147 protein-coding genes, 1 rRNA gene and 2 pseudogenes are annotated in these 177466 nt (G+C 70.9%); 90 read left to right on the forward strand and 60 right to left on the reverse strand.

Features of this window, described 5'->3' with window-relative positions; genetic code table 11:
* Nucleotides 1-2 precede the first annotated feature (2 nt).
* Entirely contained in the window at nucleotides 3-182 is a 180-nt protein-coding gene (locus I004_RS33830; protein WP_028435981.1) for a hypothetical protein, read from the forward strand.
* A gap of 39 nt (nucleotides 183-221) precedes the next feature.
* On the opposite strand, the gene I004_RS33835 is transcribed toward I004_RS33830, so the two are convergent.
* The gene (locus I004_RS33835; protein WP_486579986.1) at nucleotides 222-2588 is read right to left on the reverse strand and encodes a penicillin acylase family protein; all 2367 of its coding nucleotides are present in this window, start codon (nucleotides 2586-2588) and stop codon (nucleotides 222-224) included.
* Between the two features lie 284 nt (nucleotides 2589-2872).
* On the opposite strand from I004_RS33835, the gene I004_RS33840 reads away from it, so the two are divergent.
* The 3 genes from I004_RS33840 to I004_RS0113805 all read left to right on the forward strand — a co-directional run bounded on the left by I004_RS33840 (nucleotide 2873) and on the right by I004_RS0113805 (nucleotide 5390).
* Nucleotides 2873-3295 (forward strand): hypothetical protein, encoded by a 423-nt coding sequence (locus tag I004_RS33840; protein ID WP_037976225.1) that lies wholly within the window; start codon nucleotides 2873-2875, stop codon nucleotides 3293-3295.
* Nucleotides 3292-3942, forward strand: coding sequence for an alpha/beta fold hydrolase (locus I004_RS0113800; protein ID WP_028435982.1), 651 nt, complete (start codon nucleotides 3292-3294; stop codon nucleotides 3940-3942). The genes I004_RS33840 and I004_RS0113800 overlap by 4 nt, the downstream gene beginning before the upstream one ends.
* A gap of 140 nt (nucleotides 3943-4082) precedes the next feature.
* Nucleotides 4083-5390: an MFS transporter gene (locus tag I004_RS0113805; RefSeq protein ID WP_028435983.1), complete on the forward strand. Its 1308-nt coding sequence runs from the start codon at nucleotides 4083-4085 to the stop codon at nucleotides 5388-5390.
* 94 nt (nucleotides 5391-5484) lie between these two features.
* On the opposite strand, the gene I004_RS0113810 is transcribed toward I004_RS0113805, so the two are convergent.
* Nucleotides 5485-6777, reverse strand: coding sequence for a DUF1343 domain-containing protein (locus I004_RS0113810; protein ID WP_028435984.1), 1293 nt, complete (start codon nucleotides 6775-6777; stop codon nucleotides 5485-5487).
* A 437-nt stretch (nucleotides 6778-7214) separates the two neighbouring features.
* Here I004_RS0113810 and I004_RS0113815 point away from each other — a divergent pair, with 437 nt between their 5' ends.
* Together I004_RS0113815 and I004_RS0113820 are read left to right on the forward strand one after the other, a co-directional pair.
* Entirely contained in the window at nucleotides 7215-7514 is a 300-nt protein-coding gene (locus I004_RS0113815) for a hypothetical protein (protein WP_028435985.1), read from the forward strand.
* 118 nt (nucleotides 7515-7632) lie between these two features.
* On the forward strand, nucleotides 7633-8154 hold the full coding sequence (locus I004_RS0113820; RefSeq protein ID WP_028435986.1) for an O-acetyl-ADP-ribose deacetylase: 522 nt from the start codon (nucleotides 7633-7635) through the stop codon (nucleotides 8152-8154).
* 28 nt (nucleotides 8155-8182) lie between these two features.
* On the opposite strand, the gene I004_RS0113825 is transcribed toward I004_RS0113820, so the two are convergent.
* Nucleotides 8183-9286 (reverse strand): questin oxidase family protein, encoded by a 1104-nt coding sequence (locus tag I004_RS0113825; protein WP_028435987.1) that lies wholly within the window; start codon nucleotides 9284-9286, stop codon nucleotides 8183-8185.
* 201 nt (nucleotides 9287-9487) lie between these two features.
* On the opposite strand from I004_RS0113825, the gene I004_RS0113830 reads away from it, so the two are divergent.
* The gene (locus I004_RS0113830) at nucleotides 9488-10597 is read left to right on the forward strand and encodes an EstA family serine hydrolase (RefSeq protein WP_028435988.1); all 1110 of its coding nucleotides are present in this window, start codon (nucleotides 9488-9490) and stop codon (nucleotides 10595-10597) included.
* Between the two features lie 190 nt (nucleotides 10598-10787).
* Here I004_RS0113830 and I004_RS0113835 read toward each other — a convergent pair whose 3' ends face one another.
* The 8 genes from I004_RS0113835 to I004_RS0113870 form a co-directional block, all read right to left on the reverse strand.
* The gene (locus tag I004_RS0113835) at nucleotides 10788-11189 is read right to left on the reverse strand and encodes a VOC family protein (RefSeq protein WP_028435989.1); all 402 of its coding nucleotides are present in this window, start codon (nucleotides 11187-11189) and stop codon (nucleotides 10788-10790) included.
* Nucleotides 11190-11272: 83 nt separating this feature from the next.
* Nucleotides 11273-11920, reverse strand: a complete 648-nt coding sequence (locus I004_RS0113840; RefSeq protein ID WP_028435990.1) for an LUD domain-containing protein — start codon at nucleotides 11918-11920, stop codon at nucleotides 11273-11275.
* Nucleotides 11917-13425, reverse strand: a complete 1509-nt coding sequence (locus I004_RS0113845; protein ID WP_028435991.1) for a LutB/LldF family L-lactate oxidation iron-sulfur protein — start codon at nucleotides 13423-13425, stop codon at nucleotides 11917-11919. The genes I004_RS0113840 and I004_RS0113845 overlap by 4 nt, the downstream gene beginning before the upstream one ends.
* Nucleotides 13422-14138, reverse strand: a complete 717-nt coding sequence (locus I004_RS0113850; RefSeq protein ID WP_028435992.1) for a (Fe-S)-binding protein — start codon at nucleotides 14136-14138, stop codon at nucleotides 13422-13424. Before I004_RS0113850 ends, I004_RS0113845 begins: the two co-directional genes overlap by 4 nt.
* Before the next feature lie 40 nt (nucleotides 14139-14178).
* Nucleotides 14179-15594, reverse strand: a complete 1416-nt coding sequence (locus I004_RS33845; RefSeq protein ID WP_486579996.1) for a rhamnulokinase — start codon at nucleotides 15592-15594, stop codon at nucleotides 14179-14181.
* A gap of 217 nt (nucleotides 15595-15811) precedes the next feature.
* A complete protein-coding gene (locus I004_RS0113860) occupies nucleotides 15812-17857 on the reverse strand; it encodes a bifunctional rhamnulose-1-phosphate aldolase/short-chain dehydrogenase (RefSeq protein ID WP_028435993.1) in 2046 nt (681 codons plus the stop codon).
* Nucleotides 17858-17863: 6 nt separating this feature from the next.
* Nucleotides 17864-19036 (reverse strand): L-rhamnose isomerase, encoded by a 1173-nt coding sequence (rhaI, locus tag I004_RS0113865; RefSeq protein WP_028435994.1) that lies wholly within the window; start codon nucleotides 19034-19036, stop codon nucleotides 17864-17866.
* A gap of 137 nt (nucleotides 19037-19173) precedes the next feature.
* Nucleotides 19174-22422: a family 78 glycoside hydrolase catalytic domain gene (locus I004_RS0113870; RefSeq protein ID WP_028435995.1), complete on the reverse strand. Its 3249-nt coding sequence runs from the start codon at nucleotides 22420-22422 to the stop codon at nucleotides 19174-19176.
* 323 nt (nucleotides 22423-22745) lie between these two features.
* On the opposite strand from I004_RS0113870, the gene I004_RS0113875 reads away from it, so the two are divergent.
* The 8 genes from I004_RS0113875 (at nucleotide 22746) to I004_RS0113910 (ending at nucleotide 30778) form a co-directional block, all read left to right on the forward strand.
* Nucleotides 22746-24275 (forward strand): sugar ABC transporter ATP-binding protein, encoded by a 1530-nt coding sequence (locus I004_RS0113875; RefSeq protein ID WP_028435996.1) that lies wholly within the window; start codon nucleotides 22746-22748, stop codon nucleotides 24273-24275.
* Between the two features lie 8 nt (nucleotides 24276-24283).
* On the forward strand, nucleotides 24284-25333 hold the full coding sequence (locus I004_RS0113880; protein ID WP_051345032.1) for an ABC transporter permease: 1050 nt from the start codon (nucleotides 24284-24286) through the stop codon (nucleotides 25331-25333).
* Between the two features lie 146 nt (nucleotides 25334-25479).
* Nucleotides 25480-26397: an ABC transporter permease gene (locus tag I004_RS0113885; protein WP_486579997.1), complete on the forward strand. Its 918-nt coding sequence runs from the start codon at nucleotides 25480-25482 to the stop codon at nucleotides 26395-26397.
* 95 nt (nucleotides 26398-26492) lie between these two features.
* A complete protein-coding gene (gene rhaS / locus I004_RS0113890) occupies nucleotides 26493-27578 on the forward strand; it encodes a rhamnose ABC transporter substrate-binding protein (protein WP_028435999.1) in 1086 nt (361 codons plus the stop codon).
* A 14-nt stretch (nucleotides 27579-27592) separates the two neighbouring features.
* The gene (locus tag I004_RS0113895; RefSeq protein WP_028436000.1) at nucleotides 27593-27931 is read left to right on the forward strand and encodes an L-rhamnose mutarotase; all 339 of its coding nucleotides are present in this window, start codon (nucleotides 27593-27595) and stop codon (nucleotides 27929-27931) included.
* Nucleotides 27932-27964: 33 nt separating this feature from the next.
* Complete coding sequence (locus tag I004_RS33850) at nucleotides 27965-29446, forward strand: L-fucose/L-arabinose isomerase family protein (protein WP_078511152.1); 1482 nt, start codon at nucleotides 27965-27967, stop codon at nucleotides 29444-29446.
* Nucleotides 29443-30468: a LacI family DNA-binding transcriptional regulator gene (locus I004_RS0113905; RefSeq protein WP_028436001.1), complete on the forward strand. Its 1026-nt coding sequence runs from the start codon at nucleotides 29443-29445 to the stop codon at nucleotides 30466-30468. Before I004_RS33850 ends, I004_RS0113905 begins: the two co-directional genes overlap by 4 nt.
* 31 nt (nucleotides 30469-30499) lie before the next feature.
* Complete coding sequence (locus tag I004_RS0113910; RefSeq protein WP_028436002.1) at nucleotides 30500-30778, forward strand: LacI family DNA-binding transcriptional regulator; 279 nt, start codon at nucleotides 30500-30502, stop codon at nucleotides 30776-30778.
* A 267-nt stretch (nucleotides 30779-31045) separates the two neighbouring features.
* Here the strand turns inward: I004_RS0113910 and I004_RS33855 are convergent, their stop codons facing one another.
* Nucleotides 31046-32224 (reverse strand): flavin-containing monooxygenase, encoded by a 1179-nt coding sequence (locus I004_RS33855; RefSeq protein ID WP_199779387.1) that lies wholly within the window; start codon nucleotides 32222-32224, stop codon nucleotides 31046-31048.
* Nucleotides 32225-32324: 100 nt separating this feature from the next.
* On the opposite strand from I004_RS33855, the gene I004_RS0113920 reads away from it, so the two are divergent.
* Nucleotides 32325-32747, forward strand: a complete 423-nt coding sequence (locus tag I004_RS0113920) for a secondary thiamine-phosphate synthase enzyme YjbQ (protein WP_028436003.1) — start codon at nucleotides 32325-32327, stop codon at nucleotides 32745-32747.
* Nucleotides 32748-32783: 36 nt separating this feature from the next.
* Here the strand turns inward: I004_RS0113920 and I004_RS0113925 are convergent, their stop codons facing one another.
* The gene (locus tag I004_RS0113925) at nucleotides 32784-33551 is read right to left on the reverse strand and encodes an IclR family transcriptional regulator (protein WP_078511154.1); all 768 of its coding nucleotides are present in this window, start codon (nucleotides 33549-33551) and stop codon (nucleotides 32784-32786) included.
* 143 nt (nucleotides 33552-33694) lie between these two features.
* Between I004_RS0113925 and I004_RS0113930 the strand changes: the two genes are divergently transcribed.
* The 9 genes from I004_RS0113930 to I004_RS0113970 are packed head-to-tail and all read left to right on the forward strand — an operon-like array spanning nucleotide 33695 to nucleotide 42631.
* Complete coding sequence (locus tag I004_RS0113930) at nucleotides 33695-34606, forward strand: HpcH/HpaI aldolase/citrate lyase family protein (protein ID WP_028436005.1); 912 nt, start codon at nucleotides 33695-33697, stop codon at nucleotides 34604-34606.
* Nucleotides 34603-35781, forward strand: coding sequence for a CaiB/BaiF CoA transferase family protein (locus tag I004_RS0113935; protein ID WP_028436006.1), 1179 nt, complete (start codon nucleotides 34603-34605; stop codon nucleotides 35779-35781). The genes I004_RS0113930 and I004_RS0113935 overlap by 4 nt, the downstream gene beginning before the upstream one ends.
* Nucleotides 35778-36299, forward strand: a complete 522-nt coding sequence (locus I004_RS33860; RefSeq protein WP_051345011.1) for a MaoC family dehydratase — start codon at nucleotides 35778-35780, stop codon at nucleotides 36297-36299. Before I004_RS0113935 ends, I004_RS33860 begins: the two co-directional genes overlap by 4 nt.
* Entirely contained in the window at nucleotides 36296-37444 is a 1149-nt protein-coding gene (locus tag I004_RS0113945) for an acyl-CoA dehydrogenase family protein (RefSeq protein WP_028436007.1), read from the forward strand. Before I004_RS33860 ends, I004_RS0113945 begins: the two co-directional genes overlap by 4 nt.
* Before the next feature lie 47 nt (nucleotides 37445-37491).
* Nucleotides 37492-38499: an LLM class flavin-dependent oxidoreductase gene (locus I004_RS0113950; RefSeq protein WP_051345012.1), complete on the forward strand. Its 1008-nt coding sequence runs from the start codon at nucleotides 37492-37494 to the stop codon at nucleotides 38497-38499.
* On the forward strand, nucleotides 38496-39527 hold the full coding sequence (locus I004_RS0113955; protein WP_028436009.1) for a TRAP transporter substrate-binding protein DctP: 1032 nt from the start codon (nucleotides 38496-38498) through the stop codon (nucleotides 39525-39527). The genes I004_RS0113950 and I004_RS0113955 overlap by 4 nt, the downstream gene beginning before the upstream one ends.
* A gap of 10 nt (nucleotides 39528-39537) precedes the next feature.
* Complete coding sequence (locus I004_RS0113960) at nucleotides 39538-40134, forward strand: TRAP transporter small permease (RefSeq protein WP_028436010.1); 597 nt, start codon at nucleotides 39538-39540, stop codon at nucleotides 40132-40134.
* Nucleotides 40131-41438, forward strand: a complete 1308-nt coding sequence (locus I004_RS0113965) for a TRAP transporter large permease (RefSeq protein WP_028436011.1) — start codon at nucleotides 40131-40133, stop codon at nucleotides 41436-41438. The genes I004_RS0113960 and I004_RS0113965 overlap by 4 nt, the downstream gene beginning before the upstream one ends.
* Nucleotides 41435-42631: an MmgE/PrpD family protein gene (locus I004_RS0113970; RefSeq protein WP_199779388.1), complete on the forward strand. Its 1197-nt coding sequence runs from the start codon at nucleotides 41435-41437 to the stop codon at nucleotides 42629-42631. Before I004_RS0113965 ends, I004_RS0113970 begins: the two co-directional genes overlap by 4 nt.
* Before the next feature lie 17 nt (nucleotides 42632-42648).
* Here I004_RS0113970 and I004_RS0113975 read toward each other — a convergent pair whose 3' ends face one another.
* Nucleotides 42649-43332, reverse strand: coding sequence for an HAD family hydrolase (locus I004_RS0113975; RefSeq protein ID WP_028436013.1), 684 nt, complete (start codon nucleotides 43330-43332; stop codon nucleotides 42649-42651).
* A 156-nt stretch (nucleotides 43333-43488) separates the two neighbouring features.
* On the opposite strand from I004_RS0113975, the gene I004_RS0113980 reads away from it, so the two are divergent.
* Entirely contained in the window at nucleotides 43489-44568 is a 1080-nt protein-coding gene (locus I004_RS0113980) for a lactonase family protein (protein WP_028436014.1), read from the forward strand.
* 219 nt (nucleotides 44569-44787) lie between these two features.
* On the opposite strand, the gene I004_RS0113985 is transcribed toward I004_RS0113980, so the two are convergent.
* From I004_RS0113985 to I004_RS33865, 5 genes are all read right to left on the reverse strand, one after another.
* On the reverse strand, nucleotides 44788-45789 hold the full coding sequence (locus tag I004_RS0113985; RefSeq protein WP_199779389.1) for a hypothetical protein: 1002 nt from the start codon (nucleotides 45787-45789) through the stop codon (nucleotides 44788-44790).
* A 106-nt stretch (nucleotides 45790-45895) separates the two neighbouring features.
* Nucleotides 45896-46939: a BadF/BadG/BcrA/BcrD ATPase family protein gene (locus tag I004_RS0113990; protein WP_078511158.1), complete on the reverse strand. Its 1044-nt coding sequence runs from the start codon at nucleotides 46937-46939 to the stop codon at nucleotides 45896-45898.
* Nucleotides 46936-47613, reverse strand: a complete 678-nt coding sequence (locus I004_RS0113995) for a uracil-DNA glycosylase (protein ID WP_028436017.1) — start codon at nucleotides 47611-47613, stop codon at nucleotides 46936-46938. Before I004_RS0113995 ends, I004_RS0113990 begins: the two co-directional genes overlap by 4 nt.
* Before the next feature lie 51 nt (nucleotides 47614-47664).
* Entirely contained in the window at nucleotides 47665-48774 is a 1110-nt protein-coding gene (locus tag I004_RS0114000) for a glycosyl hydrolase (protein WP_028436018.1), read from the reverse strand.
* Nucleotides 48775-48925: 151 nt separating this feature from the next.
* Nucleotides 48926-49693 carry a TetR/AcrR family transcriptional regulator gene (locus I004_RS33865; protein ID WP_078511160.1) on the reverse strand — a complete coding sequence of 256 codons (768 nt, stop codon included), beginning with the start codon at nucleotides 49691-49693 and terminating at the stop codon, nucleotides 48926-48928.
* Between the two features lie 653 nt (nucleotides 49694-50346).
* Here I004_RS33865 and I004_RS33870 point away from each other — a divergent pair.
* The 3 genes from I004_RS33870 to I004_RS0114020 all read left to right on the forward strand — a co-directional run bounded on the left by I004_RS33870 (nucleotide 50347) and on the right by I004_RS0114020 (nucleotide 53073).
* A complete protein-coding gene (locus tag I004_RS33870; RefSeq protein ID WP_037976122.1) occupies nucleotides 50347-50763 on the forward strand; it encodes an SLOG family protein in 417 nt (138 codons plus the stop codon).
* Between the two features lie 479 nt (nucleotides 50764-51242).
* Nucleotides 51243-51944 carry a zinc metalloprotease gene (locus I004_RS0114015; RefSeq protein ID WP_037976124.1) on the forward strand — a complete coding sequence of 234 codons (702 nt, stop codon included), beginning with the start codon at nucleotides 51243-51245 and terminating at the stop codon, nucleotides 51942-51944.
* 619 nt (nucleotides 51945-52563) lie between these two features.
* A complete protein-coding gene (locus I004_RS0114020) occupies nucleotides 52564-53073 on the forward strand; it encodes a hypothetical protein (RefSeq protein ID WP_028436020.1) in 510 nt (169 codons plus the stop codon).
* Nucleotides 53074-53099: 26 nt separating this feature from the next.
* Here the strand turns inward: I004_RS0114020 and I004_RS33875 are convergent, their stop codons facing one another.
* The 4 genes from I004_RS33875 to I004_RS0114040 all read right to left on the reverse strand — a co-directional run bounded on the left by I004_RS33875 (nucleotide 53100) and on the right by I004_RS0114040 (nucleotide 56034).
* Nucleotides 53100-53822, reverse strand: a complete 723-nt coding sequence (locus I004_RS33875; RefSeq protein ID WP_078511162.1) for a phosphatase PAP2 family protein — start codon at nucleotides 53820-53822, stop codon at nucleotides 53100-53102.
* Between the two features lie 33 nt (nucleotides 53823-53855).
* Nucleotides 53856-54800, reverse strand: a complete 945-nt coding sequence (locus I004_RS0114030; RefSeq protein ID WP_028436021.1) for a M56 family metallopeptidase — start codon at nucleotides 54798-54800, stop codon at nucleotides 53856-53858.
* A gap of 66 nt (nucleotides 54801-54866) precedes the next feature.
* The gene (locus I004_RS0114035; RefSeq protein ID WP_028436022.1) at nucleotides 54867-55487 is read right to left on the reverse strand and encodes a DUF5134 domain-containing protein; all 621 of its coding nucleotides are present in this window, start codon (nucleotides 55485-55487) and stop codon (nucleotides 54867-54869) included.
* A 154-nt stretch (nucleotides 55488-55641) separates the two neighbouring features.
* On the reverse strand, nucleotides 55642-56034 hold the full coding sequence (locus I004_RS0114040; protein ID WP_028436023.1) for a glyoxalase superfamily protein: 393 nt from the start codon (nucleotides 56032-56034) through the stop codon (nucleotides 55642-55644).
* Nucleotides 56035-56080: 46 nt separating this feature from the next.
* Between I004_RS0114040 and I004_RS0114045 the strand changes: the two genes are divergently transcribed.
* The gene (locus I004_RS0114045; RefSeq protein ID WP_028436024.1) at nucleotides 56081-56638 is read left to right on the forward strand and encodes a GNAT family N-acetyltransferase; all 558 of its coding nucleotides are present in this window, start codon (nucleotides 56081-56083) and stop codon (nucleotides 56636-56638) included.
* Here the strand turns inward: I004_RS0114045 and I004_RS0114050 are convergent.
* Nucleotides 56610-57293 carry a glycerophosphodiester phosphodiesterase family protein gene (locus tag I004_RS0114050; protein WP_028436025.1) on the reverse strand — a complete coding sequence of 228 codons (684 nt, stop codon included), beginning with the start codon at nucleotides 57291-57293 and terminating at the stop codon, nucleotides 56610-56612. The two genes, I004_RS0114045 and I004_RS0114050, sit on opposite strands and share 29 nt — an antisense overlap.
* 222 nt (nucleotides 57294-57515) lie before the next feature.
* Here I004_RS0114050 and I004_RS0114055 point away from each other — a divergent pair, with 222 nt between their 5' ends.
* From I004_RS0114055 to I004_RS0114075, 4 genes are all read left to right on the forward strand, one after another.
* A complete protein-coding gene (locus I004_RS0114055; protein WP_028436026.1) occupies nucleotides 57516-58532 on the forward strand; it encodes an alpha/beta hydrolase fold domain-containing protein in 1017 nt (338 codons plus the stop codon).
* Between the two features lie 82 nt (nucleotides 58533-58614).
* Nucleotides 58615-60012 (forward strand): DUF6421 family protein, encoded by a 1398-nt coding sequence (locus I004_RS0114060; RefSeq protein WP_028436027.1) that lies wholly within the window; start codon nucleotides 58615-58617, stop codon nucleotides 60010-60012.
* Nucleotides 60013-60067: 55 nt separating this feature from the next.
* The gene (locus tag I004_RS33880; protein WP_037976126.1) at nucleotides 60068-60847 is read left to right on the forward strand and encodes an SDR family NAD(P)-dependent oxidoreductase; all 780 of its coding nucleotides are present in this window, start codon (nucleotides 60068-60070) and stop codon (nucleotides 60845-60847) included.
* Nucleotides 60826-61905, forward strand: a complete 1080-nt coding sequence (locus I004_RS0114075) for a threonine aldolase family protein (protein ID WP_028436028.1) — start codon at nucleotides 60826-60828, stop codon at nucleotides 61903-61905. Before I004_RS33880 ends, I004_RS0114075 begins: the two co-directional genes overlap by 22 nt.
* Nucleotides 61906-61969: 64 nt before the next feature.
* Here the strand turns inward: I004_RS0114075 and I004_RS0114080 are convergent, their stop codons facing one another.
* Nucleotides 61970-62689, reverse strand: a complete 720-nt coding sequence (locus I004_RS0114080; RefSeq protein WP_028436029.1) for a lysophospholipid acyltransferase family protein — start codon at nucleotides 62687-62689, stop codon at nucleotides 61970-61972.
* A gap of 241 nt (nucleotides 62690-62930) precedes the next feature.
* Here I004_RS0114080 and I004_RS38175 point away from each other — a divergent pair, with 241 nt between their 5' ends.
* From I004_RS38175 to I004_RS0114115, 7 genes are all read left to right on the forward strand, one after another.
* A complete protein-coding gene (locus tag I004_RS38175; protein ID WP_486579987.1) occupies nucleotides 62931-63368 on the forward strand; it encodes a thioredoxin family protein in 438 nt (145 codons plus the stop codon).
* 284 nt (nucleotides 63369-63652) lie between these two features.
* Complete coding sequence (locus tag I004_RS0114090) at nucleotides 63653-64438, forward strand: electron transfer flavoprotein subunit beta/FixA family protein (protein ID WP_028436030.1); 786 nt, start codon at nucleotides 63653-63655, stop codon at nucleotides 64436-64438.
* A 77-nt stretch (nucleotides 64439-64515) separates the two neighbouring features.
* Nucleotides 64516-65478 (forward strand): electron transfer flavoprotein subunit alpha/FixB family protein, encoded by a 963-nt coding sequence (locus I004_RS0114095; protein WP_028436031.1) that lies wholly within the window; start codon nucleotides 64516-64518, stop codon nucleotides 65476-65478.
* Between the two features lie 146 nt (nucleotides 65479-65624).
* Nucleotides 65625-66617, forward strand: coding sequence for an NAD-dependent epimerase/dehydratase family protein (locus I004_RS0114100; protein WP_028436032.1), 993 nt, complete (start codon nucleotides 65625-65627; stop codon nucleotides 66615-66617).
* Nucleotides 66618-66713: 96 nt separating this feature from the next.
* Nucleotides 66714-68000, forward strand: a complete 1287-nt coding sequence (locus I004_RS0114105) for a DUF6986 family protein (RefSeq protein WP_028436033.1) — start codon at nucleotides 66714-66716, stop codon at nucleotides 67998-68000.
* A gap of 64 nt (nucleotides 68001-68064) precedes the next feature.
* Entirely contained in the window at nucleotides 68065-69981 is a 1917-nt protein-coding gene (locus I004_RS0114110; RefSeq protein ID WP_078511166.1) for a serine/threonine-protein kinase, read from the forward strand.
* Nucleotides 69982-70013: 32 nt separating this feature from the next.
* On the forward strand, nucleotides 70014-70769 hold the full coding sequence (locus tag I004_RS0114115) for a nucleotidyltransferase domain-containing protein (RefSeq protein WP_028436035.1): 756 nt from the start codon (nucleotides 70014-70016) through the stop codon (nucleotides 70767-70769).
* 97 nt (nucleotides 70770-70866) lie between these two features.
* Here the strand turns inward: I004_RS0114115 and I004_RS0114120 are convergent, their stop codons facing one another.
* Entirely contained in the window at nucleotides 70867-71850 is a 984-nt protein-coding gene (locus tag I004_RS0114120; protein WP_106965348.1) for a LacI family DNA-binding transcriptional regulator, read from the reverse strand.
* Between the two features lie 227 nt (nucleotides 71851-72077).
* Between I004_RS0114120 and I004_RS33890 the strand changes: the two genes are divergently transcribed.
* Nucleotides 72078-73073, forward strand: coding sequence for an ROK family protein (locus tag I004_RS33890; RefSeq protein WP_051345014.1), 996 nt, complete (start codon nucleotides 72078-72080; stop codon nucleotides 73071-73073).
* Here the strand turns inward: I004_RS33890 and I004_RS33895 are convergent.
* Entirely contained in the window at nucleotides 73000-73902 is a 903-nt protein-coding gene (locus I004_RS33895) for a helix-turn-helix domain-containing protein (RefSeq protein WP_078511168.1), read from the reverse strand. The two genes, I004_RS33890 and I004_RS33895, sit on opposite strands and share 74 nt — an antisense overlap.
* Nucleotides 73903-73978: 76 nt before the next feature.
* On the opposite strand from I004_RS33895, the gene I004_RS0114135 reads away from it, so the two are divergent.
* Together I004_RS0114135 and I004_RS0114140 are read left to right on the forward strand one after the other, a co-directional pair.
* Nucleotides 73979-74566, forward strand: a complete 588-nt coding sequence (locus I004_RS0114135) for a TIGR03086 family metal-binding protein (protein ID WP_028436037.1) — start codon at nucleotides 73979-73981, stop codon at nucleotides 74564-74566.
* Nucleotides 74567-74750: 184 nt separating this feature from the next.
* Entirely contained in the window at nucleotides 74751-75794 is a 1044-nt protein-coding gene (locus I004_RS0114140) for an NUDIX hydrolase (protein ID WP_028436038.1), read from the forward strand.
* 75 nt (nucleotides 75795-75869) lie between these two features.
* Here I004_RS0114140 and I004_RS0114145 read toward each other — a convergent pair whose 3' ends face one another.
* Nucleotides 75870-77261: a dipeptidase gene (locus tag I004_RS0114145; RefSeq protein WP_051345015.1), complete on the reverse strand. Its 1392-nt coding sequence runs from the start codon at nucleotides 77259-77261 to the stop codon at nucleotides 75870-75872.
* Nucleotides 77262-77392: 131 nt separating this feature from the next.
* Here I004_RS0114145 and I004_RS0114150 point away from each other — a divergent pair, with 131 nt between their 5' ends.
* Nucleotides 77393-78919 (forward strand): geranylgeranyl reductase family protein, encoded by a 1527-nt coding sequence (locus I004_RS0114150; protein WP_486579988.1) that lies wholly within the window; start codon nucleotides 77393-77395, stop codon nucleotides 78917-78919.
* A gap of 158 nt (nucleotides 78920-79077) precedes the next feature.
* Here the strand turns inward: I004_RS0114150 and I004_RS33900 are convergent, their stop codons facing one another.
* Entirely contained in the window at nucleotides 79078-79584 is a 507-nt protein-coding gene (locus I004_RS33900) for a nitroreductase/quinone reductase family protein (RefSeq protein WP_051345016.1), read from the reverse strand.
* 149 nt (nucleotides 79585-79733) lie between these two features.
* On the opposite strand from I004_RS33900, the gene I004_RS0114160 reads away from it, so the two are divergent.
* The 3 genes from I004_RS0114160 (at nucleotide 79734) to I004_RS0114170 (ending at nucleotide 82675) form a co-directional block, all read left to right on the forward strand.
* Nucleotides 79734-80480: a TetR/AcrR family transcriptional regulator gene (locus I004_RS0114160; protein ID WP_028436041.1), complete on the forward strand. Its 747-nt coding sequence runs from the start codon at nucleotides 79734-79736 to the stop codon at nucleotides 80478-80480.
* Nucleotides 80481-80966: 486 nt separating this feature from the next.
* Nucleotides 80967-82013 (forward strand): sensor histidine kinase, encoded by a 1047-nt coding sequence (locus tag I004_RS33905; RefSeq protein ID WP_486579989.1) that lies wholly within the window; start codon nucleotides 80967-80969, stop codon nucleotides 82011-82013.
* Entirely contained in the window at nucleotides 82010-82675 is a 666-nt protein-coding gene (locus I004_RS0114170) for a response regulator transcription factor (protein WP_028436042.1), read from the forward strand. The genes I004_RS33905 and I004_RS0114170 overlap by 4 nt, the downstream gene beginning before the upstream one ends.
* On the opposite strand, the gene I004_RS39865 is transcribed toward I004_RS0114170, so the two are convergent.
* A complete protein-coding gene (locus I004_RS39865; protein ID WP_051345017.1) occupies nucleotides 82636-83037 on the reverse strand; it encodes a DUF6332 family protein in 402 nt (133 codons plus the stop codon). The genes I004_RS0114170 and I004_RS39865 overlap by 40 nt on opposite strands.
* 509 nt (nucleotides 83038-83546) lie before the next feature.
* Here I004_RS39865 and I004_RS0114180 point away from each other — a divergent pair.
* On the forward strand, nucleotides 83547-85670 hold the full coding sequence (locus I004_RS0114180; RefSeq protein WP_051345035.1) for a glycoside hydrolase family 3 N-terminal domain-containing protein: 2124 nt from the start codon (nucleotides 83547-83549) through the stop codon (nucleotides 85668-85670).
* Nucleotides 85671-85711: 41 nt separating this feature from the next.
* On the opposite strand, the gene I004_RS0114185 is transcribed toward I004_RS0114180, so the two are convergent.
* Nucleotides 85712-86977, reverse strand: coding sequence for an MFS transporter (locus tag I004_RS0114185; RefSeq protein WP_028436044.1), 1266 nt, complete (start codon nucleotides 86975-86977; stop codon nucleotides 85712-85714).
* Nucleotides 86978-86994: 17 nt separating this feature from the next.
* Between I004_RS0114185 and I004_RS0114190 the strand changes: the two genes are divergently transcribed.
* The 3 genes from I004_RS0114190 to I004_RS0114200 all read left to right on the forward strand — a co-directional run bounded on the left by I004_RS0114190 (nucleotide 86995) and on the right by I004_RS0114200 (nucleotide 89267).
* Nucleotides 86995-88227 carry an ROK family protein gene (locus I004_RS0114190; protein WP_028436045.1) on the forward strand — a complete coding sequence of 411 codons (1233 nt, stop codon included), beginning with the start codon at nucleotides 86995-86997 and terminating at the stop codon, nucleotides 88225-88227.
* 5 nt (nucleotides 88228-88232) lie between these two features.
* On the forward strand, nucleotides 88233-88769 hold the full coding sequence (locus I004_RS0114195; RefSeq protein WP_028436046.1) for a GNAT family N-acetyltransferase: 537 nt from the start codon (nucleotides 88233-88235) through the stop codon (nucleotides 88767-88769).
* 114 nt (nucleotides 88770-88883) lie between these two features.
* Nucleotides 88884-89267: a PPOX class F420-dependent oxidoreductase gene (locus I004_RS0114200; protein ID WP_028436047.1), complete on the forward strand. Its 384-nt coding sequence runs from the start codon at nucleotides 88884-88886 to the stop codon at nucleotides 89265-89267.
* Between the two features lie 704 nt (nucleotides 89268-89971).
* Here the strand turns inward: I004_RS0114200 and I004_RS0114210 are convergent.
* Nucleotides 89972-90985, reverse strand: coding sequence for a LacI family DNA-binding transcriptional regulator (locus I004_RS0114210; RefSeq protein WP_028436048.1), 1014 nt, complete (start codon nucleotides 90983-90985; stop codon nucleotides 89972-89974).
* A 297-nt stretch (nucleotides 90986-91282) separates the two neighbouring features.
* Between I004_RS0114210 and I004_RS0114215 the strand changes: the two genes are divergently transcribed.
* From I004_RS0114215 to I004_RS0114230, 4 genes are all read left to right on the forward strand, one after another.
* Nucleotides 91283-92590 (forward strand): extracellular solute-binding protein, encoded by a 1308-nt coding sequence (locus I004_RS0114215; RefSeq protein ID WP_028436049.1) that lies wholly within the window; start codon nucleotides 91283-91285, stop codon nucleotides 92588-92590.
* Nucleotides 92591-92682: 92 nt separating this feature from the next.
* Entirely contained in the window at nucleotides 92683-93708 is a 1026-nt protein-coding gene (locus tag I004_RS33915) for a carbohydrate ABC transporter permease (protein ID WP_051345018.1), read from the forward strand.
* The gene (locus I004_RS0114225; protein ID WP_028436050.1) at nucleotides 93695-94615 is read left to right on the forward strand and encodes a carbohydrate ABC transporter permease; all 921 of its coding nucleotides are present in this window, start codon (nucleotides 93695-93697) and stop codon (nucleotides 94613-94615) included. The genes I004_RS33915 and I004_RS0114225 overlap by 14 nt, the downstream gene beginning before the upstream one ends.
* A 95-nt stretch (nucleotides 94616-94710) precedes the next feature.
* Entirely contained in the window at nucleotides 94711-96147 is a 1437-nt protein-coding gene (locus tag I004_RS0114230; RefSeq protein ID WP_028436051.1) for a GH1 family beta-glucosidase, read from the forward strand.
* A 41-nt stretch (nucleotides 96148-96188) separates the two neighbouring features.
* Here I004_RS0114230 and I004_RS33920 read toward each other — a convergent pair whose 3' ends face one another.
* Together I004_RS33920 and I004_RS0114240 are read right to left on the reverse strand one after the other, a co-directional pair.
* The gene (locus I004_RS33920) at nucleotides 96189-96770 is read right to left on the reverse strand and encodes an ATP-binding protein (protein WP_486579990.1); all 582 of its coding nucleotides are present in this window, start codon (nucleotides 96768-96770) and stop codon (nucleotides 96189-96191) included.
* Nucleotides 96771-97021: 251 nt separating this feature from the next.
* Nucleotides 97022-97333, reverse strand: a complete 312-nt coding sequence (locus I004_RS0114240) for a hypothetical protein (protein WP_028436052.1) — start codon at nucleotides 97331-97333, stop codon at nucleotides 97022-97024.
* Nucleotides 97334-97439: 106 nt separating this feature from the next.
* Between I004_RS0114240 and I004_RS0114245 the strand changes: the two genes are divergently transcribed.
* Nucleotides 97440-98633, forward strand: coding sequence for a PLP-dependent cysteine synthase family protein (locus I004_RS0114245; RefSeq protein ID WP_028436053.1), 1194 nt, complete (start codon nucleotides 97440-97442; stop codon nucleotides 98631-98633).
* Nucleotides 98634-98666: 33 nt separating this feature from the next.
* Here the strand turns inward: I004_RS0114245 and I004_RS33925 are convergent, their stop codons facing one another.
* Both I004_RS33925 and I004_RS0114255 read right to left on the reverse strand, forming a co-directional pair.
* A complete protein-coding gene (locus I004_RS33925) occupies nucleotides 98667-99458 on the reverse strand; it encodes an arylamine N-acetyltransferase family protein (RefSeq protein WP_037976128.1) in 792 nt (263 codons plus the stop codon).
* Between the two features lie 116 nt (nucleotides 99459-99574).
* Nucleotides 99575-100438 (reverse strand): DeoR/GlpR family DNA-binding transcription regulator, encoded by an 864-nt coding sequence (locus I004_RS0114255; protein ID WP_028436054.1) that lies wholly within the window; start codon nucleotides 100436-100438, stop codon nucleotides 99575-99577.
* 287 nt (nucleotides 100439-100725) lie between these two features.
* On the opposite strand from I004_RS0114255, the pseudogene I004_RS33930 reads away from it, so the two are divergent.
* Nucleotides 100726-103017: pseudogene (locus I004_RS33930) on the forward strand (hypothetical protein); the annotation flags it as partial.
* A 473-nt stretch (nucleotides 103018-103490) separates the two neighbouring features.
* On the opposite strand, the gene I004_RS0114265 reads toward I004_RS33930, so the two are convergent.
* Both I004_RS0114265 and I004_RS0114270 read right to left on the reverse strand, forming a co-directional pair.
* On the reverse strand, nucleotides 103491-105971 hold the full coding sequence (locus I004_RS0114265) for a right-handed parallel beta-helix repeat-containing protein (RefSeq protein WP_028436055.1): 2481 nt from the start codon (nucleotides 105969-105971) through the stop codon (nucleotides 103491-103493).
* Between the two features lie 270 nt (nucleotides 105972-106241).
* On the reverse strand, nucleotides 106242-106844 hold the full coding sequence (locus I004_RS0114270) for an Rv1733c family protein (protein WP_028436056.1): 603 nt from the start codon (nucleotides 106842-106844) through the stop codon (nucleotides 106242-106244).
* A 402-nt stretch (nucleotides 106845-107246) separates the two neighbouring features.
* Here I004_RS0114270 and I004_RS0114275 point away from each other — a divergent pair, with 402 nt between their 5' ends.
* Nucleotides 107247-108662 carry a family 2B encapsulin nanocompartment shell protein gene (locus I004_RS0114275; protein ID WP_028436057.1) on the forward strand — a complete coding sequence of 472 codons (1416 nt, stop codon included), beginning with the start codon at nucleotides 107247-107249 and terminating at the stop codon, nucleotides 108660-108662.
* A gap of 105 nt (nucleotides 108663-108767) precedes the next feature.
* Complete coding sequence (locus I004_RS0114280; RefSeq protein WP_028436058.1) at nucleotides 108768-110156, forward strand: family 2B encapsulin nanocompartment shell protein; 1389 nt, start codon at nucleotides 108768-108770, stop codon at nucleotides 110154-110156.
* A gap of 47 nt (nucleotides 110157-110203) precedes the next feature.
* Here the strand turns inward: I004_RS0114280 and I004_RS0114285 are convergent, their stop codons facing one another.
* Nucleotides 110204-112597 (reverse strand): phosphoketolase family protein, encoded by a 2394-nt coding sequence (locus tag I004_RS0114285; RefSeq protein ID WP_028436059.1) that lies wholly within the window; start codon nucleotides 112595-112597, stop codon nucleotides 110204-110206.
* A gap of 126 nt (nucleotides 112598-112723) precedes the next feature.
* Here I004_RS0114285 and I004_RS33935 point away from each other — a divergent pair, with 126 nt between their 5' ends.
* The 3 genes from I004_RS33935 to I004_RS0114300 all read left to right on the forward strand — a co-directional run bounded on the left by I004_RS33935 (nucleotide 112724) and on the right by I004_RS0114300 (nucleotide 116063).
* On the forward strand, nucleotides 112724-114076 hold the full coding sequence (locus I004_RS33935; protein ID WP_106965339.1) for a GAF domain-containing protein: 1353 nt from the start codon (nucleotides 112724-112726) through the stop codon (nucleotides 114074-114076).
* A 65-nt stretch (nucleotides 114077-114141) separates the two neighbouring features.
* On the forward strand, nucleotides 114142-115665 hold the full coding sequence (exaC, locus tag I004_RS0114295; RefSeq protein ID WP_028436060.1) for an acetaldehyde dehydrogenase ExaC: 1524 nt from the start codon (nucleotides 114142-114144) through the stop codon (nucleotides 115663-115665).
* Entirely contained in the window at nucleotides 115665-116063 is a 399-nt protein-coding gene (locus tag I004_RS0114300; RefSeq protein WP_037976134.1) for a DUF779 domain-containing protein, read from the forward strand. The genes exaC and I004_RS0114300 overlap by 1 nt, the downstream gene beginning before the upstream one ends.
* A 112-nt stretch (nucleotides 116064-116175) precedes the next feature.
* On the opposite strand, the gene I004_RS0114305 is transcribed toward I004_RS0114300, so the two are convergent.
* Together I004_RS0114305 and I004_RS0114310 are read right to left on the reverse strand one after the other, a co-directional pair.
* Entirely contained in the window at nucleotides 116176-117030 is an 855-nt protein-coding gene (locus I004_RS0114305; protein WP_028436062.1) for an MOSC N-terminal beta barrel domain-containing protein, read from the reverse strand.
* Nucleotides 117031-117077: 47 nt separating this feature from the next.
* Nucleotides 117078-117614, reverse strand: a complete 537-nt coding sequence (locus I004_RS0114310; protein ID WP_028436063.1) for a DUF6643 family protein — start codon at nucleotides 117612-117614, stop codon at nucleotides 117078-117080.
* 209 nt (nucleotides 117615-117823) lie between these two features.
* On the opposite strand from I004_RS0114310, the gene I004_RS0114315 reads away from it, so the two are divergent.
* Nucleotides 117824-119101 (forward strand): TerD domain-containing protein, encoded by a 1278-nt coding sequence (locus I004_RS0114315; protein WP_028436064.1) that lies wholly within the window; start codon nucleotides 117824-117826, stop codon nucleotides 119099-119101.
* A gap of 28 nt (nucleotides 119102-119129) precedes the next feature.
* Here I004_RS0114315 and I004_RS0114320 read toward each other — a convergent pair whose 3' ends face one another.
* Entirely contained in the window at nucleotides 119130-120263 is a 1134-nt protein-coding gene (locus tag I004_RS0114320; RefSeq protein ID WP_028436065.1) for a glycosyltransferase, read from the reverse strand.
* A gap of 107 nt (nucleotides 120264-120370) precedes the next feature.
* Here I004_RS0114320 and I004_RS0114325 point away from each other — a divergent pair, with 107 nt between their 5' ends.
* Together I004_RS0114325 and I004_RS0114330 are read left to right on the forward strand one after the other, a co-directional pair.
* Nucleotides 120371-121156 (forward strand): aspartate/glutamate racemase family protein, encoded by a 786-nt coding sequence (locus I004_RS0114325; protein WP_028436066.1) that lies wholly within the window; start codon nucleotides 120371-120373, stop codon nucleotides 121154-121156.
* Nucleotides 121157-121192: 36 nt separating this feature from the next.
* Nucleotides 121193-121711: a hypothetical protein gene (locus tag I004_RS0114330; protein ID WP_028436067.1), complete on the forward strand. Its 519-nt coding sequence runs from the start codon at nucleotides 121193-121195 to the stop codon at nucleotides 121709-121711.
* A 10-nt stretch (nucleotides 121712-121721) separates the two neighbouring features.
* On the opposite strand, the gene I004_RS33940 is transcribed toward I004_RS0114330, so the two are convergent.
* On the reverse strand, nucleotides 121722-122810 hold the full coding sequence (locus I004_RS33940; protein ID WP_078511175.1) for an O-antigen ligase family protein: 1089 nt from the start codon (nucleotides 122808-122810) through the stop codon (nucleotides 121722-121724).
* A 189-nt stretch (nucleotides 122811-122999) separates the two neighbouring features.
* Here I004_RS33940 and I004_RS0114340 point away from each other — a divergent pair, with 189 nt between their 5' ends.
* The 4 genes from I004_RS0114340 to I004_RS33945 all read left to right on the forward strand — a co-directional run bounded on the left by I004_RS0114340 (nucleotide 123000) and on the right by I004_RS33945 (nucleotide 126809).
* The gene (locus I004_RS0114340) at nucleotides 123000-123482 is read left to right on the forward strand and encodes an NUDIX hydrolase (RefSeq protein ID WP_028436068.1); all 483 of its coding nucleotides are present in this window, start codon (nucleotides 123000-123002) and stop codon (nucleotides 123480-123482) included.
* Nucleotides 123483-123597: 115 nt separating this feature from the next.
* Nucleotides 123598-124722 (forward strand): transaldolase, encoded by a 1125-nt coding sequence (gene tal, locus I004_RS0114345; protein ID WP_028436069.1) that lies wholly within the window; start codon nucleotides 123598-123600, stop codon nucleotides 124720-124722.
* Nucleotides 124723-124822: 100 nt separating this feature from the next.
* Nucleotides 124823-126061 (forward strand): FAD-dependent oxidoreductase, encoded by a 1239-nt coding sequence (locus I004_RS0114350; protein WP_028436070.1) that lies wholly within the window; start codon nucleotides 124823-124825, stop codon nucleotides 126059-126061.
* Nucleotides 126062-126227: 166 nt separating this feature from the next.
* On the forward strand, nucleotides 126228-126809 hold the full coding sequence (locus I004_RS33945; protein ID WP_486579998.1) for a DUF309 domain-containing protein: 582 nt from the start codon (nucleotides 126228-126230) through the stop codon (nucleotides 126807-126809).
* Nucleotides 126810-126831: 22 nt separating this feature from the next.
* Here the strand turns inward: I004_RS33945 and I004_RS0114360 are convergent, their stop codons facing one another.
* From I004_RS0114360 to I004_RS0114385, 6 genes are all read right to left on the reverse strand, one after another.
* Nucleotides 126832-127302 (reverse strand): PTS sugar transporter subunit IIA domain-containing protein, encoded by a 471-nt coding sequence (locus tag I004_RS0114360; RefSeq protein ID WP_078511179.1) that lies wholly within the window; start codon nucleotides 127300-127302, stop codon nucleotides 126832-126834.
* Nucleotides 127295-127927: a dihydroxyacetone kinase subunit DhaL gene (gene dhaL, locus I004_RS0114365; protein WP_486579991.1), complete on the reverse strand. Its 633-nt coding sequence runs from the start codon at nucleotides 127925-127927 to the stop codon at nucleotides 127295-127297. The genes I004_RS0114360 and dhaL overlap by 8 nt, the downstream gene beginning before the upstream one ends.
* Before the next feature lie 76 nt (nucleotides 127928-128003).
* Nucleotides 128004-128996, reverse strand: coding sequence for a dihydroxyacetone kinase subunit DhaK (gene dhaK, locus I004_RS0114370; protein WP_028436073.1), 993 nt, complete (start codon nucleotides 128994-128996; stop codon nucleotides 128004-128006).
* A gap of 297 nt (nucleotides 128997-129293) precedes the next feature.
* On the reverse strand, nucleotides 129294-130220 hold the full coding sequence (locus tag I004_RS33950; RefSeq protein ID WP_106965341.1) for a GNAT family N-acetyltransferase: 927 nt from the start codon (nucleotides 130218-130220) through the stop codon (nucleotides 129294-129296).
* 70 nt (nucleotides 130221-130290) lie between these two features.
* Complete coding sequence (locus I004_RS0114380) at nucleotides 130291-131742, reverse strand: amino acid permease (protein WP_028436074.1); 1452 nt, start codon at nucleotides 131740-131742, stop codon at nucleotides 130291-130293.
* 213 nt (nucleotides 131743-131955) lie between these two features.
* Nucleotides 131956-132912, reverse strand: coding sequence for a hypothetical protein (locus tag I004_RS0114385; protein ID WP_199779390.1), 957 nt, complete (start codon nucleotides 132910-132912; stop codon nucleotides 131956-131958).
* A 560-nt stretch (nucleotides 132913-133472) separates the two neighbouring features.
* Between I004_RS0114385 and I004_RS0114395 the strand changes: the two genes are divergently transcribed.
* From I004_RS0114395 to I004_RS0114430, 7 genes and pseudogenes are all read left to right on the forward strand, one after another.
* Nucleotides 133473-134237, forward strand: a complete 765-nt coding sequence (locus tag I004_RS0114395) for an MgtC/SapB family protein (RefSeq protein ID WP_028436076.1) — start codon at nucleotides 133473-133475, stop codon at nucleotides 134235-134237.
* Nucleotides 134238-134259: 22 nt separating this feature from the next.
* Nucleotides 134260-135942: a phytoene desaturase family protein gene (locus tag I004_RS0114400; protein ID WP_486579992.1), complete on the forward strand. Its 1683-nt coding sequence runs from the start codon at nucleotides 134260-134262 to the stop codon at nucleotides 135940-135942.
* A 90-nt stretch (nucleotides 135943-136032) separates the two neighbouring features.
* A pseudogene (locus I004_RS38185) lies at nucleotides 136033-136585 on the forward strand (amino acid permease); the annotation flags it as partial.
* Between the two features lie 64 nt (nucleotides 136586-136649).
* On the forward strand, nucleotides 136650-137372 hold the full coding sequence (locus I004_RS0114415) for an alpha/beta fold hydrolase (RefSeq protein WP_028436078.1): 723 nt from the start codon (nucleotides 136650-136652) through the stop codon (nucleotides 137370-137372).
* A 92-nt stretch (nucleotides 137373-137464) separates the two neighbouring features.
* Nucleotides 137465-137980 carry a VOC family protein gene (locus I004_RS0114420; RefSeq protein ID WP_028436079.1) on the forward strand — a complete coding sequence of 172 codons (516 nt, stop codon included), beginning with the start codon at nucleotides 137465-137467 and terminating at the stop codon, nucleotides 137978-137980.
* A 91-nt stretch (nucleotides 137981-138071) separates the two neighbouring features.
* On the forward strand, nucleotides 138072-138326 hold the full coding sequence (locus I004_RS0114425) for a DUF397 domain-containing protein (protein ID WP_106965342.1): 255 nt from the start codon (nucleotides 138072-138074) through the stop codon (nucleotides 138324-138326).
* 309 nt (nucleotides 138327-138635) lie between these two features.
* Nucleotides 138636-139133: a hypothetical protein gene (locus I004_RS0114430; RefSeq protein ID WP_028436081.1), complete on the forward strand. Its 498-nt coding sequence runs from the start codon at nucleotides 138636-138638 to the stop codon at nucleotides 139131-139133.
* Nucleotides 139134-139226: 93 nt separating this feature from the next.
* Here I004_RS0114430 and I004_RS0114435 read toward each other — a convergent pair whose 3' ends face one another.
* Both I004_RS0114435 and I004_RS0114440 read right to left on the reverse strand, forming a co-directional pair.
* The gene (locus tag I004_RS0114435; protein WP_078511181.1) at nucleotides 139227-141356 is read right to left on the reverse strand and encodes a peptidoglycan recognition protein family protein; all 2130 of its coding nucleotides are present in this window, start codon (nucleotides 141354-141356) and stop codon (nucleotides 139227-139229) included.
* A 206-nt stretch (nucleotides 141357-141562) separates the two neighbouring features.
* Nucleotides 141563-142720 (reverse strand): aminoglycoside phosphotransferase family protein, encoded by a 1158-nt coding sequence (locus I004_RS0114440; RefSeq protein WP_028436083.1) that lies wholly within the window; start codon nucleotides 142718-142720, stop codon nucleotides 141563-141565.
* Between the two features lie 252 nt (nucleotides 142721-142972).
* Here I004_RS0114440 and I004_RS33960 point away from each other — a divergent pair, with 252 nt between their 5' ends.
* Nucleotides 142973-144505, forward strand: coding sequence for a DNA-binding protein NsdB (locus I004_RS33960; RefSeq protein ID WP_486579993.1), 1533 nt, complete (start codon nucleotides 142973-142975; stop codon nucleotides 144503-144505).
* A 176-nt stretch (nucleotides 144506-144681) separates the two neighbouring features.
* On the opposite strand, the gene I004_RS0114450 is transcribed toward I004_RS33960, so the two are convergent.
* Together I004_RS0114450 and I004_RS0114455 are read right to left on the reverse strand one after the other, a co-directional pair.
* Nucleotides 144682-146901 carry a glycoside hydrolase family 15 protein gene (locus I004_RS0114450; RefSeq protein WP_199779391.1) on the reverse strand — a complete coding sequence of 740 codons (2220 nt, stop codon included), beginning with the start codon at nucleotides 146899-146901 and terminating at the stop codon, nucleotides 144682-144684.
* 250 nt (nucleotides 146902-147151) lie between these two features.
* Nucleotides 147152-148642: a SpoIIE family protein phosphatase gene (locus I004_RS0114455; protein ID WP_028436085.1), complete on the reverse strand. Its 1491-nt coding sequence runs from the start codon at nucleotides 148640-148642 to the stop codon at nucleotides 147152-147154.
* 321 nt (nucleotides 148643-148963) lie between these two features.
* On the opposite strand from I004_RS0114455, the gene I004_RS0114460 reads away from it, so the two are divergent.
* The 4 genes from I004_RS0114460 to I004_RS0114475 all read left to right on the forward strand — a co-directional run bounded on the left by I004_RS0114460 (nucleotide 148964) and on the right by I004_RS0114475 (nucleotide 158309).
* Nucleotides 148964-150424, forward strand: coding sequence for a hypothetical protein (locus tag I004_RS0114460; RefSeq protein ID WP_028436086.1), 1461 nt, complete (start codon nucleotides 148964-148966; stop codon nucleotides 150422-150424).
* Nucleotides 150425-150701: 277 nt separating this feature from the next.
* On the forward strand, nucleotides 150702-152231 hold the full coding sequence (locus I004_RS0114465; RefSeq protein WP_028436087.1) for a hypothetical protein: 1530 nt from the start codon (nucleotides 150702-150704) through the stop codon (nucleotides 152229-152231).
* A 234-nt stretch (nucleotides 152232-152465) separates the two neighbouring features.
* The gene (locus I004_RS0114470; protein ID WP_028436088.1) at nucleotides 152466-153368 is read left to right on the forward strand and encodes a hypothetical protein; all 903 of its coding nucleotides are present in this window, start codon (nucleotides 152466-152468) and stop codon (nucleotides 153366-153368) included.
* Nucleotides 153369-153530: 162 nt separating this feature from the next.
* Complete coding sequence (locus tag I004_RS0114475; RefSeq protein ID WP_028436089.1) at nucleotides 153531-158309, forward strand: hypothetical protein; 4779 nt, start codon at nucleotides 153531-153533, stop codon at nucleotides 158307-158309.
* Between the two features lie 93 nt (nucleotides 158310-158402).
* Here the strand turns inward: I004_RS0114475 and I004_RS33965 are convergent, their stop codons facing one another.
* Nucleotides 158403-158771, reverse strand: a complete 369-nt coding sequence (locus I004_RS33965) for a hypothetical protein (RefSeq protein WP_486579994.1) — start codon at nucleotides 158769-158771, stop codon at nucleotides 158403-158405.
* A gap of 236 nt (nucleotides 158772-159007) precedes the next feature.
* Here I004_RS33965 and I004_RS0114485 point away from each other — a divergent pair, with 236 nt between their 5' ends.
* The 4 genes from I004_RS0114485 to I004_RS0114500 are packed head-to-tail and all read left to right on the forward strand — an operon-like array spanning nucleotide 159008 to nucleotide 163275.
* The gene (locus tag I004_RS0114485; protein ID WP_028436090.1) at nucleotides 159008-161722 is read left to right on the forward strand and encodes a nitrate- and nitrite sensing domain-containing protein; all 2715 of its coding nucleotides are present in this window, start codon (nucleotides 159008-159010) and stop codon (nucleotides 161720-161722) included.
* Nucleotides 161719-162162 (forward strand): roadblock/LC7 domain-containing protein, encoded by a 444-nt coding sequence (locus I004_RS0114490; RefSeq protein ID WP_028436091.1) that lies wholly within the window; start codon nucleotides 161719-161721, stop codon nucleotides 162160-162162. Before I004_RS0114485 ends, I004_RS0114490 begins: the two co-directional genes overlap by 4 nt.
* A 23-nt stretch (nucleotides 162163-162185) precedes the next feature.
* Nucleotides 162186-162665 carry a DUF742 domain-containing protein gene (locus tag I004_RS0114495; RefSeq protein ID WP_028436092.1) on the forward strand — a complete coding sequence of 160 codons (480 nt, stop codon included), beginning with the start codon at nucleotides 162186-162188 and terminating at the stop codon, nucleotides 162663-162665.
* Nucleotides 162646-163275: a GTP-binding protein gene (locus tag I004_RS0114500; protein ID WP_028436093.1), complete on the forward strand. Its 630-nt coding sequence runs from the start codon at nucleotides 162646-162648 to the stop codon at nucleotides 163273-163275. Before I004_RS0114495 ends, I004_RS0114500 begins: the two co-directional genes overlap by 20 nt.
* 87 nt (nucleotides 163276-163362) lie before the next feature.
* On the opposite strand, the gene glpK is transcribed toward I004_RS0114500, so the two are convergent.
* Nucleotides 163363-164871 carry a glycerol kinase GlpK gene (gene glpK, locus I004_RS0114505; protein WP_028436094.1) on the reverse strand — a complete coding sequence of 503 codons (1509 nt, stop codon included), beginning with the start codon at nucleotides 164869-164871 and terminating at the stop codon, nucleotides 163363-163365.
* 61 nt (nucleotides 164872-164932) lie between these two features.
* Nucleotides 164933-165667, reverse strand: a complete 735-nt coding sequence (locus I004_RS0114510) for an MIP/aquaporin family protein (RefSeq protein ID WP_028436095.1) — start codon at nucleotides 165665-165667, stop codon at nucleotides 164933-164935.
* A gap of 696 nt (nucleotides 165668-166363) precedes the next feature.
* Here I004_RS0114510 and I004_RS0114515 point away from each other — a divergent pair.
* Nucleotides 166364-167824 carry an aldehyde dehydrogenase family protein gene (locus tag I004_RS0114515; protein WP_028436096.1) on the forward strand — a complete coding sequence of 487 codons (1461 nt, stop codon included), beginning with the start codon at nucleotides 166364-166366 and terminating at the stop codon, nucleotides 167822-167824.
* A gap of 220 nt (nucleotides 167825-168044) precedes the next feature.
* Here the strand turns inward: I004_RS0114515 and I004_RS0114520 are convergent, their stop codons facing one another.
* Together I004_RS0114520 and I004_RS0114525 are read right to left on the reverse strand one after the other, a co-directional pair.
* Nucleotides 168045-168896, reverse strand: a complete 852-nt coding sequence (locus I004_RS0114520) for a M15 family metallopeptidase (protein ID WP_028436097.1) — start codon at nucleotides 168894-168896, stop codon at nucleotides 168045-168047.
* Between the two features lie 13 nt (nucleotides 168897-168909).
* Nucleotides 168910-171195 (reverse strand): TIM-barrel domain-containing protein, encoded by a 2286-nt coding sequence (locus tag I004_RS0114525; protein ID WP_028436098.1) that lies wholly within the window; start codon nucleotides 171193-171195, stop codon nucleotides 168910-168912.
* A gap of 289 nt (nucleotides 171196-171484) precedes the next feature.
* Here I004_RS0114525 and I004_RS0114530 point away from each other — a divergent pair, with 289 nt between their 5' ends.
* Nucleotides 171485-173509 carry an acetoacetate--CoA ligase gene (locus I004_RS0114530; RefSeq protein ID WP_028436099.1) on the forward strand — a complete coding sequence of 675 codons (2025 nt, stop codon included), beginning with the start codon at nucleotides 171485-171487 and terminating at the stop codon, nucleotides 173507-173509.
* A gap of 81 nt (nucleotides 173510-173590) precedes the next feature.
* Nucleotides 173591-174553 (forward strand): hypothetical protein, encoded by a 963-nt coding sequence (locus I004_RS0114535; RefSeq protein ID WP_028436100.1) that lies wholly within the window; start codon nucleotides 173591-173593, stop codon nucleotides 174551-174553.
* A 122-nt stretch (nucleotides 174554-174675) separates the two neighbouring features.
* Here I004_RS0114535 and ptsP read toward each other — a convergent pair whose 3' ends face one another.
* Nucleotides 174676-176346, reverse strand: coding sequence for a phosphoenolpyruvate--protein phosphotransferase (ptsP, locus tag I004_RS0114540; RefSeq protein ID WP_028436101.1), 1671 nt, complete (start codon nucleotides 176344-176346; stop codon nucleotides 174676-174678).
* An 85-nt stretch (nucleotides 176347-176431) separates the two neighbouring features.
* A complete protein-coding gene (locus I004_RS0114545; RefSeq protein ID WP_028436102.1) occupies nucleotides 176432-176881 on the reverse strand; it encodes a PTS glucose transporter subunit IIA in 450 nt (149 codons plus the stop codon).
* 509 nt (nucleotides 176882-177390) lie between these two features.
* On the opposite strand from I004_RS0114545, the gene I004_RS0114550 reads away from it, so the two are divergent.
* Nucleotides 177391-177466: ribosomal RNA gene (locus tag I004_RS0114550) — 16S ribosomal RNA — on the forward strand; the annotation flags it as partial.

Here is a 177466-nt window from a genome sequence, read left to right on the forward strand (position 1 = left end):
CCGTGGAGCTGCCGCTCGCAGCCGCGTCGGCCGGTCTGCTGTGCGGCCTCACACATCTGCACCGGCTGATGACGGCGCCTCTGCGCGGCGGTCGCATGCCCTTGTGGGTGCTGCTTTCCGTGCCGCTGCCCGGCCTGGCCGGCGCGCTCTTCGTGACCGTGTTCGTACGTCAACTGGACTGAAACCGTCGGGAGCTGGCGCGGCACGACCCCCGCCGCGTTCTACGGCTCCTCCTGCGCGGGCCGCAGGGTGACGATCCGGTCCGTGTGCTCCTCGACCGCGGAGCGGCTGTAGAGGAGGGGGAAGGCCGAGTCGTCCGCCCAGGCGTCGAACAGGTCGCGGTAGTGGCCGCTGCCCGGATCGCCGGACTGGCCCGGGGAGTTCATGGCCAGGGACGCGTCCCAGGAGCCGACGTCCACGACGAGGCGGAACGTGGCACCTCCGCTCTGGCGGAACGCAGAGGTGTAGGCGGCGGCACCGACGGTGTCGCCGCTGCCGCCGCGCGGCGCCGGTCCGACGGATGCCCAGTCCGGCTCGCTTCCCGTCCGCTCCCGTAGCAGTTCGGCCAGCGGGTGCCGCAGGAGGCTGTGGTGCAGGGCGCCCCACTGCCAGTTGCCGGGGTTGTCGCCGAGCAGCCCCTCCGCCTCGGCGAAGGCATCGGCGAGGGAGCCGCGGATGATGCGGCGCACCTCTTGTTCGGGTTCGGGGCCCAGTCGGTCGCCCGGTGTGAGCAGCAGTCCGAGGTCCACGCGGGCGTCGGCGGCGGCGTCCTCGGCGGGAAGGATCCGCATCAGTGCCTCCTCGGCTCGCTCGGCGGGCAGCAGCTGCCGCAGAGCGGAGCGGAGCAGGGCCGGACGCAGATGGCGCCGGAACCAGATCTCGAACAGGGCCGCTGCGGACGAGTCCGGCGACAGCCGCGCGTCCCAGTCGCGCAGCAGCTCCAGGGCCTTGGCCACGCGCGGGTCGTCGCTGGTCAGCCCGGACAGCAGCGGCTGGATGCTGCGCGCCGGCAGGCTGACGTAGTCGCTCTGCAGCCCGACGCAGTCCTCGACCGTCCAGTCGTGACGGCTCTCCAGCGTCTCGGCGATGCGCCGGTAACGGTAGGGCGCGTACCAGTCGTAGGTGACGGTGCGTTCGGCGTTGGGGTATCCGGGCGGCAGGTTCATCTGGTTGGCCGTGGCGATCCAGCCGTCCCGTGGGTCGCGGGCCGACGGTAGGGTGCCGGGCTCGTGGTGGCCCGCCCATTCGTACCGTCCGTCGCCCGGCACGGGCAGCGTCCCGTCCCAGTTCGGGCGGACGGGGACGCGGCCGGCGGGCATCCAGCCGACGGTGCCGTCGGCGGCCGCGTAGACCTGGTTCTCACCCGGTGAGCCCCATGCCCGCATGGCTTCCGCGAAGTCCTCGGCGCTCTCCGCGCCCATGTAGTTCATGCTGCCGAGGTACGGCGCCATGCCGGGCTCCAGCCAGGCCGCGCGGACGGCGAACGCCGCGTTCCGCTCCGGGAGTCGGCGGATCACGGGGCCGTGCCGCGTGAACCACAGCTCGGCCTCCGCGTCGTCGCCGCCCCGCACGGGAACCTGCTCGGTCACCCGCACCATGGACTCCCAGCCGTCGCCGTAGCGGTACCGGGTGGGGTCCTCCGGATCGGTGCGGTAGACGTACAGGTCCTCCTGGTCGATGGGGAAGATCGTCAGCCCGAAGGCGATCCCCCCGTTGTGCCCGATGGAGACGCCGGGAAGCGCGGGCTCACCGCCGCCGACGACATCGAGGCCCGGAGCCGTCAGGTGCACCAGGTAGCGCAGCGACGGCAGAGTGAGCGCGCGGTGGGGGTCGTTGGCGAGCATGGGGCGTCCCGTGGCGGTGCGGGAGGCGTCCAGCACCCAGTTGTTGCTGCCGTCCAGGCCCGCGCGGGACGGCGGCGGCGATCCGGTCGGCGCCGCCCAGGGCGCCACCGTCGCCAGCCGGTACACGCGCAGCACGTCGTCAGGGATGACGGACAGATCCAGGCCCTCCGGCAGCCGCAGCCGGTGCGGCGAGGGCTCGCGAACCCGCCGCAGCTCCTCGACCTGCGGGCCGGAGTCGCGGAGCGTCAGCGCCCGCGAGACCTCCTCGCCCAGGTTGTAGTGGAGTCCGTGGCTGCGGATGCGGGCCACGTCGGACGGTTCCCAGAAGGAGGGTTCGTAGCCGAGCAGCTCGAACTCCCGTGGCAACAGTTCCCGTTGACGGCGGCAGAGCTCGACGAAGGCGTTGACGCCCCCGGTGAAGGAGCTTGCCGCCGGCTCCACGTCGGGACCGTAGGAACGCCATTCGTCGTCCATCGCGCCTCGGTACAGGAACAGCCGGGCCGCGCGGTCGTGTTCGAGATACCGGTCGCCGAAGACCTCCGAGAGCAGCCCCAGCCCACGGCGCCGCCACAGGTCGATCTGAAAGAGGCGGTCGCGGGCCGCGTTGAAGCCCTGGGCGAGGAAGAGGTCCTGCCGGGACGAGGCGTACAGATGCGGCACGCCCCACCGGTCGATGCGGATCTCCACCGGCGCGCCGAGCCCGGGCACCGCGAAGACGGTCTGCGATTCCTGAGTGTCCGGCACCTTCTGAGACCCTCCCATGGGGCATGTCGCGGTTCTGCCGCCTGTGGCGCCGAGAGACCTCACGGTCCGTCCGGATGCTGTTTACCGGATTCCCGGCGCCCAGGGGCACGGCGGGCACCTGCCCGGCGGAGTGCGTCCGCACGCACCGCCGGACGGGTCCGCGTCCCCGCGTGACCTCGGGGTACACGCCACCGATCGGTGGCGGCAGGGGCCCGCGCGCCGCGGAACGGCCAGGAACGGGAACGGCGACGAACGAGAACACCAGGAACGGCGAGGCGGAGACTGTGCACGTGAGGATGTTGCGGTTGGTCGGTGCGGCCACGGCCCTGTACGGGCTCGCGGTGACGGTCAGGCCGGAGCTGCTGGCGCGGCCCTCGGGCCTGACCGGTGCCGACGGTCGGGTCGCGGAGGCGACACGGATCTCGCTGCGCCCGCTGGCGCTGCGGGACGCGGCTTGCGGGCTGGCGATGGCATGCGCACCGGAGGGACCGGCTCTGCGCACCGCCGCCCTGGTACGGATCGCCTCCGACCTGGGAGACGCCGCACTGCTGGGCTCGACGCTTCCGAGGCACGCCCGCGCCAAGGCCGTCGCCGTGTCCGTGGGCTGGGGCGCGCTGTCGGTCGTGGGGCTGTGTGCCTCCGGCGGGCAGGGCGAGGTGCGCGGTCCGTACAGCCGCCGCCTTCACAGGCCCGGGGGAGCCCGGTGACGGGGTGGGAGGCACCGGACTCTCCCGCGCTCGTCGCGCACGCCACTGTCCAGGAGCCGAAGGCCGCCGTGGTGGTGCTGCACGGTGGCCGCTCCGAAGGGCTGGAGGCTCCGCCGCCGTGGAACCTGCCCGGCGCCCGGATGCGGCTCTTCTTTCCGTCCCTGGCCAGGGCCACCGCGGGCCACTCGGTGCTGCTGTGCCGGGTGAGGTACCGGCACCGCGGCTGGAACGGCGAACGTGAGGACGCCTCGCGGGACGCCCACTGGGCACTCGGTGAACTGGCCCGCACCGTGGGCGAGTTGCCGGTCGTGATCGTCGGGCATTCGATGGGCGGACGGGCCGCTCTGCGCGTGGCCGGCGAGCCCGCCGTGCGCGGCGTGGTCGCGCTGGCGCCGTGGTGCCCGGAGGGTGAGCCCGTGGAGCAGCTCGCCGGGCGTCGCGTCGTCGTACTGCACGGGGACCGGGACCGGGTCACGGATCCCGACGCCTCCCGCCGGCTGCTGATCCGTGCCCGCCAGGCCGGAGCCGACACCCGCTTCGTCCTGATGCTGGGCGGCGACCACGCGATGCTGAGGCGGCGTTCGGACTGGCACCGGACCGTCGCGGAAGAGGTGGCGGGAATGCTCGGGGACGCCGCCTCCGGGTAGCCGGCCCATGCCCTCCCGCGCCCGGGCATCGAGGTCGGCCCCCGCTCCGCGGACGGCTCGGCGCGGCGCACGCAAGTCGGGTTTGGTGTGCATGCATTCACACGCGTGTGCGTGGGTGAATTCTGGGGAGGCAACGGCTCATGACGCAGCCCACCGATGCCGCCGGGCCCACGAAGGCAGCCGGCCAGGCCCCACCGATGCGCTCTGGGCGCCAGCTTCTCGCCGCCTCTGTAGGCAACGCGGTCGAGTGGTACGACTGGCTCGCCTACACCTTCCTCGCGACGTTCATCGCCGACGAGATCTTCCCCAAGAGCGCGGGCAACTCGCTCGTCCCGCTGCTCTCGACGTTCGCCGTCTTCGCCGTCGGCTTCTTCATGCGCCCCATCGGCGGGCTGCTGCTCGGGGCCATCGCCGACCGCCGTGGACGCCGTGCCGCGCTGACCGCCACCATCCTGCTGATGGGCGGAAGCAGCCTCCTGCTGGCGCTGACCCCCACCTACGCCGCCGCCGGACTGCTCGGCCCGGTCGTGCTCGTGATCGCCAGGCTGCTCCAAGGTCTCTCCGTGGGCGGCGAGTTCGCCGCGGCGACGACCTTCCTCGTGGAGTCGGCGGGGCCGGGCAGGCGCGGATTCTTCTCCAGCTTCCAGTACGTCTCCACCACCGTCGGACAGCTCATCGCCTCCGGCATCACGGCGCTGCTGGTCGCCTCCATCGACGACGGCGCCATGCACCAGTGGGGCTGGCGTGCGGCGTTCCTGCTCGGCGCCGTGCTGAGCCTCGTGGGCTTCTGGATCAGGCGGGGCTCGCAGGAGACCCGCAGCGCCGAACAGCAGGCCGCGCCGCGCCCCGGACTCTTCGAGGCGTTGCGCACGCACCCGCGTGAGTCGCTGCTCATCTGCGGCATCACGACCGGCGCGACCATCGCCTACTACACGTGGACCTCGTACCTGCCGACGTACGCTCAGGTCAACGTCGGCTTCGACAAGGGCGATTCGCTGCTGATCGGAACCATCTCGCTGGCGTTCTTCGCCCTGCTGCAGCCGCTGGGCGGTCTGCTCTCCGACCGCGTCGGGCGCAAGCCGCTGCTGCTCACCTTCTCCGTGGGCTTCGCCGTGCTGTGCGTGCCGCTGCTGAACTCGATCACCACGTCGTTCACGTCGCTGCTGCTCGTGCAGTGCGCCGGCATGGTCCTGCTGACCGGCTACACCTCGATCGCCGCCGCGGTGAACGCCGAGGTCTTCCCAGCCCGCGTGCGCGCCGCCGGCATCGGCTTCCCGTACTCCGCGACGGTGGCTCTCTTCGGCGGCACCGCCCCCTACATGGGCACGCTCTTCAAGGACCTGGGACGGCCCGAGGCATTTCCCTGGTACGTGGCCGTGCTGTGCCTCATCTCCGCGCTCGTGTACCTGAAGTTGCCGGAGGGCGCCAACAAGACGCTCGACAGGTAGGGCTGCGAGGCCGGTTCAGGGAACTCCGTCCGGCCGCCGCCCGGGTCTCACCGGGGCGGCGGCCACGTCGGCGCGTCGGCGGCAGCGGTGTCCCTCAGCGGTAGAGGAAGTACTCCCGGCGGGTGCGGTCGAAGGCGCGGACCTCGTCCTCCCAGGCGCCGATGATCTCGTCCGTGTCCTTGCCCGCGTCGAGCATCGTCCGCAGCCGCGTCGACCCGGAGAGCTTGTCGATCCAGTACGGGCGCGGGTCGTTGTCCTTGCGCCAGGCGAACTCGTCGTACTTCATCGCCTCGGCGAGCATCGCGACCGCCGTCGGAATGGGACGGTAGCGCCGCGGGTCGGTGACGTGCATCTGGACGCCCCCGCACGTCTTGCCCTGGTGCTTGCTGAAGGTGGGCACGAAGTACCCCTCCCTGAAGCGCACGCCGGGCAGCTTCCGGGCGTTGAGCCGGTCGCTGTAGTGGTAGTCCAGGTAGGGGGCGCCGATGAATTCGAAGGGCCTCGTGGTGCCCCGGCCCTCGGAGAGGTTCGTGCCCTCGAAGTAGCCGGTGCCCGAGTAGACGGTGGCCGTGTCGGGGAACGGCATGTTCGGCGACGGCGGCACCCACGGCAGGCCCGTCTCCTGCGCGGGCGCCGAGGGGTCCCAGCCCCGCACGCGTACGACGTCGAGTTCGACCTTGCCGCCCTTGCCCTCGTCCGGCAGCAGCTCGCCGTTGAAGTAGCCGGCCAGCTCACCGACCGTCAGGCCGTGCTGCTGGATGATGGGCTTCAGGCCGACACCGGAGGTGAACTCCTTCGTCATCATCGGCCCGTCCGCCCGCCGCCCGACCGGGTTCGGACGGTCCAGCACGAGGAAGGCGGCGCCGATGTCGCGGGCGGCGACCATCGCCTGATACATCGTCCAGATGTAGGTGTAGAAGCGCACCCCCACGTCCTGGATGTCGAAGACGATGGTGTCCGCGCCCGCCTTGCGGAACAGCTGCGTCATCTTGGCCGCGTCCGCGCCGTAGGCGTCGTAGACCGTCAGGCCCGTACGCGGATCCTCGAACTCCGGCTCGGACTCGCCCGCCTGGGCGCTGCCGCGGAAGCCGTGCTCGGGCCCGAACACCCCCACGATGTTCAGCTCCTTGCGTGCGGCCATGGAGTCCACGACGTGGCTGGTGTCCCGCAGCACCCCCGTCGGGTTGCTGACCACGCCGACCTTGCGGCCGCGCAGCAACTTCCAGCCGGACGCCGCGGCTGCCTCGGCACCGGTCGTGACCCGCCCGTGAGCGGCGCTGCCGGGGGGAGTCGCGGCTGAGGCGCTGCCGGCGGTGAGCAGTGGGGCACCGAGGGCGGCAGCCGTGCCGCCGAGGAAGATCGAGCGACGGGAGGGGGCGCTGGACATCGGCTGGTGTCCTTCCGGAGGCGGGCGTGGTCAGGGCACAGCTGGTGACGCAAGTTATCCCACGGTGATGGCGGCTGCCAGGGTGCGCGCACGCCGCCAGTGGTGCGCGCAATGAAAGGCCCGCTCATTGACCAGCAGAGGGATCGAGTGACGGACTCCGGGCGCCCTGCCTGCGGCCCATCGCAGGGGCTACGGAGACTGCTCCACCCAGCGGACGGAAAGGTCCGAGTCGTCAGATTGTGAAAGTTTCACTCGAACTCTTGCTATTCGGACATCTCGGGCGCACTCTCGAACTCAGCCCTCAGGGTCGACCCCCACCACGTCGGGTTTCCTCCCCCAGTAGACCCGACGCAGTGGGGGCTCTCGGTGCTCTGGGGGAAGGCCGGGCACATGCATGGCTGCACGCGCTCAGGAAGCTGCTGATCAGGAGGCAGGTCATGGGGTTCCGGGAAGATCTGCATCAACGGCCCGAGTCCTCGTCCTACCTGGCGGCGGTCCCTCGTCGGTCCGGAGCGAACGTGATCACGAGCAGCCGGGCCGGTGTGAAGCTCGTCGGCTCGGCCAACACCGAGCGCGAAGCCTGCGAGCTCCGGGCTCGCCTGGCCTCACGGCTGGGCCGCTCCCAGACCACGAGCCGCTGCACGATCAGGGTGAAGCGGATGGAGCGCGGCGCCTGGGGCGTGTACCTGGTGCACCCCGCGTGCGTGCGCAGGTTCGAACGCGCAGAGACGGCGTAGCGCTCGGCGGCCCGTTAGGCGAAGCCGTTGGCCCGGAGGACACGGCGCGGAGGGCGAGGACCTGGGGCGTCGCCGCCGGTACGCATGACGGCAGCCGGCCGGTGCGAGGATGAGCCGTATGCCGAATCCGACGAACGCCGCTGTCACGATCGTGCAGGGCGACATCACGGAACAGGACGTCGACGCGGTGGTCAACGCCGCCAACTCCTCGCTGCTGGGCGGCGGCGGAGTCGACGGCGCCATTCACCGCAAGGGCGGCCCGGACATCCTCGCCGAGTGCCGTGAGCTGCGCGGCTCCCGGTATGCCGAGGGTCTGCCGACCGGGCAGGCCGTCGCCACGACCGCGGGACGCATGCCTGCCCGGTGGGTGATCCACACCGTCGGACCCGTCTGGTCGAAGAGCGAGGACCGCTCGGAGCTGCTGGCGTCCTGCTACCGCGCATCGCTCGGCGTCGCACGGGAGTTGGGCGCCCGTACGGTCGCCTTCCCTGCGATCTCCACCGGGGTGTACGGCTGGCCGCTGGACGACGGTGCCCGCATCGCCGTCGCCACCGTGCGCGAGGAGGCCGAGGACTTCGACGAAGTGCGGTTCGTGCTCTTCGACGAGCGCTCCCACGGCACCTTTGCAGCCGAGCTGTAGATCCTTCCGCCCCGTCGCCGCACCGCGATCAGGCAGCGGGATCGATGAGTTCGACGGAGCGCAGCGCCGCGGCCAGCGCGTGGACGCTCCCGTTGCCGGTCCTGGCCGCGTCCCGGGCGGCCACGTCCAGGGCGGTGTCGGTGAGTTTGATGGTGTGTTCGTCGCCGTGCGCGGCCGCACGCTCGAAGACCTCCTCGGAGGTCAGGCGCGAGGCGGCATCGAGGGGTGCGAGAGAGGCGGCGGCAGGTGCGTAGGCCGCGGTCACCACCGCGGTGGCCGACCAGGCGGCCTCCAGGCTCGGCACCCAGAGCCGCTCGGGCAGGGCGGGCAGCGTCCGCAGTACGGCGTTCGGCGCGGTCGCCGCGTGCACGAGCATCACGGGTTGCCCGTGCGCGTGCGTCGCGTACAGGTAGGTCGCGGCTCGCACCAGGTCCTCGAGGACCGCACGTGCCTGCTCGGGGCCGGACGGGCCGGAGCCTGCGCCGTCGGCGCCCGGAGGGCCGGGCAGTGTGGTGATGCGGGGGACGCGGTCCCGGAATCCTCCGCTCTGGTCCTGGACGCGCGGGACGGCGTCGAGCGCGGCCCCGGGCGAACCCGCCCCGGGGGAGAGGCTGATCCCGGGCAGCGGCCAGTGGCGTGCCGCCCAGTAGCCGAGGGCGTGAGCGAGCTCTGTGAGCCGCGGACCCGGGGCGGGCGCTCCGCGGTGGTCCGCGGCCGGCTCGTCGAGCAGGGTCCGCACGGCGTGGCCCACGCGGATCACGCCGTGCGTCGCCGCGGCGCTGATGCCCGGCAGCAGCCGCGGCCACCACTCGGCGAGCACCTCCCGCCAGGGTCGTTCCTCCAGCGTCCGCGTGAAGTAGTCGATCCAGTCGGCCAGTCGCCGCGGATCTCCCAGCGCCTCGCGCCAGTCGGCGTCCGCGACGGGCGACGAACCGCGAGGCATGTCCTCCAGGTTGTCCTCGTACTGGTCGAGCCATCGGTGCACCGTGCGTGCCTTGCCGTGCCGCACCAGGGCCTCGACGGCCATGGGGGCGTGATTGCTGAGCCAGTCCTCGCGCTCGGGGCCGCTGCGGTGCAGCCGCTCCAGCGCCTCGTCCAGCGTGCCGCTGCCGTCGGTTCGATCGGTGTCCATACCGGCTGACGCTAGGCCGCCGCCGCGCGGTGCGTAACGGGCTACCGACCTGGGTCGAAGGACCGGGGCGTGCGCGGGACGCGGGGCGTAGGCCGTGCGGCGAGGGACGTAGTCGTGGCGACGCAGCCCGCGATCCGCGATCCGGGGCGCCGACCGTAATTGGGTTGCCGCCCGCCGCGACGATGCGGGCTAATGCGGACCATGGCTGACATCCAGGGCTCGTACGACGACCTGTTCACCGCGGTGCCCACTGCGCTGGGCACGTTGCTGGACGGTGGGGACGTGGGCGGGTCGGTGGCGGTGTTCGTGGGCGGGGAGCCCGTCGTGGATGTGTGGGGCGGTTTCGCCGACGCGGAGCGCACGGTGCCGTGGGAGCGGGACACGATCGTCAACGTCTGGTCCGTCACCAAGACGATGACCGCGCTGTGCGCGCTGATCCTGACGGACCGCGGCGAACTCGACCTGGATGCGCCGGTGGCGCGGTACTGGCCGGAATTCGCCGCGGCCGGCAAGGAGAAGGTCCTGGTCCGGCATCTGCTCGCGCACACCGCGGGCCTGCCCGACTGGGACGGGACCGTCGAAGAGCTCTACGACTGGCCGTCCGCCACGGCGCGGCTCGTCGCGCAGGCTCCGCAGTGGGAGCCGGGCAGTGCGGCCGGATATCACTCGCTCACCCAGGGGTTCCTCGTGGGTGAGTTGGTGTGGCGGGTCAGCGGGCGGAGCGTGGGTGAGTTCCTCGCCGACGAAGTAACCGGGGCGCTGGGAGCCGACTTTCACATCGGGCTGACCGCCGAGCACGATCGGCGCGTGGCGCTCACGGTCCCGCCGCCGGGCCGGGATGCGGAGTACCGGGCCGGCGCGTCCGGCAGCGACGCGGCCGCCCACGCGGCCGGGACCGTCATCCGTGTCCGCGACGGCAACAGCGTGGCCTGGCGGCGCGCGCAGATCCCCGCGGCGAGCGGCTTCGGCAACGCCCGCTCGGTCGCCCTCGTGCAGTCCGTGATGGCGTGCGGAGGAGCGGTGCTCGGGACACGAGTGCTGTCGGCGGCGGGGTGTGACCGTGCGTGGGAGGAGCAGTTCAGCGGTGACGACCGGGTACTGGGGATGCCGGTGCGCTGGGGTCTGGGCTACGGGCTGTTCGGCAGCACCTACGGGTGGGGCGGCTGGGGCGGTTCGCTGGTCATGATCGAGCCCGAGGCCGAGATGGTGGTGGCGTACGTGACCAACCAGATGCGCGAACCGGCGCAGGACACCAGGGGGTTGGAGATCGTCATGTCCGCCTACGACGGCCTCAAGGGGCTGCGCGGCTAGGCACCGTTCCGGCGGATCATGCGACTGACGGTTTGCCGGCTGGCAGTTGTCGGCATGGGGGCTATCTGACCCTTGGCCTTGCTCCCAGGGCTGGCCGGGTGGTGCCGCAGCGTGCGAGGGCTGGAAGCGCCGGTGGGAGTGCGTCGTCCGCACCGGCTCAGGTGCACGCTGCGGCCTCGACGAGTCGCCGTCAGGCCCCGGTTGACGCCTCGGCCGATGTGGCCTCCCGTTCGGCCGCGCTCCGCAGCACGCAGAATTCGTTGCCCTCCGGATCGGCGAGCACGGCCCAGCCGGTGCCGTCGTCGGCGCGGCGGTCATCGAACATCGTCGCGCCCCGCTCCAGCAGCCGCTCGACCTCCCGGTCGCGCGACAGCTGCGCTTCCACGCACAGATGCAGGCGGTTCTTCCCGGCCTTCGACTCTGGGACCTTGAGGAACAGCAGCATCCCTCCTCCGTCGAGGGGGATGCCCACCTCGTCGTCGCCGGGTTCGTCGTCGGGGTGGACGGGGATGCCGAGGACCTCGCTCCAGAAGCGGGCCAGCGCGTACGGGTCCGCGCAGTCGACCGAGATGTTCCTGAAATTTGACGTCACCGGCCCAGTCTTGCGGTGCCCGGGGTTCACGGCCACCGGATTTCCCGCGCGCTGCGGGGGAGGCGTGGCCGTGACGGCGCTGGTCAGGGTGCCGGCGACGTAATGATCACTTCCAGCGTCCTCGGCCCGTGGACGCCCTCCACGCGGTCGAGTTCGATGTCGCTGGTGGCCGACGGGCCCGAGATCCACGTCTGCGGGCGGGCGGGGTCGAGGCGGCCGAGGGCCTGCGGTACCGAGTCGACGATCTGTTCCGGGGCACGCACGACGCAGATGTGATGGTCCGGCACGAGCGAGATGCGGCGCCGGCCCTGGTCCTCTCCCGCGTCCAGGACGATGGTCCCGGTCTCGGCGATGGCCACGGCGCAGCACGTCACGACGCTGTCGAGGGCATCGAGTTCGTGCGGGGTCATCGAAGGGTCGTCGGCGACGCGTTCGACTTCCGCGGGCACCCAGTCCGGCGGGATGCCCGGGGGCGCGACAACGCTGCGGGCGCCGCGCGCGCTCAGCAGTTCCGCGATCCTGGCAGGCAGTTGGGCCGGCGTGCAGCGGTGCACGAGGGCGCGGTAGTCGGCCAGGTTCTCCGCGAGCAGATCCAGCCGCTGGGCGTCGGTGCGCTCGGCGTGGCTGGTCCAGTAGTCGCGGGGGACGGCCGCCTCTTCGGGGCCCTCGTCGCGCGGCACGTCGGCGAGAGCGCGGCGCACGCGCCCGAGGACGACATCGCGGCTGGTCACTGGGCGTCGCCTCCTTCACGGCCCGAAGCGGCGGAGCCGCCGCCCCGTGTTCGCCGCCACCAGTCGCGGAAGGACTCCGGAGCTGGGCGCGGAATGTCGCGGGTGTCGGACCACGCCCTGCCCGGGCCCGGCAGCGGAAGCCGCCGCGGGGTCAGCCGCCGCGTACGTGAGGCGATCCGCTGGCCGGTGCGCATGGCACGGGGATGTTCGAACGTCCAGCGCGCGGCCCGCATGACGGCACGTTCGGCCGCGTGCCCCTTCGCCGGTTTGATGGTCGTCCTCTGTCCGCGGACGGTGGCGGTGCCGCCCTCGACGACGCGTTCGCGCAGGTGCACCAGCACCTCTGGGATGTCGATGGCGACAGGGCACACCTCGTAGCAGGCCCCGCACAACGACGAGGCGTACGGCAGCGAGGCGTCCAGTTCGCTCTGCATACCGCGCAGTTGGGGGGTGAGGATGGCGCCGATCGGTCCCGGATACGGGGAGCCGTAGGCGTGGCCGCCGGCGCGCTCGTAGACCGGGCAGACGTTCAGGCAGGCCGAGCAGCGGATGCAGCGCAGCGCCTGGCGTCCGACGGTGTCGGCCAGCGTGTCCGTGCGGCCGTTGTCGAGCAGGACGAGATGGAAGGCCGAGGGCCCGTCCTCGTCCGTGGTGCCCGTCCAGGTCGAGGTGTAGGGGTTCATGCGCTCCGCCGTGGAGGAGCGGGGGAGCGTCTGCAGGAAGACCTCCAGGTCCTGCCACGTCGGCACGATCTTCTCGATGCCGACGACCGAGATCAGCGTCTCGGGAAGTGTCAGGCACATGCGGCCGTTGCCCTCTGACTCGACCACGACGAGCGTGCCGGTCTCGGCCACCATGAAGTTGGCGCCGGAGATGCCGACCTTCGCGTTGAGGAATTTCTCCCGCAGATGCAGGCGCGCGGCCTCCGCGAGTTCCGCCGGGTCGTCGCTGAGGTTCTTCGGCGCTGCCCGTCCCCAATTGCCCATCTTCTCGCGGAAGATGTCGCGGATCTGATCGCGGTTGCGGTGGATGGCGGGGACAAGGATGTGGGAGGGCAGATCGTCGCCGAGCTGCACGATGAGTTCGGCGAGGTCGGTCTCGTACGCGGAGATGCCTGCCTTCGCCAGCGCCTCGTTGAGCCCGGTCTCCTGCGTCGCCATGGACTTGACCTTCACGACGTCGCTCTCGCCCGTCTCCCGCACGAGATCCGTGACGATCCTGTTGGCCTCCTCCGCGTCGCGGGCCCAGTGCACTCGGCCGCCGGCCGCGGTCACCGCGGTCTCCAACTGCTCCAGGTAGTGGTCGAGATGGCGCAGCGTGCGGTTCTTCAGCGCCGCGCCCGCCGCGCGCAACTGCCCCCAGTCGCCGAGCTCTTCGACGGCCTGCGCGCGCTTGGCGCGGATGGTGTGCGTCGCGTGCCGCAGATTGCCGCGGAGCCTCATGTCCCGCGTGGAGGAGGCGGCCGCCCGGGGGAAGGAGGGCATGCCCAGATACGTACCGCTCAAAGTGGTGCCTCCTCGGTGCCCGCCAGGATCTCGGCGATGTGTACGGGGCGCGTCGCGGCGCCGCGCCGGGTGAGGGTGCCGCCGATGTGCATGAGACAGGAGTTGTCGACGGTGCACACCGCCTCGGCGTCGGTCTCCTCGATGTGCCGGGCCTTGTCGGCGCCCATGGCGGCGGAGACGTCGGCGTTCTTCACCGCGAAGGTGCCGCCGAATCCGCAGCACTCCTCGGCGCCCGCCAGCTCCACCAGCCGCAGCCCTTTCACGGCCTCCAGCAGCCGGCGCGGGCGGTCGCCGAGCCCGAGCATGCGCAGCCCGTGGCAGGTGGGGTGGTAGGTGACGGTGTGCGGGTAGTAGGCGCCGACGTCGGTCACGCCGAGCACGTCGACGAGGAACTCGGTGAGTTCGTAGGTGCGGGCGACGGCGCCCTGCGTGGCCTCGGCGTCGATCCGCGGGTAGTTGTCCCGCACCATCGCCGCGCACGACCCGGACGGCACGACGACGTGGTCGTAGTCGCGGAAGACGTCGGCGTACCGGCGTGCCAGCGGCGCCGCTTCCTTCCGGTAGCCGGTGTTGAACTGCGGCTGCCCGCAGCAGCTCTGGCCGTCGGGAAAGCCGACCTCGACACCGAGCCGTTCCAGGAGGGTGACGACAGCCTGCCCGGTACGGGGATAGAGCGTGTCGTTGATGCAGGTGATGAAGAGTGCGACCCGCACGGTCCCTCCTTGTCCTTCCGCACGCCCGGAGGCGTCTGTGTCAGCTGCCGGCACGGACCGCCGCCGCGGCCCGGGACCATGCCTGCGGACTGCCGTGATCGGCGGAGGGCTCGTACCTCCGCAGCGGCAGCGTGTCATACAGGAGCCGCCTGACCAGCCCCGCGTCGTCGCCGATCACCCCGTGCGCGCGGGCCTGCACGGCGACGTTGCCGAGCGCCGCGGCTTCCGCCGGACCCGCGATGACGGGCAACCCGCAGGCGTCGGCGGTGAGTTGGCACAGCAGCTCGTTGTGCACGCCGCCGCCGACCACGTGCACCACCTCGATCTCGGTGTCCGCGAGGCGCTGGGCGTCCTCCAGGGCCAGCCGGTGCGCGAGCGCGAGGGAGTCCAGCACGCACCGTGCCGCCTCGGCCGGCCCGTCCGGCACGGGCTGCCCCGAGCGCCGGCAGGCGTCGTCGATGCGCTGCGGCATGCGGCCCGGCGCGAGGAAGGCGGGATCGCCCGCGTCGACAACCGACCTCAGGGGCGCGCACGAGCCGGCCTCGCGGAGCAGCGCCGCCAGTTCCTGCGGTCTGCCTGCCGACTCCCAGGTGCGCATGCACTCCTGCAGCAGCCACAGCCCCATGATGTTGCGCAGGTAGCGGACCGTGCCGTCCACGCCCAGTTCGTTGGTGAAGTTGGCCTTCCTGCTCGCCTCGGTGAGCACGGGCCGCGTCAGCTCCAGCCCTGCCAGGGACCAGGTGCCGGTGGCGATGTAGGCGAAGCGGCTCGCCACCGCCGGGACGGCCGCGACCGCCGAGGCCGTGTCGTGCGAACCGACGGCCGTGACCGGAACGGACCCCTCGAGCCTTGTCTCGTCGAGCACTTCGGGCAGCAGCTCGCCGGCCGCGTCCCCGGGGAGGCGCAGCGGCGGGAAGAGCGACAGGCGGACCCCGGCGGCGTCGGCCACGGTCTGGGACCAGTCGCGTGTACGCGGGTCGATGAGCTGTGTGGTGGAGGCGTTGGTCAGCTCAGTGCCGCGCACGCCGGTGAGCCAGTACGACATCAGGTCCGGCATGAGCAACAGCTGTTGGGCCGCTGCCAGTTGGGCGGAGTCCCGCGCCGCGATGAGCTGGTACACGGTGTTGAAGGGCAGGTACTGGAGGCCCGTGTTCGCGTACAGCTCATGCGGCGGCAGCGACTCGGCGAGGCGGTCGGCCATGCCTTCCGTGCGGTCGTCCCTGTAGGTGACGGGGTTTCCGAGCAGCACGCCGTCGGCGTCCAGCAGTCCGTAGTCCACCCCCCAGGAATCCACACCGACCGATGCGACGGACCCGGCCTCGCGCAGCCCGTCGAGCACCCCCCGGTAGAGGGCGAGAACGTCCCAGTGCAGCGTCCCGCCCAGACGCACCGGGCTGTTGGGGAAGCGGTGCACCTCCCGCAGGTCCACCGATGACGGCCCGACGGTGCCCGTCATGACGCGCCCGCTCGACGCGCCGAGGTCGACGGCGGCGAACCGGGCTCCGGAGCGTGAGGAGGATGCGGATGGCGACACGGTGGTGGTCCTCGCGGGCGGCATCGGACGGTGGACTTCGGCTGCGTGGCCCCGGCAGCGCCGGGACAGGCGCTGCCGGGGCTCGGGTAGGGGTTCTCGGTAGGTTCTCGGTCCTGTCGGTCCTCTCGGTACGAGCGTCTCAGCGCAGGAACGCCGCGGCGACACCCGCGTCGACGGGGACGTGAAGTCCGGTGGTGTGGCTCAGATCGCCACCTGTAAGGGCGAAGACGGCGTTCGCGACGTGCTCAGGAAGCACCTCCCGCTTCAGCAGCGTGCGCTGGGCGTAGAACTCGCCGAGTTTCTCCTCCGGTACTCCGTAGACCGCCGCGCGCTGCGCTCCCCAGCCGCCCGCGAAGATCCCCGACCCCCGGACGACGCCGTCGGGATTGACGCCGTTCACACGGATACCCAGCTCGCCCAGCTCGGCGGCGAGCAGCCGGACCTGATGCGCCTGGTCCGCCTTCGCCGCTCCGTAGGCGATGTTGTTCGGGCCCGCGAAGACGCCGTTCTTGGATGCGATGTAGACGATGTCGCCGCCCAGCCCCTGTGCCTTCATCACGCGGGCCCCCTCACGGGAGGCCAGGAAGGAGCCGCGGGCCATGATGCGGTGCTGGGTGTCCCAGTCCTCCGCGCTGGTCTCCAGCAGCGGCCTGGAGAGGGAGATGCCCGCGTTGTTGACCACCAGGTCGACGCCGCCGAAGGCGAGTACCGCCTCGCGGAAGGCAGCCGCGATCTCTTCCTCGGAGGTGACGTCGACGGAGACGGCGACGGCCTTGTCCGTGCCGCCCAGTTCGGCGGCCACCTCCTCGGCGCTCTGCGTGTTCCGGTCGGCGACGACCACACACGCACCCTCCGCGGACAGCCGCTGCGCGATCGCCCGCCCGATGCCCGAGGCGGCGCCGGTCACCAGCGCAACACGCGTCGCCAGCGGTCTGGGGGCGGGCGTGCGGCGCAGCTTCGCCTCCTCCAGCTCCCAGTACTCGATGCGGAACTTCTCCGACTCGGGGATGGGGGAGTAGACGGAGACCGCTTCGGCGCCGCGCATCACGTTGATCGCGTTGACGTAGAACTCGCCCGCCACCCGGGCCGTCTGCTTGTCCCTGCCGAACGAGAACATGCCCACGCCCGGCACCAGCACGATGGCCGGGTCGGCGCCGCGCATGGGAGGCGAGTCCGGTCCGGCGTGCCGCTCGTAGTAGGCGCGGTAGTCCTCGCGGTACTGCTCGTGCAGCTCCCGCAGCCTGGCCTCGGTCGCCTCCAGGGGAGCCGTGGCGGGCAGGTCGAGGACGAGCGGACGGACCTTCGTCCGCAGGAAGTGGTCCGGGCAGGACGTGCCGAGCCCCGCGAGCCGCGGATGCTCCGCGCGTGCGAGGAAGTCCAGCACCGCCTCGGAGTCGTCGAAGTGGCCGATCTGCGGCCGGTCCGCCGAGGCCAGCCCCCGGATCAGCGGGGCGAGCGCGGCGGCACGCTCCCGCCTCTGCTCGCGCGGCAGAGGCTCGAATCCCTCCAGTACGGCGCCGAACGGCTCCGGGGTGCCGCGGTCGGCGAGGAAGGCGGCCGCGCCCTCGATGATGCGCAGCGAGTTGCGCTCGCACTCCTCGCTCGTCCCGCCCCACGCCGTGATGCCGTGGCCGCCCAGAACACAGCCGATGGCCTCCGGGTTCTCGGCCCTGACGGCGGCGATGTCCAGGCCGAGCTGGAAACCGGGCCGGCGCCAGGGCACCCACACCACCGTGTCGCCGAAGCACTCGCGGGTCAGCTTCTCCCCGTCGGCGGCACAGGCCAGTGCGATGCCGGAGTCGGGGTGGAGATGGTCCACGTGCGGTGCGTCCAGCAGACCGTGCATGGCGGTGTCGATGGACGGAGCGGCGCCGCCCTTGCCGTGGAGGCAGTGGTCGAAGGCGGCGACCATCTCGTCCTCGCGCTCCACGCCGGGGTAGACGTCCTTCAGAGCTCGCAGCCGGTCCAGGCGAAGCGCGGCGAGGCCGCCTCCGGTGAGTGTGCCGAGGTCTCCGCCGGACCCCTTGACCCACAGCAGCTCGGTGTCCTGCCCCGTGACGGGGTCGGGAGCGAGGCCCTTGGCCGAGGTGTTGCCGCCTGCGTAGTTGGTGTTGCGGGGGTCGGCGCCGAGGCGGTGAGAGCGCGCCAGGAGTTCGCCGACCGTCGAGTGCTGCTGTGCCGTCATGCTGAACTACGCTCCCCAGCCGGCCTGTTGGCCGCCCTTGCGTTCATCGGTGATCTTCTGCGCCCATCCCGAGCGGTGGTATGCGGCGACGGGGTCGGGATCCAGCCCGCTCTCCTCGCGCACCTCGGCGAGGAGGGGCCGTACGTCGGTGTTGTAGGCGTCCATCAGCACCGCGTTGGAGCCGAGCACGTCACCGGAGAGCTGAGCGCCCTCCAGGGCGTCGCGGTCCACGAGCAGGGCCTTCGCCGTGGCCTCCTGCACGTTCATCACGGAGCGGATGATGGCGGGGATCTTCGGCTCGATGTTGTGGCACTGGTCGAGCATGAAGGCGATCCCGGCCCGTTCTTCCAGCCCTCCGCCGCGCACCACTTCGCACATGATGCGGAAGAGCTGGAAGGGGTCGGCCGCGCCGACCATCAGGTCGTCGTCGGCGTAGAAGCGGGAGTTGAAGTCGAAGCCGCCGAGCTTCTCCTCGCGCAGGAGGAGCGCGACGATGAACTCGATGTTGGTGCCCGGCGCGTGGTGGCCGGTGTCGACGACGACCTGCGCCTTCGGTCCGAGCTTGAGGCAGTGGGCGTAGGCGGTGCCCCAGTCGGGGACGTCGGTGGTGTAGAAGGCCGGTTCGAAGAACTTGTACTCCAGCAGCATTCGCTGGCCCTCGCCGAGCCTGTCGCGGACCGCCGTGAGCGCTTCGGCCAAGCGGTCCTGGCGGGACCGTATGTCGTCCTGGCCGGGGTAGTTGGTGCCGTCGGCGAACCACAGCTTCAGGTCGCGCGAGCCGGTCGCGTCCATGATGTCGACGCACTCCAGCAGGTGGTCCAGCGCCTTGCGGCGGACCGCCGCGTCGGGGTTGGTGACCGACCCGAGCTTGTAGTCGTCGTCCTGGAAGACGTTGGAGTTGATGGTGCCCAGACGCAGACCACGCTCCTGCGCGTACGAAGCCAGCGCGCCGTAGTCGTCGACCTTGTCCCAGGGGATGTGCAGGGCGACGGAGGGTGCGACCCCGGTGTGTTCGTGGACGCGTGCTGCGTCGTCCAGCTTCTCCTCGGGTGTGCGGGGCACTCCGGGCTGCGCGAACACCTTGAAGCGGGTTCCGGAGTTCGCGTACGCCCACGAGGGAGTCTCGATCCGCTGTGACGTGAGGGCGGCCTTGACGCTCGCCCTGTCCGGCTCTGACATGCGTCTCCTCTGTGCGGCACGGCGGGTGCGGGCCGGGGCACCGCCGCTCCCACCGTGCCATGAAACGTTTCAGGAAAGCTACTTGCGCAGGTGACCGCCGTCAATAGCCCTGCGCTCCGGGGCCGCGCGGCCGGGCCTCATCCGCCGTCCGAGGCGAATCGGTGCGTGCCCGAACCGACTTCGAAGACGGAGCAGCCCTGCCGGGCGTGCAGGAATCGCGCTCCCGGCGCGTTCACCGCGGACGGGTCCGCGGCCGGCACCCACACCTCGCCCGTGGTGTTGGGCGGCAGGGCGACGGTGAGCCGGAAACGGTCCTCGGCGTCGAGGGTCCAGCGGGTTCGGACCGGCCCGTAGAGCGTGTCGTGCCTGGCGTCCGCCCTGCGGACCCCGCCGCCCGGCCGCGGCCGCACCAGCGTCTTGCGGAAACCGGGTTCGGCCGGTGCGATGCCCGACAGGTTCCGGTACATCCACTCGCCGACGCAGCCGTAGGCATAGTGGTTGAAGGAGTTCATGCCTACGTCCTGGAACGTGCCGTCGGGCTTGATGGAGTCCCAGCGCTCCCACATCGTCGTCGAGCCCTTGCCGATCTGATAGCCCCACGAGGGGAACGTCCGCCGGTGCAGCAGGCGGTGGGCGAGGTCCGTGTGCCCCGTCTCCGTCAGAGCCGGCAGCAGCCGAGGGGTGCCCAGGAAACCCGTCGACAGATGCGAGTCGTTCGCCTCGATCAACTCCACGAGACGGTCCGCCGCCGCGCGCCGCGCCGCGGCCGTCGGCAGCAGATCCATCGTGAGCGCCAGGACGTATGCGGTCTGGGTGTCGCCCTCGATCCGGCCGTTCCCGTCCGCGTACGCGGCGTTGAACGCCTCCTTGATCCGCCGGTGCAGCTTCTCGTAGGGGCCGGAGTCCTCCCGCAGTAACCGGCCCGTGCGCGCGACGAGCCCGGTGACGTGGGCGAAGCAGGCGGTGCCGATGACGTCCTTGGGGGTCTCGTCATCGACGTTGAGCCAGTCGCCGTACCCCTCGGCGGGCCGCAGCAGCCCGTCGCTGTGCTCCTCGAGATACGCGATCCACAGGCGCATCGCCGGCCAGTTCTCCCGCAGTACGCGCAGATCCCCGTACGCCTGGTGCAGCGCCCATGGCACGGTCACCCCGGCGTCTCCCCACCCTGCGACGCCCTTGCCGACCGGGCCGACGAAGGGCGCCACGTCGGGATAGGCGCCGTCCTCGCCCTGCCCGTCGCGCAGGTCCTGGAGCCACTTGGTGAGGAACCGCGCGGATTCCATGGTGTAGGCGGCGGTGGGCGAGAACACGTTGATGTCTCCCGACCAGCCGAGCCTCTCGTCGCGCGCCGGAGTGTCGGTGGGCACCGAGAGGAAGTTGCCGCGCTGCCCCCAAGTGATGTTGCTGTGCAGCTTGTTGAGCATCGGGTCGTCGGTGGAGAAGTCCATCGTGAACCGGGCGGCCGTGTGCATCACAAGGCCGGTCACGGCGTCGCCTGGCGGCCGTCCCGGAAGACCGCTGACCTCGACGTAGCGGAAACCGTGGAAGGTGAACCGGGGTTCGTAGGTCTCCCGGCCGCTCCCTTTGAGCGTGAACGTGTCGACGGCGCGTGCGGTGCGGAGATTGGCGACGTAGAGCGCACCGTCCTGGCCCAGGACTTCCCCGTGACGCAGATGGATCCGCCGGCCCGCCTCGCCGCCCTCGACTCTCAGGCGTACGCAGCCGACCATGTTCTGACCGAAGTCGAACAGGAAGACGCCGGGGCGCACTTCGGTCATCTTCTCCGGTGCGAGCTCCTTCATCACCCGGGTCGGTGCGTCCGTCATCGCGACGACGGCGGGGCCCGGGCGGGAGCCCGCGGCGGAGCCGGGTCCGGGGGACGCGGTGACGGGTCTCCAGCCGGTGTCGTCGTACCCGGGCATCTGCCAGCCCGGGGTCTCGGCGCGGGCGTCGTACTGCTCGCCCATCACCAGGTCGGCCGTCACCAGCGGCCCTCTCGCGGCCCGCCACTGCGCGTCGGTGCCGATGCGTGTGGTGCCGCCGTCCTCGTGGACGATCTCCAACTGGGCCAGCAGCGCGGGATGTTCGCCGTACTGGTGTTGCCCGAACCAGCCGACGTTCCCGGCGTACCAGCCCGGCGCGAGAGTGACCGCGAGGGCGTTCTCGCCGTGTCGCACTGCTTCGGTGACGTCGTAGGTCCGGTACGCCACGCGCTTGCCGTAGTCCGTCCAGCCCGGGGTGAGCCGGTCCTCGCCGACGCGGACGCCGTTGATGTGCGCCTCGAAGAGCCCGAGCGCGGTGGCGTGGAGGCGTGCCCGGGCCACGCGCCGGCCGGAGAGCCGGAAGGAACGGCGCAGCTGCGCGGGCGACTGCTCCGGAAGCACCTTGCCCCACGGGTCCTCGCCCCAGCTTGCGGCCTTCCGCGCGTGGGGCCAGAGGCTGTCGTCGTAGCCGGGTGAGCGCCAGTCACCTGCGGGCTCCTCGTCCGTGGACCTCCAGGTCCCGTCGGTGGCGAGCCGTTCGGTGCCGTCGCCGGTGGTCACCTCCAGCACGGCCAGCAGACCCGCAGGCGACGCCTCGGAGTTGACGGCCTCGACGGCCAGCGTGTTGGCACCGGCGCGCAGTTCGTGAGTGACGTCGAGCAGCGCCGGCCTGCTCCAGCTCTTCTGCACGGGCAGGGCGTCACGGGAGGCGACCTCGGTCCCGTTGACGTAGACGGTGAAGCCGTTGTCGGCGGCGACGACGAGACGCGCCGCGAGCACCGTTCCGGATATCCCGGTGCTGCCGCGGAACCAGCGGGTGCCGGCCGGTGCTCCGGAGGCCGCGTCGCCCTCCGGGAACCAGATCCACTCGGTCCCGTCCAGGCCGGGCGGCGCGACGAGGGACGGCGGTGCGCCGATCCACTCCGAGCGCCACTGTCCGGCGTCCATCAGCCCGGTCTCCCACCAGGTGGGCGCCGACCAGGCGGAGGGCCGCCCCTCCTCGTCCCACACGCGCACCGACCAGTGGTAGCGGGTGCGGGGCGCCGGGCGAGGTCCGTCGTACGGCACGAGGACCGAGTCTCGGGAGGTGACCTTGCCGCTGTCCCACACGTCGGGGTCGGCGAGGCGGCCGGGACTCGTGGCCACACGGATGCGGTAGGCGTGCTGGAGCCGGTCCGGCAGCCGGGAGCCGAGGCGCCAGGTGAACCGGGGATGCGGGTCGTCGAGGCCGAGTGGACGCTCCGCGTATTCCGTCGTCGTACCGGTGACGTCGAGACCTCCGCCGCTTGCTGCCTCCCCGTCGGCCGTGCCTGCGGCGTGGGCGGCCGGGGAGGTCGTTCCCAGTGCTGTGGCGGACACGCCGGAGACCGTGGCGGTCGCGAGCAGATGACGTCTGCTGATCAATGTGCACCTCCTGTGGCGGCGCCGCCTCAGCGGTCGCCGAAAGGCGAGGGCAAAACGTTTCAACGAACGGCGCCAGGAACGTAGAACCACCCGACCACGGGCGTCAATAGTGCCGGAGTGCAGGGCACTTACCTTGCGCACGGCCCTTGACGGGTCTGCAGTACGGGGCTAGCTTCCCCGAAAGCTTGTTGAAACATTTCATTTTTCAGCCGCTCCTACTCCCCGTCCCACCTCACACCCACCCGGATCCGCCGCACCGTGACCACTCGCCACCGCACGCCGCCCGCGCGCAGCGGCGGCCGGCAGCACAGGAGGAGCAGGACATGACCCAGCCAGAACCGGGGGCGGCCCCGGTGCCGGTCCTCGCCCTGGAGGGGGTGAGCAAGTCCTTCGGCAACGTCCGCGCCCTGCAGGGTGTCGACCTGGCACTGCACGCGGGAGAGGCGCACGCCCTCGCCGGGGAGAACGGCGCGGGCAAGTCCACACTCATCAAGATCCTCGGTGGGGTCCATACGCCCGAGGCCGGCACGGTACGGCTCGACGGCAGCGACGTCGTCTTCGCCGGGCCCGCCGACGCCCGCGACGCGGGTATCGCCGTGATCTATCAGGAGCCCACGCTCTTCGCGGACCTGTCCATAGCCGAGAACATCTTCATGGGCCGCCAGCCTCGGCGTGCGCTCGGACGCATCGACCACGACGCCGTACGCGAGGCGACAGCGGCGCTCATGCGCCGGCTCGCAGTCGACCTCGACCCGGACCGCCCGGCGCGCGGGCTGTCCATCGCCGACCAGCAGATCGTCGAGATCGCCAAGGCCCTCTCCTTCGACGCCCGCGTACTGATCATGGACGAGCCGACCGCGGCCCTCACCGGCACCGAGACCGCGCGGCTCTTCTCCGTCGTCGAAACGCTTCGCGCCGAGGGCGCCGCCGTGCTGTTCATCTCGCACCGGCTGGAGGAGATCTTCCGGCTGTGCCGGCGCGTCACCACACTGCGCGACGGCAGGCTCGTGGCCACCGAAGCCCTCGAAGGGCTCACCGAGGACGACCTCGTACGCCGCATGGTCGGCCGCGACCTGGACGAGCTGTACCCCAAGCAGGAGACGACGCCCGGCGCCCGGGCCCTCACGGTGCGCAGGCTCACCCGCGAAGGCGTCTTCCACGACGTCTCGTTCGAGGTGCGCCGCGGCGAAATCGTTGCCCTCGCGGGCCTGGTGGGAGCCGGACGCAGCGAAGTCGTGCAGGCCGTCTTCGGCGTCGACCGCGCCGACGCGGGCCAGGTCGAGGTCGACGGAAAGGCGCTGAAGGCGGGTTCGCCGACTGCCGCCATGGACGCGGGAGTCGCGCTCGTACCGGAGGACCGGCGGCAGCGCGGACTGGTGATGGAGATGTCCATCGAGCGGAACATCGCACTGACCGGACTGGACAGGCTCGGCAATGCGGGCATGGTGAGGCGTTCCCTGGAGCGCTCCCGCGCCGCCGACTGGGCTGTGCGGCTGAGGCTGAAGTACAACCGGCTCACCGACTCCGCCGGGGTGCTCTCCGGCGGGAATCAGCAGAAGGTCGTCCTCGCCAAGTGGCTCGCCACCGAGCCCGGCGTCCTCATCGTCGACGAACCGACGCGCGGCATCGACGTCGGCACGAAGGCCGAGGTGCACCGGCTGCTCAACTCCCTCGCCGAAGAGGGCATCGCCGTGCTGATGGTCTCCTCCGACCTGCCCGAAGTCCTCGGCATGGCCGACCGGGTGCTGGTGATGCACGAGGGACGGCTCGTGGCCGAGATACCCCGAGCGGAAGCCACCGAGGAGTCGGTCATGGCCGCGGCCACCGGACGCACCACCAAGGAGGCCGCGTGAGCGACACCCTGGAGAAGCCGCCGCAGCAGCCGTCGGGAGCGGCCCCCGGCGGACGTCCCGCACCCCGGCGGTCCGCCCGGTCCCTGACCGACATGGTCTTCCGCATACGGGAGTTGAGCATTGGCGGCGCCCTGGTGCTGCTGATCCTCGGCACCTATTTGGCCAACCCCGGCTTCCTCGACGACCAGGGCGTGCAGGACCTCCTGCTCAACTCGGCGATCCTGGTGCTGCTCGCGACCGGGCAGTCCGTCGTCGTGCTCACCCGGAACATCGACCTGTCGGTCGGATCCGTCGTGGGCCTGACCGCCTTCGCCTGCGGCAGCTTCGTTTCCGGCACACAGCACAGCGCCCTCACCGTGGTGCTGCTGGGCACCGGACTCGGGGTGCTGTGCGGGGTGCTGAGCGGACTCCTCGTCAGCTTCGGCAAGGTCCCCGCCCTGGTGGTGACCCTCGGAATGCTCTACGTCATCCAGGGCCTTGACCACGTCTGGGCGCACGGGCGGCAGATCAACGCCGCCAACGTGCCGGACGGAGTGCTGGAACTGGGCAGCGGCAGCATCCTCGGGATCCCCTACCTGCCCCTGATCTCCGCTCTGGTGCTGGCGGCCACCGCGTACTACCTGCGCGCCTATCGCAGCGGACGTGAGCTGTACGCCATCGGCTCCAGCCCCGAGGCGGCACGCCTGGCCGGAATCCCCATCCGCCGAAGGGTGCTCGCCGCCTACGCCTTCTCCGGAGCCGTCGCCGGATTCGCCGGCGCGCTGTGGCTCGCCAGGTTCGGCACCGTCGTCGCCGACGCCGCCAACGGCTGGGAACTGACCGTCGTCAGCGCCGTGGTCGTCGGCGGCATCGCCATCACGGGCGGTGTCGGCACCGTCTGGGGCGCAGCCCTTGGCGCGCTGCTGCTGACGACCATCGGAAGCGCCCTCGTCGTCCTCAAGGTCAACCCCTTCTGGGAGCAGGCCATCACGGGCGCGCTGCTGCTCGCGGCCATCAGCACCGACCGCGTCGTACGCAGCCGCACGACCGAGGCGCTGCGGAAGAGGAGCAGGAATTGAACGCCCCGACGCCCATGACTCCGGCGGCAGAAGAGAGCGCCGCCACGGATGCGGCCGCGGCGCCCGGCGGCAGCGGCAGCAGCGGCGATGGCGTGGGCCGGTTCCTGCGCTGGGACACCGCCGTCGGCATCCTGCTGGTCGCCGTGATGCTCGCCGGAACCGGCACCACCGACGGCTTCGCGGACATCACCAACCTCTCCGCCGCTCTCAACGACACCGCGGAGATCGCCCTCATCGCCCTGCCCATGACCCTGCTCGTCGTCGCCGGCCAGGTCGATCTGTCCGTCGCGTCCATGCTGGGGCTCTCCAGCGCGCTCGCGGGCGCCCTGTGGGACGCCGGCTGGGCGTTCGAGATGATCGTGCCCCTGTGCCTCGTCGTCGGCGTGCTCGGCGGGCTCCTCAACGGCTGGCTCGTCACCCGCGTCGGGCTGCCCGCGCTCGCCGTCACCATCGGCACCCTCACCCTCTACCGGGGACTGGCCTCCGTCGTGCTCGGCAACAAGGCAGTCTCCGACTTCCCCGAGGCGTACGCACAGTGGGCCTCCTACACCGAACCCGTGCCGGGCACGTTCATCCCGTACCCGATCGCCGTGTTCATCGTGCTCGCCGTCCTCGCAGCCGTCGTGCTGCACTGCACCGCTGCCGGGCGCGCCCTGTTCGCCATCGGGGCGCAGGAGGACGCGGCGCGCTTCGCGGGCATCCGCGTCAGGCGGATCAAGCTCGTGCTCTTCGCGGTCACCGGCTTCATGGCGTCCTTCGCCGGGATCGTCTACACCTTGCGCTACGGCAGCGCCCGCGCCGACAACGGGCTCGGGCTGGAGCTCGTGGTCATCGCGTCCGTGCTTCTCGGCGGGATCGACTTCAACGGCGGCAAGGGCACCCTCGGCGGTGCCGTGGCCGGTGTGCTGCTGATCGGCATCCTCAACAACCTGCTCACCCTCAACGACATCTCCAACGAGATCCAGGTCATCGTCACCGGCGTACTGCTGGTGGCATCCGTGCTCACGCCGCGGGTGATCGCCCTCGTCACCGAGCGAAGGGACCGGCGGGCGGCCGCCACCTGACGCGGCCGGTGGCCCGCCCCCGAGAGGCCGGAACCACACCCCGCCCCGCCCCGGACCGACATCCTTCCCGTGCCCATCAGTTGAAAGGCCCCGCCATGCGACCCACGACACGTTCACGTCCCCGGCTTCTCGCCGCCGCGGCAGCCGCCTGTTCGCTCTCACTGGCCCTCGCCGGATGCTCCGGCACCACCAAGGGGGACGCGGAGGACGACGCCAAGGACAAGGCACAGGGCGTGAAGGCCGACCCCGACGCGCCGCTGAAGAAGGGGCTCAAGCTCGCCTTCCTGCCCAAGCAGATCAACAACCCGTACGAGAAGATCGTCGACGAGGCCGGCATCGCGGCCGCCAAGGAGTACGACGGCAAGGCCAAGGAGGTCGGCCCGTCCGACGCGAAGGCCTCGTCCCAGGTCAGCTACATCAACACCCTCGTGCAGCAGCGGCAGGACGCCATCCTCATCGCCGCCAACGACCCCAACGCCGTGTGCGGGCCGCTGAAGCAGGCGATGAAGCAGAAGATCAAGGTCGTCTCCTACGACTCCGACACCGACAAGGACTGCCGGCAGCTGTTCATCAACCAGGCCAGCTCCGAGGAGATCGGGCGCTCGCTGATCCGCCGCACAGCCGAACAGACCGGCCACAAGGGCGAGATCGCGATCCTCTCGGCCACGCAGAACGCGACGAACCAGAACGCGTGGATCGAGTTCATGAAGAAGGAGCTGAAGAAGCCCCAGTACAAGGACATGAAGCTGGTCAAGACCGCCTACGGCGACGACGACGACCAGAAGTCCTTCCAGGAGACCCAGGGCCTGCTCAAGGCGTACCCGAAGCTCAAGGCCGTCATTTCGCCGACCACCGTCGGCATCGCGGCCGCGGCCCGCTACATCAGCGACTCCTCCTACAAGGGCAAGGTCGTCCTCAACGGGCTGGGCACTCCCAACCAGATGCGCAAGTACATCAAGGACGGCACCGTCGAGGAGTTCTCCCTCTGGGATCCCAAGAAGCTCGGCTATCTCGGGTCCTACGCCGCCGCTTCCCTCGCCTCCGGCCAGATCACCGGCAAGCAGGGCGAGAAGTTCAAGGCGGGGAAGCTCGGCGAGCGCACCGTCGGCAAGGACGGCGAGGTCATCCTGGGCCCGCCCACCGTCTTCGACGAGAAGAACATCGGCAAGTACGACTTCTAGGAAGGGGCCGGACCGTGCAGCGCGTCTGTTTCCTGCTGAAGGTCCGCTCCGACCGGGCGGCCGAGTACCGCGAGCGGCACTCGGCCGTCTGGCCGGAGATGCTCGAGGCGCTGTCCGCCTGCGGCTGGCACAACTACTCGCTCTTCCTGCGCGAGGACGGGCTGCTCGTGGGCTACCTCGAGACCGAGGACTTCGCCGCGGCACGGGCAGCGATGGAGAAGACGGAGGTCAACGACCGCTGGCAGCGGGAGATGGCCCCGTTCTTCGAACCGCTCGGATCGCCGGACATCCCCGGAGCGCAGAGGCCCGACGAAGCGATGACGCCTCTCACCGAGGTCTTCCATCTCGACTGACGCGGCGGCACACACAGCGAGGAGCGTCCGTTCATGAACACACCTGCGACTCCCGGTGATGCCACGCCGGGCACCGCCCCTGCCGCACCACCCACGGCCGGTCATGCGCCCGTCCGCCGGCCCAGGATCGGCCTCGTGGCCGGTGGACTGGGCGCGTACTGGCCCCAATTTCCGGACCTGCTACCCCAGTTGCGCCGGTCCGCCGCCAGAGTCGCCGAGCGGATGGGCGAGTTCGACGCGGACGTCGTCGACGCCGGGTTCGTCTCCGACGCGCAGGAGGGGGCACTGGCTGCGGAGAAGCTGCGGGCCGCCGACTGCGACCTGATCGTCGGCTTCCTGACCACCTACATGACGGCGACGATGCTCGTGCCCGTCGCCCAGCGCAGCGGCGCGCCCGTGCTGCTGATCAACCTCCAGCCGACCGAGGCCATGGACCACGCCACCTTCGACACCGGACAGTGGCTGGCCTACTGCGGCGCCTGTCCGCTGCCGGAGATGGCCAACGCCTTCGAGCGCGTCGGCGTCGAATTCCGTTCCGTCTCCGGGTACTTGGAGGACGAGCGAGCCTGGCGGCGGATCGAGGGCTGGATACGCGCGGCGGGAGTGCGCGGAGCACTGCGCTCCTCCCGCCACGGCCTGATGGGGCATCTCTACCCCGGCATGTACGACGTCTCGACGGATCTGACGATGGTGCCCGCCTCCTTCGGCGGCCACGTCGAGGTGCTGGAGTTCGACGATCTGCGGGTCAGGGTCGAGGGCGTGGGGGAGAAGGAGACCGCCGGCCGCGTCGCCGAGGCGAAGGAGATCTTCGAACTCGACGCCTCCGTCGACGAGGACGACCTGGCCTGGGCCGCACGCGTATCGGCCGGACTCGACCGCCTCGTCGACGACTTCGGCCTGGACTCCCTCGCGTACTTCCACCGCGGACTGGACGGAGAGGTCCACGAGAGGCTCGGAGCGGGGATGATCCTCGGCGCCTCACTGCTGACCGCCCGCGGCATCCCCGCCGCCGGAGAGTACGAGTTGCGCACCTCGCTGGCCATGCTGATCTGCGAACGCCTCGGCGCGCCCGGCTCGTTCACCGAGTTCCAGGCGCTGAACTTCCGTGACGGCGTTGTCGAGATGGGCCATGACGGTCCCGCACACCTCGCCCTCGGCGGACGCCGCCCGCTGCTGCGCGGGCTCGGCGTCTACCACGGCAAGCGCGGCTGGGGCGTGTCCGTCGAATGCACCGCGCGGCACGGGCCCGTCACGCTCGTCGGCGTCGGTCAGACCCGTGATGGCCGCTACCGCCTCGTGGCCGCCGAGGGCGAGGCTGTCCCCGGGCCCCTGCTGAAGATCGGCAACACCACCTCCCGCGTCGACTTCGGATGCGGCCCCGGCGAATGGACCGACGCGTGGAGCGCGAGCGGCGTCGGCCACCACTGGGCACTGGCCACCGGTGAACTGCTCCCCGAACTACGTGCGTTGGCCGGTCTGACCGGGCTGGAGCTGACCGAGGTACATCCTGGATGAACGGCCGCCAGGTGGACATCAAGCAGGTCGCGCGCGCGGCCGGTGTCTCGGTCGGGACGGTCTCCAACGTCATCAACAGACCGGACGCCGTCTCCGAGACCACGCGCGCCCGCGTGCTGTCCACCATCCAGCAACTGGGGTATGTGCGCAGTGAGTCGGCGCGTCAGTTGCGTGCGGGGCGGAGCCGGATCATCGCGTTGCTGGTGCTGGACATGGCGAACCCGTTCTTCGTGGATGTGGCGGGTGGTGCGGAGCGTGCGGCGCGGGAGGCGGGTCTGGGGGTGATGTTGTGCAACAGCGGGCAGAGCGCGTCGGAGGAGGCGGAGTATCTGTCGTTGTTCGCGGAGCAGCGTGTGCGGGGTGTTCTGGTCACCCCGGCGGACACCACGGGCGGCAATCTCGCCGGCTTCCAGCGGCACGGCATCCCCTACGTGTTCGTCGACCGCTTCGAGGACGACCACCGGCGCTGCTCCGTGTCCGTCGACGACGTGCTCGGAGGAGAGCTGGCCGTCGCACACCTCCTCGGCCAGGGGCACCGTGACATCGCCTACGTCAGCGGCCCGATGCAACTGCCCCAGTGCCGCGACCGCCAGACCGGAGCGCTGCGCGCGCTGCGGGAGACGGGCGGAGCCGCGGACCTGCGTCAGGTGGAGGCGGGTCGGTTGGATGTGGCGGCGGGGAGGGATGCGGGGGCGCGGTTGCTGGGGATGTCTCCGCGTCCGTCGGGGGTGTTCTGTGCGAATGATCTGTTGGCGTTGGGGGTGTTGCAGGCGTTGTACGGGGCGGGGGTTTCGGTGCCGGGGGAGGTGGCGTTGGTGGGGTATGACGACATCGAGTTCGCTGCTGCGGCGGCGGTGCCGTTGACGTCGGTGCGGCAGCCTGCGTTCCGTATGGGGCGTGCTGCGGCGGATCTGCTGATCGAGGAGACGGGGGAGGAGGCGGAGGGACATGAGCATCAGCGGATCGTCCTCCAGCCCGAACTCGTCGTCCGCCGCTCCACTCTCGGCGGTCCCCGGCGCTGATAGCTGCGTAGCATGAGCGCTCGTGGCAGGAATGGTGGGCATCAAGGACGTGGCCCGTGCGGCCGGCGTCTCGGTCGGCACGGTCTCCAACGTCATCAACCGTCCCCAGACGGTCTCCTCGGCCACCCGTGACAGGGTCCGCTCGGCGATACGGACGTCGGTGCGGCAGCCTGCGTTCCGTATGGGGCGTGCTGCGGCGGATCTGCTGATCGAGGAGACGGGGGAGGAGGCGGGGGGACATGAGCATCAGCGGATCGTCTTCCAGCCCGAACTCGTCGTCCGCCGCTCCAGCATTCCCGTACGGACCTGATCGGCTTCCGGCCGGGCACCGGACGCACGAAGCGGCGCCGCCCCGCCGTGAGACACGGGGGACGGCGCCGCCGGGGACATACGTCAGACGAGCCAGCCGACGAAGTGGGCGAGACAGGCCAGCGCGTTGGTGATGACGTTCATGTAGTGCGTGCTCCTTGCATTTCTGAATGGGACAACTCACAGGCCACGTTGGGACGTTGGGCCGATGAGACGCCTGCGTGACCGGGGCCCCGCTTGCGCACCGTAAGGATTGCCGAACCCGCAGTCATCGGGGCGCGGAATCCGCCGCCGCCACGCCTTCGGGTGACGGATCGTCTCCGCGTTCGTACTCCGACGCTGCCGTGGGCCGGTCGGCGGTCGCCTTCGCCGGAGGCTGAGCCGCCTCGCCACGCAGCAGCCGTTCCAGCTCCCGCGCAGCGGTACGGCCGGCACGGTTCGCGCCCACCGTGCTGGCCGAGGGCCCGTAACCGACCAGGTGGATGCGGGGATCCGCGACCACCCTCGTGCCGTCCATGCGGATGCCGCCGCCCGTCTCCCTCAGGCCCAGGGGCGCCAAGTGGCCCACGGCGGGCCGGAATCCGGTGGCCCACAGCAGAGTGTCGGCCTCCATCCGCCGCCCGTCGCTCCACTCGCCCCCGTCCCGCACAATCCGTTCGAACATCGGCTGCCGCACAAGCACGCCGCGCTCGCGGGCCCGCGACATCTCGTCGGTCAGGGGCAGCCCGGTCACGGAGACCACGCTGCCCGGTGGCAGTCCCTGGCGGACACGCCGGTCGACGAGCGCCACCGCGGCGCGCCCCTGGTCCTCGGCGAACGGGCCGTCGCGGAAGGAGGGTTCGCGGCGCGTCACCCATGCCGTCTCCGCCGCAACCTCCGACATCTCCAGCAGATGCTGCACCGCCGACGTGCCGCCGCCGATCACGACGACGCGTTTTCCGGTGAAGGCAGCGGAGTCGGGCCCCGGGTAGGTGGCCGTGTGCAACTGCCGCCCGACAAAGGTCTCCTGGCCCGGATAGCGGGGCCAGAACGGACGGTCCCAGGTGCCTGTCGCACTGATCACGGCCCGGGCCGACCAGACCCCCGCCGACGTCTCCACACGCAGCCGGCCGCCGCCGTCCTCACGCACCGCCCGTACGTGGACCGGACGCCGCACCGCCAGGCCGAAGGTCCGCTCGTAGGCCGCGAAGTACTCACCGATGACCTCCGACGAGCGGCGCCCCGGATCGGCCCCCCTCAGTTCCAGGCCGGGGAGTGCGTGCATGCCGTGCACCTTCCCGCACGTCAGCGTGGGCCAGCGGAACTGCCAGGCGCCACCGGGACGCTCCGCGCGGTCCAGAACCACGAAGTCCCTCCCCGGCTCATAGCCCAGACGCCGCAGGTGAAAGGCGCTGGACAGGCCCGCCTGCCCCGCCCCGATCACCACGACCGCAACCTCGTTCCCCATGCTCAGTGCAACCCTCAGGCGCTCCCGGAACTTCCCGTGCGCGCCGTGCGGAGAGGGGGCGCGGACGCCGCAGGGGCCGCGCCGCATGGAGGATGGAGGGATGACCGACGCACTTCAGACCAACGTCCTGCACATCACCACCGGCTCGGGCGAGAGCGTCACCGACCTCACCCGCGAGTGCGAGTCCTTCCTCAGCGGCGTGGCCCAGGGCAGGGACGGCCTCCTCAACGTCTTCGTCCCGCACGCCACCGCGGGCATCGCCATCCTGGAGACCGGCGCCGGCAGCGACAACGACCTGCTCGCCGCCCTCCGCGACCTGCTGCCAGCCGACGACCGCTGGCAGCACCGGCATGGCAGCCCGGGCCACGGCAGGGACCACGTGCTGCCCGCGATCGTTCCCCCGCACGCCACGCTGCCGGTCATCGGCGGGAGGCTGGAGCTGGGCACGTGGCAGTCGGTGTGTCTCGTCGACACCAACGGCGACAACCCGCACCGTCGGGTCAGGCTCAGCTTCCTGGGGTGAGCGGACGCCGCACCCTGCAGCACCTGACGCCGCGGTTCAGCCCGGCGGCAGGCTCGCGCTGATGCGCCGGGCAGCGGCGGCCGCAAGCGGCCCGAGCTGGCGGCCCCGCTCGGCGTCGTACCGCTGAACGGGCACCGAGACCGCGAGCGCGCCGACCGGCCGGCCCCGCGGGTCCACGAGAGCCGCGCCGACGGCTCCGACGCCGGGACGCCACGCGTCGTCGTTCGTCGCGTATCCCATCTCGCGCACCCGGCGCAGGTCTTCGAGGACCGCCGCGAGGTCCGCGGGGGTCGCTTCCGAGAAGCGCTCCAGCTCCCCCTGCAGCAGGCGCTCCACCTCCGCGTCCGGGAGGCGTCCGAGAATCGCCCGGCCGCTGCAGCTCGCGTGAAGGGGGACCCGTGTCCCCAGACGCACCCAGGTGCGCACCGGCTCTTCGCTGTCCATCCGGTCGATGACGATCAGCTCGTGCTCGCCCCCGTAGCCGGAGAGGTGGATGGTCTCGTGCGTCTCGTCCCGCAGGTCCCGCATCACCGGCAGGGCGGCCTCCCGCAGGCCGAGCTCGGCGGGGGCGTGGATGCCGACCGACAGCGCCCGGCCGGTCAGCACCCACAGCGTCCGGTCGCCGCGCGACGTGGTCAGCCATTCCGCTTCGCGCAGCGTGACCAGACAGCGGTGCACGGAACTCTTCGGAATCCCCGACGCCCTCGCGATCGCCGAGACGCCCACCGGCTGCAGCTCAGCAACTGTCTCCAGAACGCGCAGAGTTGTGAGGACGGCGCGCATCCCGCTGCCGGAAGTTGGCATCAGCAGTTGTTCCCCCTTGCCCAGGTGTCGTTCCGGATGGCGCCTGCACACCCCTTGACAGTACGTGAGCGCCGTCACCAAGGTAAGGGCGATCGTACCGCAAGGTGGTACGTGTTCCACCTCACGGAACAGGGAGTGAATTCATGGACGTCGGACGGACGCTGCTGTTCGTTCCCGGCGACCGCCCCGACCGGATCGCGAAGGCCCTGGCGAGCGAAGCCGACGCCGTGGCCGTCGACTTCGAGGACGCAGTCGGGGAAGCGGCGAAGGACTCCGCGCGCTCTCTCACGGCGGAAGCACTCGCCCGCCTTGTGCCGGTCGGGTCGCCACGGTCCGGTCCCGCCGTCCATGTCCGCATCAACGCCCTGGAGACCCCCGAGGCCGAAGCGGACCTCGCGGTGGTCTCGTCCCTGCTCGGCACGGTGCGCCTGGACGGCCTGATCGTGCCCAAGGCGGACTCCGTCGGCCAGATCGCCGCGCTGGACGGAGGACTCACCTCCGCCGAGGCGGCTGCGGGCACGGAGCACGGGAAGCTGTCGCTGCTGCCCGTCGTGGAGAGCGCCGCGGGGGTGCTCGCCTCCGCCGGTGTCGCCGCCGGACCGCGTGTGCGCGCGGTGCTGTTCGGCACGCTCGACCTCGCGGCCGAACTCGGCGTCCGTCCCAGCGTCGAAGGACGTGAACTGCTCCACGCTCGCTCGCAGTTGGTGCTCGCGGCCCGTGCGGCAGGGCTGTCCGGAATCCTGGACGGACCGTACGCGGCGCTGGACGACGAGGATGGCCTCATCCGGTCCACTCTCGCCGTCCGCGAACTCGGCTTCACCGGGCGTGTGGTGCTCCATCCCCGTCAAGTCGCCCCGGTCCGCCAGGCGTTCGCACCCACGGACGCCGAACTCGCCCACGCCCGCGAGGTGCTGGCCGCGTTCAGCGATGCGTCGGAGCGCGGCGTCGCGGCGGTGCGGCTGAGCGACGGGTCCTTCGTCGACCGGCCGGTGGTCGCCCGCGCCCAGGCGCTGCTGCGCGAGGCCGGACAGGACGACGGGGAGGCCGGCCGGTGACGGCGCACGCCGCGTCGCGCGGCAGGCTCCCGCTGGACGGCATCACCGTCGTCGCGGTCGAGCAGGCCGTCGCCGCCCCGTTCGCCACACGCCAGCTCGCCGACCTCGGCGCGCGCGTGATCAAGGTGGAGCGCCCGGACGGCGGCGACTTCGCGCGCGGCTACGACCAGGTGGTGAACGGCGAGTCCAGCGCGTTCCTCTGGCTCAACCGCGGCAAGGAGTCCGTACAGCTCGACCTCAAGGACCGGGCCGCGGTGGACGATCTGCATCTGCTGCTCGATCGCGCCGACGTAGTCGTCGCCAATCTTGCCCCAGCCGCCCTCGACCGCCTCGGCCTCGACGCCGCGTCACTGCGGCAGCGCCACCCCGGACTCATCGTCTGCCTGATCTCCGGTTACGCACCCGGCGGGCCCCTGGCCGCGAAGAAGGCCTACGACGCGCTGATCCAGGCGGAGACGGGTGTGATGTCGCTGACGGGCACGCCCGAAGCGCCGGCGAAGGTCGGCGTCTCCATCGCGGACATCGCTGCGGGGAGCCATGCCTTCAGCGGTGTGCTCGCCGCCGTCCGCCACCGCGACATGACCGGCGAGGCGCTGCCCGTCCAGGTCTCGCTCTTCGACGCGCTCACCGAATGGATGGCGCACCCGCTGTACTACACCCTGCACGCGGGCAACGCGCCCGTCCCGATGGGGACTTCGCATCCCGCGATCGCCCCGTACGGCGCCTTCACGGCGGCGGACGGCACTTCGCTGCTGATCGCCGTGCAGAACGAGTGCGAGTGGGCTCGGCTCTGCGCGGACGTGCTGGATGCTCCCGCGCTCGCCGATGACGACCGCTTCCTCTCCAACACCTCGCGTGTCGCCCACCGCGGGGCGCTCGATGCGGAGCTGGCGGCACGCTTCGCCGAACAGACGTCGCCGACGCTGACCGCGCGGCTGGACGCCACCGGGATCGCCTGGGGGCGGATGACCGCTCTCACCGACCTGCCGTCCCATCCCGAACTCACCCGCGAAGGACGCTGGATGGACACCCCCACGCCGGGCGGCACCATCCGCACCCTGCGTCCGCCCGGCATGCCCGGCGGACGAACCGCCGAGGGCGGCGCACTGCCCGCCCTCGGCGCCCACACCGCTTCCGTACTCGCCGAACTGCACGCTGCCGAGGGGGAGTCATGACGACCCACACCGGCTGGCAGGGCCGCTACTACGAGGACTTCGTCGTCGGCGACGTCTTCGAGCACCCGCTGGGCCGCACCGTGACCACGACCGACAACATCTGGTTCACCCTGCTCACACAGAACACCGCCCCGCTCCACTTCGACCACGAGTACGCGCGGCGCACCGAGTTCGGAAAACCGCTCGTGAACTCGGCCTTCACGCTGGCGCTCGTCGCGGGGCAGAGCGTCACCGACGTCTCCCAGAACGTCTTCGCCAACCTCGGCTGGGACGAAATCACCCTGCCCCACCCGGTCTTCGAAGGCGACACCATCCACTCGCGGTCCAGTGTGCTGAACGCGAGGGAGTCCGCCTCCCGCCCGGCCCTCGGCGTCGTCACGGTGCGAACCACGGGACTCAAGCAGACCGGTGAAGCCGTCATCGAGTTCACCAGGACGCTGCTGGTCTACAAGCGCGGCCACGGGCCACGGCACGACGGCCCCGGACAGCACGAAAGCCACGAGGGGGACGGACAGTGACCAGCGAACTCCGCCGCGATCTGAGGCAGTTGACGGACCGGATCTGTGCGGACTACCCGGACTCCTACTGGCAGGAGGTGGACGCCGCGCGCCGCTACCCCGAGGAGTTCGTCGACGCCCTCACAGGCACGGGCTGTCTCGGGGCGCTCGTGCCGGAGGAGTTCGGCGGTCTCGGGCTGGGCCTGGGCGACGCCTCCGTCATCCTCGAGGGCATCAACGCCAACGGCGGCAACGCCGGACCCGTGCACGCACAGCTCTACACCATGGGCTCGCTGCTGCGGCACGGCACCGACGAGCAAAAGAGGCGCTATCTGCCCTCGATCGCCTCGGGAGAACTGTGCCTTCAGGCGTTCGGCGTCACCGAACCGACCGCCGGCACCGACACCACCAGCATCCGCACCACCGCGGAACGCAGTGGCGACGGCTACGTCATCAACGGCCAGAAGGTCTTCATCTCCCGCGTGCAGCACTCCGACCTGATGCTGCTGCTGGCCCGTACCACCCCCCGGGAGGAGGCGTCGAAGAAGTCCGAGGGGATGTCGCTGTTCCTGATCGACCTGCGCGAGGCGGAGGGCGTCGGTCTGCGCCCCATCCGCACGATGGTCAACCACGAGACGAACGAGGTCTTCTTCGACAACGTGCGGGTGCCCGCCGACAGCCTCATCGGCGAGGAGGGCCGGGGCTTCCGCTACGTCCTCGACGGCATGAACGCCGAGCGCATCCTCATCGCCTCCGAATGCATCGGAGACGGCCGCTGGTTCGTGGAACGTGCCTCGAACTACGCCCGCGAACGGGAGGTCTTCGGCCGTCCCATCGGGCAGAACCAGGGCGTCCAGTTCCCCATCGCGAGAGCGCACGTCAACGTCGAGGCCGCCGACCTGATGCGGTGGCGTGCCTGCGACCTCTTCGACGAGGGCGAACCCTGCGGGGCAGAGGCCAACATGGCCAAGCTGCTCGCGGCCGACGCCTCCTGGGAGGCGGGCAACGCCGCACTTCAGACCCACGGCGGCTACGGCTTCGCCGCCGAGTACGACATCGAACGCAAATTCCGCGAGACGCGGCTCTACCAGGTCGCCCCGATCTCCACGAACCTGATCCTCGCCCACATCGGCCAGCACGTACTGAAGATGCCGCGCTCGTTCTGAGCACGGCCCGCACGTAGACGAACACCACGAAGGAGGCTTCAGCGGACATGACTTCGGCTCCCGGCTACGGGCTGGTGCTGTGCAGCCAGTTCACCTCCGACGACGACGTGGTGGCGCGCTTCGCCGAACAGGTGGAACAGGTGCGCTTCGCCCGTGACGCCGGCTTCTCCTCCGTGTGGGCGACGCAGCACTACCTGGCCGACCCCTTCCAGTACCTGCACCCGCTCGCCGTCCTCTCGCGCATCGTCCCCGAGTCCGGCGACATGCGCATCGGCACGGCGATCACACTCATGGCGCTCCAGAACCCCGTGGACATCGCGGAGGAACTCGCCACGCTCGACATCATCAGCGGAGGACGTCTCACCGTCGGAGCCGGACTCGGCTACCGCGACACGGAGTTCGACGCCTTCGGCGTGCCCCGTCACGCGCGGCTGCGCCGCTTCCTGGACAACCTCGACCTGGTGCGCCGGCTGTGGACCGAGGACGAGGTGAGCTTCACCGGCGACCACGTCGAACTCGACGCCGTGCGGCCCGTCCTGCGGCCGGTGCAGCGCCCCCATCCGCCCGTCTGGCTCGCCGGGCACACCGACGGAGCGCTGCGCCGCACGGCGCGGATGGGGCTGCCCTGGATCGCGGCCGCGGCACACGTCGACCGGGACTATCTGCACCGCCAGGTCGCCCTCTACCGGGCTGCCTGCGCCGAGTACGGCCGCGAAGAGGCACCCGTACAGGTGCTGCAGGAGATCTACGTCGGCGAGAGCGACGAGGCGGCCGTCGAGGACGTGCGTGCCGCGATGACCGTGAAGTACGCCGCCTACCGCGCCTGGGGCCAGGACCAGGTGCTGCCGCCGTCGCAGAGCTTCGACGCGGAATTCGACAAGCTGCGCAAGGGCCGCTTCATCCTCGGCGGCCCCGCCGCGTGCCGTGCGCAGCTCGCCGACCTCATCACTCACGTGGCACCGGAGAACATCCTGCTCCGCCCGCAATGGCCCGGGATGCCGCAGGAGAAGGTCATGGCCAGCCTGAAACGCCTTACGGACGAGGTATTCCAATGAACACAAGAGATATGGGAAGGCGGAGCTTCCTGTCAGCGGCGGGTCTGGGCCTGGCCGCGGCAGGAGCCTCCGCGTGCGCACCGGCGAGCGCGAAGTCGGGCCGGAAGTCGAGGGTGGCGACCTATCTGCCCTCCTCCTACGGCGATCTGTACCCGGGCATCGAGATGTTCAACGAAGCCGCGGCCGAACGCAGCGGCGGGCGGCTGGAGTTGGACATGTACGACTCGGGAGCCCTCCTCGGTGCCGAGCAGCTCCTGCCGGGACTGCTCTCAGGAGTGGCCGATGTGATCTTCCAGACCAGCTCCTACGTCTCCTCGACGTATCCGGTGCTCGGCGCCATGGAACTGCCTTTCGTCACGGAGGACTACGGCAAGCTCCGCCGCGCCATCGAACCCGGGAAGCCCCAGTACGAGCTGATCAACAAGAACCTGGAGCCGAAGGGCGTGCGCATCCTCGGCGGCATGCCCACGACGTTCGAATACCTGTGGACGGTGGACAAGCCGATCCGCAGGCCTGAGGACGTACGCGGCCTGCGCCTGCGCGTCGCCGGGGAGATCGAGGGCGAGACGGTCAAGGCCCTCGGCGGAGCGCCCGTCAGCATGGGGTCCGCCGAGGTCTACCAGGCGCTGGAGAAGAAGACCATCGACGGGCTCGTGAGCTACATCGGCACCGTCGTCTCCAGGGACCTGCAGAAGATCGTCAGGTACGGGACGGCCGGGCACTTCGGCGCCTACACCGTCGACGCCTACTGCCGCAGCGACTGGTACGAGCAGCAGCCTCCTGCCATTCGCTCGGCCCTGGACGCGGCCGGCAAGAAGCTCTACGACGACGGCACCGCAAACATGGTCAAGGTCCACACGAAGGAGTACCTGCCCAAGGTGGAGGCCGCCGGAGTGAAGCTGGTCAGGCCTGAGGGCGCCGAGATGGAGGCGTTCCGCAAGGCGATAGCCCCGGTGCGCACGTCCTGGAGGCAGCGCCTCGGCGCCCGCACGGCCGACCGGGCCGTCGAATCCATCCGGAAAGCATGAGGGACCCGGCATGACCGCGCTGAACTCGATACGCAAACACGTACTGGCCTGCGCCCTCGCGCTCGCCGTCGTCGCCATGGCCGTCGTCGGACTGATGATGCTCACCATCACCTACGACGTGGTCGTCCGCGCCGTCTTCTCCGCGCCGACGGACTGGGCCTACCCGCTGAACTCCGCCGGCGTGCTCGCGGGGACCTCACTGGCGATCCCGTACTTCTACGCCAAGGGGCGGCACATCTCGATGGACCTGGTCCACCGGGCGCTGCCGCCCGGGCTGCGCCGGGCCGCGGACCTGGTGACCGCCGCCGCCACCGCGTTCCTCGGTGTCGTGCTCGCCGTGACCGCGTACCGCTCGATGGCTGTGGCGATCGAAGGCGGACTGACCGGCTCCGGCACCTTCAGCATCCCCTTGTGGATTCCCGACGCCGTGCTGTTCGTCAGCGGCGTACTTCTGGCGGTCGTGGCCGTGCTCTTCCCACCGCCGCCCGCCGACGCCGCGACGGAAGACCAACCACCGTCCACGGCCGCACCGTCCACGGAAGGCGCACCGGTTCCCGATGACGGGGACGCAGCCTCCGGCACCGCAGAAGGGAAGGCCCGCTCATGATCTCCGATGCCGCCATAGCGGGCCTCGCGGTCGTACTCCTCCTGGTCCTCATCACGCTGCGCACACCGATCTTCGTCGCGCTCGCCGTCTCCGGCATCATCGGACTCATCGGTCTGGATGGCCTCTCCGGCGTCGAACTGTTGCCGCTCTCCCTCGTCGCGCAGCTCCAGAACTACGCACTCGTCGCCGCACCCCTCTACATCCTGCTCGGCGAGGTGCTCGCGGTGAGCGGCCTGGGCCGCGACCTGTTCGGCGCGGCCTACCGCTGGTTCAACCGTGTCCCCGGCGGGCTGGGAGCGTCCGCCATCGGTTCCTCCACCGTCTTCGGCGCCATGTCCGGCGTGAGCATCTCCTCGGTCGCGGTGATCGGACGCATGGCAGTACCGGAGATGCTCGCCAGGGGCTACCGCCCCTCCCTCGCCAGCGGCACCGTCGCGGCCTCCGGTGCGCTGGCGATGCTGATCCCGCCGAGCCTGATGTTCATCCTCTACTCGTCCGTGACGGGCGTGAGCATCGCTGAGCTCTTCGCGGGCGGCATCATCCCCGGGCTGCTCCTCGCCGCGTTCATGATCCTCTACGTGGTGGTGAAGGCCAAGAAGTCACCGGAGGCGGCGCCCGTCGCGGGAGAGCGCTTCACCTGGCGGGAACGCCTCGCCGCCCTGACGAAGATCTCGCCCGCGCTGGTGCTCATCGTCCTGGTCCTCGGGTCGATCTACACCGGCTTCGCCACCCCTACGGAGGCTGCTGCCGTCGGCGCCCTGGCCGCGTTCGCCGTGACCGGGTGGGTTTACCGGAAACTCGGCTGGGAGAACCTCCGTACGATCTTCGTCTCGACCGCGCACGTCACCGCGTCCATCCTGGCCATCGTCGGCGCCGCCTTCGTCTTCACACAGATGCTCGTGATGGCGCGGGTCCCCGATGCCGTCTCCAACTTCGTGGTGGGCCTGGAGACTTCGCCGTACCTGGTGATCGCGGCCATGATGCTCGTGCTCGTGCTGCTCGGCTGCCTCGTCGACGCCGCCTCGCTGCTGCTCGTCGTGACGCCGATCCTCGTGCCGGCGATCGAAGGGCTCGGCTTCGACCCCCTGTGGTTCGGAGTGCTGCTGGTGATCAACCTCGAGATGGCGGTGATCACGCCGCCGGTCGGGCTGAATCTGTACACGATGAAATCCGTCGTGCCCGAACTGGATCTCGCCGACATCTTCCGCGGCATCCTCCCGTACATAGCCATCGAGGCCGGGATGCTGGCGCTGGTCACTGCCGTGCCCGAACTCGCCACCTGGCTGCCGGGGTTGATCGCGTGATCGCGGATCTCGCCGACTGGGCGGCCGCGCTCCAAGTGGACGAAGCCGACGAGGAACTAGCCCACAGGGCGTTGGTGGACACTCTCGCCGTCACCCTCGCAGCGGCCGGTGATCCGGTCGCCGGGATGACGGCGGGGCAGCCCGAGCCGCTGCGCTGGGCCGCCACCGGGCACGTCCTGGACTTCGACGACGTCCACCTGCCTTCCACCTCGCACGTCAGCGTCGTATGCGTCAACGCGGCGCTGGCATGCGGGGGCGGAGCAGGCGCCTACCTGGCGGGAGCGGGAGTGATGGCCCGGCTCGGCACGGCGCTGGGCTGGAGTCACTACGGAAGCGGCTGGCACACCACGTGCACCGCGGGAGCCCCGGCCGCCGCCGTGGCCGCCGGGGTCGCCCTCGGCCTCGATACAGAGGGGCTCAGACGGGCGATGGCACTCGCGGTGCCCGCGGCGGGAGGGGGCCAGCGGGCCTTCGGCACCTCCGGGAAGTCGCTCCAGGTGGGCTTCGCGACCGACGCCGGCGTACGCGCGGCACGGCTGGCGGCAGCGGGTGCGACGGCCGAACCGGCAGCGCTGGACGACTGGTTCACTCTGGTCGGCGGCGCCACGGAACCCGTGCTCAGCGGACCCGCCGTACCGGACGGGCTGGCCGTCAAACTGCATCCCTGCTGCTACGCGATGCAGCGTCCCATCAGCGCGGCGCGCGAACTGCCGTGTGACGGGCGGGGGTTCGAGGACATCGAGCGGATCACCGTCGTGACGCCCGAGGCGGGCATGCAGCCGCTGATCCACCACCGGCCCCGCACCGGGCTGGAGGCGAAGTTCAGCATGGAGTACGCGGTGGCGACGACCCTGCTCGACGGCTTCCCGCGCATGGCCGACTTCACCGACTCCGCGGCCGTCCGCCCGGAGGTGCGGACACTGCTGGAGCGCACCGAGGTGCGGGTCCTCCCGGGCAGCGGCGAGGGCGGCCTCATGGGAGGCGAGACGCGCATCGTGGTGGAACGCTCCGGCGGTGAACGGGCAGAGGCGGCAATGGAGTTGCCGCGCGGCCATCCCCAGCGGCCCGCCAACGACGCCGAACACGCCGCCAAGGTCGCCGACTGCGTCGGTGACGAGCGCGCCGCAGAGGTGATGGGAGTGACCTGGGAGTCCGCCGCACCACTGCTCCGCGGCGCCCTCACGGCGAGCTGACGACGGTACCCGGCGCGTCAGCCCCGGCCGGTGATCCAGTCGAAGGCACGCCTGGCGTCGAACTCGGCCTGGCCGCCCGCGAAGAGCAGCCCGGCCGAGGCGAACGCCGGGTCCTTCTCGGTCCCGCGTACGTAGGGGACCGCCACACAGCGCATGCCTGCGCGGTGGGCGGCGTCAGCGCCGGGCGCAGCGTCCTCGAGAGCCACGCACCGCCGAGGCGGCACACCCAGCCGCCGAGCCGCCTCGAGGAAGATGTCGGGCTCCGGCTTGCCGTGCGCGACTTCCTCCGCCGAGACCCGCACGGGTAGCAGCGGCGCCAGCCCCGAACCCTCGAGCACGGCGTCGATGGCCGCACGCGAGGACCCTGAGGCCACGGCCAACGGATATGCGGCGCCGTGCAGTTGCTCCACGAGAGAGCGCATCCCGGGAAAGACCGAGGTGGAGCTCGCCGCGAGCTGGAGATAGCTGCGGTTCTTCTCCTCCAGCAACTGCTCGACGGGGGCGGCGATCCCGTGCTCGGCGCGCAGCGTCTCCATCGTCTCCCTGGTCCCGATGCCGATGAACCGGGTGTGGTCCTGCCAGGTGAAGCCGGTGACGCCGTGGGCGGCGAGCACGCTCCGCCCCGCCTCGAAGTAGTGGGGTTCGCTGTCCACCAGCGTGCCGTCGAGATCGAAGATCACGGCGGCGGGGGAACTGTCCATGGCCACCAGGGTGCCAACACGATCGGGAGGGGGAGTGACCAGGGCCCGGCCCGGCGCCGGTGTGATCGAGTACGCCCCGCCCCACCGCGGGCGCTGCTACCGTCGGCCAAGATCGCGGAACTGTCTCCGGAGGAAGGGCGCGGCGCGTTGAGTGAAGTGAGCGGACAGTGGGCCGACAGGGCGTACATCGGATCGTTCACCTCGGCGGGCGGCCGGGGCATCACCACCGCGTCGATCGACCTGGAGAGCGGTGCGCTGACGGAGCTGCACCACACGGAGACGCTCGTCCCCGACCCTTCGTACCTCACGGTGACCGAGGGCCCCGGCGGGCCGGGCAGCCCCGGCGGTCACCTCTACGCCGTCAGTGAGCGCGAAATGGGCGGCGCGGCCGCCTTCTCGCTCGCCGACCGGGACAGACCCGAGCCGCTGGGCGAGCTGACGCCCGTGAGAGGCGGGGGGCCGACGCATCTGGCCATCGCCGCGGGCCATCTCATCACCGCCAACTACGGCTCCGGGAGCATCAGCGCACTGCCCGTGCGGGCCGACGGCACACTCGGCAGCCATGTGTCGGTGCACCAGCACACCGGCGACGGGCCCGAGACGCAGCGTCAGGAGGGGCCGCACGCGCACGCGGTCGTGCCCGACCCGTCCGGGCGCTGGCTGCTCTCGGTCGACCTCGGCACCGACTCGGTGTGGATCTACGACCTGCGCGACGCCTGTCCCGAGGGCGAACCACTCCCGTACGCTGAGGCGGAACTGCGGCCCGGGAGCGGGCCACGGCACCTGATCTTCCACCCCGACGGCGAACACGCCTACATCGTCAACGAGTTGGCCTCGTCCGTGACCGTGTGCAGCTGGGACGCCGCGACCGGTGCCCTGGAAGCGGTCAGCGAGAAGACGACCGTGCCCGACAGCGCGGCCCCCGAACGCAACTACCCCTCGGCGCTGGTCGTTTCGCGGGACGGGCGCTTCGCGTGGGCCGCGAACCGTGGCCACGACAGCATCTCCCTCTTCGCGGTCGCCGCCTCGGGTGACTCCATGGAGCTGACCGGGACCGTGCCGTGCGGCGGGCACTGGCCGCGCGATCTCGCCCTGCACCCGTCCGGACGCTGGCTCTACGCGGCCAACGAACGCTCCGGCGACGTCACGTGGTTCGGCATCGACCAGGTCACCGGCACACCCCACCGCGAGGGGACCATCGCCGTCACGGCCGCGAGCTGCGTCGTCTTCGGCTGAGACACCTGACGAGGGGAACACCCGGGCCGGACGGCCGCTGCGGCACAGGGCGGCAGCACAGGCGTCGGCCCGACCCTGACTCTGCGAACCACATCGGGCGCGAAGGCCCCGACACGCGGAGAGGCGGCGCGCCCCGTCCTCCCCGACGGGCACACCGCCTCCGTTCCGCACCGGCGCGAGCCGAAACCCGAGCCGAAGAGCCTTCCCCTGGGCGCCGCGTCAGCGTGCCGCCAGGCCCTGTGGCGACTGCTGCTGCGGGATTCCCAGCTTGGCCGCGTACGTGGACGCGACGAGCTTGCCGACGGCCGGGTAGGCACCCAGCGGGTCCGCCACGGCACAGCCCGCTTCCGCGGCCGCCGCGTCGAGCAACCCTTCCGGGACCTCGGGGCCGATGAGGCACGGAGCAACGGCGAGCTGCTGGGAGCCGGCCTCGCGCAGCTGCTCGGCGACGCGTGCCACCGCGCCCGCCTCGTCGAGGCCCGCGGCGAGCACCGGAACGGCGAGCCGCGCGGCGAGCAGCATGCCGGTGATGCCGGCCGCCTGCACCGCCTCCTCACCGCCGACGGAGGCGAGGATGATGCCGTCGGCGGCTGTCGCGACGGTGAAGAGCCGTGCGCGGTCGGCGCGGGCGAGACCGGCCTCCGACAGCTTCACGTGGACGCCCTCGGCGAGCAGCGGGTGCGGGCCCAGCACATCGGTGAGTTCCGCGCCCGTTCCGCTGGAGAGCACCGCCTGCCGTATCTGCCGCATGCCGGCCGCGTCGGGTCCGGCGAGAAGCGGGATGACGAGAGCGACGAGGCGTTCCTCCGCTCCGGTCTTCGGAGCCTGGCGGGCAGCCGCCTCGGCCTCGCCCTGGGCGCCCGCGGCGCCGTCCTCGGCGGCCGCGGCCTCGACCGCGGCCAGCTCCGCGGCGCGGTCTTCTGCGGCCTGCTGATCGGCGGCGGTCTGCGTCAGGACACCCCCGAGAGTGGGGTATTCCTCGCCGTCGCCCTCCACGTAACCGATCCGTGCGTCCATCCCCGGCAACTCCGAGCGGGCGATGCTGAGGATCTCCTCGGCGATGCTGCGGACGGCGCCGGAGGGGGTGCCGGGTACGGCGAGGACCAGCGCAGGGGCGTTCTCTGGTGCAACAACAGGCTCCGGCTTGCGGTGCCTTCCGGGCCTGCGTGGACGCGGCATTCGTACTGGCAGGCCGTTGTCCGGGTCAGTGGGGGAGCTCATGCGCCCGCATGTTAACGCCTTGTGGGACCGCACAGTTCAGGCGGGGGAGAGTGGCTGGAAATGCCCTTTTGATCCTGCGGAGGGTTGTTCTGCTTTGCCGGGTTTCTCAGCTCAAGGCCAGCAAGACCGGATCGGGTGGAAGTCGCAGCGCATCCTCGGTGAGCCGGGCCGCGATCAGCAGCGCGCCGTCGAGAGGTCCGCCCTCGGGCGTCAGGACCCGCGCACCGGACAGCCGCCGGTCCAGCTCCTGCCGCAGCGGCCCGGAGAGCGGGGCGCCGAGACGGAACAGGCCGCCGGTGAGTGCCACGGCGGCACCGTCCCCGGACGGGCACACGGCTGTCGCGGCAGCGGCGATCTCGTGCGCCGCCGCGTCCATCACCGCACCGGCGACCGGGTCGCCGTCCGCGGCGCAGGCGGCGACGTCAGGGGCGAAGGAGGCCAGCACGGCGGGTCTGTCGCTGCGCGGATACAGCTGCGAGGGCAGTCCGCTCAGGGGTGAGCCGAAGCGTGCCTCTGCGCGCTCCTCGAGCGCTCGCGACCCGCCTTCCCGGCCGTCGAACGCGCGCATCGCGGCCTGCAGACCCGCCTGCCCGATCCACGCTCCGCCACCGCAGTCGCCCAGCAGATGGCCCCAGCCGTCGGCGCGCTGCCAGCCCCGCAGATCGGTGCCCATGGCGATCAGCCCGGTGCCGCCGGCGACGACGGCCCCGGGCTGTTCACCCAGTGCGCCCGCATAGGCGGTCACCGCGTCGGCGGCCAGCGCGACGTGCCGGGTCCCGAACTCCCGGGTGAGCGCGCCGGGCAGCGCCGCCCGAAGGTCCGCGCCCAGGGTGGCCATTCCCGCCGCACCCACGCACACCGCGTCCAGGCCCCCACTCTCCTCGCCTGCTTCGGCGAGCAGACGCCGCGCTGCCGGCAGCAGTTGGGCCAGCATGTGTTCGGCGTCGATGCCCTCCGGGCCGGTACGGACCGGCTCGGAGGAGGTGGCCGTGCCCACCGTCCGCGGGGCCGCGTCCGGCCGGGAGGCGTCCGCCAGCGCGACGCGCAGCCCCGAGCCGCCCGAGTCCGCGCCCAGCACCCACACCCGCTCCCGCGCCGCGCCGTCCGCCGGGAGTGGAGAGGGACCCGGGCCAGGCCCTTGAGCGGTCACGGCAGCTGCCAGTCCACCGGGCCGGATCCCTGCTGTGCGAGCAGGTCGTTGACACGGCTGAAGGGACGGGAGCCGAAGAACCCTCGGTCCGCCGACATGGGCGAGGGGTGCGAGGACTCCACGACGGGACGGCTCTCCAGCAGAGGACGGAGGTTGCGAGCGTCGCGGCCCCACAGCACCGAGACCATCGGCCGCTCCCGCGCGATGAGCGCCTTGATCGCCTGTTCCGTGACCTCTTCCCAGCCCTTGCCGCGATGGGCGCCAGGACGCCGCGGTGCGGTCGTCAGCGCTCTGTTGAGCAGCAGCACGCCTTGCCGCGTCCAGGGCGTCAGGTCACCGTTCGACGGCCGCGGGAGGCCGAGGTCGCTGCCCAGCTCGCGGTAGATGTTCTCCAGGCTGCCCGGCAGGGGGCTCACATCCGGCGCGACCGAGAACGACAGCCCCACCGCGTGACCAGGGGTCGGATACGGGTCCTGGCCGACGATGAGGACCCGTACATCGTCGAAGGGCTGCTGAAAAGCACGCAGGACGTTCTCTCCCGCTGGGAGATAGGTTCTCCCGGCGGCGATCTCCGCTCGGAGGAACTCGCCCATGGAGGCGACTCGTTCAGCGACGGGTTCGAGCGCCTTCGCCCAGCCCGGTTCGACGATCTCGTTCAACGGTCGTGCAGTCACGGCCGGTTACTCTACTGGCTCCGGACGCAGCTCCCCGGCCTCTCGGTCACATCAGTCGATCACCGCCGCCCGCACGCACAGCACGTCCGGCAGATGCCCCGTGAGTTGCTGCCAGTTCTCCCCCTCGTCGGCGCTGGCGAAGACCTCGCCGTTGCGGTTGCCGAAGTAGATTCCGGCAGGATCCGCCCCGTCCGTGCACATCGCGTCGCGCAGCACCGGCCCGTAGTGCGCCGCATCCGGCAGCCCGGCGCCGAGTTCCTGCCACGTGGCTCCCGCGTCCTCGGTGCGGTGGACACGGCAGTGGCGCCCTGCCGGGACCCGGTCGGAGTCGGCGTTGAGCGGGAAGACGTACGCGACGCCGCCCCGTCTCGGGTGGCTCACCACGGGGAAGCCGAAGTCGGACGGCAGACTCCCGCCGATCGAGGTCCAGTTCGTCCCGTCGTCGTCGCTGCGGTAGACGCCCCAGTGGTTCTGGAGGTACAGCCTGTCCGGGTCGGCGGCGTCCCGCGCCACCTTGTGCACGCACTGCCCGTACTCAGGGAAGCGCATGTTCTCCGGGAGGAACACCGCCTCGACGCCGCGGTTGCACGGCTCCCAGCTCTTGCCGGCGTCAGCCGTACGGTAGGCCCCGCCCGTCGAGACGGCGACGGTCACCCTGCGCGGGTCCCTGGGGTCGACGAGGATGGTGTGCAGGCCGAGGCCGCCGCCACCCGGAACCCAGTCCTTGCGCGTGGGGTGCTCCCACAGCCCGCGCACCAGCTCGAAGCTGATGCCGCCGTCCTCCGAGCGGAACAGGGCCCCCGGTTCGGTACCGGCCCAGATCACGTCCGGCTCGTCCGCCCCGCCGGGCTGGATCTGCCAGACGCGCTCCAGCGAAACCCCCGTGTCCTGCGGGAACTTCACTGCCGGCGCCGAGGGCTCCGTCCACGTCGAGCCCAGGTCGTCGGAGTGGAAGACCGACGGCCCCCAGTGCGCACTGTCGCCGCCGACGAGGATCCTGGGGCCAGAAGCGCGGCGCGTGTCGAAGCCGACCGAGTAGACCGCCTGCGCGTTGAAGTGCGGACCGTCGAACTCCCAGCCCGCTCCTCGCCGACCGTCGACAGGCCGTCGCGCGAGGAAGAGCCCTTTCCTGGTGCCCACTGCGAGAAGTACGTCTGACATGTCTGATCCTGCTTCCATGACGTCTTTGTCAGGGGTTTCTGAGGTGGGCACAGTCTGCACCCGGTCACTGACAATGACGCCGCTGCGGATGTCACCGCAGGTGAGAGCGGCGCGTGCGGCCGTTTCCCCGGCCGCCGTGACCGCCCGGCCCTCAGTTCGCCGAGGGGCGGTGGGGCGGCGGGGCCACGGTGGGCTTGGGCTGGCGCAGCAGCTCGTACGGTTGCGGCTCCGGCTCCGCCAGGGGCTCCGGCGCGGCCGGAGGCCTTGCGGCGGGCAGCCGCCTTGCCTGCGCCCGGTGCTCGCTGCCTGCCGGGCTCTCCGCGGGCGGCCGGCCCAGGGCCCAGTCCAGCTCGTACCGTGCGAAGAGTTCGGCACGCAGACGCGCGACGGGCATCGGCACACCGGGAATCAGCACGGCGACCACGGCACCCATCAACAGAGCGCGCAGCAGCGGATAGTCGGCGTCCGGGTCGGGTGATCCGTACCGTTCGACGGTCCCCCTCAGCAGAGCGGCCAGCCGCTGCTGCTCGGGACACTGGACGAATCCTTCCTGCTGGAGGATTCCGGCCATGTGCGCACGCATCAGGACGGGGCGGTCCTGTGCCAGTCCGAGGATGGCGTCGATCGCCCGCGCCAGGGACTCGTTCCCCGCGCCCGGACCCTCCGGCAGAGGCTCACGCTCCAGGGCCTCCTGAAGCGTGAGGTGCATCAGGCGGTGGACGGCGGACTGGAACAGCTGCCGCTTCCCAGGAAAGTAGTAGGAGATGAGCCCCCGCGCGGAGCCGGCCCGGTCCGCGATGTCGCCCAGGGTCGTCGCCTCGAAGCCCCGCTCGCCGACGAGATCGACCGTCGCCTGCAGCAACCGCTCGCGCGAGCGTCGGCGCAACTCTTCGTTGACCGAGGCGCTCCGAGGGGACATTCTGTTAACTCCTATGTTGACTGGCTCCCAGCCAATATACTCATGGCGACTTCGGACGCACGCCCCCGACCAGGCTGCTTCCGGCGCGACCGCCGGTATTGGGCGACGCGGGGGATCGCCCAATACCGGCTGTTCTGTGCCCGGATTCACCGCTCGCACCTGCACAGGAGCGGCGGCACTTCCCTGCTCCCGCCGCTGAACGCACGTCACTGCACCCCCGTCCGGCTGCCGCATCGGCGCCTCCGAACGGTTTCGGGAGACAGGTGGGAGACGATCTACGAAGTACCGCGGCGGGCCGGCAGCTTCTCCCACTCCCGGTCCCACTCCGGTGGTGATCTGCCACGCGGTTCGACTTCTTCCCGCAGCCGCTGCTGCTACGTGGCGATGTCCGGCTTCATCGGCATCGTGGTGTGCGAGCAGGTGGCTCAACGCCCCCGGCTGTCATCGCGGTGCAAGTGCTCGCGCCTCAGCCCGGCCAACTCACCGACGCACAGGCAGCGTGGGTGATCGTCAGCACCATTCCTGATGGGTGGCGAGGCCCGCGTCGATAGGCTGGACTCGGGGCAATGCCACACCCACGTCGAGGAAGATCACGTGCGAATGCCCGTGGCGCCGGCACTCGCACAGCTTGCACGAGAAGGACGGGAGACCAGGTGACCGATGTGCGTCGGGTCCTGGTGACTGGCTCCAGTACTTGGGCCGAGCAGCAGACCATCGCCGAAGCCCTGCTGGAGGCCTGGCGCGCGGCCCTCCAAGACGGCGCGGAAGGGATCGTCGTCGTTCACGGCGCCTGCCCCACGGGGGTCGACAAGATCGCAGCCGACTGGGCCGAACACAACGACGTCGCGCAGGAGCCGAACCCCGCCGACTGGGACACCCACGGCCGTAGCGCCGGACTCATCCGCAACCAGCACATGGTCGAACTCGGGGCAGACCTGTGCCTCGTCTTCATCGACAACTGCGCGTCTGCACGGTGCCGTCGACCGAAGCCTCACGAGTCCCACGGCGCCCACCACACCGCCGACCTTGCCCAGAGGGACGGCATCGCCGTCAGGAAATGGACCGAATGACCAAGGATCCCGCCGACACCGGGGGCCTTGGCCATCTGCGTGGCAGGTCAGTCCGGCATCATCGGCAGACGCTCCCGCGGCGGGACCGCATGCGGCGCGGCTGACACCGGGTGATGCTGATCAGGAAGTAGGGAGACCTCGACCCCTTCCGTGATCGAGGTCCTTCACGGTCATGGGTGAGGTGAGGACGTCGTGCGCTGTGATGACGCCGAGGCCGTCAAGCACGCAGTGGCCCACCGTGCTGCTGGCGGCGGCGTGGCCCTCGTCCGCCACGAGCACGGTGTCGATTTCGCCGGCGCACCCGCAGCGAGCCGTTCCGTGCGCCCGGCCGGCCAGTTCGCCACCGCCCCTCAATCTGTTACGCGCCTGTGTAGTTGAGTACGCAACGATATGTGTGTCTGTCGCGTCTGAAAGGTGAACAACATGTGAAGGCGCCGTAGTCGCGGCGGCGCCCCCACAACTTCATAAGGAGCACACCCATGCTGAAGAGAACCGTCACGGCGGCAGCGGCCATAGCCGCGGCACTCGCGCTCACCGTCACCCAGGCCCAGGCCGCGGAGATCGCCACCTCCGGCACCGGCTGGAAGATCAACACCGGTGAGAAGGTCAAGGCTCTCTCGCCGAGCCAGGCCAACACGATCGTCTTCTCGTCGACCGCCATCAGGAACTGGTACGCGCCGTACCTGTCCCGTGCACTGACCCAACTCCGCGCCGAAGGCGTCAAGGTGGCCGTCGGAGGTGTGGCGGCGATGTCCACGGCCACGTGTCCGCCTCGCGGCACGATCTACTTCACGGAGGCGTACCGGCCGCTGAGCGGCAAGCCCGGTTATTCCAGGGCCGGAAGCTGCGTCGACTCCCGGGGAGTCCAGTACAGCGGCATCGTGTGGATGGACTCCGAGTACCGCGCGGGCGCGTGGAAGCTGGGTACGACGCTGAGCCACAACCTCCCGCCGCACGAGTTGCTTCACGCGTTGGGCCTGGACCACCCGAACCACGACAAGGACCGGGACGGGACCGTCGAGGCGTACGAGTGCGTGGCGACCAGCTACGGCAACAAGCCGCTGATGTGCTCGCCCAACGGCGGTTACCAGACCACCGCCAACCGCGGAAAGCTCGTCGGCTACGACATCAACGGCGTCCGTGCGCTGCTCGCCAACGCCAGGATCCTGGGCATCAAGTAGGGGTCCGAACCTCGAGCAGCGGAGGCGCCCGATGACCGACGACCGGCCGGCGACCGATTCCCGCGAGGACACGGACCGCACGCGCGTCGACCCGGCAGTTCCGGAGGAGCACGAACCGCACGAGCCGGCGAACGCTTCGGCGCTGATCCGCAACGATGCGGGCGAGTACCTTCTGCATCTGCGGGACCAGATTCCCGGCATCTGGGAGCCGGGATCGTGGTCGCTCCTCGGTGGCGGACGTGAACCGGCCGACCGGTCAAGATCCTCGAGCCCGACAAGTGCACTGCCTGGGAGTGGTGGGAGCCCGACGGGCTTCCGGCGAGGACCGTGCATTACACCCGGGCAGCCGTCGCCGGCATCGGCGCGGGGCGCCGCTACACGGAGATGGGCTGGTCGTGACAGATGGGCGGCCGTCGTCCGCCTCCACGGCCGCATGCCGCCCCACGCGACGCCGGTCCTCGAACGCACAAGCGCACAATTCCCCTTGCGCAGACCGTTGTTGAATGCCGGACGAGCAATAGAATGAATCAACGTACGCGCTGAGACGGGCACTTGCGCCACGTTCCTTCTTCTGCCTGATCTGCGGCTTTCCGGTTTCCGCGGCTTACTAGGAGAGTCCATGCCGTTAGCGGTGGTCTCGCTCATCTGGGATGCACAGCACTCCTCCGGTTCGCAGTCCGTGAAGTACGACGACGACGGCTATTACCTGGTCCGCTTCCCGTACGGGAGGCAGGAGTCGTACGACCCCTGGAACATGCACGCCGCCCGTCGCGGCGGTGACACCTCCGAGTTCCCCGACGCGCGATCGGGCCTGATCCACCCCAGCCACGAAGGCTGGGGCATCGTCTCGGCGATGGTCCACTGGAAGAAGGACAGCGATCCGCACGAGTACCGCGCACGCTTCGTGCGCGACCCGCTCGGGGACGAATACGACTCGACGGCCACCACGGACGCCGCGGAGACGGGCGGCGGCCAGTACAAGTCGTACATGTGGCAGATGTTCGTGCACCCTGACGTGCCGCTCGGTCTGAAGGTCTCCGCCCGGGGCAAGGACGACAAGAAGATCGCCGTGCCCCTGGTCCACGCCCAGTTCAAGCTCTCCATCAACACGGACGTGATGACGCCCTGACCCCGGGCGCCGTGCGGGGGCGGACGTCAGGCGGCGTTCCTCTCCGCCCCGAGTACGCCCCGGTTGACCAGCAAGTACCACAGTCCGATGGACGCGGCAGCCAGCGCGGCGCCCAGCGCCGCACCGACCACGGTGTCCGTGAGCCAGTGCACCCCCAGCACGATGCGGGTCAGGCACACACCGGCCACCGACACGCAGGCCAGGGCGAGTACGAGCGCGCGCAGCGGCCGTCCGGCTCCGGAACGGTGAACCAGCCACACCACCAGTACGCAGGCGATCGCGGCCGTCATGGTGTGGCCCGAGGGCATGGCGGCGAAGTGGGCGGAGTCCACGGGCTGCTGCCACTTCGGGCGGCTGCGGTCCAGGAGCGCCTTGAGTCCTTGCTGAACACCCAAGCCGGCGGCGGCGGTTCCCAGGCACCACAGTGCGAGCACCGCTTCTCCCCGCAGCCACACCCACAGCGCGGCCGCAGCGACGAGGAGCCTCATGGTCACCGGGTCCCACACCCAGTCGCTGAGCACGCGGTTGGTGTCGGTCCAGGCCGGATGCTTCAGCGCCCGTGCGTGGAACCAGTCCGCGACGTCCTTGTCCGCGCTCAGCACGGGCGGCCAGCCGACCGCGATGAGCGCGATGACAGCGCAGGCCAGGGCGCTCAATGCGAGTGCCGCCCACAGCCATCTCGCCGCTGGTACGGAGATGCTCACGGGAGAGGGCGGGTCCGTGGTCGGGGCGTGCGTCGGTCCGTGCATGTCTCGATCTTCACCCAGTAGCCACTTCTGCGGCTATCGAAGCGCGGAGAGTCCCGGTACGAATGCCACGACGAGGGGCACGGCCGGGACGAGCACCGCCGCCGCCGTCATCCGCACCCGGCGCGAGACCGGCAGCCGGGGAGCGGCGGACAGCAGACGGTGCACGCGGTGGGGGACTTGGGCCAGGGGAGTCGGTGCGGGGCCGAACACCCCGCTGTCCTCGTTGAGTTCGACCAGAGCCAGGGCGACGGTCAGTCGGCCGTAGCGCTTCGAGGCTGTGTCGTCCGCGGCCATCTCGACCAGGGTGTGCACCTGATCGCGGAACGCGGCGAAGACCGGCACCCGGGGGAAACCGGACGCGAGCGCGGAGGAGCAGTGCATCAGCCAGTCGTGACGGGCACGCGCGTGACCCTGCTCGTGTTCCAGGACCGCGTCCAGCTGACGGCCCTTCAGCCGGCGCAACGCCGCGGTGGTGACGATGAGCTGCGGCGTGCTGCCGGGCAGCCACCGGGCTTCGGGCTTGTCCCCCTCCAGGACCACCAGACGGTCGCCGTGGGACCGTTCCTCGCCCGGCAGCCGCGGCGCCCGCTCACGCAGTTCCGCCCGGCTCCTGCGGCGCCGCATCCTTGCCTCGTGCACCTCGCGCAGCAGCATGGCACCCGTCCACGCACCGCCGCAGGCCAGCAGCACCGCGAGGGCTCCGGCCCAGGGTCCGTGCGAGCCGAGGCCGAGCCCGTAGGCCTCCTCGACGCCGCTGGGCGCCGGTGCGAACACATGGCCCCGGACGACCTGCCACGCGGCGGCTGCCGAGAACGCCATGGCCAGCAGGCAGCACAGCAGTACGGCGGCGACGACGCACTGCCACATCCACAGACCGAGCACCGGCTCCCGTTCCGGCCAGGACGAACGGGCCAGCACACGGGGGGCGACGGCGGCTGCCAGGGCGCCGAGGACGAGCAGCGCCAGCGGGACCATCATGATTGTCAGAGTATGAGGCGCCGACCTCGGGGCGGTACGTCCACCCGCACAGAAGTGACCGATCCCTCACAGCATGAGCAGCATCGCCAACATGCCGGTGCCCATGGCGACTCGGCAGGCCGCCGCCAGTTCCGGGCGGTCGCGCGCCGCGCAGTCACCTCCGGCCGTTCCGGCCGCGGGGGCGGCGTCACCTGCGGGTGCGGGAAGCAGAAGCGCGCCCGTGCGCAGCACGTAGACGGCGTAGTAGATCAGCAGCGCACCCGTCAGCAGCGGCAGCCCCGAAGCGGCTGCGGCCGTGTGATTGCCGGGCGCGGCACCGTGCGTCCCCGGCATCGCCAGCGCCATGTAGATCATCGCCAGGGCGCCGACCAGGTGATGGAGTTGGTGGACGTGCTCCGCCCGCCGGTGGCCCGGTCCCGACGGCATCGGAGCCCGCCGCACCTCAAGCAGCGGCGCCAGCTCCCGCACGGCGACCACACCGAAGAGCACCAGCAGGGCGAGCGGGGGCAGTACCGCGGACACGCTGCCGGGCAGCGCCATGGCCGCCATTCCCAGCCCCATGAGGGCTTCGCTCCTGGCAGTACGCCGCTGCATCCCCCCGGCCCCCCGTGCGCGCAGCAGGCACACACAGGCGACGAACGCGCACAGCGCCGTCAGCAGCCAGCCGACCGTCGCTGAGCCGTGCATCGCCCGACCTCCCCGCTCGCCCTTCGGGGAGGCTTCCCGTCCGGCGCCGTCACACGGGAGCGCACGGGCGCAACGGGGGAGCGCTCAGGAGCCGGAGGGCGGGGCAGAGCGCGGGGCCGGAGGACCGGCAGGCAACCGCGCCCGGGGTCGTGGGTCAGATCCCCGGCCGGTAGCGCATCGGGTGGGTGTCGGGAACCTCGACGATGCAGATGCGCACGCCGTCAGGATCGGCGATCCACATCTCGATGAGCCCCCACGGCTCCTGCACGGGCCCCCGCAGCACCTCGGCCCCGGCGTCGGTCAGCTCGCGGTGCGCCGCCTCGGCGTCCTCGACCTGGAGCCACAGCTGCAGGCCGGGCGAGGGCGGGTGCTCGGAGTGGCCGGAGACCTCGAGGGAACCGCCGCCCAGGAAGTAGACCGTGCCGCGCTCCGGGCCCGTCCCGAACTCCCGCTGGACCGCCAGTCCCAGCGTCTGCCCGTAGAAGGTCCTCGTGCGCTCGGGGTCGGTCGGCCGCAGCAGTACGCGGCTGCTGAGTACGTGCACCATGCCGACCGACTCTATTCCCGGCGGCACGGTATTAAGGTCGCTCACCATGGAGAACGTCAAGGAGACCGGCGAACCGACCTTCCGCGTCGCGGCACCGGAGGACGTCCACGCTCTCGTGGCACTCCTGGAGTCGGCCTACCGGGGCGACTCCAGCCGCGCGGGCTGGACCACCGAGGCCGACCTGCTGGAGGGCCAGCGCACCGACCCCGAGGGCGTCGGAGCTGTGGTGACGGATGCCGGAAGCATCATGCTCGCCGTCGAGCGGGCGGGGGAACTGGTGGGCTGCTGCCAGCTGGAGCGGCGAGGCGATGTCGCCTACTTCGGAATGTTCGCCGTCCGTCCGGAACTGCAGGGTGCGGGGCTGGGCAAGGTGGTGCTCCAGGAGGCCGAGCGCACTGTCGTCGCCGAATGGGGCTCGCGTGAGATGCAGATGACCGTGATCCGGCAGCGCGAGGACCTGATCGCCTGGTACGAGCGCCGCGGATACACGCGCACGGGCATGCTCACGCCCTTCCCCTACGGCGACGAGCGGTTCGGCATTCCGCAGCGCGCCGACCTGACCTTCGAGCTGCTGGTCAAGAAGCTCGACGTGCTGCCGTCTTGATCTCCGGCATATCCGTCACCAGGCCGTCGAGCCCCAACTCGCGGACGCGGTCCAGTTCCTCGCCGGTGTTCACGGTCCAGGTGATGACCTTGATCCCGTCGGCGTGGCAGCGCTCCACGGTCTCGGCCCCCAGCCACTGCAGTTCGCACGAGACCATGAACGCGCCCAGCTCGCGAGCTCGTTCGGGCGCGGTGCGAGTCGACCGGCCCGTCACCAGCACCAGCGGCATCTCCGGCAGGTGCTCCCGTACCTCGCGCAGCGCCTCGTCGTGGAAGGAGATGACCGTGACGCGCTCGTGCAGGCCGAGTTCGTCGATCACTGCTGTCAGCACCCGGGCCGCCGCCCGGTCCTTGATCTCGGCCTGCAGCGGGGACCCGACGGCCTCCACGACCTCATGGAAGGTCGGGATGCGCTCGCCCTGGCCGGCGTCGAGCTCGCGCAGCTGCGCCAGGGTGAAGTCGCTGATGGCGCCCGAACCGTCCGTGGTCCGCGAGACGTCGGCGTCGTGCATCACGACCAGCTCGCCGTCCTTGCTCAGGTGCAGGTCCAGTTCGATGACGTCGACACCCTCGTGCTCGGCGCGGACGAAGGAGCGCAGAGTGTTCTCGGGCTCGACGCCCATCACTCCGCGGTGGCCGACGATGAGCAGTGACACGGCACCCTCTCTCTTTCCTCGCGTGACGGCGCACAGCGTGACGTGCGCGGCGGACAGACTAACCGTCATGCCCGGAGCGTTTCCGACCCGTCCGGCTCCGGTGGAGATCGCAGCACGCCCGGCGGTGCCCGGGGGGACGGGCCGGTGCCGGAGGGACGCACAAAAGGCGAACAAACGCCCGGTGGAACGCATGGAACACACACGCGACGAAGGAGCAGCAACGTGAGCGGCAGCAGCGCGCCCCGAGGTCCCGAACGCCTCGCCCCCGGAGCCCGCGACATGATGGAGGCGATGACGGCCGTCTTCCCGGACGTCGGCGTGAGCGTCCACGACGCGGCCGAGGCCCGCCGCATCTTTGCCCTGTCGATGCCGGAGCCGCCGCGTGAGCCCTCTGTCGGCGCGGTGTCCGACCGTCTGATCCGCGGGCCCGAGGGCGCGCCGGATCTGCCGGTGCGGATCTACCGCCCGTACGAGGAGGAGCTGGCCGGCGGCAGTGCGCCCACGGTGGTCTTCTTCCACGGAGGCGGCTGGGTCCTGGGAAACCTCGAGACGCACGACGCGACGGCGCGCGCCATGTGCCGTGCGTCCGGAGCCGTGGTCGTCTCCGTCGACTACCGGCTCGCGCCCGAGGCCCGCTTCCCCGAGCCGCCGGAGGACGCCTACGCGGCCGTGTGCTGGGCGGCGGAGAACATCGCGGAGCTGGGCGGCGACCCGGAAGCGCTGCTGGTCGCGGGCGACAGCGCGGGCGGCAACCTCGCCGCGGTGTGCACCCTCATGATCCGTGAGCGCGGCGGTCCGCGGATCGCGTACCAGCTGCTGATATATCCCTCGACCGATCCCCTGGCCGAGACCGAGTCCCGGCGCCTCAACGCGGAGGGCTACTTCCTCACCGAGATCGCGATGAACTGGTTCGGAGCCCAGTACTTCCCGCCCGGCAGCGACCTGACGCACCACTACGCGGCACCGCTGCGGGCGGATCTGTCGGGTCTGCCGCCCGCGCACGTGGTCACCGCGGGCTGCGACCCGCTGTGCGACGAGGGGCGTGCGTACGCGGCCAAGCTGCGCGACGCGGGGGTGCCCGTGAGCGAGGCGCACTTTCCGGGCATGTTCCACGGCTTCCTCGCGGTCGGCGACCTGCTCCCGGACTCCTCCGAGGCCATGGCCGGACTGGGCAAAGTCATCGCCTCAACCGCATCGGACAGGAAGATCCACGGCGATAGCGGGGGTTCGAAAGGATAATTTCCTGCCCCCTCCACTTGAGAGGGCTCCCGGACCCGGCTACCGTTTTCATGACGCCAGGTTCTTCTGTGGAGGGGTAGTCATGACGGAAATGCTTTCGTCCAAGGTCGCGGACACCCGGGGAATGTCCGACGAGCACGTGGTCGAACACCCGGCATGGGCAGTGCTGAAGGACGCCGTCGAAGCCATCCGTCCCGCACAGTCGAAGGACGGCTCGATCGACTTCGAGGCGGAGGATGCTCCGTCGCGTGACGCCGTGGAATCGGATGTGGAGCAGGTCTGCATCGCCGTGCAGGACCTCTCGTCGCTGCTGCCGCACGACGCCGCCTACCACGAGGCGCTCGTCGCCGACCTGCGCCGCTGGGCCACGGGCGGCTTCGGCGTCCCGGACTTCCTCGACTCCCTGCTCGCCTTCCAGCCCGCACAGAACCGGCAGGACGGCCTCCAGCACCTCGTCGTCTTCCCGATGTACACCCAGAACGGCAACCCCGACCGCAACCTCGAAGCGGTCGTGCTGCGGATGGTCTGGCCCGACTGGCTGGCCGAGCTGGAGCGCACCCGCTACGACAACCCGCTCTTCTGCGGCATCACCTTCGAGGACTTCACCTCCGGCTACGACACGAACTCGGCCGTGCTCTTCCCGGAGACCGTCGCCGTGCGTGAGGCGCCCGCCCGCTTCTCCTGGGGCGGCATCTTCTGCGACCGCGAGGCGGCGCGCTTCCGCCGCGTCGTCGACGCCGCCTGCGACGTCACCAGCCTCGAACTCCCCGAGGCCGCCCGGGAACTCGTCTCCGACCAGGCGCGCTGCCAGCAGGCCTTCGTGCTCTGGGACATGGTCCACGACCGCACCCACAGTCACGGTGACCTGCCCTTCGACCCGTTCATGATCAAGCAGAGGCAGCCGTTCTGGATGTACGGGCTGGAGGAGCTGCGCTGCGACCTGACGGCCTTCCACGAAGCCGTGCGTCTGGAGGCGGACGGCTATCCGCAGGGCCGCGACGTGCAGTTCACCGTGCTGCTCGACCGGCTCTTCCGCTTCCCGGTCACCGGCGAGCGCAACCGCAACTACGACGGGCTGGGCGGCCAGCTCCTCTTCGCCTACCTCCACCAGCACGGGGCGCTGCGCTGGACGAACAACAAGCTGGCCATCGACTGGAACCTCGCGCGCGAGGTGACCGTGCGGCTGCGCGAGGAGATCGAGACCCTCTACCGCGCGGGCATCGACCGTCCCAAGCTCGTCCACTGGTTCAAGGCGTACGAGCTGGTCTCCGGCTACCTGGCGCCGCACCCCGGCTCCACCTGGGCCAAGGGCCCCGACGCGCTCGACCTGAGCCTGCCGCCGCGCAAGCTCGTGGACGAGGTGCTTCCGGATGAGTTTCCGCTCAGCATGTTCTATGAGGCCCTCGCGAAGAAGCTCCGTTCCGTGATCGCATCGACCAAGGGCATCACAGCGGAGGCCACCGTACGGGCCGCCGCCTGAGCACACCGGGCGGGCGGAACGGACAGGGGCATCGAAGGACCAGGAGGCGACAGGCATGACCAACACGACGGCACGCGGATACCAGGGCAACGGCAAGGGGAGCCTCGAAGGGTCCGTCATCGCCGTCGCGGGAGCGGCGGGGCCTGCCGGAGCGGCGGCCCTGCTGCGGCTCGCTGAGGAGGGAGCAACGGTCGTCGGGGCCGACTCCGACGTCGAACGCCTCGCCCAGGCCGTGGACGCCGCCCGCTTCGCGCACGGCGGTGCGCGGGTGACCGGAGAGACCGTCGACCTGCTGGACCTTGCGGCGACGCGTGAGTGGGCCGCACGTACCGAGAAGGAGTTCGGCAAGGTGCACGGGCTCGTGCACCTCGTCGGCGGCTGGCGGGGCTCGGCGTCGTTCGCCGAGACCGACCTCGCTCACTGGGAGACGCTGCACGATCTGCTGATCCGCACAGTGCAACACACCTCGCTCGCCTTCGAGGCCCCGCTGACGCGCAGTGGCAATGGCCGTTTCCTGCTGGTCAGCGCCGCCGGTGCGAGCAACCCCACGGCGGGCAACGCCGCCTATTCCGCCTCCAAGGCGGCGGCGGAGGCGTGGACGCTGGCGCTCGGAGACTCCTTCCGCAAGGCAGGGGGCGAGGCCGGACCGTCCGCGGCTGCTGCCATCCTGGTGGTCAAGGCACTGGTGAGCGACCAGATGCGGGCCGAACGTCCCAAGGCCAAGTTCGCCGGCTTCACCGACGTCAAGGACCTGGCCGACACCATCGCCGGCACGTGGAGCACGCCCACCGAGGAAGTGAACGGACAACGCCTGTGGCTGACCCCGAAGCCCTGAACACCGACGCGAAGCGCCGCCACGACCCCGGGATCCGCGGATTCGCCAGCGACAACTACGCCGGTGCGCACCCCGAGGTCCTGGCGGCACTCGCCCTGGCCAACGGCGGGCACCAGTCCGCGTACGGCGACGACGAGTACACCGCGCACCTCCAGCAGACTGTCCGCAGCCACTTCGGCCCACGGGCCGAGGCCTATCCGGTCTTCAACGGCACCGGCGCCAACGTGATTTCGCTGCAGGCGCTCACCGACCGCTGGGGCGCGGTGATCTGCGCCGAGACCGCGCACATCAACGTGGACGAGTGCGGCGCCCCGGAACGTGTCGGCGGGCTGAAGCTGCTGACGGTGCCCACCGAGGACGGAAAGCTCACGCCCGAGCTCATCGACCGCGAGGCGCACGGCTGGGACGACGAGCACCGGGCGATGCCGCAGGTCGTCTCCATCACGCAGAACACCGAACTCGGCACCGTCTACTCCGTGGAGGAGATCCGCGCGATCTGCGACCACGCCCACGAGCGCGGCATGAAGGTGCACATGGACGGTGCCCGCATCGCGAACGCGGCAGCGGCGCTCGACAGGCCCATGCGCGCCTTCACCAACGCCGCGGGAGTCGACGTCCTCTCCCTCGGCGGCACCAAGAACGGGATGATCTTCGGCGAGGCCGTTGTCGTCCTCAACCCGGACGCCGTCCGCGCGATGAAGCACCTGCGCAAGCTGTCCATGCAGCTCGCTTCCAAGATGCGCTTCATATCCGCGCAGTGGGACGCCCTGCTCTCGGGCGACCTGTGGCTGCGCAACGCTCGCCATTCCAACGCGATGGCGCGCCGCCTCGCGGAGGGCGTCAAGGATGTCGACGGTGTCGAGATCCTGTACCCCGTCCATGCGAACGCGGTGTTCGCGCGCCTCCCCAACGAGGTCAGCGAGCGCCTGCAGAAGCGCTACCGCTTCTACTTCTGGAACGAGGCCGCGGGCGACGTGCGCTGGATGTGCTCCTTCGACACCAGCGAGGAGGACGTCGACGGATTCGTCGCGGCGCTGCGCGAGGAGATGGGCCGCTGACGGACCGGCGCCGTCGCGCCGGCCTGCCGTCGGCTGCTGTCGTCTCCGGCCGTCGTGCCGGGCGCTACATCGCCCTCGCCTCGGCGGGTGTCGGCGCGGTTCCGCCCATGTGAGCCGGCAGCCACCACTTGTCGTCCGGCCCGTCCGGGGTGCCCGGGTACGCGCGCTGCGCCGACTCCAGCAGATCCTGGATGCGCTCGCGCACCCGGGAGGTCAGCCCCGCCGCCGATTCGTCCGGGGTGGCGTGCAGCGCCTCGCCGACGCGTATGCCGACGGGGAAGTGGTTGCGTCCGAAGTCCCGCTTGTGACCCTTGGTCCACAGACGCTGCGTTCCCCACAGCGCGACCGGCACCAGCGGTACGCGTGCCTCCTGCGCCAGCCTGGCGGCACCGGACTTGAAGTCCTTGAGCGTGAAGGAACGGGAAATGGTCGCCTCGGGGAAGACACCCACGATCTCGCCCGAATCAAGTGCCTTCAGCGCGTGCTTGTAGGCGTCCTCGCCCTGTGAACGGTCCACTGGTATGTGCTTCATCGCCCGCATCAGCGGTCCGGAGACCTTGTGCCGGAAGACCGAGTCCTTCGCCATGAAGCGCACCAGCCGCTTCGCGGGCAGTGCCGCGAGGCCGGTGAAGATGAAGTCCAGATAGCTGATGTGATTGCTCACCAGCAGAGCGCCGCCCCGTCGTGGCACGTGCTCGGTGCCTTGGATGTCGAAACGCAGGTCCAGGGCCTTGAACCAGGCGCGTGCCGTGGCGATCACGGGTGGGTAGACGAGTTCTGCCATGTGCGGAGCCCTTCCTGTCCGTCCTGGGAGGGAGCGGCTCCCGCCAGGTGCGCGGCCAAATTCCTACGGCTGCGTAACTTCGGTGCGCAGCCGATGGTTCCCCATCGGCCCGGCGATGGCTACACCGCGGTCCGCTCTGTGGCCGGGGGCTGGTGGGAATGCCCGTACATGCCGCATGTGCTGCACACTGCGGGACGTAGGGGCGGCAAGCAGGACACGAGCGAGACGGCAGGAGAGCGCAGTGCGGCAGCAGACCGGCGGCGGAGGCACGCGGCTGGACGAGGAGACGCTCGGCCTCGGAGTTCTGGGGAGGCGGGCGACGCTCGTGCAGTTCTCCAGTGCCTTCTGCCAGCCGTGCCGCGCGACGAGGCGCATCCTGCGAGAGGTCAGCGGCATGGTGCCCGGCGTGGCACACGCTGAGATCGACGCGGAGGAACATCTCGCGCTCGTAAGGGAGTTGGGGATCGTGCGCACCCCCGCGGTCCTCGTGCTCGACTCCGGCGGCCGTGAGGTGAGCCGAGCCTACGGGCAGCCGCGCAAGGCCGACGTCATCGCGGCCCTGGCCCCGGCGGTCGCGGCTGGCCCTGCGGATTCGGGCCCCGCGGATACGGGCAGCGCGGTGGGGGAGATCCCCGCGGGAGGTGCCGGGGAGAGCAGCCGGCAGGAGGAGCCCCGGTGAACGGGCGGGTCGCGCGGACCCGTGATTGATGTCGCACCGGGCGGTCCCTTGCTTGACCCTCGGGTGCAGCCTCGGCACGGTGACAGCGCGGTCACCGGCGGCGTCGCCGGGCGGCCGTCGTGATTGAGTTGGGCTCGTGCTCCCGGCGGGCCCGGGTTGGCAAGGTCACAGTTCCCGGCCTTGAGAACCGGGTACGCGCTATGTGTACTGGCGAGTAATATCGAGAACGGGGTGCCGGTTCAGCGACGGACCGGAACCGTAGGACAAGCAGTAGGAGAGCCGGCGTGAGCTTGAGGATCGTTGTCTGTGTGAAGTACGTGCCCGACGCCACCGGCGACCGGCACTTCGCCGAGGACCTGACCACCGACCGCGAGTCCGTGGACGGCCTGCTCTCGGAGCTGGACGAATACGCGGTCGAGCAGGCCCTGCAGATCTCCGAGGAGGCCGACGACGCGGAGATCACCGTGCTGACCGTCGGTCCCGAGGACGCGAAGGACGCGCTGCGCAAGGCGCTTTCCATGGGTGCCGACAAGGCCGTCCACGTCGAGGACGACGACCTGCACGGCACCGACGCGCTCGGCACCTCGGCCGTCCTTGCCAAGGCCATCGAGAAGACCGGGTACGACCTGGTCATCTGCGGCATGGCGTCCACCGACGGCACCATGGGCGTGCTCCCGGCCGTTCTCGCCGAGCGCCTGGGAGTGCCGCAGGTGACGCTGCTGTCCGAGGTCTCCGTCACCGACGGCAAGGTCAACGGACGCCGCGACGGCGACACCGCCACCGAGCACCTCGAGGCCTCCCTGCCGGCCGTCGTCTCGGTCACCGACCAGTCCGGCGAGGCGCGTTACCCGTCGTTCAAGGGGATCATGGCGGCGAAGAAGAAGCCGGTGGAGTCCCTTGACCTGGACGACCTGGACATCGAGGCGGACGAGGTCGGACTCGAAGGCGCCTGGACCAAGGTCGACGACGCCACGCCGCGCCCGGCGCGCACCGCGGGCACCGTCGTCGACGACGAGGGTGAGGGCGGAAAGCAGCTCGCCGAGTACCTCGCGGGCCAGAAGTTCATCTGAGGCCCGTCCGAGCGACGCCAAGGTGACGCGAGAGCCCGCCCGCACAAACCGCCCCACTCTTCCGCAGGAGCAACCCCATGGCTGAAGTCCTTGTCTACGTCGACCACGTGGACGGTGCCGTCCGCAAGCCGACACTCGAACTGCTCACTCTGGCCCGCCGCATCGGCGACCCCGTCGCCGTGCACCTCGGCCCCGGCGCCGACGAAGCCGCGAAGACGCTGGGGGAGTACGGCGCCGTGAAGGTGCTGGCCGCCGACAGCGGTGAGTTCGCCGACTACCTCGTCGTGCCGAAGGTCGACGCGCTGCAGGCGGCCTACGACGCCGTCTCCCCGTCCGCCGTCCTCGTCCCGTCCTCCTCGGAGGGCAAGGAGATCGCCGCCCGCCTCGCGGTGCGCATCGGCTCCGGGATCATCACGGACGCCGTCGACCTGGAGGCCGGGGACGAGGGGCCTGTGGCCACCCAGTCCGTCTTCGCCGCGGCGTTCACCACCAAGTCCCGCGTCAGCAAGGGCGTCCCGGTCATCACCGTCAAGCCCAACTCCACCTCCCCGGAGGCCGCGCCGGCCGCCGGTACGGTCGAGCAGCTGTCGGTGTCCTTCGGTGAGAAGGCGACCGGGACCAAGATCGTCTCCCGCACGCCCCGTGAGTCGACCGGACGTCCGGACCTGACCGAGGCCGCGATCGTCGTCTCCGGCGGCCGCGGTGTGAACGGTGCCGAGAACTTCCACCTCATCGAGGAGCTGGCCGACTCGCTCGGCGCGGCCGTCGGCGCCTCCCGTGCCGCCGTCGACGCCGGCTGGTACCCGCACTCCAACCAGGTAGGCCAGACCGGCAAGACCGTCTCCCCGCAGCTGTACATCGCCACCGGCATCTCCGGCGCGATCCAGCACCGGGCGGGCATGCAGACGTCCAAGACCATCGTGGCCATCAACAAGGACAGCGAGGCCCCGATCTTCGATCTCGTCGACTACGGCGTCGTCGGCGACCTCTTCGAGGTCGTGCCGAAGCTGACGGAAGAGATCAAGACCCGCAAGGGCTGACCTTCCCGCCGGGCCTCCTTCCGCCCGGACCGCTCCACCGCCCCCGCAGGCCACCGGCATGCGGGGGCGGCGCGTCGTGCGTTCCGCTTGTTCAGCCGAGAGCGGGACGAGGTCTGTGTCCTCCCGGGGGCGGACAGACTCGCGGCATGCGACTCCTGATGCTGGGCGGTACCGAGTTCGTGGGCAGAGCCGTCGCCGAGGCGGCGCTGGCACGCGGCTGGCAGGTGACCGTCTTCCACCGCGGGCGGCACGCGCCACCGCCGGGCGCGCGGGTCCTCCTGGGGGACCGCTCGGCCGAGGACGGTCTCGCGGCTCTCGGGCAAGGGGAGTGGGACGCCGTCGTGGACACCTGGTCGGGCGCGCCCGGCGCCGTACGCGACACGGCGCGGCTGCTGTCCGGCCGCGCCGGGCTCTACGCCTACGTCTCCAGCCGCTCGGTCTACGCCGAGCCGGTCGCGGCGGGTGCCGACGAGACCTTTCCGGTCGTGGACACCTCACCGGAGGACGCGGAGACCGACTACGCACGGGCCAAGCGCGGCGGAGAGCTCGCCGCCTCCGATGCCTTCGGCGACCGGGCCCTGCTGGTGCGCGCGGGCCTGATCGTCGGTCCCGGTGAGAACGTCGGCCGCCTGCCGTGGTGGCTGTTGCGCACCGCCCGCGGGGGCGACGTACCGGCGCCCGGGCCGGCCGAGTTGCCGCTCCAGTACATCGACGTCCGGGACTTGGCCGAGTGGGTGGTGACCGCCGCCGCCCGCGGGCTCGGCGGCGCCTACAACATCGTCTCCCCGCCTGGGCACACGACCATGGGCGAACTGCTGCGCACCTGCGTGGACGTCACAGGGGGCCACGCCCAACTGCGATGGCGCACACCGGAGTCCGTGCTGGCCGCCGGGGCGGAACCGTGGACGGGCCTCCCGTTCTGGCTGCCACCCGGCAGTGCCGACTACGAGCACATGCACCGGTGCGACGTGTCCAAGGCGCTGGCCGCGGGACTGCGCTGCCGCCCGGTGGAGGAGACGGTTGCGGACACCTGGGCGTGGCTCCGGCGGATCGGCGGAAGAGCCCCGCAGAGGCCGGACCGTCCGATGAAGGGTCTGGACGATGAGACCGAGGCCAGGCTCCTGGCGATGCCGGAGTGACGGTTGACCCGTGCGGAAGACCGCGGATAGCGTCTTAAACGAATTGTTGAATCAGCTGGCCGGGAGACCGGAAGCAGACCGGCAGAGGAGCCTGGCGTGGGTGAGGACGCGGACGTGGCCACGAGCCTGGCGGACGGCGTGAGCGAAGAGATCGCGGCCCGCCTCGCCCCCGTCGACGCGGAACTCGCCCGCCGGTACCCCGGTGAGCCGCCCACCCGCCAGCCCGTGCACACCGTGTACGTGCCGGCCGACGCCGTCTCGTCCGGGACGGTGAGCGCCTGGGGCGAGAAGGCTCGGGAAATGCTCGACGAACACGCTCCGGACGCCGCCTCCTTCGCGTCCGTGCTGGGCCTGCCGTCACACCTCGCGGGTCCCGTCCACGACCGTGTGCGGGCGAAGTTGGAGCGCGAGCCCGTGGAGGACCTGCGCATCGACTTCGAGGACGGCTATGGCCGGCGTCCCGACAGCGAGGAGGACGCGGCGGCGGCCCACGCGGCCCGGCTGGTCACTGACGCCTCCGAAGACGGCAGCGCACCCCCGTACATGGGCATCCGCATGAAGTGCATGGAGGCCGACGTGCGCGACCGCGGAATCCGCACCCTCGACATCTTCCTCACGGGACTGGTCGACGCGGGCGCCCTTCCCGGCGGACTGGTCCTCACCCTCCCCAAGGTCAGCCACCCCGAGCAGGTCGCGGCGATGTCGCGGCTGTGCGGGGAATTCGAAGCGGCACGCGGACTGCCCGCGGGACGCATCGGCTTCGAGATCCAGATCGAGACCACGCAGTCGATCCTCGGCCCCGACGGACGAGCCACCGTGGCTCTCATGATCGACGCCGCCGGGGGGCGCGCGACCTCGCTCCACTACGGCACCTTCGACTACAGCGCCGCATGCGGGGTGAGCGCCGAGAACCAGGCGATGGACCATCCCGTGGCCGACCACGCCAAGGCCGTCATGCAGGCCGCCGCGGCCGGGACGGGCGTGCGACTGTCCGACGGGTCGACGAACATCGTCCCCAGCGGGCGGAGGGAGCAGGTGTACGACGCCTGGAGGCACCATCACGCCCTCGTGCGGCGGTCGTTGGCCCGCGCCTACTACCAGGGCTGGGACATGCACCCCGGCCACCTGCCCACGCGCTACGCCGCCGTCTACACCTTCTACCGCGAGGGGATGGAGCGCGCCGCGGCCCGTCTCGCCGCCTACACCGGCAACGCCGGCGGGGACGCCTCCGTGATGGACGAGCCCGCCACGGCCCGAGCGCTGAGCAACTACCTGTTGCGCGGCCTGGATTGCGGCGCGCTCTCGTCCGGTGAGGTCGCGAGGCACTCCGGGCTGACACGGGCGGACCTCGACGGCCTCGCCGGACGGGCCGCGGAGGCGTAAGCCAACTCCGGCCCGTAGTCTGGCCCTTCGGTACGCGGCAATTACGCGGCAAAGGGGACGGGCAGTGCGGACACCGGGGGATCGGTCGCCGGAGGACGGCGGAAGCGGCAACACGGGCCCTGCGGACGAGGGTACGGGGCCGGCGGAGGTGGGCAGGGTCCTCGCGGGACGCTACCGCGTGACGGGCCGCCTCGGCCGCGGCGGCATGGGCGTGGTCTGGCGCGCCGTCGACGACGTGCTCGGCCGGGAGGTCGCGGTCAAGGAACTGCGGACCTTCACCGACGCGGGCGCCGGTGAACTGGACGGGCTGCGCACCCGGATGCAGCGCGAGGCGCGGGCCGCCGCACGCGTGCGGCACGCGGGAGTGGTCTCCGTCCACGACGTCGCACAGCACGACGGCCGTCCCGTCATCGTGATGGAACTGATCGAAGGTCCCTCGCTCGACGACATGCTCCGTGAACGCGGCACCCTGGAGCCGCGGGAGGCCGCCGCCATCGGCGCCGAGGTGATGGACGCCCTGGCCGCGGCCCACCGCGCGGGAGTGCTCCACCGGGACGTCAAGCCGGGCAACGTGCTTCTGGAGAACGGCTCCGGGCGCGTCGTCCTCACCGACTTCGGCATCGCCTCCGTGGAGGACCCGGACGACGGCGCCGGAACGCAGCTGACCGGCAGCGGCGAACTGGTCGGCTCCCTCGACTACTTGGCCCCTGAGCGTGCCCGCGGTGAGGCACCGCGCGAAGCCTGCGACGTATGGGCTCTGGGCGCGACGCTGTACGCCGCCGTCGAGGGTGCCGCCCCCTTCCGCCGCACCTCGACCTGGTCCACGCTCAACGCCATCGTCGTGGAACCTCTCCCCGAACCGCAGCGCGCGGGGCCGCTGGGGCCCGTACTGGCCGAACTGATGGACAAGGACCCGGCGAAGCGGGCCGACGCGGAACGAGCGAAGGCGCTGCTCGAGGCCGTCGCGAAGGGTACGGCGCCTCCGGCGGGCCCCTCCGAGACGATGCGGCTCGGCGCGGCGGACCGGCCCAAGGGGCGCGGGCCGGGACAGGGGCCAGGGGCAGGAGCCGGCGAAGTCGCCGACGCACAGGGGCAGTCGGGACAGCAGCAGTCCGCGGACCCCGCCGCGAGCAGCGTCTGGCCCGCCCGGGTCGATTCTCCGCGTGCGTCCGGGGCGGCTCCCGCGCAGCAGCCCGCGGCGGCAGGAGCTGTGCCTCCGGCGTACGGCCACGGCAGAGACACCGACCGGCACACCGTCCATACCCGCGCCGAACGGCCCGGCGGGCGCCGCCGGGCCCTGATCGCGGCCGCGGTCGCGGCCGTCGTACTGACCGGTGCGGGCGCCACCTACGCCGTGATGTCGGGGCCCGGCGGAGACGGCGCCGACCGCGCGGGCGGAGGGTCCGGCGAGGGCCGGACCGCGGGCGCCGGAAAGCAGGAAGCGGGCAAAGGCGCGGACAGCGTCCCCGAGAAGAACGGGCCCTCACCAGGCGGCCGCAAGGGGGCGGGCGAGGAACCGGGAGCGTCGGCGGGCGGCGCCGGCGACGGCAAGGGACAGGGAGACAAGGCCGGAGGCGACGGCCCGGCCGATGACAGGACGGGCGGCTCGAAGCCCGGCGGTGCGGGCGGCTCGTCCGGTTCGGGAGGCGGCGGCGGGAGCGGCAGCAACGGCGGCGTCGGAGGCGCACCGGGCTCGGAGCCGGCCTGCCACCCGCGGGGCGGGGGGAAGTTCGACTGCACGGTGTGGAAGACGGCCACGTCCTACAACGGCGCGCACAAGCCGGTCGGTCAGCTCAACGCCGGTACGAACTACTTCTTCTGCCAGAAAAAGCTCCCCCACCGCGAGACGTCGGGGCGCTGGACGAACGTGTGGTGGGCCAAGACCGACGACGACAGCGGCAACAGCGGTGTGTTCGTCAGCGACGTCTACATCAAGGGCGGCGACAACAACCAGCCTGTGCCCGGACTGCCGCTCTGCTGAACCTCCGGCAGCGGTGTAGTACAACCGCTGACATGGACGATCAGGCTTTCCTCGACCACGTCGCCGACGCGCTCGCATCGCTGCCCGGGGTGCGGGCCGTGGCGCTCGGCGGTTCCCGCGCCCAGGGCACGCAACGGCCCGGCAGCGACTGGGACTTCGCCCTCTACTACCGGGGTGCCTTCGACCCCGGTCATCTGAGCGCCCTGGGCTGGCCCGGTGAGGTCAGCGGGATCGGGGAGTGGGGCGGAGGCGTGTTCAACGGCGGCGCCTGGCTGACCGTCGACGGCCGCCGCACCGACGTCCACTACCGCGACCTGGACGTGGTGGAGCACGAGATCGCCGAGGCGGAGGAGGGCAGATTCCACCGGGAACAACTCATGTTCCACCTGGCCGGGATCCCCAGCTACCTCGTGGTCGGCGAACTCGCCCTCAACAGGACGCTGCGCGGTGAGCTGCCGAGCCCGTCCTACCCGCCCGCTCTGCGCTCGTCGGCGTCCGCCCGGTGGCGTGAGACGGCTCTGTCCACGCTCTCGTACGCAGGCACCAACTACGCACCGCGCGGGCGCCTCACCGAGGTCGCCGGAGCGATCTCGGTCGCCGCGATGCAGCACGCCCACGCCGTGCTCGCCTACCGAGGGGTGTGGGTGACGAACGAGAAGATGCTGCTGGAGCGGGCAGGGATGCGTGGCATCGACGAGGTGCTGGCTGCGGCGAGCACGCGGCCGGACGACCTCGAAGCGGCCCTGCGCGAGGCGGAGGCCCTCTTCGAATCCGTACTGCCCGGCTGAGCCGGCGGCCCGGTTCACGGCAAGCAACTGCCATGAACCGGACTGCACTTCACCCGCCTCCGCGCGGAGCTGGAGTGGCGGAGTGCCCCAAGTGACCTCAAGCGGGCGGCAGTTCGCCCGAGCCCCGTGCGATGAGCGTCGTCGGATGCGTCTTCAGGCACGGCGGGTCGTGAGCACCGTCCAGCCGCCGGAAGAGCAGATCGGCCGCGGTGCGCCCCAGCTGGGCCGGGTCCTGTGCGACGACGGTGACCGGGGGCGAGAGCATGTCGGCGAGCTCGAAGTCGTCGAAGCCGACGAGTGCCACGGGCCGCTCCAGCTCTGCCAGCACCCGCACCAGTGTGACCGTCACCCGGTTGTTGCCCGCGAAGAAGGCCGTGACCGGTTCGGGACCGCCCAGCATGCGCTCGGCGTCCGCACGCACGCGCGCGGGATCCGTGGAACCCGGAGCCACCCAGCTCGGGTGAACGGGGAGCCCCGCTTCGGACATTGCCGCCTCGTAGCCCCTGATGCGTTCGTGCGCCGTGTGGATGCGGGGCAGGTCGCCGATGAAACCGATGCGCCGGTGTCCGTGCGCGATCAGATGTGCCACGCCCTCGCGGGCACCGGCGAAGCTGTCGACCAGGACCTGGTCCGCCTCGATCATGCCCGGGGGACGGTCGACGAAGACGGTCGCGACGCCGGCGGCTATCTCCGGTTCCAGATAGCGGTGGTCGTCGCTGGCCGGGACGATGACGAGGCCGTCCACGCGCCGTGCGCACAGGGCGAGGACCAGCTCCTGCTCGCGCCCCGGATCCTCGGCGCTGGAACCGTTGATCAGCAGCGCCCCGTGCGCGCGGGCGACTTCCTCCACGGCGCGGCTCAGCGGCGCGTAGAAGGGGTCGGCAAGATCTTCCAGCACGAGCCCGATGCTGGCCGTGCGGCCCTTGCGCAGGATCCGCGCGCTGTCGTTGCGGCGGAAGCCCAAGGCGGTGATCGATTCCTGCACGCGCCGCTCGGTGTCGGGCGAGACGCCCGCCTCCCCGTTGACCACTCTCGAGACGGTCTTGAGGCCGACGCCTGCGCGGGCGGCGACGTCCTTCATGGTCGGCCGGTTGCCGTAGCGCCCGGCGGACGGGCGGGCGGCGGCGGAACGTACGCTCTCAGGCACGGCTTTCGGATCCCCCTTGTGAAGCGTGAAGCGGCAGCGAGCAGCATAGCTGCCCCGCACAGCAGTCTGGACAACGTTGTCACAAAGCGCCAGACTGATCTCTCGACCGTTCCCGGCCGGGGGCGGGTCTACGGCCCCCTCCCCCTGGAGAACATCACCCCATGCACAAGGACCTCGTCGCGGCTCTCGACATCGGCGGTACGAAGATCGCGGGGGCGCTGGTGGACAGCGGCGGCGAGCTGCTCGTACGGGCACAGCGCCCCACTCCGCCGGGCGGATCGGGCGAGCAGGTCATGGCGGCCGTGGGCGAGGTGCTGGGCGAGCTCTCAGCGTCCCCGCTCTGGGCGGCCGCCCGCGCCGTGGGCATCGGCAGTGCGGGCCCGGTGGACGCCAAGGCCGGCACGGTCTCTCCCGTCAACATCCCCGGCTGGCGCGGGTTCCCCCTGGTCCAGGGGGTCCGCGAGCATGCGGACGGCCTGCCCGTGACCCTCGTCGGGGACGGCGTCGCGATGGCTGCGGCCGAGCACTGGCAGGGCGCGGCGCGGGGCCGTGCGAACGCGCTGTGCATGGTGGTCTCCACCGGCGTCGGCGGGGGACTGGTCCTCGGCGGCGAGCTCCAGCCGGGCCCCAGCGGAAACGCCGGCCACATAGGTCACATCAGCGTCGACCTGGACGGCGACAGCTGTCCGTGCGGCGGGCGCGGCTGCGTCGAACGGATCGCGAGCGGACCCAACATCGCCCGCCGGGCGCTGGACCGGGGATGGCGGCCCGGCGCCGACAAGGACGTGTCGGCCGCCGCCGTGGCGGCCTCGGCGAGGGCAGGCGACGCCGTGGCCATCGCGTCGTTCGAGCGTGCTGCCCGCGCGCTCGCTGCCGGCATCGCCGCCACGGCCACACTCGTCGAGATAGAGATAGCGGTGCTCGGCGGGGGAGTGGCCAAGGCGGGCGAGGTTCTCTTCGCGCCGCTCCGGCGATCGTTGCGCGAGTACGCGACGCTGTCGTTCGTGCAGGGCCTGGAGGTCGTGCCCGCCCAGATGGGCACCGACGCCGGTCTCATCGGAGCGGCGGCCGCCTGCGGGGACGTCAGGCACGCGAGGGCTGCGCGCGCAGGGCGGCGCGTACGTACTCCGTCGGCGGAAGGCCGACCGTGCCCGTGAAGTCCCGTACGAGGTGCGCCTGATCGCTGTATCCGAGCTCACCGGCCAGACGGGCCCAGTCGATGTCCGGGTGCCCGGCGGCCTGCTCCAGCGCCTCGTGGATGCGGTAGCGCAGGATGACCCACTTGGGGCTCACGCCCACGCAGGACGCGAAGAGCCGCTGCAGCGACCGCACCGACACGCCCTCGCGGTGGGCGAGTTGCTCGACCCGCGTGATGCCGCGGTCGGTGCGCACCAGATGCGCCAGATCCATGGCGCGCTCGGCCGCCGGATCGTCCTCCGGGCCCAGGTCCAGCAGAAAGGCGTCCAGCGCCTCGACCCTGGCGTCCTCCTCGGCGGGTGAGAGCACCCTGTCGGGGAGGGTCTCCGGGACGTCGGGGAAGACCTCGCCGAGCGGATCCCTCCGGCCCGTCAGCCCCGCCACGCTCCCGCGGCCCCGGCGGACGAGGAAGGGCCGGAAGCCGCCCGGACGGAACTGGACGCCGCACACCCGGCCCGTGCCCTCCAGTGTGATCGAGAACAGGCCCATACCCACGCCGGCCACCTCGGCCTCCGCGGGAACCGCACCGTGCCGCTGGAAGACGATGTTCACGGAAGGGTGCGGGACGACCTGCGACAGGTAGGGCTGCTCCAGCTGCCAGTCGATCAGCCAGTAGTGCTCCACGTACGGCCGCAGCGGCGCCGCGGCCATGCGGCGCCTGAAGCGCACACGTGAGAAGAGCTCACCCGCGTCGACGATGCCCCTGGTGTCGCTGCGCGGAGTGTTCTCTCCGTACCCGGCGGCCGCGTCCCGGGAGGCGGGGCCGTCCTCGCGGTGCTCACCAGCCATGCCGCCGATCCTATGCCCGTTCTGCTGTCGCGTTTCTTCAAGCCGCGGCCCGCCCGGCCGCCCTAGCGTTCCGGACATGACGAACGAAATCTCCGCATTGCTCGAAGGGGCGGTGCAACAGGCCCGCCCGGTCGTCCACGGCGTGCGGGACGAGCAGCTGGGCGTCCCGACACCGTGCAGCGAGTACGACGTGAGCGCCCTGCTCAACCACCTCATCCACGTGGTCGTCGGCTTCCAGGCCCTCGCCGCGAGGGGCACGGCGGACTTCACCACCACCCCCGACTACCTGGACGGCGGGATGGCCGACTGGCGCACGCGCTTCGACGAGGAGAGCGCACGCCTTGTCGAGGCATGGTCGGCCCCCGGTGCGCTCGAAGGCACCTCGCAGGGCATGGGGCTGCCGCAGAGCACCGTCGGCGGAATGGTGCTCGGCGACCTGACCGTGCACGCCTGGGACCTCGCCCGCGCCACGGGCCAGGACTTCAGCCCGTACGAGCCGAGCCTCCCGGTGCTGCTGGAGGGCTGGAGGGAACTGGCGCCCATGGGGCGGAAGATGAAGGTCTTCGGCGAACCCTTCCCCGTACCCGAGAGTGCGTCTCCCTTCGACGAACTCGTCGCGCTCAGCGGCCGCGACCCGGGCTGGCGCCCTCCTGCGGCGGCCTGACCCCCCTCGCTCTCCGTCCGCCCGAGGCCCTCCGGCGGGACCGACCGGAGGGACCGCGCCGTCGCAAGGTGGTGAAATCCGCCGCGAGCGCCGGGGTTTTGCGACGGCGCCGCCCCCGCGCGTTTCCATGGCAGGGTTGAGCGGGCAGCGTGAAACGGGGGGCGACGGCAGAGGGGGAACCACCGTGATCGTGTGGCTCAACGGCGCCTTCGGCGCGGGCAAGACCACCGCGGCGAACGAACTTCTGGAACTGATCCCGGGAAGCACTCTGTGGAACCCGGCACTGATCGGCACGGGGCTCAGATGCATGCTCCCCAAGGAACGCCTCGCCCAGGTCGACGACTACCAGCAACTTCCTTCCTGGCGGCGGCTGGTGGCCGACACGGCCGCCGCGCTGCTCACCGAGGTACCAGGACCGCTGATCGTTCCCATGACGCTGCTGCGGCAGGAGTACAGGGACGAGATATTCGGCGCGCTCGCCGCCCGCCGGATTCCCGTCCGCCACGTCCTCCTCCACGCGGATGAAACGATCCTTCGGATGCGCATCGACCAGTCCGAGGACGCCGAGGGCCGGCCCGACCGCAGCTGGTGCCGAGGACAGCTGCCCGCCTACCGGGCAGCGCTGGACTGGCTCTCCGCCGACGCGCACACGGTGAACACGTCCGGTCTGACCCCACGGCAGACCGCGGAAGAGGTGGCAGGCGCACTGCGCGAGGGCGCCGGGAGTCTCGAGATCGTGCAGACGCCAGAACCCACGGCCGAAACTGTCGCCGCCGGTGTGCTGCTCTTCGACGAGCAGGACAGGGTGCTCCTCGTCGACCCGACCTACAAGCCGGGCTGGGAGTTCCCCGGTGGCGTCGTCGAACCCGGAGAGGCGCCGGCACGTGCCGGAGTACGGGAAGTCGCCGAGGAGTTGGGCCTGGAGCTGAAGACGGACCCGCGGCTGCTGGTCACGGACTGGGAGCCGCCACGGCCCCCGGGGTACGGCGGGATCCGGCTCCTCTTCGACGGCGGATGCCTCGCGGCCGCCGAGGCCGGCCGTGTGCTGCTGCCCGGGGCCGAACTGCGTGGCTGGCGCTTCGTCACCGAGACGGAGGCCGCCGAACTGCTGCCTCCCGTACGGCTGGAGAGGCTGCGCGGCGCGCTGCGCGCACGCGAGACGGGACGCCCCCTCTATCTTGAAGGCGGCGTCCCGGTCGGCGACCAGGGCGGGCGGGACGCCGCGTAGACACCGGGTACGCGCGGCGCGGCGATGTCCGGCACCGTGCGGGCGGGGGCCCTCGGAGTACCCGCCCGCACGCGGTCAGGCGTGCTGCGCGAACTCGCGGAGGAAGAGCGCCTCCGCGACGGACATCCGCTCCAGCTCCTCGGGCGAGACGCTCTCGTCGACGGCGTGGATCTGCGCGGCCGGCTCGCTCAGCCCGACGAGCAGGATCTCCGCCTGCGGATACAGCGTGGCCAGGGTGTCGCACAGCGGGATCGAGCCGCCCTGGCCGGCGATCTGCATCTCCTGCCCGTCGTACGCCACGCTGAGGGCGTCGGCCATGGCCTTGTAGGCGGGGCTCGTGGTGTCCGCGCGGAAGGGCCGGCCCTGACCCGTCCCCTCGACGGTCACCCGCGCACCCCAGGGAGTGTGCGACTCCAGGTGGCGGACGAGGAGTTGGGCCATCTTCTCCGTGTCCGCACCCGGCGGGACGCGGAGGCTGACCAAGGCCCGTGCCTTCGCCTGCACGGACGGCGTGGCACCGACGACGGGCGGGCAGTCGATGCCCAGCACCGTCACCGAGGGCTGTGCCCAGATGCGGTCCGCGACGCTGCCCGAGCCGGTCAGCCTCACACCGTCGAGCACGCGCGCGTCCTCACGGAAGTTCTGCTCCGGGTACTCCAGGCCGTCCCAGGGCGCGCACGGCTCCACTCCGTCGATGACGGTGCCGCCGTCGGCGTCGCGCAGCGAGTCCAGCAGGCGGATGAGTGCGGCGAGCGCGTCCGGGGCGGCGCCACCGAACTGCCCGGAGTGCAGATTGCCCTCCAGGGTCTCCACCGTGACCTGGAACGCGCACATGCCGCGCAGCGTCGCCGTCACCGTCGGGAGGCCGGCACGGAAGTTGCCGGTGTCGCCGATGACGATCGCGTCCGCGGCCAGCAGCTCCGGATTCGCCTCCGCGTACTGCTGAAGCCCGCCCGTGCCCTGCTCCTCAGAGCCCTCCGCGATGAACTTCACCGTCACCGGCAGTTCGCCCTCGGCACGCAGCGCGCGAAGTGCCAGCAGGTGCATGAGGATTCCGCCCTTGCAGTCGGCGGCGCCCCGTCCGTACCAGCGCCCGTCGCGCTCCGTGAGCGTGAACGGCGGTGTGCGCCAGGCGGTTTCGTCCAGCGGCGGCTGCACGTCGTAGTGGGCGTAGAGCAGCACCGTCGGGGCGCTCGCCGGGCCGGGCAGCAGACCGTAGACGGACTCGGTGCCGTCCGGGGTGCCGAACACCTCGACGTCCTCGAAGCCTTCGGCGCGCAGCGCGTCCGCGACCCAGCGCGCCGCACCCTCGCACTCGCTCCTCGGGAACTGCTCGGCATCGGCCACCGAGCGGAATGCGACGAGCTCCGCGAGCTCGGTCCGTGCACGCGGCATGAGGGAGGAGACGGCCGAAACGATGGCGGCGGAGCCGGAGCCGTTCTCGCCGCGGGCCGGGTCGACGGTCATGGAACGCTCCTTGTGGTCGCGTGGTAGCGGCGTCCCGATGCGTGGTCCCTGTGGGGCACGCGTGCAGGGAACGTGTCGTATGGGTCGTCGGTGATCCTCCCACAGCGGGGCCGGCGGACGGGCGCCGTAGGATGCCAGCGGCCACACCAAGCCGAGGTCGAGCGGAGCGGAAGCACATCGTGAGCAGCGAGGACGCAACCGGGGCAGAGGGCCGGAGCGACGCCGGGAGCGCGGAGGAGCCCCGGACAGGAGGACTCACGGGACCTCCGAGCGGGGGCAGTTCGCACGCGTCCCACCGAGCCGAGGACGCCCGTGATGCCACTGGTGCCCGTGATGCCGGCGCCGATGCCCCGGAGGGCGCCGGCGGAGCCGATCACTCTCGCGGAGCCGAACACGCCCACGGTGCCGAGGACTTCGCCGCTGTCGGAGATCCCGTGCCTGCTCCGGGCGGGGACGACCTGCTCGACGACGAGTCCGAGGACGACGAGGTCTGGGACGTGGTGGTCGTCGGCGCGGGGCCGGCCGGTGCCTCGGCGGCGTACGCGGCCGCAGTCGCCGGACGCCGGGTGCTGCTGCTCGAAAAGGCCGAGCTGCCCCGCTACAAGACCTGCGGCGGCGGAATCATCGGTCCGTCGCGCGACGCTCTGCCGCCCGGGTTCGACCTGCCCTTCCGCGACCGTGTGCACGCGGTGACCTTCTCCCTCAACGGCAAGCTCTCCCGTACGAGGCGCTCCCGGCACATGCTCTTCGGGCTGGTGAACCGCTCCGAACTGGACGAGTCGCTCGTCGATCACGCGGTCAAGGCGGGCGCCCGGGTGCGTACGGGCGTGACCGTGACCAGGGTCGAACAGCACGGCCCCTCCGTGCCGGACCGCCGCTCTGTCGCCGTGGTGCTCTCCGGGGACGGGCGCCCCGTGCTCGCCCGCGCGGTCGTCGGGGCCGACGGCAGCGCGAGCCGCATAGGGGCCCATGTCGGCGTGAAGATGGACCAGGTGGACCTCGGGCTGGAGGTGGAGATCCCGGTTCCGCGGAGCGTCGCCGAGGACTGGGCGGGGCGCGTACTCGTCGACTGGGGCCCGCTGCCCGGCAGTTACGGCTGGGTCTTCCCCAAGGGCGACACGCTGACGGTCGGTGTCATCTCGGCACGCGGTGAAGGAGCCGCCACCAAGCGCTACTTGGAGGACTTCATCGGCCGGCTCGGTCTGGCCGGCTTCGAACCGAGCATCTCCTCGGGCCACTTGACCCGCTGCCGCGCCGAGGACTCACCGCTCTCCCGGGGCAGGGTGCTGGTCTGCGGCGACGCGGCCGGGCTGCTGGAGCCATGGACGCGGGAGGGCATCTCCTTCGCGCTGCGCTCCGGCCGGCTGGCGGGGGAGTGGGCAGTGCGCGTGGCGGAGGCCCACGACGCGGTGGACGCCCGGCAGCAGGCGCTCAACTACGCCTTCGCCGTCAAGGCCGGCATGGGGCTGGAGATGGGCGTCGGACGGCGCATGCTCAACGTCTTCTCGCGCCGTCCGGGCCTGCTCCATGCGGCCCTCAGCAGCTTCCGTCCGGCCTGGAACGTCTTCGCACAGTTCACGCGGGGAGCGACCTCGTTGGCCCTCGTCGTACAGCGGCCGATGGCACGGCGCGCCCTGAACGCGCTCGACCGGCGGTAGCGCCTGCCCGGCGGGCCGCACGCAAGCCCTGCCGGGCGTCCCGTTCGGCGCTCGGGCGCGGCTCGAGGAGCGGCAGTCCCTCCGGGCCGGCTGGCAGCCTGCCAACGCTGCCAGTGTCCTCAGGGCCGTCAACTGCCGTCGGTGGCAGCCCTGTTCCTCTAGGAGTCCCCGCCGCCCTTCGAGTCCTGGGAGCTGTCGCTCGCCGTGGACGGCGGAGCCGTGCTGGTGATCCGGAAGACGGGATATTTGCGCGCGGCGGCCAGCAGTTCGGCGTCGGTGGACTTCGCGTCCAGTCCCTTGAAGAACGCGCCGACCTCCCAGCCCCACTTCTTCAGATAGGCGCGCAGGATCTCGGGCTTGTCCGCGTCGGCCAGCTCGGTCGCGCGGAAGTGCTCGACGTGACCGCGCTTGTGCAGTTCGCCTCCGCCGGCGGCCCGCATGTTGTGCGTCCACTGGACGTGGCCGCGGGGGGCGACCAGGTAGCGCTCGCCGCCGTACGGGAGCGGGTTGACGGGAGTGTGGCGCCACTCCCCGCTCTTGCGGCCCCGTACGGCGAGGACGCGCGCTCCGGCGATCGTGACGCCGTGCCGGGCCAGCCAGGAGACGGTGGGGTTGAGAACGCGGCGGGTGAGCCGGTCGGGTCTGATGACGTGCGTGGCGGTCATGGCCTGTGTTCCTTCCCGGAAGGGTGAGCGGTTCTCTCTCGTGAGAGCACTGCTCTCCAATAAGAGCAGTGTTACACGACTCGCGCGCGAAAGCCAGAGCAGTGCTCTCGATATTGGTCAGTGCTCCAATAAGCTGGCAGACTGCACCCATGACCAGGATCGAGGGCGTCCGGGAGCGGGCACGCGGCGAGATCACCGCCGCCATCAAGGACGAGGCACGCCGACAGCTCGCCGCAGAAGGTGCGGCCAAGCTCTCCCTGCGCGCGGTCGCGCGGAGTCTCGGCATGGTCTCCTCGGCCCTGTACCGCTACTTCCCGGGGCGCGACGACCTGCTCACCGCCCTGATCACCGACTCCTACGACTCACTCGGCGACGCCGCCGAGACAGCACTCAGGGAGTCCGCCGCGCAGGCCGACTCGTACATCGCCCGCTGGCAGGCCGTCTGCCGCGCCCACCGGGCATGGGCCCTCTCCCATCCGCACGAGTACGCCCTCATCTACGGGTCGCCCGTACCGGGCTACGCCGCCCCTGCCTCGACGACCGTCGCCGCGACACGCGTGGCCCGCCCCCTGGTCACCGTCGCCGCGGACGCGTACGCCGCCCGCGCACTGCGTGTGCCCGGTACTGCCGGGACCGGGCGGCAGGGCCCGGATCCCGCCGCGCCGGGCGTATCCGCCGCCCCGGGGCCCGTCCTGGACGACGCCCGCGAGCTGGCGGAACGCCTCGAGGTCGATCTGCCCGCCGAGGTCGTTGCCGAACTCGTCGCCGCCTGGGCGCAGTTGGCCGGGCTGGTGAGCTTCGAGCTCTTCGGGCAGTTCGAAAACGTTGTCGCGGCCCGGGAGAGGTTCTTCGATCACGCCGTCGTCTCGCTGGCCCGCAACGTGGGCCTCGCCTGAGCCGGTACCGCGGACCCTGCCCCGGCTCACCGGACCGCACCTCCCCAGGGCGGCCAGGTTCCCGGCTACTCCCAGGGGAGTAGCCACGATGCCCGCCGCGGGCTGACTCCGTGGCCGCCCCGCGCGGCTAGCGTTGCGGACACGGACCCCCGCCCGCACCCGCAGCGCCGGACCTCCGGCTCCTGCCGGCCGCTCGCCGGCCCGCTACGGGAGCTGCCCCGCCGTCTCCGCCGGTGCATCGGCGGAGCGTCCGACGGCGTCGCGGGCGGCACGGCACCGGATCCGCACCGGCCCACCGCTGCCACTGCACCGCCCTGGGGGCCGCCCTGGTGGCGCGGCCCCTGGCAGGTTCTGCCGCGCGTCACCTGCCGTGGCTGACGTCGCTGGCAGTGCTCATCATCCGGCAGGCCGGCTCGCCACGGGGCCGCTGCCAACCAGGAAGGTCTGCGGACCCCGCTCGACGTCTACGCCCCGCTGCTGCTGACGGTGGGTCCGCTGTTGCTGCTCGTGCGCTACCGCCATTCCCGCACCGCCGTGTTCGGCACCGCGGCGGCAACGATCATCTACCTCGGCGCCGGATATCCCTATGGGCCCGTGTTCGTCTCGGTGGCCGTCGCCGCCTTCGCCGCAGTCGTCGCGGGCCACCGGTACGCGGCCGTCGCTGCGCTGGGCCTGGTGTGGGCGGGGCATCTGCTCACGGGTTACGCGCTGCGGGAGTGGCTGCCGCCCGCGAACGACCAGCAGCCGGGCTGGCGGTCCGAACTCCTCGTCGCCGCCTGGATCGCGGCCGTTCACGCCGCGGCCGAACTCGCCCGCACGCGGCGTCAGGAGTGGGCGCGGCGCCGCGCCGCGGAGGAGGAGGCCGAGCGCCGCCGCGTGAACGAGGAGCGGCTGCGCATCGCACGCGAACTGCACGACGTGCTCGCGCACAGCATCTCGGTCATCAACGTCCAGGCGGGCGGAGGGCTTGCGCTCCTCGACTCCGACCCCGCGCAGGCCCGCACCGCTCTGACCACCATCAAGAGTGCGAGCAAGGAGGCGCTGGGAGAGGTGCGTCAGGTGCTGGACACGCTGCGCGCCCCCGGCGCCGCCCCGCGCGCGCCCGCGCCCGGCCTCGCCCGCCTGCCGGATCTGACGGCACAGGCCGCGGACGCCGGGCTCCGCGTGACCGTCGAGACGGACGGCGAGGCGAGACCCCTGCCGCCCGGCGCCGACCTCGCGGCCTTCCGCATCGTCCAGGAGGCCCTCACCAACGTCATACGGCACTCCGGCTCCCGCACCGCACATGTGCGGCTGCGCTACGGCCCGGCCGAACTCCGCGTTGACGTCGATGACGAGGGCCCGGCGTCCGAGAGCGGCACCGCGTCCACCACCGGCGGCAACGGCCTGGTCGGGATGCGCGAGCGGGCCGCGGCGCTCGGTGGCAGCGCCGCGGCGGGCCCACGCGATGACGGCGGATTCCGTGTCACCGCCCGACTGCCACTGACAGCCGGCGGTCACGTGACGCCGCCACCAGCGAAGGATTCACCGTGATCCGCGTCCTGCTCGCCGACGACCAGTCGCTGGTACGCGCGGGCTTCCGCGCCCTTCTCGACGCCCAGCCCGGCATCGAGGTGGCCGGAGAGGCGGCCGACGGCGAGGACGCCCTGCGCCTGGTGCGCCAACTCCGCCCGGATCTCGTCCTGATGGACATCAGGCTGCCCGTGCTCGACGGACTCGCCGCCACGCGGATCATCACCGGGGACCCCGAACTGACCGACGTGAAGGTCGTCATGCTGACCACCTTCGAACTGGACGAGTACGTCTTCGAGGCGATCCGCTCCGGCGCCTCAGGCTTCCTCGTCAAGGACACCGAACCCGAGGAACTGGTGCGCGCCGCGCGCGCCGTCGTCGACGGCGACGCGCTCCTGTCACCCGGCGTCACCCGGCGGCTGATCCCCGAGTTCGCCGCCCGTTCCAAGGAGCCCGCCGAGGCCGCCGCGCTCGCCGAACTCACCGAGCGCGAGCGGGAGGTGATGGCGCTCGTCGGCATCGGCCTGTCCAACGAGGAGATCGCCGGACGCCTCGTCGTCTCACCGCTGACCGCCAAGACGCATGTGAGCCGCGCGATGGTCAAGCTCGGCGTTCGCGACCGCGCCCAACTGGTCGTGCTGGCCTACGAGTCGGGGCTGGTGCGCCCAGGCTGGCTCGGCTGAGGGCCGGCGGCACCGGCGCCTTCCCCGTCGTCCGGCCCGGCTGCCTCTTCCACGTACTCGCCCGTGGGGTCGGGGAGTTCCGCACCGTCCTCGTCCTCCGTGTCCGTGGCCAACTGGCCCGACGGGGCACGCATCAGTACGTACAGCACGCGTCCGACGAAGACGGTCGCGGAGGTGCTCCCGGCGAGCATCAGCAAGGTGTGCCCGGCCGATGGGGAGAGCGGCCTGAGGCTGCTGACCAACGCCATGAGCCCGACGAACGCGAGCAAGCACAGCCCGGCCATCACGAGCGCCGTCAGCAGCGCGAAGCCGATCTCCACTGTCTGGGCGTCCCGTTCGGCCTGTGTCCGTGGACCCCTCATCGCTTTCCCCCTCTTGCCCATCTCCCTCCCGGCGGCCGGTCCTCCGCCGGGGTCCGGGGTGTGAGCCCCCTGACGAAGTTCCCTTCCCGGTACGTGCATACGCACACGCGTTCCGGTCCGCGGGTGGTTCCGGGACGAGCGCGAAGCAGTCATGTATGCGCTTCCAACAATTCGGGCCTGCATCCTTTTCGTCCCTTGACCGCCCATGGTCCGGCGGATTGACTTCCCTCCGTCAAGATCCATGTGGGCAGTCGTCAGGCACGTCGAAGGAGACCCGAGTGGCCGGAATCTTCAGCCGTCGCAGCGTGTTCAGGGCATCAGCGGGGGCTGCGGTCCTCGCCTCGGCGACGTCCCTTCCGGCGCTGTCGGCCACCCCGGCCGCCGCCGCTCCGGCAGCCCGGTCAGCGGCGCAGGGCGCCGCGACCCGCTCCGTGCGCCGCGCAACTGCCGCCAAACGCAAGCGTGTCGACGCCAGGACCGAGCGGCGCGTGCGGAAGCTGCTGGAACGCATGACCGTCGAGGAGAAGTTCGGGCAGCTGCAGCAGCTGACCTGGAACCCGGACACCGGCCCGGGGGAGGGCCAGAACGAGAAGGCCCGCGAGGCCGCCGCCGAGGGCCGGCTTGGTTCCGTCCTCAACATCACCGGCGCCAAGGAGTGCAACGAACTCCAGCGCTTCGCCGTGGAGGAGTCACGGCTCGGCATTCCGCTGGTCTTCGGACTCGACGTCATCCACGGCTTCCTGACGACCTTCCCCGTCCCCCTGGCGCAGGGTGCGTCCTTCGACCCCGACGTGGTGACCACCGACGCCGAGGTGAGCGCCCGTGAGGCCGCGTCGTGGGGCGTGCACTGGACGTTCGCGCCGATGGCGGACGTCAGCCGTGAGCCGCGCTGGGGCCGCGTCGCCGAGGGCAGCGGTGAAGACCCGTATCTGACGGCTGAGTTGACCGCGGCGAAGGTGCGCGGCTATCAGGGCGAGGACTACTCGGGAGAGGGCCGGATCGCCGCGTGCGCCAAGCACTTCGTGGGCTACGGCTTCCCCGAGGGCGGCCGGGACTACAACACGGTGGACATCTCCGAGAGGCGGCTGCGGGACATCGCTCTGCCGCCGTTCAAGGCTGCCGTCGATGCGGGCGTGGCCACGCTGATGGCCTCCTTCAACACCGTCAACGGAGTGCCGGCGCATGCCAATCGGCACACCCTGACCGGCATCCTCCACGAGGAGTTCGGCTTCGACGGGTTCGTGGTCGGCGACTACAACGGGGTGCAGGAGCTGATCCCGCACGGGGTCGCCGCCGACGACGCGGATGCCGCGGCTCTCGCCCTGGGCGCGGGAGTCGACATGGAGATGGTCAGCACGACCTACGCCGACAACGGCGAGGAACTGCTGAAGTCCGGGCGCATCGAGCAGCAGCGGCTGGACGATGCCGTCACACGCATTCTCCGCATCAAGGTGCGACTCGGCCTCTTCGAGAACCCCTACACCGACGAGGACGGGGAGATCGCCAAGCCGACCAAGGAGACGCGCAAGCACGCCCGCGAGGCCGCGGCCCGCTGCGCCGTGCTGCTGAAGAACGACGACCACACGCTCCCGCTGGGCAAGGACACCTCGTCGATCGCCGTGATCGGCCCCCTCGGTGACGACACGCAGGAGCTGCACGGCACTTGGGCCGGGCCGGGGGCGGGGAGGTTCCCGGCCGTCTCTGTGCTGGAGGGCGTGAAGAAGGCCGCGCCCGACGCCAAGGTGACCTTCGCCCGCGGATGCGACGTCACCGGCTCGGACACCGGTGGTTTCAAGGAGGCCGAGGCGGCGGCCCGGGCCGCGGACGCCGTCGTCGTGGTCGTCGGTGAGAAGGCGAGCCACAGCGGAGAGGCCGCGTCCCGAAGTGACATCACGCTCCCCGGCGTCCAGGAGGAGCTGATCCGGCGGGTGGCCGGGGCCGGCAAGCCGTTCGTCGTCGTGGTCCTCGCGGGACGGCCGCTGGTGCTGTCCGGCGTCGTCGAGCACGCACCCGCGATCCTCGAGGGCTGGCATCCCGGCCTGGAGGGCGGCAACGCCGTCGCGGACGTGCTCTTCGGCAAGGTCAACCCCGGAGGCAAGCTGCCGGCCACCTTCCCCCGCGCCGTGGGAGCGATCGCCGAGTACTGCGCGCACGAGAACACCGGCCGTCCCTACGACGCGGACAACAAGTACACCTCCAAGTACCTCGACCTGGAGCACGGTCCGCTCTTCCCCTTCGGGCACGGACTGAGCTACACCACGTTCGCCTGCTCACAGCTGCGGCTGAGCGAGAAGAGCGTCAGCGCGCAGGCCGTACGGGACGGCGGGGCAAAGGTCCGCGCGACGGTGAAGGTCGAGAACACCGGCCGCCGCGCCGGTGACGAGGTCGTGCAGCTCTACGTCCACGACAGGGTTGCCAGCCTGGCCCAGCCCGTGCGGAGGCTGCGCGGCTTCGAGAGGGTCACGCTCGAAGCCGGCGAGAGCCGTACGGTCTCCTTCGATCTCGGCGCCGACGACCTCGGGTTCCACACCAACGACCCGAAGGGTGAACTCCTCGTCGAGCCGGGCGAGTTCGGGATCTACGCGGGCGGCAGTTCGGAGGCGGAGCAGAACACCACGCTCACGCTCACCTGAGGGTGTCCGTGACCGCGCCGGAGGGGCAGACGCCTCTCGTGTCATTCCCCTCCGGCATCCGGCGTGGTGTCCGCGCACCGGGCCACGACTGCGGCGACCACTGCGAGCGCCGCGACGGTGGTGAGGGCTGCTGTCAGCGAGAACCACTCGGCCAGGAACCCGATGGCGACGGGACCGATCAGCATCCCGCCGTAGCCGAGGGTGGATGCCGCGGCAACACCGCCCGGTCCCGCGAGAGCTCCCGCCCGGGCGACCGCCACGGGGAAGAGGTTGGCCAGTCCCAGCCCGGTGATCACGAAGCCGGTGAGGACGAGCCAGACCTCCGGCGCCAGCGCCCCCAGCAGCATGCCGGCGCCGGCGGTGATCCCGCCCGCCGTCAACAGGCGGGTCCGGCCGAGGCGTTCGAGCATCCACGTCCCGGTGAGGCGGCCCGCGGTCATGGCGAGCGCGAAGACCGAGTAGCCGGCGGCGGCCGTGCCCGGACCGGCGTCCAGGTCCTCCGTGAGGTGCAGGGCGCTCCAGTCGGCGAGCGCGCCTTCCCCGTAGGCGGTGCACAGCGCGATCAGCCCGAGGACGACGACGAGCCGCCGCGTACGGCCGGTCATCCGGCGGGAGTCCTTGCCGTCCGCGTCCTTCGGGCCGGTGGACGTCGGCGCCCCCTCGGCGGCGAAGGGAGCGCGGTGCGCGAGCAGTACCCGCCCGGCCAGGGCCGTGACCAGCAGCCCGACGGCGGCGAGGATCAGCAGGTGACGGGTCGGTGTCAGCTGACCCGCCACCAGCCCGCCCACGCCCGCACCGGCCATTCCCCCGAGACTGAACGCGGCGTGGAATCCGGGCATGACGGGGCGTCCCAGTGCGGCGATCAGATCGACGGCCGCGGCGTTCATCGCAACGTTCAGACCGCCGTAGGCTGCACCGAACACGAGCAGGACGAGACCGAGGGACAGGGCGGAGTGGGTCAGCGGCGGCAGTGCGGCACTGAGCGAGAACAGCGCTCCCGACACGACGGTGACGGCGTGGTTGCCGAAGCGGTGGCACAGTCGTCCGGTGAGCATCATCGTGATCACGCCGCCCGCGGAGACTCCCAGGAGCGCCAGCCCGAGCGCGCCGGGGGAGGCGCCCGTCTGTGCCTTGACGGCGGGGATGCGTACCACCCAGCCGGCGAAGACGAAGCCGTCGAGCGCGAAGAAGACCGTGATCGCGATGCGGAGACGGCGCAGGCCGGGGCGCGGGGGGGCGGCGTCGCCGTGACCGCCGGGCCGCGTTGCTCCGGCAAGCGCCGACCGTATTTTGTTCAGTGTCGGCACAAAGCGAGAATAGAGGTGTGACCCCGACGCGTACAAGCAAATTGGAGCGAGGCCGAGGCGCTCTCGGTCCGGCACTGGAAATCGTCCACACCGGCAGGGCGCCCACGCGTGCCGCGCTCACCGCCGAACTCGGCGTGACACGGGCCACCGCGGGAGCCGTCGCCGCCGAGCTGGAGTCACTCGGCCTGATCACGGTCGACTCCCGGCCGGGTGCGGCCTCCGGGACACAGGGACGCCCCTCGCACCGGCTCGCGGTCGACCCCGAGGGCCCCGTCGTGCTGGCCGCACAGGTGCACGCCGACGGATTCCGGGCCGCGCTCGTCGGACTCGGGGGCCGGATCGTCGCCACGGCACCGGGCTGCGGGACGGTGGCGGCGGACCCGGCGCAGATCCTCGGCGAGGTCGTCGACGCGGGCGCCCGCCTCCTGGAGAGCACCGGGCGCCGCTGCGTCGGAGCGGGCCTGGCCGTTCCCTCCGCCGTCGCCGAACCGGAGGGGACGGCGATCAACCCGCTGCACCTCGCCTGGGAAGTCGGCGCCCCGGTACGGGAGATCTTCACCCGCGCGCTGGAGGAGGCGCGCATCGGTGGTCCTCCCGGCGACGCCACCGCGACCGGCTTCGCCGCCAACGACATCAACCTCGCCGCCCTCGCCGAACACCGGCACGGCGCCGGCCGCGGGGCGCAGCATCTGCTCGTCGTGGGCACGGGGCACCGAGGCGTCGGCGGCGCGCTCGTTCTGGACGGGCGCCTGCACACGGGGAGTTCGGGCCTCGCACTGGAGGTCGGGCATCTGACCGTCGACCCCGACGGGCGCCCCTGCCACTGCGGCAGCCGCGGCTGCCTGGACGTCGAGACGGACCCGCTTGCCTTCGTGGAGGCAGCCGGGCGCGAACCCGGCCCCGAGGTCTCCCTCCTGGAGCGCTCCCAGCAGATGATCAACACCGAGTACGACAATGACCCCGCCGTGCGGACGGCGGTCGAGACGCTCATCGACCGGCTGGGGCTGGGCCTCGCCGGACTCGTCAACATCCTGAATCCGGACCGGATCATCCTCGGCGGTCTGCACCGCACACTTCTGGAGACCGACGGCGAACGCCTGCGCGCGGTGATCGCCGACCGCAGTCTGTGGGGCAGAAGCGGAAGCGTGCCGGTGCTGCCCAGCTCACTGGAGCACAACAGCCTCGTGGGCGCCGCCGAACTGGCGTGGCAGCCCGTTCTCGACGACCCGCTGGGGGCACTGACAGGATGACGACGGTGCAGATCAGAGCCGCCGCCGAAAGGGATCTGAGGCGTCTTCAGCAGATCGAGACGGCAGCAGGAGGCCTCTTCCGTGAACTCGGCATGGACCGGGTCGCCGACGACGTCCCGCCGCCGCTCCCCGCGCTGCGCCGCTACGCGCACTCCGGCGGGCTGTGGGTCGCGGTGGACGACAGTCAGGACGGGGCGGCTCCCGAGGACGAGCCGGTGGCCTACGTGATGACCGAACTCGTCGACGGCAACGTCCACATCGAGCAGGTGTCGGTCCATCCCCGCAGTGCGCACCGCCGCATAGGACGGGCGCTGATCGACCACGTGGCCCGCAAGGCGGAGGCCGCCGGGGTGCCCGCCCTGACCCTGTGCACCTTCGCCGATGTGCCGTGGAACGCCCCCTACTACGAGCGTTGCGGCTTCCGCGTGCTGGCCGGGTACGAACTGACACCGGGGCTGCACAGCATCCGGGCGGAGGAGGCGCGGGCTGGGCTCGACCACTGGCCCCGCGTGTGCATGCGACGCGAACTGGGCGCGGTCTGACGGCTGTTCGGGGCGGGCAGGCACCGGTGGGGGAGACGTCCGCCGTCCGTGCCAGGACGTCGTCAGTTCGTGGCCCGCGGCGCGCACCCGCGCCGGGGGCCGTAGCCTCAGCACGTGACGTCATCCAGCATCGCCGCGAGCCGCTACGTCAGCCTCACCACCTTCAAGCGCGACGGGACACCCGTCGCCACCCCGGTCTGGGCCGTCGAGGACGGCGGTGAACTCCTCGTGTGGACCCGCGACGACAGCGGCAAGGTCAAGCGGGTGCGCAACGGCGCCCGCGTCACCGTCACCCCGTGCGACGCCCGCGGCCGTACGACCGAGGGCGCAGAGCCCGCCGAGGGCACCGCGAGGCTGATGACGGAGGAGGGCGGCCTGGACCGGGTGCGCAGGGCGATGACCCGCAAGTACGGCTGGCAGTTCCGTGTCACCGACTCCGGCGGAGCGCTGCTCAGGCTCGGCAAGCGCCCCCACGTCGGGATCGCCGTCACGCTCTGACGCCGCACAGCCGTCGCCCGGCGGCGCCCCGCACCCGCCGGGAGCAGCCGCACGGGCCGCCGGCACTCCCCGGGAGGTTGGGGAGGGGCGGCTGGCCGTACGACGACGCGGACCCCCTGCCACAGCGACTCTCGGTAGCGAAGGAACAGAGAGCGCAAACGCTTCGCGACCAGGGGAGGGGACAGCAAGGAGCAGGGCCGGGGCAAGCACCAAGCCCGCCAGTACTTGATCTTGGTATCCGGTTTGCCGGCGACCGGGCCGAAGCGCCTCGACGCTTCACCGGCGCTGGTTCCCCCACACCGGTTCCGCTCCGGTCCTGAACCGTGAGCAGCTCAGCCGATGCCCGTGCGCCGTACCGGGCTTCGGCGTGAAGAACCGGAGCCCGGTGGGGCAGAGAAGACAGGTGCTCGGAGTCCCAGGGGGCCATCGGACGAGCGCTCGGAGCGTCACGTCCCAAGTAGCAGGTGGAGGCGCTCGGTGGGGTTGTGAAGGGTTTCCTGCCGCCTGGTACGGGAGCAACGGCGGTCTGGGTGTCCCGGGGCGGGCCGCGTCGCCACGTGCCGGTGATGGACGACCAGGACCTGGTGCCGGACCGGTCCGTCCGAACTGATGCCGACGAGGCCAAGTGCCAGGTCCAAGTCAGCCACTTCAGGCTCCGCGGGCACGGCCCCTGAACTGCATGTCAGAGCAAGGGCATTGCAGTATCAGGCCGACTCGCGCACCACGAGCTCCGTCGGCAGGGTGACCTGCTGCCGTTGCACTCCGTGCAGAGTGGCGTCGGTGAGGAAGCGGGCCATTGTCCGGCCCAGTTCCTCCACCGGCTGACGCACTGTCGTCAGGGGCGGGTTGGTGTGGCGGGCCAGGACGGAATCCTCGAATCCGACGACGGCGACATCACCGGGAACCTGGCGTTGATGCCGACGCAGTTCCTCCAGGGCGCCGGCTGCCATGAGGTCGGAAGCGGCGAAGACGGCGTCCAGATCCGGAGCACGTTCAAGAAGCAAACGCATAGCACTGCTGCCGCTCTCCTCCGTGAAATCACCCAGCTCGACGAGGAGTTCGTCCGCGGGCACCCCCGCCTCCTCATGGGCGACGCGCCAGCCGGCGAGTCGACTGCGACCGACGTCCATGTCCAGCGGCCCGGTGATCGTGGCGATCCTTCTCCTGCCGCGGTGCAGCAGGTAACGGACTGCCGCGGCGGAGCCTCCCGCGTTGTCGGAGTCCACGTAACTCAGTTGCTCATCCGCGTCACGTCGGCCGGCCAGCACGGTGGGAAGCCCGATCTCCTCCAGCATGCCCGGCAGCCCGTCGTCGGCATGCACGGAGACGAGGAGGATCCCGTCCACGCGGCGCCCTGTCACCGATTCGATCAGCTGGTCGCGCTCTGCCCGGTCACGGACCAGCATCAGCTGGAGCTGGGTCCGGCTCTCCGCGAGGGCGCCGCTGACACCGCGGATCAGCGCGGCGAAGAACGGTTCCGAACCGAGTCGGCTCTCCGATTCCGGGATCACCAGGGCGACTGCGTTGGTGCGGCTGGTCACCAAGCCGCGGGCGACCGAGTTGGGAACGTAGTTCAGTTCCTTGATCGCCGCCAGAACCCTGGATCGCACGTCGGCACTGACCAGATCCGAGCCATTGACCACACGTGACACCGTGGTCCGGCCCACACCTGCCCGCGCCGCGACCGTCTTGATCGTTGGGCGGCGATTCTCGGTCATGTACTCCCCTCCCTGCCTCCGCGGCAGCAGCCGCGAACGTGACCAGGGACGATACTGGCAGACGCTCCTGTCGATGAGCCCTCGTTCACGTAGGAAAACGAACGCAGGATGTCCGAAGAAGCCGGAAAGTTGCTTTCAACTCATTGACAGGTGATTGCCCTTCCATGAGTCTTCACGCATCGGTGGGAACGTGCCCACTCCAGTGGGTACGTTCCCATCCCTTTCAGGGTCGCTGCAGTCATCGCAGGCAGAACTCGTGACTCCGATGTGTCAGCGTCCGTCGCTAGGAGGAGACCCATGGGCACTCTCGGTTCATTGCGCAGGACGGCGGTGGCGACAGTCGCGGCCGTCGGCGCGCTGACACTCGTCATAGGTTGCGGCAGCGGTGACCACTCGGTCACGGGAGGCAGCAAGAAGGACGGCAAGGTCACCATCACCATGGGCCTCTTCGGTGTGATGGGCATCAAGGAGACGGGCCTTCTCGAGAAGTACGAGAAGGAGCACCCCGACGTCGACATCAAGGCCGAGATCGCCGGCGACGAGCAGACTTACTACACGGCGCTGCAGACCAGGCTTGCCGCCGGGGACGGCCTGAAGGACATCCAGGGCATCGAGGTCGGCAGGGCCAAGGAGATCGTCGATACCCAGTCGGACAAGTTCGCGGACTTCGCCGGCACGGCGGGCATCAAGCACTTCCTGCCATGGAAGGAATCTCAGATCACCACCGCGAACGGCAAGGTGCTGGGCCTGGGCACCGACATCGGCCCGATGGCCATCTGCTATCGCAAGGATTACTTCGAGAAGGCCGGCCTGCCGACCGACCGAGAAGCGGTGGGTGAGCTGTGGGCGGGTGACTGGAAGAAGTACGTCGAGGTCGGCCGCACCTTCAAGAAGGACTACAAGGGCGGCGACGTCGCCTACATGGACGCGGCCAGCGGACTGTTCAATGCGATGGTCTACGGCCACTCCCGGCAGTACTACGACAAAAAGGGCGACCTGATCTACGACAGGAACCCGGTTGTCAAGGAAGCCTGGAACCTTGCCTCCGATGTCGGAGAGGACAACCTGACCGCCAAGCTCCGCCAGTTCCAGCCGGGCTGGGACCCGGGGCTGGCCAACGGCACGTTCGCGACTGCGGTGTGCCCGGCCTGGATGCTCAGCCACATCAGCGAGAAGGCCGGTGAGAAGAACAAGGGCAAGTGGGACGTCGCCAAGGCACCCATGGGTGCCAACTGGGGCGGATCTTTCCTCGGTGTGATCGAAAAGAGCCCGGTGAAGGCGGAAGCCCAGAAGCTCGTGGCGTGGCTGACCGCGGCGGAGCAACAGGCCCACATCTTCAAGGAGATCGGCCCCATCCCGTCCTCGCGGGAAGCGCTGGACCGCGACGATGTGAAGAACACGAAGTCGGAGTACTTCAACAACGCGCCGATCGGCCAGATCTTCGGTGACGCCGCCCAGGAGATCCCGGACGAGCAGGTCCTGGGACGCAAGGACGGCACGATCAAGGACACCTTCACCCAGGGTCTGGCACTTGTCGAGCAGGGCACCTCGCCTGACAAGGCGTGGAAGACGACCTCGGAGCGCATCGAGAAGGCCGTCGGCTGACCCGATGTCTCCTGCAGCGGCCTGGGCCCGTCGGCGTTCCGCCGACGGGCCCGGACTCGGCCTCACCCATCAGCTCTCAGGAAGGAAGTCCGGTGGCCACGTCTATCACCAAGGCCCTGGCCGGCGAGGAGCCTCCGGGACCGTCTCCCAAGACGGGCGGCGACGGCACCGGTCGGCGCCGGCGCGGCGCACTGGTTCACCGGGCGGACCTCAAGGGCGCGCCATACGCGTTCGTCGCGCCGTTCTTCGTCGTCTTCGCCGCGTTCAGTTTTTACCCGCTCATCTATACGGTGTGGATCTCCCTGCACAGGGTGGAACTCGCCACCCTCGACGTCATGCAGTGGGTGGCGTTCGACAACTACGTCGATCTCTGGAGCGACGAACGCTTCTGGAACGCACTGTCGAACACCGTCACCATCGGCATCATCTCCACGGTGCCGCAGCTGCTGATGGCGCTCTGCTTGGCCCATCTGCTCAACTACCGCATGCGCGCGTCGCTGTTCTTCCGCGTCGCCTCGCTGGTCCCTTACGCCACGTCGGTGGCCGCCGCGGCACTCGTGTTCACCATGATCTTCGAGCGGGATTTCGGCATGATCAACTGGGCGCTCGGCTTTGTCGGTATCGACCCGCTGAACTGGGAGACCGGCAAGTGGCCCGCGCAGGCTGCCATTTCGACGATCGTGATCTGGCGCTGGACCGGCTACAACGCGCTGCTGTACCTGGCCGCCATGCAGGCCATCCCCGCCGAGCGGTACGAGGCCGCCTCCATCGATGGGGCGTCGCGGTGGAAGCAGTTCATCCACGTGACCGCTCCCGGGATCCGCTCCACGATCGTCTTCACCATCGTGCTCTCCACGATCGGCGCCACCCAACTCTTCGGTGAGCCACTCATCTTCGGCCAGGGACCGAACGGCGTCACCGGCGGAGCGGACAACCAGTACCAGACACTCGGCCTGCTGCTGTACGAGGAGGGCTGGAAGAACTACCAGATGGGCCGCGCGGCAACGGTCGCCTGGGCGATGTGCCTCATTCTCATCCTCGTCTTCGTCATGCAGCGGCTGTTCACGCGCCTGCGCAAACGGGACGTCCTGAACTGGAGTCGCCATGACCACCGATAGCCTCCCGGTGCGGCCGGCCACCCCGATTCGGACCCCCTCCGGTTCGCCAGGCCGCGGCAGCAGCCGGCTGCTGCGGCAGCGCGCCGGCCGCCAGCACCACGCCGGCCCGCTCGCCTACGTCCTTCTCGTCATCATGGCGATTCTGTCGATCTTCCCGCTGTACTGGACGATGGTGGCGGCGTCCACGGACAACACCCGTGTCAGTCAGACTCCGCCGCCGTTCCTGCCCGGCCCCAACCTGTTCGGCAATCTCGCCCGCGCCTGGGACGAGGCGGCCATGGGCAAGGCCATGATCAACAGCCTGATCGTGGCCGAGGTGGTCGCGCTGTCCACGGTGATGTTCGCGACCCTCGCGGGCTTCGCCTTCGCCAAGCTGCGGTTCAAGGGGCGCAACATCCTTCTGATGCTGGTGATCGGCACCATGATGGTGCCGCCCCAACTCGGCGTCGTACCGCTGTTCATGATGATGTCCGAACTCGGGCTGGCACAGCAGCTGCCCGCCGTCATCTTCCCCACGCTGGTGAGCGCGGTCGGGGTGTTCTTCATGCGGCAGTACCTCTCGGAGGCGTTGCCGGACGAGCTGGTCGAGGCCGGGCGCGTCGACGGAGCGCACTCGCTGCGCGTCTTCTGGAGCATCGTGCTTCCGGTGGCGCGGCCCGCGATGGCGGTCCTGTTCATGATCACGTTCGTGCACGCCTGGAACGACTTCTTCTGGCCCTTCGTGGTCCTCGACATGACCAACCCCACCGTCCCCGTCGCCCTCACCCAGCTCAGTGCCGGCTACGTCCGCGATCAGTCACTCATCATGGCGGGTGCGCTGCTCGGCACGCTCCCGCTGCTGGCGATGTTCATCGTCTTCGGCCGCCAGATTGTCAGCGGCATCATGGCCGGCGCCGTCAAGGGCTGACCCCAAGCACCGGCCCGGCTCGAGGCCCCGCCGGCTCTTCCTGTACCTGTGTCGTTCGCGAGCCCGTGAACGACCCCGTCTTCGAGAGGACCCACGTGGTCACCGCACAGCAGCCCGAATCCACCCCGGACACCGCACGCGTCTTTCCCGAGGGCTTCATCTGGGGCTCCGCGACGGCTTCCTACCAGGTCGAGGGAGCCGCCACCGAGAACGGCCGTACGCCGTCCATCTGGGACACTTATGCCCGCACACCCGGCCGGATCCGCAACGGCGACACCGGTGACATCGCCACCGACCACTACCACCGCTGGCGCGAGGACGTCGCCCTCATGTCCGAACTGGGCCTGGGCGCCTACCGCTTCTCCCTTTCCTGGCCCCGGATCCAGCCCACCGGCCGCGGCCCCGCCGTCCAGAAGGGCCTGGACTTCTACCGTCGTCTCGTCGATGAGCTGCTGGACAGGGGCATCCAGCCCGTCGCCACCCTCTACCACTGGGACCTTCCGCAGGAACTCGAGGCCGCCGGCGGCTGGCCGGAGCGTGCCACGGCCGAACGGTTCGCCGAGTACACCGCTCTTGCCGCAGACGCCTTGGGGGACCGGGTGAAGACCTGGATCACTCTGAACGAGCCGTGGTGCAGCGCCTTCCTCGGCTATGGGTCCGGTGTGCACGCACCCGGCCGCACCGATCCGGTCGCCGCCCTGCGTGCCGCCCACCACCTCAACCTGGGCCACGGCCTGGCCATCCAGGCACTGCGCGGCCGCCTTCCTGCCGACGCCCAGTGCTCGGTCACGCTCAACATCCACCACGTGCGACCACTCACCGGCAGCGACGCCGACGCCGACGCGGTCCGCAGGATCGACGCGCTGGCCAACCGGGTCTTCACCGGTCCGATGCTGGAAGGTGCCTATCCGGTGGACCTGGTGAAGGACACCGGTGCCCTGACCGACTGGTCCTTCGTGCGTGACGGCGACCTCCGGCAGATCCAGCAGCCGTTGGACTTCCTGGGTGTCAACTACTACACACCCACCGTCGTCTCCGAGGCCGACGGCAACAGCACACACACCTCGGACGGACACGGCGACAGCGCCCACAGTCCGTGGCCGGGTGCCGACAATGTCGCCTTCCACCAGCCGCCCGGCGACACCACCGCCATGGGCTGGGCCATCGACCCGACCGGCCTGCACGCACTGCTCTGCCGGCTGTCGGTCGACTTCCCGGAGGTGCCGTTGGTCATCACCGAGAACGGTGCGGCCTTCGACGACTACGCCGACCCCTCGGGCCGCGTCGAGGACCCCGCCCGGATCGCCTACGTGCGCGACCACCTGGCCGCCGTCCACAAGGCCATCGCCGATGGCGCAGACGTGCGCGGCTACTTCCTGTGGTCCCTGCTGGACAACTTCGAATGGGCCTACGGCTACAGCAAGCGCTTCGGCACCGTCTACGTGGAGTACCCGACCGGCACCCGCATCCCCAAGGCCAGCGCCCGCTGGTACTCCGAGATCGCCCGCACCGGCATTTTGCACAGCCCCTGATCAACTCGGGTGCGGAGCCCCGGCCGGGTGCCGGACGCCGCTCAGGGATGGGCAGGTGTGCCGGTACCCGAGGACGTCGGGCCCGCGGGCCCCGGCCCGGCCCTCCCGTTCCCCGCCTCACCGCCCGCGCCCGCCGCACCGGCGAGCGCGGGCAGAGCGGCCTCGTCGGGCACGGCGCCGGCGTGGGCCGTTGCCCGCTGGGACGGTGCTCCGAGGGTGACCGGCAGCGTGAACCACACGACCTTGCCCGAACCGTCGTTCTGCGCACGCATGCCCCAGCTGGCGCTCACGGCGGCGATGAGAGCGAGACCCCTGCCGTTGGTCGCGGACGGCTCGGCCGTGCGCACCCGCGGCAGGCGGGGATCGTGGTCCCGCACGGACACCGTCAAGTGATCCCTGCGGAAGACGATCTCGACGGTGCAGTGTTTGTCGGACCCGGTATGGCGGAGGACGTTGGTGAGCAGCTCGGTCACTCCGAGCGCGGCCGCGTCGATGAGCGGTTCCAGACGCCAGTAGCGCAGCTGCGCGGTCACGATCCGGCGCACTTGCCCGATCCGTGAGGGCAGTGCCTGGAACTCCACCGCGCAGTGGGTGCGTGGCCTCCCGGTGGCGCGGGCGGTCACAGCAACGGCTCCACGGACGCACTGGTCAGGGAGCGCACAGTGACATACGAGAGATTTGTGATGAAAGACACACGATAAGGATGAGGCGCTGACCCGTCTCCCGCAACGCGAGCGGGCCCGCCCGCGGGCACCCCGGAACGTCCCGCCTACACACGTACTCCGACGGTGCGTCCCGGCTTCCCGGAGACCTGCATGCCGGGAGATTCCCCGGGTGTACACGCCCCACGCGGCCCTCGCCGTCGTATGCGGCTTCAGGTCCCGAGGATCCCCCGCTCCGCGGCGACCTTGGCGCGCGCCGTGCGCACCGCGTTCAGCAGGCCGGCACGGCGGCCCAGGCCGAACTGCAGCACATAGCGTGTGCCGCTGATGGTCGCCAGCGCGCTGTCCGGCATGCCGTAGCCGCTGATGCGGACCTTGTCGACCGGAGCGCTGTCGATCTCGCTCCCGTAGCTGGTCATCAGCACCAACTGCCCGTCGCGTACCAGGACATGACCCGCGCGTGTGAGTGAGCGAAGCATCCGCCGTATCCGGACCCCGCCCGCGTCGTACTCCGGCTCCGCCACGATCGCCTCCCGCCAGTCCTCGCGGCCCGGGAGCCCCCGGGCCGGCCGCCCCATACCCTGTGTGAAGTGTGCACGCAAGCTGCGGGCTCCACCAGAGGGCCCTTCTATGATCGGCTGCGTGAGCACCACCGAACCAGCCCCGTCCTCCGGCCCGGGGCCCGCACAGCCCCCCATCAACCACCCGCGTTCCCAGGAGTCCGGTGCGGTCACGCTCGACGTGGACCGCAGCGACCTCGAGTACCGTGCGTGGCTCAAGGACGCCGTCCGCAAGGTCCAGGCCGACAGCAACCGCAGCGCCGACACCCATCTGCTGTCGTTCCCGCTGCCCGTGAGCTGGGGCATCGACCTGTACCTCAAGGACGAGTCCACGCACCCCACCGGAAGCCTCAAGCACCGGCTCGCCCGGTCCCTGTTCCTCTACGGGCTGTGCAACGGGTGGATCCGCCCCGGGCGGCCCGTCTTCGAGGCCTCGTCCGGTTCGACCGCGGTGAGCGAGGCGTACTTCGCAAAGCTGATCGGGGTCCCGTTCATCGCGGTGATGCCTCGCACGACCAGCCGCGAGAAGACCAGGCTCATCGAGTTCCACGGCGGACGGTGCCACCTCGTGGACGACCCCCGCTCGGTGTACGAGGTCTCGGCAGCACTCGCGGCGGATTCGGGCGGCCACTACATGGACCAGTTCACCTACGCCGAGCGGGCAACCGACTGGCGCGGCAACAACAACATCGCCGAATCCGTCTACGAGCAGATGAAGCTCGAACGCTTCCCGGAACCGGCCTGGATCGTGGCGACCGCCGGCACCGGCGGCACCTCGGCGACCATCGCCCGCTACGTGCGCTACATGCAGTACGACACCCGCGTGTGCGTACCCGATCCGGAGAACTCCTGCTTCTTCGACGGCTGGCTCCGCGGTGACGACGAGGCGTCCATCGAGGGCAGTTCGCGTATCGAGGGCATCGGCCGTCCCCGCATGGAGCCCAGCTTCCTGCCCTCCGCCATCGATCGCATGATGAAGGTTCCCGACGCCGCCGCCGTCGCGGCGGTCCGCGCGCTGGAGCGTGCCACGGGCCTGCGCGCGGGCGGCTCCACGGGGACCGGGCTGTGGAGCGCGCTCAAGATCGTCTCGGAGATGGCAGGCCAGGAACGCACGGGCAGTGTGGTCACGATGATCTGCGACCCGGGGGACCGGTACCTCGACAAGTACTACTCCGACGACTGGCTCACCGCGCAGGGCCTCGACATCGAGCCGCCCGCCCGGACCATCGAGACCTTCCTGGCCACGGGCGACTGGACCGGCTGACGGGGGAGCTGGAGGACCGGGGTCCGGCGGCGCTCAGAGGTCCGTGTCGGCCTTCAGCGCCGGAGCGCGGTCCAGGACGATGCCGAAGTGCTCGCGGTAGGCGGCGAGCACCGCGTCCTCGGGAAGTTCCTCCTCGTGCCGGCTCCCGCCTTCGGTGACCGTCAGGGTGCGGCCGCTCAAGGTGATCCGGCCCTTCTCCGTGAGCAGGGAGCACACGAGAGACCTCGTGAAGTGGGACTTCGGGGACGTGCGGTTCCACCAGCAGCCCAGCTCGAAGTCGGCAAGCGTGCGCGGGCGTTGTTCGAGCCGGTACTCCGCGACGCCGTCCCGGTGAACGTCCAGATCACCCTGTGGGGTCTCAGAGATGCGGAAGACACCACCGGGATCTTCCTGTTCGCCGCTCAGGTCCAGACGCAGCGGATATTCGCTGTGCCGCCCGAAACCGACGTCCACGAGCCACGGTTGAGGCGTCTCCACGCGCAGCGCCAGGTGGTCGAAGAGCGGACCGGGCCCGTCCTCGCCGAAGACACGCGCCGCCAGCAGGGTCACCGGGTAGCCCAGGGCGGTCAGCAGCGCGGCGAAGGCGCCGTTGAGTTCGTAGCAGAAGCCGCCGCGGCGGTCCACGGCCACCTTGCCGGTCAGCGCCTCCACTTCCAGCGCGATGTCCTCGCCCAGGTGCACGCTCAGGTTCTCGAACGGGACGGTGAGAAGGTGCCTGCGGTGCAGATCCCGCAGTGCCTCCGCGTCGGCCTGCGCCGGGCGCTGTGAACCGATGCGGGCGAGGTAGTCGTCGGCACGTGCGGAGCTGATGCGCAGGTCGTCCATGGCTCTGTTATGCCAGTGCGGTCGGCCGATTGCATCAGGCCAGGGACGTACGTCCCGCGGCGGACGGGCCGAGGGTGCCGCGGGCGGAGCTCCTTCCGGCCCGGGAGGAGCCCCCGTCAGCCGTCGGAAACCGCCTGTTCGCTCGCCGGGCCGAATCCGCTCCCGCCGGCGACGACCAGCTCCCGGATGTGCTCGCGGATACGCTCCCGGGTCTCGTGCGGCAGGCCGCCGTCGGTGACGAGGGTGTCGACCTCCTCCAGCGACGCGAACGAACTCAGCCCGACCGTCCCCCACTTGGTGTGGTCGGCGACCACGACCACCCGCCGCGCGGAGCCGACGAGGTGCCTGTTCGTCTCGGCCTCAGCCAGGTTCGGGGTCGACAGTCCGGCCTCGGGGGATATGCCGTGCACACCGAGGAAGAGCACGTCGAAATGGAGCGTGCGGATCGCCGTGTCGGCGACCGGGCCGACCAGCGAGTCGGAGGGCGTACGCACACCGCCGGTGAGGACGACCGTCGCCGCACCCGTGCCCGCCCGTGCCCCGCCGGACGTGCGGTGCTGCGCGGCATGGAAGACGTCAGCGACACGCACCGAGTTGGTGACGACCGTCAGGTCCGGCACCTCGGTGAGCTGCTGCGCCAGCGCGTACGTCGTCGTGCCGCCGGAGAGCGCGATCGCGCTGCCGGGCTTCGCCAGCACCGCCGCGGCACAGGCGATGTTCTCCTTCGCCGACTGCTCCAACGACGACTTCGCCTCGAAGCCCGGCTCGTGCGTGCTCGCGTCGGCGAGGGGCACCGCGCCGCCGTGGACCTTCTCCAGGGTGCCGCGGCGGGCCAGCACGTCCAGATCGCGGCGGATCGTCATGTCGGAGACCATCAGCCTCCGCGTCAGCTCGTTCACCCGGACGCCGCCGCGTTCGCGCAACTCCTCCAGGATGAGCGCACGCCGCTGCTCCGCGAGCAGGTTCTGGTTGTCGCCCATCGTGTTCACCGTGCCGTCGTCCCTTCGCGCGCCGCCGCGTCCCCCCGCGCGGACATCCTCCCATCTGCTCCGGGAGGAAGCCCACGTCACGATTTCGCGTGGCTTGTGTGTGGACGGCCTGTGCCGCCCGGCCACGGGAAGGATCCTGGAGGGAGATCAGGAGCAGGCAACACCGCCGGGGGAGCTGAGACTTGCAGACGGCCGAGTACGGCGACGGGTACGAGGAGTCCGGTGCGGCTTTCGCACCAACCACACCGGGAGAGTCGGGAGTTGAGCCTCCGCCAGGTCTGAATCTGGAGCTGCTCGTGCACGGGGTGGGCGGCACGACGCCCCAGGAGATGCTCGGCGATCCGCGCATCGAAAGGATCACCGGCGACACCACCGCGGCCGTCTACCGGCGCGCCGACGACGTCGACGCCGAGGCCCGGCCGCAGGACTATGCGGACAAGCCGGTTCCGGAGGCGTATTCCTGGTCGAACCTGACCTCGGGCAACGGTGCCCGTGCCCTGTGGCTCATCCTGCTGCCGTTCATGGTCGCCAACCTCGCGCACTGGATGCGCCCCGCCGACTACGGTCCCCGCCTCGCGCTGGCGCGCGTGCACGGCGTACTGGTGCGTCTGGTCGCCCTCAGCCTCACCGTGCTGCTGGTCGCGGCCGCCTGCGAGGTCGCCCTGGACCTCGTCGCCTGGCAGTGCGCGGGCTCCATCGGGTGCGCCGACGAGCGTTCCTGGCTGGGATTCATGGCGCAGGGACCGTCCGGCGGAGGCGGCTGGTGGAGCCAGCCGGGCCGCCGGCTCGCACTGGCCGCCGTGGTGCCCGCTGCAGTGACGCTGCTGCTGTGGTGGCTCTCGCACCGCACATGGGCCGCGTACGAATCGCAGCCCCCGCTGCGCCGCCCCGTCGACGAGTACGACGTGGAGGCCCGGCACCGGCCCGCACTGTGCCTGCCGGGCTTCTGGTACGGCAAGCGGCTCGTGGCACGGTTGCGAGCGGCGCACACCGCCGCCGGGTTCCTCACCGTCGCTGCCGCCGTGGCCGCCGCGACCACCCGATACGACCGTAAGCCCGGCGGCAGCACCGCACTCGACTCGGTGGGCTGGCTGACCGAGGTCCTCGTCGTCGCGTGTGCGGTGTGGGTGCTGTACGTGGTCTGCCGCCGCGGCCGCAAGGAGAGCGAACCCGACGACGCCGTCGACAAGATCACGGTGCGGGCGCTGCCCGGCATCAGCGCCGGGGTGCTGCTGCTGGCGGCCGTGCACGCCGCGTGGTCCCGGCCGGAGTGGGTCTCGCACGGCGGGGAACTGCCGGGCGACGAGACCTTCGGCGTGCTCGCCGTCGCGCAGGGCGTCCTGGTGGCGGCGATGGGCGTGCTCGGCATCGTGCTCCACCGCCGTCGTCCCGCGGAGCGCACCGCACTGAAGGGTCTGGGCTCCGCCTCGGTCGCGATGCTCGCGTGCGCGCTCGGAGGTGTGATGTCCGGCGGAGTCACGCAGCGGGTCGGGGACTGGCTGGACGGCTCCGGCACCCCCGGCATGGGCAACGGACTGATCGAGGGGCCGCCGGTGCTGCTGACGTGGCAGTCCTCGGCCATCCCCGTGATGCTCGGCGTGGTGCTCCTGCTCGGGCTGTGGTTCCTCCACCAAGTCTCCCGCCGCAGCCGGGAGATGACCGACGACGTGGAACGCGGCTACCCCGAATCCCTGCCCGACGCCTCCCGTTCACGCCGTATCGCCTCCGTCATCGCCCGCGCGGCACTCACCGACGCCACTCCATGGCTGGTGGGCACCACCGCGGCCATAACGCTGCTGCTCGGCGCCGCCGGCGTGCTCGGCACCTGGCTCAGCGGCGAGGTACCGGGACGGGCCGCCGACGGACTGCCCGCCGTCGTCGACGGGTTCGCCGACACCGTCCAGGTGCTGGGCTCGTGGCTGATCGGCCTCGTCTTCGTCCTCTTCATCACCTGGGCCCGCCGTGCGTACCGGGACCCCTCCGCGCGGCGCACCATCGGCATCCTGTGGGACGTCGGCACGTTCTGGCCGCGGGCCGCGCACCCCTTCGCGCCGCCCTGCTACGCGGAACGCGCCGTGCCCGACCTGGCCTGGCGGATGGCCACTTGGACGGAGCAGACCGGCGGGCGGCTGGTGATCTCCGGGCACTCGCAGGGCAGCGTGCTGGCCGCGGCAGCGGTCTGGCACCTCGACCGCGTCACCCGGCGGCAGGTCGCCCTTCTCACCTACGGCTCGCCGCTGGAAAGGCTCTACGGACGCTGGTTCCCGGCCTACTTCGGTCCGCGTCAGCTCCACGACCTGCACCAGCAGGTCGACCGATGGCGGAACCTGTGGCGCCTGACCGACCCCATCGGCGGCCCCGTCCGCATCGACGGCGGCGCCGCCGTCGACCGCGGTCCACTGCTCGACCCCCTCGAATACGGCCGCACCCTCCAGCACCCCCTGCCCGCCCCGATCCTGGGCCACGGCGAATACCAGGCGGACCCCGTCTTCGACGAGGAGAGGGATCTCCTGCTGCTGAGCATGCGACGGCACGAACCGGCGCATGGCGCACTCGGACGGGATTCGGGTGCTGGCCCCGCGTTCGGCGCTGAGCCCCTACCCGGTCAGCGTGACCGGGACCGGTCCGGCAGTCCGCCCGCGGGTGAAGGATTTCAGCTTGCCGCGGCCCGCGCGAAGACCGGTGACGGCCGACCCCGGCCACCGTTCAGGAGCACGTGGCTGCTCATGTATGCGGCGTTTGCCTTCACGGTCGCCGGCTTGTGCACGGTCGTCGCCGTCGACAACCTGCGACTTGCTGTGCTCGACGTGCCGGACCTGGCTCAGGTGGTGGCCTCTTCGGGCGGCGCAGTACTGGCCATCTGCACGGGAGTCGCCGCGGTGATCCGAGCGGTGTCGGAACTGAAGCGGGCGAACACCGAACGCCGCCTTATGGACCAGAACCCGGCGGCGGCAGGGGAGACGGGTCCGGAGGACAACGCCGGCGCCGCCGCGAATCTCCCGCGTCAGGGCGCGGGGGAGGACGACGCGGACGACACGGGCGCTCAGACGGATTCGGGGAGGTCGTCCTCGTAGAGGAGAGTGAGGTCCTCGGTACTCGGGTCGGACAGCTGCGCCACCCGGCCCGCGTGCCGCTCGACCATCGACTCGAACGTCTGCCGCGCCGTGCGCCCGTTGCCGAAGGAGGGCCCCTTGGGCAGCGCCGTGAAGTGCTTCAGCAGAGCCTCGGTCGCCGCCTCGCCCAGGTGGTACTCGTGCTCCTCGGCCTGCTGCTCCACGATCCGCAGCAGCTCTTCCGGCGTGTAGTCCCCGAAGGTGATGGTGCGTGAGAAGCGGGATGCCACACCGGGGTTGACGGCCAGGAAGCGCTTCATCTCGGCGGTGTATCCCGCGGCGATGACCACCACTTCCTCGCGGTGGTCCTCCATCAGCTTCACCAGGGTGTCGATGGCTTCGCGGCCGAAGTCGCGTCCGCCGTCCTCCGGTGAGAGCGCGTACGCCTCGTCGATGAAGAGCACACCGCCCCGCGCACGGTCGAACGCCTCCTGGGTGCGGATCGCCGTCGAGCCGATGTGCTCGCCGACGAGGTCGACGCGCGAGACCTCCACCAGATGACCGCGGTCGAGGACACCGAGGGCGTGGAGTATCTCCCCGTACAGCCGGGCGACGGTCGTCTTGCCGGTGCCGGGGGAGCCGGTGAAGACCAGATGCCGCCGCACCGACGCGGCCTTGAGCCCGGCCTCCTGACGCCGGCGCCCCACCTCGATCATGTCGGTGAGCGCCCGCACCTCGCGCTTGACGCTCTCCAGGCCCACCAGCGTGTCCAGTTCGCCGAGAACCTCCTGGGCCGGGCGCGCCGGCACGTCGGAAGAAGGCTCTGCTTCCCCACCCGCCGCGGAGTCCTTCTGCGCCTTGGCGGTCTGCTGCGGAACCGCGGCCTTCGCCGGCAACAGGGACGGTGGGATCACGTTTGCGTCCGGCGCGCCGGGCGCGGCCGGAGCCTGTGCCGAGGTGGCGGACGCTGATGTGCCGCCCTCCCCAGGGGCCACCACGGCGGCGGTGTCGTCGCTCCGGCAGTCCTCGACGACGGGCCCCTTCTCCGCGAACTCGAAGCCGCCGCGGGCACACCGCTCGGTTCGGCACCGCCGGAGCGTCGCACGGCAGCCGTCGATGACATGGAAGCCGTAGCCCTGCGATCCGCTCACCCGGCAGCCGTGGAAGGTGCCGCGGCCCTCGGCCGAGACGTAGAAACCCGCCTCGGACGGCGCCGTGACGGTGCACCGGTCGATGTCCGGGTCGGCCCCCTTGGTGACGATGAAGCCCGTCGCGACCCCGTCCACCGTGCAGTTGGCGAGCGTGCCCCCGCTTCCGTGATCGCGGAACCACGCACCGGTCGCGGCCTCCCGGATGCGGCAGTCGTCGAGCTGCACCGTCGCGCCGTCGCTCACCGAGACGGCGGTTCCCCGGACCTGGCTCAGGTCGCTGTCGATGACGTCGGCACGTGAGCCGCGGTCGAGGACGAACAAGGCGTCCGGCACGGTGTGCACGCGGCAGGAGTCCAGTACGACGCTGGCACCGTCACTGATCCACACGGCCGGATAGTCGCCCGTACTCTCATGTATCTCGCAGCTGTTGGCGTCCGCGCGGGTACCCGGGTCCCACACCGACAGGCCGTTGCGGCCGAAGCGGCGCACGGTGGAGCGGGTAAGGGTGAGCACCGAACGGGAGCGCAGGTCAAGGGCGTTCTCGGGGATGTCGTGGATGTCGCAGTCGGCGAGCGTGAGGACCGCGTCGGTGTCCAGGGTCACGCCGTCGGCCGAGGTGCGGTGGACGCGGCAGTCGGTGAGATGCCCCGTGGCGCGGGAGACGACCTGCACGCCGCTGCCCTTGATCTCGTACACCTCGCAGCCAACGGCCTCGGCGGCGCTGCCCTCGCCGTGCAGGGACAGCCCGGCGCCCGTCGCGTGGTGCACGCTGCAGCGCTCCAGCCGCGGGTGGGCGCCGTCGCGCACCGACACCCCGGACTGGCCCGCCGAGACGACCTCGCACTCCTCGTACACGCCGCCCGCGCCGCCGGTGACGGTGATGCCCGTCCCCGCCGGGTTGTCGACGGTGCAGCGGCGCACCGTGGGGCGGGCGCCGCCACGCACCTCGATCCCGGACGCCGAACGCGTCATCACCCGCAGGCCGTTCAGCTCCGCGGCACCGTCCTCGACCAGCAGTGCGGGGGAGGCCGCGTCCTGCGCCTCGATCTGCAGGTGCTGCACGACGGCAGAGGACCGTACGGTCAGGGCGACGCCCTCGGTGGGGGCGATACGCACCGAGCCGGAGGCGGCACGCTCGGGGCCGCGCAGGGTGACGGTGCGGTCCAGCACCAGGTTCTCCCGGTAGGTTCCCGGGGCGACAGTGATCACGTCTCCGTCGGTGGCGGCCTCCAGGGCGGCCGCGAGAGAGCCGTACTCTCCCGTGCGGCGCCGCCACCGCGACGTACCGGCGTGCGTCACCTGCACCGAGCCCTGTGCCATGGACAGTTGTGCCCCAACCTCGAAGTTCCTGTGGCGCGTTGATATGCGCACCGGAGAGGCACCACCGTAGCGTGCGCGGGGACCGGCGCATTCACGTGTCCGCACTTCGGGCGCACGATGAGCACCGTCTGTCCGCTGCTCGCGGCTTCGGACGGCACGGATCCACCACGCCGGTACTCGGAACGCGGGACCAGAGGGACCCGGGTTACGGGTGGGACTCGGCAGGGACGAGCACGGCCTGCGGCCGGGGGCGCCCGGCCCGGCCGTGGCTCAGTTGTTGGAGCCGGTGCGTCCCCAGTCGGGACCGATGCGGGACCATTCCGCGTCCCACATGTCGTACCGGCGGCGCAGCAACTGCCGCATGGTCAGCCGGCGTCCGGCCTCCATGGCTCCCACGGCTCCGGCACCGGCTGCGAGTCCGGCGAGAGCGGCGTACGAGGACGCGGTCTGCGAACTCATGGGACGGGTCGTGGCCGTGCCCGCGGCGTCCGTCCAGATGCGGAAACGCTCACCGGGCTGGACGCGCTGCTCCGTGGTGACCGTGCTCTTGTGTGTCTCACCGTCGGGCCCGGCCCAGTGGGCGACCACATGACGGCGGTCCGGCTGATGCGACGAGGACTCGGGATCGGAGTCCAACGGCGCACGGTCCTGGACCGATTCGGCCATCGCCCATACCTGGTGACGGCCCTGCCGCTGCTCCTCGGCGTTCTTCAGCAGTGCTCCGTGTGCCGCGGAAGCACCGAGCCATCCGATGATCGGAGCGACGACGACGGCAAGGATCATGGCACCTAGTGCCAGCCAAGCCTCGCGGCGGTCGCTGCGACGGCACAACGGGTTGTCGCGCCAGCGCCACAGGCCGACGATCGCGCGCATGATTTCTCACCCCCTTCTCCACGTGCGTGAGTACCTCAAGCAGACAGGTACATGCGTGGGAGTAGGCCAAAGAGACTCAAATCACCGGAACATGGTCATGGTTCCGGCCCCGTAGCCACCCCATCGTGGAACACCGAGCCTACCTGCAACGCCCGGGATCCGTGGGGCCGGGAGGTGTGATGTGGGGCTGCACCGGGTGTCATCTTCGTCTCATCCGGGCCTCAGCGGGGCTCTCGGTGGCTGGTTTTCTCCCTTGAGTCGAGCCCGATACCCACGCACTTGGTCCGTCATTCCATGGAATGCCATCTCTTTTGAGCGATTGCCCGTTATGAGTGCGTCGGATTAGCTTCGTCTGCGCAACGAGGAATTGCCGGTGCGGACACGGAGATTGGCGGTATCCATATGGCGACTGCGGTGGAGACGAATTCCGGTGGCGAGGATGCTGCGCAACGGGCGCAGTCGAGTCTTGCGACAGCGGCCGCACGCAATCTCACCACGACCACCAAAACGCCCCCGCAGATGCAGGGAATCAGCTCCCGGTGGCTCTTGAAGGTCCTCCCCTGGGTGCAGGTCCCCGGCGGTGCCTTCCGTGTCAACAGGCGCCTGACGCACACCTTGGGCGACGGCCGCGTGGAGTTCGCCTCGACCGGCTCCGACGTACGTGTCGTCCCGCTGGAGCTGACCGAACTCCCGCTGCTGCACGGCTACGAGGACCGTGCGGTGCTCGAAGCGCTCGCGAACCGCTGCGAGCAGCGCGACTTCGGGCCGGGCGAGACGATCATCGAAGCCGGACGCCCCGCCGACCAACTGGTGCTCGTCGCACACGGCAAGCTGCGCAAGACGACGGAGGGCAAGTACGGCGGCGAGAGCGTCCTCGGCGTGCTGGCCGACGGTGACCACATCGGATCCGAACGCCTCACCGGCGAGCCGGGGAAGTGGGACATCACCCTCACCTCGCTGACCAGCGGCACCGTGCTGACCCTCGCCCGGGAGTCGTTCGAGGAGATCGCCGGCCGGTCGGAGAGCCTGCGCGCGCAGACCACTGCCGCGGCCACCGCCGTGCCCGGACAGCGCACGCCCGACGGCGAATCCGCGGTGGAGCTGGCTTCGGGGCATGTGGGGGAGGAGGCGTTGCCGGAGACGTTCGTGGATTACGAACTCTCGCCGCGTGAGTACGAGTTGAGTGTGGCGCAGACGGTGCTGCGGGTGCATTCGAGGGTCGCGGATCTGTACAACCACCCGATGAACCAGGTCGAGGAGCAGTTGCGGCTGACGATCGAGGCCCTGCGGGAGCGGCAGGAGCACGAGATGGTCAACAACCGCGACTTCGGGCTGCTGCACAACGCCGGCCTCGGGCAGCGCATCCACACCCGCACGGGCCCGCCCACCCCCGACGACCTCGACGAACTCCTCGCCACGGTGTGGAAGGAGCCAAGCGTGATCCTCGCGAACCCCAAGGCGATCGCCGCCTTCGGCCGCGAGTGCAGCAGCCGCGGCATCCAGCCCGACAGCACGGACGTGGAGGGGCACCGTCTGCCCGCGTGGCGCGGCGTGCCCGTGCTTCCGTGCAACAAGATCCCGGTCAGCCCTGAGGGCACCACCAGCGTGATGGTGATGCGTACCGGCCAGGAGAACCAGGGCGTCGTCGGCCTTCATCAGACGGGAATCCCCGACGAATATCAGCCGGGAGTCTCGGTCCGTTTCATGGGAATCGACGAAAAGGCGCTCATCTCCTATTTGGTGAGTGCCTACTATTCGGCGGCAGTACTGGTGCCGGATGCCCTGGGAATCCTCGAGGACGTCGAAATCGGCCACTGATCTGCCGGCGCGGGCACAGCAAACCGCGCGCACCCAGCGGGATTTCCGGCCCGATTCCCGGAACCAGTTCACGCTCAGGCCCCAGCACGGAAGGTCTCCCGGTAGATGACCACCCAGCCCGACACGACGCCCGACTCCGCACCCGGGCACAGCCTCACCACCGCCGCCGCCCGCAACCTGACCACCACCACCAAGACTCCCCCGCAGATGCAGGGGATCTCCTCCCGCTGGCTGCTGAAAGTCCTTCCGTGGGTGGAGACCACGGGCGGCACCTTCCGGGTCAACAGGCGCCTGACGCACACCTTGGGCGACGGCCGCGTGGAGTTCGTCGTCACCGGCGCCGACATCGGCGTGATTCCCGCCGAGCTCCGCGAGATCCCGCTGCTGCGCGGACTGACCGACGACGCCGCTCTGGGGGCACTCGCCGAACGGTTCGAGCAGCGGGAGTACGCCGCCGGGGAGACGGTGGTCTCACCCGGCGACCCGGTCCGCCTTCTCCTCATCGCGCACGGCAAGGTGAAGCGCACCGGCGTCGGAAAGTACGGCGAGGAGGTGTCCCTGGGCGTGCTCGCAGGCGGCGATCACAGCGGCGACCAGGCCCTCACACCGGAGCCGGGGGAATGGGAACAGACGCTCACGGCGCTGACGAAGTGCACCGTACTGGCGCTTCCCGTGGAGGAGTTCCGCGAAGTGGCGGACCGCTCGCGCGCGCTGCGCACGTACCTCGACGAGTACCTCTCCCGGGCCATCCCACGGCAGAACAAGCGTGGGGAGGCCGAGATCCAGCTGGCATCGGGGCATGTGGGGGAGCCTGCGCTGCCTGGGACCTTCGTGGACTACGAGGTCTCGCCGCGTGAGTACGAGTTGAGTGTGGCGCAGACGGTGCTGCGGGTGCATTCGAGGGTCGCGGATCTGTACAACCACCCGATGAACCAGGTCGAGGAGCAGTTGCGGCTGACGATCGAGGCCCTGCGGGAGCGGCAGGAGCACGAGATGGTCAACAACCGCGACTTCGGGCTGCTGCACAACGCCGCCCTGGCCCAGCGCATCCACACCCGCACGGGCCCGCCCACCCCCGACGACCTCGACGAACTCATCTCACGCCGCCGCAAGACCCAGTTCCTGCTCGCACATCCCAAGGCGATCGCCGCGATCGGCCGCGAGTGCAGCAGCCGCGGCATCTACCCCCAGCAGACCGAACTGGACGGGGCCGCCGTGCGGGCCTGGCGCGGCATTCCGCTGTTGCCCTGCAACAAGATCCCGGTCAGCCGGGAGGGAACGACCAGCGTGCTGGCGATGCGTACCGGCCAGGAGAATCAGGGTGTCGTCGGCCTGCACCAGACGGGAATCCCCGACGAGTTCGAGCCCGGCCTGAACGTGCGCTTCATGGGCATCGACGACAAGGCCCTGATCTCGTACCTGGTGAGCACCTACTTCTCGGCCGCGGTGCTCGTCCCCGACGCACTCGGAGTGCTGGAGGACGTCGAGATCTGACGAGCACCGACGAGGGGGACACACAGGCCGGGCGGGGAGGAGGGACCTCAGCCGGAGGCCGCGGACCAGCTCCACTCCGCGACCTCCGGCAGGTCCGTTCCGTGCTCGCGGATCCAGGAGTGGTGCCGGTTCCGCACGTCCTGCATCGCCTGACGCACGCCCGTCGCCCGCACGGGCAGACCCGGTGTGCGGTCGATGACGTCCATCACGAGCCGGTAGCGGTCCATGTCGTTGCGCATCACCATGTCGAAGGGCGTTGTGGTGGCGCCCGATTCCTTGTAGCCGCGCACGTGGAGCGAGTCGTGCACGGCCCGCCGGTACGCGAGACGGTGCACCAGCCACGGATAGCCGTGGTACGCGAAGATCACCGGCTTGTCGCGGGTGAAGACGGCGTCGAACTCGGCGTCGGGCAGACCGTGCGGATGCTCCGTGCGCGGCAACAGCCGCGCGATGTCGACCACGTTGACCACTCGTACCGCAAGCTGCGGCAGATGCTCGCGCAGCAGCGACGCCGCCGCCAGCGTCTCCTGCGTGGGGACGTCGCCGGCGCAGGCCAGCACCACATCCGGCTCCCCGTCAGGCGCCTCGGTGCCCGCCCACTCCCACACGCCGAGGCCGCGCTCGCAGTGGCCGCGGGCCTCCTCAAGGGACAGCCAGTCGAAGCACTGCTGCTTGCCGGCCACGACGACGTTGACGGTGTCGCGCGTGCGCAGCACATGATCTGCCACGCACAGCAGCGTGTTGGCGTCCGGCGGCAGATAGACCCGCACCACCTGGGGGCTCTTGTTCATGATGTGGTCGATGAAACCGGGGTCCTGATGGGAGAAGCCGTTGTGGTCCTGCCGCCAAGCGTGTGACGTGAGCAGGTAGTTGAGCGAGGCGAGCGGCCTGCGCCACGGAACCTCACGCGAGCTCTGAAGCCACTTGACGTGCTGCCCCGCCATGCTTGCGACGATGTGCGCGAACGCCTCGTACGTGCCGAAGAGCCCGTGCCTGCCCGTGAGCAGGTAACCCTCCAGCCAGCCCTGGCACATGTGCTCCGAGAGCACCTCCAGCACCCGCCCCTGCGGACCGAGGTGTTCGTCGGTCTTGAGCATCTGCGCCTGCCAGCCGCGCGAGGTGACATCGAAGACGCCGTCGAGGTGGTTCGAGGCCGTCTCGTCAGGACCGAACAGGCGGAAGTCGCGCCGCTCCTGAGTGTCCGAGAACAACTCCGTCAGCGCTCCGCCCAGCACGCGCGTGGGTTCGTGCGAGGTGTGCCCGTGCCGCTCGACGTCCACGGCGTGCGGTTCGAGCGCGGGAAGCGGCAGCTCACGCACCAGTCGCCCGCCGTTCGCGTGCGGGACGGCGCCGAGCCTGCGCTCTCCCTCCGGCACACAGGCCAGGACCTGCTCGCCGGGCCTGCCCTCCTCGTCGAAGAGTTCCTGAGGCCCGTACGAGCGCAGCCAGTTCTCCAACTGCCGCAGACGCGCCGGGTCTTCACGCACACCCGTCAGCGGGATCTGATGCGAGCGCCAGGTGCCCTCGACGGGTACGCCATCGACCTCGGCAGGGCCCGTCCAGCCTTTCGGAGTACGCAGCACCAGCATCGGCCAGCGCGGCCGGTGCACCGCGTCGCCCGCACGTGCCCGGGCCTCGCGCTGGTACCGCCCGATGCGCTCCAGCGCCACGTCGAAGGCCCCTGCCAGCGCACGGTGGGTCTCGGCCGGCGGTGTGTCCGGGTGCGCGGTGACGTGCAGCGGGTCGTACCCGTAGCCGCGCACGAGGGCGTCCAGCTCGTCCTCCGGCAGCCGGGCCAGGACCGTCGGATTCGCGATCTTGTATCCGTTGAGGTGGAGCACCGGCAGAACGGCACCGTCGTGCACCGGGTCGAGGAACTTGTTGGAGTGCCAGGCCGCGGCCAGCGGTCCCGTCTCGGCCTCACCGTCCCCCACGACGGCGCACACCAGCAGATCGGGGTTGTCGAACGCCGCGCCGTAGGCGTGGGCCAGCGCGTAGCCGAGTTCGCCGCCCTCCTGGATCGAACCGGGTACGTCGGGTGCCGTATGACTGGGCAGTCCGCCCGGCTGGGAGAAGTCGCGGAAGAGGCCCTGCATGCCTTCGGCGTCACGCCGCCGTGCGGGTTCGAGTTCGCCGAACGTCCCCTCCAGCCACGCTCCTGCCAGCACCGCCGGAGCGCCGTGCCCCGGGCCCCAGATGCCCATGGCCTCCAGCCCGTGGGTCCGGATGGCCCGGTTGAGGTGGGTGTACACGAGCCCCAGCCCGGGCGCCGAACCCCAGTGCCCCAGCAGCCTGGGCTTGATGTGCTCCGCGCGCAGCGGCTCACGGAGCAGCGGATTGTCCCGCAGATACAGCTGGCAGGCGGAGAGATAGTTCATGGCTCGCCAGTGGGCGTCCAGCTGGGCGGTCTCTGCGTCGGAGAGCGGGGGAGACGTGTGCATTCCGGATGGGTACCAGGGTGGGCCACCTGACACACGTGGCTGCGGGCCGGGGAGTATCCCGAACCGTGTCGGATTGTCCGGGTCCACAGCGTTGCCTGGTGCTGTGACGCGCGGCACGATGACGGTGTGCTTAATCCATGGCTGGCGCTGGAGGCAGGGGCAGACGCGGCCGAGCGGACCGGTCAGGTACGCCGCGCGCACGAGGAGTTCGTGACCCAGGGCGCGATCGGCGCGCAGGTGCGGAACGTGGTGGCCGAGTCCTGGCAGCGCTGCGCCGGTGCGTCCGTGGAGCCCGAGAGCGTGGCCCGGATCGACCTCGCGGACGACGACCTCGCCGCGTACCGCTCCGCGCACCCCCTGGACCGCGTCATGCCCCTCTTCCGCGAGCTCCTCGGCACGGTCGCCGACGACGGCGCCCACCTGCTGTCCGTGTGCGACGAGAACGGGCGCATGCTGTGGGTCGAGGGACACTCCCAAGTCCAGCGCCACGCCGAGCGGATGAACTTCGTTCCGGGCGCCCGCTGGTCCGAGCGCTACATCGGCACCAACGCCCCGGGCACGGCGCTGGCCGTCGACCACGCCGTGCAGATCTTCACCGCCGAGCACTACTGCCGGCCGGTGCAGGCGTGGACGTGCGCCGCCGCCCCCGTGCACGATCCGCGCACCCACCGCCTGATCGGAGCGATCGACATCACCGGCGGCGACCATCTCGCCTCGCCCCAGAGCCTCGCGCTCGTCCAGGCGACGGCACGCGCCGCCGAGGCATACCTGGCCGAACTGGCGGCCGCGAGCGGCACGTCCGCCGACGGCGCACCCGTGCTGAACGCACTCGGCTGCGACGAGGCCCTGCTCGACGCCGGACGCGGCACACCCGTGCGCCTGGGCAGGCGGCACAGCGAGATCATGGTGCTCCTCGCCGCGCACCCCGAAGGCCTCACCGGTGAACGCCTCGCCCTCGAACTCTACGGAGAACGGACCGTCACGCCGGTCACGTTGCGCGCCGAACTCTCCCGTCTGCGCGGGCTGCTGGGGCCGCTGCTCGACTCACGTCCCTACCGGCTGCGCACCGCACCGCACACCGACCACGACGCCGTCGGCGAGGCAGTGGCCGAGGGCGACCTGCCCGCCGCGATCGCCGCCTACCGCGGCCCGCTGCTGCCGCTCTCCGAGGCCCCCGGTGTCGTACGGCTGCGCAGGCGGCTGGAGGACCGGCTGCGCCGGGCCCTGCTCTCCTCCCGCGACCCCAGCCTGCTGGAGGAGTGGGTGCGTACGCCCTGGGGTGAGGACGATCTGGAGATGTGGGAGGCACTGCTGGCCGGACGCCAGGGCGGCGAGGCCCGCACCTCCGCCCTGGTCCGCCGCGTACGCGAACTGCGGCGCACCTACGGCCTGGAGAGCCCGCGGATGCCCTCCGCGCGCCGTCCGTACGCAGAGGATAGGGGAGCGCACGCAACGTATCGGCAACGTTCCCGTCCCTAGTCTCTCCCGCAACACCGGGCCCGCCGAGGGATGAGGCGGGCCGCCTGCACCAAGGGGAGGCAGTGATGAGCCGCTACGCCGCGCCCGGGTCCGACGGGGCCGTCATGAACTACAAGTCCCGCTACGACCACTGGATCGGGGGCACATACGTCGCCCCCAAACAGGGCGGCTACTTCGAGAACCCCACACCGGTCACGGGAGCACCCTTCACCGAGATCGCCCGGGGCACCGCCGACGACGTGGAGCGGGCCATCGATGCGGCGCACGAGGCCGCACCGGCCTGGGGCCGCACGCCGCCCGCCGAACGCGCTGCGGTGCTCAACAGGATCGCGCAGCGCATGGAGGACCACCTCGAGGAACTGGCCGTCGCCGAGAGCTGGGAGAACGGCAAGCCCGTGCGTGAGGCACTGGCCGCCGACATCCCCCTCGCCATCGACCACTTCCGCTACTTCGCCGGTGCCATCCGTGCACAGGAGGGGTCGCTGTCCGAGATCGACGAGGACACCGTCGCCTACCACTTCCACGAACCCCTCGGCGTGGTCGCCCAGATCATTCCGTGGAACTTCCCGATCCTGATGGCCGTGTGGAAGCTGGCTCCCGCGCTGGCGGCCGGCAACGCGGTCGTGCTCAAGCCCGCCGAACAGACCCCGGCCTCCGTCCACTTCTGGATGAGCCTGGTCGCCGACCTGCTGCCTCCGGGCGTCGTGAACATCGTCAACGGCTTCGGAGCGGAAGCCGGCAAGCCTCTGGCCAGCAGCCCCCGCGTGGCCAAGGTCGCCTTCACCGGCGAGACCACCACGGGCCGGCTGATCATGCAGTACGCCTCCGAGAACCTCAAGCCGGTCACCCTCGAACTCGGCGGCAAGAGCCCCAACATCTTCTTCGACGACGTCTCCGTGGCCGACGACGACTTCTTCGACAAGGCGATGGAAGGCTTCACGATGTTCGCCCTCAACCAGGGCGAGGTGTGCACGTGTCCCTCGCGTGCGCTCATTCAGCACGGCCACTACCGGGACTTCCTCGACGCGGGCATCGCCCGTACGGAGAAGATCGTCCAGGGACACCCGCTGGACACCGAGACCATGGTGGGCGCCCAGGCCTCCAACGACCAGCTGGAGAAGATCCTCTCCTACCTCGACATCGGCAAGCAGGAAGGCGCTAAGGCGCTGACCGGCGGCAGCCGCGCCGAACTGGGCGGGGAGCTGGAGGGCGGCTACTACGTGCGGCCCACCATCCTCGAGGGCAAGAACAGCATGCGCGTCTTCCAGGAGGAGATCTTCGGTCCGGTCGTCGCCGTCACCGGCTTCTCCGACTTCGAGGACGCCATGACGACGGCCAACGACACCCTCTACGGGCTCGGCGCCGGAGTGTGGACCCGCGACGGCAGCACCGCCTACCGCGCGGGACGCACCATCCAGGCCGGGCGTGTGTGGACGAACTGCTACCACGCCTACCCGGCGCACGCCGCGTTCGGCGGTTACAAGCAGTCCGGCATCGGCAGGGAGAACCACCGGATGATGCTCGACCACTACCAGCAGACCAAGAACCTGCTGGTGAGCTACTCGCCGAAGAAGCTCGGTCTCTTCTGATGTCGTCGGCGGAGCAGGCACAGGACCGGGCGGCGGCACCGGCACCGGAACGGGTCGGCCTCACCGAGGAGGCCGCCCGGATGATCCGGCAGCTGACGGACCAGCACGGGCCGTTGATGTTCCACCAGTCCGGCGGCTGCTGCGACGGCAGCTCTCCGATGTGCTACCAGCTCGGCGAGCTGCGCACGGGAGATTCGGACGTGCTGCTCGGGCGGCTGGCGGTGGAGGGCGTCGACGAACCGGTGCCGTTCTGGATGTCATCGAGCCAGTTCGCGTACTGGAGCCACACCCACCTGACGGTGGACGTGGTTCCGGGACGCGGCAGCGGATTCTCGCTCGAGGCGCCGGAAGGTGTGCGTTTCCTGATCCGCTCGCGGCTGATGGACGAGAGCGGCTGAACTGCCGCCGGATTCCCGGCGGTTCGGCTCCTCCCCCTGGGGAACCGGGCCGCCGGAACAGCGGTGGAGGGGCGCTCGCTCTGGCACCTCCCAGGTGCCGAACAGGCACCGCCTAGGCGAGCACCTCGACCGAGTCGCCGCTGCGCACCCTGCCCGTGCGCTCGGGGATCAGATTCTGGCCGAAGACCAACTGGTCCCCGAAGCGACGGTGGCGGGCGAGGGTGCGCAGCGGTTCCCTTCCGCGTACGCCCGACGTCTGGTCGGTGGTGGTCACCACGCAGCGCCCGCACGGCTTGGCCACACGGAAGACGACCTCGCCGATGCGCAGCCGCCGCCATTCGTCCTCGGCCCACGGAGCACTTCCCGCGACGACGAGGTTCGGCCTGAAGCGGTTCATCGGCAGGGGACCCTCGTTGGCGTGATCGCCCTGTGCGATCAGCGAGTTGAGCGCGTTCAGCGAGGAGTCCGCCGTGAGCAGGAGCGGGAAGCCGTCGGCCAGCGAGACCGTCTGCCCGTCCGGGGCGAATTGCGGGTCGATGGGGCGTCGCCGTCCGGGGGCGTCCAGGTGCACCAGCAAGACCTGCGTACCGAGATACGCGGAGAACCAGTCGCTCGCCTCCGCGTCGGCGGGCACCACGTCGAGCTTCGTCCCGAACAGCCGGACGGGGACCGTGTCCCGGTCCGCCGGCGGCACGCCGATCCCGATCGGCTCCCTCCCCGGAGCCGTCACGTCGAGCGCCGCTTCTCCCGGACCTCCCCCGGAAGCGCCCGCGAGGACCGGTACGGCCCGGACGAAGGCAAGGCGCGGCTGCTCCCGCTGCGTGACCTGGCTTCCGTCCGGAGACGCCAGCATCCAGCGCCTGTCTGCGGACGGCCCCCAGGGCTCGACCCTCAGCTCTTCACGCGTGACCCCCGCCAGTGCTTTCACCGGGTAGAGGTGGAGCGATGCCAGTCTCGGGGACGCCATGCCGCCATCCTGCCACCCGCGCCGTCACCCGAAGGTGCCGGATCCGGTCAGTAACCGCGGCCCGGGTACTGTTGGCCTCCGTACGGGTCCTCGTAGGCGTTCGGCATCTGCCGGGGCGCCGCGGGACGCGGTGCGGCGGGACGGGGAGCGGCAGGCCGCGGCGGCGCGACCGGCCGCATCTGCTGCGGCGGCTGCGGCTGTTGGTACTGCTGAGGCTGCTGCCGCGGGTCCTGGTATCCACGCTGCGGCGGTGCCTGCTGCGGAATGTAGGGTGCGGGCGCCTGCTGAAGCGGAGCCTGCTGCAGGGGCGCCGGCTGGGCCATGCCGGGCTGCGGGGGCTGGTTGCCCATCCCCGGGTACCCCTGCTGAGGCGTGTACTGCTGCTGGTGGCTCGGACCGGCGGGCAGCGCCGGAAGCGCGGGGGGAAGCGCGGCGAGGGAAGGCAGAGCGTCGTACGCCGACGGGACCCGGATGGGCGCGATCTGCGGAGTGCCACGCTCGTTCACGAGCATGTCGTAGATCGGCGTATCGGGGTACGAAGGGCCAGCGTAGTAGCCGCCAGGGGAGTAGCGGGGGGAGGTCATGCCCATAAGGTAAGCCCAAAATGTGGCCGTTGGGGACCCCGGTCAAGGAGCGGTTTCTCGTGCTTGCGATGACTCCCCGTCATCAATCCGAGTGAAAACGGGGAAAATCGGTCACCAAGACGTGTCGAGATGTTGTAACGGGAAGCGTCACCCGCAGGCATGCGGTGGGCGGAGCACCTGCACCGGCGGACGAGGGGGAGTGGAGAGGCATGACGATGCGGAAGGGCACCAACGTCCCGGTCGCGGCAGCGTCGGTACGTATCGAGCTCGGGCGGGACTCCGGAGCCGGCCCCGTGGACGTGGACGCCTCCGCCTTGCTGCTGACGGCCTCCGGCAAGGTCCGCTCCGACGACGACTTCGTCTTCTACAACCAGCCCCGTCACGCCTCCGGCGCCGTGACCCACGAGGGCAAGCGGTCCGAAGGCGCCGCTGTCGTGGACGTATTGAGCGCGGACCTGGCCAGCGCCGAGCCCGGCATCGACAGGATCGTCGTCGCTGCCTCCGCCGAAGGAGGCACCTTCGGGCAGGTCCCCGGGCTGTACGTACGGATCGTGGACGCGGCCGGCGGGACGGAGATCGCCCGCTTCGACAGCACCGATGCCACGGTCGAGACGGCGTTCGTCCTCGGTGAGCTCTACCGCAGGCAGGGCGGCTGGAAGTTCCGTGCCGTCGGCCAGGGGTACGGCAGCGGACTGGCCGGTCTGGCAACGGACTTCGGGATCAGTGTTGACGAGGGGACGGACACAGGCGCACCGGTGCGCGAGACAGCGCCCGCAGCCCCACCGGCCGCTTCTGCTGACCCGCAGCAGGATCGGCCCGCGACTCCCGCACCGGCCGCGCCCGAACCCGTGCGGCTGACCAAGGTCACGCTGACCAAGCAGGCCCCCTCGGTCTCCCTCACCAAGCAGGGCGGCACCGGGGGAGCCCTGCGGATCAACCTCAACTGGCAGGTGCAGAAGCAGTTCTCGGGCTGGGGCCGGAAGCTCGGGAAGGCCGTGGCCGGATACTCCGATCTCGACCTGGACCTGTGCGCCCTCTTCGAACTCGCCGACGGCCGCAAGGGCGCCGTCCAGGCACTCGGCAACGCCTTCGGTTCGCTGCACCAGCCCCCGTATATACACCTCGACGGCGACGACCGCACCGGCTCGGTCGCCTCCGGGGAGAACCTCACCGTCAATCTCGACCACGCGGCGGACCTGCGGCGGATCCTCGTCTTCGTCACGATCTACTCCGGGGCACGCAGCTTCGACGGCGTCCACGGCACCGTCACCCTCCAGCCGCAGCACGGCGCCCCCGTGGAGTTCTCGCTCGACGAGTGCACCGTCCCGTCCAACGTCTGCGCGCTCGCGCTCATCAGCAACGAAAGCGGCGACCTCGTCGTGCACCGCGAGGCCCGATACCTGGTCACCGAGCGCGGCAGCAGCCCGCAGCGCACCGTCGACGTGGCCTACGGCTGGGGCATGCAGTGGACTCCGGGCCGCAAGTGAACTGCCGTCCGCCTCACGGCATTCGCCTTCAGGCGTAGGTGCGGCCCTTCCAGGCGGCACCGCGCCCGCGATGGTGACGCAGCGCCGAATCGAGCGTCATCAGCAGATACAGGGCAGCTGTCACGGGCAGCGCGAGCGCCCGCCACGGCGGCTGCTGGTAGTAGCGCAGCATCGGGATGTACGTCAGTGCCATCACCGCCCAGGCCGCCGCGCCTACAGGCGAGCCCGCCAGCGCGGTCAGCGGCGGCACGAGATACACCAAAGTCAGCCCTGCCACCGTGCCCAGGAGCACCAGCGGGTTGTTCCCGAGCTGTGCGTACGCGCTGCGCGCCACCATCCGCCACAGCTGCGGCAGCCGCTCGTAGGGACGCACGCTCTGCACGCCGTCCGCCAGCCCCAGCCAGATCCGCCCACCGCTCCGTTTGACGGCTCGTGCGAGCGTCACGTCGTCGATGACGGCGTGCCGGATGCTCTCCGGGATGTGTGCGCGCACGGCCGCTTCGGAGCGCAGCAACACGCAGCCGCCGGCCGCGGCGGCGGTACGGGACGTGGGCCGGTTGACCCGGCCGAAGGGATAGAGCTGCGCGAAGAAGTAGACGAAGGCGGGGACGATGAGCCGCTCCCACGCGCTGTCGGCCCGCAGCCGCGCCATCTGGGAGAGCAGGTCGAGACGGGCGCCGGTTGCCGCGCTGACCAGGTCCCGCAGCGAGCCGGGCGCGTGAGCGATGTCCGCGTCCGTGAGCAGAAGGAATTCGGCTCCGGCCCGTTCCCGCGCGAGTGCCATGCCGTGCCGCAGCGCCCACAGCTTGCCCGTCCAGCCGGGTTCGGGCTCACCGGGGGAGGTGACGGTCAACGGCAGGCCCTGCGGCGCCTGTTCGCGCGCGAGGCGCCGCGCCAGTTCGCCGGTACCGTCCGAGGAGGCGTCGTCGACGAGGAAGATCTCTGCGCGCCCCGGATAGTCCTGGACCAGCAGACCGGGAAGGCTCAGCGGCAGGACCTCCGCCTCGTCCCGCGCCGGCACGACGATCGCCACCGCCGGCCACTCCTCCGGCTCCGGCCGCGGCGGCAGCCGGATGTCGGTACGCCAGAAGCGGGCCTGCCCCAGCAGCAGCCACAGCCAGGCGGCAAGCGATCCCGAGGCGATCCAGGTCAGAGCGCTCATCCGCCGCAGTCTGCCGCACCGCGGGCGGCGCGGGTGGTACGCCGGGGCCGTGGTAGGCCGGATGGGGCCGCTTGGCCCGCTTGGCTCATCGACTACAGTGGCGTGCCGTGAAGATCGCGTTGGTGGACTCGGGTATCGGCCTTCTCGCGGCGGCGGCGGCAGTACGCAGAGCACGTCCCGACGCGGATCTCGTCCTCTCCAGCGACCCCGACAGCATGCCGTGGGGTCCGCGCAGCGCCGACGACATCACCGCACACGCCCTGGCCTGCGCGAAGGCCGCCGGCGCCCACGAACCGGACGCCCTGATCGTCGCCTGCAACACCGCCTCCGTACACGCCCTGGCGGCGCTCCGCGAGGAGATGGAGCCGTACCTCCCCGTCATCGGGACGGTGCCCGCCGTGAAACCGGCCGCACAGAGTGGCGGCCCCGTCGCCGTCTGGGCCACTCCGGCGACCACGGGAAGCCCCTATCAACGCCGCCTCATCGCCGACTTCGGCAAGGACGCCCAGTTCACGGAGGTCCCCTGTCACGGCCTCGCGGACGCGGTGGAGACGGCGCAGGAACACGCCGTCGACGTGGCCATCGGTGCGGCCGCCGCGCTCACGCCTCGCGGTGTGCGTGCCGTCGTCCTCGGGTGCACGCACTACGAACTCGTCGGCGCACGCATCCGCGCCGCCGTCTCGGAGGCGGACGGCACACCGCCGGTGCTCTTCGGCTCCGCCGAAGCGGTGGCCGCCCAGGCCCTGCGCAGGATCGGCGCCGGCCCGGACCCGGGCGCCGCCCCGACCGGCGGGCTGACCGTGCTCCTCGCGGGGCGTACGTCCCCGCTGCCCGAGGTCGCGAACACCTACGCCGAGGGCCGGCTTCTCGTCGGCGCCCCCGTCACGCCTTGATCCGGGCCGCGGCCGGCCGGACGTAATCTGCGTCCCATGAGCGAGCACCCGCAAGTCTCACCGGGGCCTGCCGGGGTCTGGACCGGCGGCGCGGCCAACCGCGTGCAATGGCTGCTGGCGCCAATCGGCGCCGCATGCGCGGGTCTCGGTCTGGTGCTGGGTGCGCGTGCCTCGTGGGAGCTGAACAGCGCACCCCTGGCCATGTCCGTCGTGGGCTGCCTCGCCGCCGGGCTGCTGGGTCTCTTCGGCACTCTCGCGTTCGTCCATGTGCGCGTCACGGTCGACAGCGAAGCGCTCGAACTGCGCTGCGGGCACGCAGGGGTGCCGCGGCGCCGCATCCCGCTCTCCGACGTCCTCGCCGCAGAGGTCGTCCCCGGTGTCACGCCACGTCAGTGGGGCGGCTGGGGCTACAGATGGCTACCCGGCAAGGGCACGGCGGTCGTCGTGCGGCGCGGGGAAGGCGTGCGGCTGCGGCTTCAGGACGGGCAGACCTTCACCTTCACCGTGGACGACGCGGAGTCGGCGGTGCGGGCGATCCACGGTCACCTCTCGTAGGGCGCCCGGCTCAGCTGAGCCGCCTCGCGCAGGCGATGCCTGCGAGGAGTCCCGCGCCCGCCGTCACCTGAGTGAAGCTCAGTGCGTTGCCTATCGCCGCCAGGGCGGCGAGCGCCGAGAGCGCCGCGCCCGCCGTCAGCACGACAGGTGTGGGTCTGGACGAGGCGCACAGCGCGAACAGCAGCCACCCGAAGGCGCAGGCGAGCAGCGCCAGCCCCGGCAGGCCCTGCTCGGCGGCAACCTGCAGCGGAGCGGAGTGCGGCTTGCCGTCGGAAGGTGCCGCTGCCTCCTCGGGTTGGGTGCCCTGTGCCGTGTACGCAGCCGGCGCGGTGCCGGTACCCGTGCCTCCCGCCGTGATGCTCAGATCCCGGAACGTGTCGGGACCGGTGCCGAAGAGCGGGTTGTCCTGCGTGATGGCGAGGGCGTCCCGCCACAACTCGACCCGGTGGGCCGTCAGTTGCTCGTGCAGAGCGGCCGGTGTCCCGCGCGGCTGTTCCTCCTGCGCCACGACGAAGGTGACGCCCGAGACGGCCGCGGCGGCCAGTGCGAGAGCCGCCAGGAACACCGGCCGCCGGCGTATCCGTCCCGCGACGAGGGAGCACAGCAGTACGCCCAGGGCGGCCGCGAAGCCGACCGGAGTGCCCACGAGCAGGGCGCACACCACTGTCCCGGCCGCCACCAGCCGCAGGCCGCTGCGCACGGCACCCACCGGTGCCGCCCATGCGGCGCAGCAGAACGCGCCGACGGCGAGCGTGAGGAGCGCGGCCGTCACGCCCGAACGCCCCGCCGGGCCCGCGAAGTCGATGCCGCCCGGCATCACATGCGAGGACGTCGGGCCGAAGAACGCGAGAAAGACCCCCGCGGCTCCCGCTCCCGCCGCCGCACCGGCGGGCAGTAGTGAACCCAGGATGCGTCCCGTGGCGTATCCGCCGCCCACCGCGAGCACGGCGAGCAGCAGCCCCTCCGGCCGGGCGTCACGCCCTGCGGCCGTGACCAGCGCCCACGCGGCACAGGCCCCCAGCACGAGCACCCCTGTGACGTCGGCGGTACCGTTCTCCCGTTCACGCACCGCTGACGGACCGAGCACCGGTGACGTCATCCCCTGCGACCCCCCGAAACCGGCGCATCCCGTACCCCCGGCCGGTCGGCCGGCGGCGCGGGCTGCGACTTCGCGACTCAACGGTAATGCGTGACAGGCGGATTGTGGATATCTCGTACGCGAGTGATGTGCCTCCGGTGAACGGTGGGCGGCCGAGGGACGTGTCCCGAACCGCGTAGGCTCGGGATCATGGCGACACCCGAATTCATCCGCACGATCCGCGCCGCCGCAGGTCATCAGCTTCTCTACCTGCCAGGTGTGAGTGCCGTCGTGTTCGACGAGGACGGCCGTGTGCTGCTGGGCAGGCGGGCCGACACAGGGCACTGGTCGATCATCGGCGGCATCCCCGAGCCGGGCGAGCAGCCCGCGGCGGCGGCTCAGCGCGAGGTCGAGGAGGAGACTGCCGTCCGGTGCGTGGCCGAACGGGTGGTCCTCGTACAGGCGTTGGAGGAGCCGATCACCTACCCCAACGGCGACATCTGCCAGTACATGGACATCTGCTTCCGCTGCCGCGTCACCGGGGGAGAGGCCCGGGTCAACGACGAGGAGTCGCTGGAGGTGGGCTGGTTCGGGCTGGACGCGCTGCCGCCCATGGGGGAGTCCGTCGTGACCCGCATCAAACAGGCCACCGGGGACGGTCCCACCTGGTTCGAGGGGATCGGCCGCGACTGAGCCGGCCGGACCGCCTTCCCGGCCGCGAGCGAAGGCGGAGGTCACGGGCGCGCGGAGGCGTGGCGTTACGTTGGAGTAGAGGGCCGCTCGGGGGAGACGATCCGAGGAGACGAGCATGACCGGCACCCTGGAACGGCTCGCGGACGAAGGGGTGGCTCCCTGGCTGGACGACCTGAGCCGCGAGCGGCTCGCGAGCGGCGGGCTGTCCCGGCTGGTGAGCGAGCAGGGCGTCGTGGGAATCACCAGCAATCCGACGATCTTCGACAAGGCGATCGGTTCAGGGCTGCACTACGACGCGCAGATCACGGATCTCGCCCGGCGGGGCGTCGGTGTCGCCGAGGCCGCCCGGCTGGTGACCGCCTACGACGTGCGCTGGGCGTGCGATGCCCTGCGCGACGTTTACGAGATGACCCATGGCGTGGACGGACGCGTGTCGATCGAGGTGGCTCCGCAGCTGGCCCGGGACACCATGGCGTCCCTGGCCGAGGCGCGGGACCTGTGGTGGCAGGTGGACCGGCCCAATCTCTTCGTGAAGATCCCCGCCACCCGTGAGGGCCTCGGAGCGATCAGCGCGGCCCTGGGAGAGGGCATCAGCGTCAACGTGACCCTGATCTTCTCCCTCGACCGTTACGCCGAGGTCGTCTCCGCCTTCCTCGCCGGAATGGAAGGGGCGCAGGCCGCCGGGCACGACCTTTCCTCCATCGCGTCGGTGGCGTCCTTCTTCGTCAGCCGCGTGGACACCGAGACCGACAACCGCCTGGACAAGATAGGCAGTTCACAGGCGCGGGCCCTGCGCGGCCGAGCAGCGATCGCCAACGCCCGGCTCGCCTACGGGCAGTTCGAGCAGGCCCGAGCGAGCGAGCGCTGGCGGGCACTCGAGGCAGCCGGAATGAAACCGCAGCGTCCGCTGTGGGCCTCCACCGGTGTCAAGGATCCGGCCTTCGACGACACCCGCTACGTCGTGGAGCTCGTGGCGCCCGACATCGTGAGCACCATGCCGGAGGCGACTCTGCGCGCGGTCGAGGAGCACGGAGAGATCAGGGGCGACACCATCCACGGCTCGTACGCGGAGTCCCAGCAGATCCTCGACGACCTCGACGTGGCAGGTGTCTCCTACCACGATGTCGTGACGACTCTCGAAGAAGAGGGCATACAGAAATTCTCGGACTCATGGCGCGACCTGTTCGGCACCCTGGACGAGGAGCTGCGTACCGCCGCCTCCAGGAGCCGGTCAGCCTGAGGGCTCGTCACGGTGCGGCACAGCCGCCAGGGCCCGGAAAGAGACGCCCGCCGCGAGGCGCTGACGGGGCGCCGACCGATCGCCACCCGAGGAGCAGAACATGGCCGCGAACCCACCGTTCGTGATCGCCGGAGCGGGACTGGCCGGAGCGAAGGCCGCAGAGGCCCTGCGCGAAGGGGGGTTCGGCGGGCCCCTCGTCCTCGTCGGCGACGAGGACGAGCAACCGTACGAACGTCCGGCACTGTCGAAGGAGTACCTCCAGGGCACATCGCCGCGTGAGGACGTCTTCGTCCACCCACAACGTTGGTACGAGGAGAACGGCGTCGAGTTGCGCCTCGGCGTCCCCGTGGCGGCGGTCGACCCCGGTGGCCACGCGGTGACTCTCGCGGATGGCAGCTCCCTCCCGTATGCGAAGTTGCTGCTGGCCACCGGCTCCTCCCCGCGCAGGCTGCCCGTGGGGGGCGAGAACCTCGACGGCGTGCACTACCTGCGGCGCCTCGCCGACAGCGACCGCCTGAAGGAGACCTTCCGCACCGCCTCCAGGGTCGTCGTCATCGGCGGCGGCTGGATCGGGCTCGAGACCACGGCAGCCGCCCGCACGGCAGGCGTTCAGGTCACGCTTCTCGAGGCGGCGGAACTGCCGCTGCTCGCCGTCCTGGGACGCGAGACCGCCCAGGTCTTCGCCGACCTCCACACGGAGCACGGCGTCGATCTGCGCTGCGGCACACACGTCACGGAGATCACCGGCGAGAACGGCCACGTCAGCGGCGTGCTTCTGCACGGCGGCGAGCGCATCGAGGCAGACGCCGTGATCGTCGGCGTCGGCATCACACCCAACACCGGGCTCGCCGTCGACGCCGGACTGGAGGTCGAGGACGGCATCCGCGTCGATGCCGCCCTGCGCACCTCGCATCCGGACATCTGGGCCGCCGGCGACGTCGCAAGCGCCCTCCACCCCCTGCTCGGCAGGCACATCCGCGTCGAGCACTGGGCCAACGCACTCAACCAGCCCGCCACGGCTGCCCGGTCGATGCTCGGGGAGGACGCGAGCTACGACAGGCTTCCGTACTTCTTCACCGACCAGTACGACCTCGGCATGGAGTACACGGGCCATGCGGGAGCGGGCACCTACGACCAGGTCGTCGTCAGGGGAAGCACCGCCGACCGCGAGTTCATCGCGTTCTGGCTCGACCAGCGCCGGGTACTGGCCGGGATGAACGTCAACGTCTGGGACGTCACCGACCCGATCCGCACGCTCGTGACTTCCCGTCTGCCCGTCGAAGCATCGAGACTCGCAGATGTGGGCGTTCCCCTGACCGAGGTCTTCGCGGAAGGGTGACGACGGAGCCCGCGGACCGCGCGGAGGCGCTGCGCGGCGGTGGGGCGGATGAGCGACGACGGACATGCGCAGCGAGGGAGAAGAGCGTCACGTGCAGGAGAGCCACGAGCAGCAGGGCGGGGAGCCGGCGTGCTTCCTGAACCAGGTGTGCGAGGAGTGCGGCCGGGTGCGGGAGGACCCCTCCCGGCCTGACTGCGAGAATTGCGGCCACGACCCGCAGGCAGCCGCTGCGCCGGACGGCGGCACCGGTTCGCGCCGGCGCGATCGCGACCCCGAGGGCAAGGCCCGCAACGCACGGCCGCGCGACGGACTGGGACGGCCGCTTCCCTACGGGGAGCAGGGCGTCCCCCGACAGCCCGAGGGCGTGGTGCGCACCCCGGACCGGACGCTCGACGAGGCGCAGCGGCTGCTCGACGACGGCATGCCCTTCCACGCACACGAGGTGCTGGAGGACGCCTGGAAGAGCGCGCCCGAGGCGGAAGCGCCGCTGTGGAAGGGCCTGGCGCAACTCGCCGTCGGGATCACCCACCTCGCCCGCGGAAACACCAAGGGCGGCGCACGGCTGCTGCTGCGCGGAGGCGAGGGCGTCGAGCCGTACCGGGGCAGTCCCCCTCACGGCATCGACGTCGCGGGACTCGCGGACTGGGCGCGCACCACCGCAGACGGCGCGGACCAGGCGAGCCGTCAGAACACGGACGGGCCGCCGACGGGCAAGCCGACGGCTCCGAGGCTCCGCGGGCAGGGCTGAACCGGCCCGCGGCGCAGCGCGTTCACACCTTCCGGAAGTGGTACGCCTCCTCGGCGGCCGCCGCGACCTCCGCCAGATCCGCACCGCCCGCGGAGGCGACCACGGCGGCGATCGCTCCCTCGACGAGCGGAGCGTCCACCAGCTGGGCGTTCTCCGGCAGTTCGTCTCCTTCGGCCAGCAATACCTTCACCGTCAGCACCGCGCTGCCGAGGTCGACCAGGATGGCCACGCCGGCCCCCGTGTCGACCTTGTGTGCGGCGGCGCTGATGAGTTCCGCGCTGGTGCCCAGGCCACCGTCCGGCCCGCCGCCCGCGCCCTCCACAGGCGCGCTGTCCCTTCCGGCTGCGAGCCCGACGGCGAGGCGCGCGACGGAGTCGGCGACCTCCTTGCTGTGCGAGACCAGGACGATCCCGACCTTCGGCCGCTGCTTCCCCGCCGAGGACCGGGCCGTGGCCTCCCTGCCGGCGAGGGAAGCGTCTTGCTGCTCACTCATCGGCGACCGCCCCGGCCAGAGCCGTGAAGAGCAGCGCGGAGGAGGTCGCGCCGGGGTCCTTGTGCCCGATGCTTCTCTCGCCGAGATAGCTCGCCCGCCCCTTGCGCGCCCGCATCGGCACGGTCGCCAGCGCGCCCTCGTCGGCGGCGGTGCGGGCCGCGCCGTAGGGGTGGGGCCCGCCCGCGGCCAGGGCCTCCACGCCGGGGTAGAGCGCGTCCAGCATCGTCTTGTCTCCCAGGGCGGCACCGCCCAGCTGTGCCACGGCGTCGACGCCGATGCGCATGGCCTCGGCCAGCTGGCTGCCCGTCACCCGGTCCGCGTCGCCGAGGGCCTTGCCCGTACGGCGCAGAAGTGTCCCGTACAGCGGGCCGGACGCACCGCCGACGCTGGAGACCAACTGCCGTCCGGCGAGGATCAGTACGGCCCCGGGCGCCGAGGGCGACTCCTTCCCCAGAGCAGTCACCACAGCGGCGAATCCGCGCTGCAGGTTGCTGCCGTGGTCCGCGTCGCCGATGGCCGAGTCGAGTTCGGTGAGCAGGTCCGCTTCACGCTCCACGGAGGCGGCTGCGGTGGTGAGCCAGCGGAAGACGGTACCGGCGTCCAGCTCATCGGTCAGGTCGGTCAAGACAACTCCCTCTTCAGGACCGAGGGCCGATCCCGGAACGGCGACCGCGGCCCGGCCCGATGCTCATGACTCATCTTCAGCAACCCCAGCGAAGCGCCGGCGTGTTCACCGGGGCGTCGTACAGCCGCAGGATCTCCTCGTCGGCCCGGCACAGTGTCACCGAGGCTCCCGCCATGTCCAGCGAGGTGACGTAGTTGCCGACGAGGGTACGGGCGACCGGCACCCGGCGCTCGTCCAGGACTCGCCGGACCTCGGCGCAGAATCCGTAGAGCTCGAGCAGGGGGGTGGCGCCCATGCCGTTGACGAGGACCAGCACGGGACCGTCCGGCTCCAGGTCGGTGAGCACCGCGTCCAGGGCGAAGTCGGCGATCTCTCCGGAGGTCATCATCGGGCGGCGCTCACGGCCGGACTCGCCGTGGATGCCGATGCCGAGCTCCAGCTCACCTGCGGGCAGGTCGAAGGTGGGGCTGCCCTTCGAGGGCGTCGTGCAGGGGGCGAGCGCCACACCGAAGCTCCGGGAGGAGTCGGCGACCTGACGGGCGATCGCCTCGACATGCTCCAGCGGCGCGCCCTCCTCCGCGAGAGCTCCGGCGACCTTCTCGACGAACAGCGTCGCGCCCGTGCCGCGACGTCCGGCGGTGAACTCGCTGTCGGTGACAGCGACATCGTCCTGGACGAGGACCTTGCCCACCTGGATGCCCTCGTCCTCGGCCAGCTCGGCGGCCATGTCGAAGTTGAGCACGTCGCCGGTGTAGTTCTTGACGACGAACAGGACGCCCTTGCCACTGTCCACGGCTGCGGCGGCGCGCGTCATCTGGTCGGGAACGGGGGAGGTGAAGACCGCGCCGGGACAGGCGGCGTCGAGCATGCCCCTGCCGACGAAGCCGTTGTGCAGGGGCTCGTGGCCGGAGCCTCCGCCGGAGACCAGGCCCACCTTGTCGGCCACGGGGGCGTCACGCCGCAGCACGACGCGGTTCTCCACGTCGACCGTCAGCTCGGGATGCGCGGCGGCGATCCCCCGGAGGGCGTCCGCGACGACACTTTCCGGCACATTGATCAGCATCTTCATTGATACCTCCGAGTGAGCGTAACACTGTCCCTCTGGCCAGTATTACTACAGGTAGGAGCCGACATCGCGACTGCGTCGTCCGGTCGTCCCGGGTGCGTGGAACGGCCCCGGTGGGAGGGTCGCCGCCGCGCCGAGAGGTCTGTCTGACCACCTGTCAGGAGATCTCTCAGGGCTCGAGCCGCGCCCTGGTCCGGCTGCACACGTACAGCCTGCCGCACACGGAGGCCGCCGCGGCGGTCCGTGCCGCCGTTGCGGCGGGTCTCCCCGCGCGGCCCGCGGCCGGGAGTGCCGGAGCGGTCAGCCGAGTTCGAGGCTGGTGACACCGAAGACGCGCTCCGCCCGAATGACGGGTGGCTCGCCCTTGTACATGCGCACCGTTCCGGAGCCGAGCGCCAGGCCACGGCTCGTGGCGAGGGAGACGGCCGCTTCGTGTGTCTCAGGGATGTCGACATGGACCTCGTCGTCCGGGCTGAGGTGTGCGATGAGCGTGTCGAAGAGAGCCTCGGCGACCTCCGGGGTGCCGGCGAAGAGAGGCCCGATGCGGTGGCCGTCCCTGGCCTGCCGGATCACGCCGTAGCCGGCCGGTTCACCGTCGCGTACGTAGACGTGCGCACGGTGTCCGGGCGCACTCAGCCACCGGCCGAGGAAGGCCTTGCGGGGTGCGGGGAAGCACTCTTCGTCGTAGGCGGCGATCGCCTTGAGGTGATCCTCCGTCACGGGCTCGACGGACGGCGACGGGACGCCCGGAGAAGTGGGACGCCCGCCGTAGCGACCCGTGCGGTATGCGGCGGTGAAGCCCGAACGCCGGTAGGTGTCCTCCTGGGCGGGGACCGCGTCGAGGCCGATGGTCCTGCCGCCTGCGTGCGGGACGGCCGCCCGCCAAGTGCCCATGCCCAGTCCCTTTCCCCGCAGATCGGGATGGACGAGGTAGTAGCCGAGGAAGGCGAAGTCGTCGGAGTAGTTCACGACGGAGACGGCCGAGACGAGCCGGCCGTCCTGGCGCCCCAGGAAGAAGCCGTCGGGGTCGGTCGGGTGGAAGCAGGCCGTGTCGCCCAGGCCCGGGTTCCACTGCTCCTCGGCCGCCCACTCCTCGACCTGGAGCCATTCCTCCGACGAGGCGAGCGTGACGCCGAGTCCGTCCGCGCCGCCGTGAGGTGAGCCGGCCGCGGCGGTGGCCGCGGCTCCCGAGGGCTGCTGCGAGGCGTCGTCGCCGAGAGGTTCCATGCCTTGTGTCCGTCCTTTCCTTGGATGGTTGCGGCCGGCGGGCCGGCACGGCCGGCCCGCCGGCACATCGTCAGATCAGGTCCATGGCCGCCACTTCGTCGGGACGGCCGTAGCTGACGGGACCCTGGAAGCGCCTGCGGGCGGTGGCGAACCACCACACCGTCGCGATGATCAGGACCACGGCCAGTGCGATCGGCGCGTAGTTGAAGTTCGACGCGGTGATCGGCGAGGCGTGCGGCAGCATGAACAGCACGTTGCTGACGAGGATCCACGCGACGGCGACGATCCCGATCGGCTTGCCCCAGCGCCCGAGGTGCCACGGCCCGTGCTCGAAGTCGCTCAGCCGCAGGCGGAGGTAGATGGGCACCGCGTAGGCGAGGAAGAGCCCGACGACGTTGACGCTGACGATGGCGGTGAACGCCGTCTCCGACCACCAGCCCGGGACGACCAGGACCAGGGAGCACGCCGCTGCCAGCCACACGGCCTTGACAGGCGTACGCGTACGGGGCGAGACCGAATGCCACCAGCGGGAACCGGGCATCGCGCCGTCACGTGAAAAGGCGAAGATCTGCCGGGTGTTGCTGGTCATGTTGGCCAGACCGCAAAAGAGCATCGCGCCGATCACGATGAGCAGGAGAAGCTTGGCTGTGCCCATGCCAAGCGCGTCCAGGAGAATCTGCACGGGCGGAGCGTCCGCCGCCGCTTCCTTGTCGTAGTCACGGATCGCGAAGACCAGCGCGAGCATGAGGACGAGACCTGTGATCGCGGAGTAACCGATTGCACGCATGATGCCACGCGGCGCGTTCACCGTGGCCTGAACGGTCTCTTCTGACATGTGGAAACTGCCGTCGAAGCCGGTAAAGGTCCAGCTCGTGACGAGCAGACCGAGCATGCCGCCGTAAAGGGCGCTCGTGAAACCGGTGTTGTTGGCGAAGTGCGTCACGAAGGACGCCGACTGGTGATGGTCGGGCATCACTGTCAGTGCGGTGACGATTACCACCATTCCGATCAGCAGCCACCACACCGAGATGCGGTTGAGCACGGCGACGAGGTGCACCGTGTAGGTGTTCGCGAGGCCCTGAAGCACCAGGATCACTGCGGTGATGAGCACGGTGCGCTGACCCGTGACCTCGTAGGACGGCCACTGCATCGCCATGAACGCCTGGATGAAGGTGGCGGCCGCGTACCCGGTCGCCGCCGTGCCTCCCACCTGGCCGACGAAGTTGAGCCAGCCCGTGTACCAGGACCATGCGCCCTTGTGCTTCTTGGCGAGCTTTCCCGCGGAGAAATACAGGGCACCACTGGTCGGATAAGCGGAAGCGATCTCGCCCATCGACGCACCGATGAAGAGAACCATCACCGAGACGCCGATCCAGCCGAATACCAGAACCAGCGGGCCGCCCGCATTCATCCCGAAACCGAACGAGGAGAAAATCCCGGAGATGATGTTGATGATGGTGAATGAGATCGCGAAATTGTCGAACGCGCGGAATCGGCGCGTAAGTTTCCGCGGATAACCCATCGCATGCAACGTGGCATCATCGTCGAGAGCGGCAGGCGCTTCGCGCTGTCGTATTCTCGTGCGGCTTGCGAAAGCGGAGTCGGACACGGGCGGACCTTTCTTGTATGGACATCGGGAAAGCTTCGTCGCGATCGGTGCGGAGAGTGCGCGGCGCCTCAGGGCAAGGGCGGCCACGGACTCTGTGCCGTCGCAGGCGCGGAAGTACGGGCCACCTCAGCGCGCGCCCGGTACGGGGAGCCCGCACGCGAGACGTGCCTTGCTGAGCTGCTCCTCGGGATCACCGAGGGCGCTCCACGGCATCCGTGAGGCGTAGGGCCCCATCGCCGCGAAGACGGGACGGGCCTCGAACTCGCAGTGCGCCATGATCAGTGCGTGTGCCAGGTATGCCAGGTCCAGCACCGGTGTGAACTCGTAGCCCGCGACCTCCGGCAGCCAGTGCTGGTACGCCCCCAGTGCGGTGGCCTTCCACTGGGGCTGCTCCCACGTGCGGTCGGCCAGGAGCGAGGTCGGGTCGTGCTCCTCGATCAGGGCCACCAGTGGCAGGAGTCTCAACGCGGAGGATGCCGGGGCCCGTTGACCGAGGAACGCGGCAACGTCCCAGGCGGCCTTGCCGGAACCGCCGTAGCGGGCGAAGAAGAAGGACAGGAACCGGTGATGGGCCTCCCTGTGCCACGGGTCGAGCCGCAGGATGTGCGAGAAAAGCGACCAGGGGCCTTCGGGAGAGGTGAGCAGACCCTGCGGTGCCGGGTCACGGGGGCGCTGGAGGCGGGCCAGCGAGAGCTGGGTGACCCACGGCGTCGGGTCCCTCGGTGCCATCAGCGCCGCACGCTGACATGCGGCGAAGGCGATACGGCCGAGGTCGCCGGCGTGGCGGTCCTCGGTGTCCGCCGCGCGCAGTGCGCGCAGCGAGGAGACCCGCGCCCACAGCAGCGCCGCCTCTTTGCTGGGCTCCTCGGCCAGCCAGCGTTCCGCGAGGTCGGAGTCGCACGCCTCGGAGGCGAGCACGAGTGAACGGTGGGCGCGCAGGCCGAAGTCCCTCTGAGCGTCCTTCAGCACCTCGTGCGAGCTGAGGTAGCGGCCCGCGCGCACGTCCACGCATGCTCGTGCCAGCTGACGGTCATCGGCCGCCGGGTGCCACACGTACTGCCCCTCGAAAAAGCCAGCGGTCATGCTCTCCTGCCGAATCTGCTCTCTCTGCCGATGCCATCCCAATGTGCACAATTCGGGCAACCCGAATTCGACCGGAACGCGTCCGGTGCCCGGCAGCAACGCACACCCTACTCAGCGTCATGACCGACCGGAACCACTATTCCCTATCACTCCGGTCTCGAAGTCCTCTTTCCTGCCCGTTCCACCCTTGCTTTGCCACCGCAGGGGTGAGGGAGGGTATGTGCTGAGCATATGTCAGCCCCTCGCGACACTATTTGTGTTGAGCGGAAGGGGTCCCTCCGGGGTTGAACGCACGTCGCATGCGACTGTGCGGCCGGCCTGGCCGATGAGGTCCGTAGGTGTTCCTCAAGTCCCTCTCTCCGGAAGGTCTGTTCGAAGAACGCGCCCTGGAAAGCAGCACGTTGAATGCCGAACTGCTTTGATTCCCAAGGAAGTTGGAGGCGGAAGGCGGCTGCCGGGAGTGTGCGTCCGTGTCGCGGCCGGTTCGGCCTTGTGTCGGGAGAGTCCGAAAACCTGCATTTCCTGGTATTTTCCGGGCCTATCGGAGCAAGAGGAGGCGCGTGATGGGGCTGGCGGCTCCGCTGTGGGACGTGCACAACCATCAGGGCTGGTCCCAGCTGGGCGAGTTGGGCCTCGCGCTGGTGCTCTCGACCCTCATCGGCTGGGAACGGGGCTCGCGGCAGAAGAGCGCCGGGCTGCGCACGCACGCGCTCGTCGGGATCGCCAGCGCCCTGATGATGCAGATTTCCCAGTTCGGCTTCAGCAGCGTGCTGGGCACCCAGGACGTCTCCTTCGACCCTTCCCGGGTCGCCTCGCAGATCATCGCCGGTATCGGCTTCATCGGCGGTGGGCTGATCTTCGTACGCCGCGACGCCGTTCGGGGCCTCACCACCGCCGCGACGGTCTGGCTCACCTGTGCCGTGGGCATGGCCTGCGGCGGTGGACTCGGCGTGCTGGCGGCGGTGACCACCGCACTGCACTTCGTCGTCATCCGCGGTTATCCCCTCGTCGCCGCCCGGCTCTCCACGGGGCCCACGCTCAGGGAGTCCACGGTCCGGCTGCGCTACCGCACCGGGGAGTCCCTGCTGCCCCGGCTCATGGAGATCTGCACCGACCGAGGATTCCGCATCCTCGGCGTCAGTGTGGACAGAGTGCCGCGGCCCGAGGAGGGCGCCGTGGTGGAGCGTGCGGGCGCGGAGACCACGGCGCGGGTGGCGCTCCGGCTGGAGGGCACGGCCGACGTGCGCGAGTTGGCCTCCGAGATCTTCGGCACCGAGGGAGTGCTGGGCATGGAGGTCTCGACGGACTCCGATCCGGACGAATGAACCTGTGCCGGGAGCCCGGGACATGCTACGAAGAGGCATGCCTGCCGCCTCCCACAACACATCCGCCCATGCCTCCGACGACATCTCTGACGACGGAGCCGCCTACGATGCCGTCATCGTCGGCGGTGGCCACAACGGCCTGGTCGCCGCCGCGTATCTCGCACGAGCCGGACAGCGTGTCCTGGTGCTCGAACGCCTCGGACGGACCGGCGGGGCCGCCGTCTCCGAGCAGACCTTCGCGGGCGTCGACGCCCGGCTCTCGCGCTACTCGTACCTGGTGAGCCTGCTGCCGCAGCAGATCATCGACGACCTCGGCGTGCGCTTCGCCGTACGCAAGCGCGGTGTCTCCTCCTACACGCCTACCGTGCGCGACGGGCGGGCCACCGGTCTCTTCGTCGGCGACGGCACAACCCGCACGCGGGAGTCCTTCGCCCGGCTCACCGGAGGGGAGAGGGAGTTCGAGGCGTGGGAGCACTTCTACGCCATGACGCAGCGGGTCGCCCAGCGTGTCTTTCCGACCCTCACCGAACCGCTGCCCACCCGCGAGGAGTTGAAGGCGCGGATCGGGGAGGACGCCGTGTGGGAGGCGCTGTTCGAGCGCCCGCTCGGCGAGGCCGTCGAGGAGTACTTCGCCGACGACCTGGTCCGGGGAGTCGTGCTCACCGACGGGCTCATCGGCACCTTCAGCCATGCGCACGACCCGTCACTGCTGCAGAACCGTTGCTTCCTCTACCACGTCATCGGAGGCGGAACCGGCGACTGGGACGTGCCCGTCGGCGGCATGGGGGCACTGACCGACGCCCTCGCCGACGCCGCTCGTTCCGCCGGCGCCCGGATCCGTACGGGCCACACGGTGCAGCGCATCGACACCGACGGCACGACGGCCGAGGTGCGCTACAGCACCGCCGACGGCGAGGGGACCGTGGCCGCGCGCCGCGTCCTGGTGAACGCCTCACCGCAGGCGCTGTCGCAGATGCTCGGCGAGGGGGAGGCTGCCTTGCCCGCGGCGGGCGGTGGCCAGAGCCCCGTCAGCGGCTCGCAGTTGAAGGTCAACATGTTGCTGCGGCAACTTCCCCGGCTGAAGGACACCGCCGTCGACGCGCGCGAGGCCTTCTCCGGAACCTTCCACGTAGCCGAGGGATACGAGCAGCTTGCCGAGGCCCACCGGCAGGCGGAGGCAGGGGACCTGCCCGGAGTACCGCCCTCCGAGCTGTACTGCCACTCCCTCACCGACCCGAGCATCCTGGCTCCGGAACTGGCCGCCCAGGGCTTCCAGACGCTCACCCTGTTCGGGCTGCTCACCCCTGCCGAGTGCTTCGACGCCGGGAGCGCAGCCGAGCGTGACGCCGTGCGTGACGCGGCGCTCGCCCGTACGCTCGCCGAACTCGACCGCCACCTGACGGAGCCTGTCGGCGACTGCCTCGCGCTCGACGTCGACGGCAGGCCCTGCATCGAGGCCAAGACGCCCAGGGACCTCGAAGGCGAACTGCGCCTGCCGGGCGGCCACATCTTCCACGGAGACCTGTCCTTCCCGTGGGCCGAAGAGGGCGGCGGACGCTGGGGCGTGGAGACGGCGCACCCCAACGTGCTGCTGTGCGGCGCCGGTTCGGTGCGGGGCGGCGGAGTCAGCGGCATCGGCGGGCACAACGCGGCGATGGCCGCGCTGGAAGCGGAAGGCGGCCGGGCAGCGGCGCCGGTGCGCTGAGGCAGACAAGCAGCAGCAGTCGCTGCCGGGTTCTGCCGGGTGGTCATCTTGCTTGCCACAGGTGGCAAGCAAGGTGCTTCCGCCGGCCGCTCGGGCGCGCCGGCCTGGATGCTGGGGGCGCCGGGCACCGGGGAAGGGCACGGCGTCGACCTCGTTCGTCCTGCTGGTCATCGTGGTCGGCTTCTTCTACGTCGACATCGCCAACTGCCAACCGTTCCTCCCGTTCGGGTCTCCGGGGCGTTCACCGGCGCGGCCACCGTCTTCTTCGCTGTCGTCGGCTACGACGCCATGAGCACCGCGGCAGAGGAGTCCAAGGGCTCCCAGCGCCACATGCCCCAGGCGATCATCTGCTCGCTGATCATCGCGATGACGCTGTACGTACTGGTCTGTCTCGTACTGACGGGCATGCAGAAGTTCACCGACATCGACAAGGCGAGCGGACTCTCCTCCGCCTTCCAGCCCGTGGGCCTGGGCGCGCCGTCCCGACCTGCCTCGCACCTTCCGCACGCCGGGCATGCCGGTGGTTCCGGTCATAGGGATCGTCTTCTCGCTGTGGCCGACGACGTTCCTCGCGTGGCAGACGTGGGCGCGCTTCGCCGTCTGGTTCCTGATCGGCCTCGTCATCTACTTCGGTTACTCCTAGGGCCGTTCGGAACTCGCCCGTCAGGAGAACGAATCCGGGAAGGACGTGCAGTAGCGTCGCCCGTATGAGTGATGAAGTCCGAACTGTGCGGGCCAACGGCATTGAGATCGCCTACCGGACCTGGGGAACGGAGAACACCGAGGGCACGCCCGTCGTCCTGCTGCACTGCCTGGGCGAGGACGGGGAGGACTGGCGCGGGCCGCTGATCGCTCAACTCGCTGCCGATCACCCGCTGTACGCACCGAACCTCCGCGGCCACGGCCACAGCGACTGGCCGGGCGAGTACGGGCTGGACCTGCTGTGCGAGGATCTGCTGTCCTTCCTGGACGAACTCGGCCTGGAACGCGTCGTCCTCATCGGGCACTCACTCGGGTCCATGGTCGCGGCGATCTTCGCCGGAGAGCACCCGGCCCGCGTGGAGCGCCTCGTCCTGGAGGAGACCGCCACGCTGCTCCCGGTCGACCCGCCCCGCGAGGAGGACCCTGAACCGCCGCCCGGCAAGCCGCTGTTCGACTTCGATGTCAGAAAGCAGCTCAACAGGCAGCTCAATGCTCCCGATCCCCGCTGGAGGCGGAAGCTGGGCGACATCACCGCGCCCACCCTCGTCGTCGGCGGCGGGCCGGAGAGTCATCTGCCGCAGGAAGACATGGCTGCCACGGCCGAGTGCATTCCGCTCGGCACGTTCGTCACCGTCGAGGAGGGCGGACATCTGGTGCACGAGCAGCGGCCCAAGGAATTCGCCGCAGCCGTGCAGACGTTCCTGGCGGGCGACGCCCCGGCACGGTGACCCCGGCCACGCCCGTGGCGGCTCGCAAAGCGGTACTCGACACCTCTAGAGTGATTGTTGAAGAGCAAAGCACTTCTGGAGGAAGGTCCGTGATGGCTGAGCCCGAGGGATCGGTGTTGGAGGAACTGCGTGCCCGGCGGGAGACCTTGCGGGACCGCTATCTGCTCGCCGCCCCCGACCGGCCCGCCACCGCAGCCGCCGGTGTCCACCACGTCGCCTTCATCTGCCGGGACGTGGAGGAGACCATCCGCTTCTACCAGGAGCTGCTCGGCTTCCCCCTCGTCGAACTCGTGGAGAACCGCGACTACCGGGGCTCCACGCACTTCTTCTTCGACATCGGCAACGGCAACCTGCTCGGATTCTTCGACTTTCCCGGCCACGACCACCCGGAGTTCGCCGAGACCGTCGGCGGCGTACAGCACCTGGCCCTGTCGATGACGGATGAGGCGCATTCCGCCGCCCGGAACGCACTCGACGCCGCGGGCCTCGAGTACGCGGGCCCGGATCGCGGCGTCGAGGAGAGCCTGTATCTGAAGGACCCCAACGGAGTGCCGGTCGAGCTGTACCGCGAGCGCCTCGGGATCTTCAACGGTAAGAAGATCGTCTGAGGGCTCTTGTGCGCCCGGCCGCCGGGGCAATCCACGTCGGCCCAGCACTGTCCGGTGCCCCTCACCGGTCGTTAGGCTGAAGCCCTTTCCGATGAGCGAAACAGGAGGAGCGCACGTGGCCGAGCGCACCACCACCAGCACCGTGACGAGGCCCGACCTCGATCTCACCAACGCCCGCTGGCAGTCGGGCACCCAGGAGATGGGCGGTGTGGAGATCGCGTTCGTGGAGGGCTACATCGCGATGCGCAACGGCCGCACACCCGAGATCCCGGCGGTCATCTTCTCGCCGGGGGAGTGGAACGCGTTCGTGCTCGGTGCGCGCAGCGGACGCTTCGACCTGACCTGACACCAGCGCTTCCGCGGTACTCAACTGCCCGAGAGAAGCGGGCAGTTCACCTCGCATGAGCACGTGAGGCCTGCCATGGCCCGTGTGAGCGCCACGTCCAGGTCGGGGGCCTCGAACTCGACCCTCCGCCGGGGAGGGGCCCAGCACGGCCGGGGTGGCGGCCGGCACGTCCGGCCGCCACCAGTTGTCACTCCGATCCGGGTCCTGCCCGGCCGTCGGCGGCGCTCCCACCCCCGTGTCCGTGACGGGTCCGTGACCATGATGAGGCGTCCCGGAGGAGAGGTACGCAGCGGGACGTACCATGTCCGCATGTCGTTCCTCCGCCGTCGCAGCGCGTCCGTCCCCGCAGGTCCGGACTTCGACGTCCTGGCCATGGACCCGACCGACTGGCCCGGCAACCTCGGTGCGGGCCTGCTGCCCGCACCTGACGGCACCTGCCAGGGCGTCTTCCTGCGCTACGACCTCTTCGGCGGCCGCGGCCCGGCGATGATCATCGGCAATCTGCCGGAGGGCTCACCGGCCCGTGAGGTCACCGGCAACCAGGTGCCCTTCGAGGTGGCACAGCTGATGGCGGCGCTGGAGAACGACGAGGAGGTCGAGGTCACGGGCGTCGAGGACGACCCGGTGATGCACGAGGACAATCTGCTGATCGTGCGCCGCGTGAAGTGCTCCGAGGAGCGCATCTCGTGCGTGCAGTTCGACCGGAGCGACGGGGTGCTCGTCACCATCGCGAGCTGGGACCGGCCCATCACCAGCGATCTCTATGCGCTGCTGAAGCCGCTGCCCGCCGAGATGTTCCAGCACTGACGAGCCCGTTGGCGCGAAAGGGGCCCGGCACCGCCGGCCGGCACCTGTAGGTGCCGGCCGTGGCGCCGGGCCCCTTTCGCAGGCCGGGTCGCGTTACGAGGAGGAGCCGGTCACCCGCACATCGTCCGCCTTGACGAAGGCGACGCGGTGCCCCAGCTGGATCTGGTAGTACGTGAGATCGCCGCGCACCACCTTGAACTTCTCCGCCTCCGGGTCGAACTCCTTGGCGTAGAGATACTCACCCCGCGTCTTGAGCCCCGCGGCGTACGCCTGGCCCGCCTTGATCTTGTACGGGAGCGGCGAGAGCTCCTGCGCCGGAATGCCCTCGGGGTATGCCTCCTTCTCCGGGTAGGCCCGACCGTAGACCGGGATCTCGTCCTTGCCGGCCTTGGGAACGATCAGCTTGCCCCGCGCGGGAACCGCTGTGGGCTGCTTCTTCGGGTTGTGGAACCAGGCCTTCTGCCCCAGATACCAGATGGCGGTCCACTCGCCCTTGCGGTCGGCCACGGCGTACTGCTGACCCGTACTCGCCCGGGCACCGGTGTCGTTGACGCCGGTGGTGGACTTACCGCCGGGATGCAGCCCGTCGTCCTGGACCAGCTCCGAGTCCGCGTCCGGCGCGTTGTGCAGGCGAACTGCGCCCGAGCCGTGTGCCGGGCAGGGGTCGCCCGAGTCGTCGCACTTGGTGTACTCCGGCCGGTGCTTGTCATAGTCCGGCCTGATGGTCAGCAGCTTGCTGTCGGGTGCGGCCTTCGGCACGAACGGCCGCCCGATCAGGGTGAAGTAGTGCTGCCAGTCGAAGTAGGGACCCGGATCCGTGTGCATTCCGGGGATGTTGGCGGTGGTCACGCCGGGCACGTTGTCGTGGCCCAGGATGTGCTGCCGGTCCAGAGGGATGTCGTACTTGGCGGCGAGGTACCGCACCAGGCGGGCCGAGGAGCGGTACATCGCCTCGGTGTACCAGGCGTCGGGGTCGGTGAGGAAACCCTCGTGTTCGAGGCCGACCGACTTGGCGTTGACGTACCAGTTCCCCGCGTGCCAGGCGGCGTCCTTGCCCCGCACGTGCTGGGCGATGTGGCCGTCGGAGGAGCGCAGCGAGTAGTTCCAGGACACATACGTCGGGTCCTGGATCAGGTCCATCACCGTGTCCCAGTTGCCCTCGGTGTCGTGCACGACGATGTAGTCGACCGACGCGGAACCGGGCCTGCGGGCCTTGTCGTGGTTGCCGTAGTTCGGGTTGCCGTTGTCGTCCGTGTACTCCTCGTACGGGGCGGGCAGCCACTCGCACGACACGCTGCGGGGGCACTCGGGCTTCTCACCCGAGGAGGAGCGAGGCCGGGCCTGCCCGATTCCGTCCGCCTGCGAGGGGTCGGCACGCAGACCGGGGTCGGCCTCAAGACGCACCTGCTGGCCGGAGTCCGTCGTGCGCTGCTCGCCCGAACGCATCACTGCGAAGACGTCGTCCGCGAACGCTGTGGCCGTGCCGGGCTCGGACGCGGCCGGATAGGAGGCCACCGCGCCGTACCAGTCCGCCGGATCCGAACTGAGGGGACGTCCCAGCTTCTTCTGCGCGGCCGCCAGGAGGGCAGCGCCGCCCCGCAGGTTCGCGGCCGTGGACTCGCGCAGCTGCTTCCCGGACACGTCCGTCAGCTTCGCCGCACGCTCGGCCGTGCGCAGCCGGGCCGGCAGCTCGCTGGTCTTCGGAGTCCGGGCACGCTCCGTGGCCGCATCGGGCTTCAGCGCCGGACGTGCCGTGTCGCCGCGGGGGTCCTCCGAGCCGGAGCCGAAGTGGCCGTCGTGCGCGGCGGCGGACCGGGCCAGCGCCGTGCCTGCATCGGTCAGGTGCATCGGGCCGTAGCCGCCGGAGACGCTGGGGGCACCGTCGTGCGCGTCCCAGCGGGACTGCAGATAGGAGACCCCGAGCAGCACGCTCTCAGGGACGCGGTAGTCCTCGGCGGCATCGGTGAACTGCTGCTGGAGGCGGGAGGTGTCGCGCTGGTCCGCCGTCGCGTACGGGCCCGCGGAGACCAGCGGGAGCAGCAGGGCCGTCGCGGCGACGCCGGTGCCGGCGGCCCACAGGGCACGGGAGCGCCGTCCGCACGGGGGGACCCTTCCGAATGCGCCACGGGCGAGGCGTCTGAGTGGGTCGAGAGATTCGTGAACCGGGCCAGAAGTTCCGGGTGATCCGGGCAAGGCGGCCTCCTCGGTCTGGGCTCGTCGCATGCGAGTGCGAGCAGGCCTCAGAGGTATCGGTTGCCCGACCCATCCGTCAATGACCGCAGGAGAAGGGGAATTCGCACGTCAGCGTGGTGAGTTCGGCTGCCTGCCGGTGGCGTCGGCGGCCCCCGGGGGGCGTCACCTGTCCAGACCGGTGACGCCCCGCAGGTGGCGAGCGGGGTTCCGCCGGAAACCCCGCTCGCCCGACGGCGCTACCGGGTGCCCACGGCAGCACGCACCGCGCCCCTCGCGAGGCCGCAGTCGTCGTGCAGCCGGCGCAACAGCAGTCGCTGCTGCTCGCCCGTGGCCATGGCGCCCGGGCGTTCCTGACCCGGGGTCGGGGCAGGCTCGCGCATGGTGCGCTGGATGGCCGTCTCATAGGTACGGATCTCACGCATCAGCACGAGCATCAGATTCACCAGGAAGGCGTCCCGCGCGGCCGAGCCCTGCGCCTGGGCGAGCTGGCTGATGTGGCGGCGGGCCATCGGTGCGTCACCGAGCACCACCCATAGCGTCGCCAGGTCGTATCCCGGCAGATACCAGCCCGCGTGCTCCCAGTCGACGAAGGCAGGGCCCGTCGGGGCGAGCAGCACGTTCGTGAGCAGGGCGTCCCCGTGGGAGAACTGCCAGGGTGTGACTCCGCCGGTGCCGTGTCCCTGGGCGGCTCCGTGCAGCAGTGTCTGCAGGTCCCCGAGGTCACGGTCCGTCAGCAGGCCCTGCTCGTGGCAGCGGGCGAGCCGCGACGGGTAGTCGATCGGACGGGTGAACGCGGACGCAGGCGGCTGCCAGAGGTTGAGCTTGCACAGCGCACCGAGGGCGGCGCGCAGATCGGCGCGGGGCGGGGTGTCGAGGAGGTGCCGCCGTAACGCCGCCACACGGCCCGGCATGCGCTCGATCACCAGCACGCACTCGTCGGGGTCCGCGGCCACCAGCCTCGGCACACGCACCGGGGGCCGGTGGCGTACGAAGGCCCGGTAGGCCGCTATTTCGTGCCGGAAGCGTTCGACGGACGACTCGGCCTTGTCCACGAGGCACTTGGCGACGACGGCGTTGCGCCCCGCCGTCCCCGAGACCAGGATCGAGCGGCCGACCCGGCGCAGCACCTGCACCGGGTGGAACTCCGGGCAGATCCGGTGGACGGAGGCGATGGCCGCCCGCAGCTGCGAACCGTTCGGGCCGGACAAGTCCAGCCTCCCGCTGACGGATTGAGATCCGGCGTCGGCCGGTTGCCGCGTCCGCACGGCGCCGGCCCGTGGGGCGGACACCCGCGCCGCGGTGGGAACCACGGGAATCGCGGGAGATCCGCCACCGTAGGGCGGTGTGCCGAACGGCCTGTGCGGTGCGGACACGGCGGACGTCGCTGGATGCATGGTGAGCAGGGTCCCTTCGTACGCCGACGGGTCGCGCGCCTGCCCAGGACCGTCCGGACGGTGGCCCGGCACCCTGGGGAATGCCTGACCGTGTTGCTGGTCGTCCGGACGGGACCGGGGTGGCGCGTTTCTACAGGACACCCGCGTGCGGGTGGCACACCATCTGGCGGACCCTGGCGAACCGTGGCGAATAGTCGCAGCGCAGTTGAGCGGGGGTTACTGTCAACTCAGCCGAGAACCTGGGGGCTTGACGTGACAAAGGGACCCAACACCCGTCTCGCGGACCTGTTCGGCCTCGCCGGATGGTCCAAGGGCGAACTCGCGCGGTTGGTGAACAGGCAGTCCGTGGCCATGGGCCACGCGCAGCTGTCGACCGACACCTCGCGGGTGCGGCGTTGGATCGACATGGGGGAGACCCCGCGCGATCCGGTGCCGAAGGTGCTGGCGGCCCTTTTCACCGAGCGACTCGGCCGTGTCGTGACCATCGAGGACCTCGGGTTCAGCAAGCCAGGGCAGCCGGCAACACGGCAGCAGTCCGGACTGGACGGAGTGCCGTGGGCACCCGAGCGGACGGCCGAGGTCCTCACCGAATTCACGGGAATGGACCTCATGCTCAACCGACGCGGCTTGGTGGGTGCGGGCGCCGCGCTCACCGCAGGATCGGCACTCAGCAGTGCCATGTACGACTGGCTCCGCGGCGACCCGGGTTCCGCCGCCGGCGTTCTCCGACCCGGACACCCGGGCCTTGCTCGCTACGCGGACCAGGCAGCCATCGACAGGTACGACGCGGCCCCCGTGGGGTCGCAGGAGATCGAGGCGCTGGAGCACTCGGTCGAGGTCTTCCGCGCCTGGGACGCCGCACGCGGCGGCGGACTTCAGCGCAAGGCGGTTGTCGGCCAGCTCAACGAGGTGGGCGGGATGCTCTCCTACCACCACCCCGAACGTCTCCAGCGGCGGCTGTGGGGCGTGGCGGCGAACCTCGCGGTACTCGCCGGGTGGATGTCGCACGACGTCGGCCTGGAGCCGACCGCACAGAAGTACTTCGTCATCGCGGCGCACGCGGCGCGCGAGGGCGGCGACCGGCCGCGCGCCGGCGAGGCACTCTCGCGCGCCGCACGCCAGATGGTGCACCTGGGCAGGCCGGACGACGCGCTCGACCTGATGAAGCTGGCCCGGTCCGGCTCGGGGGAGGAGACCCTGCCGCGCACGCGCGCCATGCTGCACACCATCGAGGCGTGGGCGCAGGCCGCGATGGGCCGCGGCCAGGAGATGCGGCGCACGCTCGGGGAGGCCGAGGAGCTGTTCGCGTCCGACAAGGGCGATGTTCCGCCCCCGAGTTGGATGCAGATGTTCGACGAGGCCGACCTGCACGGCATGGAGGCGCTGGCGTTCCGCACGCTGGCCGACCATGACCCGGCCGCGGCAGGCACTGCCGAGGTGCACGCCATGCGCGCACTGGAGTTGCGGGCCGACGGGCGGCAGCGCTCGAAGATCTTCGACTGGATCTCGCTCGCCTCGGCCTATTTCATCGCCGACGAGCCGGAACAGGCTGACCGCTACGCGCGCCTCGCCCTCGTCAGCGTCGGTGAGAACTCCTCGCACCGCACATGGGACAGGCTGCGTGAGATGTACCGGCTCACCGGCCAGTATGCGGGCCACGGCCTGGTCGCCGAGCTGCGTGAGGAGATCCAGCACGCGCTGCCCAAGCAGCCCAAGACGCCCCGGCTTTCCGGGGAGCCCAAGCCGGCCCGGCTGCCTGGGGGCAGGGGGCTGCGCTCGGTGTGAGCGTCAGCAATCCCCGGCCGGGACGGTCGGGGGACCGGGAGGTGCCCTGATCCGGTGCGGCCGCGTCACCGTCGTCGGGCGGCCCGTGCGGGCAGTCACGTGCGCGGCCGATGGAAGCCCCGCGGCGCGGGTGCGCCGCGGTAGCGTCCGTCGGGACGAGCAGACGTGGGCCGGCGTCAGCCGTGCAGGTACCGCTCCGCGACAACTGTCGGGTACTCCACCGGCGTTCCGCGCTCCAGCGACCATGCGAGGCGCAGGTACTGCGCGTGAGTCCACGCGAGCGGTGTGGCCGACGCCGTGCCCTTACCGGACAGAACCTCCGGAACCGGTGGCCGGTCGTCCCAGACCTGCTCGGGCAGCATCAGGGTCTCGCCGGCTGTGGCGGCCATGTCGCGCAGCCGTCCTTCGGCCGAGTGCCGGTCGCCGCAGAGGAGTTCGTACTCGCCGCGCTCGCCCGAGAAGATCGGCCACGCACGCCCGTAGGTCGTCTTGATCTCGGGACGGTTGACGTTCCAGGGCTCGCCGTTGGGCTGCTCGCCGTAGCCGTCGCCGCTGTAGCGGTGCCAGTGGCGGCCGGAGGGGGTGTCCACCGAGATTTCGCGGTCGACGATCTTGAGGGAGTTACGGATCACCGGGTCGTCGGCTGGCTTGATGCCCAGCCGCACGAGCTCGAGGAAGCCTGCGTCGACGACACTGCGCTGGTCCACCTTGCCGTCGGTGTTGTTGCCCAGTTCGTACTCCGTGCCCGCGTTCGGCCTGCCGTCCTTCGTGAGCCGCAGATAATAGGGCTCGGAGGAATGCGGGCCGTTGGTGCTCACGGTCCAGCCGTCCAGCGACTCCTGCCACGTGTCGGCGGCTTTGAGGTACTTGGCGGCATCGTCCGCTTGTCCGCCGCGCCGCATCAGATCCGCGAGACACACCAGGGCCGCGATCGCCGAGGCGATGGTGGAGGGCGAGTAGCCGCTCTGCTCCTCCCAGCGCTCCTGCGGGCTGAAAGGGGACTTGTAACCCTCTTCGCTCTTGAACTTCAGGATGAAGTCGGCGCCGCGGCGCAAGTGCCGCAACGTCTTGGCGTCGTGCCGGTCGAGCATCCACGCCAGCAGCATGGGTGTGGAGGTCTCGTCGAGCTGGATGTTCGTCCAGAACGGTGTGCCGTCGACCTTGTGGTTCTGCGACCAGTGCCCGTCGGGCAACTGACTGCGCAGCAGATGGTCCATCGCCCGGTCCGCCGCGTCGCGGTCGCCGGCCGCCAGCAGCCCGGTGCCTATGTGGTAGAGGTCGCGGGCCCACACCAGGTGGTACGAGCCGGTCTCGGGTGCGATGCCGCGGTCGGTGCCGAACGCCCACGGCATGGAGGGCGAGGCGATGAACGCACCGGGGTTGAGCTTGTCCTCACTGGCCGCGAGCATCACGACCGACGCCGTGTAGAGCGCCTGGTCGGAGGGTGTGCGCAGGCATCCGGGGGCCTTCGGCAGGCCGCCGAGGTATTCGAGCCAGCCGCGCTCGTACGCGCCGGCGGCCGCGTCGAATCCCCGCCGGAGCGAGCGCTTCGCCGTCCGTACGGCTTCCGCGGTCTTCTCGCCGAAGCCGAGCACCACCGTCTGCCGGGTCCGGGTGCATCCGTCCATCCGGAGCCGGCCGACCTGCACGACGTTGCCCGGGCCCGCGGTGGCGTAGTGGTGCTTGAGGCGTCCGTTGTTCTCGGACAACTGGGTCCAGCCGTCGTTCACATCGAGGTAGCCGACGGTCGACTCGGTGAAGCCGTCCTGGGCGGCCAGCGCGCTCGCTGCGTGCTTGTCCTTCGCCACAAGCGTCCCGTCCTGCGGGAACGCGCTGTCGTCGTTGCCCTCCCCGGACAGCGACGGGTCGTGCAGGACGAACACCTGCAGCGGAGCGCCCGTCTCCGAACGCACCTCGACGTCGATGAGCACGCTCGCGCGCTCCGGGTCGGTGACGTACCGCGTGACCGCGCTCCAGCCGGTTCCCCTGCTGGTGAGCCGGTAGCCGGGAGCCCCGCCCCGAAGGCAGGGTTCGGTGCGTGCCTCGCCGTCGCTGAGGCGCTCGACGAACGTCTTCCCGTCCGTGATCACCAGCTGCGTCTGGCGGCTGGCTGGAGTACTCAGGTCCGGGTAGTACGTCTCGCTCATCCTGCCGCCCTGCAGGGTGAACCAGACGGGGCTCTCCGTCGTACGGGAGGTGCCGAAGCCGGTCTTGTCGGCGGGTGCGAAGGCCGCGCTCGTCCCAGGTCCGCCGGGCGCCTCTCCCGTGGCCTTCGCAGCGGTGCCTGCGCCCGCGGACTCGGCCCGGGCCACGCCCGCCAGCGGGACGGGCGCGGCCACTGCCGACGCACCGACCAGCGCTGCTCGCAGGAAGTTCCGACGGGAATTGGTACGCACGCATCCTCCAGTTGAGGAGAGGAACAGGGGGCGGCACCGGCCGCGCCTCGGTGAGTTCACCACGTGAAGCCGTTGGGTCGGACGGCCACGTCTCAGGTGAGCGAAAGCTTCGCCTTGGAGAAACGTGACGTCAAGAGTGAGTGTTGTGACTCCAAGGAATGAACGCACAAGGGTGCTTTCTTCCATGCTGTCCGGCATGTGGTGCTAGCTCCGCGTCCCTCAACAGTCCAACGAATGCTGGGAGTTGACGTCAACCGGTCACCCGGGCGATGAGCACGCAGGCATCGTCCTCGCGGTCCCGGCCGCCGAACTCCTCGACGACCAGGCGGAGGCACTCCTGTGCCGACCGGGCACCGGCGAAGCGGTCCGCGAGCTCCAGCAGCCGTTCGGGAGCGGTGTGTTGGGGGTCCGCGGTGCCCATCCGCTCGGCGCGTGGGGCCAGTCCGTCCGTGTGCAGCACCAACAAGTCGCCGGGCTCCAGAACTTCGGTGCTCTGACCGTAGGCGCTCCCCGAAGTCGCGCCGAGCAGCACACCCCGGGGCGGGTGCAGCACCCTGCTCGTACCGGCGCGGAAGACGACCGGCGAGGGATGGCCCGCCTGGGACCAGGTGAGGCTGCGGTCGCCGGGCTCGTACCGGCAGCACACCGCGCTGCCGAGGGCCGGCTGGGCCGAGATGTCCAGCAGCTGGTTGAGATGTCCCATCAGCGCGCCGGGCCCCACCCCGGCGAAAGCCATGCCGCGGACCGCGCCCAGCAGCATCGCCATGCCGGAGGCGGCGGCGACTCCGTGCCCCGTGAGATCCCCGGCCGAGAGCAGGGTGGAGCCGTCGGGCAGTTCCAGCGCGTCGTACCAATCGCCGCCGATCATGGCGCTCCCGGTGGAGGGCAGATAGTGCGAGGCGATGTCGAGGGCCCCTCCGGGGCCGGCGTCACGGGCGCGTCCGGGGGCGCCGTGCGGGATGCGCTGCGAGCCGCGCCACGGCGGGAGCACGGTCTCCTGCAGCTCGACCGCGAGCCTGCGCTCGGCCTGCGCGGCGTGACGTTCGCGGCGCACCGTCTCATGGATCTCGCGCACGGCGAGTTCGCTGCGGCGCAGCTCGCTGACGTCGCGGAGCACGGCCCACATGGCCGCGGTGCCGCCCTGCCCGTCCAGTACCGGTTCGCCGAGCAGATGGAGAGTGCGCAGGGCGCCGTCCGGGCGCATGATCCGGAACTCCTGGTCGATCGGCCTGCCGTCCACCAGGCAGTCCGTCACGGCGGCCGCGAGCAGGGGCTGGTCGTCGGGGAGCACGCATGAGGGGAGTTCGTCCAAGGAGAGCGGGCCGTCCTGCGGTGCGCGCCCGAAGATGCCGTACAGCTCCTCCGACCAGGACACCTCGTCGGTCAGCAGGTTCCACTCCGCGCTTCCCACCCTGCTGGTGAGCGCGGACGGCTCCGAGGCGGCGGACGCCGCGGCCGGTCCGGGGTCCGTCTCGTGCGGCTCCGGCTGGGAGGGTGCGCCCGCACGGAGCCGGCCGAGATGTTCACCGAGGTCGTCCAGCTGGTGGGCCGCGAGATCGCACAGCGCGCGCTGCCAGCGCCGTGCCGGATCCTCCACTCCCTGTGTGTCCTCGTCGGCGGTGTGGGGACGTACGGCGTCGATCCCGCCGCGCAGATGCCGCGCCTGTCTGATGAGGGCGTCCAGTGCACCGCGTTCGGGCGGCTGGGAGGCCGGACGGTCCGCATCGACGTGGGAGGGCATCGAGGTCTCCGATACGGGAAGTGAGGGCTCGGTTACGACTGTTGCACAGGCTGCGACCGGCCGTAAGTGGTTTCGCGATACCCGATCCGGTGGTGCTGCGGACATATGTCGCCGGTCTCGCCGGTCACAGGGCTGCCGGCCGGTGCGAGGTCGGGCCGGACGCGGATTGCCGGTAGGCTCCCGGCCCGTATGCGGGGCGGTCCGTCCATTCCGCTTGTACGTCCTTCCCCTGCCAGGAGTAGAACGACTCGCAGAGGCAAGGATGCTGGTCAACGGAAATCCCGTTGCCAGTCGAACACCCCGCACCGGATGCTGACCCTTATGTTCGTCGATTCCGTCGATTCAGACATAGCGCCCAGCGGTACGCTGCTCGGCCTCCTTCAGAGGGGTCGCGGCGACGGCACGCTGCACGCTCTGGCGGCGCCACGCGCCGAGGCGCTCGCCGCGCTGAGGCAGTGTGTGCTCCACGATCCCCGGCGGGACTGGCAGATCGAGAACCGTTCGCTCTACTACGCCCGGCTCCACATGGAGCTGGACGCCTCGCTCGACGACATCGAGGAACACCTCTTCGCACCCGAGGACGAACTCCCGCCCGGCGGCGACTGCGAGGCCCGCACCGGGCTGGCGCTGTCGGTGCTCGGCCACCTCGCCTCCTACGAGAACGCCGCCGCGACGGAGCTCCTGCGCAAGTACGCCACCTCGGGCGCCAACTGGCAGTGGGCGCTGGACGAGCTGGCCGTACGCGACGACGACGCCGGGCTGCGCCGGCTGGGCCCCGCCGTTCTCGCCCGCTTCCCGGGGACCGAGCAGGGTGACGCCGACCTGGCCGCGGCCGCGCGTGAGGCGTTCGAGCCCCGGCCCTGGCGGCTGTGGGCCGAGGACCCGGCCCGTCCGGACCAGGCGGAACGGCTGCGGCGCGTCCAGGAACAAGGGTGCTTCGACCGCTGGCAGCGCCAGCTGCACAGCCAGGGCCCCCGCCCGGGCTGGAGCGTGCGCGAGGTCCTGGACTGGGCGCAGGACGGCCACGAGCAGCACCCGCCGGCCTCTCGCGAGGCGGCCGCAGCCCGGTGCCTGTCCGCCGTCGCGGGCCCGGCGGACCGTGAGGAGCTGATCGCCGCGGCCTGCGGTCAGCGCGATGCCGCCCGTGCCGCCGCCCTCCGTCATCTCGCCGACCGCGGTGACCCAGACGCCCTCGACCTCATCGAAACGGCCGCCGCCGATCCGTGCGAGACCGTCGCCGAGGCCGCACTGTGCGCGTTCGCGCGGATGCGCAGCACGGCGGCGATCGTGCGTGCCCGGCAATGGGCCGCCGCGCCCGAGGGTTCGCTGCCCGAACGCCTGACGACCGTGGCCGCCGAGATGCTCGCCTGCTGCGGCGGGGCTCAGGACGCCGGTGCGGTGCTGAGGGCGCTGCGCCGCACCGTGCGCAACGAGGGCCCGGACAGCGACGAGCTGTGGCCGCTGGTGGACGGCGTCGGGCGGCTCGGAGTGGAGTCCGCTGCTCCCGTGCTGCGGCACATCTACCGCGAGACGGCCTCCTCCCAGCTGCGTGGCCGCGCGGCCGGAGCGCTCGCCCTCACCGACCCCTCGTTCCCGGCGGGTTTCGCCGTGGAATGCCTGTGGGACTGCGAGGAGACCACGAGGACCCTGGCCGCCGAGTATGCGGCGACGGGGGACGAGCGGGTCGTCGAGAGGCTGCGGAGGCTCGCGTCCGATCCCGCGGAGGAAGCCGGGGTGCAGAGCGCCGTGCGCGGCAGGCTCAGTCCGGAGTCGGGGCGATGAGGCACGGCTGGACGGGGGCGCTCAGACGCGGGCGGCCACCGGGCACGGTGGATCCGGCACCCCTGCCCGTCGGGCACCGACTCTCCAACACGTCGCGTACCGGCTGTCCGAGAGGTCGGGCACGGGCCAGCCAGCACAGCTTCCGGCGTTCCCGATTGGGTCCGCACCGCGTGAACTGCCATTAAGGGGCGGGCAGAAGAGAGTCGCGCGCTGGCGACGTAAGCGACATCAAGGGGTGTTCCGGGCGTTGTCACCGTGACCGCATAGTGTGTCTGTCGTGACTGAGCACGCCCCGCCGACCCTGCCGTCCCCGGCCCCCGGCCCCGCGGCCGACGAGGGGCTGGCGCGCCGGCTCCGCGCCCTGGCGTGCACGGCGCCGCTGCACGACCTCGACGTCCGCAAGGCCAACCTCGCGGGGGAGTACAGCACTTACGCGATGGCCGAGGTGGCCCTCAGCGCCATCGATCTCGTCACCCTGCAGATGGACTTCGACACGGGCGCCGACCACGAGGACGTCGTGGCGAGACTGCTGCCCCGTATCTCCGCCCAGACCCCGGGGCGTCCGGCCGCGGAGCACGAACGCGTCGCCCGCTGGGTGCTGGAGAACCTGCTCAACGTCGGCAGCGTCGACCGCGGATTCCGGGCCGTGTACGGCACGTTCGGGCCGGAGGGCTCGTACGTCCGCCGGGATTACGACTTCAAGCTCATCGAGGAGGTGCCCGGCCCCGGCGGCAGCGTGTATCTGCGCACCACCGACGAGGCCGTCAACGTCCTTGTGGGCGCCCTCGACACGGATGTCACCAGCGCGCAGATCGCCGCCGAGGTCAAGCTCGAGGTCCTCATCAGCCGCGGGCGCCTCGCCGACGCCCAGCTCGCGGCCGAACAGGCCCGGTACCGCACGGTGCAGTACGCCGAGACGCTCCGCCGCACGCTGGAGGCCACGCGGCGCGACGTGCGCGCGGTGGACTGGCTGCGCACCGTCCCGGACATGATCACCGAAGCTCTGGAGCACGTCGCGGAGCGCTACCGCCACGAGAACGCGATCCTCACCAACATCCGCCGCGCGCGCGACGAGGCGGCGTCGGAACGCGGTCCCGACCACAAGCGCCGTGCCGCCGAGCTCGTCGACATCGTCAAGGACTGCATCCGCCGGCACACCCAGCTCCAGTCGCGGCTGCTGGCGGCCGGGCCGCTCTTCCGCGCCGAGCAGGACAGGCAGGCGTTCGCGCCGCCCGCCGCACGGGCCGGGCTGGACCTGTACGGTCAACTGCTCGCGCCACTGCTGCCGTTGGCCGTGGAGCAGGCCGGTGCGGTCACGGACGCCTTCTTCGCGGGCGGAGCGGGATTCCGCACCCCCGGTGCCGTGCGCCTCGGTGACCTGACGGAGATGCTGCTCACGCCGCCGGCACCCCGTGAGCACCTCGGCGCCGAGATGCCCGAGCCCGATCTGATCGCCACCCCCGACGACAGCAGATTCAGCGAGGAGCAGCTGGAGTCGGCGACGGAGCTGCTGGACCTGCCCGCGGACGCGCCTCGCAGGCTCTCCGGGCTCTTGGCTGACGCCAGGCGCCTCGACCCCGAACTACCGTATCTGGTCGCGCTCCTGGCGGTGCACGCCGCGAGCCCGCCCGTGGGCACCGCCTGCCGGCAGGGCGAACGCAGGCTTCTCTTCGCCGTGGACGACGGAGAGGAGCTGGACGACGAGGAGTTCGGGGGAGCGGACCTGATCGTCGGAACGGCCGAGCTGGACGCCGGAGGGGTGGCGTCGGGCCGCGACGCCCGCCCGAGCCGCGAGGGGGCCGCATGAGGGCCCGCAGGTACGAGCCGCAGGCAAGGCAGGACGCACTGGGGCGAGGCGGGCCGGGCTCGTCCAATGCATCCTGCCGGCGGGGCAACAAGGGTGCACGGCAGGCCCGTTCACCTGGGAGCGCCCGCCCCGCCGCACATCCGGCCGCCCTCTCCCCGTGCCGTTTCCCGCATCCGACCCCTGCGCAGGAGTGACGCACCGTTGACCGAACACCCCGACGACGGCGCCGGTTCGATGTCCGCCACCCCCGCCCCGTTCGCGGCGCAGGAGAGCGCGGGCGCCGAGGCCGGCTCACCGGCCGGTGGCTCGCAGGCCGCCGTCACACCCGCGGACACCGCCGACGCCGCGCGCCTGGTCTCCTTCGGGCTGCACCCCAAGCTGCTCCCCGCCCGTGACGCCGAATACGCGGGCCTGCTGCGGCGCTACCGCGACGAACCAGCCTTCGCCCGTCTCGCCGACGCCGTCGCGACCGGCCTGGGCCTCGTCGTCCTGGAGGTTTCCACCAGGGCGGGCATGGCGCTCGCCGCCGGAGAGGAGTCGGCCTTCGCCGTCCGCATGGGCGACTACTCACGCCGTGCCACCGCGGACTCAGCCGACCGCTTCCTGCACGGGCTGGCCCATCTGGCCGTGGCTGCCATGGCCTTTCCCCGTCCCGAAGACCTGGCCGACGACGCCTACATCGGCCGCATCTCGGTCAACGGGGTGGACTCCTTCGTACGGCAGGCCTGCCGCCGGCTGGCGGAGCGCGCCGAGGAGGCGGGGGAGAACGCGGACCCGGCCGTCGACGCCCCGGGGCTCGAGGGCGCCTGGCGCGTCTACGCACGACGCAGCACCACCGGTGCCACCAAGGACGCCCGCCGGCTTGCCGGTTCGACGACGGGCATCATCGGGAAGGCCGTCGCCTTTCTCGCCGACTCCGGGTTCCTGCAGCGCACGAGCGACGACGGCGGGGGCACCTACCGCACCACGCCCCGCTATCAGCTCCAGGTCCGTGACATGGCGGGCAGCGCTGCCATGTCCGAACTGCTGGAGCTGGGCGTCGTCCCCGTCAGCGACGGAAGTGCCACGCTCCTGCCGTCCCCCGACGGGGAGGAGCTGGGGGTCCCGGGAGACGCCGCCCTTCCGTTCCACACCTGACCGGGCCGACCGGTTCCGACGTGACCCCGTTGCCGCCTCCCCGCCCGCCACACCGAGCACGTGACCAGTACCTCTGCCCCGTACCCGCCCGTCCGCGTGAGCGGGCGCCGCGCAGCGCCGTGCGGCACCCCTGACGGACCACGACCACGAGAGCCCGCCACCATGTACGAGCTGTCCCGGATCCGCCTCTACTCCATCGGGCCCGCCGGTGCGCGCTACGCCGACACCGTGCTGGATCTGCGCGGAGTCGGCGGCCCGGTGCCCAGCCCCGCTCCCGCTCAGGCCGACTTCTTCGAGGAAGAGCCGGGCGGGCCGCCCTGCCGTCCCGCCCCCGCGGGGGTGCTCTTCCTGGAGAACGGCGGAGGCAAGTCCGTCCTGCTCAAGCTGATCTTCTCCGTGATGCTGCCGGGCCATCGCAACACGCTCGGCGGTGCGAGCTCGGGCGTGCTGCGCAAGTTCCTCCTCGCAGACGACTGCGGGCACGTGGCGCTGGAGTGGCAGCACACGCGCACAGGGGAGACGGTCGTCGTGGGCAAGGTCAGCGAATGGCGCGGACGTCAGGTCTCCAGCGACCCCAGGAAGTTCGCCGAGGCGTGGTACTCCTTCCGCCCCGGTCCCGGGATGAGCCTGGACTCGCTGCCCGTCGCCGAGTCCGCCGCGCTGCGTCCGCCGTCCGAGGGCACCTCGTCCGCACGGGGGCGCCGCCGCACGATGAAGGGCTTCCGCGACGTGCTGACCGAGACGGGGAAGGCGTACCCGAACCTCGACGTCGCCTGGGAAGAGGTGCACGAGCGCTGGACGGAACGCCTCACGGGCCTCGGCCTCGACCCCGAACTCTTCCGCTACCAGCGGGAGATGAATGCGGACGAGGGAGAGGCCGCCGGCCTCTTCGCCGTGAAGAACGACTCGGACTTCACCGACCTGCTGCTGCGCGCCGTCACCGACACCCGCGACACCGACGGACTCGCCGATCTGGTCCACGGCTTCGCCCACAAGCTCGGCCGCCGCAGCGAACTCACCGCCGAACGTGACTTCACCGCCGGCTCGTTGGACCTGCTCCGCCGCATCGCGGAATCCGCGGAACAGCGCGAGCGTGCCCGCGCCATCCACGCCGCCGCCGAAGGGCGCGCCCGTACCCTGGTGCGCCGCCTCGCGGCCCGGGGCGGCGCGGAGCGGGACCGCGGCACCGAACTCGCGGGCCAGGTCGCCGAGGCGGAGCAGGCCGTCACGCGCGCCGGTGACACATGTGAGCGCTCGTCCCTCATCGCGGCCGAACTGGCCTACAGACACGCCTCGTTGGCGCTGGAGGGCGCCGAGAAGGCCGCCTCCGCCCAGCGCCGGGAACTCGCTGAGGCCCGCACTCTGCACTCGGCCTGGCAGGCCGCCGAGACGGTTCTGGCCCACCGCACAGCCGCCGACCGGGCCGCCCGGCTCTCCGACGCCATCCGCGAGGCGGAACGCGACGCCGCTCCGGCCCTCGCCGCCCGCGCCACGGCCGCCGCCGGTCTCGTACGAGCTCTGCACGCCGCCGCCGAGGACGCGGAACGCGTCGCCACCGAAGAGGAGGAACGCTCGGCACAGCTCCAGGCCGGTTCGGAGGCCGCACACCGCGACGCGACCGCGGCCGCCACCGAGGCACAGCGCGCCCGCAGCGAGACGGACCATCTGCGCCAGCGTCTCGCGGAGGTGGAGGAGGAGACCGAGGAGGCAGTGCGCGCCGGCTGGATCGAGGCGGCGAAGGACGACGACGGCGAGGCGGACCCTGCCGCCGCCGCGCTTGCCGCCGAGGACGCCGGGCAGAGTCTCACCTCCGCCTGGGAGGAATCACGCGAGGCCGCACGCCGCGCTGCCGAGCGTGCGCAGGAGGCGAGCGCCGAGCTCTCCCGTGCCGAACTCGCCGCCGCCCGCGCAGAAGACGCAGCGGAAGCGGCTTCCGCGGCGCACAGCGCGGAAAGCCGCACCGCGGAGGCCCTGGGCACGGAGGAACGCCTCGCCGAGCTCCTCGGCCTTCCGCACGCCGGTACGCATGCCACCCCGGGCGCGTCCCACGACGGGGAGCCCGCCCCGCCCGCCGTGCCCTCGCCGCGCACGGCACCTGCAGGCGACGAGAAGGCAGCGGCCGGCGCGTCCCCGGGCGGCACGGGCGACGGCACACCGGGCACCGCGAGCCCGCTGACCGCCGAGGAGTTGGACGCCGGAGGCGAGTCGCTGACGGAGCTGCTGGACGACGCCGTCGCGGCCTGCGAACGCCAGCTGTTCGAGCTGCGCACCGCGGCGGCAGAGGACTCCCGCATGCTCGGCGCACTTGGCGACGGGGGACTGCTGCCACCCGCACCGGACGTGACCGCGACCGTCGACTTCCTCGGCGAGCACGGCATCCCGGCCCTGCCGGGCTGGCGGTACCTCGCCCAGGCCGTCGACCCCGCCGATCACGCCGACGTGCTCGCCGCCCGCCCGGAGCTTGTCGACGGCGTCATCATCACCGACCCGGCCAGCCACGTACGTGCACAGGAGGCCCTGTCCGGTGCGGCGTTGCTGCCCCGGTCGGCGGTGGCCGTCGGCACGGCCGCGGCCCTCCTCGCGCCCGTGCCCCGCGAGGGCTCCGCCGCCCGCCGCGACGACGTCTTCCTCGTACCGCCGAACCCGGCGATGCACGACGAGCACGCCGCCGACGAGGAGCGCCGTCAGCTGCGCACCAGGGCGCTCGCCCGCGACGAGGAGATCCGCACCGTCGCGGCCCGGCTCTCCGAGGACCGGACGCTCGCCGCCCGCCTTGCCTCCTGGCGCACCGGCTGCCCTCCCGGGCGCCTCGCCGAACTTGCCGTCGCCGCACAGGACACCCGCGCCGCCGCGGCAGCCGCCCGCGAACACCTCGCGCACGCACGGACGGCGCACGAAGAGGCGGAGGAGGCCGCCGTCGACGCGGGCCGCGTGCGGGACGAGCGGCAGGAGCAGGCGCAACAGGCACATCGCCGCGCCGACGCCCTCGCGGGCCTCGCCTCGCGACTGCGTGAGCGGGGCGGCCGGCTGAGCCGGCTGCGCGCTCTGGCCGAGGAGACGGTGGAGGCCGAGGAGCGCGCCGAGGTCTGCCTGGTCCGCGCCCGCGCCGCCGACGAGGACAGGCGTGCCGCCCAGCGTGCCGCGGACGACGCCCGGCGCACCGCACGTGCCTTGCGGGCGGAGCGCGCCCAGATCGCCGGCGTCCCCGACGACATCGACGAAACCCTCCAGCCGCCGGACGGCACGTCGCTGCCCGCACTGCGCGAGGCGTACAGATCAGCCTCCAGCCTGTACGACAAGGTCGGCGTCGGCGCGGATCTGCGGGCCGAGCAGGCTCACGCGGAGAGTGACGAGTCCGCGTCGCGGGCCGCCCTGGACCGGCTGACCAACAAGGTCCGCACGCGTGCCGCGCAGCTCCTGGACGGCGCCGACGGCGCGGACGGGCCGGCCCGTCAGGCCGCTGCGGCCCGCGCCGAGTCACGCGTGCAGATGCTGGAGTCCCGCGCCGCCGCGGCGAGCGAACAACTCGGCAGACTGCGCGGTGAAGCGGAGCGCCTGGCCCCGGCGCAGGGCGAGTGCCACACGGAACTCGCCGCGGGCATGGAACCCGGCGACGTCGAGGAGGCCCAGCGCCTGCTGCGTACCGCCAACGTCGAACTGGCCGCGCACAGCGACGAATGGGACGAGGCCCGCGGCGCACACGCCGCTCTCGTGCGGGCGCACCGGGCCGCCGAGGAGGCCGCGGACGGATTCGACGAGACCGCGGTGCTCCTGCGCGACCTGCTGCGCGACCCGCAGCAGGCGGCGGCGGAGGGCGCCGAGGCCCCCGAGCCCTATCCCGGCACGCCAACCGAGGCACGCCAGGCAGCCGCCGAGGCACGCCGATCCCTGCGCGGCTGCGCCGCCGACCTGTCCGCTGCCGACCAGGCCGTGCGTGAGGCGTCCGACGTGCTGGTACGGCACGCCAACTCCTCCCGGTACGAGCAGGTCCGCACGCCGGCCCGGCAGCAGATCCGCGAACTGCCCGCCTCAGCACTGCCCGACCACGCCTCCGCTTGGGCCGAGGCCTTCGCGCCGCGGCTCCGTGTGCTCAGCGACGAGCTGGAGCAACTCGAGCGCAACCGCGAGAGCATCGTCGACCGGCTGCGCGGACTCGTGGAGTCGTCACTGGCGACGCTGCGCTCGGCCCAGCGCCTCTCCCGGCTGCCGGAGGGTCTGGGGGAGTGGTCGGGCCAGGAGTTCCTGCGCATCCGGTTCGACGACCCCGACCAGGCCGTTCTGTCCGAGCGGCTGGGCGACGTCATCGACGAGGCCACCCGCACCGCCGTCGCGAAGAACTCCGACCTGCGGCGGGACGGAATGTCGTTGCTGCTGCGGGGAGTTCACGCCGCCCTGGAGCCGCGCGGGGTCTCGGTGGAGATCCTCAAACCGGACTCAGTGCTGCGCGCCGAGCGGGTGCCCGTCGGCCAGATGGGAGACGTCTTCTCCGGCGGCCAGCTGCTGACAGCCGCCATCGCCCTCTACTGCACCATGGCGGCGCTGCGCGGCAACGACCGCGGCCACGAGAGGGACCGTCACGCCGGGACGCTCTTCCTCGACAACCCCATCGGCCGCGCCAACGCCACCTACCTCCTGGAGCTGCAGCGGGCCGTCGCGGATGCGCTCGGAGTCCAACTGCTGTACACGACCGGCCTGTTCGACACCACAGCTCTGGCCGAGTTCCCCCTCGTCATCCGCCTGCGCAACGACGCCGACCTGCGGGCGGGGCTGAAGTACATCAGCGTCGAGGAGCATCTGCGCCCCGGACTGCCGCAGCAGGACCCCGAGGAGGAGCCCGTCCACGGCGAGATCACTGCGACGCGCATGTTCCGCAGGCCCGAGGGCGGAGGCCGGCAGCCCCGCGTCCCGGCACAGGCCGACGGCCCCCGCCGGGAGTCCTGACCGGTCCGATTGGCCCCGCGTCAACTGGGCCTGTGCCGCCGTGTGACGAGGGCATCTCGGCAGCAACCCCGTACTGCCGTTGTCCGTCCGGGTTCACCGCCCGCGGTCGTTCACGTGCTCCCCGTGTGTCCGCGCCCGCGGGACCCGGCCGCTGTGGTCTGCCCCCTGCTTCGTCCGCGACCTGGCCTTCTCCACCGCCCGCTCGCGGGCGGCGCTGCTCGGTTCGGAGAGCACGCCGTGCCGCTGCCGCCACACCTGACGCGTCACCCACACATCCAGGACCGCCCAGGTCGCCACCACTGTGCTCGCCACGGTGGAGATCACCATGGGGAAGGCCAGCCACACCTTCGCGAGTGAGCACAGCACCGCGACCATCAACTGCACGAGCGTCACAGCGACTATCACAAGCGCCCGCACCGCCGCAGAACGTACCGGATCCGGCAGTCTGGGCTTCGCGTACATGATCCTTTCACTCCCCCCTCAATATCCCCCACACGTCTCACGTTTCCACGTCAGTGGCTTGCGCCACAATCCGGTGACGCGTGTGGGGCATCGCCGGACATCTCAGGATGAGGCACCCTGGACGGCCGGTTTTCCCGCTCGGACACATCTACGACTCGGTCCTGCGTCAGTAGTAGGCTCACGCCGTTTGCTGTCGGAACTCACCCCCGGACGGAGGGGGTTGACTAGGGGAGGCCATGCGCTTGCGCGGTAGGTCGATCCGCCGGAAGATCGTGGTGCTGCTGCTGGTGCCGCTGTTGTCTCTGGTGTCCATCTGGGCCTTCGCCACGTACGTCACCGGCCGTCAGGCGCAGGACCTGCTCAACGTGGTCAACACCGTGGACAAGGTGGGCGATCCGGCGCAGGACGCAGCCCAGGCGCTCCAGCGTGAGCGTCGGCAGGTGATGGTCTACCTTGCCGACCCGCGCGGTTCCGAGGCACTCACCCAGCTGAAGAAGCAGCAGAAGGACACCGATGCGCAGATCGCGAAGCTGCGCGACAACGCCCGTTCGCCCGGGCTGCGTTCGAACCTGACCGGCAACGCGCACCAGCGCCTGGACACGATGCTGGACAAGCTCGACGGCCTGGAGAAGGTCCGCAAGGCGGGCGAGAACACGCTCACACGCGGCGGCGCCTTCCAGGCGTACAACGAACTCATCGATCCCTGCTACACCTTCCTCAGCGCACTCGGGGGCCTCGACGACGTCGACCTGGACAAGCAGGGACGCGCCCTCGTCGGCCTGGAGCGGGCCCGCGAATACCTCTCCCGCGAGGACGCGTTGATGGCCGCGGCGCTCGCCTCAGGGACGATGACCAAGGGCGACCGGCGTGCGTTCTCCGACCGTGTCGCCGAGCGGAACCTCACCTACCAGACGACGCTCTCGGAACTGCCCGCCGAGGAGCGGCAGAACTTCGACACGTACTGGAACGGCACCGACGGCCGCACACTGCGCAGCTACGAGGACGCCGTCATCGCGGCGGGCAGCCGCGGCACCGACGGAGTCGTCAACGTGGAGCGCTGGCAGTCGGCGACCTCCACCGTCCTCACCGACCTCGAGCGCATGAACTTCGAGGCCCGCGACCGCTACGAGCAGCGCGTGCAGCCGGACGCGACCATGGTGCTCATCCAGGCTGGCGCCTCCGTCGTCCTGGGCGCCGCGGCCGTCATCGCCTCGATCATCATCTCCTTCCGCGTCGGCCGTGGCCTCGTACGGGATCTGCGCACCCTGCGCAGGGAGGCCCAGGAGGCCGCGGGAGTGCGGCTGCCGAGCGTCATGCGCCGTCTCGCCGCGGGGGAGACCGTCGACATCGAGACCGAGGCGCCGAGACTGGAGTACCCGCAGGACGAGTCCGGCCAGGTCGGCCAGGCGGTGAACACCCTTCAGCGCGCGGCCGTCGAAGCGGCTGTCAAGCAGGCCGACATGCGCCGCGGCGTCTCCGAGGTGTTCGTCAACCTCGCCCGCCGCAACCAGGTGCTGCTGCACCGTCAGCTGAGCCTCCTGGACCACATGGAGCGGCGTACCGAGGACTCCGACGAACTCGCCGACCTGTTCCGCCTCGACCACCTCACCACCCGCATGCGCCGCCACGCGGAGGGCCTCGTCATCCTCTCCGGGGCCGCGCCCTCCCGTCAGTGGCGCAAGCCGGTGCAGCTGATGGACGTCGTGCGGGCAGCGGTCGCCGAGGTCGAGGACTACGAGCGCATCGAGGTGCGCCGCCTCCCGCGGCTCGCCGTCGACGGCGGCTCGGTCGCCGACATCACGCACCTGATCGCCGAACTCCTGGAGAACGCCACCGTGTTCTCACCGCCGCACACCGCGGTCCAGGTGCTCGGCGAACGCGTGGCCAACGGCTACACCCTGGAGATCCACGACCGGGGCCTTGGCATGGCCGCCGACGCGCTCCTGGAGGCGAACCTGCGGCTCGCGGAGACACCGGAGTTCGAACTCTCCGACACCGACCGCCTCGGTCTCTTCGTGGTCTCCCGGCTGGCCCAGCGCCAGGGCGTACGCGTCTCGCTCCAGCCCTCGCCGTACGGCGGCACCACCGCCGTCGTCCTCCTCCCCGGCAGGATCCTCACCGAGACCACCGGCCAGGACGACGACCGCCTGGAGCGGGAATCCGCCGGCAACGGTGTCTCCGGCACACGGCTCGACGCCCTCACCCGCGGCCCCTCCGGACCCGGCTCCCCGGCTACGCCGCGGCAGCGCGCCGCCCTGGACGGACCGGTCGAACTGGAGGCCCCGCTCGGCGAGTTGGAGGAAGGACCGGGACGCGACAGCAGCAGGGAGGACGCGGGCGTGCCCCGCACCGCCCTGCACAGCGCCGGTCCGCCTGCTCTGGGCGGCCCCAAGCCCGGACTCGAGCAGCACCAGCAGGCCGACGACGAGGCAGACGGCTCCTCACGGCCCAAGTCGCCACAGGGAGACGGCAAGGGCCGACTCGCCCCGCTGCCCCGGCGCCGCCCCCGTACACCCGTGCTGGTCGCGGACCATGGGCGCACCGTCGGCAGCCCGGAGACGGCTGAGGGACAGGAGACGGACGAAGCCGAGGAGCGGACCGAGGGACGCGGGCACCGCGACCGTCAGCACCGTCCCACGGACGCGGAATCGGGTACGACGAACCCCGGCGCATCCGCACCGTCCGCCACGGTCGCCGGATTGCCCCGCAGGGTCCGTCAGGCGAACCTGGCACCCCAGCTCAAACAGGATTCGGCCGAAGGCACGACGGGGCGCGGCGATCACGGTTCGCGCTCCGAGGATCTGGCGAACCGCGACGCGGACGAGGTACGCAGCAGAATGGCCTCGCTCCAGCGCGGCTGGCAGCGCGGTCGCCAGCAGAACGCCGGCGCATCGGGGGACGAGGCGACGGAGTCAGCACCAGGAACGACACCGGAGGGGGACGGTCGATGACCGCACCGAAAGGCACGGAGAACACCGCTTCTGGGAGCGGTGAACTCAACTGGCTCCTCGACGAGTTGGTCCAACGTGTCGGCAGCATCAGCAAGGCTCTCGTACTCTCCGGCGACGGGCTGCCCCGTGGAGCTTCCCTGGACCTGACGCGGGAGGACGGCGAGCACCTGGCCGCGGTGGCGTCCGGCTTCCACAGCCTCGCCAAGGGCGTCGGCCGCCACTTCGACGTGGGCGGTGTGCGGCAGACCGTCGTCGAACTGGAGGAGGCATTCCTCTTCGTCACGGCCGCCGGTGACGGCAGCTGCCTCGCGGTCGTCGCCGATGCCGACGCCGACGTCGGACTGATCGCATACGAGATGACGCTGCTGGTGAAGCGGGTCGGTGCGCACCTGGGCACTGCCCCCCGGTCGAACCCGTCCCGCCACGCCGGTGGGAACTGACGGGATCTGAACGGGACACAGTGATGACGGACCGGTGGTTCGACGACGCCGCAGGGCCTGTGGTGCGGCCGTACGCGATGACGCGCGGCCGCACCCGCAGCAGCTCCGACGAGGCACGACTCGACCTCATCGCACTCGTGATCGCCCAGAGCCGGGACGGTGAAGGGGACGCGAAGCCGCAGGAGAACGGTGACGGCAAGGGCGAGAATCACGAGGGCGCGGCCGGTGAGGAGAACGGCGGCGGCTCCCAGGACAACGCCGACGTGCTCGCGGACAACTCGCTTGCTCCCGAGCACGTCGACATCGTCGTCCAGTGCCGCCGTGCTCCGCAGTCCGTCGCGGAACTGTCCGCCGAACTCGACCTTCCCGTCGGCGTCGTACGTGTTCTCATCGGGGACCTCATCGACGCGGACTGGGTCCGCGTCAGCCGGCCCGTCCCTCCGGCGGAACTGCCGGACGAAAGCATTCTCAGAGAGGTAATCGATGGCCTTCGGGCGCTCTAAGCGAGGCGCCGCCACGGCGTCGCCGGCCGAACCCGTGACACTGAAGCTGCTCGTGGCGGGCGGCTTCGGCGTCGGTAAGACGACCCTCGTCGGCTCCGTCAGCGAGATCAAGCCGCTGCGCACGGAGGAGACACTCACCGAGGCGGGACGCCCGGTGGACGACACGGCGGGCGTCGAGGCGAAAACCACCACCACCGTCGCGATGGACTTCGGCCGCATCACCATCAACGAAGGCTTGGTGCTGTACCTGTTCGGCACGCCCGGACAGGACCGCTTCTGGTTCCTGTGGGACGAGCTGGCGCACGGCGCGCTGGGTGCCGTCGTCCTCGTCGACACACGGCGGCTGGAGGACAGCTTCGCCGGCATCGACTACTTCGAACGCCGCGGCATCCCCTTCACCGTCGCCGTCAACCACTTCGACGACGCCGAGGTCTACCCTCCCGAGGCCATCCGCGAGGCCCTCGACCTCGACGCGGAGGTGCCGGTGCTGGTGTGCGACGCCCGGCGCCGTGACTCCGTGAGGGACGTACTGGTCTCGGTCGTCGAGCACGCCATGCGCCGTGCCGTCGCCGCCCAGGAAGCGGCGCCCCGCCCCGCCCCGGTGCGCTGAACCCACCGGGACGGAACGAGGCGCCAGTGCGCCGCGCCGTGCTGCTCCTGCGTGGCGCCGCGGCAGTGGTGCGTCGGTCTCAGCCGGTCACTGGCCGTCCTCCAGCCAGCCGAAGCTGCGCTCCACCGCCTTGCGCCAGTTGTGGTACTCCCGGTCCCGCGTCTCCGAGTCCATCTGCGGGGTCCACTCCGCGTCACGCTTCCAGTGGCTGCTCAGCTCGTCGAGGTCCGACCAGACCCCCGTCGCGAGCCCCGCGGCGTACGCGGCGCCGAGACAGGTCGTCTCCGCGACCACCGGCCGGATCACCGGCACTCCCAGCACATCCGCCTGATGCCGCATCAGCAGGTTGTTGCCCGTCATCCCGCCGTCGACCTTCAGACTCGTGATGTGGACGCCGGAGTCCTGGTACATCGCGTCCACGACCTCACGCGTCTGCCAGCTGGTCGCCTCCAGCACGGCCCGCGCCAGGTGCGCCTTGGTGACATAGCGGGTCAGCCCTGCCACGACGCCGCGTGCGTCCGAGCGCCAGTACGGTGCGAAGAGCCCCGAGAAGGCGGGAACGATGTACGCACCGCCGTTGTCCTCGACGCTCGCGGCGAGCGTCTCGATCTCCGCAGCCTCCTTGATGATGCCGAGCTGGTCGCGGAACCACTGGACGAGGGCACCGGTGATGGCGATGGACCCCTCGAGGCAGTACGTGGGGGCTTCGGTCCCGAGCTGGTAGGCCATCGTCGTCAGCAGGCCGTTCTTGCTGGGAACCGGCCGGTGCCCGGTGTTGAGCAGCAGGAAGGACCCGGTCCCGTAGGTGTTCTTGGCCTCGCCGACGGCGTAGCAGGTCTGCCCGAACAGGGCCGCGTGCTGGTCGCCCAGTGCCGACGCCACCGGCACCCCCGCGACCTGACCGTGGGCTGTCCCGTACACCTCGGCCGATGACTTGATCTCGGGCAGCACGGCCGCCGGCACATTCATCGCGTCGAGGATGGACTGGTCCCACTGGAGGGTCTCCAGATTCATCAGCATCGTGCGGCCGGCGTTGGTGACGTCGGTGACGTGTACACCGCCCTCGGTGCCGCCCGTGAGATTCCAGATCAGCCAGGAATCGATGGTGCCGAAGGCGATCTCCCCGGCTTCGGCCCGCTGCCGCAGTCCGGGCACGTTGTCGAGCAGCCAGGCCACCTTGGGCCCGGCGAAGTAGCTGGCCAGCGGCAGGCCCGTACGGTCGCGGAAGCGGTCCTGGCCGTCCGAGCCGCCCAGCTCGGTGCAGAGGGCGGCGGTGCGGGTGTCCTGCCAGACGACGGCGTTGTGTACCGGCTGTCCGGTCTTCCTGTCCCACAGGACGGTGGTCTCACGCTGGTTGGTGATGCCCAGTGCGCTCAGCTGGTCGGCGCGAAGGCCGGCCTTCGCGATCGCACCGGCCACCACGGCCTGCACCTTGGACCAGATTTCGGTGGCGTCGTGCTCCACCCAGCCAGGCTTGGGGAAGATCTGGCGGTGCTCGCGCTGGTCGACGGCTACGGGGGCGCCGTCCTGGTTGAAGATGATGCAGCGGCTTGAGGTAGTGCCTTGGTCGATCGCTGCGACGAACTTGTCCGACATGATCGCGTCCCTTGTCCGAACCGGAGTGCTGGTGAGATTCCCGGGGCCTGGGGCCCGGGAATCAGAAGGCGAGTTTGTAGATGCCCGCGGCTATGACGGCCCCGACGAGCGGCCCGGCGACCGGGACCCAGGAGTAACCCCAGTCGGACCCGCCCTTGTTGGGGATCGGCAGGAGCGCGTGGGCTATGCGCGGTCCCAGGTCACGGGCGGGGTTGATGGCGTACCCCGTCGGGCCGCCGAGCGAGAGCCCGATACCGACGACGAGCAGCGAGACGATGAGGACCTGCGTGCCCGTCTTGGCGAGCGCCGTGGTCGCGCCGAAGGCGAGGATCGGCAGGACCAGCGCGATCGTGGCGACTATCTCGGTGGCCATGTTGGCGGCCGGCTGGCGCACCTCGGGGATGGTCGAGAAGTTGCCCAGCGTGCCCTGGGCGAACTCGGGATCGGCGTTGGCGGCGAACTGCGCGTAGTAGGCCACCCACACCAGGACGGCGCCGATCACGGCGCCGATCATCTGCGAGCCTATGTAGAGCGGCACCTTGCTCCACTCGCCGGAGTCGATGGCGAGTGCCACGGTCACCGCGGGATTGATGTGCCCGCCCGAGAGCGGCAGCGCCGTGTAGGCACCGGCGAGCACGCCGAAGCCCCAGCCGAAAGCGATGACCACCCAGCCGGAAGCGGCGGCCTTGGAGAAGCGGAGGTTGACGGCGGCACAGACACCGGCACCGAAGAGGATGAGAATCGCGGTTCCGATGACCTCGCCCGCGAAGATGTCCGTGTTGGAGAACTGGCTCATGACGGCTCCTTGTCCCTTGGCCGGGGCAGACGCCCCGGACGATCCTCCGGGATGGTGCTGATCTGGCACGGAGCCGGCGCCAGGGCAGAGGGCCGCTGATCACGGTCCGGCGCGCCACCCCGCCCGGTCTCCGTGACGAGCGTGTCGGCAGTGTTCATCGCAGCTGAGGGACCGTCAAGGGCACTGACATCATGGACGTATGGGGGCGCAGAGGTCATCGACATCGCCGCCGTGTCGGAGTGATCGGTTCCGTATTTCCCCCGGATTCCGGGCTTTCCCTGACGACGGTGAGAGGACGTGCGGGTGGGCGGTTCCGCCCGCTGCCGTTGGCCTCACGACGCGCGGGTGATGGAACCCAGTCGGGCAGCAGCGGGCAGTCGGCCCGGACCGAGCGCGTGGGTCCGCGGGGTCCGCGGGGAGGGTGCGGACGCGAGCCGGGGCCCGGCCGATCGTCCAGCGGCCGTGCGCCACCCGGACGAAGCCCGGCCTCCGCCCTCAAGATGCCCGGATGATGCCGGGGCGGAGAGGCAGGACCGTTGACACCGGTGCAGGTCAGCCGGAGACTCCCGCCAGCGACTATGAACGAAAGTTCGTCTGGCGAACATGGTCTTGCTCGCGGCGTCCGGCGGCCCCGTCGCCCGTGCCCCGGCGGTGAGACCTGGCACCCGGACTGCTCTCACCTCGGGAGGACCCGCCATGACCATCCACCGCGACCTGCTCATCGGCGGACAGGAGACCCCCGCCGTCTCCGGGCGCACGGCCGAGGACCGCAACCCGTACACCGGCGAGGTGTACGCCACGGTCGCGGCGGGCGGTCCGGAGGACGTGCGCAGGGCGGTGGCTGCCGCCGACGCCGCGTTCCCCGCCTGGTCGGCCACCGGGCCGGCCGAGCGCCGTGCGGTCTTCCTCAAGGCGGCCGACATCCTGGAGTCCCGGGCCGACGAGGCAGCGACCTACATGGCGCAGGAAGCCGGAGGCAGCCGTCCGTGGGCCCTGTTCAACGTGCACCTGGCCTCCGGCATGCTCCGTGAGGCCGCCGCCGCGGTCAGCGCACCCCGGGGCGAGGTGCTCACCCCGCAGGACGGAGAGAGGCTGAGCCTCGCGGTTCGCGAACCGGTCGGAGTGGTCGCCGCGTTCGCGCCGTGGAACGCCCCGGTGATACTCGGCACCCGAGCCGTCGCCGCTCCGCTGGCCGCGGGGAACACCGTCGTGGTCAAGCCCAGCGAGGACGCCCCGCTCTCCTGCGGCTACTTCGTGGCGGACGTGCTGAGGGAGGCCGGCCTGCCCGACGGTGTGCTCAACGTCGTCAGCAACGCTCCGGAGGACGCCGCCGACGTCGCCGAGACCCTGGTGGCCGAACCCGCTGTCCGCGCCGTCAACTTCACCGGCTCGACGGGCGTCGGCCGTCTCATCGGCAACCTCGCGGCGCAGCATCTCAAGCCCGCCGTACTGGAGTTGGGCGGCAAGAACTCGGTGATCGTCCTCGACGACGCCGACGTGGACTACGCGGTGGACGCCGCGACGTTCGCGGTCTTCATGAACGCCGGCCAGATCTGCATGTCGGGCGACCGGATCCTCGTACACGAGTCGCTGGCCGAGGAGTTCACCCAGAAGTTCACCGCGAAGGTCGCCGCGCTGCCGCACGGCGGGCCGGAGGAACCCACCACCGTCATCGGGCCGATGGTGAGCGCGGCCTCGGCGGAGCGTGTTGCGGCGCTCGTCCGGGACGCCGTCGGCAAGGGCGCCGACGTGCTCACCGGGGGAGGCGCGCCCGAGAACGCCGTGCACCCGGCGACCGTGCTCACGGGCGTCACGCCAGGCATGGAGCTGTACCACGGTGAAGCGTTCGGGCCCGTCTGCGCGATCGCCACCTTCACCGGCGACGACGAGGCCGTCACCCTGGCCAACGACACCGAGCACGGCCTGACTTGCGGCATCATCACCGAGAACGGCACGCACGGTCTCTCCGTCGCACGCCGCATTCGCACCGGCATCGTGCACGTCGGCGACCAGTCCGTGGCGGACGAGCCGCAGGTGCCGTTCGGAGGCTTCAAGGCCTCCGGTTACGGCCGGTTCGGCGGCCGCTGGGGCATCGAGGCGTTCAGCAACACCCGCTGGGTCACCGTGGCCGCCCGGCACGCGCACTACCCGTTCTGAGCACCGAAAACCTCACTCCGGTCCCGGATGTCACGGACGCGTCACCGGACGAACACACGCCCGTACGGGCCGCCCCGGGCACGAACCGTACCGGGGCCAGGGCCGTCCACGACGACAGGACGGAGGCAGGGGATCCACGGGGGTGGTGCCGTGCCGCCGTCCGCCACGACTGTGCAGGACACAGGGCTGCCGGACGGCCGTCCGCCCGACTGCCAGGCGCTCAGTGACCGTTGAGCGCGCGGCGCCAGACGGGGAAGTCGAAATAGGTCTCCGGGAAGGTCTCCTCGGTGAGCGTGTAGTGCCACCACTCCTCGGGGAGATTGGTGAACCCGGCGTTCTCCAACGTGTCCTTCAGTAGCATCCGGTTCGCCCGCTGCTTGCCCTTGATACGGGGATCGAGGGTGTGCGAGAGCGTGTCGAAGCAGTCGTAACCGGTGCCCATGTCGATGGAGTTGTCGGGGAAGCGCACGTCCTTGGGTGCAAAGCAGGACACCAGCGGTTCACCAGGCCTGTACGGACGCGTCGGCTGCGCCGGCAGGCGCACGAGGGTGAGGTCGACCGTACTGCCCCTGCTGTGGCCGGACTTCTCCGCTATGTAGCCGTCCTCGAAGAGGCGGTCCTTCTCCACACGCGGATAGAACTCGTCCTTCATCCGTTCGTCGTCCAGGTCCTTGGCCCATTCCACGAAGTGGTCGACGGCCCGCTGCGGGCGGTAACAGTCGTACACCTTCAGGGAGTAGCCCTTCTTGAGGAAGGACCGCTGCGCCGTCTTCAGCGCCTCGGCCGTGTCGCGGGTGACGATGCACATGCCCTGCCGGTAGCCGTGCACCCGGTCGCCGACGAAGTTGTGGTGCGTCCGGTAGCGCATCTCCTCCAGGACGGAGGGCGCGACGTCACGCAGCGCGACGAACTCCTCAGGAGCGGAGGGGTCCTGGTGCTTCCCGGGACCGGGAGCGCCCGGATCGGTGCCGGTCGCGGCCGAGGCGGCCGGCGCGGCGGGCACGAGTGTGGCCAGGGCGAGCAGCGCGGCGGTGAGTGCCGTGCGGCTGAATGATCCTCTGAATGCTGCCATGGCCATTCGTCTATCAGCCGCGCACCCGTACCGGGTAGCCCGCGGGAGCACCGTCTTCACGGGTCACCACGGTGGTGTCGTCGCGTCGCACGACGGTGAACCGCTCGGCGGGTGCGGGATGATCCGCGCCGCTCTCGTCGGTGTCGCGGATGACAAGTCCCTTGCCCCTGCGTCCTGGTGCCGGCGGCCACACCTCCAGTTCCGTGCCTCTGTCGGCTCCGCTCACCGGCACGGCGGCACCGGCCCGCGCGAGGACGGGAATGCGCGACAGAGGGGCGTCGAGCAGCACTTCGCCCGGCCCCTCGTGCACCTCGCCGGTGACCGTCTCGTACCAGCGCCCGTACGGCAGCCGCACCGGACGCCGGCGCATGCCCTCCTCCAGGACGGGCGCCACCAGCAGCGCGTCCCCCAGCAGGAAGGCGTCACCGCACTCGCGCAGCGAACGCTCGCGAGGGTGCTGCCACCACAGGGGGCGTACATACGGAGCTCCCGTGCGGTGGGCCACATGAGCGAGTGTCGTGAAGTACGGGCGAAGCCGCTCCCGTTCGGCCATCGCAGCCGCACAGCCCTCCAGGACCTCACCGCCGAACGCCCAAGGTTCCCGCGAACCGGCTCCCTTGGCGCCGTGCGCGTGGAAGTGCGGGTACCAGGCGGCGAGTTGGAACCAGCGCAGATACAGCTCCGGAGACGGTGAGCCGGTCGTCCCGCCGATCCCTGGGCCCGAGTACGGCACACCGCACAGCCCCATTCCGACGACCAGGGACAGCGACGCACGCAGCCCCTCCCACCCGGTGGGAACCTCCCCGCCCCAGGTGCCGCCGCCGCGCTGCATGCCCGCCCAGCCCGAGGACATGAGGACGAACTCGTTGCCGGTGCCGGTGCGGGAGTCCGTGCCTGTGCTGGTGTTCGTGCCGTTCTCCGCTGCCTCGCCGGTCGCGGCGCCGCCGGTCACCGGCGCGTCGCCTGTGTCGGCGTCGGTCACGTCCCTGCCTGCCGATGCGGAAGTCACCGCTCTCCCGGCCCGTCCGGGCGCCACCAGCTCCACGCCATCGGTCCTCAACTCGGCGGAAAGGCGCGGCAGATCGTCGGCCGTCCTTCCCCGCCCTCCCCTGAGAAGCCGGTGTCCGGCATGCCTGTCCTCGTCCAAGCGCAGGGCGCGCAGCGGCAGTTCACGCTCGCGGTATCCGGTGGCCGCATCGCGTGCCCGGCGGGCGGACCCCGAGAACTGACCCGAGTGCTGATAGCCCAGAGCCCAGCCGGGCGGCAGTGACGGCGCACCCGTGAGCCTCGCCCAGCTGTGCAGCACGCGTGCGGGCGGCCCGGCGATCACCCAGTAGCGCAACGGCCCGCCGTCCATCCGGATCTCGCTTGACCCCGGCCGGTCGTGTCCCGACCCTCTGCCTTCCACGCCCTCCCGTACCGTCACCCGGCCCTCTCCCGGGTTGTCGTGGAAGACCAGGTGCGTGCCCGCGTCCGCCACGACCAGCTGCACGGGCATGGTGATGTGCGGCATGCCGTCGTCCGGGGCCGCGGCCGCGTCCGGGGCGGCACCCTCCCAGTTGCGCAACCGGTACGAGCCGTTCGGCAGCGGCGGCCCACAGGCATGCCCGCCCAGGCCGAAGAAGCGGGCGTCGGCGGCCACTTGGGAGCGGTGCATCCAGCGGCCACCCCCGGCCCGGGGGGACGCCGATGGTTCCGCCACCCGCTCCCGCGGTGCGGCAGGCTCCCCGCCCTCGGTGGACCCGCCGCCCGCCGCATCCTGAGCCGTCGCGCCCGCCTCCCCGTTCTTCCCGTTCCGCTGGGCGAGCTGCCGTTGCGCGTAGGGCCCTCGCCCTCCGGTCGCCTCCCACCAGCGCGGCGGCAGGTCCCTGCGGAGCAGTTCGCCGCCCGGAGTGCACACGTCCACGGTGCCGTGCCGGGTGACGGTAACGAGCAGCCGCTCGGAGACCACCCGCCACCCGCCGTCCTTGTCCGGCTCCAGCACCGCCCGCGTGTCCGGCGTCGGAGCAGGCCCGGGCAGCGCCGAGGACGGGCACGGCTCCGCCCCGTCCCAGCCCAGGAAGACTGCTCCGCCCGTCGCCACCTGCACCAGGAGCGATGAACGTCCGAACTGGATCAGTCCGCCCCCCGGCCGCGCCAGCGCCCCGCTCGCCGACCCGGGCACGCGCGCCCTCTCGGCCCCCTGCGGCTGCTCCCGGCCGGCGGCCGTACGACGGCGCCCCCACGAGGAGCCCCCGGACCGCGCCCGCCAGGCCGCGCCCGCCGCCCTCACCGTCCCCACCAGGCCACGCCCATCCATGCTGTTCAGGGTGCCAGCGGGGTGCGGCAGCCGTCATCGGCGTTCAACTGGAGTTCATCCAGGGACCATCCGCTCTTGTCGTGCGCCCCTGCGCCTCCACGTACACCCCGTCGATGTGTGGTGCGCGCGCCCGTGCCTCTCACAGTCGGAGCATGGTCCCGCCACATTCGCCTCGAGCCCGGCATGTGGTGTGCGCCCTGGCGTGAGGGATGGCCGCATGGCATCGTCCTGATCAGTCAGACGTACGCCCGCCAGGCGTGCCGCCAGCCCAAACGGACCGGGAGCCGCCATGACCACAGCGCACAGCACACCGCAGCCGCAGCCCGTTACGCCGGAACCCCTCTGGCAGCCGGACGCGGACCGCGTGGCTGGCGCACGGATCACGCGTTTCCAGGCGTGGGCGGCCGAACACCACGGTGCGCCCGCCGCCGTCCCCGGTGACCCGGAGGCGAGCTACGCCGCGCTGCACCGCTGGTCCGTGGAGGAGCTGACGGCGTTCTGGACGGCGCTCACCGAGTGGTTCGACGTCCGCTTCTCGTCCCCGTACGAGACGGTGCTCGCCGACTCCGCGATGCCCGGCGCCGAATGGTTCCCCGGGGCGAAGCTCAACTACGCCGAGCACGCACTGCGCGCTGCGGAGGACCCGGCGCGCGCGGACGATCCGGCCCTTCTTCACGTCGACGAGGAGCACGAGCCCCGCCCCGTCACATGGCGCGAACTGCGGCGCCAGGTGGGCTCGTTGTCCGCCGAGCTTCGCCGCATCGGCGTGGGCCCGGGCGACCGCGTCAGCGGCTACCTGCCCAACATCCCGGAGGCGGTTGTCGCCCTGCTCGCGACCGCCGCCGTCGGCGCGGTGTGGACGTCGTGCGCGCCCGACTTCGGTGCCCGCAGCGTCCTGGACCGCTTCCAGCAGGTCGAGCCCGCCGTCCTGTTCACGGTGGACGGATACCGCTACGGCGGCAAGGAACACGACCGCCGCGAGACCGTGGCCGAACTCCGCCGCGAACTGCCCAGTCTGCGCGCGGTGGTTCACGTCCCCCTGCTCGGCACGCCCGCGCCCGAGGGAATGCTCGAGTGGTCCGCGCTCACCGGCTCGCAGGACAGCGAACCCGTCTTCGAGCAGGTCCCCTTCGCACACCCCCTGTGGGTCCTGTACTCGTCGGGAACCACCGGGCTGCCCAAGGCCATCGTGCAGTCGCAGGGCGGCATCCTCCTGGAACACCTCAAGCAGCTCGGACTGCACTGCGACACCGGCCCCGGCGACCGCTTCTTCTGGTACACGTCCACGGGCTGGATGATGTGGAACTTCCTCGTCTCCGGCCTGCTGACAGGCTGCACCGTCGTCACCTACGACGGCAGCGCCGGATACCCGGACATGAACGCCCAGTGGAACGTGGCCGCCCGTACCGGCACGACCTTCTTCGGTACGTCGGCGGCGTACATCATGGCTTGCGGCAAGGCGGACATCCATCCGGGCCGCGACCTGGACCTCTCCGGCGTCAATTGCGTCGCCACCACCGGCTCGCCGCTGCCGCCCGACGGCTTCCGCTGGATCCACGACGAGATCTCCCACGACATGTGGATCGCCTCCGTCAGCGGCGGCACCGACGTGTGCAGCTGCTTCGCCGGCGCAGTCCCCACGCTCCCCGTGCACGCGGGTGAGCTGCAGGCCCCCTCACTCGCGACCGATCTGCAGTCCTGGGACCCGCAGGGCAAGCCCCTCACCGACGAGGTCGGCGAGCTCGTCGTCACCCGCCCCATGCCGTCCATGCCCATCCACTTCTGGAACGACCCGGACGGTTCTCGCTACAGGGACAGCTACTTCGAGATGTTCCCGGGTGTCTGGCGGCACGGCGACTGGATCACGCTCACCGGCCGCAACACCGTTGTCATTCACGGCCGTTCGGACTCCACGCTCAACCGCCAGGGTGTCCGCATGGGTTCGGCCGACATCTACGAGGCCGTCGAGCGTCTGCCGGAGATCCGCGAGTCCCTCGTCATCGGCGTCGAGCAGGCCGACGGCGGCTACTGGATGCCGCTCTTCGTCCACCTCGCCCAGGGGGCCGAGCTCGACGACGCGCTGCGTGACCGCGTCAAGCGCACCATCCGTGAAGGGCTCTCACCGCGCCATGTGCCCGACGAGATCATCCAGATCGACGGCGTGCCGCACACCCTGACCGGAAAGCGCCTCGAAGTACCGGTCAAGCGCCTTCTCCAGGGCACCCGGCTGGACAAGGCCGTCAACCCCGGCTCCGTCGACGACGTCGAACTGCTGCGCTTCTACGAACGGCTGGCCCAGGAGCGCAACGGCTGACCGGGCCCGCCAGGGCGCCACTGTCAGACCCCCTGATTACGGTGAGTGAGCAAGTGATCCGTACGGTCCGAGGGGGAGCCCATGGCACACACCAGAAGCCGCAAGCGCAGCCGTCGCCGCATCCTGCGCCGCGAAGCACCGAGCATCGTGCCGGTCCTGGCCGACGAGGTGCACTTCGCCCGCATGCGTACCTACGGGTCCTTCGCCTTCGACGATCACCGGAGCTATCTGCGCCAACTCGAGGAACTGCTGCGTTCGCTGACGGCAGATCATGTGCACACTCGACTGGCGCTGTTCGACGCTGTCGACTACGAGCTGTTCTGCCAGGAACAGGCGCTCGACCCCGACACCGCGGTCAGCCGTAACCGGTACGTCGCGGAGGTCGCCGCTGCCGGCACCACAGTGCCGTACGGAGGGCAGACCCTGGGCCGGTTGTTGCCCGAGCTACGCGACGCACACGCCTGCCGTCTCACCTGGCAGACCGGGGTGGAGATCCTGGCCCGGGTGGGATCGTGCGGACGCTGCGGGAGCGACATCGGGAGGGCGGCCTTCGACAGGGCCGCGCGGGCGGTGAGCGCGGTGCTCGACGCCGCGGGCTCCGGCGTCCATCACCTGGTCGTCAGCGTCGCCGTCGCGGGTTCACCCCTCGTCACCGCAATGGACGTGCGGCGTACCGGCGAAGGCGCCCTCGACGCCAATGAGTCCGCGGTGCTGGCACTGACCACCGCCCTCGCCGCGGGCATCGCCACCGGCAGCGACGGAGGTCTCGTGCTGCGTACGGAAACAGCCGGCCCGCGAACGGAAGCGGGCGAGGCCGCAACGGCCGCCGCCGGCACCGGCGGTGACAGGCATGCGGTGCGTGACGTGGTGCGCGGCTGGCAACTGGACCCTTCGGCATGCTGGCTACGGCCGCTGAGCGCCGCCGAGGTCTTCGCCGCGTACTGCACGGACCCTGCGACCCGAGAGCCCGTCGCCCCCGAGCCCGGCGTCGAGCATGCCCCTGGCCATGACCTTCCGCACCCCGGAGGTGAACTGCACTGCTGACCCGGTCCGTCGGCCGCCTCGGAAATGTTCGGGCCCGTCAGGCGATGCCGGCAGAGCAGCCGGTGTTCGCAAGTGCTCTCAGGACGGCGAGGATGCTTCGCCCGCGCCGCCGCTCGTCCGGCTCACTCGCCGGAGAGCACGGCCTGGGCGGCGATGCGCGAATCCTGCGCGGAGTCGGCGGCCCGCGCCGCGGAGGCCGCACGCTCGCACTGCGCCAGCGTGTGCTTGGCGAGCGTGGCCCGCACGTACGGAATGGAGGCGGCACCCATCGACAGGCTGGTCACGCCAAGCCCCGTCAGCACGCAGGCCAGCAGCGGATCCGCGGCAGCCTCGCCGCACACGCCGCAGCTCTTCCCCTCCGCCGCCGCGGCCTCGGTGGCGAGCGCCACCAGGTCCAGCAGCGCGGGCTGCCAGGGATCCTGCAACCGGGAGACCGCACCGACTTGACGGTCCGCGGCAAAGGTGTACTGCGCGAGATCGTTCGTCCCCAGAGAGAGGAACTCCACCTCCTGCAGCACCGACCGGGCCCGCAGCGCCGCCGACGGCACCTCCACCATCACGCCGCACTTGGCCTCCAGGCCCGCCTCCCGGCAGGCGGCGGCGAAGGCCTTGGCGTCGGCGCGGTCGGCCACCATGGGGGCCATCACCTCGAGATAGACGGGCAGCCCGTCGGCCGCCTTCGCGAGCGCGGTGAGCTGCCCCCGGAGCACCTCGGGATGGTCGAGCAGCGTACGCAGACCACGGACGCCGAGAGCCGGGTTCGGTTCATCGCCAGGGGTGAGGAAGTCCAGCGGCTTGTCGGCCCCGGCATCCAGGACGCGCACGACGACACGTCCCTCGGGGAACGCCTCGAGCACCTGCCTGTAGGCCGTGACCTGCTTCTCCTCGGAGGGCGCCTTCGTGCTGTCGTCGAGGAAGAGGAACTCGGTACGGAACAGCCCGACGCCCTCCGCCCCGGCCTCGAGGGCGGCACCCACATCGGCGGGCCCGCCGACGTTCGCCAGCAGTGGCACGTTGTGACCGTCGGATGTCGCTCCAGGCCCCTTGGCCGCGTCCAGCGCCGCCCTCCGTTCCTGGGCCTCCCGGGCCAGCTCGGCCTGTTCGGCTTCGCTGGGCGAGACACGCACGGTTCCGGAGCTGCCGTCGACGGCGACGACGGTTCCCTCGGCCACGTCACACGCACCCGCGAGTGCCACCACGGCGGGCACTCCCAGGGCCCGGGCGAGAATCGCACTGTGACTGGTCGGCCCGCCCTCCTCCGTCACGAAGCCGAGCACGAGGGACGGATCCAGCAGTGCGGTGTCCGCGGGGGCCAGGTCGCGAGCGACGAGCACGAACGGCTGGTCGCTGTCCGGCACGCCGGGCATCGCCACGCCCATCAGGCGCGCCACGATGCGATTGCGCACGTCGTCCAGGTCCGCCACCCGCCCGGCCAGATACTCGCCGGCCCCGGCCAGCAGCGCACGGTAGGAGGCAAAGGCGTCGTAGACGGCACGTTCCGCCGTGCTCCCGACGGCGATGCGGCGCTCCACGTCGGCCAGCAGTTCGGGGTCCTGGGCCATCATGGCCTGGGCCTCCAGCACGGCCTGTGCCTCGCCGCCCGCGAGATTTCCCCGTGCCATCAAGTCGTTGGCCACAGCCTCGACGGAACGCTGCGCCCGCTGCTGCTCCCGCGGCGTCTCGGATTCGGGGATCTGCCGGGCAGGCGGCTCCATGACGGCCGTGCCCATGTGCCGTACCTCGCCGATCGCCACTCCGTGGCTTACGCCGACGCCTCGAAGGGTTGTGTCCATCTCACTCATCTCCGGTTGCTGCGGTGAGCCCGGCACCGCTGTACGTCACCGGCACCGATGCTCTGCGAGGGAGTTCGTAGGGGTGTCACTTCCACTTGAAGAGCGTCGTGCCGGTGTCGACGGCACCTTCCTCGAGGACGGCACCGAGTGAGTCCGAGGAGGCCTCGAGAGCGATCACGGGGGAAATGGGCGACTTCCCCGCCTGTTCGATGACGGACGGGTCCCAGCGCACGAGCGGCTGTCCGCGCTCCACCGTGTCTCCCTTGGAGGCCAGGAGTTCGAACCCTTCTCCGTTGAGCTGCACAGTGTCGATCCCGAGATGAGTCAGCACACCGCGTCCGTCCGCGTCGACGACGACGAAGGCGTGCGGATGCAGCGAGACGATGATCCCGTCGACGGGGGAGACGGCCTCGATGGGCCCCCGCTCCGGGTCCACCGCGGTACCGGGACCGACCATCGCTGCGGAGAAGACAGGGTCGGGCACCGCCGAGAGTCCGACGGCGACTCCGGCCAACGGGGACGTAACGGTGGTCATGGTGCCTCCCGGTGAGGGAACGGAACGTCCGCCGTCCCCGACCTGACCTGGACGGCGCCTCGTTGAGAAGCGTAAGTCATGGAAACCGCCCGCTCAGCGCGTGCGAGAGGGCGTGGCGTGTGCGTCCCCCACCGCGCCCCGGGCGTGCGCCCCGGACCCCTGCGGCGAAAACAATTTGCCTCCGCTCCTACTGCCCGGTACTGTGCGGAGGCCGACCGAGAGCCCGACTGCTCGGCCGGAAGCCCCAATTCGATTGCAGGGCAAGGACTTTGATAGTGTCGGGATCACCGAGAGGGAAGCGCCCGGAGTGGCCCGTGAGGGTTGTGATGGAAGCGTCCGTTCTTTGAGAACTCAACAGCGTGCCAAAAGTCAACGCCAGATATGTTGATACCCCGCATCCCCGGGTTTTTGGGGGTGTGGATTTCTTTGATGACAGCGAGGACGCTGTGCACGACCGGGATTATTCCTCCTGGTTGTGCCGCTCTTTGTGGTCTGTCTTTTTGAAGGCATTCACGGAGAGTTTGATCCTGGCTCAGGACGAACGCTGGCGGCGTGCTTAACACATGCAAGTCGAACGATGAAGCC

It is taken from the genome of Streptomyces sp. TAA486, from assembly GCF_000426165.1.

Excerpts from the sequence above, each read along its gene's own strand:
- I004_RS0114210 (WP_028436048.1), bottom strand. The coding sequence starts at position 90,985 with ATGACCGAGAATCGCCGCCCAACGATCAAGACGGTCGCGGCGCGGGCA.
- I004_RS0114530 (WP_028436099.1), top strand. The coding sequence starts at position 171,485 with ATGACCACAGCGCACAGCACACCGCAGCCGCAGCCCGTTACGCCGGAA.
- I004_RS0114145 (WP_051345015.1), bottom strand. The coding sequence starts at position 77,261 with ATGACCGTCGACCCGGCCCGCGGCGAGAACGGCTCCGGCTCCGCCGCC.
- I004_RS0114435 (WP_078511181.1), bottom strand. The coding sequence starts at position 141,356 with ATGCGACGAGCCCAGACCGAGGAGGCCGCCTTGCCCGGATCACCCGGA.
- I004_RS0114350 (WP_028436070.1), top strand. The coding sequence starts at position 124,823 with ATGGCCGCGAACCCACCGTTCGTGATCGCCGGAGCGGGACTGGCCGGA.
- I004_RS0113805 (WP_028435983.1), top strand. The coding sequence starts at position 4,083 with ATGACGCAGCCCACCGATGCCGCCGGGCCCACGAAGGCAGCCGGCCAG.
- I004_RS33940 (WP_078511175.1), bottom strand. The coding sequence starts at position 122,810 with ATGACGTCACCGGTGCTCGGTCCGTCAGCGGTGCGTGAACGGGAGAAC.
- I004_RS0114510 (WP_028436095.1), bottom strand. The coding sequence starts at position 165,667 with ATGAGCCAGTTCTCCAACACGGACATCTTCGCGGGCGAGGTCATCGGA.
- I004_RS0113950 (WP_051345012.1), top strand. The coding sequence starts at position 37,492 with ATGACTTCGGCTCCCGGCTACGGGCTGGTGCTGTGCAGCCAGTTCACC.
- I004_RS0114270 (WP_028436056.1), bottom strand. The coding sequence starts at position 106,844 with ATGCGCGCGATCGTCGGCCTGTGGCGCTGGCGCGACAACCCGTTGTGC.
- I004_RS0114000 (WP_028436018.1), bottom strand. The coding sequence starts at position 48,774 with ATGTCAGACGTACTTCTCGCAGTGGGCACCAGGAAAGGGCTCTTCCTC.
- I004_RS0114285 (WP_028436059.1), bottom strand. The coding sequence starts at position 112,597 with ATGCACACGTCTCCCCCGCTCTCCGACGCAGAGACCGCCCAGCTGGAC.
- I004_RS0114380 (WP_028436074.1), bottom strand. The coding sequence starts at position 131,742 with ATGGGTTATCCGCGGAAACTTACGCGCCGATTCCGCGCGTTCGACAAT.
- I004_RS0113875 (WP_028435996.1), top strand. The coding sequence starts at position 22,746 with ATGACCCAGCCAGAACCGGGGGCGGCCCCGGTGCCGGTCCTCGCCCTG.
- glpK (WP_028436094.1), bottom strand. The coding sequence starts at position 164,871 with ATGTCGGACAAGTTCGTCGCAGCGATCGACCAAGGCACTACCTCAAGC.
- I004_RS0114320 (WP_028436065.1), bottom strand. The coding sequence starts at position 120,263 with ATGAGCGCTCTGACCTGGATCGCCTCGGGATCGCTTGCCGCCTGGCTG.
- I004_RS0114180 (WP_051345035.1), top strand. The coding sequence starts at position 83,547 with ATGACCGTCGAGGAGAAGTTCGGGCAGCTGCAGCAGCTGACCTGGAAC.
- I004_RS33890 (WP_051345014.1), top strand. The coding sequence starts at position 72,078 with ATGCACAAGGACCTCGTCGCGGCTCTCGACATCGGCGGTACGAAGATC.
- I004_RS0114080 (WP_028436029.1), bottom strand. The coding sequence starts at position 62,689 with ATGGCAGAACTCGTCTACCCACCCGTGATCGCCACGGCACGCGCCTGG.
- I004_RS0113985 (WP_199779389.1), bottom strand. The coding sequence starts at position 45,789 with ATGAGCTCCCCCACTGACCCGGACAACGGCCTGCCAGTACGAATGCCG.
- I004_RS0114225 (WP_028436050.1), top strand. The coding sequence starts at position 93,695 with ATGACCACCGATAGCCTCCCGGTGCGGCCGGCCACCCCGATTCGGACC.
- I004_RS0114060 (WP_028436027.1), top strand. The coding sequence starts at position 58,615 with ATGACGGAAATGCTTTCGTCCAAGGTCGCGGACACCCGGGGAATGTCC.
- I004_RS0114035 (WP_028436022.1), bottom strand. The coding sequence starts at position 55,487 with ATGCACGGCTCAGCGACGGTCGGCTGGCTGCTGACGGCGCTGTGCGCG.
- I004_RS39865 (WP_051345017.1), bottom strand. The coding sequence starts at position 83,037 with ATGAGGGGTCCACGGACACAGGCCGAACGGGACGCCCAGACAGTGGAG.
- I004_RS33880 (WP_037976126.1), top strand. The coding sequence starts at position 60,068 with ATGACCAACACGACGGCACGCGGATACCAGGGCAACGGCAAGGGGAGC.
- I004_RS0114520 (WP_028436097.1), bottom strand. The coding sequence starts at position 168,896 with ATGGCAGCATTCAGAGGATCATTCAGCCGCACGGCACTCACCGCCGCG.
- I004_RS33875 (WP_078511162.1), bottom strand. The coding sequence starts at position 53,822 with ATGCACGGACCGACGCACGCCCCGACCACGGACCCGCCCTCTCCCGTG.
- I004_RS0114315 (WP_028436064.1), top strand. The coding sequence starts at position 117,824 with ATGACGATGCGGAAGGGCACCAACGTCCCGGTCGCGGCAGCGTCGGTA.
- I004_RS0114500 (WP_028436093.1), top strand. The coding sequence starts at position 162,646 with ATGGCCTTCGGGCGCTCTAAGCGAGGCGCCGCCACGGCGTCGCCGGCC.
- I004_RS0113975 (WP_028436013.1), bottom strand. The coding sequence starts at position 43,332 with ATGGACAGTTCCCCCGCCGCCGTGATCTTCGATCTCGACGGCACGCTG.
- I004_RS0114255 (WP_028436054.1), bottom strand. The coding sequence starts at position 100,438 with ATGGGCGACAACCAGAACCTGCTCGCGGAGCAGCGGCGTGCGCTCATC.
- I004_RS0113815 (WP_028435985.1), top strand. The coding sequence starts at position 7,215 with ATGGGGTTCCGGGAAGATCTGCATCAACGGCCCGAGTCCTCGTCCTAC.
- I004_RS0114095 (WP_028436031.1), top strand. The coding sequence starts at position 64,516 with ATGGCTGAAGTCCTTGTCTACGTCGACCACGTGGACGGTGCCGTCCGC.
- I004_RS0113905 (WP_028436001.1), top strand. The coding sequence starts at position 29,443 with ATGAACGGCCGCCAGGTGGACATCAAGCAGGTCGCGCGCGCGGCCGGT.
- I004_RS0114015 (WP_037976124.1), top strand. The coding sequence starts at position 51,243 with ATGCTGAAGAGAACCGTCACGGCGGCAGCGGCCATAGCCGCGGCACTC.
- I004_RS33845 (WP_486579996.1), bottom strand. The coding sequence starts at position 15,594 with ATGACGGGCACCGTCGGGCCGTCATCGGTGGACCTGCGGGAGGTGCAC.
- I004_RS0114150 (WP_486579988.1), top strand. The coding sequence starts at position 77,393 with ATGCCAGCGGCCACACCAAGCCGAGGTCGAGCGGAGCGGAAGCACATC.
- I004_RS33850 (WP_078511152.1), top strand. The coding sequence starts at position 27,965 with ATGAACACACCTGCGACTCCCGGTGATGCCACGCCGGGCACCGCCCCT.
- I004_RS0114485 (WP_028436090.1), top strand. The coding sequence starts at position 159,008 with ATGCGCTTGCGCGGTAGGTCGATCCGCCGGAAGATCGTGGTGCTGCTG.
- I004_RS0114535 (WP_028436100.1), top strand. The coding sequence starts at position 173,591 with ATGGCACACACCAGAAGCCGCAAGCGCAGCCGTCGCCGCATCCTGCGC.
- I004_RS0114115 (WP_028436035.1), top strand. The coding sequence starts at position 70,014 with ATGGACGATCAGGCTTTCCTCGACCACGTCGCCGACGCGCTCGCATCG.
- I004_RS0113885 (WP_486579997.1), top strand. The coding sequence starts at position 25,480 with ATGCTCGCCGGAACCGGCACCACCGACGGCTTCGCGGACATCACCAAC.
- I004_RS0114460 (WP_028436086.1), top strand. The coding sequence starts at position 148,964 with ATGTTCGTCGATTCCGTCGATTCAGACATAGCGCCCAGCGGTACGCTG.
- I004_RS0114020 (WP_028436020.1), top strand. The coding sequence starts at position 52,564 with ATGCCGTTAGCGGTGGTCTCGCTCATCTGGGATGCACAGCACTCCTCC.
- I004_RS0114275 (WP_028436057.1), top strand. The coding sequence starts at position 107,247 with ATGGCGACTGCGGTGGAGACGAATTCCGGTGGCGAGGATGCTGCGCAA.
- I004_RS0114545 (WP_028436102.1), bottom strand. The coding sequence starts at position 176,881 with ATGACCACCGTTACGTCCCCGTTGGCCGGAGTCGCCGTCGGACTCTCG.
- I004_RS0114040 (WP_028436023.1), bottom strand. The coding sequence starts at position 56,034 with ATGGTGCACGTACTCAGCAGCCGCGTACTGCTGCGGCCGACCGACCCC.
- I004_RS0114425 (WP_106965342.1), top strand. The coding sequence starts at position 138,072 with ATGAGCGAAACAGGAGGAGCGCACGTGGCCGAGCGCACCACCACCAGC.
- I004_RS0114215 (WP_028436049.1), top strand. The coding sequence starts at position 91,283 with ATGGGCACTCTCGGTTCATTGCGCAGGACGGCGGTGGCGACAGTCGCG.
- I004_RS33950 (WP_106965341.1), bottom strand. The coding sequence starts at position 130,220 with ATGGAACCTCTCGGCGACGACGCCTCGCAGCAGCCCTCGGGAGCCGCG.
- I004_RS0113810 (WP_028435984.1), bottom strand. The coding sequence starts at position 6,777 with ATGTCCAGCGCCCCCTCCCGTCGCTCGATCTTCCTCGGCGGCACGGCT.
- I004_RS0113910 (WP_028436002.1), top strand. The coding sequence starts at position 30,500 with ATGGTGGGCATCAAGGACGTGGCCCGTGCGGCCGGCGTCTCGGTCGGC.
- I004_RS33895 (WP_078511168.1), bottom strand. The coding sequence starts at position 73,902 with ATGGCTGGTGAGCACCGCGAGGACGGCCCCGCCTCCCGGGACGCGGCC.
- I004_RS0114470 (WP_028436088.1), top strand. The coding sequence starts at position 152,466 with ATGTCCGCCACCCCCGCCCCGTTCGCGGCGCAGGAGAGCGCGGGCGCC.
- I004_RS0114135 (WP_028436037.1), top strand. The coding sequence starts at position 73,979 with ATGACGAACGAAATCTCCGCATTGCTCGAAGGGGCGGTGCAACAGGCC.
- I004_RS0113955 (WP_028436009.1), top strand. The coding sequence starts at position 38,496 with ATGAACACAAGAGATATGGGAAGGCGGAGCTTCCTGTCAGCGGCGGGT.
- I004_RS0114475 (WP_028436089.1), top strand. The coding sequence starts at position 153,531 with ATGTACGAGCTGTCCCGGATCCGCCTCTACTCCATCGGGCCCGCCGGT.
- I004_RS0113825 (WP_028435987.1), bottom strand. The coding sequence starts at position 9,286 with ATGGACACCGATCGAACCGACGGCAGCGGCACGCTGGACGAGGCGCTG.
- rhaI (WP_028435994.1), bottom strand. The coding sequence starts at position 19,036 with ATGTCAGAGCCGGACAGGGCGAGCGTCAAGGCCGCCCTCACGTCACAG.
- I004_RS0114300 (WP_037976134.1), top strand. The coding sequence starts at position 115,665 with ATGTCGTCGGCGGAGCAGGCACAGGACCGGGCGGCGGCACCGGCACCG.
- I004_RS0114160 (WP_028436041.1), top strand. The coding sequence starts at position 79,734 with ATGACCAGGATCGAGGGCGTCCGGGAGCGGGCACGCGGCGAGATCACC.
- I004_RS0114385 (WP_199779390.1), bottom strand. The coding sequence starts at position 132,912 with ATGACCGCTGGCTTTTTCGAGGGGCAGTACGTGTGGCACCCGGCGGCC.
- I004_RS0113930 (WP_028436005.1), top strand. The coding sequence starts at position 33,695 with ATGGACGTCGGACGGACGCTGCTGTTCGTTCCCGGCGACCGCCCCGAC.
- I004_RS0114360 (WP_078511179.1), bottom strand. The coding sequence starts at position 127,302 with ATGAGTGAGCAGCAAGACGCTTCCCTCGCCGGCAGGGAGGCCACGGCC.
- I004_RS0114415 (WP_028436078.1), top strand. The coding sequence starts at position 136,650 with ATGAGTGATGAAGTCCGAACTGTGCGGGCCAACGGCATTGAGATCGCC.
- I004_RS0114120 (WP_106965348.1), bottom strand. The coding sequence starts at position 71,850 with ATGAAGGACGTCGCCGCCCGCGCAGGCGTCGGCCTCAAGACCGTCTCG.
- I004_RS33865 (WP_078511160.1), bottom strand. The coding sequence starts at position 49,693 with ATGTCCCCTCGGAGCGCCTCGGTCAACGAAGAGTTGCGCCGACGCTCG.
- I004_RS0114305 (WP_028436062.1), bottom strand. The coding sequence starts at position 117,030 with ATGGCGTCCCCGAGACTGGCATCGCTCCACCTCTACCCGGTGAAAGCA.
- I004_RS0114045 (WP_028436024.1), top strand. The coding sequence starts at position 56,081 with ATGGAGAACGTCAAGGAGACCGGCGAACCGACCTTCCGCGTCGCGGCA.
- dhaK (WP_028436073.1), bottom strand. The coding sequence starts at position 128,996 with ATGAAGATGCTGATCAATGTGCCGGAAAGTGTCGTCGCGGACGCCCTC.
- I004_RS0114310 (WP_028436063.1), bottom strand. The coding sequence starts at position 117,614 with ATGACCTCCCCCCGCTACTCCCCTGGCGGCTACTACGCTGGCCCTTCG.
- ptsP (WP_028436101.1), bottom strand. The coding sequence starts at position 176,346 with ATGGACACAACCCTTCGAGGCGTCGGCGTAAGCCACGGAGTGGCGATC.
- I004_RS0113820 (WP_028435986.1), top strand. The coding sequence starts at position 7,633 with ATGCCGAATCCGACGAACGCCGCTGTCACGATCGTGCAGGGCGACATC.
- I004_RS0114400 (WP_486579992.1), top strand. The coding sequence starts at position 134,260 with ATGCTACGAAGAGGCATGCCTGCCGCCTCCCACAACACATCCGCCCAT.
- I004_RS33965 (WP_486579994.1), bottom strand. The coding sequence starts at position 158,771 with ATGTACGCGAAGCCCAGACTGCCGGATCCGGTACGTTCTGCGGCGGTG.
- I004_RS0114330 (WP_028436067.1), top strand. The coding sequence starts at position 121,193 with ATGAGCGAGCACCCGCAAGTCTCACCGGGGCCTGCCGGGGTCTGGACC.
- I004_RS0114525 (WP_028436098.1), bottom strand. The coding sequence starts at position 171,195 with ATGGATGGGCGTGGCCTGGTGGGGACGGTGAGGGCGGCGGGCGCGGCC.
- I004_RS0114245 (WP_028436053.1), top strand. The coding sequence starts at position 97,440 with ATGATCGGCTGCGTGAGCACCACCGAACCAGCCCCGTCCTCCGGCCCG.
- I004_RS0114455 (WP_028436085.1), bottom strand. The coding sequence starts at position 148,642 with ATGCCCTCCCACGTCGATGCGGACCGTCCGGCCTCCCAGCCGCCCGAA.
- I004_RS0114030 (WP_028436021.1), bottom strand. The coding sequence starts at position 54,800 with ATGATGGTCCCGCTGGCGCTGCTCGTCCTCGGCGCCCTGGCAGCCGCC.
- I004_RS0114280 (WP_028436058.1), top strand. The coding sequence starts at position 108,768 with ATGACCACCCAGCCCGACACGACGCCCGACTCCGCACCCGGGCACAGC.
- I004_RS0114265 (WP_028436055.1), bottom strand. The coding sequence starts at position 105,971 with ATGGCACAGGGCTCGGTGCAGGTGACGCACGCCGGTACGTCGCGGTGG.
- I004_RS0114420 (WP_028436079.1), top strand. The coding sequence starts at position 137,465 with ATGGCTGAGCCCGAGGGATCGGTGTTGGAGGAACTGCGTGCCCGGCGG.
- I004_RS33855 (WP_199779387.1), bottom strand. The coding sequence starts at position 32,224 with ATGGGGAACGAGGTTGCGGTCGTGGTGATCGGGGCGGGGCAGGCGGGC.
- I004_RS0113925 (WP_078511154.1), bottom strand. The coding sequence starts at position 33,551 with ATGCCAACTTCCGGCAGCGGGATGCGCGCCGTCCTCACAACTCTGCGC.
- I004_RS0113965 (WP_028436011.1), top strand. The coding sequence starts at position 40,131 with ATGATCTCCGATGCCGCCATAGCGGGCCTCGCGGTCGTACTCCTCCTG.
- I004_RS0114100 (WP_028436032.1), top strand. The coding sequence starts at position 65,625 with ATGCGACTCCTGATGCTGGGCGGTACCGAGTTCGTGGGCAGAGCCGTC.
- I004_RS0113860 (WP_028435993.1), bottom strand. The coding sequence starts at position 17,857 with ATGACGGCACAGCAGCACTCGACGGTCGGCGAACTCCTGGCGCGCTCT.
- I004_RS33900 (WP_051345016.1), bottom strand. The coding sequence starts at position 79,584 with ATGACCGCCACGCACGTCATCAGACCCGACCGGCTCACCCGCCGCGTT.
- I004_RS0113920 (WP_028436003.1), top strand. The coding sequence starts at position 32,325 with ATGACCGACGCACTTCAGACCAACGTCCTGCACATCACCACCGGCTCG.
- I004_RS0113960 (WP_028436010.1), top strand. The coding sequence starts at position 39,538 with ATGACCGCGCTGAACTCGATACGCAAACACGTACTGGCCTGCGCCCTC.
- I004_RS0114340 (WP_028436068.1), top strand. The coding sequence starts at position 123,000 with ATGGCGACACCCGAATTCATCCGCACGATCCGCGCCGCCGCAGGTCAT.
- I004_RS0114490 (WP_028436091.1), top strand. The coding sequence starts at position 161,719 with ATGACCGCACCGAAAGGCACGGAGAACACCGCTTCTGGGAGCGGTGAA.
- I004_RS0113830 (WP_028435988.1), top strand. The coding sequence starts at position 9,488 with ATGGCTGACATCCAGGGCTCGTACGACGACCTGTTCACCGCGGTGCCC.
- I004_RS0114440 (WP_028436083.1), bottom strand. The coding sequence starts at position 142,720 with ATGCATCCAGCGACGTCCGCCGTGTCCGCACCGCACAGGCCGTTCGGC.
- I004_RS0114515 (WP_028436096.1), top strand. The coding sequence starts at position 166,364 with ATGACCATCCACCGCGACCTGCTCATCGGCGGACAGGAGACCCCCGCC.
- I004_RS33860 (WP_051345011.1), top strand. The coding sequence starts at position 35,778 with ATGACGACCCACACCGGCTGGCAGGGCCGCTACTACGAGGACTTCGTC.
- exaC (WP_028436060.1), top strand. The coding sequence starts at position 114,142 with ATGAGCCGCTACGCCGCGCCCGGGTCCGACGGGGCCGTCATGAACTAC.
- rhaS (WP_028435999.1), top strand. The coding sequence starts at position 26,493 with ATGCGACCCACGACACGTTCACGTCCCCGGCTTCTCGCCGCCGCGGCA.
- I004_RS0114430 (WP_028436081.1), top strand. The coding sequence starts at position 138,636 with ATGTCGTTCCTCCGCCGTCGCAGCGCGTCCGTCCCCGCAGGTCCGGAC.
- I004_RS33925 (WP_037976128.1), bottom strand. The coding sequence starts at position 99,458 with ATGGACGACCTGCGCATCAGCTCCGCACGTGCCGACGACTACCTCGCC.
- I004_RS0114495 (WP_028436092.1), top strand. The coding sequence starts at position 162,186 with ATGACGGACCGGTGGTTCGACGACGCCGCAGGGCCTGTGGTGCGGCCG.
- tal (WP_028436069.1), top strand. The coding sequence starts at position 123,598 with ATGACCGGCACCCTGGAACGGCTCGCGGACGAAGGGGTGGCTCCCTGG.